At 68.6% G+C, this 230686-nt stretch carries 214 protein-coding genes, 4 tRNA genes, 1 other RNA gene and 1 riboswitch (2 of these 220 only partly in view); of the genes, 87 read left to right on the forward strand and 132 right to left on the reverse strand.

Annotation, left to right across the window (positions count from 1 at the left end):
• The 5 genes from LTV02_RS19205 to LTV02_RS19225 form a co-directional block, all read left to right on the forward strand.
• Positions 1-1201 carry the 3' portion of an AMP-binding protein gene (locus LTV02_RS19205; protein ID WP_233041271.1) on the forward strand. The gene continues 503 nt to the left of window position 1, outside the view, so only the last 1201 of its 1704 coding nucleotides appear in the window; its start codon lies beyond the left edge, outside the window; its stop codon occupies positions 1199-1201.
• A 39-nt stretch (positions 1202-1240) separates the two neighbouring features.
• Positions 1241-1432, forward strand: coding sequence for a hypothetical protein (locus LTV02_RS19210; protein WP_067715750.1), 192 nt, complete (start codon positions 1241-1243; stop codon positions 1430-1432).
• A 111-nt stretch (positions 1433-1543) separates the two neighbouring features.
• Positions 1544-2422, forward strand: a complete 879-nt coding sequence (locus tag LTV02_RS19215) for an AraC family transcriptional regulator ligand-binding domain-containing protein (RefSeq protein ID WP_233041272.1) — start codon at positions 1544-1546, stop codon at positions 2420-2422.
• Positions 2419-3411, forward strand: coding sequence for an AraC family transcriptional regulator ligand-binding domain-containing protein (locus LTV02_RS19220; RefSeq protein ID WP_233041273.1), 993 nt, complete (start codon positions 2419-2421; stop codon positions 3409-3411). Before LTV02_RS19215 ends, LTV02_RS19220 begins: the two co-directional genes overlap by 4 nt.
• A 213-nt stretch (positions 3412-3624) precedes the next feature.
• Complete coding sequence (locus LTV02_RS19225; protein WP_067715756.1) at positions 3625-3816, forward strand: hypothetical protein; 192 nt, start codon at positions 3625-3627, stop codon at positions 3814-3816.
• On the opposite strand, the gene LTV02_RS19230 is transcribed toward LTV02_RS19225, so the two are convergent.
• Both LTV02_RS19230 and LTV02_RS19235 read right to left on the reverse strand, forming a co-directional pair.
• Positions 3805-4254, reverse strand: coding sequence for a MarR family winged helix-turn-helix transcriptional regulator (locus LTV02_RS19230; RefSeq protein ID WP_233041274.1), 450 nt, complete (start codon positions 4252-4254; stop codon positions 3805-3807). The two genes, LTV02_RS19225 and LTV02_RS19230, sit on opposite strands and share 12 nt — an antisense overlap.
• 127 nt (positions 4255-4381) lie before the next feature.
• Positions 4382-5026: a TetR/AcrR family transcriptional regulator gene (locus LTV02_RS19235; RefSeq protein WP_067715761.1), complete on the reverse strand. Its 645-nt coding sequence runs from the start codon at positions 5024-5026 to the stop codon at positions 4382-4384.
• 107 nt (positions 5027-5133) lie between these two features.
• Here LTV02_RS19235 and LTV02_RS19240 point away from each other — a divergent pair, with 107 nt between their 5' ends.
• Positions 5134-5850, forward strand: a complete 717-nt coding sequence (locus tag LTV02_RS19240; protein WP_233041275.1) for an SDR family NAD(P)-dependent oxidoreductase — start codon at positions 5134-5136, stop codon at positions 5848-5850.
• Here the strand turns inward: LTV02_RS19240 and LTV02_RS19245 are convergent, their stop codons facing one another.
• Positions 5851-6693, reverse strand: a complete 843-nt coding sequence (locus LTV02_RS19245) for a hypothetical protein (protein ID WP_233041276.1) — start codon at positions 6691-6693, stop codon at positions 5851-5853. It lies immediately after the preceding gene.
• 68 nt (positions 6694-6761) lie between these two features.
• Complete coding sequence (locus LTV02_RS19250) at positions 6762-7724, reverse strand: DNA polymerase domain-containing protein (protein ID WP_218028403.1); 963 nt, start codon at positions 7722-7724, stop codon at positions 6762-6764.
• Between the two features lie 55 nt (positions 7725-7779).
• Here LTV02_RS19250 and LTV02_RS19255 point away from each other — a divergent pair, with 55 nt between their 5' ends.
• Entirely contained in the window at positions 7780-9405 is a 1626-nt protein-coding gene (locus tag LTV02_RS19255) for an alkaline phosphatase D family protein (protein WP_233041277.1), read from the forward strand.
• Here the strand turns inward: LTV02_RS19255 and LTV02_RS19260 are convergent.
• The 4 genes from LTV02_RS19260 to LTV02_RS19275 form a co-directional block, all read right to left on the reverse strand.
• Positions 9383-10651: a CHAT domain-containing protein gene (locus LTV02_RS19260; protein ID WP_233041278.1), complete on the reverse strand. Its 1269-nt coding sequence runs from the start codon at positions 10649-10651 to the stop codon at positions 9383-9385. The genes LTV02_RS19255 and LTV02_RS19260 overlap by 23 nt on opposite strands.
• Before the next feature lie 235 nt (positions 10652-10886).
• The gene (locus LTV02_RS19265) at positions 10887-12413 is read right to left on the reverse strand and encodes a tetratricopeptide repeat protein (RefSeq protein WP_233041279.1); all 1527 of its coding nucleotides are present in this window, start codon (positions 12411-12413) and stop codon (positions 10887-10889) included.
• Positions 12413-13558, reverse strand: coding sequence for a proline dehydrogenase family protein (locus LTV02_RS19270; RefSeq protein WP_233041280.1), 1146 nt, complete (start codon positions 13556-13558; stop codon positions 12413-12415). Before LTV02_RS19270 ends, LTV02_RS19265 begins: the two co-directional genes overlap by 1 nt.
• Entirely contained in the window at positions 13555-15036 is a 1482-nt protein-coding gene (locus LTV02_RS19275) for a hypothetical protein (RefSeq protein WP_233041625.1), read from the reverse strand. The genes LTV02_RS19270 and LTV02_RS19275 overlap by 4 nt, the downstream gene beginning before the upstream one ends.
• 148 nt (positions 15037-15184) lie before the next feature.
• Here LTV02_RS19275 and LTV02_RS19280 point away from each other — a divergent pair, with 148 nt between their 5' ends.
• The 3 genes from LTV02_RS19280 to LTV02_RS19290 all read left to right on the forward strand — a co-directional run bounded on the left by LTV02_RS19280 (position 15185) and on the right by LTV02_RS19290 (position 17213).
• Positions 15185-15736 carry a lipoprotein LpqH gene (locus LTV02_RS19280; RefSeq protein ID WP_233041281.1) on the forward strand — a complete coding sequence of 184 codons (552 nt, stop codon included), beginning with the start codon at positions 15185-15187 and terminating at the stop codon, positions 15734-15736.
• Between the two features lie 83 nt (positions 15737-15819).
• The gene (locus LTV02_RS19285) at positions 15820-16602 is read left to right on the forward strand and encodes a hypothetical protein (protein WP_233041282.1); all 783 of its coding nucleotides are present in this window, start codon (positions 15820-15822) and stop codon (positions 16600-16602) included.
• Positions 16603-16709: 107 nt separating this feature from the next.
• Positions 16710-17213, forward strand: a complete 504-nt coding sequence (locus tag LTV02_RS19290; RefSeq protein ID WP_233041283.1) for a DUF4328 domain-containing protein — start codon at positions 16710-16712, stop codon at positions 17211-17213.
• Here LTV02_RS19290 and LTV02_RS19295 read toward each other — a convergent pair.
• Positions 17207-18208 carry a polysaccharide deacetylase family protein gene (locus tag LTV02_RS19295; RefSeq protein ID WP_233041284.1) on the reverse strand — a complete coding sequence of 334 codons (1002 nt, stop codon included), beginning with the start codon at positions 18206-18208 and terminating at the stop codon, positions 17207-17209. The two genes, LTV02_RS19290 and LTV02_RS19295, sit on opposite strands and share 7 nt — an antisense overlap.
• Before the next feature lie 121 nt (positions 18209-18329).
• On the opposite strand from LTV02_RS19295, the gene LTV02_RS19300 reads away from it, so the two are divergent.
• Positions 18330-19658: a putative glycoside hydrolase gene (locus LTV02_RS19300; RefSeq protein WP_233041285.1), complete on the forward strand. Its 1329-nt coding sequence runs from the start codon at positions 18330-18332 to the stop codon at positions 19656-19658.
• A gap of 17 nt (positions 19659-19675) precedes the next feature.
• Here LTV02_RS19300 and LTV02_RS19305 read toward each other — a convergent pair whose 3' ends face one another.
• A complete protein-coding gene (locus LTV02_RS19305) occupies positions 19676-20905 on the reverse strand; it encodes a cytochrome P450 (RefSeq protein ID WP_233041286.1) in 1230 nt (409 codons plus the stop codon).
• Between the two features lie 84 nt (positions 20906-20989).
• Positions 20990-21796 (reverse strand): class I SAM-dependent methyltransferase, encoded by an 807-nt coding sequence (locus LTV02_RS19310; RefSeq protein WP_233041287.1) that lies wholly within the window; start codon positions 21794-21796, stop codon positions 20990-20992.
• A gap of 109 nt (positions 21797-21905) precedes the next feature.
• Here LTV02_RS19310 and LTV02_RS19315 point away from each other — a divergent pair, with 109 nt between their 5' ends.
• The gene (locus LTV02_RS19315; protein ID WP_233041288.1) at positions 21906-22595 is read left to right on the forward strand and encodes a winged helix-turn-helix transcriptional regulator; all 690 of its coding nucleotides are present in this window, start codon (positions 21906-21908) and stop codon (positions 22593-22595) included.
• Between the two features lie 166 nt (positions 22596-22761).
• Here LTV02_RS19315 and LTV02_RS19320 read toward each other — a convergent pair whose 3' ends face one another.
• The 6 genes from LTV02_RS19320 to LTV02_RS19345 all read right to left on the reverse strand — a co-directional run bounded on the left by LTV02_RS19320 (position 22762) and on the right by LTV02_RS19345 (position 27979).
• Positions 22762-23964: an MAB_1171c family putative transporter gene (locus LTV02_RS19320; RefSeq protein WP_233041289.1), complete on the reverse strand. Its 1203-nt coding sequence runs from the start codon at positions 23962-23964 to the stop codon at positions 22762-22764.
• Positions 23965-23968: 4 nt separating this feature from the next.
• Positions 23969-24526: an ImmA/IrrE family metallo-endopeptidase gene (locus LTV02_RS19325; protein ID WP_233041290.1), complete on the reverse strand. Its 558-nt coding sequence runs from the start codon at positions 24524-24526 to the stop codon at positions 23969-23971.
• 3 nt (positions 24527-24529) lie between these two features.
• A complete protein-coding gene (locus LTV02_RS19330; protein ID WP_233041291.1) occupies positions 24530-24985 on the reverse strand; it encodes a hypothetical protein in 456 nt (151 codons plus the stop codon).
• A gap of 129 nt (positions 24986-25114) precedes the next feature.
• Positions 25115-26293 carry a cytochrome P450 gene (locus tag LTV02_RS19335; protein WP_233041292.1) on the reverse strand — a complete coding sequence of 393 codons (1179 nt, stop codon included), beginning with the start codon at positions 26291-26293 and terminating at the stop codon, positions 25115-25117.
• A 66-nt stretch (positions 26294-26359) separates the two neighbouring features.
• Complete coding sequence (locus tag LTV02_RS19340; RefSeq protein ID WP_233041293.1) at positions 26360-27322, reverse strand: DMT family transporter; 963 nt, start codon at positions 27320-27322, stop codon at positions 26360-26362.
• Between the two features lie 201 nt (positions 27323-27523).
• Complete coding sequence (locus tag LTV02_RS19345) at positions 27524-27979, reverse strand: pyridoxamine 5'-phosphate oxidase family protein (protein WP_233041294.1); 456 nt, start codon at positions 27977-27979, stop codon at positions 27524-27526.
• 198 nt (positions 27980-28177) lie between these two features.
• Between LTV02_RS19345 and LTV02_RS19350 the strand changes: the two genes are divergently transcribed.
• Positions 28178-28453 (forward strand): hypothetical protein, encoded by a 276-nt coding sequence (locus LTV02_RS19350; RefSeq protein ID WP_233041295.1) that lies wholly within the window; start codon positions 28178-28180, stop codon positions 28451-28453.
• A 4-nt stretch (positions 28454-28457) separates the two neighbouring features.
• Here LTV02_RS19350 and LTV02_RS19355 read toward each other — a convergent pair whose 3' ends face one another.
• Complete coding sequence (locus LTV02_RS19355) at positions 28458-29219, reverse strand: helix-turn-helix domain-containing protein (protein ID WP_233041296.1); 762 nt, start codon at positions 29217-29219, stop codon at positions 28458-28460.
• 70 nt (positions 29220-29289) lie between these two features.
• Positions 29290-29362 (reverse strand) — tRNA-Ala (locus tag LTV02_RS19360).
• Between the two features lie 125 nt (positions 29363-29487).
• On the opposite strand from LTV02_RS19360, the gene LTV02_RS19365 reads away from it, so the two are divergent.
• Positions 29488-31113, forward strand: a complete 1626-nt coding sequence (locus LTV02_RS19365; RefSeq protein ID WP_233041297.1) for a DUF222 domain-containing protein — start codon at positions 29488-29490, stop codon at positions 31111-31113.
• Between the two features lie 394 nt (positions 31114-31507).
• On the forward strand, positions 31508-31810 hold the full coding sequence (locus LTV02_RS19370) for a hypothetical protein (RefSeq protein WP_233041298.1): 303 nt from the start codon (positions 31508-31510) through the stop codon (positions 31808-31810).
• Between the two features lie 131 nt (positions 31811-31941).
• Here the strand turns inward: LTV02_RS19370 and LTV02_RS19375 are convergent, their stop codons facing one another.
• From LTV02_RS19375 to LTV02_RS19390, 4 genes are read right to left on the reverse strand one after another with little or no spacing between them, the layout of a single operon-like run.
• Positions 31942-32679 carry a DsbA family protein gene (locus LTV02_RS19375; RefSeq protein WP_233041299.1) on the reverse strand — a complete coding sequence of 246 codons (738 nt, stop codon included), beginning with the start codon at positions 32677-32679 and terminating at the stop codon, positions 31942-31944.
• A 51-nt stretch (positions 32680-32730) separates the two neighbouring features.
• Complete coding sequence (locus tag LTV02_RS19380; protein ID WP_233041300.1) at positions 32731-33933, reverse strand: MFS transporter; 1203 nt, start codon at positions 33931-33933, stop codon at positions 32731-32733.
• Positions 33926-35566, reverse strand: a complete 1641-nt coding sequence (pgm, locus tag LTV02_RS19385) for a phosphoglucomutase (alpha-D-glucose-1,6-bisphosphate-dependent) (protein ID WP_067715831.1) — start codon at positions 35564-35566, stop codon at positions 33926-33928. Before pgm ends, LTV02_RS19380 begins: the two co-directional genes overlap by 8 nt.
• Positions 35567-35613: 47 nt before the next feature.
• Complete coding sequence (locus LTV02_RS19390) at positions 35614-36033, reverse strand: fluoride efflux transporter FluC (RefSeq protein WP_233041301.1); 420 nt, start codon at positions 36031-36033, stop codon at positions 35614-35616.
• A 340-nt stretch (positions 36034-36373) separates the two neighbouring features.
• On the opposite strand from LTV02_RS19390, the gene LTV02_RS19395 reads away from it, so the two are divergent.
• On the forward strand, positions 36374-37546 hold the full coding sequence (locus LTV02_RS19395) for a lipase family protein (RefSeq protein WP_233041302.1): 1173 nt from the start codon (positions 36374-36376) through the stop codon (positions 37544-37546).
• A 150-nt stretch (positions 37547-37696) separates the two neighbouring features.
• Here LTV02_RS19395 and LTV02_RS19400 read toward each other — a convergent pair whose 3' ends face one another.
• A complete protein-coding gene (locus LTV02_RS19400; RefSeq protein ID WP_067715833.1) occupies positions 37697-39193 on the reverse strand; it encodes an MFS transporter in 1497 nt (498 codons plus the stop codon).
• A gap of 119 nt (positions 39194-39312) precedes the next feature.
• Here LTV02_RS19400 and LTV02_RS19405 point away from each other — a divergent pair, with 119 nt between their 5' ends.
• The 7 genes from LTV02_RS19405 (at position 39313) to LTV02_RS19435 (ending at position 46284) form a co-directional block, all read left to right on the forward strand.
• On the forward strand, positions 39313-39987 hold the full coding sequence (locus LTV02_RS19405) for a TetR/AcrR family transcriptional regulator (protein WP_233041303.1): 675 nt from the start codon (positions 39313-39315) through the stop codon (positions 39985-39987).
• A 57-nt stretch (positions 39988-40044) separates the two neighbouring features.
• Positions 40045-41343 (forward strand): D-arabinono-1,4-lactone oxidase, encoded by a 1299-nt coding sequence (locus LTV02_RS19410; protein ID WP_233041304.1) that lies wholly within the window; start codon positions 40045-40047, stop codon positions 41341-41343.
• Between the two features lie 213 nt (positions 41344-41556).
• Positions 41557-41784, forward strand: a complete 228-nt coding sequence (locus tag LTV02_RS19415) for a hypothetical protein (RefSeq protein ID WP_067715841.1) — start codon at positions 41557-41559, stop codon at positions 41782-41784.
• Positions 41785-41798: 14 nt separating this feature from the next.
• Positions 41799-42131, forward strand: coding sequence for a hypothetical protein (locus LTV02_RS19420; RefSeq protein ID WP_233041305.1), 333 nt, complete (start codon positions 41799-41801; stop codon positions 42129-42131).
• 73 nt (positions 42132-42204) lie between these two features.
• Positions 42205-43761, forward strand: coding sequence for a BCCT family transporter (locus LTV02_RS19425; protein WP_233041306.1), 1557 nt, complete (start codon positions 42205-42207; stop codon positions 43759-43761).
• Between the two features lie 276 nt (positions 43762-44037).
• Positions 44038-44442 (forward strand): large conductance mechanosensitive channel protein MscL, encoded by a 405-nt coding sequence (gene mscL / locus LTV02_RS19430; protein ID WP_233041307.1) that lies wholly within the window; start codon positions 44038-44040, stop codon positions 44440-44442.
• Positions 44443-44733: 291 nt separating this feature from the next.
• Positions 44734-46284 (forward strand): MFS transporter, encoded by a 1551-nt coding sequence (locus LTV02_RS19435; protein ID WP_233041308.1) that lies wholly within the window; start codon positions 44734-44736, stop codon positions 46282-46284.
• Here LTV02_RS19435 and LTV02_RS19440 read toward each other — a convergent pair.
• The 4 genes from LTV02_RS19440 to LTV02_RS19455 form a co-directional block, all read right to left on the reverse strand.
• Positions 46276-46950, reverse strand: coding sequence for a sigma-70 family RNA polymerase sigma factor (locus LTV02_RS19440; RefSeq protein WP_233041309.1), 675 nt, complete (start codon positions 46948-46950; stop codon positions 46276-46278). The genes LTV02_RS19435 and LTV02_RS19440 overlap by 9 nt on opposite strands.
• Positions 46951-47100: 150 nt before the next feature.
• Complete coding sequence (locus LTV02_RS19445; RefSeq protein ID WP_233041310.1) at positions 47101-47811, reverse strand: GAF and ANTAR domain-containing protein; 711 nt, start codon at positions 47809-47811, stop codon at positions 47101-47103.
• Between the two features lie 115 nt (positions 47812-47926).
• Positions 47927-48613 (reverse strand): GAF and ANTAR domain-containing protein, encoded by a 687-nt coding sequence (locus LTV02_RS19450; protein WP_233041311.1) that lies wholly within the window; start codon positions 48611-48613, stop codon positions 47927-47929.
• A 126-nt stretch (positions 48614-48739) separates the two neighbouring features.
• Positions 48740-50026, reverse strand: a complete 1287-nt coding sequence (locus LTV02_RS19455) for a YhgE/Pip domain-containing protein (RefSeq protein WP_233041312.1) — start codon at positions 50024-50026, stop codon at positions 48740-48742.
• Positions 50027-50104: 78 nt separating this feature from the next.
• On the opposite strand from LTV02_RS19455, the gene LTV02_RS19460 reads away from it, so the two are divergent.
• Both LTV02_RS19460 and LTV02_RS19465 read left to right on the forward strand, forming a co-directional pair.
• Positions 50105-50713 carry a TetR/AcrR family transcriptional regulator gene (locus LTV02_RS19460; RefSeq protein ID WP_067715863.1) on the forward strand — a complete coding sequence of 203 codons (609 nt, stop codon included), beginning with the start codon at positions 50105-50107 and terminating at the stop codon, positions 50711-50713.
• A gap of 103 nt (positions 50714-50816) precedes the next feature.
• Positions 50817-51446: a TetR/AcrR family transcriptional regulator gene (locus LTV02_RS19465; RefSeq protein WP_233041313.1), complete on the forward strand. Its 630-nt coding sequence runs from the start codon at positions 50817-50819 to the stop codon at positions 51444-51446.
• Here the strand turns inward: LTV02_RS19465 and LTV02_RS19470 are convergent.
• Positions 51443-53536, reverse strand: coding sequence for a prolyl oligopeptidase family serine peptidase (locus tag LTV02_RS19470; protein ID WP_233041314.1), 2094 nt, complete (start codon positions 53534-53536; stop codon positions 51443-51445). The two genes, LTV02_RS19465 and LTV02_RS19470, sit on opposite strands and share 4 nt — an antisense overlap.
• Before the next feature lie 151 nt (positions 53537-53687).
• On the opposite strand from LTV02_RS19470, the gene LTV02_RS19475 reads away from it, so the two are divergent.
• Positions 53688-54536 carry a DUF4132 domain-containing protein gene (locus LTV02_RS19475; protein WP_233041315.1) on the forward strand — a complete coding sequence of 283 codons (849 nt, stop codon included), beginning with the start codon at positions 53688-53690 and terminating at the stop codon, positions 54534-54536.
• Here the strand turns inward: LTV02_RS19475 and LTV02_RS19480 are convergent.
• The 4 genes from LTV02_RS19480 to LTV02_RS19495 form a co-directional block, all read right to left on the reverse strand.
• Positions 54470-55927: an FAD-binding protein gene (locus LTV02_RS19480; RefSeq protein WP_233041316.1), complete on the reverse strand. Its 1458-nt coding sequence runs from the start codon at positions 55925-55927 to the stop codon at positions 54470-54472. The two genes, LTV02_RS19475 and LTV02_RS19480, sit on opposite strands and share 67 nt — an antisense overlap.
• Positions 55924-56415: a VOC family protein gene (locus tag LTV02_RS19485; protein ID WP_233041317.1), complete on the reverse strand. Its 492-nt coding sequence runs from the start codon at positions 56413-56415 to the stop codon at positions 55924-55926. The genes LTV02_RS19480 and LTV02_RS19485 overlap by 4 nt, the downstream gene beginning before the upstream one ends.
• 141 nt (positions 56416-56556) lie before the next feature.
• The gene (locus tag LTV02_RS19490) at positions 56557-57213 is read right to left on the reverse strand and encodes a VC0807 family protein (RefSeq protein WP_233041318.1); all 657 of its coding nucleotides are present in this window, start codon (positions 57211-57213) and stop codon (positions 56557-56559) included.
• Between the two features lie 104 nt (positions 57214-57317).
• The gene (locus LTV02_RS19495; RefSeq protein WP_233041319.1) at positions 57318-58649 is read right to left on the reverse strand and encodes an MFS transporter; all 1332 of its coding nucleotides are present in this window, start codon (positions 58647-58649) and stop codon (positions 57318-57320) included.
• Between the two features lie 158 nt (positions 58650-58807).
• Between LTV02_RS19495 and LTV02_RS19500 the strand changes: the two genes are divergently transcribed.
• Positions 58808-59434 carry a TetR/AcrR family transcriptional regulator gene (locus LTV02_RS19500; protein ID WP_233041320.1) on the forward strand — a complete coding sequence of 209 codons (627 nt, stop codon included), beginning with the start codon at positions 58808-58810 and terminating at the stop codon, positions 59432-59434.
• A gap of 3 nt (positions 59435-59437) precedes the next feature.
• On the opposite strand, the gene LTV02_RS19505 is transcribed toward LTV02_RS19500, so the two are convergent.
• The 7 genes from LTV02_RS19505 to LTV02_RS19535 all read right to left on the reverse strand — a co-directional run bounded on the left by LTV02_RS19505 (position 59438) and on the right by LTV02_RS19535 (position 62449).
• The gene (locus LTV02_RS19505) at positions 59438-59920 is read right to left on the reverse strand and encodes a DUF3237 domain-containing protein (RefSeq protein WP_233041321.1); all 483 of its coding nucleotides are present in this window, start codon (positions 59918-59920) and stop codon (positions 59438-59440) included.
• 43 nt (positions 59921-59963) lie between these two features.
• Positions 59964-60272, reverse strand: coding sequence for a hypothetical protein (locus LTV02_RS19510; RefSeq protein WP_233041322.1), 309 nt, complete (start codon positions 60270-60272; stop codon positions 59964-59966).
• On the reverse strand, positions 60209-60898 hold the full coding sequence (locus LTV02_RS19515; protein ID WP_233041323.1) for a hypothetical protein: 690 nt from the start codon (positions 60896-60898) through the stop codon (positions 60209-60211). Before LTV02_RS19515 ends, LTV02_RS19510 begins: the two co-directional genes overlap by 64 nt.
• 148 nt (positions 60899-61046) lie before the next feature.
• A complete protein-coding gene (locus tag LTV02_RS19520; protein WP_233041324.1) occupies positions 61047-61493 on the reverse strand; it encodes a hypothetical protein in 447 nt (148 codons plus the stop codon).
• A 34-nt stretch (positions 61494-61527) separates the two neighbouring features.
• Complete coding sequence (locus LTV02_RS19525) at positions 61528-61872, reverse strand: hypothetical protein (protein ID WP_233041325.1); 345 nt, start codon at positions 61870-61872, stop codon at positions 61528-61530.
• 93 nt (positions 61873-61965) lie between these two features.
• The gene (locus LTV02_RS19530) at positions 61966-62190 is read right to left on the reverse strand and encodes a hypothetical protein (RefSeq protein WP_233041326.1); all 225 of its coding nucleotides are present in this window, start codon (positions 62188-62190) and stop codon (positions 61966-61968) included.
• A 64-nt stretch (positions 62191-62254) separates the two neighbouring features.
• Positions 62255-62449: a hypothetical protein gene (locus tag LTV02_RS19535; protein ID WP_067715895.1), complete on the reverse strand. Its 195-nt coding sequence runs from the start codon at positions 62447-62449 to the stop codon at positions 62255-62257.
• A 138-nt stretch (positions 62450-62587) separates the two neighbouring features.
• On the opposite strand from LTV02_RS19535, the gene LTV02_RS19540 reads away from it, so the two are divergent.
• Positions 62588-63196 carry a hypothetical protein gene (locus LTV02_RS19540; RefSeq protein WP_233041327.1) on the forward strand — a complete coding sequence of 203 codons (609 nt, stop codon included), beginning with the start codon at positions 62588-62590 and terminating at the stop codon, positions 63194-63196.
• 7 nt (positions 63197-63203) lie between these two features.
• On the opposite strand, the gene LTV02_RS19545 is transcribed toward LTV02_RS19540, so the two are convergent.
• On the reverse strand, positions 63204-63605 hold the full coding sequence (locus tag LTV02_RS19545; protein ID WP_233041328.1) for a nitroreductase/quinone reductase family protein: 402 nt from the start codon (positions 63603-63605) through the stop codon (positions 63204-63206).
• Between the two features lie 115 nt (positions 63606-63720).
• Between LTV02_RS19545 and LTV02_RS19550 the strand changes: the two genes are divergently transcribed.
• Positions 63721-64410, forward strand: coding sequence for a DUF899 domain-containing protein (locus tag LTV02_RS19550; RefSeq protein WP_233041329.1), 690 nt, complete (start codon positions 63721-63723; stop codon positions 64408-64410).
• A 63-nt stretch (positions 64411-64473) separates the two neighbouring features.
• Here LTV02_RS19550 and LTV02_RS19555 read toward each other — a convergent pair whose 3' ends face one another.
• Positions 64474-64935, reverse strand: a complete 462-nt coding sequence (locus LTV02_RS19555) for a PIN domain-containing protein (protein ID WP_233041330.1) — start codon at positions 64933-64935, stop codon at positions 64474-64476.
• Positions 64932-65180, reverse strand: coding sequence for a CopG family transcriptional regulator (locus LTV02_RS19560; protein ID WP_233041331.1), 249 nt, complete (start codon positions 65178-65180; stop codon positions 64932-64934). Before LTV02_RS19560 ends, LTV02_RS19555 begins: the two co-directional genes overlap by 4 nt.
• Positions 65181-65282: 102 nt before the next feature.
• Here LTV02_RS19560 and LTV02_RS19565 point away from each other — a divergent pair, with 102 nt between their 5' ends.
• Entirely contained in the window at positions 65283-66965 is a 1683-nt protein-coding gene (locus tag LTV02_RS19565) for an ABC-F family ATP-binding cassette domain-containing protein (RefSeq protein ID WP_233041332.1), read from the forward strand.
• Between the two features lie 60 nt (positions 66966-67025).
• Positions 67026-68078, forward strand: a complete 1053-nt coding sequence (locus tag LTV02_RS19570) for a glycerophosphodiester phosphodiesterase family protein (protein WP_233041333.1) — start codon at positions 67026-67028, stop codon at positions 68076-68078.
• On the opposite strand, the gene rnhA is transcribed toward LTV02_RS19570, so the two are convergent.
• A complete protein-coding gene (gene rnhA, locus LTV02_RS39680) occupies positions 68061-68933 on the reverse strand; it encodes a ribonuclease HI (RefSeq protein ID WP_408639377.1) in 873 nt (290 codons plus the stop codon). The genes LTV02_RS19570 and rnhA overlap by 18 nt on opposite strands.
• Before the next feature lie 225 nt (positions 68934-69158).
• Here rnhA and LTV02_RS19580 point away from each other — a divergent pair, with 225 nt between their 5' ends.
• Complete coding sequence (locus LTV02_RS19580; RefSeq protein WP_233041334.1) at positions 69159-69371, forward strand: DUF5302 domain-containing protein; 213 nt, start codon at positions 69159-69161, stop codon at positions 69369-69371.
• A gap of 48 nt (positions 69372-69419) precedes the next feature.
• Here LTV02_RS19580 and ssrA read toward each other — a convergent pair.
• The 11 genes from ssrA to LTV02_RS19635 form a co-directional block, all read right to left on the reverse strand.
• Positions 69420-69792, reverse strand: a transfer-messenger RNA (tmRNA) gene (gene ssrA / locus LTV02_RS19585).
• An 84-nt stretch (positions 69793-69876) separates the two neighbouring features.
• A complete protein-coding gene (gene smpB / locus LTV02_RS19590) occupies positions 69877-70353 on the reverse strand; it encodes an SsrA-binding protein SmpB (protein WP_067715914.1) in 477 nt (158 codons plus the stop codon).
• Positions 70354-70401: 48 nt separating this feature from the next.
• Entirely contained in the window at positions 70402-70716 is a 315-nt protein-coding gene (locus LTV02_RS19595) for a DMT family transporter (RefSeq protein WP_233041335.1), read from the reverse strand.
• 12 nt (positions 70717-70728) lie between these two features.
• A riboswitch (guanidine-III (ykkC-III) riboswitch) is annotated at positions 70729-70793 on the reverse strand.
• 119 nt (positions 70794-70912) lie between these two features.
• Positions 70913-70988 (reverse strand) — tRNA-Glu (locus LTV02_RS19600).
• Between the two features lie 219 nt (positions 70989-71207).
• Positions 71208-73301 (reverse strand): DNA helicase RecQ, encoded by a 2094-nt coding sequence (recQ, locus tag LTV02_RS19605; RefSeq protein WP_233041626.1) that lies wholly within the window; start codon positions 73299-73301, stop codon positions 71208-71210.
• A gap of 112 nt (positions 73302-73413) precedes the next feature.
• Positions 73414-74319: a permease-like cell division protein FtsX gene (gene ftsX, locus LTV02_RS19610; protein WP_067715920.1), complete on the reverse strand. Its 906-nt coding sequence runs from the start codon at positions 74317-74319 to the stop codon at positions 73414-73416.
• Positions 74319-75008 (reverse strand): cell division ATP-binding protein FtsE, encoded by a 690-nt coding sequence (gene ftsE, locus LTV02_RS19615; protein WP_067715922.1) that lies wholly within the window; start codon positions 75006-75008, stop codon positions 74319-74321. Before ftsE ends, ftsX begins: the two co-directional genes overlap by 1 nt.
• Positions 75009-75065: 57 nt before the next feature.
• A complete protein-coding gene (locus tag LTV02_RS19620) occupies positions 75066-75233 on the reverse strand; it encodes a hypothetical protein (protein WP_233041336.1) in 168 nt (55 codons plus the stop codon).
• Positions 75220-76077 (reverse strand): mechanosensitive ion channel family protein, encoded by an 858-nt coding sequence (locus tag LTV02_RS19625; RefSeq protein ID WP_233041337.1) that lies wholly within the window; start codon positions 76075-76077, stop codon positions 75220-75222. Before LTV02_RS19625 ends, LTV02_RS19620 begins: the two co-directional genes overlap by 14 nt.
• Positions 76078-76083: 6 nt before the next feature.
• Entirely contained in the window at positions 76084-77208 is a 1125-nt protein-coding gene (prfB, locus tag LTV02_RS19630) for a peptide chain release factor 2 (RefSeq protein ID WP_233041338.1), read from the reverse strand.
• Positions 77209-77398: 190 nt separating this feature from the next.
• The gene (locus LTV02_RS19635; RefSeq protein WP_233041339.1) at positions 77399-78256 is read right to left on the reverse strand and encodes a helix-turn-helix domain-containing protein; all 858 of its coding nucleotides are present in this window, start codon (positions 78254-78256) and stop codon (positions 77399-77401) included.
• A 156-nt stretch (positions 78257-78412) separates the two neighbouring features.
• On the opposite strand from LTV02_RS19635, the gene LTV02_RS19640 reads away from it, so the two are divergent.
• Positions 78413-79006 carry an NADPH-dependent FMN reductase gene (locus LTV02_RS19640; protein WP_233041340.1) on the forward strand — a complete coding sequence of 198 codons (594 nt, stop codon included), beginning with the start codon at positions 78413-78415 and terminating at the stop codon, positions 79004-79006.
• Positions 79007-79075: 69 nt separating this feature from the next.
• Positions 79076-79861, forward strand: a complete 786-nt coding sequence (gene hisN, locus LTV02_RS19645) for a histidinol-phosphatase (protein WP_067716259.1) — start codon at positions 79076-79078, stop codon at positions 79859-79861.
• A gap of 357 nt (positions 79862-80218) precedes the next feature.
• Here the strand turns inward: hisN and LTV02_RS19650 are convergent, their stop codons facing one another.
• Both LTV02_RS19650 and LTV02_RS19655 read right to left on the reverse strand, forming a co-directional pair.
• Complete coding sequence (locus LTV02_RS19650) at positions 80219-81649, reverse strand: glycosyltransferase family 39 protein (RefSeq protein ID WP_233041341.1); 1431 nt, start codon at positions 81647-81649, stop codon at positions 80219-80221.
• A gap of 68 nt (positions 81650-81717) precedes the next feature.
• Positions 81718-81978, reverse strand: a complete 261-nt coding sequence (locus LTV02_RS19655) for a hypothetical protein (protein WP_067715933.1) — start codon at positions 81976-81978, stop codon at positions 81718-81720.
• A 222-nt stretch (positions 81979-82200) separates the two neighbouring features.
• On the opposite strand from LTV02_RS19655, the gene LTV02_RS19660 reads away from it, so the two are divergent.
• From LTV02_RS19660 to LTV02_RS19670, 3 genes are all read left to right on the forward strand, one after another.
• The gene (locus tag LTV02_RS19660; RefSeq protein WP_408639378.1) at positions 82201-83589 is read left to right on the forward strand and encodes an acyl-CoA dehydrogenase family protein; all 1389 of its coding nucleotides are present in this window, start codon (positions 82201-82203) and stop codon (positions 83587-83589) included.
• 27 nt (positions 83590-83616) lie between these two features.
• Positions 83617-84846 (forward strand): acyl-CoA dehydrogenase family protein, encoded by a 1230-nt coding sequence (locus LTV02_RS19665; RefSeq protein ID WP_067715938.1) that lies wholly within the window; start codon positions 83617-83619, stop codon positions 84844-84846.
• 155 nt (positions 84847-85001) lie between these two features.
• Positions 85002-86963 (forward strand): molybdopterin-containing oxidoreductase family protein, encoded by a 1962-nt coding sequence (locus tag LTV02_RS19670; protein ID WP_233041343.1) that lies wholly within the window; start codon positions 85002-85004, stop codon positions 86961-86963.
• On the opposite strand, the gene LTV02_RS19675 is transcribed toward LTV02_RS19670, so the two are convergent.
• The 3 genes from LTV02_RS19675 to LTV02_RS19685 form a co-directional block, all read right to left on the reverse strand.
• Positions 86960-87415, reverse strand: a complete 456-nt coding sequence (locus tag LTV02_RS19675) for a T6SS immunity protein Tdi1 domain-containing protein (RefSeq protein ID WP_233041344.1) — start codon at positions 87413-87415, stop codon at positions 86960-86962. The two genes, LTV02_RS19670 and LTV02_RS19675, sit on opposite strands and share 4 nt — an antisense overlap.
• Before the next feature lie 16 nt (positions 87416-87431).
• Positions 87432-88223 (reverse strand): SDR family oxidoreductase, encoded by a 792-nt coding sequence (locus tag LTV02_RS19680; RefSeq protein WP_067715959.1) that lies wholly within the window; start codon positions 88221-88223, stop codon positions 87432-87434.
• Between the two features lie 78 nt (positions 88224-88301).
• Entirely contained in the window at positions 88302-89087 is a 786-nt protein-coding gene (locus LTV02_RS19685) for a helix-turn-helix transcriptional regulator (protein ID WP_233041345.1), read from the reverse strand.
• 114 nt (positions 89088-89201) lie between these two features.
• On the opposite strand from LTV02_RS19685, the gene LTV02_RS19690 reads away from it, so the two are divergent.
• The 6 genes from LTV02_RS19690 to LTV02_RS19715 all read left to right on the forward strand — a co-directional run bounded on the left by LTV02_RS19690 (position 89202) and on the right by LTV02_RS19715 (position 96962).
• The gene (locus LTV02_RS19690; RefSeq protein WP_233041346.1) at positions 89202-90032 is read left to right on the forward strand and encodes an SDR family NAD(P)-dependent oxidoreductase; all 831 of its coding nucleotides are present in this window, start codon (positions 89202-89204) and stop codon (positions 90030-90032) included.
• 355 nt (positions 90033-90387) lie between these two features.
• Positions 90388-92049, forward strand: coding sequence for an acyl-CoA synthetase (locus LTV02_RS19695; protein ID WP_233041347.1), 1662 nt, complete (start codon positions 90388-90390; stop codon positions 92047-92049).
• 171 nt (positions 92050-92220) lie between these two features.
• Positions 92221-93876, forward strand: coding sequence for an acyl-CoA synthetase (locus LTV02_RS19700; RefSeq protein WP_233041348.1), 1656 nt, complete (start codon positions 92221-92223; stop codon positions 93874-93876).
• A gap of 64 nt (positions 93877-93940) precedes the next feature.
• Entirely contained in the window at positions 93941-94516 is a 576-nt protein-coding gene (locus tag LTV02_RS19705; RefSeq protein ID WP_233041349.1) for a hypothetical protein, read from the forward strand.
• A gap of 163 nt (positions 94517-94679) precedes the next feature.
• Positions 94680-96164, forward strand: coding sequence for a PepSY-associated TM helix domain-containing protein (locus LTV02_RS19710; protein ID WP_233041350.1), 1485 nt, complete (start codon positions 94680-94682; stop codon positions 96162-96164).
• A 99-nt stretch (positions 96165-96263) separates the two neighbouring features.
• The gene (locus tag LTV02_RS19715) at positions 96264-96962 is read left to right on the forward strand and encodes a hypothetical protein (protein WP_067715974.1); all 699 of its coding nucleotides are present in this window, start codon (positions 96264-96266) and stop codon (positions 96960-96962) included.
• 51 nt (positions 96963-97013) lie between these two features.
• Here the strand turns inward: LTV02_RS19715 and LTV02_RS19720 are convergent, their stop codons facing one another.
• The 3 genes from LTV02_RS19720 to LTV02_RS19730 are packed head-to-tail and all read right to left on the reverse strand — an operon-like array spanning position 97014 to position 99864.
• Positions 97014-97673 (reverse strand): isochorismatase family protein, encoded by a 660-nt coding sequence (locus LTV02_RS19720; RefSeq protein WP_233041351.1) that lies wholly within the window; start codon positions 97671-97673, stop codon positions 97014-97016.
• Between the two features lie 59 nt (positions 97674-97732).
• Complete coding sequence (locus LTV02_RS19725; protein ID WP_233041352.1) at positions 97733-99043, reverse strand: isochorismate synthase; 1311 nt, start codon at positions 99041-99043, stop codon at positions 97733-97735.
• The gene (locus LTV02_RS19730) at positions 99040-99864 is read right to left on the reverse strand and encodes an SDR family oxidoreductase (RefSeq protein WP_233041353.1); all 825 of its coding nucleotides are present in this window, start codon (positions 99862-99864) and stop codon (positions 99040-99042) included. Before LTV02_RS19730 ends, LTV02_RS19725 begins: the two co-directional genes overlap by 4 nt.
• A gap of 97 nt (positions 99865-99961) precedes the next feature.
• Between LTV02_RS19730 and LTV02_RS19735 the strand changes: the two genes are divergently transcribed.
• Positions 99962-101611, forward strand: a complete 1650-nt coding sequence (locus LTV02_RS19735) for a (2,3-dihydroxybenzoyl)adenylate synthase (RefSeq protein WP_233041354.1) — start codon at positions 99962-99964, stop codon at positions 101609-101611.
• Positions 101612-101646: 35 nt separating this feature from the next.
• On the opposite strand, the gene LTV02_RS19740 is transcribed toward LTV02_RS19735, so the two are convergent.
• From LTV02_RS19740 to LTV02_RS19755, 4 genes are read right to left on the reverse strand one after another with little or no spacing between them, the layout of a single operon-like run.
• Positions 101647-101883: a phosphopantetheine-binding protein gene (locus LTV02_RS19740; RefSeq protein WP_233041355.1), complete on the reverse strand. Its 237-nt coding sequence runs from the start codon at positions 101881-101883 to the stop codon at positions 101647-101649.
• Positions 101884-101891: 8 nt separating this feature from the next.
• Complete coding sequence (locus LTV02_RS19745) at positions 101892-102728, reverse strand: siderophore-interacting protein (protein ID WP_233041356.1); 837 nt, start codon at positions 102726-102728, stop codon at positions 101892-101894.
• Positions 102728-103954 (reverse strand): enterobactin transporter EntS, encoded by a 1227-nt coding sequence (entS, locus tag LTV02_RS19750; protein ID WP_233041357.1) that lies wholly within the window; start codon positions 103952-103954, stop codon positions 102728-102730. The genes LTV02_RS19745 and entS overlap by 1 nt, the downstream gene beginning before the upstream one ends.
• Positions 103951-104598, reverse strand: coding sequence for an ABC transporter substrate-binding protein (locus tag LTV02_RS19755; RefSeq protein WP_233041358.1), 648 nt, complete (start codon positions 104596-104598; stop codon positions 103951-103953). The genes entS and LTV02_RS19755 overlap by 4 nt, the downstream gene beginning before the upstream one ends.
• Here LTV02_RS19755 and LTV02_RS19760 point away from each other — a divergent pair.
• Positions 104583-105218, forward strand: coding sequence for an ABC transporter ATP-binding protein (locus LTV02_RS19760; protein ID WP_332909589.1), 636 nt, complete (start codon positions 104583-104585; stop codon positions 105216-105218). The two genes, LTV02_RS19755 and LTV02_RS19760, sit on opposite strands and share 16 nt — an antisense overlap.
• The gene (locus LTV02_RS19765; RefSeq protein WP_233041359.1) at positions 105215-106246 is read left to right on the forward strand and encodes an ABC transporter substrate-binding protein; all 1032 of its coding nucleotides are present in this window, start codon (positions 105215-105217) and stop codon (positions 106244-106246) included. The genes LTV02_RS19760 and LTV02_RS19765 overlap by 4 nt, the downstream gene beginning before the upstream one ends.
• A 17-nt stretch (positions 106247-106263) precedes the next feature.
• Here LTV02_RS19765 and LTV02_RS19770 read toward each other — a convergent pair whose 3' ends face one another.
• The 4 genes from LTV02_RS19770 to galK all read right to left on the reverse strand — a co-directional run bounded on the left by LTV02_RS19770 (position 106264) and on the right by galK (position 109979).
• Positions 106264-106497 (reverse strand): hypothetical protein, encoded by a 234-nt coding sequence (locus LTV02_RS19770; protein ID WP_233041360.1) that lies wholly within the window; start codon positions 106495-106497, stop codon positions 106264-106266.
• A 12-nt stretch (positions 106498-106509) separates the two neighbouring features.
• Positions 106510-108231, reverse strand: coding sequence for a sodium:solute symporter family protein (locus tag LTV02_RS19775; protein WP_233041361.1), 1722 nt, complete (start codon positions 108229-108231; stop codon positions 106510-106512).
• Between the two features lie 121 nt (positions 108232-108352).
• Positions 108353-108784 carry a group II truncated hemoglobin gene (locus tag LTV02_RS19780; protein WP_233041362.1) on the reverse strand — a complete coding sequence of 144 codons (432 nt, stop codon included), beginning with the start codon at positions 108782-108784 and terminating at the stop codon, positions 108353-108355.
• An 82-nt stretch (positions 108785-108866) separates the two neighbouring features.
• On the reverse strand, positions 108867-109979 hold the full coding sequence (gene galK / locus LTV02_RS19785; protein ID WP_233041363.1) for a galactokinase: 1113 nt from the start codon (positions 109977-109979) through the stop codon (positions 108867-108869).
• A gap of 350 nt (positions 109980-110329) precedes the next feature.
• On the opposite strand from galK, the gene LTV02_RS19790 reads away from it, so the two are divergent.
• On the forward strand, positions 110330-111817 hold the full coding sequence (locus tag LTV02_RS19790; protein ID WP_233041364.1) for a GGDEF domain-containing protein: 1488 nt from the start codon (positions 110330-110332) through the stop codon (positions 111815-111817).
• Positions 111818-111865: 48 nt separating this feature from the next.
• On the opposite strand, the gene LTV02_RS39275 is transcribed toward LTV02_RS19790, so the two are convergent.
• From LTV02_RS39275 to LTV02_RS19815, 4 genes are all read right to left on the reverse strand, one after another.
• The gene (locus LTV02_RS39275; RefSeq protein WP_269821637.1) at positions 111866-112435 is read right to left on the reverse strand and encodes a DUF6319 family protein; all 570 of its coding nucleotides are present in this window, start codon (positions 112433-112435) and stop codon (positions 111866-111868) included.
• Between the two features lie 380 nt (positions 112436-112815).
• A complete protein-coding gene (locus tag LTV02_RS19805) occupies positions 112816-113208 on the reverse strand; it encodes a hypothetical protein (RefSeq protein ID WP_067716033.1) in 393 nt (130 codons plus the stop codon).
• 183 nt (positions 113209-113391) lie between these two features.
• On the reverse strand, positions 113392-114270 hold the full coding sequence (locus LTV02_RS19810) for an SGNH/GDSL hydrolase family protein (protein WP_233041365.1): 879 nt from the start codon (positions 114268-114270) through the stop codon (positions 113392-113394).
• A 150-nt stretch (positions 114271-114420) separates the two neighbouring features.
• Complete coding sequence (locus tag LTV02_RS19815) at positions 114421-116853, reverse strand: MFS transporter (RefSeq protein WP_233041366.1); 2433 nt, start codon at positions 116851-116853, stop codon at positions 114421-114423.
• A gap of 198 nt (positions 116854-117051) precedes the next feature.
• On the opposite strand from LTV02_RS19815, the gene LTV02_RS19820 reads away from it, so the two are divergent.
• From LTV02_RS19820 to LTV02_RS19830, 3 genes are all read left to right on the forward strand, one after another.
• Positions 117052-117393 carry a hypothetical protein gene (locus tag LTV02_RS19820; protein ID WP_233041367.1) on the forward strand — a complete coding sequence of 114 codons (342 nt, stop codon included), beginning with the start codon at positions 117052-117054 and terminating at the stop codon, positions 117391-117393.
• A gap of 11 nt (positions 117394-117404) precedes the next feature.
• Complete coding sequence (locus tag LTV02_RS19825; RefSeq protein ID WP_269821638.1) at positions 117405-118502, forward strand: glycosyltransferase; 1098 nt, start codon at positions 117405-117407, stop codon at positions 118500-118502.
• 118 nt (positions 118503-118620) lie between these two features.
• Entirely contained in the window at positions 118621-118908 is a 288-nt protein-coding gene (locus LTV02_RS19830) for a TrmH family RNA methyltransferase (protein WP_233041368.1), read from the forward strand.
• A 6-nt stretch (positions 118909-118914) separates the two neighbouring features.
• Here LTV02_RS19830 and LTV02_RS19835 read toward each other — a convergent pair whose 3' ends face one another.
• Positions 118915-119574 carry a phosphate signaling complex PhoU family protein gene (locus tag LTV02_RS19835; protein WP_233041369.1) on the reverse strand — a complete coding sequence of 220 codons (660 nt, stop codon included), beginning with the start codon at positions 119572-119574 and terminating at the stop codon, positions 118915-118917.
• Between the two features lie 185 nt (positions 119575-119759).
• On the opposite strand from LTV02_RS19835, the gene LTV02_RS19840 reads away from it, so the two are divergent.
• Complete coding sequence (locus LTV02_RS19840) at positions 119760-120896, forward strand: AI-2E family transporter (RefSeq protein ID WP_233041370.1); 1137 nt, start codon at positions 119760-119762, stop codon at positions 120894-120896.
• Here the strand turns inward: LTV02_RS19840 and LTV02_RS19845 are convergent.
• Positions 120893-121768: a DMT family transporter gene (locus LTV02_RS19845; protein WP_233041371.1), complete on the reverse strand. Its 876-nt coding sequence runs from the start codon at positions 121766-121768 to the stop codon at positions 120893-120895. The genes LTV02_RS19840 and LTV02_RS19845 overlap by 4 nt on opposite strands.
• Before the next feature lie 199 nt (positions 121769-121967).
• Here LTV02_RS19845 and LTV02_RS19850 point away from each other — a divergent pair, with 199 nt between their 5' ends.
• The gene (locus LTV02_RS19850) at positions 121968-122879 is read left to right on the forward strand and encodes an esterase/lipase family protein (RefSeq protein WP_233041372.1); all 912 of its coding nucleotides are present in this window, start codon (positions 121968-121970) and stop codon (positions 122877-122879) included.
• On the opposite strand, the gene LTV02_RS19855 is transcribed toward LTV02_RS19850, so the two are convergent.
• The 3 genes from LTV02_RS19855 to LTV02_RS19865 are packed head-to-tail and all read right to left on the reverse strand — an operon-like array spanning position 122876 to position 126647.
• Positions 122876-123232: an immunity 51 family protein gene (locus tag LTV02_RS19855; protein ID WP_233041373.1), complete on the reverse strand. Its 357-nt coding sequence runs from the start codon at positions 123230-123232 to the stop codon at positions 122876-122878. The genes LTV02_RS19850 and LTV02_RS19855 overlap by 4 nt on opposite strands.
• 46 nt (positions 123233-123278) lie before the next feature.
• Complete coding sequence (locus LTV02_RS19860; protein WP_233041374.1) at positions 123279-125972, reverse strand: ATP-dependent RNA helicase; 2694 nt, start codon at positions 125970-125972, stop codon at positions 123279-123281.
• A 54-nt stretch (positions 125973-126026) separates the two neighbouring features.
• Positions 126027-126647, reverse strand: coding sequence for a VOC family protein (locus LTV02_RS19865; RefSeq protein ID WP_233041375.1), 621 nt, complete (start codon positions 126645-126647; stop codon positions 126027-126029).
• Positions 126648-126723: 76 nt separating this feature from the next.
• Here LTV02_RS19865 and LTV02_RS19870 point away from each other — a divergent pair, with 76 nt between their 5' ends.
• The 6 genes from LTV02_RS19870 to LTV02_RS19895 all read left to right on the forward strand — a co-directional run bounded on the left by LTV02_RS19870 (position 126724) and on the right by LTV02_RS19895 (position 134898).
• On the forward strand, positions 126724-127635 hold the full coding sequence (locus LTV02_RS19870) for an NAD-dependent epimerase/dehydratase family protein (RefSeq protein WP_233041376.1): 912 nt from the start codon (positions 126724-126726) through the stop codon (positions 127633-127635).
• Positions 127636-127696: 61 nt separating this feature from the next.
• Entirely contained in the window at positions 127697-129862 is a 2166-nt protein-coding gene (locus LTV02_RS19875) for a bifunctional serine/threonine-protein kinase/ABC transporter substrate-binding protein (RefSeq protein ID WP_233041377.1), read from the forward strand.
• Between the two features lie 161 nt (positions 129863-130023).
• The gene (locus tag LTV02_RS19880) at positions 130024-131673 is read left to right on the forward strand and encodes a flavin monoamine oxidase family protein (protein WP_233041378.1); all 1650 of its coding nucleotides are present in this window, start codon (positions 130024-130026) and stop codon (positions 131671-131673) included.
• A 66-nt stretch (positions 131674-131739) separates the two neighbouring features.
• Positions 131740-132663 (forward strand): LysR family transcriptional regulator, encoded by a 924-nt coding sequence (locus LTV02_RS19885; RefSeq protein ID WP_233041379.1) that lies wholly within the window; start codon positions 131740-131742, stop codon positions 132661-132663.
• Positions 132664-132771: 108 nt separating this feature from the next.
• On the forward strand, positions 132772-133578 hold the full coding sequence (locus LTV02_RS19890) for an LLM class flavin-dependent oxidoreductase (RefSeq protein WP_233041380.1): 807 nt from the start codon (positions 132772-132774) through the stop codon (positions 133576-133578).
• A gap of 57 nt (positions 133579-133635) precedes the next feature.
• Positions 133636-134898: an SGNH/GDSL hydrolase family protein gene (locus LTV02_RS19895; RefSeq protein WP_233041381.1), complete on the forward strand. Its 1263-nt coding sequence runs from the start codon at positions 133636-133638 to the stop codon at positions 134896-134898.
• 7 nt (positions 134899-134905) lie between these two features.
• Here the strand turns inward: LTV02_RS19895 and LTV02_RS19900 are convergent, their stop codons facing one another.
• The 3 genes from LTV02_RS19900 to LTV02_RS19910 form a co-directional block, all read right to left on the reverse strand.
• Positions 134906-135244, reverse strand: a complete 339-nt coding sequence (locus tag LTV02_RS19900; RefSeq protein ID WP_233041382.1) for a YrdB family protein — start codon at positions 135242-135244, stop codon at positions 134906-134908.
• 92 nt (positions 135245-135336) lie between these two features.
• Positions 135337-136260, reverse strand: coding sequence for a TauD/TfdA dioxygenase family protein (locus LTV02_RS19905; protein ID WP_233041383.1), 924 nt, complete (start codon positions 136258-136260; stop codon positions 135337-135339).
• Positions 136257-136910: a TetR/AcrR family transcriptional regulator gene (locus tag LTV02_RS19910; protein WP_233041384.1), complete on the reverse strand. Its 654-nt coding sequence runs from the start codon at positions 136908-136910 to the stop codon at positions 136257-136259. Before LTV02_RS19910 ends, LTV02_RS19905 begins: the two co-directional genes overlap by 4 nt.
• A 273-nt stretch (positions 136911-137183) precedes the next feature.
• On the opposite strand from LTV02_RS19910, the gene LTV02_RS19915 reads away from it, so the two are divergent.
• Positions 137184-139112: a sensor histidine kinase gene (locus LTV02_RS19915; protein WP_233041385.1), complete on the forward strand. Its 1929-nt coding sequence runs from the start codon at positions 137184-137186 to the stop codon at positions 139110-139112.
• Positions 139109-139480, forward strand: a complete 372-nt coding sequence (locus LTV02_RS19920) for a DUF742 domain-containing protein (protein WP_067716076.1) — start codon at positions 139109-139111, stop codon at positions 139478-139480. Before LTV02_RS19915 ends, LTV02_RS19920 begins: the two co-directional genes overlap by 4 nt.
• Before the next feature lie 22 nt (positions 139481-139502).
• Here LTV02_RS19920 and LTV02_RS19925 read toward each other — a convergent pair whose 3' ends face one another.
• The 4 genes from LTV02_RS19925 to LTV02_RS19940 form a co-directional block, all read right to left on the reverse strand.
• Positions 139503-140312: a DUF72 domain-containing protein gene (locus tag LTV02_RS19925; RefSeq protein WP_332909590.1), complete on the reverse strand. Its 810-nt coding sequence runs from the start codon at positions 140310-140312 to the stop codon at positions 139503-139505.
• Between the two features lie 65 nt (positions 140313-140377).
• Positions 140378-142234: a glycosyl transferase gene (locus LTV02_RS19930; protein ID WP_233041387.1), complete on the reverse strand. Its 1857-nt coding sequence runs from the start codon at positions 142232-142234 to the stop codon at positions 140378-140380.
• A gap of 168 nt (positions 142235-142402) precedes the next feature.
• Positions 142403-142476 (reverse strand) — tRNA-Met (locus tag LTV02_RS19935).
• A 69-nt stretch (positions 142477-142545) separates the two neighbouring features.
• Positions 142546-143772, reverse strand: a complete 1227-nt coding sequence (locus LTV02_RS19940) for a cytochrome P450 (RefSeq protein ID WP_233041389.1) — start codon at positions 143770-143772, stop codon at positions 142546-142548.
• 41 nt (positions 143773-143813) lie between these two features.
• On the opposite strand from LTV02_RS19940, the gene LTV02_RS19945 reads away from it, so the two are divergent.
• Positions 143814-144689: an enoyl-CoA hydratase/isomerase family protein gene (locus LTV02_RS19945; RefSeq protein ID WP_233041390.1), complete on the forward strand. Its 876-nt coding sequence runs from the start codon at positions 143814-143816 to the stop codon at positions 144687-144689.
• Here the strand turns inward: LTV02_RS19945 and LTV02_RS19950 are convergent.
• Positions 144643-145665, reverse strand: coding sequence for a TIGR03617 family F420-dependent LLM class oxidoreductase (locus LTV02_RS19950; RefSeq protein WP_233041391.1), 1023 nt, complete (start codon positions 145663-145665; stop codon positions 144643-144645). The genes LTV02_RS19945 and LTV02_RS19950 overlap by 47 nt on opposite strands.
• Positions 145666-145856: 191 nt before the next feature.
• Between LTV02_RS19950 and LTV02_RS19955 the strand changes: the two genes are divergently transcribed.
• Entirely contained in the window at positions 145857-146552 is a 696-nt protein-coding gene (locus tag LTV02_RS19955) for an IclR family transcriptional regulator (protein ID WP_233041393.1), read from the forward strand.
• 23 nt (positions 146553-146575) lie between these two features.
• Here the strand turns inward: LTV02_RS19955 and LTV02_RS19960 are convergent, their stop codons facing one another.
• The 5 genes from LTV02_RS19960 to LTV02_RS19980 all read right to left on the reverse strand — a co-directional run bounded on the left by LTV02_RS19960 (position 146576) and on the right by LTV02_RS19980 (position 151632).
• The gene (locus LTV02_RS19960) at positions 146576-147781 is read right to left on the reverse strand and encodes a phthiocerol/phthiodiolone dimycocerosyl transferase family protein (RefSeq protein ID WP_233041395.1); all 1206 of its coding nucleotides are present in this window, start codon (positions 147779-147781) and stop codon (positions 146576-146578) included.
• Between the two features lie 176 nt (positions 147782-147957).
• Positions 147958-148569, reverse strand: a complete 612-nt coding sequence (locus LTV02_RS19965; RefSeq protein WP_233041397.1) for a class F sortase — start codon at positions 148567-148569, stop codon at positions 147958-147960.
• Positions 148566-149528, reverse strand: a complete 963-nt coding sequence (locus LTV02_RS19970; protein ID WP_233041398.1) for a hypothetical protein — start codon at positions 149526-149528, stop codon at positions 148566-148568. The genes LTV02_RS19965 and LTV02_RS19970 overlap by 4 nt, the downstream gene beginning before the upstream one ends.
• Before the next feature lie 166 nt (positions 149529-149694).
• Positions 149695-150462, reverse strand: a complete 768-nt coding sequence (locus LTV02_RS19975) for a trans-aconitate 2-methyltransferase (RefSeq protein ID WP_233041399.1) — start codon at positions 150460-150462, stop codon at positions 149695-149697.
• 36 nt (positions 150463-150498) lie between these two features.
• Positions 150499-151632 (reverse strand): helix-turn-helix transcriptional regulator, encoded by a 1134-nt coding sequence (locus LTV02_RS19980; protein ID WP_233041401.1) that lies wholly within the window; start codon positions 151630-151632, stop codon positions 150499-150501.
• A gap of 108 nt (positions 151633-151740) precedes the next feature.
• On the opposite strand from LTV02_RS19980, the gene LTV02_RS19985 reads away from it, so the two are divergent.
• Together LTV02_RS19985 and LTV02_RS19990 are read left to right on the forward strand one after the other, a co-directional pair.
• The gene (locus LTV02_RS19985) at positions 151741-152214 is read left to right on the forward strand and encodes a grhN (RefSeq protein ID WP_233041402.1); all 474 of its coding nucleotides are present in this window, start codon (positions 151741-151743) and stop codon (positions 152212-152214) included.
• Positions 152215-152220: 6 nt separating this feature from the next.
• On the forward strand, positions 152221-153024 hold the full coding sequence (locus LTV02_RS19990; protein ID WP_233041403.1) for an MBL fold metallo-hydrolase: 804 nt from the start codon (positions 152221-152223) through the stop codon (positions 153022-153024).
• 29 nt (positions 153025-153053) lie between these two features.
• On the opposite strand, the gene LTV02_RS19995 is transcribed toward LTV02_RS19990, so the two are convergent.
• Positions 153054-153641, reverse strand: coding sequence for a TetR/AcrR family transcriptional regulator (locus tag LTV02_RS19995; protein ID WP_233041405.1), 588 nt, complete (start codon positions 153639-153641; stop codon positions 153054-153056).
• Positions 153642-154139, reverse strand: a complete 498-nt coding sequence (locus tag LTV02_RS20000; RefSeq protein ID WP_233041406.1) for an SRPBCC family protein — start codon at positions 154137-154139, stop codon at positions 153642-153644.
• A gap of 55 nt (positions 154140-154194) precedes the next feature.
• On the opposite strand from LTV02_RS20000, the gene LTV02_RS20005 reads away from it, so the two are divergent.
• Together LTV02_RS20005 and LTV02_RS20010 are read left to right on the forward strand one after the other, a co-directional pair.
• Positions 154195-155247 carry an LLM class flavin-dependent oxidoreductase gene (locus tag LTV02_RS20005; RefSeq protein WP_233041408.1) on the forward strand — a complete coding sequence of 351 codons (1053 nt, stop codon included), beginning with the start codon at positions 154195-154197 and terminating at the stop codon, positions 155245-155247.
• A 68-nt stretch (positions 155248-155315) separates the two neighbouring features.
• Positions 155316-155747, forward strand: a complete 432-nt coding sequence (locus LTV02_RS20010; protein ID WP_233041410.1) for a type II toxin-antitoxin system Rv0910 family toxin — start codon at positions 155316-155318, stop codon at positions 155745-155747.
• A 72-nt stretch (positions 155748-155819) separates the two neighbouring features.
• On the opposite strand, the gene LTV02_RS20015 is transcribed toward LTV02_RS20010, so the two are convergent.
• Positions 155820-155893 (reverse strand) — tRNA-Met (locus LTV02_RS20015).
• Positions 155894-156392: 499 nt separating this feature from the next.
• Between LTV02_RS20015 and LTV02_RS20020 the strand changes: the two genes are divergently transcribed.
• On the forward strand, positions 156393-156920 hold the full coding sequence (locus LTV02_RS20020) for a transglycosylase family protein (protein ID WP_233041412.1): 528 nt from the start codon (positions 156393-156395) through the stop codon (positions 156918-156920).
• A gap of 206 nt (positions 156921-157126) precedes the next feature.
• On the opposite strand, the gene LTV02_RS20025 is transcribed toward LTV02_RS20020, so the two are convergent.
• On the reverse strand, positions 157127-160123 hold the full coding sequence (locus tag LTV02_RS20025) for a UPF0182 family protein (protein ID WP_233041413.1): 2997 nt from the start codon (positions 160121-160123) through the stop codon (positions 157127-157129).
• 223 nt (positions 160124-160346) lie between these two features.
• Here LTV02_RS20025 and LTV02_RS20030 point away from each other — a divergent pair, with 223 nt between their 5' ends.
• Positions 160347-160952, forward strand: coding sequence for a PPA1309 family protein (locus LTV02_RS20030; protein WP_067716114.1), 606 nt, complete (start codon positions 160347-160349; stop codon positions 160950-160952).
• 61 nt (positions 160953-161013) lie between these two features.
• Here the strand turns inward: LTV02_RS20030 and LTV02_RS20035 are convergent, their stop codons facing one another.
• On the reverse strand, positions 161014-162039 hold the full coding sequence (locus LTV02_RS20035; RefSeq protein ID WP_067716117.1) for a YlbL family protein: 1026 nt from the start codon (positions 162037-162039) through the stop codon (positions 161014-161016).
• Between the two features lie 85 nt (positions 162040-162124).
• On the opposite strand from LTV02_RS20035, the gene LTV02_RS20040 reads away from it, so the two are divergent.
• The 3 genes from LTV02_RS20040 to LTV02_RS20050 all read left to right on the forward strand — a co-directional run bounded on the left by LTV02_RS20040 (position 162125) and on the right by LTV02_RS20050 (position 166109).
• Positions 162125-163624 (forward strand): zinc-dependent metalloprotease, encoded by a 1500-nt coding sequence (locus LTV02_RS20040; RefSeq protein ID WP_233041414.1) that lies wholly within the window; start codon positions 162125-162127, stop codon positions 163622-163624.
• A 155-nt stretch (positions 163625-163779) separates the two neighbouring features.
• A complete protein-coding gene (locus LTV02_RS20045; RefSeq protein ID WP_233041415.1) occupies positions 163780-164679 on the forward strand; it encodes a TOMM precursor leader peptide-binding protein in 900 nt (299 codons plus the stop codon).
• 44 nt (positions 164680-164723) lie between these two features.
• Entirely contained in the window at positions 164724-166109 is a 1386-nt protein-coding gene (locus LTV02_RS20050) for an ABC1 kinase family protein (protein WP_233041416.1), read from the forward strand.
• Positions 166110-166363: 254 nt separating this feature from the next.
• On the opposite strand, the gene LTV02_RS20055 is transcribed toward LTV02_RS20050, so the two are convergent.
• The 3 genes from LTV02_RS20055 to LTV02_RS20065 all read right to left on the reverse strand — a co-directional run bounded on the left by LTV02_RS20055 (position 166364) and on the right by LTV02_RS20065 (position 169647).
• Positions 166364-166597, reverse strand: a complete 234-nt coding sequence (locus tag LTV02_RS20055; RefSeq protein WP_233041417.1) for a WhiB family transcriptional regulator — start codon at positions 166595-166597, stop codon at positions 166364-166366.
• Positions 166598-166834: 237 nt separating this feature from the next.
• On the reverse strand, positions 166835-167209 hold the full coding sequence (locus LTV02_RS20060) for a hypothetical protein (protein ID WP_067716130.1): 375 nt from the start codon (positions 167207-167209) through the stop codon (positions 166835-166837).
• A 287-nt stretch (positions 167210-167496) separates the two neighbouring features.
• The gene (locus LTV02_RS20065) at positions 167497-169647 is read right to left on the reverse strand and encodes an ATP-dependent DNA helicase UvrD2 (protein ID WP_233041418.1); all 2151 of its coding nucleotides are present in this window, start codon (positions 169645-169647) and stop codon (positions 167497-167499) included.
• 251 nt (positions 169648-169898) lie between these two features.
• Between LTV02_RS20065 and LTV02_RS20070 the strand changes: the two genes are divergently transcribed.
• Positions 169899-171140 (forward strand): low temperature requirement protein A, encoded by a 1242-nt coding sequence (locus LTV02_RS20070; protein ID WP_233041419.1) that lies wholly within the window; start codon positions 169899-169901, stop codon positions 171138-171140.
• 43 nt (positions 171141-171183) lie between these two features.
• Here the strand turns inward: LTV02_RS20070 and LTV02_RS20075 are convergent, their stop codons facing one another.
• Positions 171184-171657: a MarR family winged helix-turn-helix transcriptional regulator gene (locus LTV02_RS20075; protein WP_233041420.1), complete on the reverse strand. Its 474-nt coding sequence runs from the start codon at positions 171655-171657 to the stop codon at positions 171184-171186.
• 25 nt (positions 171658-171682) lie between these two features.
• Complete coding sequence (locus tag LTV02_RS20080) at positions 171683-172102, reverse strand: SRPBCC family protein (RefSeq protein ID WP_233041421.1); 420 nt, start codon at positions 172100-172102, stop codon at positions 171683-171685.
• A gap of 80 nt (positions 172103-172182) precedes the next feature.
• Here LTV02_RS20080 and LTV02_RS20085 point away from each other — a divergent pair, with 80 nt between their 5' ends.
• Positions 172183-172434, forward strand: coding sequence for a mycoredoxin (locus LTV02_RS20085; protein ID WP_269821640.1), 252 nt, complete (start codon positions 172183-172185; stop codon positions 172432-172434).
• Between the two features lie 105 nt (positions 172435-172539).
• Here the strand turns inward: LTV02_RS20085 and nudC are convergent, their stop codons facing one another.
• From nudC to LTV02_RS20105, 4 genes are all read right to left on the reverse strand, one after another.
• On the reverse strand, positions 172540-173445 hold the full coding sequence (gene nudC / locus LTV02_RS20090; protein WP_067716143.1) for an NAD(+) diphosphatase: 906 nt from the start codon (positions 173443-173445) through the stop codon (positions 172540-172542).
• A gap of 47 nt (positions 173446-173492) precedes the next feature.
• Positions 173493-174551: a potassium channel family protein gene (locus LTV02_RS20095; RefSeq protein ID WP_408639379.1), complete on the reverse strand. Its 1059-nt coding sequence runs from the start codon at positions 174549-174551 to the stop codon at positions 173493-173495.
• Between the two features lie 99 nt (positions 174552-174650).
• Positions 174651-178574: an ATP-dependent helicase gene (locus LTV02_RS20100; RefSeq protein WP_269821641.1), complete on the reverse strand. Its 3924-nt coding sequence runs from the start codon at positions 178572-178574 to the stop codon at positions 174651-174653.
• A 70-nt stretch (positions 178575-178644) separates the two neighbouring features.
• Positions 178645-182151: an ATP-dependent helicase gene (locus LTV02_RS20105; RefSeq protein ID WP_233041628.1), complete on the reverse strand. Its 3507-nt coding sequence runs from the start codon at positions 182149-182151 to the stop codon at positions 178645-178647.
• A 115-nt stretch (positions 182152-182266) separates the two neighbouring features.
• Between LTV02_RS20105 and LTV02_RS20110 the strand changes: the two genes are divergently transcribed.
• Both LTV02_RS20110 and LTV02_RS20115 read left to right on the forward strand, forming a co-directional pair.
• Positions 182267-183052: an alpha/beta fold hydrolase gene (locus tag LTV02_RS20110; RefSeq protein WP_233041424.1), complete on the forward strand. Its 786-nt coding sequence runs from the start codon at positions 182267-182269 to the stop codon at positions 183050-183052.
• A complete protein-coding gene (locus tag LTV02_RS20115; RefSeq protein WP_233041425.1) occupies positions 183052-183348 on the forward strand; it encodes an MGMT family protein in 297 nt (98 codons plus the stop codon). Before LTV02_RS20110 ends, LTV02_RS20115 begins: the two co-directional genes overlap by 1 nt.
• Positions 183349-183351: 3 nt before the next feature.
• Here LTV02_RS20115 and LTV02_RS20120 read toward each other — a convergent pair whose 3' ends face one another.
• Positions 183352-184110: an MmyB family transcriptional regulator gene (locus tag LTV02_RS20120; protein WP_233041426.1), complete on the reverse strand. Its 759-nt coding sequence runs from the start codon at positions 184108-184110 to the stop codon at positions 183352-183354.
• 234 nt (positions 184111-184344) lie between these two features.
• Positions 184345-186792: a BTAD domain-containing putative transcriptional regulator gene (locus tag LTV02_RS20125; RefSeq protein WP_233041427.1), complete on the reverse strand. Its 2448-nt coding sequence runs from the start codon at positions 186790-186792 to the stop codon at positions 184345-184347.
• 625 nt (positions 186793-187417) lie between these two features.
• Between LTV02_RS20125 and LTV02_RS20130 the strand changes: the two genes are divergently transcribed.
• Entirely contained in the window at positions 187418-187726 is a 309-nt protein-coding gene (locus LTV02_RS20130; RefSeq protein WP_233032874.1) for a hypothetical protein, read from the forward strand.
• Here LTV02_RS20130 and LTV02_RS20135 read toward each other — a convergent pair.
• The gene (locus tag LTV02_RS20135) at positions 187713-188114 is read right to left on the reverse strand and encodes a DUF7144 family membrane protein (RefSeq protein ID WP_233032876.1); all 402 of its coding nucleotides are present in this window, start codon (positions 188112-188114) and stop codon (positions 187713-187715) included. The genes LTV02_RS20130 and LTV02_RS20135 overlap by 14 nt on opposite strands.
• Before the next feature lie 128 nt (positions 188115-188242).
• Between LTV02_RS20135 and LTV02_RS20140 the strand changes: the two genes are divergently transcribed.
• The gene (locus tag LTV02_RS20140; RefSeq protein ID WP_233032878.1) at positions 188243-189922 is read left to right on the forward strand and encodes a LuxR C-terminal-related transcriptional regulator; all 1680 of its coding nucleotides are present in this window, start codon (positions 188243-188245) and stop codon (positions 189920-189922) included.
• Here LTV02_RS20140 and LTV02_RS20145 read toward each other — a convergent pair whose 3' ends face one another.
• Positions 189923-191779, reverse strand: a complete 1857-nt coding sequence (locus LTV02_RS20145) for a glycoside hydrolase family 15 protein (RefSeq protein ID WP_233032880.1) — start codon at positions 191777-191779, stop codon at positions 189923-189925.
• A 179-nt stretch (positions 191780-191958) separates the two neighbouring features.
• Between LTV02_RS20145 and LTV02_RS20150 the strand changes: the two genes are divergently transcribed.
• Positions 191959-192687 carry a VOC family protein gene (locus LTV02_RS20150; RefSeq protein WP_233032882.1) on the forward strand — a complete coding sequence of 243 codons (729 nt, stop codon included), beginning with the start codon at positions 191959-191961 and terminating at the stop codon, positions 192685-192687.
• Between the two features lie 23 nt (positions 192688-192710).
• Here LTV02_RS20150 and LTV02_RS20155 read toward each other — a convergent pair whose 3' ends face one another.
• The gene (locus LTV02_RS20155) at positions 192711-193007 is read right to left on the reverse strand and encodes a WhiB family transcriptional regulator (protein ID WP_084535184.1); all 297 of its coding nucleotides are present in this window, start codon (positions 193005-193007) and stop codon (positions 192711-192713) included.
• A 77-nt stretch (positions 193008-193084) separates the two neighbouring features.
• Positions 193085-193408 (reverse strand): hypothetical protein, encoded by a 324-nt coding sequence (locus LTV02_RS20160; RefSeq protein ID WP_233032883.1) that lies wholly within the window; start codon positions 193406-193408, stop codon positions 193085-193087.
• Positions 193409-193739: 331 nt separating this feature from the next.
• Here LTV02_RS20160 and LTV02_RS20165 point away from each other — a divergent pair, with 331 nt between their 5' ends.
• Positions 193740-194579 (forward strand): alpha/beta fold hydrolase, encoded by an 840-nt coding sequence (locus LTV02_RS20165; protein ID WP_233032885.1) that lies wholly within the window; start codon positions 193740-193742, stop codon positions 194577-194579.
• Positions 194580-194586: 7 nt separating this feature from the next.
• Here LTV02_RS20165 and LTV02_RS20170 read toward each other — a convergent pair whose 3' ends face one another.
• Positions 194587-195378 carry a helix-turn-helix transcriptional regulator gene (locus LTV02_RS20170; RefSeq protein ID WP_233032887.1) on the reverse strand — a complete coding sequence of 264 codons (792 nt, stop codon included), beginning with the start codon at positions 195376-195378 and terminating at the stop codon, positions 194587-194589.
• Between the two features lie 372 nt (positions 195379-195750).
• Between LTV02_RS20170 and LTV02_RS20175 the strand changes: the two genes are divergently transcribed.
• Complete coding sequence (locus LTV02_RS20175) at positions 195751-197499, forward strand: NTP transferase domain-containing protein (protein ID WP_233032889.1); 1749 nt, start codon at positions 195751-195753, stop codon at positions 197497-197499.
• 16 nt (positions 197500-197515) lie between these two features.
• On the opposite strand, the gene LTV02_RS20180 is transcribed toward LTV02_RS20175, so the two are convergent.
• The 10 genes from LTV02_RS20180 to LTV02_RS20225 form a co-directional block, all read right to left on the reverse strand.
• Positions 197516-198706: a thiolase family protein gene (locus LTV02_RS20180; protein WP_233032891.1), complete on the reverse strand. Its 1191-nt coding sequence runs from the start codon at positions 198704-198706 to the stop codon at positions 197516-197518.
• Between the two features lie 23 nt (positions 198707-198729).
• Entirely contained in the window at positions 198730-199470 is a 741-nt protein-coding gene (locus tag LTV02_RS20185; protein WP_067716180.1) for an AfsA-related hotdog domain-containing protein, read from the reverse strand.
• 43 nt (positions 199471-199513) lie between these two features.
• Positions 199514-200614, reverse strand: coding sequence for an isochorismate synthase (locus tag LTV02_RS20190; protein ID WP_233032893.1), 1101 nt, complete (start codon positions 200612-200614; stop codon positions 199514-199516).
• 6 nt (positions 200615-200620) lie between these two features.
• Positions 200621-201754: an AMP-binding protein gene (locus LTV02_RS20195; RefSeq protein ID WP_233032901.1), complete on the reverse strand. Its 1134-nt coding sequence runs from the start codon at positions 201752-201754 to the stop codon at positions 200621-200623.
• 53 nt (positions 201755-201807) lie between these two features.
• A complete protein-coding gene (gene menD / locus LTV02_RS20200) occupies positions 201808-203517 on the reverse strand; it encodes a 2-succinyl-5-enolpyruvyl-6-hydroxy-3-cyclohexene-1-carboxylic-acid synthase (protein WP_233032903.1) in 1710 nt (569 codons plus the stop codon).
• Between the two features lie 417 nt (positions 203518-203934).
• Positions 203935-204720 carry a helix-turn-helix domain-containing protein gene (locus LTV02_RS20205; RefSeq protein WP_233032905.1) on the reverse strand — a complete coding sequence of 262 codons (786 nt, stop codon included), beginning with the start codon at positions 204718-204720 and terminating at the stop codon, positions 203935-203937.
• A 152-nt stretch (positions 204721-204872) separates the two neighbouring features.
• Entirely contained in the window at positions 204873-206546 is a 1674-nt protein-coding gene (locus LTV02_RS20210; protein ID WP_233032907.1) for a dipeptide ABC transporter ATP-binding protein, read from the reverse strand.
• Positions 206543-207430: an ABC transporter permease gene (locus LTV02_RS20215; RefSeq protein ID WP_233032909.1), complete on the reverse strand. Its 888-nt coding sequence runs from the start codon at positions 207428-207430 to the stop codon at positions 206543-206545. Before LTV02_RS20215 ends, LTV02_RS20210 begins: the two co-directional genes overlap by 4 nt.
• On the reverse strand, positions 207427-208386 hold the full coding sequence (locus tag LTV02_RS20220; RefSeq protein ID WP_233032911.1) for an ABC transporter permease: 960 nt from the start codon (positions 208384-208386) through the stop codon (positions 207427-207429). Before LTV02_RS20220 ends, LTV02_RS20215 begins: the two co-directional genes overlap by 4 nt.
• Complete coding sequence (locus LTV02_RS20225; protein ID WP_233032913.1) at positions 208383-209972, reverse strand: ABC transporter substrate-binding protein; 1590 nt, start codon at positions 209970-209972, stop codon at positions 208383-208385. The genes LTV02_RS20220 and LTV02_RS20225 overlap by 4 nt, the downstream gene beginning before the upstream one ends.
• A gap of 248 nt (positions 209973-210220) precedes the next feature.
• Between LTV02_RS20225 and LTV02_RS20230 the strand changes: the two genes are divergently transcribed.
• Complete coding sequence (locus LTV02_RS20230) at positions 210221-212533, forward strand: arylsulfatase (protein WP_233032915.1); 2313 nt, start codon at positions 210221-210223, stop codon at positions 212531-212533.
• A 52-nt stretch (positions 212534-212585) separates the two neighbouring features.
• Here LTV02_RS20230 and LTV02_RS20235 read toward each other — a convergent pair whose 3' ends face one another.
• On the reverse strand, positions 212586-213023 hold the full coding sequence (locus LTV02_RS20235) for a YdeI/OmpD-associated family protein (RefSeq protein WP_233032917.1): 438 nt from the start codon (positions 213021-213023) through the stop codon (positions 212586-212588).
• A gap of 360 nt (positions 213024-213383) precedes the next feature.
• On the opposite strand from LTV02_RS20235, the gene LTV02_RS20240 reads away from it, so the two are divergent.
• From LTV02_RS20240 to LTV02_RS20260, 5 genes are all read left to right on the forward strand, one after another.
• Positions 213384-217085 carry a nitrate reductase subunit alpha gene (locus LTV02_RS20240; RefSeq protein WP_233032919.1) on the forward strand — a complete coding sequence of 1234 codons (3702 nt, stop codon included), beginning with the start codon at positions 213384-213386 and terminating at the stop codon, positions 217083-217085.
• An 11-nt stretch (positions 217086-217096) separates the two neighbouring features.
• On the forward strand, positions 217097-218791 hold the full coding sequence (gene narH / locus LTV02_RS20245; protein ID WP_233032921.1) for a nitrate reductase subunit beta: 1695 nt from the start codon (positions 217097-217099) through the stop codon (positions 218789-218791).
• Positions 218788-219468, forward strand: coding sequence for a nitrate reductase molybdenum cofactor assembly chaperone (narJ, locus tag LTV02_RS20250; RefSeq protein ID WP_233032923.1), 681 nt, complete (start codon positions 218788-218790; stop codon positions 219466-219468). The genes narH and narJ overlap by 4 nt, the downstream gene beginning before the upstream one ends.
• The gene (gene narI / locus LTV02_RS20255; RefSeq protein WP_233032925.1) at positions 219465-220199 is read left to right on the forward strand and encodes a respiratory nitrate reductase subunit gamma; all 735 of its coding nucleotides are present in this window, start codon (positions 219465-219467) and stop codon (positions 220197-220199) included. Before narJ ends, narI begins: the two co-directional genes overlap by 4 nt.
• 117 nt (positions 220200-220316) lie before the next feature.
• Positions 220317-221870, forward strand: coding sequence for an acyl-CoA carboxylase subunit beta (locus LTV02_RS20260; protein ID WP_233032927.1), 1554 nt, complete (start codon positions 220317-220319; stop codon positions 221868-221870).
• Positions 221871-221925: 55 nt separating this feature from the next.
• Here LTV02_RS20260 and LTV02_RS20265 read toward each other — a convergent pair whose 3' ends face one another.
• From LTV02_RS20265 to LTV02_RS20295, 7 genes are all read right to left on the reverse strand, one after another.
• Positions 221926-222837, reverse strand: coding sequence for an SGNH/GDSL hydrolase family protein (locus tag LTV02_RS20265; protein ID WP_233032929.1), 912 nt, complete (start codon positions 222835-222837; stop codon positions 221926-221928).
• Positions 222838-222857: 20 nt separating this feature from the next.
• Entirely contained in the window at positions 222858-223241 is a 384-nt protein-coding gene (locus LTV02_RS20270; RefSeq protein ID WP_233032931.1) for a hypothetical protein, read from the reverse strand.
• 118 nt (positions 223242-223359) lie between these two features.
• The gene (locus LTV02_RS20275; protein WP_233032933.1) at positions 223360-224142 is read right to left on the reverse strand and encodes an SDR family NAD(P)-dependent oxidoreductase; all 783 of its coding nucleotides are present in this window, start codon (positions 224140-224142) and stop codon (positions 223360-223362) included.
• Positions 224143-224153: 11 nt separating this feature from the next.
• On the reverse strand, positions 224154-225905 hold the full coding sequence (locus LTV02_RS20280; RefSeq protein WP_233032935.1) for an N-acyl-D-amino-acid deacylase family protein: 1752 nt from the start codon (positions 225903-225905) through the stop codon (positions 224154-224156).
• A gap of 6 nt (positions 225906-225911) precedes the next feature.
• Complete coding sequence (locus LTV02_RS20285; protein WP_233032937.1) at positions 225912-227573, reverse strand: class I adenylate-forming enzyme family protein; 1662 nt, start codon at positions 227571-227573, stop codon at positions 225912-225914.
• 22 nt (positions 227574-227595) lie between these two features.
• Positions 227596-228741: a serine hydrolase domain-containing protein gene (locus tag LTV02_RS20290; protein WP_233032939.1), complete on the reverse strand. Its 1146-nt coding sequence runs from the start codon at positions 228739-228741 to the stop codon at positions 227596-227598.
• Between the two features lie 17 nt (positions 228742-228758).
• Positions 228759-230126, reverse strand: a complete 1368-nt coding sequence (locus LTV02_RS20295) for a flavin-containing monooxygenase (RefSeq protein WP_233032941.1) — start codon at positions 230124-230126, stop codon at positions 228759-228761.
• A gap of 82 nt (positions 230127-230208) precedes the next feature.
• On the opposite strand from LTV02_RS20295, the gene LTV02_RS20300 reads away from it, so the two are divergent.
• On the forward strand, positions 230209-230686 hold the 5' portion of the coding sequence (locus tag LTV02_RS20300) for a TetR/AcrR family transcriptional regulator (protein WP_233041629.1). 167 nt of this gene lie beyond the right edge of the window; the window shows 478 of its 645 coding nt (coding positions 1-478); the start codon lies at positions 230209-230211; its stop codon lies beyond the right edge, outside the window.

A 230686-nucleotide genomic window follows, 5' to 3' on the forward strand; every position in this document is an offset into this window, starting at 1 on the left:
GGCGGTATCCGGATGGCGGGACTACGCCGACGCCGCCGATGCCGAACCGACGGGTCCGTTCGAATCCCGGACCGAGGTCGACGACCCCCTGCTCGTCTACTTCACCTCGGGCACCACCAGCAAGCCGAAGATGGTGCAGCACTCGCAGATCAGCTACCCGGTCGGGCATTTGACCACCATGTATTGGCTGGGTGTTCGCCCCGGTGACACCCACCTGGCCATCAGCGCGCCCGGCTGGGCCAAACACGCCTGGAGCTGCTTCTTCACGCCGTGGCTGGCCGAGGCGACCATCTTCGTTTACAACTACGCGCGTTTCGATGCCAGTTCGTTGCTGAATCAACTTCGGCGCGCCGATGTGAATACCTTCTGTGCGCCGCCTACGGTGTGGCGCATGCTGATTCAGGCGGACCTCGGCGAGCGCCCCGCCGGCCTGCGCGAAATCCTCGGCGCGGGTGAGCCACTCAACCCGGATGTGATCGCACAGGTCGAGAAGGCCTGGGGTCTCACCATCCGCGACGGGTTCGGCCAGACGGAAACCACGCTGCAGGTTGGTAATACGCCCGGACAGCCACTCAAGCCCGGTTCCATGGGGCGGCCCGCCCCCGGCGTCCCGGTGGTGCTGGTGGATCCGATCAGCGGGCAGCTCGCCGACGAGGGCGAGATCTGCCTGGACCTGGCGGCCGCGCCGGTGAACCTGATGAGCGGCTACCTCGGCGATCCGGACCGCAATGCCGCGGTCATGGCCGGCGGCTACTACCACACCGGTGACGTGGCCGGCCGCGACGCCGACGGGTACATCACCTATATCGGCCGCACCGACGACGTGTTCAAATCCTCCGACTACAAGGTCTCGCCCTTCGAACTCGAGAGCGTGCTCATCGAGCATCCGGCGGTGGTCGAGGCCGCGGTGGTGCCGCAGCCCGACGACACCCGGCTGGCGGTGCCCAAGGCGTATGTTTCGCTGGCCGCCGGTTGGGAACCCGATGTCGAAACCGCCCGCGCCATCTTCGAATACGCGCGCGATCACCTGGCCCCGTACCTACGGGTGCGCCGAGTCGAGTTCACCGAGCTACCCAAGACCATCTCCGGCAAGATCCGCCGGGTCGATCTGCGCCGGCGCGAGGACGACGCGCACGCCGCCGGCCGGCCCATCCCCACCGAGTTCCGCTACGAGGACGTTCTCACCGAAAAGAAGCCGTAACCCGCCGCAAACCATCCCTACGAGAAATGGAGCCTCCGAGTGCCCCACACGCTGGAAACCGCCACCGCTTTTGTCATCGCCGAGCTGGAAGCCAAGGGCACCGCGTCCGCCGACGACTTCGACGTGCGCGCCATTGTCACCGCAACGCACAACATCACGGAGACATGGGATTTCCACACGGTGGATCGCAGGAGGTTCTGGGGAATCGCGGCGACGTTCCTGCGACCGTGACCGGCGCGGCGCCACCGCGCCGGTGACGGTGGCCGCAGTTCGGTGAATTCCCGGGAATTGCCCGGGATTTCGCCGCAACATAGCTTGATGCACACCTCCGACACAGTCTTGATGCCCCGCTTCATCCTGTCTCGTGCGGCTGCGGCGGGAATCGATCCGAATCGGCTGGCCCGTCAGGCCGGTATGCCCGACTGGTTACTGAGCGATAGCAATGCTCGCGTCCCCAGCCATTACTACCCCCGGCTGTGGGAGCTGCTGGAACACGAACTCGGAGACCCGGATACGACGCTGCGGGTGGTGGGCGGCTACCGGGTCGGCGAGCTCGGCCTGTTCGACTATCTGATCTCCACCGCCGACACCCTCGGCGAGGGGCTGAGCGTGGTGGGGCCCTACGTCGGCGCGGTGAGCACCAATTTCCGGATGGACGCCGGGGAACAGACCGAGACCGAATCCACGTTCAACCTCTACATGATCAATGCCGAGGGGCACGGTCGCGACCTGTCCGTGCAATCCTCGCTCGGCATTCTGGTCTCGCGCATCCGGCAGGTCACCGGGCGGCCCATCGACCCGGTGCGGGTGGCGTTCCAGCAGCGCGCGCCCCGCACCCTGGATGCCTTCCGCGAGCATTTCGGCACGGCGGAACTGGATTTCGGTTCGCCGGTCAACAGCATGACCTACCGGCTCACCGACTTCGAATTGCCGCAGGTCACCGCCGATCCCATGCTGGCGGCGGTGCTGCGGCGCTATGCCGCCACCATGCCGCCGCCCCCGCCGCGCGCCACCGAATGGCCGGACCGGGTGGGCGGGGTGCTGGAAAAGCTGCTGCGCCTGGGCGATCCGGCGCTGGAGGAGGTGGCGCGGCGGCTGTTCACCAGCCCGCGCACCCTGCAACGCCGGCTCACCGAATCCGGGACCACCTGGCGGCTGGAGGTGGAGCGCGCCCGCAAGCGCCATCTCGAACAGCTGGAGTCGGTCGCCGAAGCGCCGTGAACACGTCCGCGGAATGGGCCGACAGCATTCTCATGGCCCGGTTCGTGCTGAACCGGGCCGCCCGGGCGGGCCTGGATCCGGACGCGCTGGCGCGGCTGGCCGGGGTGCCCAATTGGCGGGAGGGCGGCGAGGACACGCGCGTGGCCAACCGGCTCTGCGTGCGGCTGTGGGAGCTGCTGGAGCAGCGGACCGGGGACGCGGAGATCGCGCTGCGCTCGGCCGACGAGAGCACGCCCGGTGAGCTCGGCCTGCTGGAATACCTGTTCCTGTCCGCGGATACGCTCGGCGAGGCGCTGATCGCGTGCATCCGCTACTGCGGGTGCCTGACCACCAGCTACAGCCTGCTGATCGGCGCGCACGACGCCGAGCAGGTGAGCTTCGAACTGCTCACCGTGACCGAGGAGTGCCGGGGGCGGGAACTGTTGGTGCACTCCGCATTCGCGCTGCTGATCAGCCGGAGTCGCTGGGCCACCCGCAATCACGTGGATCCGGTGCGAATCACGCTGCGCCAGAGCGCACCCGCGGAGCTCGGCGCGTTCCGGGAACTCTTCGGCACCGCCGCCATCGAATTCGGGGCAGCCTCGGACGCCATCACCTTTCACACCCGGGATCTGGCGCTGCCCATGAAGACCGCCGATCCCGATCTGACCGCCGTGCTGACCGGTTACGCGGCGGCCATGCCGGCGCCGCTGCGCTTCATGGTGACCTGGGCCGAACGGCTGGCGGCGGCGCTGGACGCGGCGCTCGACGAGAACACCGCCACCCTGGAAGTCGTTGCCCGCCGCTTGCACACCTCGCCGCGTTCGCTGCAACGCCGGCTCGCCGAAGCCGGGACCACCTGGCGGCGCGAGCTCGATCAGGCCCGCCGCCGGCGGCTCGAGGAAGCCACCCATCTGCCTCGCGCGCGGCAGGCCGAACTGCTCGGTTACGCCGACCCCGCGGCCTTGCGCCGGGCCGCGCAGCGCTGGAAGCTCAGCGACAGCACCTGAGCCGATTCCCGCGAGCGCGCCGCCCGCAGTGGCCGGCGCGCGTACGCCGAACGCGAAACCCCTACTCCCAAGGGGTCTTCCGGCTACCGGCGGGCAAAATTTTGGCGTGTTCCCCTGCGCTTTGGCGCTTTCGACTCTCCCCAACCCCCTAATCGGCCCCGACACTGGACGAAACGCCTCTCGACACCCCTCGGCGACCGATCGGAGCTTGGCATGCCACACACCCCGGAAACCGCCACCGCCTACGTGATTACGGCACTCGAGGCCAAAGGTACCGCCACCAGAGACGATTTCGACGTCCCCGGCATCGTCACCGCTACCCACGCGCTCACCCAGTCCTGGGACGTGCATCTGCTGGATCGCCGCATGTTCTGGAATATCGCCGCGTCGTTCCTACGGACGTAGCTCCTCGGCGTGGGAGGCGATGCGCTGCAACAACTCCATGAGCACCGCCTGCTCCGCCGGCGAGACGCATTCCAGCACGCGCGCCCGCAGCTCGCCCGCGACGGCCGAAACGCGTTCGTGGGCACGGCGGCCCGCCGGGGTCAGCGTGACGACCTCCACCGAGGTCAGATCCACCCAGCCGCGGTCGATGAGCCGATCCACGAACGGGCGCATGGTGGGTTCGAACTCGGACCGGAACGCGGACATGGTGTAGTCGAGCTCGCCCAGCGTGATCGCGCCGTAGGAGATGGCGTTGAAGACCTGCCAGGTGCGGGCGTCCAGATCCTCGGCGGCGAGATAGCGGGCCAGCGCCTCCTGGATCGAGCGGTCGATCTGCTTCAACCAGTAGACCAGGGGCCGTTGTTCACGAATAGCGGCGAGCTGGGCGCGGTCGGACATCGGGCTCCTTCGCTGGTCGGATTCCGGGCCACCGCCTCCGGCAGCGGAACCGGCGAGCCCCCGCAGGCCAGGTAACCACGCGGGCCCGGCGCGCCGCATCGGACATCTGCCCCATTTCCGCGGTGAATCAGGCTCCGGGCGTACCGCTTTCGCCGAGGGCCGCCATGAGCTGCGCTTCGGTGATCGGCGGCACCGGCAGCGGATGGGCGGCCGCGGCGCGCAGGCCGTCGAAGGTGAGCGCCAGATGCCGGCGCCAGGCGTCCGGCGCGATCGCGGCGGTGGCCTCCACGATGCGGGTGTGCGCCCAGGTGATGAAGCCGAGATCCTCGAGCACCCAGTCCGCGCGCAGCACCCCGGCACGCTGTGCGCGCGTGACGATTTCGCGCATCTTGGCATGGCCCTGCTCGCGCGCCCGGGCGACCGCGGGACCGGGGGCGGCCCGCACCGCGAGCTCGCTCAGCAGTCGGTCGCTCGCCTGCAGTTCGCACACCCGCTCCACCAGGTAGGTGAAGGAATCCCAGGGATCGTCGATGGTCAGCGCCGCGTCGGCGATGCGCTCACCGGCCTCGAGGCGATCCTCGACGGCGGCGGCGATGAGGTCGTCGCGGGTCGGGAAGCGGTTGTACAGGGTTCCGATGGCCACGCCGGCGCGGGCCGCGATCTCCTTGAGCGGGGCGTCCAGCCCGCGCTCGGTGAACACCTCGCGCGCCGCGCCGACCAGGGCGTCGCGATTGCGGCGCGCGTCGAGGCGCAACGGCTTGTTCGAGGACATGCGCCGATCCTACAAATCCGGGCATCGAATTAAGTTGAGCCTGAGTTCAAGTTAGTGCTAGCGTCGGCGAGGTAACTTGAACCTACGCTCAACTTAATGAGGCAGTCATGGCAAAGACCATCGCCATCTTCGGATTCGGGCCCGGCCTGGGCATGGGAGTCGCCCGCGTCTTCGGGCGCGAGGGGTTCCGGATCGCCGTCGTCGGACGGCGGCCCGGCAAGGCCGAACAGCATGTGCGGGACCTGAAGGCCGAAGGCATCGAAGCCGTCGCGTTCCCCGCCGACGTCACCGATCCGGCACAACTCGATGCGGCCGTGACCGCCATTCGCGGCAGCCTCGGAGAGATCGACGTCGCCCTGCACGGCGCCTCCGCCGAAATGACCGACCGGGCGCCCAGCACCCTCGAACTGGATGTGCCGAGCCTGAGCGTGCCCATCACCCTCAAAGTGCATTCGCCGATCCTGATGACCCGGGCGCTGGCGCCGGACATGATCGCGCGCGGCGCGGGCACACTGCTGTTCTCCTCGGGTTCCTCCCCGGATCTGCCGTTGCCCTACCTGTCCAATTTCGGCGTGGCTCTGGCCGCGCAGCGCGGGTATGTCCAGCAGCTCGCGGCGGAGCTGGAAGGCACGGGCGTGTACGCCGGAGTGCTGAATATCGGCGTGCTCATCGAGGACAGCCGGGCTCAGCTGATGCTGGACGAGCGGCCCGAGCTCGCGCCCGAGGGCATCGAGATCGCGCGTATGTCCGGTGCCGAACTGGGCGAACACTATTGGCGCATGTACCTCGAACGCGATCGGGTCGAGGTGAACGTCGGGTTCTGATCAGAGCGGCAGTTCGAACCGATGGAACCGGGCCGCGATATCGAGACCGGCCAGCTCGAGCGCGGCCCGCACCGGATCGTCGTCGAATTCGAAGACCCGCAGCACCAGCACGTGCGGCATCTCGTCGTGCAGTTCGGTGATGAGCGCGCCGGTCAGGCCCGCCAGTGCCAGCGCGTCGATCTCGCCGTAGGCGAAGCCCTCGCCCACATTGATATAGGCCTCGCTGCCCAGGATCGAGGTGGTGATGGTGGCGACGGGGCCCGCCGATTCCGGATCCAGCAGCGCCACCGCGAGCACATGCCCCGGCGGATCGGAGGATTCGGCCAGGGCCTGCAGGACGCAGTCCAGCGGGGCGGCCTGGGCTATCGCGGCGGGCGCGATCCAGCTGCGCGGTTCCGCGGTCCACAGGCGGGCGTACTCCTCCTCGACCTTCGCGCCGAGCAAGCCGGCGGCCAGGCCCTCGGGACCGGTGTCGCCGCCGCTCCAGCCCAGGGCGGGCAGACCGGCCGCGCGGGCCTGTTCGGCGGCCCCGGTGAGCAGGGCCAGCACCACGGCCTCCTCCTCACCGGTGGCGGTCTCGAAGTCGTAGTGGCCGAGCTGGATCCGCCGGACGTAGCGGGCGGCGTAGAGGACTTCGGCTTCGGCGCTGCCGGATTCGCCGCGATGCAGTTCGGCCCAGCCCACCAGTTCGCCCCCGCGCCGGGCGGCGACGATGCCGATGCGATCCGGGTCGGCGACCGGCTGCTGATCCTCCAGATCGGCCAATCCGGCCATGCCCGCCAGTTCACTCGCCAGGCGCAGCCCGGTACCCGGATGCGTATCCCATTCGAGCGTTATGTCCACACGCGCACCCTAACCGCGAATTCGCGGAAAGTTTGCCAATTGCCCCGGCCGGGCGCGACATCGCAATGTCAGGCCTCGCGCCGTGCCTTCGCCCGGCGTTTGCCCTCATGCATGGCCTGTACTCGGGCCACCGGAATGGTGTGGCCTTCCGCCAGCAGATCGGCGGGCAGGTCCTGCGGTTCGGGCATCTCCTCGGCCCAGGGATCGCTGTCGCCGAGCAGTTTCGGGACGGTGCGCAGGGTGAAGTCGTGCGGGTCGGCATCGGCCAGTTCGGACCAGCGCAGCGGGAAGGAGACGGTCGCGCCCGGGCGCACGCGCGGACTGTAGGCGGCCACCACGGTCGCGCCGCCGGAGCGAGTGGAATCGAGGAAGACCTTGCCGTGCCGGTCCTCCTTGATGAAGGCGGTGGTGGCCAGGGCCGGGTCCAGGCGTTCGGCGCGGGCCGCGATGGCGCGGGTGGCGGCGGCCGCGTCGTCCAGGGAGACCGGGCGGACCGGGACGAAGATGTGCACGCCCTTGGAGCCGCTGGTCTTGACCGCGCCCGCCAGACCGTCGTCCGCGAGGGCCTGGCGGATGAGTTCGGCGGCCCGCACCACCTCGCGGAACGATTGCGCCGGATCGGGATCGATGTCCAGCACCAGATGCGTCTGGCTGCCCGAATAGTCGGCCAAGCCCGCGGCGAGCAGCAGGGTGGTGTGGTATTCGACGGCGCGCTGATTGCCGAACCAGATCAGCGTGCGCACCTCATCGCAATCGGCATAGGAGATTTCACGTTTCGAGCTGCCCGCCCACAGCGTGACGCGGTGCACCCAGTCCGGGGTGTATTTGGGCAGGTTCTTCTGCATGAACGGTTCCTGGCCGGGGCGCACCCGCACCACCGACAGCGGGCGGCCGGCCAGCTGGCGCACCAGGCGCTCGCCGATCACCTCCAGGTAGTCGACGAGATCGCCCTTGGTGGCGTCCGCCCCATCGAACAAAGGACTGTCCAGGCTGCTCAGCTTGATGCCCATCCGGACGTCATCACCCATCAACCCACCCTGCGCCGCGAAGGGGACCGCGTCAACCGGGGCGCGCGTACCGTTGCTTATGGCTTTGTCGCGGCGGGAGTTGTTGAGGTTCGGCGGGGTGGGGGCGTCGGCGGTGCTCGTCGGCGCGGGCGCGGTGAGCAGCGGGCGGTTCGCGGCGCCGCGGCGGATCGGCGGCGATCCGTTCACGCTGGGGGTGGCGTCGGGGGATCCGGCGCCGGACGGGGTGGTGTTGTGGACGCGGCTGGCCCCGGATCCGCTCGCGCCGGACGGGCACGGCGGGATGGCGCTGGCGCCGGTGAGCGTGGATTACGAAGTCGCGCACGACGAGTACTTCCGGCAGGTGGTGGCGCGCGGAACGGTGGTGGCGACGCGGGAGCTCGGGCACAGCGTGCATCCGGAAGTCGGTGGGCTGGAGGCGGATCGGTGGTATTTCTATCGATTCCGGGTGGGGTCGGCGATCTCGCCGGTCGGCCGGACCCGGACCGCGCCCACGGCCGGGCAGGCGGTGTCCCGGTTGCGGTTCGCGTTCGCTTCCTGCCAGTCGTGGCCTTCGGGGTATTTCACGGCGTACGAGCATATGAGTGCCGAGGATCTCGATCTCGTTGTGCACCTGGGGGATTACATCTACGAGCGGGGGTGGCGGTGGGGGCGGCTGGGGACGCCGGTCGATCCCGGGTTCCGGGACGAGGTGTTCGATCTGGCGGGGTATCGGCTGCGGTACGCGCAAGCCAAGAGCGAAGGGCCGTTGCGGGCGGCGCACGCGGCGTTTCCGTGGCTGGTGACCATGGACGATCACGAGGTCGACAACAATTGGGCGGGCGATACCGCCGGGATCGGGATCGATGTCTATCGGGTGCCGGCCATGTTCCGGCGGCGGCGGGCCGCGGCGTTCCAGGCCATGTACGAGCATCAGCCGTTGCGGCGGGCGCAAATGCCTTCGGGGCCGGACATCCTGCTGCACCGGCGGTATCGGTACGGGGATCTGGCCGAGATCACCATGATCGACACCCGGCAGTATCGGAACAAGCCGGCGTGCGAGCCCGGGTTGCTGTGGGGTGGATGCACGGATCCGACCGCCGCGGATCGCACCATACTCGGTGCGCGGCAGCGGGATTGGCTGCTCGATGGGTTCAGCAGCTCGAACGCGCGGTGGCAGGTGATCGGCAATCAGGTCGCCATGGCGCGGTCGGATTACGATCCGGGACCGGGGGTGGATCTGGGGTCGGACGGGTGGGACGGGTATGTGGCCGACCGAAATCGGGTGCTGGGCGGGGCGTCGGCGCGCGGGGTGCGGAATCTCGTCGTGCTCACCGGGGATCGGCATCACAACTACGCGGCGGATCTGCGGCGGGATTACGCCGAGCCCGAATCACCCATCGTGGGAGCGGAATTCACGGGGACGTCGATCACCTCCGGCGGGAACGGGTCGGATATGAACGACACCGGGCGGGATCTGCTGGCGGCCAATCCGGATCTGAAGTTCTTCAACGGGCAGCGCGGGTATGTGCGGGTCGAGGTGGATCATCGCCTGTGGCGCAGTGACTTCCGGGTCGTGCCGTATATCGACCGGCCGGGCGCCGGGGTCGAGACGCGGGCGGGTTACGTCGTCGAGGACGGGGTGCCGGGCGTCACCGCCGCCACCGCGCCGTCGGCACCGGCGGTCACGCCCGCGCATCCACGGTAGCCAGCGCCGCCCACAGCAGCGGGGAATGCTCGATGCTCGATGCGGCCTGCCAGGCGTCGAGCTGCTTGCGCTGCCAATCGTTCAGGGCGACAACCGGATCCGATTCCTCGTGGGCGGCGTCGACGGCGCGGATGGCGTGCTGGAGCGGGCGGCTGCCCGGCGGCGCGCCGCCCAGGCGTTCGAAGGCCAGATCGGTGGGCAGCGGCCAGCGCCCGGCCGTGACCAGCTCCGCGCCGCCGGTGAGCATGGCGGAGATCAAGCCGAACGCCTCCCCGAAGCGCAGATCGCCGCCGCTCTCGCAGGCGATGAGCGCCACCCGGCTGGGAATCGGCCACAGTTCCGGGCCGGTGCGCGGCTCCGGCGCGAGGGTATGGGTGCCGAGCAGCAGATCCCGCGCCGACAGTGGCCGGTGATCCCGCTGCGCCGGAGCGAAACCCACCGCATCCGCAGTACACGCCAGATGCATGGTGGCCGACTCGCTCTGTCCCGACGCGGGCGCGACCGCGGTGACATGCCCGACATAGAGCAGCCGGGACGCCCCCGCCCGCAAGGCCTCCCCCAGCCACTCCCGATCCACATCGGTCCGCCGGAACACCTCCACCGGATCCCCCGTCGCCGGCACCAGCCGTCCCCGCTCCGCCAGCTCCGCCACCAATTCGGCGACCGGCGCATCCGCCGTCATCCGCCCGAGCACGGACCCCAGCACCGAATCCGCCCGGAACCCCGGCACCCGCGGATCCAGCACCGCCACCACCGGCAGCTCCCGAGTCTCGTTCCAGGACTTGGCGATCCGCGCCGGCGCCTGCACGATGCCCGCCGGGGCCAGGACGCTGGTGTCCGCCATATCCAGCAACCGCAGGCCCGGATCGGGAGCCAGCAGCTCCCACGGCAATTGCGCCACCCGCGGCGACGGCTGAATCCGCAGATGCGGCCGCAACCCCTTGCTGTGGAACTCGTGCGTAGCCACGGCGAGGTTGTACGGCAGAAACGCCGCCGAAAGCTCCTGCGCCAGCACATGCTCGGACTCGAACGACGCCAATTCCCCTTCCGTGAGCGCGAATTCGAGCCCGAACGGGTCTCCCGGGGCGGGCAGCGCCGCCGAGAACCGCCGCATGGCCGCCTCGAGCTGCTCGCGCGGCACCACCCCGATCCCAGGCGGAGCCACATCATCTACCCACCGCCAGGTGATGAACAGATCTCCCGCGTCGGCCATGCGCACCAAGGCCGTCGGCCGCGCACCCGTCATCGGGCCACCACCCGCCGAGGCGAAAACGCCGCATGAAATGCCCTGCGGCCAGGTTCCATCCGACCCACTCGGCGACGACCTGGGCTCACCGTCCGCCACACAGCCGATGGCCGGCAGCAGGACCGCACCGGATCCCCGGCATGCCGCATTCGCCCGCCGCGCAGGTTGACGATCTCCTCGTGGTCGAGCGCTTGTCGCGTCACGACGGGCCGTAGCCACCTGCCGCCGAGTCGCGTCATGAGCGGACCAGGCGGTTGTCGCGGAGCGGACGGCCGTAGCGTCCTTCGGCGGCGGCGATCCAGGCGGCGAGAGCGATGTGGCCGTCGGGGCCGACCGCTACGCGGGGTGGCGGGGCAACCGGCAAGCCCGCTGTCGCGGCCACGGCGGCCAGGGCGGTGCCCAGTTGCAAGGCGTCGTCCGTCGGGCCCGAGAGCGCCGGTGGCGGGGTGACCGGGCGGCGCGCTTCGAAGGGGGCGACGGGGGGTGCGGAGAGGCGGGATATGTCCAGGGTGGTTCCGGCGCATTGGGTTTCGATGAGGTCGGCGATCAGGCGGCCGTCGCCGGCCAAGTAAGCGTAGTGGAAGGCGACGCGCATGGCCGGGTCGGCTACGCGGCGGTTCCAGTTCTCGCGTTGGGCGCCGTCGGGGAGTTCGTAACGGACGGCGTCCAAGGCCAGTGCGGCGGGGAGGGCGAGATCGACGGCTCGGGCCAGCAGGCCGGGGACGGATTCCAGGAGCGGGCCGAACAATTCGGCCAGCCAGAAATCCATTTGGGCGCAGTGCAATCCGAGTCCGCGTTCGGCGAAGACCGTGCGAGCGGCGATCACTTCGGCTTCGGCTTCCTGGAAGCGGCCGGCGGCCATGGCGACGGAGGCGAGGCGGGTGCGGACCTCCGCCGCTTCCATGATCGCGCCCGAGGCTTCGAAACTGGCCAGGGCGGCGCGGTATTCGACGTCCGCCGCCGCGTGCTCGCCGCGATGCTCGGCGAGGAAACCCATGAGCTTGCGGCCGACCCCGGCGCGCAGGGTGACACCGGCCGCTTCGAAATACTCCTGTGCGGGCCGCAATACGGGCTCGATGTCGTCGAAGCGCCCGGCCCGGACGAACATCAGCGCCAGATTCAGCTGCGCTTCAGCCACGCCGTCGCGCGCCCCAGCAGCGTCGAACGCCACCAGCGCCTGCCCCGCGAAATCCTCCGCCAGCTCCCATCGACCGGTCTCGAAATGCGCTGCCGCCAAGTTCATCAGCGCATGCCCCGCCCGATCCGGCACGTACCGCACCGCCACCCCCAGCGATTCGTTCGCCAGCTCGATGGCCCGAGACCACTGCTGCCGATACACCGCCAGCGCCGTCGCCGCCACCAGCGCCGCGAACCGCATCTCCCCCGGCGCGCCGTCCTCCGCCACCAGCACCCGCGCCCGCTCCAGCGCGTCCTGCGCCCCGTCCAGATCCCCCAGATGCTGCAACGCCTGCGACAACCCGATCCACGCTCCCGGCCGCATCCGCGGCCCCGGCCCCGTCATCTGGGCCAACGCCGCCCGATACTTCGCCGCCGCCCCCGCATGATCCCCCAGCTGATCCAGCACCGTGGCCACATCCACCATGGCGCACACCCGCAAATCCCCCGTCTCGACCCGCTCCGCCTCCTCGAACGCCCACAGCGCCGCCGCGAACTCCCCCCGCCCCACCAGCTCGGCCCCCGCCCGCAACAACTCCGACTCCCCCTCGCCTTCCGGGGAATCGCCGGTATCGGCTTGCACCATCAGAAGTCCGAATCGTCGGCGGCGGCCGCTATTTCGGCGAGTAGCGGGGCGTCGGCGGCCGCGTCGTCGGCTGGGATACCGCCAGCGAGGCGCAGGCGGGTGGTGGCGAAATCGCGGATTCGGCGGCGCAGTTCGGGGGTCCCGGAATCGTGGAAGACGCCGAAGCCGGGGACTCGGATGTCTACTCGGGCAATCGATTCCGGGACGTGCAGGGCAATGGTTCCGATCCAGGCGTCTCCGGACAGCCGGAGAGCGGTCTCGTCGGATTCGATGGCCGCACGCGGTTGCTCACCGGATTGCGCTCCGCCGGTGCCGTTTCCATTGCCGGACCCGGCCGGGATGATCCTGGCCCAAGGGCGCAGGTGCGCGGGTACGGCGGCGGGGGTGCCCGGGGCGGCGGTCACGCTGACGGTGACCGAATTGGCACCGGCCGCCCGCGTCAGCTGCCAGGAGACGGCGCGTTCGGAGGCGTCGATCAGGCCGGGCGGGCAGTCGCGCCAGTCCCAGCCGTTGGTGCCGCGGGCCAGCGTCAGGGCATCGGGGTGGGGTGGTTCGGAGCCGGCGGCCAGGGCGTAATCGGATGCGCGGGGGAAGGATTCGATCAGCGCGGCGATTTCGGGGGCGATGGCGTCGGCGCCGGCGACGAGGGGGTCGCATTCCTCGGTGAGGGCGGCTATGTCGCGGTCGAGGAGAGCCGGGTCCAGCGCGGCGATGCCGTCGAGGGTGGAGGCGGGCCACCAGCGGGCCGCCCAGTGCGCGTACGCGAGGCGGCGGGCGCTCACTGCCAGCGGCAGTAGGGCGGGGGTAGCGGTTTCCCCGCCGGGGATCGCGGGGTGATCACCCGGGACCGCGAGGTGCACGCCGGGCGCCGTGGGGTTTTCGGCGGGGTGGGCGTCGGCCAGGGCGAGGGCGATCGGTTCGCCGTAGATGGCCCACACCCAGTCCTGGGCGGCGTCCACGTCGTCGATGACGGCGGCGGGCAGGAGCCGGCCGTCGAGCACGTTCCAGGTGAGGTGGCCGCCGGCTACCTCGAGCACCATGGTGCCGGGGGTGGCCGGGCCGTCGAGCACGGTCGGGGCGCCGGGCGGGAGCAGGCCGTAGAGGCCGCCGCCGTAGGGGTGGATCCGCAAGGCCGAGCTGGTCATCCCGCCCTCGATTCCATTGCTTCCGGTTCGTTCACGCTGGTCGCGAGCGCCCGCTTCACGCGGGTGCGGTGGTCGAGAATCACCGATCGGGCGACGCCGTCCAGCACATCCCAGAGTTCACCGGCCGAATAAAGCGGGAACTCCCGGACGTCCCAGCCGTGCAGTCGCGCCCACAATCGTCGCAGATAGGGCCGCCAGGGCACCTGAAGGTCGGCCGCGATGGCCGCCAGCGGGCCGGTGGTCGCGGCCGGGTCCGTCCGAACCGCCAGCCGACGCGCTTGCAGCACATAGGCTTCGCGCTGCCAGCGACCGTTGATCACCCGGGCGGCTGCCGTGTCCGCCCGCTCGCGGGCATCCACACCCGGCCGCTCGCAGCCGTCCGTGCCCATCCGCTCGACGGCGTCCGTTCGGCGCGCACCGTCCGCAGCGCCCGAAGCCCCGGCGCTCGGAGCCCGAACGCCCGTGCCGGCCATCGTGGCCGCGGTTCCGGCGATCTCGTGCACCACCTCGAGTCCGGTGCGCGCGGCGGGCAGGCCCGCGATGGGGCGCAATTCCTGTGCGAGCACCGCGCCGGCGGCGGCCGCCACGCGCAGTGATTCGTCGAGCAGCGCCCAGGGCGCGCAGGCGCGGGCGATCTCGGCGGCCACGAGTTCGGGGATTTCGGGGAGGTCGGCGCGTTCGCTGGAGGCCTGGAGAACGGTGAACACCCGCTCGTGGATGGTGCGGTCGAAGGGCAGGCCGAGGGTGGCGGTGGCGGCGGAGGTTCCGACCATGGGCGGGCGCGGTTGCGGATGCAGGGTGAGGCCGAGTTCCTGTGCCGCGCCGGTGTTTTCGTCGAGCCAGAAGGCGATGCCGGTGTGGGTGCCGGCGAGCGCCGCGACCAGGTCGTCGAGGTCGATATCGGCCGGGTCCTCGCCTAGTCGTTCGGCGGCGCAGGCATCCAGCAGCAGCGCCAACTGCGCGGCGTGGCGAGTCGCGGGGGTGTGCGGGCGGCGACCCCACGCGGTGGCGATCAGGGCCGCCAGGTCCCGTTCCCGGGCCGGGTCGGTGAGGTATTCGCGCAGCGCCTGGGTGGTGCGGCCCGCGGTCAGATCGTGGATTTCCCGCAGCGCGGCTTCGGCGGCGGCCCGGTCCCGGGTGGCGTCGGGCATGCCGGAACGCGTCGCCAGTTCGAAGCAGCGCTGGAAGTACTGGTCCTGGGCATTGCCCTCGGTGATGCGCAGCGCCCGCCGGGTCTGCTTGAGCAGGGTGAACCAGGCCGCGGTGGCGCGCAGGACATCGGAGGCGGCATTGACCCGGGTCGCCAGCAGCACCGCCCCGTCCTCGGTGAGCACCGCCCCCGCGCACAGCGGATTTTGAACCGGGCGAATGACCAGGGGATCGAGGATCAACTTCACGGTGCGGCGCAAAGGCCCCCCGTGCGGTCCGCTCAACGCCTCGACGCCGTCGAGATGCCGCCAGACCTCGTCCAGCACCATGGCCCGCGGTCGTCGCATTCGCCCAGGTTAGCGGAGTGCGGCGCGGATTCGCGCACCGAAAGTTGGGATCGGTAGGGCACGGCCGGATTCCTACTGTTCTGGCAACGGCTCCGCACGAGAGCCGGAAGAACGAGAACAAGGAATCACCATGAACGCCAAATCCTTCCGCCGCACCGCCACCGCGCTCGTCGCCACCGCCGCCGCCATCGCCCTGGTGACCGGCTGTTCCGACGACAAGAGCAGCACCACCGTCACCGAGCGCTCCAGCTCCGCGGCCCCGGTCGCCCCCGGCAACCCGGCCCCGACCGGCGGCAAGTCCACGGCCATCGTGGACGGCAAGGCCATCGACGCCAAGTTCGACACCACCTGCGCCAAGCAGGGCGGCACCCTGGCCCTCGCGCTCACCGACCTGGACAACGCCACCTACGGCAACCTGAGCGTGAGCGCCACCCTCACCGGTGACGACACCGTGCAGGCGGTCGGCATCGCCGGCACCAAGGGCGGCAGCAACGGCTCCCCGTACGCGGTCGGCTACGGCAACGGCGTGCCCGGCGGTTCGGCCAAGGTCACCAAGAGCGGCAACACCTACACCGTCACCGGCGAGGGCGTCGGAGGGGTCGACCTCGCCAATCCGCTTGCCGGACCGAAGAACTCGAAGTTCGAGATCGTCTTCGCCTGCTCCAGCGTCGTCGGCGGGTAATGCTCCACCCCCGCTCATGCCGGATTGGCATGAGCGGGTTAGTTCACCTTTCCCGTTCCCGCACAACACTTCCCGAGGACATCATGACCACGAACATTCGCGTCGCCGCCCTGGCCCTGGGTGGCCTCGCCATCGCCTACTACCTGTGGAACGGGCTCACCTCCGACAGCGTGTTCGGCTGGGTCGGCTGGCAGCTGGCCCTGCCGATCATCGCCTGCACCCTGATCCCCATCGTGTTCGCGTTCACCGGCGAAGGCATCATGTCCGCCTTCACCGGCCTGAACAGTTCCGAATTCCGGGACGGCGAACTCGGCATCGGCACCGTCCGCGCCTTCGCCCAGACCGGCCTGACCGTCAACGACCAGCCGCAGATCCGGCTCGATATGCAGGTCGAGACCCAGGACGGCAAGACCTTCGACTCGCACGCCAAGATGATCATCCCGCTCACCGAGCTGGCCCTGCTGCGCCCCGGCGTGGTGCTGCCGGTGCGCTACCTGCCCGGCCGCACCGATCGCGTCGAGGTCGACCTGTCCGGCGATACGGACGGCGCGCAGGAAGCCATGAACGCCAGCATGATTCGCAAGGGCTTCACCACCGAGGCCAAGCTCGACATCGGCCGCCGCGGCGTCCCCGCCCAAGCCGTGGTGCGCGCCCTGTCGGTGCCGGGCGAGATCCGCGACGGGCACTCCCGCCTGGATCTGACCCTGGTGGTCACCCGCCCCGACGGCAGCACCTTCGAGACCCGGACCGAGAAGTTCCTGCCGCCCTCCAGTGTGGCCCAAGTGCAGGTGGGCCGGGTGGTGCAGGTGCGGTATCTGCCGGAGAACGAGCGCGAGGTGGTGCTGGCGCTGCCGGTGAACACCTGAATTCGGTTCCGGAATCCATTGAGCCGCAGGCATAATGCCTGCGGCTTTCGCTTATCCGGCGACTATTCGTGGTTCATCGGTAGCTGTCAGCATCGCCGGCCGCCACCTTGACCTTCGGCAACAGTCAGGACACCGACGCGGCGCGCGGCGGAATGGCGTTGCTGGCCATCGGTTTGCTGCTGACCGTCCTGCTGCGCCCGGTGGCGGCGATCTGCCAGGCGAGCTGGCTGTCCCGGGCCCGCGCCAATGCCGATCTGTTCGCCCCCGCCGCCGATCATCGCCTCGCGCCCGGCTGGGCCGTCGGCGGCTGGTTCGTGCCGGTGGCGAGCTGGTTCGTGCCCGCCCTGGTGGTCGGCGACGTGGTCCGGGCGAGCGACCCGGCCGGAACCGGTCTGCGGGCGGTGGCGGTGTGGCGGTCCGCCCGGGTCCTCGGCGATCTGGCCTTGCTCATCGGAGTTTTCAGCCTGTTCTCGCTCGGGCGCGACGGGGTGTCCACCCTCGCGCAAGCGTTGATCAGCGCCGCCGTCTCCTATCTGGCGGCCGCCCTGGCGCTGCGCTCGGTCGCCTTCACGGTCGCGGGTTGGCAGGACGGGCGTCGACCGAATCAGTAGGGCCGGGCCTGACCGGACCAGCGGGGCGCGAGTTCGGTGCCCAGCGCCGACGGGAAGGACACGTGCGCCGGGTCGCCGTCGGCGGTGTAGCGCTGCTCCGGGTGGGCGGCCAGCTGGTCGAGCCAGTATCCGGAATCGAACGGGACGTCGCCGCGCCCGGATCGGATGCGCGGAATGCCGTCCGGGTCCAGCGCGCCGAAAGGCGCTGGGGCCGGGTTGGATCCGACCAGCAGCACCCCGTCGAAGGCATAGCCGACGCCGCCCCAGCTGCCCACGCGGGCCAGGGCGCGATCCGATGGCGAGATGCCGAGCGGGAGCGCCATGGTGCGGACGGTGTAGCCGGGCACGGTGGCGCCGATGGCCCGCACGTTCTCGGCGAATTCCTGCTGCACCCCGGCCGCGTCCAGACGGCCCAGGTTGGCGTGACTCGCGGTGTGCGCACCGATTTCGTAGCCGTGCGCGACCAGCCACGGCAGCGCGCGCGGATCGTTGCCGAACGGTTCGTTGTTCACATAGAACGATGCCGTCGCCGGGAAGTCGGGATGGCGGGCCGCGAACTCCTCCAGGATGCCGACCGCGGAATCCGGTGCGACCGCACCGCTGTCGGTGAAGCCGAGCTGACTGCGGGTGGAATCGTCGAAGGTGAGCACCACCGGATGCGTACCGGCGGGCAGGTTCAGATCCCCGGAAAGGTAGCGGGACAAGGTAACCGGGCGATAGCCCTCGCGGTACAGCCGATCGAGTTCGGCGCTGAATTCGGCGGGGGTCTGATCGTATTCGCCGCCCGGCACCGCCACGATCTGGTGATACATCAGCACCGGCACCAGTCCGAGCTCATTGGCCGCGACGGTTGCGGGATCGGGCGGCGGCGCGGTGGTCGAGGCATCGGCGGGAGCCACCACCGCCGCGGCCGGATCGGCGGGCGAACCGCATCCGGCGAGGGCGGCGCACATCAGCCCCGCGGCGACCATCCGGACCACAGATCCCCGCTTCATCGCCGCAACGCTACGCCGCGACAACGGTTTTGGGATGATCTCGGTAAAACCGGCCGCACCGCGTCACCCAGCGGCGATAGTGATGCCAAAACGTCTGTGGAAGTTGGTGTGTGCCTTGCTCATGCGGCTCCGGTCATCCAACCGGCGACGGTTCGCCCTGTTCACGGTCGGCGCGGTGCTGGCCCTGTTACTCGGCGCGATCCTGCTCACCGCCGGGGGCAGGGATCCCTCCCGCGCGGCGGCCGACACCGAACCCCCGGGCCTGGAGGTGATCCAGCCCGATCCCGTTGGCTCCTACCGGGATCCGGTGACGCTGCGCGGCGTCGCGGCGGGCGCGGAACGGGTGTCGGTGGGCGAGCAGTCGACGCAGCCGGGCCCGGACGGGGCGTTCGAGCTGCGGCTGTCCCAGCGCCCGGTGAACGCGACGGTGGTCGCGGTGGACAAGGCCGGAAACCAGACCACCCGGCCGCTGACCGTGAATTTCGCGCTGCCGCGGCTGCGCGCGGTGCACGTGACCGCCTACGGCTGGGCCTACGAGGGCCTGCGCGAACCCGTGCTGGACCTCGCCCGGCAGGGTCTCATCGACACCGTGCAGCTGGATATCAAGGACGAGGACGGCGTCGTCGGCTACGACTCCCAGGTGCCGCTGGCGCGCGAATCCGGTGCGGCGACCACCATCTACGACGCCCGCGCCGCCCTCACCCAGCTGCACGACATGGGCATCCGGGTGGTGGGCCGGATCGTGGCCTTCCGTGATCCCACCATGGCGACCTGGGCCTGGCACAACGGCCGGCCCGACTGGGTCCTGCAGAATCCGTCCGGCGCGCCGTACTCCAGTCACTACGGACCGGTCGCCTTCACGAACTTCGCGAACCCCGAAATCCGGGCCTACAACATCGATCTCGCGGTCGAGGCGGCCAAGCTGGGCTTCGACAGCGTCATGTACGACTACATCCGCCGCCCGGACGGCAGCCTGTCCAGCATGATCTTCCCGGGACTGACCGAGACGCCGTCGGAGTCCATCGCCGGATTCCTGCGGGACAGCAAGGATCCGGTGCACGCGGCCGGAGCCTCGGTGAGCGCCGCCGTCTTCGGCATCGCCGCCACCCGCCCGGACGAGATCGCCCAGGACATTCCGGCCATGGCGCGCCAGGTCGACTACCTCGCGCCCATGCTCTACCCGTCGCACTGGAATTCCGGCGAATACGATGTGGCCAGCCCGAATTCGCAGCCGTACGACATCGTCTTCCGGTCGTTGCAGGACTTCCGTGCGCGGGTGGAGGGCACCGGCGCGACCATCGTGCCGTGGCTGCAGGACTTCAGCCTGGGCGTGTCCTACGGCGACGCCCAGGTGCGCGCGCAGATCGACGCCACCCGGGACGCCGGTTACGACGGGTTCGTGCTGTGGAACCCCGGCTCGACGTATCACGGTGGCGCACTGCGTAATTGAGCGCCACCGCGACCCGGCTACGGCAGCGGCAACGCCGGCGTGGCCGGGAATTCGACCGGCAGCGCGGTCAGCGCCCGGTGGAACGGCCCGGGCCGCCACACCAGCTCGCCGGGCGCGACCGCCAGCCGGATCTCCGGAATCGCGTCCAGCAGTTGATCGATGGCCTCCTGTGCGATCAGATACGCCATCGCGCTGGCCGGGCAGGCGTGCGGTCCCGTGCCCCACGCCAGATGCGATCGATTGCCCACGTGATCGGCGATGCTCACCGCCGGATCCACATTGCAGGCCGCGATGCTGATCACCACCGGCTGATGCGCGGGCAGCCACACGTCCTCCACCAGCGTGGGCTGGCGCGGAAAACTGATGCAGAAGTTGGCCATCGGCGGATTGTCGAACAGCACCTCGTCCAGCGCGTCCCGGGTGGCCAGGCTGCCGCCGACCAGGCTGCCGCCGAAACGTTCCTCGGTGAGGGTGAGCAGCAGCGAGTTCACGATCAGGTTCTGCTGCGGTTCGATGCCCGCGCCGTAGAGGGTGGCCAGCTGGTGCACCATCTCGGCATCGGTGAGCTCGGCGGGATGGCCGAGCAGCCGGCTGGTCAGGTCGTCGCCGGGGGCGGCTCGCTTGTGCGCGGCCAGTTTCGACAGCGCGTCCACGAGCAGCTTGTTGCCGGCTCCCGCGTCGACGCCCTCGAAAATGGCCGCGAATCCGGCCGCCGCCTGCCGCGCGATCTCCTCCGGACAGCCGAGCAGCTCGTTGAGCACCGCGAAGGCCACCGGAAAGGCGTACTCGCGCACCAGATCCGCGCTGCCGCGCGGTCCGAAGGCGTTGATCAGCGGCACCGCCACCCGCGCCACCGTGGCCGGCAGGGCGAAGTGATCGACCTTGTCCAGGCCGGCGGTATTGGCCTGCCGGTAGCGGGCGTGCTCGGCGCCGGAATTGCGCAGGGCGTTGGGCCGCCATTGCATCATGGGCAGCACCGGGCAGTCCTCGGGCACATCGCGCTGCCAGGTGCGCGGATCGGCCGGAAAGCGGTCCGGATCGTTCATGATCCGGACCGCCGTGTAATAGCCGAGCACCAAGGTGGCCGGCACCCCCGGCGCGAGTTCCACGGGCGCCAGCGACCCGTATTTCTCGCGCATCTCGCGATAGACCCGCTGCGGGTCGGCGGCGAACTCCGGGGTGTACATCGGCACCCGGGCGCCGGTGTGTTCGAGCGGGGATCCGTGTGGGGACGCGGATGTGATCATTGCAGGCACTCCAGAGTTCGAGCGGTCGAGCCCCGCGAGCCTAAGCAGCGGACCGTCCGGTCGCACACGGATTCGCGTTTCCGCTCAGCGCCGGGCGGTCACCAGCAGATACTCCCACTCCATCCGGCCGCCGCCGAGATCGTGCCGGGCCGCCAGATCGGCCAGTTCCCGATCGAGTCCGGCGATCCGCTCGGGGTCGCCGGACAGCGATTTGTAGACCGCCACCGTCGGACCGTAGTTGGTCTTGAAGAAATCGCGGAATGCCGCGCCGTCCGGGAAGCAGTCCACCACGGCGTGCTCACGGGTGAATTCGAGCTCGGACACCTTGTCCCCCAGCAGTTTCCGCACATGGTCCGGGTCGCCCCAGAGCGGCGGCGGCTGGGCGCCGGCCGGCGGCGGGGGCGCGTAGGGCTTCATGGTGGCGAACATCTGCCCGATGAATCCGGCCGGGGTCCAATTGATCAGCCCGATGGTGCCGCCCCGCGCGGTCACCCGCACCAGCTCATCGGCCGACTCCTGATGGTGCGGCGCGAACATGAGCCCGACGCAGGACAGCACGATGCCGAATGCGCCGTCCGGGTACGGCAGTCCCTGCGCGTCGCCTTCCTCCCAGGTGACGTCCACTCCGCGCGCGGCGGCCAGCGCCCGGCCCGCCTCGAACAGTTCCGGCGTCAGATCGCTGGCCACCACGTCGGCTCCGGTCGCGGCGGCCGGAATGGCCGCGTTCCCGGAACCGGCGGCGATATCGAGCACCCGGTCACCGGGGCCGACACCGCAGGCCCGGACCAGGCGCGCACCCAGCTCCGGGATCACCGTGGCGGCCACGCTGGGGTAGTCGCCCGAAGCCCATACGGCCCGCTGGCGGGTTTTCACATCGAGAGGCAAGGTCATCGAATACTCCTGATTCGGTAGTGCGTCCCCAACAGCGTCCGATGCGCTCCCCACCCGCGACCAGTTCAACATCTGTACCGGTGCGCCCGCGGGATGCTCTACTGGACCCATGCCTGGTTACGGGGAGTTCTGCCCGGTCGCGAAGGCGATGGATGTGCTGGACGAACGCTGGACGCTGCTGGTGGTTCGCGAATTGCTCTTGGGCAGCAAGCATTTCAACGAACTGCGACGCGGCAATCCGAAGATGTCACCGGCGCTGCTGTCGCGCCGCCTGCGCTCGCTGGAACGCGCCGGCATCCTGCTGCGCGAGGTGGACGACACCGGCCGCACCTCGTATCGGCTCACCGAGGCGGGACGCGAATTGTCGAGCGTCGTCGAGGCTTTGGGCGCGTGGGGCATGCGCTGGATCCCCGACCTCGGCGAAGACGATCTGGACCCCCACCTGCTGCTGTGGGATATGCGCCGCACCATTCCCCTGCACACCTGGCCGCCGGATCGCACCGTACTGGCCCTCGAATTCACCGACCTCGACGGCAAGGCCGCCCGCTGGTGGCTGATGGTGCACCGCGCCGAAGCCCAGCTCTGCGATTACGACCCCGGTTTCGAGGTGGCCGCCACCCTCCGCACCACGCTGCGCACCCTCACCGAGCTGTGGCGCGGCGACCGCACCTGGCCCGCCGCCCTGCGCGAACGCACGGTCGAGATCAATGCCACCGCGCCCGTCCAGCGCGCGGTCCCCACGTGGATCGGCAGCTCCAGCTTCGCGAAGATCCCGCGCGTCGATCAGGGCCGGGCGTAGACGGTACGACCATGCGTCCGTGGGATTTTGGACGGGTGTGGTGTTCGACGAAGGGGATGTCGAACACCAACCCGCATCGACAAGGATAGCCCTCCGCGGGGGCGGCGCAAGTCGTGGCGTTTCGGAATACGGTTTCGCACAGGGGATTTCGATACCCCGGCGGGGTTCATGCGGCCGGGGACTCCAGTCCGGCGCGGACCGCCGCCACCAGCGGCGAGGTGCGGTAGGCGGTGGCCACGGCCACCAGCCAGGCCAGCTCGCCCCGCACGGTGGGCTGGGGTGGATGGCGGAAGGTCTCGCCGCGGTCGATGGCGGGCGCGCCGGTGCCGTGCGCGTACAGGGCGGCCGCGATCCGGGCCGCTTCGACGGCGGCGGGGCGATCGGCGGCGGGGATGCCCAGTTCGGCGGCGAGACGTTCGGCCCGGGCGGTCATTTCGGCGGTGAGGTGCGGTTGCAGGAGCAGCAGGGTGTCGCGGATCTCGATGACCCGGCGGTAGACGCGATCGCGGGTGGGGCGGCGGGTCACCGGGGCGGCATCGGACAGTTCGGGGGCGGCTGCGCGCAGATCCGACCACAGCGGGTGCAGGCGGGGCAGCGCGCGCACCCGGTGCAGCACGCCGGCCGCCTGCGGCAGCAGCGACGGGCACAGGTAGCCGAGCAGCATGACGGCCGCGCCGAGACTGGCGAAGGCGGGGGCGATCTCGGTGTTCAGGCGGAAGGCGTCGATATCCGCCCAGGCGGCGGCGATGGCGGCGACCTTGCCGATGCTGTAGCCGACCGCGATCAGCGAGCCGATGCCGAGCAGGCGCAAACCGATACGCAGCCAAGGCTGTTCGCGGGTCTGCGGCAGCCAGGTGCGGCAGAGCTGGGCGATCCGCAGCAATCCCGCCGTGTAGGCGAGCAGGTAGACGCCGAGGAAGGCGTCGACCGCTCCGGTTCTCGCGTAGTGGTAGTCGAAATCGGTGGCGTGCACGGCGTCGTGCACCGGCGCGAGGGCGAACAAAGCCACCATGAGCGCCACCACGACGGCATTGACCAGCATGACCGTGCGGGCCCGGCTCCACGGCGCGGCCGCCGCCGGACCTTCGGGTTCGACCAGGTACGCCGTCCACACCAGCTGCGACAGCACCGCCGTGGCGATGGAGGAATACACGATCAGCGTCGCCAGGTTCGGCACGCCCGAGACCCGGCCGATCCATTCGTAGATCTGCGGGACGGCCGCTTCGAAACCCGTTGCGGCGCAGGCGATCGACACGGCCACCGCCCAGCGCGCGGGCGCGTGCGGGGCGCGGGCGGCCAGCACCAGCCGCCAGGCGCAGGCCAGCACGGCCAGCGCGCCGATACAGCCGTAGGTGAGCGCGAACTGCACGTGATCAGTCTTCCCCGGGGCCGAGCGTATCGAGCAGATTGCGGATATCGGCGGGCACCGAATCCGGGAGCACCCATTCGGCGTGCGGCGTCCAGCGCGAAATATGGTGCGACATCAGCAGATCGGCGATGTGCTCGGCTTCCTGTTCCTGCTGTTCGGAGGAGCAGGTGCGGCCCAGCATGCGGCGCACCACCGCCGGGTCGATATTCGGGGCGAGCAGGCGCAGCGCGTCCTGGCCGGTGACGGTGACCGTGCGATGCCCGGCCAGCAGGTGCCCCAGTTCGTGGCACACGATGTGATCCTGATGCAGCGGCGACGTATCGCTCTGGTAGGCAATGAAATCGATGTCGCGGGTGACCAGCAGTCCACCCGACAGGCCCGCCACCGGGAACCGTTCGGGCCGCAGCCGCAGCGGCCGCTCCCGGCGTGCCGCCAGCGCCGCGGCCAGCTGGGTCACCGTGAAGCGACCGGTCAGCCCCAAGTGCCGCAGCTCCCGCCGCAGGCCGCGCCGGTCCATCATCGCGTGCTCACCGTCGGAGCCCGCCCAGGCCGCGATTCGCATGGCTCACATATCTCCCCCGCCGTGCTCGGCCTCGATCCGCCGCAATACGTCCAACATCGCCACGATGGCCTCGGCGCGCACGATACCGTGCGCCAGGCCGTCGCGCAGGACGAGTTCCAGCGCCTGTCCGTCGGCTTTTCCCTTGAGCGCGTTGACCAATGCGAGTTCGCGGCCGCGCGCCACCGCCAGCTCCGGATTGGTCAGCGGGTCCAGGCTGTCCAGGCCGAAATACACCCGCAGCGCGTCCAGGGTCTCGAAGGACGGGTTCACGGTCTGGCCGGTGCGCAGCTTCCACAGGTAGTTCGCCGACAGCGCGAAACCGGTGGTGTCGGCGATGTCCTCGGCCAGCGCGCGATGGGTGATCTCCACCTCGCGGCCCGCCACGGTGGCCGGTGGGTGCATGGCATTGATCAGCGTGGTGAGTGCGCTGGTGAACGGATGCTGTTGTGCGGCAACCATTCGAATCGTGTCTCCTGCAGTTGACAGGCGCGGTGAGCGCGATCATATACTCAGTCCGATTTCGCGACCAACCGCCGAACTCGTTGTCCCAGAAGGGGAGGACACCGACGACCGGTGCGGCCGCCGAAGTCAGGATGGGGCGATCGACGCGGCTCGCCCCATTCGGGAAACGGCGACCGGCAAGCTGAGCGGTCCTCGGTGCCGGAACCCCGAACGCCACGGAATCGACTGCGCGTCAACGGCGATGCGCGGTGCGGGCCAGTGGTCGTAGATCGCTTTCAGCACGGCGCCGATAACCGGGCGTACCAGCGCATTGCCCACACAGGCGTGCGCACCGTGCCCGAGTGCGAGCTGCGGATTGGGGTTCCGGCGCACGTTCAATTTGCCTGGGGCGTCGAATATTTCGGGATCGTGGTTGGCGGCGGCCAGGCAGAGCAGTACCGTCTCGCCCGCTCGCACGGTGTGACCGGACAGTTCCAGATCGGTGCGGGCGAAGCGCGGACCGGCCAGGACCTGCGGGGACAGGAAGCGCAGCAGTTCGTCCACCGCCGTGGTGGGGTCGGTCGCGGCGCGCAGGGCGGCGAGTTCGTCCGGGCGGGCGGCGAAGGCGTGCACCGCGCCGGCCAGCACGTCCATCAGCACCTCGTACCAGACGAACAGCAGGTAGAAGAGCAGTCCGGCGGTCTCGCCCGGGTCGCCGGAATGCACCAGGCGGCCGAGCATGGTGGCGTCGCCGTCGGTGCGGCCCTGGGCGAGTGCGCCGGTGATGACGCGCTGCATGATCTGCAAGGTGTCGCGGGCGCGCGGGCGGGCATCGGGGCGCAGGGTGGTGTTCGCCCACTCCGCCAGGGCCGTGCGCTGCGCCGGGGACAAGCCGAGCAGCTCGCCCAGCAGCAGGCCGGGTAGCGGCAGTGCCACGCGGTCGACGAAGTCGAATTCCGGGGCGTCGTCGAGGGTGTGCAGCCAGGGGGCGATGAGCTCACCCGCTCGCTCGCCCCATTCGCCCGCGCGGCGCAATTCCCCGACCACCGCGCCGCGCAATCGGGCCAGCTGGTCGGGTTCGCTGTTCTGGAAGACGTCCAGGGGCGGCGGCACCGCGAAGCCGCGGTAGTCCGTCTCGCCCGCATACCTCAGATTCGTGGACAACCGCTCGTCCAGCAGGCCGGCCCGCACCTCCGGATACCTGGTCACCAGCCAGGCGGGCGGGCCGTCCGGCGTGCTCACCCGGTGCACGCCGCCGTCATCGCGCAACTCCCGCAAGACATCCCACGGATCCCGGGCGAACGCCGCATCGAAGATACTTCGCATCGAGTCATCATCTCCTGTGCGGCCCAGGCCATTTCGCGGACCTCACCGATTCGCCGATATCCGCGACTACCCCGGCGCGGCCTGCGAACGGGACAGCCCCACCGCCGTCACGCACATGACCAGCACCGCGAGGGCCGTGACGAGCAGCCCGAAACCGTGTGCGCGCAGGCGCTCGTCGAGCACCGTGCGGCCCAGGAACGCGGCCGCCAGCGGCTCCGCGATCGTCACCGCCGGCAGCGAAGCGGCAAGCGGGCCCACCTGATACGCGCGCTGCTGCAGATACAGGCCGACCGCGCCCGAGGCGACCAGCGCCCAGGTTTGCCAGCTGCTCAGCACCTCGGCCACGCCGTGCTCGAAAAGGTCGGTCACGTAGGACGTCAGCGCCGCCGCCAAGCCGAAGAGCGCGCCGCCGCCCGCGCCGAGCAACAGCGCCCGCTCCCCCGCGCCGAGCTGCCGGCCACCCTCGGCCCGGCTCGGCAATGTCGCGCGCTCACCCGCACCGAGTAGCCCGCCTCGCCTCCGCAACGTCGCCTGTTCCCCCGCGCCTGCACGCCTTCGGATCTGCGGGGCCTCCGCAGCGGCGACGCTGATTGCCACCGCGCCGAGCAGCACGGCGAGGGGTATCAGCCAATCACGCAGCGGCGCGGTCGAATTGCCCTCGGTGGGGTTGCCGATCACCACGAAACACACCAGCGCGGCGGTCAGCGCCACCGCCATGCCGAGTTCGCGTCCGGTGATCCGCCGCCCGTTCAATCGGGCGGCGAGCGGGAGCGCGAAAACCAGCGCGCTCACCAGGATCGGCTGCACCAGCAGCACCGCGCCCAGGGCCAGCGCCGCGACCTGCATGCCGTAGCCGCCCGCATCGCCGACCATCCCCGCCCACCAGCGCGGATTCCGGATCAGCGACCCGATCAGCGGCTGGTCCGCCGCGACCGACGCCGCGGCCCGCTGTTGCGCGACGGCCGCGATCGCGAACAACAGGGCCGCGAGCAAAGCGCAGGCAATCGCTCCCACCGGATGATTCGGCATCCGGCCAGTCTGCCGCACCGCACCCGTTTTTCCCGGCGATGCCGTCCCCTCCACGGCACCGCCGGAGCGCGGCGCTGCGCTCGTGGCAGGTGTTTGCCGAGAAAGAGTGAAGCGCATGCCATGTCATACGAACAAGCCGAACGACTAACCCTGAATAGGGTCTGCGTGCTTCTGGTCACATGCGCGCCCCCGCGCGCACGACTATTCGCCCGGCTGCATCGGATTCGAGTAAATCCGGCTGGGCGTCACGAACACCAAGGTCCCCCGCTTCTGCCGCATCACTTGCTCATAGGTATCCCAGTCCTGCTCCACCCCCGCCGCCGCGAACACCTCCCGCACCAGCAGCCGCTGCTTCTCACTGTCGATCCCCGCCTCCGGATCATCCGGCCCGATCAACCGAGCCGTCCCCTCCACCGTCATCCACCGCCACCCGCTCCGCACGGTGAGCGCAATCGCCGGATTCCCCCGCAAATTAGCCAGCTTCGCGGTAGCACTCGGCGAAACGAACCCCACCGCCTCCACCCCCGTCACCGGATCCGGCAACACCCCCGCATTCACCACGGTGGCCTGCGGAGTCCCATCCCCCCGCACCGTAACCGCCACACTCAACCCGAAATCCAGCGCAACCAGCTCCGAAAACCCCTTCAGATCACCCACGACACTCCTCCCATTCGACCACCTCGACGGATTCGCCACGAGATTCTGCGCCACCCCCCACCCCTTGCCACAAGCCCCCCACCGCGATATACGTTGAAGAGGGAAGCGAATTCCGCCCCTTCTCCCCACCCCTCCCGCTATCAACAATGCAGGGCACCATCACGACGTTGCCCCGCATCACGATTCGAAGGGGACCCCATGTCCGCGAAACGCTTCCACCTCGCCGCAGCCGTACTCGGTACCGCCCTCCTCCTGACCGCCTGCGAACAAGGCAGCAACTACCGCGACCTCAAAGGCATCCCAGGCCAGGAACCCGACTCGGTAACCATGTACATCAACGTCGACCAACACCCCAACCTCGCCAAAGTCTGCATAGACGGCATAGCCTTCATGACCACCTCCAGACTCAGCGACGACGCCGTAACCCGAGTCCCCGAATGGGACAAAACCTGCCCCACCCCCAAAACCAAGTAGCGACTCAGTCGCCCGCCTGAGCGGGGCTCACCACGGCGATGCACAGGTGGAGGTGGTCGCGGGCGGAGGGGACGGATTGCAGTTGCATGCGGACGGTGACCGGGCCCGCGGCGGTGCGGACGTATTGGGGTTCGTCGACGGAGCGGTCGAAGGAGACTCGGCGTTCGAGCCAGAGGCGGGCGAAGTCGGGGTCGTGCTGTAGGTGGGCTAGTAGTTGGATGCCCACCTGCGGGTTGCCGAAATGGGCGTACATTCCGCGCATTCGGGCGACCACGTTGGCGACCTCGGTGTCCCAGTGGAGCATGGTCTTGCGGCCTTGGGGGCCGAAGAGCCAGAGCATGACGTTGTTCGCGGCGACCCGGCCGGGGAACAGAGTCTCGTAGGCGTCGTTGGCGGCGACTACCTCCCAGGCCAGGTTGCAATATGCGGCGGGGCGGGGCATGAGGTCGTCGAGAAAGGCGCGCTCACCGGGGGTTACATCGGAGCGGAGCTGGGCGGGGAGCCATGGGCGGGGCAGGTGGACGCGGGTCAGATCGTCGAGGTGGCGGCGCTCGTGGTCGGAGGTGAGGCCGAGTGCGTGGGCGAGGGAGAGCTGTGACGCCTCGGTGAGGCCGGTTTGTTCGCCGCGTTCGAGTTTCTGGATGGTGCGGGGGGCGAGAAAAGCGCGCCGGCCCAAGGCTTCCCGGGTCAGGCCGAGACGTTTGCGATGGAATTCGATGTAATCGCCCAGGGACGGCAAGGGGAGAATCAAGTCGTCGGGGGACACGGACACCTCTGAATTACCGCGGGCAACAAGAAAAGGCCCGGCGTCGCCGCCGAGCCTTTTCTTGTTCGAGTGGAGCTAAGGGGACTCGAACCCCTGACCCCCACACTGCCAGTGTGGTGCGCTACCAGCTGCGCCATAGCCCCGTATTCAGTTTGCTCACGGGGCGTGCCCCGCTTGCTTGAACGAAGTTACACGACGGCGGTCGAACAAACCAAATCGCCTGCACAAGAGCTGGCGGGGGCGATCTTCAGGGGGTATGGTCGAACGTATGTTCGACAGCAGAGAGGTGGAGGCGATGGGCGATGAAGAGCTGATCGAGTCGCTGCGACGGGCACATGGGGCGGCGGCTTTCGCGCAGGCGGCGGAGGTTACCGCGGTGCGGGAGGTGTATCGGCGGCATCGGGCCGGGAACGCGGCGCCGGGGCCCGGCGGGGTGCGGGCCGGGGAGTTCGCGGCGGCCGAGGTCGCGGTGGCCGTGCAGGTGTCGGAGGGGGTGGCGGCGGCGCTCATCGATATCGGGCTGGCGCTGGACTCGCTACCGCAGACCAAGCTGGCGTTCGCGGCGGGGCGGATCGACCTGTCGCGGGTGCAGGTGATCGCGGACTGCCTGCGCGGATTGTCGCGGGAGGTGCGAGAGACGTTGGAGCCCAGGCTGATCGAGGTGGCCATGCGGTCGGATCCGGATCGGTTGCGGCAGACCGCGGGACGGTGGGTCATCCGATTCGATCCCGAGGGTGAGCAGCGGCGGCGGGAAGAGCGCGAAGAGGACCGGGATGTGCGGATTCGCGCCATTCAAGAGGGGATGGCGGTGTTCGACGGGATGCTGCCCGCGGCCGGCGCGCAGACCGTGGCCATGCGATTGCGTGAGATGAGCCTGGAAGTGTGCGCCGAGGATCCGCGGTCCATGCCGCAGCGCCGGGCCGATGCCCTGGTGGCGCTGGCCGACGGTTCCGGGCGGCTGACCTGCGCGTGCGGTCGCGGGCGCGCATGCCCCAAGTCGGCGCCGGTGCGTACGCGTCGCCGGCCGCTGATCCAGATCGGGGTGTCGGCGGAAACGCTCATCGGCTTGCGCGACGACCCGGCTTACCTGTCCGGTCACGGGCCCGTCGATCCCGCCTTGGCGCGCAGTCTCGCCGAACACTCGGCCTTCCTGGTCATTCCGGAGCAGCCCACCGAGACCGAAGAACCCCGGAAAGCTGTCGGCGAGAACGCATCTCAGCCCCCGGCCACTCCCGGCGTCCGGCCCGCCACGCCCGGTATCAGCGACGCCCGAATCCCCCGGCCCACCGGCCCGGGCATCGGCGATGCGCGTGTCGCACGCCCGGTGCACGTGGCCCCCACCCCGTACGAACGAGCCTTGCAAGCCTCCATGCGCCGCCACCCGGCCGGACGCTCGACCCGCGAGGTGAAGGCCGCCGACGGTACCTGCCGTTTCCCCGGATGCCCGATGCCCGCCGCCGAAACCGTGCTCGCCCAGGTGCTTCCGATCTCGGCCCGCCAGGTCTTGCGGTCCACCGATTCGACCCGCGCGTCGCTCTGCGGACATCACTACCGCTTGAAGACCATGGCCGACCGCGGCAAGCAGCCGTGGCGGGTCTACCTGGCCGACCCCGATCATCTGCGATGGATCGACCCCACCGGCGAGCCGCACGAAACCGTCCGGGAAGGTGCGCGGTATCTGTTCCCACACACCGATTTCGAAGCCCCCGCTCGCCCCGCGGCCTGCTTCCTGCGCCCGGTCTCCATTCCCCCGGAGCCCCCGGCTGCCCGGCACTCCTACCCGGTGGACCTGGCCTATCCCTTGGAAGATCACGTCCTGATCCATCCACAGCTCTCCCGCTGCACACCGGACAACGATCTCCCCGACGCCACCACCCGCGCCGGAACTCGCTGACCGCCAACAGTTTTCCCGGTATCTGCTACACCCCGCCCGTCAGCCCGGCATGCGCTCGGCCGGGATCTCACCCGATGAAGTGAGATTCCGGCCGCAAGCGCGCCGGAAAGACCGGTTCGGAATACCCGGAAGCCGCCGGCCAGCGCGGCTTCCACTCCCCGATCCACGGAACCGTGTCCGGCACGGTTCCCTGCGAGGGGTGCGGCTCGCCCCGGTTGCCCCCGATGGGCCGCACCCCGCCCAAATCCTCGACTCGAGCGCGCGACAAGCGCCCGGCCACCGTACCCCGGCTCGCCGTCCGGCATAAGGAAGCGAACACCGTCGCTGTGGATGTTCGTCCCTGCCGCGCTCGCCGCCCGGTTGCAAGTCGCCGCCACACTCGCATGCTGGTGGCATGCACCCGGATTCCGCCACCGATCCCCTGCTGCTGGAGCAACGCCGCGCTCTGCTGCGTGAACGCCTGCATGCGATACGCACCGAACTGGCCGCCCTCACCGCGGACTACCGAGCACTGCCACGTTCGGGCCTGCTGCTGGACACCCCGGGCATCGGAGCGCTCACCACGCCCGGTTACTGCGTGGCCGGGGCCGCGGAGGTCTTCGACGAAGCCGCCATCGAACTCGATGCCGCCGACGACGCGCTCGCCCGGGCCGCCGACTACACCACCAGACTCCGCCGAGCCGCCTTGAACGACTGAACCACGATTCCTACGGCGGCCACGGGCAGCTCCCGACAGGCATGCGATGCCCGGACGCCGTGTGCGGGTGGCGATTCACCCGCACGACGCGGAACGGCCGCACCCCGGAAGGTGCGGCCGTCGAACGCGGCTCACTTGGATACGTTCAGCACCCAGCCCTCGTCGTTCACGTCGATCTTCTTCCCGTCCAGGAACACCGACGGCGTAGCCACCCGCCCGTCGGATGCCTTGGACAGCGCCTGCTCGGCCGCCTCGGCATGGTTACGGGCATTGTCGACGCGCTCCCCGGAGGTGATGCACTTGACCGCCTCGTCGGAAGCCCCGGCCGTCTTGGCGATCTCGGCCAGCGCCTTGTTGTCGTGATCGGACCCGCCCTCGGAAGGCTGCTTGCTGGTGAAGAGCAGTTCATGGAACTTCGAGTACGCCGGCCCGTTCCCGGCCTGGGCCACGCACTCGTTGGCCGCCACCGCGCGCGTCGAGTAGTCCTTGCTGCCCGACTGCCCGTCCAGGAAGTTCAGCAGCCGGTACCGCACCGCGAACTTGCCCTCGTCCACCTGCTGCGCGATCTCCTGGCCGTAGATGCGCTCCAGCTGCCCGCACGCCGGGCAGATCGGATCCTCGTAGACGTCAATGGTTTTCGCGACGTTCGGCTTCCCCAGCACGATCGCGCCGTCGGAGTCCATCGCCACCGTGACCGCGGGGTCGTGCGCGGGCCCGTACCCGTCGTTGCGCACCTCGTCGCTGCCGCGATTCCACTGGAACACCGCGAACACGATCAGCGCGACCATCACCACGGCCACCCCCGCCAGCGCATAGGTGGTCTTGCTGGAGACCGGCTGCGGGGTGTGCTTCGACGTCGGTTTGCTCACCCCGCACACTCTGCCCCAACCCGCGACCGGTGCCCAGCCCGGGGTCGCCGCCTAGGACGCGACGACGGCGGGTTCGTTGCGGCGCAAGGTCTCCGGAGCCAGCACCCAGACCGCCGACGCCGAGGCCAGCAGCACACCGGTGGCGGTCAACGCCACGCCGTAGGAGACGTGATCGGCGAGCAGGCCGATGGCGTACGGGCCGAGGAACGTGCCCAGGTCGGCCGACATCTGATAACCCGCCAGCACCGGCCCGCCGCGCGTACCGGGCCCGACGATATCGGCGACCGCGGCCTGCAGCGCCGGGGAGAACATCCCGGACCCGAGCCCCGCGACGAAGGAGGCGGCCAGGAACCACGGCAGCGCGGGCGCGAGCCCCAGCCCGGCGGTGCCGAGCGCGCAGATCAGCGTGCCCGCGATCAGGAACGGCCTGCGGCCCAACTGATCCGACCAGCGCCCGGACAGGAACAGCACCGCGGCATTGCCGGCCGCGAAGACGGTCAGCGCGACACCGGCCATGGCGGCGTCCCGGCCCAGCACCTCGACCACGATGAGCGGCACCAGCGCCATCCGCACACCGAACACCGCCGCGCCATTGCCGAAGTTGGACCACAGCGCCGCCCGGTACGCGGGCCGTTCCAGCCCCTGCCGGAAGGTCATGACGGGCGCGCCCTTGCCCGCCTCGGGCAGCACCAGGGGTGAATCCTTCAGCGCCACATAGACGATCAGGCTGGCGATCAACAGGGCGATGCAATAGATGATGAACGGCGCCCGCAACCCCAGGAACGACAGCGCCCCGCCCACCAGCGGCCCCATGATCGACCCGATCAGGAAACTGGTCGAGTACACCCCGGACACCCGCCCGCGTTCGGCCGGCGGCGACATGCGGATCACCAGGGCCAGCGAGGACACCGTGAACATGGTCGAGCCGATGCCGCCCAGCGATCGCAGAATCAGCAGCTGCCAATAGGTTTGCGCGAAGGCGCAGGCGCCGGTGGAGACCGCGACGATGATCAGGCCGGTGAGGTAGACCGGGCGCTCGCCGAGTTTCTGCATCAGCCGCCCGCTCATGGGGGCGAAGAGCAACCTCATCAGCGCGAAGGCGCTCACGATGAAGGAGGCCGCCGCGACGCCCACGCCGAAGCTGCGGGCGAATTGCGGAAGAGCTGGAGCTACGAGACCGAAACCGATGGCGATGGTGAAGGCCGACCCCACCAGTACCCAGATCTCGACCGGCAGGGATTTGGTCTTACTCACCGGATAGCGCCCGTCCCACCATCTCCTCCGCGGCCGCTTGCACCTGGGTCAGGTGCTCGGGGCCTTGGAACGATTCCGCGTAAATCTTGTACTTGTCCTCGGTGCCCGAGGGCCGCGCGGCGAACCAGGCGTTCTCGGTCACCACCTTCACCCCGCCCAGCGCCGCGCCGTTGCCGCGGGCTCGGGTCTGGATGGCGGTGATGGGTTCCCCGGCTATCTCGGTCGCGGTGATCATGTCCGGCGTCAACGCCGCCAGCTTGGCTTTCTGTTCCGCCGTGGCATTGGCGTCGACCCGCGCGTAGGCCGGTGAGCCGTACCGCTTCTCCAGTTCGGTGTAGCGGGTGGACGGACTCTGCCCGGTCACCGCGGTGATCTCGGCCGCCAGCAGGGCCAGCAGGATGCCGTCCTTGTCGGTGGTCCACACGGTGCCGTCCATGCGCAGGAACGACGCCCCGGCCGATTCCTCGCCGCCGAAAGCCAGGCTGCCGCTGAACAATCCGGGCACGAACCATTTGAACCCGACCGGGACCTCGTAGACGTCGCGGCCCAGCACGCCGACCACGCGATCGATCATGGAGGACGTCACCACCGTCTTGCCGATCTTGGTGAGCGCGTCCCAGCCCATCCGGTTGGCGATCAGGTATTCGATCGCCACCGCCAGGTAGTGGTTCGGATTCATCAGCCCCGCATCGGGAGTCACGATGCCGTGCCGGTCCGCGTCCGCGTCGTTGCCGGTCGAAATGTCGTAATCGTCGCGAATGGCGACGAGCGAGGCCATGGCGTACCGCGACGAGGGATCCATCCGGATCCGCCCGTCGGCGTCGAGGGTCATGAACCGCCAGGTCGGATCGACGAACGGATTGACCACCTCGAGCTCGAGGTCGTACCGCTGCCCGATCTCCTCCCAGTAGTCCACCGACGCCCCGCCCATGGGGTCCGCGCCCAGTCGAATACCCGCGCCCCGAATGGCATCCAGATTCAGGACATTGGGTAGGTCACCGATATAGCGATCCAGATAGTCGTACCGCTCCACCTTGGTGAGCAGGGCGTGCGCCAGCGAAGTCCGCTTCACTTCCGAAAGCCCGTTGCGCAGCAGCTCATTGGCGCGCGCGGCGATGGCGTCGGTGGCGACGGTATCGGCCGGTCCCCCGTGCGGCGGATTGTATTTGAACCCGCCGTCGCGCGGCGGATTGTGCGACGGCGTCACCACGATGCCGTCGGCCTGATGCCGGGTCCCGCCGCGATTGTGCCGCAGCACCGCATGGCTCAAAGCCGGTGTGGGCGTGTACCGATCACGGGCGTCGATGATGGCCGTGACGTCGTTGGCGGCAAGCACCTCGATGGCGGTGGTCCACGCGGGCTCGGACAGCGCGTGCGTATCCCGCGCCAGATACACCGGCCCGGTGATGCCGCGCGTCGCCCGGTACTCCACGATCGCCTGCGTGATCGCGAGAATGTGCGACTCGTTGAAGGCGCAGTCCAGCGAGGAACCCCGATGCCCGGAGGTCCCGAAGCTCACCAGCTGCTCGGGATCCGACGGGTCCGGGATGCGGCTGTAGTACGCCGTCACCAGATGCGCGATGTCCTCGAGGTCCGTGGGGCGCGCGGGTCGACCGGCACGATCGTGCGCCAAGTTCGTGCCTCCCTTCCGTATTGCCTGTGCCCGGCTCGTCATCAGGATCACGGCCGCACCCGCTGCCCGATCGAGGCAACGAGAAAGGCCGCGGCCAGGCTTGCCGCAACGCCGATCACGACGTTCGCCACCGCATAGCTGTAAGCGCCCTCCTCAGCCCATCGAACCGTTTCACACCCGAACGTACTGAACATGATCAGTGCCGCGGGGAACACGGTTCCCACGGTGGCGAGCAGCCGATGGTTTGCTCCCGTTCCGAACGACGCAAACGCCAACGCCGACCCGGTCACGTTCACCAACGATGTGCCCAGTGGGAAGACACTATCGAATCGAGGGGCCCCCGCGCGATCCGCCGGAGCCGGGAAGTGCGCGGCGAACCCGCCGCCGGAGGCCGCCGACGCCACCGTCATCGCCGTTTCACTCATCGCCTGCCCCCAATCCTCGTCGCGCCGTTCCCGATAACCCACCGCGTCTCGCCCGTCCGGGCACCACCGCCGCCTGCGACACCACCACAGTCCCCCCGTGCGATCCGGGCCCGGCTCCCATCCGGCCCCGATCCGAGCAGTCTACGAACTTCCGCGCCGAGAGTGGAGGGGGCGCCGCGGCCGATGACCGGGAGATCGGCGGCGCGGGAACCGGCGGCTCGAGTACCCACCCACCCTCCTCTCCAGTTTGCCAATTCGTAGCTGTTCGGCGTGTTGCTGAGCCTGAACAGACCCCGGGAACTGCGAGGATAGTGCGGCTTGCCCGGAGTTGTCCCATCGGCCTGGAGGAGCGAAGTTGGCGGTGCGCCAAACGATCAGAAGGATGCTGGTCCAGAGCGCGACCATGACCGCGGTGATCATCGCCGCAGTGGCCGGAGCACCGGCCGCACACGCGGGGGCGATCTACCCGGTCGCCGACCCGGACGGGTTCTACTACGGCCCACCGAATCTCGGCGATTTCGCGCCGGGCGACGTGCTGCGCTCGCGGCTCGTCCCCGCCCACCCCTGGCCCGGGTCCACCGTCTGGCAGCTGGCCTTCCGGTCCACCAACTCCGAGGGCGGCCCCATCGCCGCCATGACGACGCTGATCGTGCCCGGCGCCGGACCGCGGCCGCTGGTGTCGTATCAGCCGTTCGTGAATTCACTGGGGCTGCAATGCGCTCCGTCGCACGCCCTGCTGGACGGCGGACTCAAGGAGGCGAGCGCGCTCAACCTGCTGCTGGCGCGCGGCTGGGCGCTCAATGTGCCCGACCACCTGGGGCCGACCAGTGCGTACGGCGCGGCCCGGCTGGGCGGCCAGATCACCCTCGACAGCATTCGCGCCGCCAAGCGGTTCGCCCCCGCCGGGCTCGCGAATTCGCCTGTGGGACTGGCCGGCTACTCCGGCGGCGCCATGGCCACCGGCTTCGCGGCCGCCATCGCGCCGGACTACGCGCCCGAATTGCCGATCGTCGGCGTGGCCCAGGGCGGTGTGCCGGTCAATCCCGGCAAGATCGCCATCGAGGCGGGTGACACGCCGCAGCCGCTGTTCGGGCTCGGGTTCGCGGTCGCGGTCGGGATCCAGCGCGAATACCCGGGGCAATTGCCCCTGGACCAGGCGCTGACGCCGGCCGGGTTCGCGCTGCGGGACCGGATCGCCAATGCCTGTGTGGACGACATCATTTCGGCCGGGGCCAATCACCGGATCAGCGAAATGTTCAATCCCGGTATGGAAAACGACCCGGTCATGATCGCGACCATGCACGACAACGCCCTCGAGATCGTGCCCGAGCTGATCCGCGCGCCCCTCTACGAATGGCACGGCAGCAACGATCAGGTGCCGCTCAACCTGGCGCTCTACACGGCCGGACGGTACTGCGCGGCGGGCACCCCGGTGCAGTTCGACATCATTCCCGGCGCCGACCACGGCACGGCAATGTTCCCGGGCGCCTCGACCGCGATCGGATATCTCTCCGACCGCTTCGCGGGCATCCCCGCACCCTCGAACTGCCGCTGACTCGCAGGCTCGGCGATACGGCCCCGCTCACAGACCGTGAGCGGGGCCGTATCGCATTCCGGCAACCGCCGGCCCCCTGGCACCGAGCAGCCCCGCTCGCGCGTCCGCGAGCGGGGCTGTCGTTTCTCACCTACCGAGCGGGAACGAATCTCAGTGAGCGAGAACGGGTTCGCCCTCGGCGGGCACCGGCACCTTGTTCGGGATGATCAGACCGGTCACCACCGCGCCGACCACGAAGATCGCGGCGGCCCACCAGAAGGTGGTGGTGTAACTCTGCACCGCGGCCTCGGCCAGCACGCCCGGGGTGGGCGGGGTGTGATCGGAGACGTAGTTCTCGAAAGCCGTTGCGGCCAAGGTCGACAGCAGCGCGGTGCCGATGGAACCGCCGACCTGCTGGCTGGTGTTCACCATGGCCGAGGCGACGCCCGCATCGGTGTGATGCACGCCCGAGGTGGCCCCGGTGAACGCGGTCGACATGGCGGTACCGAGACCCACGCCCATCAGCAGCAGGCTGGGCAGGATGTGGCTGGCGTAGGCGGTGTCGACGCCGATCCGGGTCAGCAGGGCCATGCCCAGTGCCGAGAGCAGGAAGCCGACCACCAGGGTGACCTTCGGCCCGACCTTGGGCAGGAAGATCGACGGCACCGTGACCGAGGAGGCCACCATGCCGGCCACCATGGGCAGGAACGCCACACCGGTGACGATCGGCGAGTACCCGAGCTGCTGCTGCATGTAGTAGGTCAGGAACAGGAACATGGCGAACATGCCGATGCCGATGGCGAACACGGTGATGTAGGACGCCCCGCGGGTGCGATCGAGCACCACGCGCATGGGCAGCAGCGGATTGGCTACCCGCAGTTCGATGAACACGAACAGCGCCAGCAGCGCCGCGCCGCCGAGCAGGAACGCCAGGGTGACGCCATTGGTCCAGCCGTCGGATTCGGCGTGCGAGAAGCCGTACACGATGCCGAACAGCGCCGCGGTGACGGTGATGGTGCCCGGCAGGTCCAGCTTGGGCCGCTCGGTGGCGACGTGCTTGGCCAGCAGCATGACCGCGCCGACCAGGGCGACGGCCGCGAACACCAGGTTCACGTACATGACCCAGCGCCACGAGGCCCATTCGGTGAGCGCGCCGCCGAGCAGCAGGCCCAGCGCGCCGCCGGCGCCCGCGATGGCGCCGAAGATGCCGAAAGCCTTTGCCCGCTCGCCCGGTTCGGTGAAGGTCACGGTGAGCAGCGACAGTGCGGCCGGAGCCAGCAGCGCCGCGAACACGCCCTGTGCGACGCGCGCGCCGACCAGGATCTCGAAATTGGCGGCCGCGCCGCCGACCGCGGAGGCCAGCGCGAAGCCGATCAGGCCCACGATGAAGGTGGTCCGGCGGCCGAAGAGATCGGAGAGGCGGCCGCCGAGCAGCAGCAGCGAGCCGAAGGCGAGCGCGTATCCGGTGACCACCCACTGGCGGTCGGCATTGGAGAAGCCGAGGTCGAGCTGGGCTTCGGGCAGTGCGATGTTCACGACGGTCGCGTCGAGCACGACCATCAGCTGGGCGACGCCGAGCACGGCGAGTACCCACCAGCGCATGGCGTGTGAGCCGCGACGGCCGGTGTCGACCGGGGCGCTCACCTCTTTTTCCAGAGCAGTGGTCATGTGGATTTCCTCGTCCCCTAGGATTAACGGAGAACCTATCTCCGTTTCATTGCAATGAAGCTACCAGTCAAACGGAGATAAGTCCTCCACTTAATCCCGTTCCCTGTTAGGATTAGGGTGTGAATCACGTCACCACCGCGCCTCCACCTCGGCGCTTGCGTGCGGATGCGGCACGCAATCAGCAGCGCATCATCGCGGCCGCGCGCGAACTCTTCGCCGATCGCGGACTCGAGGTCACCCTCGACGATGTGGCCGAACGAGCCGGCGTCGGCGTGGGCACGGTCTATCGCCGCTTCGCCAACAAGCAGGAACTCATCTCCGAGGTCTTCGACCACATGGTCCGGGAGATGGGCAATGCCGTGGAGATCGCGCTGGCCCACCCCGACGCCTGGCAGGGCCTCGCGGACCTGTTCGACTACGCCTGCCGCAATATGGCGGGCAATCGCGGCTTCGGCGAGGTGATGCTCGAAATGCACGACAGCATGGAGCGTTTCGACTGCCTCAAGAACCTGATCCGCCCAGGCATGCTGGCGGTCATCCAGCGCGCCAAGGACGCGGGGGCCATTCAGCCCGAGATCGAATCGGGCGACTTCTTCGCCATGGTGAACATGGTGGACGCGGTCGCGGGCTTCGCCCGGCCGGTCAATCCGGATGTGTGGCAGCGCTATATGACGCTGGTCCTCAACGGCATCCGCAGCGACAGCCGCCCGCGCCTGCCGCTGACCATTCCGCCGCTGACCGAGGAAGAGGTGGATGCGGCCAAGGCGGCCGCCTACTCCTGCCGTAAGCGCTGACGCCACAAAAAACGCTTTCAGTAGCGCGGATCACAACCACGGTTTACAGTTGGTCACATGACCAACTCTTGGGTGAATTGGGCTGGAGACCAGAGCTGCACTCCGGCGTCCATCGCCGAACCGGGCACGCCCGAGGAAGTCGCCGCTCTACTGGCTCAGGCCGAGGCCGCCGGCCGCACCGTTCGGGTCGCCGGATCCGGCCATTCCTTCACCGAAACCGTGCTCACCGACGGCACGCTGCTGCGGCTGAACAAGCTGAACAAGATCATCTCAGTGGACCGGGCCAGCGGGCTGGTGCGCGCCGAAGCGGGCATCACGCTCAATGCCGCCAGCAATGCGCTGCACCCGCTCGGGCTGGCGTTCCCCAACCTCGGTGATATCGATGTGCAATCGGTGGCCGGCGCGACCGCAACCGGCACCCACGGCACCGGGGCCAAGCTGCAGAACCTCTCGGCCGCACTGCAATCGGTCGAACTCATGCTGGCCGACGGCAGCCGGGTGGAGCTCAACGAGCAGACCGATCCGGACGGCTGGCGGGCCGCGCGGGTGAACGTGGGCGCGCTCGGCGTGGTCACCGCCGTCACCCTGCAGATGGTGCCGTCGTTCGTGCTCGAAGGCGTGGAAACGCCCGAGCCGGTGGAGGATCTGCTGGCGGATCTCGACACCCATATCGACGGCAACGAGCACTTCGAGTTCTACGTGTTCGCGCACAGCCCGCTCGCGATGACCAAGCGCAACAACACCGTCGAGCTACCGGAACAGCCGCGCGGCAAGGCCGTCGACTGGTTCTCCGACGTGCTCACCACCAATTACGCCTTCGACGCGCTGTGCCGGTTGACCCGGCGCTACCCCGCGACCATCCCGTACGTGCAGCGCGGCGCGGCCTACGCCGGCAGCTACCGGCGGCAGGTGGAGCGGTCCTACCGGGTGTTCGCCAGCCCGCGCCTGTTCCGCTTCACCGAGATGGAATACGCCATCCCGCGCGAGCATTCGGTGGACGCCATCCGCGAGATCAAGGAAGTCGCCCGGCACTACGACACCCCGATGCCCATCGAGGTGCGCTGGGTCGCCCCCGACGACGCCTTCCTCTCCCCCGCCGGCGGCCGCGACACCTGCTACATCGCCGTGCACCAGTACCAGGGCATGGAATACGAGCCCTACTTCCGCGCCTGCGAAGCCGTCTTCGATCGCTACAACGGCCGCCCGCACTGGGGCAAACGCCACTTCCAGACCGCCGAAACCCTCCGCGAGCGCTACCCGCACTGGGACAAGTTCGCCCAGGTCCGCAACCGCTTCGACCCCAAGGGGCGGTTCAGTAACGAGTACATCAATCGCGTACTCGGGCCGGTGGGCTGACACCCCTCCCAGCTACGAATCCGGGTCCCCGGGGCAGTGCCCCGGGGACCCGTTCGCATGGGGGTTCGGGGGCGAAGCCCCTGAGAGCCTCCGAGAGTTGGATATTCCGACTATGCTTGTTTGCTGAAAGATCGCTGCAAAGCGATAGAGCTCGTCGAACTGTCCTGGATACGCGTCCGGCCCACGGGCGCGTCCATACGCGAGGAGGTTCCGATGTCTTCTTTCGGCGACAAGATGGACGAAGCCGGTGACAAGGCCAAGGCCGATATGCAGGGCGCGGCCGACAAGGCGCGCGACGGCATGAACAATGCCATGGGCGATATGAAGAACGCCGCGGACCAGATGGGCGACCGCCTCGAGCACGCCGCCGACGAGATGAAGGAAAAAGTCGGCGGCTTCATGGGCAAGATGAAGGAAAAGCTCGGCGGCGGATCGAAGTAGGCCGGGTATTCACGATGCCGACGAATGACGAAATCGGCGACAACGCCGAACGGCTGGCCGACGATATCGGCAGCACCGCCGGCAATCTGGCCGATCAGGCCGGAGCCGCCGCCGGACAGCTCGCCGAACGTGCCAGCGGCGCCGCCGCCGAACTCGCCGACCGTGCGCAGAGCGCGGCCGCCGAACTCGCCGATATGGCGAAGGCGTTCGCCGACAAGCTCAATACCGAGGATGTGCAAGGCACTCTCGAACAGGTGCGGGCCAATCTCGAACACGCCGCCCAGGACGTGATGGCGGCCGTGAACGAGATCGTCAACACCGTCAAGGACAAGGTCAGCGGCAAGTAGTACCCACGCGACCCCGATCCCGGGCTGTCCGCACGCCCGGGACCGGGGTTGTTCCAACAGCACAGGGGATTTCGTGAGCGCACCGAGCAGCACCTCGCCCGAGCCGGCCGTCCATCACCGGGCCGCGGTGGCGCCCCGGGTCTTCTGGCCCGCGGCCCTCGTGGTGCTGGCCTTCACGGTGTACGCCATCGTCTTCCGCGATACCGCGGCCCGGCAGGCGAAAGCCTTGCAGGACAATGTGATCGGCGGCTTCGGCTGGTATTACATCGTCATCGTCACGCTGTTCGTGGTGTTCGCGATCTGGCTGGGGCTGGGCCGCTACGGCGACATCACCCTCGGCGACGACGGCGAGACCGCCCAATACTCCATGGGCGCATGGCTTTCCATGCTCTTCGCGGCCGGCATGGGCATCGGGCTGGTGTTCTGGGGCGTGGCCGAACCGCTGTTCCACTACGACGATCCGCGTCCCGGCGTCGGCGAGACCCAGGCCCAGCGCGCGGACGCCGCCATGGTGCAGACCTTCCTGCACTGGGGGATTCACCCGTGGGCCATCTACGTGGTGGTGGGGCTGGCCATCGCGTACGCGATCCATCGCAAGGGCCGGCCGGTGTCCATCCGGTGGTCGCTGGAATCGCTGGTGGGCGACAAGATCCGGGGCTGGCGCGGGGACGTCATCGATATCGTGGCGGTGATCGGCACCGTCTTCGGCGTCGCCACCTCGCTCGGCCTGGGCGTGCTGCAGATCTCGGCGGGCCTGAATTATCAAGGCTGGATTCACGAACCGGGCAAGGGCGCACAGGTGGTGCTGATCGTGGCGGTCACCGCACTGGCCACCATTTCCGTGGTGACCGGCGTCGACAAGGGCATCAAGCTGCTGTCGCAGGCGAACATGGGCATCGCGGGACTACTGCTGTTGTTCGTATTGGTCGCGGGGCCGACCCTGTTCATCGTCAACGACCTGGTGCAGAACATCGGCGCGTATATCCAGACGCTGCCGAAGATCAGCCTCTATACCGGGGCCACCGAGGGTCCGACCGGCACCGCCTGGACGCAGCAGTGGACCGTCTTCTATTGGGGCTGGTGGATTTCCTGGGCCCCGTTCGTGGGTGTGTTCATCGCCCGGATTTCCCGCGGGCGCACCGTCCGAGAGTTCGTTGCCGGAGTATTGCTGGTGCCGACCTTGCTGACCTTCGTATGGTTCGCCGTCTTCGGCGGCGCGGGCCTGCACCGCGAGATGTTCGGCGGCGGCGGACTGGTCGGGCCGGACGGACCCGACCGCGACAGCGCCCTGTTCGCCCTGCTGCACACCCTGCCCGGCGGCAGCGTCACCGCCGGCCTGGCCATCCTGGTCATCGTGCTGTTCTTCGTCACCTCCGCCGACTCCGGCGCGCTGGTGGTGAACATGCTGTCCTCCGGCGGCAACCCGGAACCGCCCAACTGGAGCCGGATCTTCTGGACCTGCGCACAGGGCGCGGTCGCCATCGCGCTGCTGGTGGCCAGCGGCACCGGCGCCTCGGCACTGACCACCTTGCAGACCGTGGCCATCCTCATCGCCCTGCCGTTCAGCGTGGTCATGCTGGCCATGTGCGCGGCGCTGGTGCGCACCTTCCGCGCCGAACGCGGCAGCTGATCGGCCTCACGCACCGCCTCCGCGTCCGCTCGGAGTACGTCCTGGACGGTCTGATCGGTGACGGCGGGGGCGGTGGTGGTCATGATGGATTCCTTGGGTGAGGTGGGTTCCTGGACGAGGGAAGGCGTGACTTGCGGCGGCGCGATGCGACGGGTGTGAGCGGCACTATGTGACGTGGGAAACGGGGGTGCGCCGAGTACGAAACGGTGGTGGTTCACCGCTTAGACTTCGGCCCGGAAGATTACGAATTCATCTCGGATTGGATCTGTCAGCGTCATGCTCAAGGGCTTCAAAGATTTCCTGATGAGGGGCAATGTCATCGACCTCGCGGTCGCGGTGGTCATGGGTACCGCCTTCACCGCGATCGTCACCTCGGTCACCAAGGGTTTGATCGAGCCCCTGCTCGCGGTGCTCGGCGGCAACAGCGAGTTCGGTCTGGGATTCCAGATCCTCGCCGGCAAGCCGTCCACCTTCGTGGCGCTCGGGCCGATCATCAGCGCGGCCATCAACTTCATCACCGTCGCCGCGGTCCTCTACTTCGTGCTCATCCTGCCGATGAACACCCTCAAGAACCGGCTCTCGAAGCCGACCGAGGTCAAGGCCGACCCCACCGAACTGGAACTCCTCACCGAGATCCGCGACCTGCTCGCCAAGCAGCAGGGCGATCCGCTGAAGAAGTAGGGCCCAACTCTCGGGACTCTCAGGGGGCTTCGCCCCCGAACCCCCTCGGGCGGGAGAGGTTCTCGGTCTCGCAGCCCTCAGGCAACAGACTCGCCCCGTTTCGCGCAGGCGGGGCGGCTCTCGATCCCGATCCACGCATGGCGGAAATGGCCTCTCCGCGCCGAACTCCGTCGAGTGGCAGGGCACTACCGGGGCGCGCCCTCGAGCTCCCGGAGCCGCGCCATCTAGGCGCTATCGTGCTAGCCAGAATATTGCTATTTCAGCGGCTGCACTGGGCGAGGAGGCGGTGGCGTGGGCGGGATTCCTCCCGGGGAGTTGTCCGAGGCGCGGGTCGGGAGTGCGGGGCGGGCACCAGCTGGGCGGTGGTACATGCTCGCGGTGTTGTGCGCGAGTCTGCTACTGGTCGCGATGGACGCCACGATTCTGAATGTGGCGTTGCCTTCGCTGATCGATGACATGGAACCCAGTCCCATGGAGCAACTGTGGATTGTGGATTTGTACGGGCTGGTGCTGGGTGGGTTGCTCATCACGACCGGGGCCATCGGGGATCGCTATGGGCGGAAGCGGCTGTTCATCGCCGGGTTCGTGTTGTTCGGGCTGGCTTCGGTGGTGGCGGCGACGGCGCATGTGCCGGCACAGTTGATCGCGGGGCGGGCGCTGCTGGGCGTGGGCGGGGCGATGGTGATGCCGTCGACCCTCTCGCTGATTCGCAATATCTTCACCGACGATCGTGAGCGCACCCTCGCCATCGGGATCTGGGCTTCGGTGGCCGGTGCGGGGGCGGCGATCGGACCGTTGGTGGGCGGGCATCTGGTCGAGCATTTCGGATGGTCGGCGGCATTCTGGCTGAACGTGCCGGTGGTCGTGCTCACCGTAGTTGCCGGATTGTGGCTGCTGCCGGAATTCCGGGCTCCGCAAGAGGGCCGGCTGGACTATTTCAGCGCGGTGCTGTCGGTGCTGGGGATCATCGCGCTGGCTTGGGGAATCAAGCATGTGGCCAAGGGCGAACCGGCCGCGGTGGATCTGCTGATCCTGATCGCGGCGTTCGTCCTGCTCGGCCTGTTCGCCTATCGCCAATCGCGGTCGCCGGATCCGCTGCTGGATGTCCGGCTGTTCCGCAATCGCGCCTTCACCGCGGCCGCCCTCGCGACCCTGCTCGCCATGCTGGCCATCGGCGCGGCGCTGTTCCTGATCTCCTTGTGGCTGCAATACATTCACGGCTACACCCCGTCGGAAGCCGGTCTGCGCACACTGCCCGCCGCCATCGCCACCCTGCTCGGTTCGCTGTCGACGCCGTGGCTCATGCGTCATGTCGGGGTCCGGATCCTCATGGGTTGCGCGCTGGGCGCGCTCGCCCTCGGCTTCCTGCTGCTGGCGGCCGTTCCGGACACCACGTATCCACTGGTCGCCCTGGTGCTGGTGTGCCTGGGCATCGGCGACGGCATCGCCATCACCACCGCCGCGGCCGTGCTCGTCTCGGCGGTGCCCGCCGAACGCGCCGGGATGGCGGGCGCGGTGGAAGAGACCAATTACGAACTGGGCATCGGCCTGGGCGTGGCGCTGCTGGGCAGTATTCACGGCCGCCTGTTCGTCTCGCACATGACCGATCTGCCATTGCGGGGCGATCAACTCGACACCGCGCGCGGCTCGGTCGGCGGCGCGGCCTATATCGCCCACGAGATCGGCGGCGCGACCGGCGCACGCGTACTCGAAACCGCCCAGCACGCTTACGATTCCGCCTTGGCCACCACCTCGTGGATCTCCGCGGCCATGGTCGGCGCGGTCGCGGTGCTCACCGTCGTGCTGGTCCCGCGCGGCTTCACCGCCACCAGCTCACACTGAGACCAGCGCCAGCCGCAATTGCGCCAGCCCGGACCGAATCCGGGCCTTCACGGTCGGCAGCCCGATCCCGAGCCGGGCCGCGATCTGCGGATAGGTCAGACCCCCGTAGAACGCCAGCATGACCGATTCCCGCTGCCGCGGCGTGAGCGCCGCCAGCCCCCGGCGAATGGCGCTCTCCTCGTGCCGGCGCACGATCTCCTCGGCCACCACATCGGCGGGCGCCCGATAGTCGCATGCGCCCCAACGATGTTCGTGCCCCGCCGCCGTACATTCACGCCGCACCCGATCCACGGCTTGATGGTGCGCGAGCGTGGTCAGCCAGGTGAGCGCGGCCCCCCGCCGCGGATCGAACCCGCGCGCGCTCCGCCAAACCTGCAGATACACCTCGTGACACGTCTCCTCCGCGTACCCGTGATCGCGCACGATCCCGTGCACCCGGTTGTAGACGAGCTTGCGGGTCTGCCGATAGAGCTCCCCGTACGCGACCCGGTCGCCGGTTCCGATGCGGCGCACCAGATCATCGAAAACTCCGCGATCGGCATCCGCGGCGGTGAACGCGGCCCGCCGCCCGGCGGAAGTGACGCCGCCGTCGGAGCCGAAGTCGCCGCGGCCGGTGGGCCGCGGCGGTGCGGTGCTGGATTGCCGTGGCGCTCGTGACACATTCATGCGGTCCCCAGTCGGGTATCGGTGCGGAACTTGCCGAAACCAGCCGTCGAGGACAGGGACGGGCGGGCGGAGCGCACGGAAACCGGCCGGGGACAGGGGCTTTCGGTTCCGTCGATCGCCCAGGCTACCGGACCGGGCGCAGCCGGCGGGTCAGATCCGCAGTCCCAGTTCGACGATGCCCTGCGCCACGGCGCGCACCGTGACCCGGTTGCGCCGGGCGTGCGAGCGGATCAGCTCGAAGGCGAGGTCGGGCGTGGTGTGATTGGCGTGCGCGATAACGCCTTTGGCCTGTTCGACCACGATCCGGCTGGACAGCGCATGTTGCAACTGGTCGGTCACCTCACGATGCCGCTGCACCAGATTGGCGGTGACGATGTGACCGGTCGCCATCCCCGCGAGCAGCGCCGCGATGGACAGATCCTGCCCGGTCCAGGCCCGCCCGGCGCGCGAATACAGGCTCAGCACACCGGCTTCGGTATCGTCCACCCGCAGCGGCACCGCCGCGACCGACGAGATCCGGTGCCGCCGTGCCAGACTGGTGAATTCCGGCCACATATCGTCGTAGCCGCCGATATCGATGACGGTGACCGGCGCCCCGCAGGCGAATGCCACCGCCCCGGGCCCGCGTGCACTGTCGCGTTGGCAGACTTCGAGTTCCAGCAGATCGGCGGGCCGCGCGGCGAAGAGTTCCGACCGCCCGGGACACAATTGCTCGGCGAGCGCCACCGTCGCGCCCGCCGGTTCCAGCACATCGATCACGCTGCGCAGCAACTCGTCCAGGATCCGCGGCAGTTCGTGCGCCGCCGGTAGCAGCCGCGCGAATCTCGCCAATACCGCCACCAGCAACTCACTGTCGGACACGCCATCACCCCGCATCGGCGAACCCCAGGGGGCGTCCGCCACGAAAGTCCACTGTGCCGCACTAACCGTCAGGTCATGTTATGCCCCGGCAACCGTTCCGGCGGCGCGGTTGCGCTCATTCCGGTTCGATCCGGACCTCCCGGTCCACTACCCGCCGCGCCACCTGCACCAGCGAAAGCCCGTGCGTGAAGGCGTATCCGCGCAGCCGCGCGTAAGCGTCGGCGATATCGATCCCCAATTGCGCGCTGGTCATCCCCGCCGCCTGATGGATCCACCGGCTGGCCGGCGGCTGCGCCCACTGCCGCGCCCCCTCCCCGGACGCCAGCACCAGGCTCGCCGTCACCAGATCGGCGACGTGCAGCGCCCCGGACATGAACCCCGGCCCCGGCCGTCCAGCCCGATCCCGGTACAGATCCACCGCGCCGAGCCGAATCGTGCCCAGCCGCAACGGCACCGCCAGCATCGACCCGTGCAAGGGGGCATCGGCCAGCGCTTCGGCGAATCCGGGCCAGCGTTCGCAGTCCTCGGCGAGGCCGACCACCAGCACCGGCGTCCCTTGCGCCACCGCCGATACCGCCGGTCCCTCCCCCGCCGTCGCCTGCGCACTCTCCACTCGATCCGCGAATTCGTCACTGGCACACCACGGTTGCATGCCCGCGTCGCGTTCCTCCAGCACGATGGCGGCGGCCCGCACCGGCAGCACCCGCACGCAGGCCGCGCACACCGCGCCCAGCCCGCCGCCGGCATCCCGCACCGCCCGCAGGAACTGCCCGGTCAGCTGGTCGAACTGTGACGTTCCCATCGCACGTACCGCCCCGCCCTCATCGCCTCGCGATGTGTTATTCGGTGCCCGGGCCCAGTATCGGCGTCACAGCTCGGCAACGAACAGTGCCGAAAGTCCCTGCGAGCAGCTGCATTTCAGATGTCGCTACGCCGATCCGGCCGGAGCGGACCGGTGCGGCACCCCGAGCCGGTACAGCCCGCGCAGGTCATAGGTGTGGGTGGCGATCGCGCCCAGCAGGACCCCGAGCCCCAGGCCCAGGATGGTCATCCAGATCCCGGTGCCGAGCCCCGCTTCCAGATGCCCGTCGAAGAACAGGATGGCGCGGACCGCCAGATAGATCTGGTGCATGGGTTCGAAGTGGGACAGGAACGCGATGTAGCGCGGGGTCGCCTCGACCGGAATGGTGCCCGAGGACGAGGGCAGGCCGAGGATGACGAACACGATCATATTGATGATCAGCCCCAGCGTTCCGAACGCGGCCAGTACCGACAGCCCGGTGACCGATACGGCGGCGATGGCCAGGGTGCCGTAGAGGTACAGCGGCAGCGCGTGATCGATGGGCATGTCCAGCAGGGTGGCGATGCCGAGGAACACGCCCGAGATGATGGGCGCGGTCACCACCGCGATCCCCCATTTCGCCAGCAGTGTCCGCCACCGGCTGATGGCGATCGGCTCGGTCAGGTGCTTGTACCAGGGGCCGTACTCGGCGGGCAGGTAGCCGAGGGTGTTGTCGACCATCGAGTGGATGATGAGCGCCGCGCTGAAGCCCGAGAACAGCAGGATGAGCGTGTAGAAGAAGGCCGACAGGCCCTGCCCGGTGCCTTCGGGGAGCGGCCGGTACGGGCTGATGGTCACGTCGATGGGCTTGGCGAGTTGCAGTCGCGCCGCGCCGCTGAGCTCGGCGCCCGGCAGCTTGGCCTTGACCTGATCGGTGAGCTGGGTGCCGACGGTGGCATTGACCTGGGCGAGGGCCCGGTCGCCGACCCGGGTCACGATCTGCGAGGCGTAGGTGCCCGCGCGCGGATTGGTGTGCACGCTGATGGCCGGCCGCTCCACATCGCCGGGCACCACCGAGGCCGCCGCCAGGATGGACAGTCGTTTGGAGAAGTCGCTGGGGATGACGATGGCGCCGTAGATCTCGCCGTTCTGCAGTTCGCGGTGCATCTCGTTGATGCCGATGAGCCGCAGGTCGATCTTGTCGGCGGGCACCTTCGAGGTCAGCGCCTCGGAGATCTGATCGCCGATATTCACGGCCTTGCCGTCGACGACGTCCCCGTCGTCCTGATTGACCAGCGCGACCGGGAAGTCGTGCAGGTTCTTCTCCGGATCGGAGGTGTAACCGAGGTACATGACGCCCATGAGCGCGGCCAGCAAGGTGACCACGAGCATCGGGCCGATCCAGCCGCGCAGCGGCACACTGTTTTTCGTCATAGCATTCGCAAATGTAGGCAGTGACTACAAAGTAGTCAACGCCAACATCCCGAGTGTGTCCGATATCCTGCTCTCACCATGTCCATCAAGCACCGAGCCGTGGAGCGGGTCCGCTCCTACCATCACGGGGATCTGCGGGCCGAACTGCTGCGCCGCGCCGAGGCCACACTGCGGCGCGCCGGGGTCGACGGTCTGTCGCTGCGCCAGCTCGCCCGCGATACCGGCGTCAGCCACGCCGCGCCCAGCCGGCATTTCCGGGACAAGCAGGCGCTGCTGGACGAGCTGGTGGTGTCGGGTTTCGACCGGCTGCGCGACGCCTTCGAAGAGGCCGCGGCCACCGAGACCTTCCTGGATCGCCTGCACGGCATGGCCCGCGCCTACCTGCGGTTCGCCATGGACAATCCGGAACTGCTCGCGCTCATGTTCGCCCGCAAGAGCAGACCGGTGCCGGCCATCGAACAGGCCGCCAGCCGCGCCTTCCTGGTGCCGATCACCATGGTCACCGAGGCGCAGCAGCTCGGCGAGGTGGTGCCGGGCGATCCGCGCCGCATCTGCCTGTCCGCGGTGGCGGCGCTGCAGGGCCTGGCCTCCATCGTGGGATCGGGTCTGGTCGCGGCGAGCGAGGCGGACGAGATCTTCGAGGAGACGGTGACCCACATGCGCGACGGGTTGCGGCCGCGAAACTGAACGGCCCCCGGACCCGATACCTTGGTGTGCGTGATGTGCGAGGGCAGACAGTGACGATCGTGGGCGGCGCCTCCCGGCCCGGTGGGCGAGCCGAGGGGGCGTGGTGACCGTCGAGGGCCGCCTGTACGGCGGTCGCGCCGTCACCGAACGCAAAGCCGAACGGCGGCAACGTTTCCTCGACGCCGCCATCGCCATCTTCGGCGAACGCGGGTACGCCGACTGCTCGCTGGCCGATGTGTGCGCCGCCGCCGGGCTGTCCAAGCGGCAGTTCTACGAGGAGTTCGACACCCGCGAGGACGTGCTCATCGCGGCCTACGACCATATTCAGGATCAGGCCGCGACCGCGCTGGCCGCCGCCCTGCGTGATTCCGGGCCCACCCCCGATCCGGTCGTGACGGTGACGCGCGCGCTGTCCGGCTACCTCGGTTCGGTCGGCGCCGACCCGTATCGGGCCAAGGTCGCCTTCGTCGAGGTGGTCGGGGTCAGCGAGCGCATGGAACAGCATCGGCGCGCGCGACGGCACTCGTGGATCGCCATCATCCTGCTGGCGCTGGAACCGCTGGCCGGTCCCGGCGCGCGGATTCGCGGCAATCCCGAGCTCGCCGGTAGCGCCCTGATCGGCGCGATCAACGGTCTCGCCCACGAGTGGCTGCTGTCCGAACCCCGGCCGCCGGTGTCGGAACTGGTGGAACTGCTGGTCCCGGTGGCGGTTTCGCTGATCGTCCAGTCCTAGTTCATGAGTTGCCGTTGCAGGTAGGTGTATTCGAGGGCGGCGGTGCGGGCGCGTTCGTCGATATTCGAGCCCGCGGCGTGACCGCCCTGGGTGGCCTCGTAGAACAGGTACGGGTCACCCAGCTCGGCTAGTCGGGCCGCGAATTTGCGGGCGTGCTGCGGGCCGACCCGGTCGTCCTTGGTGGAGGTCCAGATGAACGGTTCCGGATACTTCACGTCGGCTTTCAGGCGCGCGTACGGCGAAATGGATGCTAGGAAGGCGCGTTCGGCGGGGTTCGCGACGCTGCCGTATTCGCCGGTCCAGGACGCGCCCGCCGCGATGCGCTCGTAGCGGAGCATGTCGAGCAGCGGGATCTGGATGTCGACGGCGTTCCAGAGCTCCGGGTGCTGGGTGAATTCCACGCCCATGAGCAGACCGCCATTGGAGCCGCCCTGGATGCCGAGGTGCCGGGGCGTGGTGACGCCGCGGGCGATGAGATCGTCAGCGACGGCGGTGAAGTCGTCGAAGGCCCGCTGGCGGTTGGTTTTCAGCGCGGCCTCGTGCCAGGCGGGACCGTACTCGCCGCCGCCCCGGATATTGGCGATGACGTAGACGCCGCCGCGCTCCAGCCAGAGTTTGCCCAGCAGGCCGTTGTAGGTGGGCGTGGACACCAGTCCGAAACCGCCGTAGGCGTACAGGATGGTCGGGTTGGTGCCGTCGAATTTCAGGTCGGCGGCCCGCACCACGAAGTAGGGCACCGAGGTGCCGTCGGGCGAGGTCGTCTCGAGCTGCTCGACCACGAAGCGCGACGAATCGAACCGTGCGGGTGCGGTTTTCACCGGTTGCGCCTGCGCGCTGGCGGCATCCAGGGACCAGAGGGCGGCGGGGACGACCGGTGAGCTCACCGAGAGGTACGCGGTATTGCCGAGCCGGTCGGCGGTCACCGGGCTCACGGTCGCATTGTCCGGGAGCACGACCGACCGCGCCGTCCAGCCGCCGTTCGCTTCCGGGGTGTAGACGGTGGCGCGGCCGCGCACGTCGTAAAGCGAAGTGACGACGGCGTAGTCGCGGGTGGTGAGCACCTTGCGCACGGTCTCCTGCGGGCCCGGCGCGTACACCAGGGTGGGGCGCGGCCGGGCTGGGTCGCCGGTCAGATCGTCGGCGTCGAGGGAGATCAGCGCACCGGAGCGGAAGGTGGCGCCGTCCACGGTCCAGTCCTGACGCAAGGCCACCAGCACCCGGTCGGCGACCATGCCTTTCACGTCGGACTTCGCCGGCAGGGCCAGGGGAACAGCGCGTCCCGAGCGCAGCATCTCGAATTCCGACTCGTTGGAATTCAATTCGCGGACCACCAGATTCACCCGGCGACCGGCCCCGTCGGTCAAGGCCAGCGGAGCGGTACCGCCGCCGTCGGCGCTGTCGCCGCGCGCGACCTCGACCGCCTGGTCCAGCGGCTGCCCACGCTGCCAGCGTTTGACGACGTAGGCGTAGCCCGAGGTGGTCTTCTCACCCGGCTCCCATTCCCGCGCGACCAGCAGCGTGTCGGAATTCTCCCAGGCCACGGACTGCTTGCCGCGCCCCAGCTCGAATCCGCCCGGCACGAATTTCCCACCGGCCCGGTCGAATTCGCGCACGGTGACGGCGTCCTCACCGCCTTCGGACAGCCACACCAGACAGTGCGAGCCCCGCACGGGATCGCAGTCGATGCCCTCCCACACCCAGTTCTTGCCTTCCGCGGCGCCCAGCGCGTCCAGATCCAGCACGGTCTTCCACTGCGGTTGCGCCGCTTGATAATCCGCCGCCGACGCCTCCCGGTAGATACCGCGCGGATGTGCACCGTCCTGCCAGAAGTTCCCGATCATCCCGTCCCGGAACTCGGGCATCGGCAACCGGTCCGGCGCGCTCCCCTGCGCCACCGCCTCGGCCAGATTGCCCCCGTATCGCGAATCCTGCTCCAGCACACCGAGCGTGCGTGCGTTCTCCTTCGCCACCCACTCCTGCACCCTGGGACTGTCCAGTTCCTCCAGCCATTGGAACGGGTCTCCGGCGGCATTCGACCCCCCACACGCCGCCGTCACCATCACCACCACCCCGGCGACCCAAACCCGCAACCCTCGACCGATCCCCTGCCCGGCCCGACCCATGACGCCCCCGTCCGATGATCATGCGGCTCTCCACGCTGCCGAGAACACTACCTCGGGGGTCCGACGAATTTGTCGGTGCCGGAAGGCAAGATCAAGGCATGACCCCCGGTGACGTGCGATGAAGTCCGAACCAGCGCGACGCCTCGAAACAGCCATGGTGACCGGCCGGCGCTGGCGCCCCACCGCGTTCCACACCCTCGTCCTGAACGATCCCAACCTCGCCGCACTCGCACGCGAGCTGGTGTGGGCAACCTTCACCGATACGAACACGACGGACGAATCCGCCGAGGACGCGGCCTGGGCGGCAGCAGCCGCTGGCACGAATGCAACCGCGGCGAGCACCGGAGCGACGGTCCGGACAACTGCAGCGAGGCCGGGCGGTACGCCTCGGACGAATGCCGCGAATTCCGAGATTGTCGTGGCGGCCGGGAGCTTCCGGGTGGAGGCCGGATCCGGCGAGCTCGTGGACGTGCGCGGCGAGTGCTTCGAGCTTCGGGAGGATGCGCTGGTGGGTGTGGCGCACCCATTGCATCTCGGTGAGTCGCTACGCCGGTGGCGGCGGGTTTTCGGCGAGCTCGGCGTGCGGCAGCCGTTCGAGCAGCTGCATCGCGAGGTCCACCGGTTCACCGCGGCGGAGACCAAGGCGGATCGGTTGCGCCGCTTCGAGAATCGGCGGATACCGACCGGGCGGCTGTACACCATGCAGCGGCAGGGGTGGGAGCTCGGGCATGACGCGATCTCGCTGCCGGTCGGGGTGCGGCGGCGGGTGCGGGTCGGGCTCGATCCGGGGATTCGGGGCGGTTACCGGTACGAGGCGGAGGAGCAGCGGATCGTGGCGGTGACCATCGAAGGCGGTGAGTTCGGTGCGCTCGACGCGGTCACCGCCTCCGAATTGCTGCGTCAGCTGGCGCGGCCCGCGGCATTGGCGCCCGCGCGGCGGCCGAAGAACGATCCCGCGCCGAGCTGAGTGCCGCTGGCATAGCCCTTGCCGTCCTGGGCCAGGGTGGCCGCGGTGGCTCCGGCCGCGTACAGGCCGGGAATGGGGGAACCGTTGTCCCGCAGCACTTCTCCGTCAGCGGAGGTGCGCAGGCCGCCCAGGGTGAAACCGGCGTAGAGCGCCTTGCCGAGGGTGAGGTCGAACGCTCCCCACGGGCCCCGGTCCTGCGGCTCCAGCCATTCCGCGCCCTTGTGGAAGTCCGGGTCCTCGCCGCGCGCCGCATGCTCGTTGTAGCTGTCCAGGGTGGATTTCAAGGCCGCATAAGGGATTCCGAGCCCCTCCGCCATCTCCTCCACGGTCTCCCAGCCGTCGATGAACGGCGCCAGCGGGAACGCCGGTCGTTCCATGTGCTCGGAGTCGACGATGAGATACGCTGCCGCACCGGGCTGTTCGAGCACGAAGGCCGAAGTCCGGGAGTGGTAGGAATCCTCGGCGACGAACCGCTCACCATTGCGGTTCACCACGATTCCGGTGAGCAACCGTGAGGGGGGATACACCGGCGCGGTCACGAACGCCTGATCCATATTGCGGGTGTCCGCGCCCGCCGACACGCCCAGCCGGATGCCCATGCCGTCGTCATAGGTGGTGCCGAGCACGAACGGCTTCTCGCTCAGCCACGGCACATTGGCCGCCACCATCTCGGCGTTCATGACGAACCCACCGGCCGCCAGCACCACCGATTTCGCCCGCACCGCACCGGTTTCGCCGGGCTTGCGCCAGGCCACGCCGACCACCGCGCCGTCGGGATCGGTGACCAGGTTGGTCACGCCGGTCTCGTAGCGGATCTCGACGCCGAGCGCCGCCGCCCGCTTGACCAGCAGTTCGATCACCATGGCCGCGCCCTGGGTCTCGCCGGGCACCGGCACCTTGTGCCCGCGCGGCGCCGGCACGGCCTGGTCGCGATACGGCCAGACCTTCTCGTTGCCGGTGTACATCAGCCCTTCGGTGCCTGGCTGGATCACCGCCTTCTCGGGGAAGTAGCTGCGTTCGAACTCGAAGCCGAGGCCCTCCAGCCAGTCGAAATGCTCGACGCTGCCGTCGCAGTAGGCGCGGATCTTCTCCGGTTCCGGATCGCGCGACACCGCCATCAGGTAGCGATACATCTCGTCCGCGGAATCCGCCTGCCCCGTGGCCTGCTGGACCGCGGTGCCGCCGCCGAGATAGAAATGCCCGCCCGCCAGCGCGGTGGTGCCGCCGGCCACCGCGGCGCGTTCCAGCACCAGTACCCGGGCGCCGCGCGCCGCCGCTTCCACCGCGGCGCAACCGCCCGCGATCCCGAATCCGGCCACCACCACGTCGAATTCGTCGCCCCATTCGGCGATGGACTCCGCGGCAAGGACTTCCGGCAGCTGTGTGCTCACAACGCACCCTTCTTGATCTGTTCGAAGAACATTCGCATATTGCTGCCGATCTCGGCCAGCTCGAGATACGGCATGCCCGCCGCCGCGCCGTCGAGGTAGGCGAAGCGCATCTGCCCGCCCATATCGCCCTGCTGCAGCACCTCGAGGCCCTGCGCCGCAGCCGTTTTCAGGGCGGCGTCGAAGTCGTCGGGTTCCACGCACACGTGATGCAGGCCGGGCCCGCCGTGCTCCAGGAATTCGCTGTAGATGGAGGTCCCGCGCACCGGCTGGATCAATTCGAGCTGCGTGTCACCGCTGTAAGCCAGCGAGATGTGCGCGGTGAAGTCGGCGGGCACGCCGCGATAGACGCAGTTCGCGGGCGCGAAATGCACGTCCGGCATACGCGTCCATTTGCCCGCGCCCAGGGTCGCGGTCAGGAATTCCTCGCCGCGCGCTATATCCGTGACCACCCAGGCGATCTGGGTGACGGGCCCTTCGGCCACCTTCATCGTTGCTCCGCTCGCCGAACCATCACCCGCAGTTAATCACATTCGCTTAATTCGTCAAGCCCGCGTGCCGGACAGCGGCCGGACCGGCGCATACGACAGCGGCCCGGTCCGTGAAGGACCGGGCCGCTGGGACTCGCGCGCTCACTCCAGGGTGCTGCGCATCGACTTGGCGGTGCGAATGGTGACGACCGTCAGCACCGTGACCGTGCCCGCCATCAGGACGGTGGACAGCCAGGCCATGGTCGAGATCGGGAGCTGGTAGGCCAGCACGACCCGCACCGCGGCCTCGGCGATCAGGCCGACCGCCCACATCACCGACAGCCGGGTGTGGGTGCGGCGCACCATCGCATTGCCCTCGTAGTCCCGCTGGATCTGCGCGGCCCGCGCGGTGCCGGCCAGCGCCTTGCGCACCGCGTGGTAGGTGAGCGGCTTGCCCAGCAGGGTCGCGATCAGGAAGGCCGTGCCCACCGCCGCGGTGCCGAACGAATCCCGCACGATGATCAGCCGGGCGTCACCGCTGATCAGCGAGGCGACCAGGCCGATCGCGAAGCCGCCCAGCACGATTCCCGCGAACAGATCGAAGCTGCGGGCCCGCACCACCCCGGCCACGACGATGATCGCCGATACCACCGCGCCGGCCAGCAGCGCCACGAAATCCGAGTAGCCGAGCGCGTGCAGGGCGTAGTAGGCGGCCATCGGCACCAGCACGTCGCGGGCGATCGGCGCCAGCATCTTGGACATCTCCGGGCGCTGCCGCTCGGCCGGCGCGGTGGTCACGGTGGTTTCGGTGGCGGTCATCTCGGCTGCTCCCCTGTAATCGGCTGGTGCTTACAGGAATTGAATCTACGAGCGCCGATGCCCGCGCAGATCTGCCAACCATCACCACTCCGGCATGACAGTTGTCATGCCTGCGCGGCGGACTCCAGCGAGACGCCCTTGGTCTCCGGCGCACCCCAGATACAGATGCCGAGGCCGACCGCGGTGAGCGCGGCGGCGGCCAGGAAGGTCGGCCCCATGCCGTAGTGCGTCAGCGACCACGGCAGCAGATAGGTGCCCAGCGCCGCGCCGACCCGGCTGATGGAGGTGGCGAAACCGACCGCGGTGGCCCGGATGTGGGTGGGGAACAACTCGTTCGGATACGTCCAGTCCAGCACGTTCGGGCCGCCGCAGAAGAACGCGTACAGGCACAGCATGGTGAAGGCGAGGACGGCGGGCATGCTCGGCCAGATGCCGATGAACAGCACCGGCAGGATCATCAGGCCGAAACACCAGATGATGACGGGGCGGCGGCCGACGGTGTCGATGAGCCGCATGGCGGGCAGGCAGCCGATCAGGAAGACCGAGCTGATCAGGGCGGTGCCGAGGGTGTCCATCCAAGTGCCGGAGGGCATTCCGAAGGCGGCCAGGATCTCCGGACCGAAGGTGAGCATGGCGAACAGCACCGCGACCTGACACAGGAAGAAGCCGCAGCAGAAGACGGTGCGCTTGCGGTATTCGGGGGCGAACAGTTCGCGGATGGAGCCGTGATTGTCCGGGGTCTCACCGGTTTCCAGCATGTCGCGCGGGGCCACCTCGACGTGCAGGAACCGTTTCACCATGGCGGCCGATTCGGCGGCGCGCCCGTGTTGCGCGAGCCAGCGCGGGGATTCCTTGGCCGAGCCCTGGCGGACCATCAGGAAGAACGCGCACAGCACCGCCGAACTCGCCAGCTGCCAGCGCCAGCTGCCATTGCCGCCGAAAGTCAGGAAGAGGTAGCCGACCAGATAGGCGAGGACCGAGCCCGCGTACCAGGCCACGATCTGGAAGCCGAGCAGCCTGCCGCGCATTTTGAGCGGAAGCCATTCACCCAGCAATGAAGTGGCGATCGGATAGTCGGCGGCCACCGCCATGCCGAGCACGAAGCGCAGCACCACGATGAGCCAGGTGCTCTCGACCCAGAACGACAGGATCGAGCAGAGTGCCATGACCACCAGGTCGGCGGTGTACATGACCTCGCGGCCGACCCTGTCGGTGATCACGCCGAACAGGGCGCCGCCGACGAACATGCCGATAAGCGCTGCGGCGCCGATCAATTGGACTTCGCCGGTGCTCAGGTCCAGCTCGGGTTTCATGCCGATGAGCGCGGTGCCGACAATGCTCAGGATGTAGCCGTCCAGCAGTGGGCCGCCGGAGCAGGCGACGGCCAGCCGCTTGTGGAAGGCCGTGAACGGCGCGTCGTCGATTACCGTGCTCATCTCGCCCTCCTAGCCCCCGACCCCGGACTCGCGAATATGCAGCAAACGTGGCGAACCTACCTGGAGCGGCCGGTGGGCGACGGTCCTGACACGCCGCCGCCGGATTTCGATGAGCACTCGCAACCCCGGACCGCGCCGACTGGCATACGATCGACCGTATGGATGCAGTACGGGAGTCCGGGGATCGCCGCCTGCTCCGGGGCGCGCGCTCCCGCAAGGCGGTTACCCGGCGCGCGGTGGATATCGCCTCGTCAGAAGGGCTGTACGGGCTCAGCTTCGGGCGGCTCGCCGAGGAATTGAGCATCAGCAAAGCCGGCATCCAGACGTTGTTCCGGACCAAGGAGCAATTGCAGCTGGCGACGGTCGAAGAGGCGCGCGTGGTGTTCGTCGATGCCGTCATCCGGCCCGCGCTGGCGTCCGCCGCCGGTGGGGATCGGCTGCGGGCGCTGCTCGACAATTGGATCGACTACGCCGCCACGCCGTTGTTCCCCGGCGGCTGTTTCTGGTCGGCCAATCTCGCCGAGTTCGACAGCCGGCCCGGGCCGGTGCGCGATGCATTGCGCGAAACCCGCCAGCAGTGGCTGGATCTGCTGGCCACGCAGTTGATGCGGGCGGTGAACAACGGCGAGATCGCGCCGCTGGACCCGGATCTGGTGGCATTCCAGATCGATGCCGTGCTGAATGCCACCAATATCGCACTGCGCCTGGGTGATCCGGACAGCGTGGGCCGGGTGCGCCGACTGCTCGACGGCCTGCTCACGCCGTCCGGCGTGGCGCGGGGGTGAGGGTCAGAGCACCTCGGATACGCGGTACGCCACGCCGCCTTCGATCAGATAGCCCTTGCCGATGGCCTGGATGCCGTTGAGCCAGGCGTAGTTTCGCGATCCGGTCTCGAACAGCGGGGCGATGCGGAAGTAGTACCGTGACGGGTCCACCAGGTGCCGGGTGGCGGCGAGATCGTCGCGGGCTTCCTCCGGCACCATCCAGCGGCCGCCGTAACTCACATAGATGAGGTCGCCCTCCTCGGTGCGCAAGGTCAGCCGGACATCGATGTCGACGCCGCCGTCCGCACGGTACAGCACCCAATCCCCGCCGCCCGGAACGACTTCCCCGCGCAGCTTGGGGCCTTCGAACGTGCCGCCCGCCGCGCGGTACAGGACCCGTTTCCCGATCGGTCCGGCGCCGAATTTCAGCGGTTCTTCCAAATCGATCGCCACGTCGTAGAGCAGCCGAGTCTCGAGTTCCCCGACGTCCTTGATGCGCGCGTCCATGTTCGTCTCCCTTCGAACCGCCGGCAATCGCCGACTCTTCGAACTATACGGTCGGCCGTATGTATTGTCGATCGCCTTCGGTGGATTCGCGAACCCCGCTGTCCGCCGGTCGTCGTCGCGTCGCGAACAGCAGGGCGACAGCGCTCAATGCCAGCGACAACCAGGCGAACCAGTCACCGAACCGGGCGTACGGGGTGCGCTCGCCGGACAGCGGCACCGTCGCCACCACCGACCGCGTGACCGTGATGTCCGTACGCGCAGAAGCGAGGATCTCGCCGCCGGCATCGCTCAGCACCAGTTCCCCGAGTTGCGGCGCTCGCGCCACCGCGACCCCGGATTCGATGCCGCGCACGACCGCCATCCGGCTGTGCAGCCACGCGTCGTCGGTGAAGTCGAGTGCCGGCACCAGCAGCAGAGTCGCTCCGCGGCGCGCGTTCTCGCAGTCACTCCCGGCGCTGCGAGCGCGGCGATCACCGAGGATCCCAGCAGCACCGCGAAGCTGATCCCCCATACCCCGGTCAGCGCGGCCATCCGCACCACCGGCAGCACGCCGGCCTGGGTGTAGGCCACACTCCACCACGCCCCGAACGGGCCCATCATCGCCAGCAGGTATTCGAAGCTCACCCACACCGCCGGAACCGCCACTGCCGCAAGCCCGGTCCGCCCGCGCACTAGCAATGCCCGCCCCACGAGCACGGCCGCACCGAACACCGCCGCCGAACCGGCCAGCAGCAGCACGGTCACCGCCTGCGGCTGCTCCAGCGTGTCGACGAAATACGGCCACCATCGCAATTCCCCGATCAGCAGCGCCGAGAATGCCGCGACGAACGCCCAGCACGCATCGGTCCTGGGCGCGAGCAGCAACACCGGCAATGCCGCCAGCACAGCGACACCCGGCACCGGATGCAAGCCCCACCCCACCCACCACAGCCCCGCAGAAGCCAGTACGGCGATGACCCCCACCGCGAAACGCTGCATCGGAAAGCACCCTTCGAATCGGCATCACTCCGACCCGATGCTCACTCCGCAAAGCTCAACGTCGCATCACCGAGAAGTACTGTCCCCGAATCACTCTCCCGAGTGAGACGACCAACTCCCTACACCTCGGTGGGTCCGACCTGTCCCATCACGCCTTGCGCAAGGTCCCGGTTATCTCCCCATTCACCTGCGCTCGATACTCCATCGCGCCGTCCGCCGTCAGGACAACGGTCGAGGTACCCCCATCCGCTCCGCATCGGGCTCCGCCGACATTCCTTGCCGCGAAGGTCAATTCGTGCTCCTCGGCCACCACGAGCCGTTCGATCCGCTCGCAGCGCAGCCCGGCGCTTTCCGTCCCGAATGTCGTGCTCGCGACTTCCTCACCGTTCTTCCCCGACTTGACGACCAGCACGATCTCGTACCTGTCCGCCGAGTTCCCGGCCACGCCTTTCCATTCCCCCAGAAAGGCTTTCGGCACCGCCCAGGTTCCCGCCATCGGCGTCGTGTCCTGCGGCCGCGCGACGCTGGAACCGCCGGCGCCTTCGGATGTCCCGTCCCGACCCCACAGCACCGCGAGCACACCCGCGACCGCCACCGTAACGACCGCGAGCACCGCCCATCCGGCCTGCTTACGCCCCGATCGTGATGAACTCACTGCGTCCTCGCGCGTCCAAGCGACCGTCTCCCCAGCTGGCGCTCTCGTAGGCGTCGACCTCGACGGCGTACTCCCCCGCACGGAGTCCATCGGGTACCACCATCGACGCCGACGAACGGCCGTCGATGATCCCGAGATACACCCGCTCCGCTTCATCTCCCAACGGCACCAGGAAGATTCGCGCGCATTCGAACTTCTTCCGCACGCCCGAAGCCGTGGCCGCCGCCCATCGCACCCCGACTTCCCCGCGCCCGCCCGCCGCGAACTCGACGCTGACCGCCAGCGCCGCCACCCCCTCCACTCCGGCGTCGTGCCTCACAACATCCTCCTCGGTTCCGCTCTGCAACCAGGCTGGCACGGTCCACCGCCCGAAGCAACGCACCGTCAGCGGCCCTGACGGCGGGTGGCAGGGTCAGGTTTCGGCGTGCTCGCAGCGGCCCGCGCCGATCACGATGTTCCACTCCCAGGACCACTTCCAGGACCACGACCAAGGCCACTTGAACGACCAGAAGTCATTGCCCGCGGGAGAATCCGGATCGTTCTCGCGGCGACCGGCGCCGACAACTGCCGCGCCGAGGATGGCACCGGCCAATGCGGCCACGAGCGGGACGAGGAGGCCGCGGCCGGGCCTCGGCATCGAATTGTGCTGCGCCGACATGATTCCCCCCGCACGTACGTTCCCCCGCCATCATCCCACTTCGTCAGTAGCGGCGTCCCCACTTGGCGCGCGACCGCCATTGGCCCCCTTTGGGGATACGGGAGCTGAAACCGGCCAGATGCAGGGCCAGGCCGAGCAATCCGGCGATGACGAGCGGCTCGACGGCGGTGGTGGTGCGGTCGACGAGTTCGAGGAGGAGGGCGAGTGCGAACAAAACCGCGGCGACGATGGCGAACATATTCGGGTGATACCCACGTTCCGGCGCGATATGGGGTGGAAGGCGATTGCGGAAGCCCCCGAAAATAGGGGATATCCGGAGGGGCGGCGGCTTCGAATGTCGGGGCGTAGGCATCGATGTACCGGAATGAGGTTCCCTATGGGCATACATCCGCCCGCCCGCTCACCCCGTCAACGCACCGCGGCCCTGCTGCTCGGCGGTGCCCTGTCGTTCTCCCTGCTCGCGGCCACTCCGGCCGTGGCGGAAAGCATTACCGCCGAGTCCGCGCTGCCGGCGGATTCCGAAGGCGTGACACCCGAATCCCCCACCGCCGCCACGGAGAACGTGATCCGCATCGGCAATCTGCAAACCGCCCGGCCGGATTGGATCACGTCGGAGCAGGCCCAGCAGCTCAATGCCGCGGCCACCGATGCGCGATCCGTGCTGGCGCACACGCTCGAGGCCACCGGGCTGTCGCCCGAACGGGCCGATCTCATCGCCGCCGCCATCCTGACCGACGCGACCGTCGGGGCCGCCATCGGCGCTGCGGCGGCCGCTCCCATCGCGGTCACCGGTGCGCTCGTGGGCGCGGTGTCCGGTGTGGTGGCCGGGATACCGTTCGCCCCGGTCGGTCTGGTGGTCGTCCCGGCGGCCGGCGCCGCACTCGGATACGCCATGGTCGCAGCACCTTTCGCCGCGATAGGCGCGGCGGTCGGCGCCGCTGCGGGCGCGGCCGAGGGCTATCTCGCCGCACCCGTCACCGGCTGAACCAGTCCTACACCGCGGTGAGAATCAGCACCGGAAAATCCCAGGACACCTTGGCCTGCAGATCCTTCAGGAACCCCCACCGCTGGATCTGACCGTCCCAGATCCGGTTTCGCTCCTCGCCGGTGGCCTCCGTCGCGCGCACCGACCACGAATCGCTCCCGACCTCCACTTCGGCCCGCGGGTCGGCCATCAGGTCGTGGTACCAGTTCGGTCCCCGCTCGCGGCCGTCGTCACCGGCGAACACGATCAAACGCTCACCGTCGCGCGCATACCCGAGCGGCACCGTCCGCGCTCCGGTGGTCAGCAGCAACACATCGATATTCGCGAACGGCCCGCCGAGCTTCCCGCCATTGCCACGGAACTCCGCGATGATCTCGCGATTCACCCGCTGCGTCTCCTCGTACGACATCCGCCGATGCTATGTGCCCGTCCGCCGCGAACCCACACGAGCACCGATGAATTCGCTCCGCGGCCGCCGTCTACCCCTACAGCCCCCACTCTGTGGACGCCGACAGGAGGACCTCATGAGCACCCCAGCACTCCCGCCCGTCGTGGACGCCGCCACCTGGCAGCACGAACTCGACCAGCTCCGTATCCGCGAGAAAGCCGCCACCCGCGAACTCGACGCCATCGCCGCCCAGCGTCGCCGCCTCCCCATGGTCGAACTGCCCGACTACACCCTGGAAGGCGAAGACGGCCCCATCCGCCTGGCCGATATCTTCGAAGGCAAATCCCAGCTCATCGTCTACAACCACATGTGGTTCCCCGGCGAGCAATGGCAATGCGGCGGCTGCACCGGTTTCACCTCCCAGTACACCCGCCTCGAATTCCTCGACAACTACGACGCCCGCTTCGTCATAGTCACCCAGGGCCCCATCGACGAAGCCCTCGCCTACAAACGCCGCGTAGGCAACAAGATGACCTGGTACTCCACCGCCAACAGCCCCTTCGGCGCCGACGTAGGCGCCCCACCCGACGCCGGCTTCGCCGTCAACGTCTTCCTCCGCCACAACGACACCGTCTACCGCACCTGGCACACCAACGGCCGCGGCACCGAACAACTCAGCCACTCCTTCCCCCTCATCGACCTCCTCCCCTACGGCCGCCAGGAAGAATGGCAAGACTCCCCCACCGGCTGGCCCCAATCCCCCACCTACAGCCGCTGGTCCACCTCCAAAGACATAGCCGCCGCCTACGGCGACCCGAACGCCTGAACCCACAGCGCACCGGGTCCCGTCGCCGGTAGGGCCCCGACACTGCCCGTAAGCCCCGGCGGCTCAGAGCAAGTCGTCGGGCAGCACGCGAAACGCCTTGTGTTCGGTCAGTGGCGTGAGCGCCCGGAAATCCCGGCGATCGAGGGTGAGCACGGCGTCGGTTTCGTATTCGGCAGCGAGAGCGACGAGGACTGCGTCCGCAAGATCCAGATGCAGGTCCGGATACAGGCGACGAACGGCATTCGCCTGGTCCAGTATGTCCGACGTGATCGAGGCGATCTCGAAATGCGGTGTGCGCGCCTGCATTGCGAGGTCCTCGATCATCTCGATCGCAATGCGCCGGCCGAGCACCCGCCGCGCCACGTGATCGATCTCGGCCAGCGCGAGCGGCGAGAGCACCACCAGCCCCGCCTCCTCGAGCACGCGGAAGGCTCCGTCGCTTTCCGGCGAGGAAGTATCGAACGCAGCGATCAATCCCGAGGTGTCGGCGACAACGATCCCGACCCCCTCGACGCCAGGCATCATGGTCGCTCCGAATCGCCGCCGAAGTCGTCGGCCAGGTAGTCATCGACCCGCTCGGCGAGCGTCGGATCACCGCTGGCAAATCGCCTCAGCCGCAACGGCTCCGATCGACGGCGCACCCGCATCGCCGCCAAATGGATGGCATTGCGGATGATCTCGGCCTCACTGACATTGCTCCGCGCGGCCGCATCCTTGATTACCGCTAGATCATCGGCGTCGGCGTAGACCATGGTGCGCTTCAGTGACATATGAGTATTGTGGCATATATGCGCCTTGCTGGCAGCACGATCACCGCCGCCACGCAGGCATATTGATTTGTGTTGCCCGCGGGAAGCGGGTTGGCTGGGTGGGTGGGTCACATTGACGTCAGTGAGGTCGAGTACTTCCTGCCCGATGGGCGGCAGCTGCTGGGTGGGGTGGGGTTTCGGATCGGGGCGGGGGTCAAGGCGGCGTTGATCGGGCCCAATGGGACCGGGAAGACGACGCTTTTGAAGATCATTGCGGGGGATGCGGTCGCGGATGAGGGGGCGGTCACACGGTCGGGGTCGCTGGGGGTGATGCGGCAGTTCATCGGGCAGGTGCGGGATGAGTCGACGGTGCGGGATCTGTTGTTGGAGGTGTCGCCGGCGAATATCAAGGGGGCGGCGCGGGCGTTGGATGACGCCGAGAACGCGTTGATCGAGGATGATTCGGAGCCGGCGCAGTTGAAGTACGCGCATGCGCTGTCGGATTGGGCGGATGTCGGCGGGTACGAGTTCGAGGCGTTCTGGGACAAGGTGACCATGGCGGCGCTGGGGGTGCCGTTCGATCGGGCCAAGTGGCGGGCGGCGAGTGCGCTGAGCGGGGGCGAGCAGAAGCGGATCGTGCTGGAGGCGCTGTTCGCGGGGCCCGACGAGGTGCTGTTGCTGGACGAGCCGGACAACTATCTGGATGTTCCGGGCAAGCAGTGGCTGGAGCGGACCATCGCGGAGTCGAGCAAGTCGGTGCTGTTCGTGAGCCACGACCGGGAGTTGATCGCGAACGCGGCGACCCGGATCGTGACCCTGGAACCGGGCGTCAACGGCGCGACCGCGTGGGTGCACGGCGGCGGGCTGGCGAGCTATCAACAGGCGCGGGAAGATCGCAACGCGCGCCTGGACGAACTGCGCCGGCGCTGGGACGAGGATCGCGCCAAACTCCGCGCCCTGGTGCTGCGCTTGCGCGAGAAAGCCAAGTTCAACGATGGCGTCGCCGCCCGGTACCACGCCGCCCAGACCCGCCTGGCCAAGTTCGAGGAAGCGGGCCCGCCCGAGGCGATCCCGTTGCGGCAGAACGTCACCGTGCGCCTGCACGGCGGCCGCACCGGCAAACGCGCACTGGTCTGCACCCAGCTCGGTCTCACGGGCCTGATGAAACCCTTCGACACCGAGATCTGGTACGGCGATCGCGTCGCGGTGCTCGGCTCCAACGGCTCCGGCAAATCCCACTTCCTGCGGCTGCTCGCGGCCGGCGGAACCGATCCGGGCACCGAACACCTGCCGATCCAGAGCCTGAACCTGGCTCCCGTCCCGCACACCGGCACCGCGGCACTGGGCGCCCGGGTCCGCCCCGGCTATTTCGCCCAAACCCATTCCCGCCCCGACCTTTCCGGCCGCACCCTGCTCGAGATCATGCACATGGGCGACGAGCACCGCGACGGTATGGGCCGCGAAGCCGCCACCCGGGTCCTGGACCGCTACGAGCTCGCCCGCGCCGCCGAACAACGCTACGACGACCTGTCCGGCGGCCAGCAGGCGCGCATGCAGATCCTGCTGCTCGAATTGTCCGGCGCGACAATGCTGCTCCTGGACGAGCCCACCGACAACCTGGACCTGCACTCCGCCGAAGCCCTCGAACACGGCATCGCGGGCTTCGCCGGCACGGTCGTCACCGTCACCCACGACCGCTGGTTCGCCCGCGGCTTCGACCGCTTCCTCGTCTTCGGCTCCGACGGCGCCGTCTACGAAAGCGATACGCCGGTCTGGGACGAGCAGCGCGTGCAGCGCGCCCGCTGAGCCCGAACTTTTCACCCACCGGCCACCCGCAGGTAGGCCCACGCCCGCACCATCGAAGGCATGGGCACCGGAGCAACCGCGGCGGCGGCATTGCTCGCCGCCGCGCTACTCACGGCCGCACCCGCCACCGCCGACGGCCCCGGTCGCGATTTCGACCTGCAAGCACACCGGGGCGGCGCCGCGCTGATGGTCGAGAACACCCTCCCGGCCTTCACGAATGCCCTCGAACTCGGCGTCACCACCCTCGAACTGGACGTCCAGCTCACCTCGGACGGGTACGCGGTAGTCACCCACGACCGAGATCCCAGTCCCGACAAGTGCATCGACACCGCCCCCGCGACGCCCAACGATCCCGACTTCCCCTACCTTCCGGGCACCAAATACATCCGCAACCTGACCCTCGCCCAGGTCCGCACCATCGACTGTGGCTCGAAGTCCCTGGCAGCCTTCCCTGCTCAGCGCACCGCCCCGGGATCCCGAATGCCGCTGCTGTCAGAGGTTTTCGACCTGGTGCGCGCACGCCGCGCCGACGATGTGATGCTCAATGTCGAGACCAAAGTGGAAGCCGCCGCCCCCGAACAGACCGCGTCTCGCGAGCAGTTCGTGAATGTCGTTGCCGACGAAGTCCGGAAAGCGGGAATGACCCGTCAGGTCACCATTCAAAGTTTCGACTGGGCCGCACTCATGCTGATGCGCCGCGTCGCACCGGAACTCCCGCTGGTCGCCCTCACCAGCGGACAGCAGTTTCTCAAGGCAAACGAACCAGGCGCCTCCCCCTGGCTGGGCGGCATAGACATAGACGATTTCCCAGGCTCGCTACAGGAGAAATACGTATCCGCCGCAGCATCTTTCGGCGCCGACGCAGTATCCCCGGTGCATGGCGATCCACAGGACGGCTCCATAGCGGACCCGGGGTATCAGCCGTTCACCACAAAGGAACTCGTCGATGCCGCCCACCGGCACGGAATGCGCGTAGTGCCCTGGACGGTCGATGATCACCCCACCATGACCGCCCTCATCGATCTGGGCGTCGACGGCCTCATCACCAACCGCCCGGACCTGCTGCGGACCATCCTGTCCGAGTACGGCTTCCGGCTACCGCCCTGCCACTGAGCCCGGATCACAACACCACTCGCAGGGCTGCAACTCCACGGGATCGACTGCGTGCCAACTGATCTGGACGATCTCGTGCACGTTCTTCCCCTGCCGGTAGGACTGCCGCTGTCCCTCGAGCAGCCATTTGCACCGCTGATCGTTGTGGTACGCACGTCCACCCCGGGTCCGATAACCGCGAGGCAGCACGCCCGGCGGAAGAGCCTTGCAGTAATCGCACTGGCCGTAGGACAGCTCGTGTCGGCACAGCTCGGCATCCTCCGAGTACGTCCTGGGTTGCGCAACAGCGCTGGGAGCATCGCTGCCGCCGTCGCCGGTTTCGCGTGACGGCTCCTCGCGAACACCGAAGAGATCCGAAGGGTGGTACGGAAGTTCGGTCCTCGGCGACACCGGAGCCGTAGCCGGCAGCTGCGCGGCCTCCTGTGCGCCTCGGACCGCCAGTCGATCGGCTCGTTCATTGTCGACATGACCGTCGTGGCCGCGAACCCACACCCATTCGATGGTGTGCGGTTGCGCCAGCTCGTCCAGCTTCTCCCACAGATCGATGTTCTTGACCGGCTTCTTGCCTTTGGTCAGCCATCCATTGCCGCGCCAAGTCGGCAGCGAGTCTCGCGCCCCCATCACCACGTACTGACTGTCGGACCAGATACGTACCGAAGCCGGCCGTTTCAACGCCTCCAGCGCTCGAATCACCGCCGTCAGTTCCATCCGATTGTTCGTAGTGCCGGGTTCGCTGCCGAAGATCTCCTTTTCGGCCTCGCCATACCGCAGCACCGCGCCCCAGCCGCCGGGCCCCGGATTCCCCGAACATGCCCCATCCGTGAAGATTTCGACGATCCGCTCCCCACCCGTCATGCTCCAACGGTAGGCGTCCGGACTCGACGGCGATGCCCAAATCGAACGCCGCACCCAATTCCAACCCCGGCGCTCCGCCGCTCACGCCCTGTCGGCGAACCGAGCGTAGGCCTCCGAGATGCTGTGCGGCGCGACCTTTCCACGGTCAGGATTGCGATCACCACTCCCCGCGCAACCCGGTCGGTGAGGACCATCTTTCGATCCTAGGACCGATAGGGTGGACCGATGGCCGATGAAAATGAAGTCCCCGCTGAGAATCTCGCGGGCGAAGGTACGGAGTCGCCGGAGGAGGCGACCAGACGGAAGTTCCGGGAAGCACTCGAGCGGAAGAACGGCCACGCGTCGGCAGGCGGTTCGTATCACAATGGCGGGAAGGTCCGCGGCGCGCACACTCAGGCGGGTGGCAAGCGCACCTTCCGTCGCCGGGCCGGCGGGTAAGCGCTAGCGCGAACGACGAAGGCCCGGTCCTGGTGGACCGGGCCTTCTCAGTGGAGCTGCCGGGAATCGAACCCGGGTCCTCCGCCGCATTTTCAGGGCTTCTCCGTGTGCAGTTCGCTATGCCTCTGCTCGGATCTCTCGGTCACGCGAACAAGCCGAGATGACGATCCCAGCCGCTGTTAGATGTCCTGTCCGCCGCCGCGGCCGCGACGGACAGTAAAGCCCTCTAGCTGATGCCAGGGACCGGGTCGAGGGCGAACCCGGGCTGACAGACACGCTTCGTTGCTTAGGCAGCGAGAGCGTAGTCGCGCTGATTGGAATCGGCGCTTATAGGGTTACAGCGACGCTTATACGGTGGTCTCCTGCCTGCACCGACACGCTTCCCCTGAATCAACGTACGCAGTCGAAACCGTTCAGCCCCGAGCTGTTTCACCTGATTCAGATGAACTACCCGGCTCTCACCGGGCCACCCATAGTAACACCGAGCAAACAGCGGATCATCCCATTAACCGCGCATGCCTTTGATGCGGCGGCCGAGCTCGCGGGTGATCTCGCGTTCGGTGGTGCGACGAGCCAGGTCCTGGCGCTTGTCGTGCTCCTGCTTGCCCTTGGCGAGGGCGAGTTCGACCTTGACCTTGCCGTCGGAGAAGTACATGGACAGCGGGACCAGGGTGAGGCTGGACTCCTTGGTCTTGCCGACCAGCTTGTCGATCTCGCGCCGGTGCAGCAGCAGTTTGCGGCTGCGGCGCGGCGTGTGATTGGTCCAGCTGCCGTTGCCGTACTCGGGAATGTGCAGGCCACGCAGCCAGACTTCACCGTCGTCGATGGTGGCGAAGGCGTCGACGAGCGATGCCTTGCCTTCACGCAGGCTCTTGACCTCGGTCCCGACCAGCGCGACTCCCGCCTCGTAGGTGTCCAGGATCGAGTACAGATGCCGCGCCTTGCGGTTGGTCGCGATGGCCTTGCGCCCCTTCTCCTTCATAACGGTCAACATTATCGGTCAGGGCCAGCCATTTATTCCGAGGCCGGGTCAGGCGATGATTTTGAGACCGATCACGCAGGCCACGATGCCGCCGAGCAGCAATATCTTGAGCGCGGAGACCGGCTCGGTCCCGGTGGCCATGGCGTAGGCGACGGTGAGGACCGCGCCGGTGCCGACCCAGACCGCGTAGGCGGTGCCGACCGGCAGGCCGCGCATGGCGTAGGCGAGGCCGGCCATGCTGGCGAGCAGGGCGATACCGAACACGAGCGAGGGGGCGAGGCGGGTGAAACCTTCGGACTTGCCGAGGGCGGTGGCCCATACGGCTTCGAAGACGCCCGAGGCGAGCAGGACGATCCAGTACATGACGAGCCTCCTGAGAGGCCGTCTTGTCGCTGACCGGGTACGGCTCCATCGTCCGGGGTTCCATCGAGGAACCACTTCCACCATTGTAAACGCCCGGCAAGCCGGGCAAATTCCCCGGTGGTGAGTTCGGTCTCCACTCGCGAGAAGTGTTGCGGGAGAACGAGAAAGGCCCCCAACCGAAGTTGGGGGCCTTTCTTGGTAGTCCCGACGGGATTTGAACCCGCGCTACCGCCTTGAGAGGGCGGCGTCCTAGGCCGCTAGACGACGGGACCAGGAGCTTTACTGCGATCCGTGGACCGCGGCAGCTCCGAAAGCTTATCGCGCGAGCGCCCAGCCACCAAATCCGCTGGCTAACGGCCATCCCGAGGTCGATTGCGCACAGCCGCGCAGCCGCTCACGCACCACCCGGCAGTCCACTTACGCGAGTCCGCGTCCGGTTGCGCACAGTCCGGCGGCAGCTCGACTTGCCCGTAGCCGGGCGGCAGCTCGTCTTACGCATAGTCCGGCGGCAGCTCGTCGAAGTCGGGCGGCACTTCATCCGGCCACGGGATGTCATCGGCGGAGAAGCTGGGCGCGGCGGTCGGGGTGGGTCGCGCGGCAGCGGGTGCGGCGGCCGGGCGTGAAGTGGCGGATGCGGCGGCGGGGCGCGGGGCGGGCGCGGCGTCTCCGAAACGCGAAGACTGCCGGGGCGCTGCGGTTTTCACCGCGGCCGGAGCCGGGGCAGCGGGCGGGGCGCCAGCGGAACCCGCACCGCCGCCCGCTTCGGCGATGACCTCGAGCACACCCTCGCCGTACTTGGCGCGCTTGTTCTCGCCGATGCCGGAGATGGTGCCGAGGTCGGCGAGCGAGCCCGGTTTGCGGGCGGCGATTTCGCGCAGGGTGGCGTCGTGGAAGACGACGTAGGCGGGAACGCCCTGTTCCTTGGCGGTGGCCGCACGCCAGGCGCGCAGCTTCTCGAACAGGTCGGAGTCGCCGGGCGCGAGGTCGGCGGCGGGCCGGGAAGCCTTGGCGGACTTGGCGGTCCGGGTGGTCTTGGCGCGTTCGGGTTCGCGGCGGAGCTTGACCTGCCGGCCGTCGAACAGCACCTCGTTGCTGGATTCGGTGAGCGTCAGCACACCGTAATCGCCGTGCACGGCCAGCAGCCCCTGGGCGAGCAACTGCCGCACCACGCCCCGCCATTCGATATCGCGCAGTTCGGTGCCGATGCCGAAGACCTTGAGCTCGTGATGGGCGTGCTGCTCCACCTTGGGGTTTCGCTTGCCGATGAGAATGTCGACGATGTGCCCCGCGCCGAAGCTCTGCCCGCGTTCGCGCTTCAACCGCAGGATGGTGGAGAGCACCTTCTGCGCGGGCACGGTGCCGTCCCAGGCCTCGGGAGCATTGAGACAGGTATCACAGTTCCCGCACGCCTTGCCCTCCTGACCGAAGTAGGCCAGCAGCTGGGTGCGCCGGCATTCCACGGTTTCGCAGAGCGCGAGCATGGCGTCCAGGTGCAGCTGCAGCTGCCGCCGGTGCATGGCGTCGCCCTCGGACATGTCGATCATCTTGCGTTGCTGCACAACGTCGCTGAGGCCGTAGACCATCCAGGCGGTGGAGGGCTGACCGTCACGGCCCGCGCGACCGGTCTCCTGGTAGTAGCCCTCGACGGACTTGGGCAGATCCAGATGTGCGACGAAGCGCACATCCGGTTTGTCGATGCCCATGCCGAAGGCGATGGTGGCGACCACCACCAGTCCGTCCTCCCGCAGGAACCGCGCCTGGTTCGTCGCGCGCACCCGATTGTCGAGCCCGGCGTGATACGGCACGGCCGCCACGCCATTGGCGGACAGGAACGCCGCGGTCTTCTCGACCGAATTGCGCGAGAGGCAGTAGACGATGCCCGCCTCCCCCGCGTGCTCGTTCTGGATGAACGACAGCAGTTGCTGTTCGGGCCGGTTCTTTCCCTCGATCCGGTACTGGATGTTCGGCCGATCGAAGCTGGCCACGAAATGCTTGGCCGACACCAGGTCGAGCCGTTCCGCGATCTCCTTGCGGGTGGCCGCCGTGGCGGTCGCGGTGAGCGCGATGCGCGGCACGTCCGGCCAGCGCTGATGCAGCATGGACAGCGCCAGATAGTCCGGCCGGAAGTCGTGGCCCCACTGCGATACACAGTGCGCCTCGTCGATGGCGAACAGCGAGATCTTGCCCTTGTCCAGCAGCGCCGCCGTGGACTCCAGTCGCAGTCGCTCGGGCGCGAGGTAGAGCAGGTCCAGCTCCCCCGCCACGAATTGCGCCTCCACCGTGCGCCGTTCGTCGGGGAACTGGGTGGAGTTGAGGAATCCGGCCCGCACCCCGACCGCGTTCAGCGCATCGACCTGGTCCTGCATCAACGCGATCAAAGGTGACACGACGACGCCCACGCCGTCGCGCACCAAAGCCGGGATCTGATAGCAGAGCGACTTACCGCCACCGGTCGGCATCAGCACCAGCGCGTCGCCGCCGGAGATCACCTGTTCGACGATCTCCCGCTGCGGCCCGCGAAAACTGTCATAGCCGAACGTCTTACGCAGAACCTGGTGCGCCGCATCACTTTCGGCGGACCCCAGGGTCGCGTTGCGGTTGACGGCCTCGACCTCCGGTGCGCTCACGCCGGCAATCCTACGGACACCGGCAGACACCGATCCAGCCGTTGCCAACTTCGCGCACCGACACGCCGACTCACTCTCGCACGTAGAAGCGCAACGCCAGATAGGCCGTCAACGCCGCGAACCCGATACCCACCGGAGTCACGATCAACGCCACGGTCGCGATGTCGTCCCCGGTGATGCGCGGCAGCACCTGATCGTTGAACAGGCTGCCCAGCGCCCGGTTGATCACCAGCGGCTGCGCCACGAACAACCCGCCCACCGCCAGCACCGCACCGGCCAGCGCGGCCAGCACCGCCTCCAGCAGGAACGGCAGCTGCGTGTACCAGCGGGTCGCGCCGACCAATCGCATGATCGAGACCTCGGTCTTGCGCGCCATGGCGGCCACGTGAACCATATTGGCGATCAACAACAATGCCGCGATGGCCTGCAGAGCCGCCAGCCCGAACGCCGCATTCCGCAGTCCGACAAAGAAACTCACCAGCCGGTCCACGATGTCCATATCGTTGAGCACCGTCATGACGCCCGGCCGCTTGGCGAAGTCGTCGTAGATGGACCGGTACTTGGTGACATCGTCGAGCTTCACCCGGAACGAGGCCGGCAGCCCGTCCTTGCTCACTTCGTCCGCGAGCCCCGGCTGATCCTTGAAGGTGGTCTCCTTGACCTCCTTCACCGCGTCCGCCGAGTTCACGAACTGCACGCTCGCCACATCCGAATGCTTCTTCAGGTCGGCCATGAGCGTCTTGCAGGTATCGGCGGTGCAGTCCGGATCGGTGCGCGAGACCTCGTCGTCCAGGTACAGCCGGATCTCCACCCGCTGTACGTAGTAGTCCTCGATCTTGTCCGCCATGCGCACCGCCAGCAGCCCGCCGCCCAGCATGGTCAGCGAGACCGCCGTGGTCAGGATCATGGCGATGGTCATGGTGATATTGCGGCGCAGGCCGGTGAAGACCTCGCTGAACAGGAATCCGACGCGCATTACCGGCCCACCCCGTACACGCCCATCTCCTCGTCGCGGACCAGGCGGCCGCGATCGAGTTCCACCACGCGCCGGCGCATGGCGTCGACGATGGTGTTGTCGTGGGTGGCCATCACCACCGTGGTGCCGGTCCGATTGATGCGTTCCAGCAGCGTCATGATGTCCTGACTGGTCTCCGGATCGAGGTTGCCGGTCGGTTCGTCGGCCAGCAGCACCAGCGGCCGGTTCACGAAGGCCCGGGCCAACGCGACGCGTTGCTGCTCACCGCCCGACAACTCGCTGGGCAGCCGGTCGGCCTTGCCCGAGAGCCCGACCATGTCGAGCGCCTCGGGCACGGCGCGATTGATGAAGGTCCGCGACTTACCGATCACTTCCAGCGCGAACGCCACATTCTGTTCCACCGACTTCTGCTGCAGCAGCCGGAAGTCCTGGAACACGCAGCCGATGCGCTGACGCAGTTTCGGGACTTTGCGGCCCGGTAGCTTGTCGACTCGAAAATCGGCCACCCAGACTTCTCCGGTGGTCGGCTTCTCGTCTTTGAGCAGCAGACGCATGAAGGTCGACTTGCCGGAGCCGGACGGTCCGATCACGAAAACGAACTCGCCTTTTCCGATGTCGACGGAGACATTGTCCAGCGCGGGCCGCGTCGAGGTCGGGTACGCCTTACTGACACTCCGCAGGCTAATCACGAGGTCCGAGTGTACCGAGACCTGACCGTTACCCGGCCGCGCCGCGCAGACACGCCGTTAGCGGGCGGATGGCTCAGCTGTGCCAGGCAGATGGTTGCTGAGCATGGTGTTGACGATCGGGGTGTAGTCGGTGGTGCTCTGTGTATCGGGCTTGACGAACAGGTACAGCACGAACGTGGCGATCCACACGGTGAGCAGGATCGCCGTGGACTTACGTGTTTTCACTGAGACCCTCCCGGCGTAGTGCAGCGGCGACTCGCACGCGCAGCTCCCGCCCGACTTCGAACTGTTTGCCCGGCAGTGTCCGGGCCACCATCTTGATGTTCATCTGGTTGACGGTGAGATCTTCGACACCCATCACGGTGGGTTCGTCGAGCAGCAGCGTCTTCAACTTGCGATCGGCGAAGGCTTTGGCGCCCACGTCGTGCAGGACTTCGTTGACCTTGTTGATATCGGCGGTCGCGGGGACGGGCACGTCGATTGCCGCACGCGCCCAATCCTTCGACAGATTGGTCACTTTCACGATCTGGCCGTTCGGTACGGTGATCACTTCGCCGTCGGCGCTGCGCAAGGTCGTGATGCGCAACGTGACGTCCTCGACCGTACCCTCCGCGTCCTGAGCCGATCCAGTGACGGCGATGCGCACCACATCGCCGTAGCCGTACTGCCTTTCGGTGATCAGGAAGAATCCGGCGAGCAGATCCTGCACGATGCGCTGGGCGCCGAAACCGAGCGCGGCACCGAGCACCGCGGCGGGCGCGACCAGACCGGTCAGCTGGAATCCCAAGCGCTGCAAGACTTCCAGACCGACCAGGAAGTACACGATGGACAGCACCACCCAGGTGACGACCTGGGCCAGCGCGTGCCGATGCTTGGCCGCCTCCGACCGCACCAGCGAATCGCTGGAGCGGAAGGTGGCGTCGATCTTGCGCGTGATCCGGTCGCGCACAAAGGTTGCCGCGCGGCTGAACAGCATCGCGCCGACGATCAACAGGACGATCTCGAGTCCGCTGGACCGGACCCAATTACCTAGATCGGCTCCGGTGCCGGCGGCGAGAATCGAACTCATAAAGCGTTACCCCTGGGTTGTCTGCTGCTCCCGCATACGCCAGCGGATGCCGCTCTCGATGAAAGCATCGAGATCGCCGTCGAGCACGGCGGTGGGGTTGTTGACCTCGTAGGCGGTACGCAGATCCTTGACCATCTGGTAGGGATGCAAGACGTACGAACGCATCTGGTTGCCCCAGCTCGCGCCCTCGTTGGTCTTGAGCGCGTCCATCTGGGCGCGCTCCTCCTGCCGCTTGCGCTCGAGTAGCTTGGCCTGCAGCACCCGCATGGCCGAAATCTTGTTCTGCAGCTGCGATTTCTCGTTCTGACAGGTGACGACGATGCCGGTCGGAATGTGGGTCAGGCGGACCGCCGAGTCGGTGGTGTTGACGGACTGACCGCCCGGGCCCGACGAGCGGTACACGTCGACGCGGACTTCGTTCTCGTTGATGTCGATGTGGTCGGTGGTCTCGACCACGGGCAGCACCTCGACCTCGGCGAAGGAGGTCTGGCGGCGGCCCTGGTTGTCGAACGGGCTGATGCGCACCAGCCGGTGCGTGCCCATCTCGACCGAGAGGGTGCCGTAGGCGTACGGCACCTTGACGGCGAAGGTGGCGGATTTGATGCCCGCCTCTTCGGCGTAGGAGGTGTCGTAGATCTCGACCGGGTACTTGTGGCGTTCGGCCCAGCGCACGTACATGCGCATGAGCATCTGAGCCCAGTCGGCGGCGTCCACGCCGCCCGCGCCGGAGCGGATGTTGACGAGCGCTTCACGCTTGTCGTACTCGCCCGCGAGCAGGGTGCGGACCTCGACGGCTTCGATGTCGGCGTGCAGCGAAGAACGCTCGGCATCGGCGTCGGCGAGGGCTTGCGTGCGCGCGTCGCCTTCTTCATCCTCGGCCAATTCGTACAGCACCGGCAGGTCCTCGAGACGCTGCCGGAGATCCCGCACGCGGCGCAGCTCCGCTTGCGCGTGCGAGAGCTCGCTGGTCACTTTCTGAGCGTGTTCCTGGTCGTTCCACAGCTCTGGGTCCGCGGCCTGGTGCTCGAGCTCGTCGATACGACGAGCCAGCTCGTCGATGTCGAGCACGGACTCGACAGTCTTCAGAGTCGTGTCGAGTTCAGCCAGGTCAGCAGAGACGTCAGGATGCACGGTGTTCAAGATTACCCCGCCTCTCCGGGACTTCAGCGCGCGGCAAAGTGCTCCCCCGCCTCCCCGAAACTTCAGCGCCCGGCCGAGTGCCGTCTCCCGTCGTCGACGCGTGCCGGCGGTTGAGAGCCGAACCGGTCCCGGCCGTCCCCGGGGAGTTACCCCGATTCTCACCAAATCCCTGGTCCCGAATTCAACCGGCGACGGCGCGCAGTCCGCCGGGACGGCGACCGACTAGTCGGTCCAAGGCCACGGCGGTTGCATCGTCGGCCGGGAGGTAGATCATGACGAACTGGTCGTCATCGGCCGAGAGTTCGAGGGTCTCGTACGCCAGGCGCAAAGGTCCCGCCTCGGGATGGGTGAGCCGCCCGACCCCATTGGTATCGGGCAGGCCCGGAATCGTCTCCATGCGATGGGTGAACTCCTGGCCGACCAGCACGGTCAGTTCGTCGATGAGTTCGCGCACCTGCGGATCGGCGCGGCCCGGCCCCTGCTTCAGGGTCGCGACCACCTTGTCCGCCTTGTGTTCCCAATCGGGGTAGGCGTCGCGCGCCCGCGGATCGGTCAGTACGTAGCGGGCGTAATTGCCCGGCAGGCCATTGTCGAGCAGTCCGATCGGACCGAAGAGCCGCTCGTAACCCGCTGTGCAGACCAGGATTTCGCTGAGCCGGTTCATGAGCGCGGCGGGCGCGGGCTCCAACTGCTCGAGGATCGCCCGCACCGCCGGGCGCACCATACGGTTCGGACCTTGGCCGCCAAGGCAATTGAAGCTGGGATCGGAGGCCTTGCCCAGGCGGAGCAGATGCACGCGCTGAGCGGGCGTCAGCAGCAAGGCGTCGGCGAGGGCGGAGAGCACCTGCGGCGACGGATTGCGGTCACGGCCCTGTTCCAGGCGGGTCAGATATTCGATGCTGACGCCGGCCAGGGTGGCCAATTCCGAACGACGCAAGCCGGGCGTGCGGCGGCGCGCTCCGGCGGACAGCCCGACCTCGGCGGGCCTGACCGCTTCCCGGCCCAATCTCAGGAAGAGTCCCAGCTCGTTGTCGCTCACCATTCGAAGGTAACAAGCCCGGGCAGGCGAAATCAGGGCCGAGGGTATCCCTGTCACTACCACCCTCGAGATGGTCTCCCTCCGTTTCTTCCGGCGCGGCAACGTAGTTCCCGAGCGGCCGGCGGGGCCGCGGTGCACTCTCGAAGGAGCAGTCCCATGAGCAACACTCTTCGTCTCGCGGTGGTCATCGGCAGCGTCCGGGAAGGGCGGTTCGGTCCGGTGGTGGCGAACTGGGCGGCCGAACAGGCCCGCAAGTACGGCGAATTCGACGTCGACGTCATCGATCTGGCCGACTACCCGCTGCCGCACGCGCTGCCCGCGGTGTCGCCGCTGATGGAGCCGAATCCGGTGCGCCCGGCCGGCACCGAGGAGCTTTCGGAGCGCCTGGCGGCGGCCGACGCCTTCATCGTCGTCACCCCGGATATCAACCGGAGTTACCCGGCATCGCTGAAGACGGCTATCGACTGGCACTTCACCCAGTGGAATCACAAGGCCATCGGTTTCGTCGGATACGGCGGCGGCAGCGGCGGCATCCTGGCGATGGAGCATCTGCGGCAGGTGTTCGGCGAGCTGCACGCGCACACCGTGCAGGGGTACGTGGCGTTCCCCCGGTATTTCCTGCTATTCGACCAGGACGGGCAGCCGATCGAGCCGACCGGTCCGGAGGCCGCGGCGCGCGGCATGCTCGAGCAGCTGCACTGGTGGGCGGGCGCCCTCGCGGCCGCCCGTAAGCAGGCCGTTCCCGCCTGAGAAGGCGCGGGATGCCCGGAGTTCGCTGCCGTCACGCAATGTTCACTGACAGGCACTAACGTGTCGGCGGTGAGCGCCTACTCCGAAGATCTCGAACTCGCCCTGCGGCTGGCCGACGCCGCCGACGCCATCACCCGCGACCGGTTCGGCGCGCTCGACCTGAAGATCGACTCCAAGCCGGATCTGACCCCGGTCTCGGATGCCGATCTGGCGGTGGAGCGGGAGATCCGGGACATCCTGAAGTCGGAGCGCCCCGGCGACCTGGTGCTGGGCGAGGAATTCGGCGGCGATGCCGAATTCACCGGCCGCCAGTGGGTGATCGATCCGATCGACGGCACCAAGAACTTCGTGCGCGGCGTGCCGGTCTGGGCCTCGCTCATCTCGCTGCTGGAGGACGGCGTGCCGGTGGTGGGCGTGGTGAGCGCCCCGGCACTGTCGCGGCGCTGGTGGGCGGCGGCTGGCGCGGGCGCCTTCACCAGCTTCGAAAAGGGTGCGGCCAAACCGATTTCGGTCTCGGCGGTGGCGGAGCTGGGCGCGGCCAGCCTGGCCATCTCCAGCCTGTCCGGCTGGCGGGCCATCGGGCGGCGGGAGAAGCTCCTCGTCCTGACCGACGAGGTGTGGCGGGTGCGCGGCTACGGCGACTTCTTCGGCTACACGCTGCTGGCCGAGGGCGCGGTGGACATCACCACCGAACCCGAACTGTCGCTGTGGGATATGGCCGCGCTCGACATTCTGATCCGCGAGGCCGGCGGTACCTTCACCTCCCTGGACGGCGTGCCCGGGCCGCACGGCGGCAGCGCGGTGGCCACCAATTCCCGTTTGCAGGACCAGGTGCTGGCGGCATTGTCCGCCTGATCCACCGGCCTGCCGGTCCGAGATTCCGGTATAACGAGAGAGCACCCCCCGTCGTACACACGGGGGGTGCTCCTTCGTATTCGAGCTCGTTAGGCCGAGCCGGAGCCTCCGCCCGGGCTTCCGATGAGAACACCGACGAGACCACTGAGCAGACTGGTTACCACAGAGACGAGTCCTGACAACATGAGCAATCCTCCTTTCGCCTCGTCGAAAAACGTAGTGGCCCTTGACAGTTGCCGTAACCGTTACGAAATAACCGCATGGAAGTCCTGTTATACAAACTTCACCATGTTGCGAATCACTGTGGAGGACAGCACTTTTGACATGTCATCCTATGAATCCGAGCGTGCACCGTGGCTATCCCAGTCGTCGCAGTCCAGGCCACAATTCAGCCCATGAATCCTTCGGCTGGCTACATAGATACACCGGCGCGTCGTGCTCGTCGGCGTGTATGTCGAACTCATTACGTAGGTGAACGACTAGTTTAAAATCCTTGCAGAACAGTGTGATTCGAGGCTCGTCCATGCCCACCACGAGCACCGGCCGGTTATCCACCGGCGGGCCCCACCACCAGTAGGAGTTGTGCGGGCTGCGCGGTGCAGGCAGACGATATTCGGAGCCGAAGCGCTCCACGGCGCCCGCTTCTCCGTAATTGGCCGTGAGGATTTCAGCGCCGGGGGCGACGCTGGCGCGGGCGTCGGCGAGCTGGCGAACGTACTGCGGCCAGCCGATGGTCTCCCCCGCGTCGTAATTGACGTCGAGCACCGGGGAGCCGGCCAGCGCGGTTTCCGGGAGCACCGGCAGGAAGAGCACCGCGCAGGCCACGGCATTGACCGTGATCACGGAACCCAGTGCGGCGATTCGGATTCGATGTCCCGCCAACCCCGTTTCGAGGCCGGTCGCGGCGGCGGCGAGCAGCAAGGGATACATGCCGCCGAGGTAGTACGCCTTACCGCCGGTGAGCAGGTAGACGGTGAACAGCAGCAGGTAGGCGAGGGTGAAGCCGCGATAGTCACGCCGCCGCCACAGCCACCACAGTCCGAATATCCACAGCGGCACCAGCAATGGACCCATCAGGCCGAACTGCAGCAGGACGAACTCGGCACGGGAACTCGAGGTGCCCGAGGATCCGCCCGCGATGGCGCGGCTCAATTCCCATTGCGGCCAGCCGTTTCGCGCCTGCCACACCAGATAGGGCAGCGCGATCAGCGTCATCAGGCCGACTGCCAGGGGAAAGTATCTGGTGGCGAATATCTTCCGCGGTCCGATCAGCACGAAGGCCAAGGCCAGCAACAGCAATGGGATCGCGGTGAGCGCCTTGATCTGCAAACCGAGTCCCGCCAATGCCCCGATGGCCAGCCACCAGCGCCGATCGGTTTCCGGGCGCAGCAGCCGCAGTACCAGCAGCACGATCAGCGAGAGCACCGCCAGATCGAAAATCGTTGTGCCGAGCAGATGCCCGGCCCCCATCAGCAGAGCGGCCGAGGCCACCGCCGCGGCGGCGAGGGTCCGCGCGAGCCGACCGCCCCCGAATTCGCGTGCCAGCCAGCCGGCGCACAGCACGACCAGTACGGCCGCCGCGATCGCCGGGAGGCGCAGGAGCGTCAAGGAATCCGCGTCCAGGAACGACATGGCGCGGGCGAGCAGCGGAACCACGGGCGGCTGATCCGGATAACCCCAGTCGAGGCGCCGTCCAGCGGCCAGAAAGTACAGCTCGTCGCGGTGATAGCCGTAGCGATCCGCGTAGACCAGCAGGAGAACCGCGAAACTTCCGCCCACCCAGTACATTCCGTCAGCCTGCCGGTTCGCGGTGAACGCCGGGTGCTGCGGCCCCGGCGCGAGGGTGCCCGAGGGCGTCAGCGCGGGGAGACGGAGCCCGAGCCGAGGTAGTAGCGGACCGAGCCGAATTCGAGGTAGGGGCCGCCGGGGGCGGCCGAGCCCACGCCTACCGAGCCGAGGCTGATGGTGGTGTCGGCGGCGGGGCTGCCGTTGGAGCCGAGTTCGATGCCGGCGACCGGTTCCAGCGGGAGGCCGGTGGCGGGTGCGGCGGTGGCGACGGGCATACCGAGCAGGGTGAGGGCCGCGAAGCCGCCGACGCCGATGACTGTCTTCTTCATATGTGCAAGACCTTCGAAAGTGGGGGATGGTGCGCCTGCACGGTAGCCCAGTTCCGGCTCATCTGAATGGAGTTTGTTTCACTATCTCCGAAACGTGGGAAAACCACCGCCTCGACCTGCCGATTCGACAACGCTCGACGGTTCTTCTTACTCTGGAGTAAGATAGTCTTACTCTGGAGTAAGATTGCTGGGCAGGATCACCCTCCACACTCAAGAAAACTGGTGATGATGAGCACTCGAGACACCGCAACGAAGCGGGATACCTCCGCCGTCGGCCTCAACCCGGTCAAGCGCGACTGGATGGGCACGGCCATGCGGGTCATGACGACCATTACCGGGTCGCCGCTCGCGGAGAAGTACAACCTGCGCAAGCCGATCGAACGGCTGACCTACGAAGGCACCAAGACCGGCTTCCGCACCCTCGGCGCGGCCACCCGGGCCTTCGAGAAGGTCTCCGGCGGCGGCGCCCCGAAGCGGCTGCCGGCCAACGAGTCTCGCAAGAAGGACTACTTCGACCTGACCCCGTCCGACGAGCAGCAGATGATCGTCGAGACGGTGCGCGAGTTCGCCGCCGAGATCCTGCGCCCGGCCGCCTACGACGCGGACAATGCCGCCAAGGCGCCGCGCGATCTGCTGGAGCGGGCCGCCGAGCTCGGCATCACCCTGATCAATGTGCCCGAGGAACTGGACGGCGCGGCCTCCGAGCGCGGCGCGGTCACCAATTCGCTGGTGGCCGAGGCCCTCGCGCACGGTGACATGGGTCTGGCGCTGCCGATCCTGGCGCCCTCGGGTGTGGCCGTCGCGCTGTCGCAGTGGGGCACCGACGCGCAGCAGAAGACCTACCTGGGCGCCTTCACCGGTGAGAACGTGCCGCAGTCCTCGGTCGTCATCTCCGAGCCGGGCGCGCTGTTCGATCCGTTCGCGCTGAAGACCAAGGCCACCCGCTCCCCCAGCGGTTTCCGCCTCAATGGCGTGAAGAGCCTGGTGCCAGCCGCGGGTGACGCCGAACTGTTCGTCGTCGCCGCCGAGCTGGACGGCCGCCCCGCGTTCTTCGTGGTCGAGGCCGACACCGAAGGCGTGGTGATCGAAGCCGATCCGTCGATGGGTCTGCGCGCCGCCGGCCTGGGTCGCCTGCTGCTCAACAATGTCGCCGTGCCGGCCAACGCCATCCTGGGCGAGGCCGAGGTCGCGCAGCGCACCGAGGATTACGCCGACGCCGTGCGCCTGGCCCGCCTGGGCTGGTCGTCGCTGGCCATCGGCACCGGGCAGGCCGTGCTCGACTACGTGATCCCCTACGTGAAGGAGCGCGAGGCGTTCGGCGAGCCGATCGCGCACCGTCAGGCGGTCGCGTTCATGGTCGCCAATATGGCCATCGAGCTCGACGGTCTCCGGCTCGTGACCCTGCGGGGTGCGTCACGCGCGGAGCAGGGCCTGTCGTTCGCTCGCGAGGCCGCGCTGGCCAAGAAGCTGGCCACCGACAAGGGCATGCAGATCGGCCTGGACGGCGTGCAGCTGCTGGGCGGCCACGGCTTCACCAAGGAGCACCCGGTCGAGCGCTGGTACCGCGACCTTCGTGCCGTCGGCGTTGCCGAAGGCGTCGTCCTCATCTAGCCCCGACTTCTCAACGGAGAGACCATCATGATCAATCTCGAACTCCCCAAGAAGCTGCGGGCCAGCGCCAACCAGGCCCACCAGGTTGCCGCCGAGATCTTCCGCCCGGCTTCGCGCAAGTACGACCTGGCCGAGCACGAGTACCCGGTCGAGCTGGACACCATGGCCGCCATGGTGGAGGGCCTCTCCGACTCCGGCACCGAGCAGATCTCCGGCGCCACCGGCGGTCGTTCGGTCGACGGCGAGAAGGACGCGCACGCCACCGAGCTGCTGGGTAACACCAACGGCGGCAATATGTCCGCGCTGATGAACGCGCTCGAGACCTCCTGGGGCGACGTCGGCCTGATGCTGTCGATCCCCTACCAGGGTCTCGGCAATGCCGCCATCGCCGCGGTCGCCACCGACGAGCAGCTCTCGCGCTTCGGCAAGGTGTGGGCCGCCATGGCCATCACCGAACCGTCCTTCGGTTCCGACTCGGCCGCCGTCACCACCACCGCCACCCTCGACGGTGACGAGTGGGTGCTCAACGGCACCAAGATCTTCGTGACCGCGGGTTCGCGCGCCACCCACATCGTGGTGTGGGCTTCGGTGGACCGGTCCCTGGGCCGCGCCGCCATCAAGTCCTTCGTGGTGCCGCGGGATGCCAAGGGCCTCACCGTGTCCCGCCTCGAGCACAAGCTCGGCATCAAGGCATCCGACACCGCCGAGATCCGTTTCGAGGACTGCCGCATTCCCAAGGACAACATCCTGGGTTCGCCGGAAGTCAACGTGGAGAAGGGTTTCGCGGGCGTCATGCAGACGTTCGACAACACCCGTCCCCTGGTGGCCGCCATGGCCGTCGGCGTCGGCCGCGCCGCCCTCGAGGAACTCCGCAAGGTCCTCGAGGAGGCGGGCGTCGAGATCTCCTACGACAAGCCCGCCAACAACCAGCACGCCGCCGCCGCGGAATTCCTCCGCATGGAAGCCGACTACGAGGCCGCCTACCTGCTGTCGCTGCGCGCCGCCTGGATGGCCGACAACAAGAAGCCGAACTCCTTGGAAGCCTCCATGTCCAAGGCCAAGGCCGGCCGCATGGGCACCGACGTCACCCTCAAGGCCGTCGAACTGGCCGGCACCACCGGCTACTCCCAGCGCACCCTCCTGGAGAAGTGGAGCCGCGACTCGAAGATCCTGGACATCTTCGAAGGCACCCAGCAGATCCAGCAGCTCATCGTCGCCCGCCGCGTCCTCGGCCTGGGCTCCGACAAGCTGAAGTAAGTTCTGTACCACCGAGAAAACCGGTGCGGCCCGCGGTGGCCGCACCGGTTTTCTCTTGCTCCCGCCCGGTTGGAGCAGGAAGTCGGGTACATACGGGCATCGACCCTGGAAGTGGTGGCGGTCTTCGGGTTGCGGGGGCGCTTAGGATCGGATGGGTGAAGGTGCTGGGAGCTTGCCCGCTGGATTGCCCGGATGGATGTTCGTGGGTGGTGGACGTCGAGGATGGCGTGGCGGTGGGGTTGAGGGGGAACAAGGCGCATCCGATTACGCGGGGGGCGCTTTGTGTGAAGGTGAACCGGTATCTGGAGCAGTTGAACTCCGGGGAGCGGATCACCTATCCGATGCGGCGGGTGGGGGCCAAGGGGGAGGGGAAGTTCGAGCGGATCAGCTGGGACGAGGCGCTGACGGAGATCGCGGGGCGGTTGACGGGGATTGTCGAGGAGCACGGGGCGGAGGCGATCTGGCCGTTTCACGGGACCGGGAGCCTGGGGTATATCCAAGGGCTGGAGGGGTTTTCGGGGCGGCGGTTCTTCAATGCGCTGGGGGCCTCGCTGCATGATCCGACCATCTGCTCGGTCGCGGGCAGCACGGGCCTGAAGTACACGCTGGGCACCTCCGGCGGCATGGATCCGGAGGACTTCGCGAAATCGAAGCTGATTCTGGTGTGGGGCACCAATCCGCTCACCTCGGGGCATCACGGGTGGAAGTTCGTGCAGGACAGTGACGCCTACACCGTGGCGATCGATCCGGTGCGGACGCGGACGGCCGAGCGGTGCGACGAGCATCTGGCTCCCCTGCCCGGTACGGATGCCGCGCTGGCGCTGGGGCTCATCCGGATCGTCGTGTCGATGGGCGCGCAGGACGACGCGTTCCTGGCCGAGCACACCGAGGGCTGGGACGAGTTCCGGGAACGGGTGATGGAGTACACGCCCGAGCGGACGGCGGAGATCACCGGGTTGCCGGTGGAGCGGATCGTGGCACTGGGTGAGCGGATCGCCACCACACGGCCGACGTCGATCCGGGTTTCGCAGGGGATTCAGCGGCATGCGGGCGGCGGCATGGCGTTGCGGACGCTGGCCTGCCTGCCGGGCGTGACCGGGGATTGGGCGATTCCCGGTGGCGGCCTGCACTATTCGACGAGCGGGCACTTCAAGTTCAACCTGTCGGAGCTGGCGCGCTATGACCTGCTGCCGAATCCGGTGCGGACGCTGTCCATGACGCGGATGGGCGAGGCACTGCTGGATATCGACGGTCCGCCGGTCAAGGCGTTGTTCGTGATCGCGGCCAATCCGGTGGCCTCCAACCCCGATCAGCGGCGGGTGCGCGAAGGGCTGGCGCGCGAGGACCTGTTCACGGTGGTGCTGGAGCACTTCCCGACCGACACCGTGGATTACGCCGATATCGTGCTGCCCGCCACCATGCAGCCCGAGCATCTCGACGTCATCGCCGCCTACGGCAACCTCTACATGGTGTGGAACGAGCCCGCGGTCACCCCGCCGGGCGAATGCCTCACCACCACCGAGACTTTCCGGCGGCTGGCCCGGACGATGAACCTCACCGAACCGGCGCTGTACGACTCCGATGAGGAATTGGCACAGCAGTTGCTCAAAGGCCACGATATCGACCGCCTGCGCGCGGAAGGCTTCCTGAAGGTCGAACCACAACCGGTTCCGAACGGAAAACTCCAGTTCGTCTCGTGGCGCGCGGAGCAGGCTGGGCACGACCCGCTCGCCGGCTACACCCCGCCCGCGGATCCGGGCGACGGCCTGGTGCTCATCTCCGCGGCCTCGCACTTCTTCCTCAACACCACTTTCGGCGCGAATGCCGAATTGCGCCGCCGCGCAGGCGAACCCACCGTGACCCTGCACCCGGACGATGCCGCCGCCCTGTCCGTCACCGACGGCGCGGCCATCACCGTCGCGAACGACCGCGGCTCGTTCGAAGCCGTCGCCGCGGTCTCGGACGCGGTGCGCCCGGGTGTCGCCGCCACCACGAAGGGCCGCTGGGCGAAGCTGTCCGGCGGCGCGACCGTGAACGCCACCATCGCCGAACGGGATGCGGATTACGGTGGCGGCGCGGTCTTCCACGACAACCGGGTGCGGATCACGCCCCGTTAGGAGAATTCGACATTGACGCGCGCGCCGGGCGGGATGGCGCGCAGTTGGTCGTGGATCTGGCCGAGGATGTTCACGCCCATGGCCATGGCGGTGAGGTCGACATTGCCGGGTTCGAGTTCGCCGCCCAGCGAGGGCGGGTGGGTGAAGTCGTAGATCTCGTCCTCGCCGGGTACCAGGCCGCGGCGGGCGAGTTCTTCGGCGAGTTCGGACATCAGGTATTTGGCTTGTCCGTCAGCGGTATTCAGCTCGGCTTCGAGCTCGTCGAGGGAATCCCAGACGCGTTCGAATTCGCCGTCGATGGTGTTCAGCCACCAGATTCCGTCGTCGGCGCGCAGGAAGACGTCCCCGAACAGCGAGGTGAACAGGGGTGCTTTGCCGTCGAGGCCGATCCAGGCCCAGGTGTCCAGGGCTTCGGCATATTGGTCCGGCGTGAACCATTTGATCAGTTCCACACGGGCACAGTACAACTCAGGGTGCGCCGCGGGTGAGGACAGCGGCCCCGCCGAGCGACCAGCCGCCGTCGACGGGGATGATCGCGCCGTTGATGTAGGAGGCGTGCGGCGAAGCGAGCCAGAGACAGCATCCGGCGATGTCCTCGGTGGTGCCGTAACGGCCCAGCGGAACGGAATCGGCTACGGCACTGGCGAGTTCGGGTGTGGGCGCGAGCCGGGACATGCCTTCGGTATCGGCGATGGGGCCGGGCACCACGGCATTGACCCGGATCCCGGCGGGCCCCCATTCCAGCGCGCAGACCTTGGTGACCATGTCCACCCCGGCTTTGGCGGCGCAGGCGTGCGCCTGGAAGCTCATCGGAATGGTGGATTGCGGGGCCGAGATATTGATGACGGCGGCCCCCGGTTTGCGCAGATGCGGGTGCGCCGCCCGCAGCACGTTGTAGGTGCCCTTGAGATCGATGTCCACCACCGCCGCGAAGGCGCGCGGCGACATGGAGTCCGCGGGCGCGGGAAAGTTCCCCGCAGCCCCCGAGATCAGCACGTCCAGCTCCCCCAGTTCGGCCTGGGTGGTGGTGAGCGCGGAGTCGACGGCGTCGAAATCACGCACGTCGGCGGCGAAACCCAGTGCGGTGATGCCGTATTCGCCGAGGCGATCGACGGCGGTCTTGACCTTGTCGGGGCGGCGGGACAGCACCGCCACGGAGGCGCCCGCACGGGCGAAGGATTCGGCGATGGCGAAGTTGATGCCGCTGGTGCCACCGGCGACGAAGACGGTCCGGCCGGAATAGTCGAAAAGGTCGTCCATTCAATGATTCTGCGGCGGCGCGGACGACCGGGAGTGCGAATCGTATCGATCAGCTGACCAGGAAAAGCTGCTTCAAGATCAAGCGGCAGCGAACCGCACCGCCAGCTGGGTCCGGCTGGTGCACGAGGTCTCGGCGAGCACCCGGCTCAGATGCTTCTTGACGGTATCCACACCGATGAACAACCGCTCCGCGATCTGCCGATTGGTGAGCCCGTGCGCGGCCAGGTCCGCCACTTCCCATTCCCGCGGCGTGAGCTGCCAATTCGATTGCGCGGCACGGCGTTCCCGATCCCGGTCCAGCTGCTCGATCACCAGCGGCGTCAGATGCCGGCGCAGCGCGTGCAGCAGCGCCAGATCGCGTTCGGGCACCGCGGGCCGATCGCAGACCGCCATGCCGACCGCGAACACCCCGGACGCGCCGCCGTCCACCAGCATGGCCGCCTTGTCGGTGATCCCGTTGGGTCGCAGGAAATCCGCGACGAACACCGAATCCTGCACCAGCTCGCCCAGCCGGACCACCCCGCGCGCGAGCAGCACCTCGGCGAACCGATCGCTGCGGAAGGGATCGTAAGGGGCCCAGCGCTCCTCGTACTCGGCGATGAACTCCGGGGTGTACCCGCCCCGCACCCCGCAGCCCTCGCTGATCGCCTCGGCGAGCGAAGCGCCGTGCATGACCGCCACCCCGGTGAAACCGAACCAGCTCTGCAGCGCACGGACCAGCAGCTCCCGGAATTCGGGCAGGTCACCGGCGCGGTCCACGGATTCCAGCACGCCGACCAGCCGCCGGTAGTCCTCGGCGGAGAGGGATTCCCCCGCCGGCAGCGGGCGGGGTCGGCGAATCGGGTCGGTCAGCGCTCCGGTCACGCAGTCAATATTCCACCTTTGGGCCATACCCGGCGACGGCTGTGCCGGGCAGTCTTACTACCAGCACCCGGGCATACCGCCCGGGCCGGGGCAAGGCCAGGAAGAGAGACAGACATGAGTGCAGCATCCACCCCGCGCCGCTGGCTGATCACCGGAGCCAACTCCGGGTTCGGGGCCGCGTTCACCCGGGCGGCGCTGGCCGCCGGCGACGAGGTCGTGGCGGCGGTGCGACGGCCGGAGAGCATGGCGGAAATCGTTGCCGCGCAACCGGATCGGGTTCAGGTGGTGGCCCTGGATGTGAAGGATCCGGCCGCTGCCGAGCGGGCGGTGAAGGAGGCCGGGCGCATCGACGTGCTGGTGAACAATGCCGGTTTCGGCATTGTCGGCGCGATCGAGGAGACCAGCGACGCCGATCTGCGCGATGCCATGGAGGTCATGTTCCACGGTCCGCTGCGGCTCACCCGGCTGGTGCTGCCGCAGATGCGGGAGCGGCGGTCCGGGGCGATCGTGCAGGTGTCGAGCATGGGCGGCTTCATGTCGTTCGCGGGCGTCGGGGTCTACAGCGCGGCCAAGGGCGCGCTCGAATTGGCCAGTGAGGCTTTGGCCGCCGAGGTGAAACCGCTGGGCATCCAGGTGCTGATCGTGGAGCCCGGGGCTTTCCGGACCGGGTTCGCCAAGCCCGCCGCGCTGACCATCAGCTCCGAGATCGCGGATTACGCGGAGACCGTTGGCGCGATCCGCGATGGCCTGCCCGCCTCCGATCAGCAGCAGGAGGGCGATCCGGACAAGGCCGCCGCGGCGGTGGTGGCGACGGTCGGGCAACCGGACGCGCCGCTGCGCCTGGCGCTGGGACCCGATGCGGTGCAGGCGATCCGGGGCAAGCTGGCCGCCGTCGCCGCCGATCTGGACGCCACCGCGCACCTGGGCCTGACGACCGGGCGCTGAGCGCACGCCGGAAAAACGCCGGCGGCCCGGCGGTGTGCTTACCGCCGGGCCGCCGGATTCCGCGTTTAGGCGCTACCGGCGCTCGCCATGAACATGGCGGACAGCACGTCGGCGAAAACGGAGAGAATTTCCATGCGTAAGACCTCAATCTGATTCGAGTAGGGCGAAGGCAGCTTCGGTCACCCAGATGGCCGGGGCGTGACGCGAAGGTGAAGACCGAGGGTCCACTCGCACACAACCGGCGAATGTCCGGTGTGACCGAATTTGTGTAACAGCGATCACAGTGCGCTGCTACCGTGGCGACAACCCGCCTCCGGCCCCGGGCGGCGGAGTTCATGCACGGAGGTGGGCTGGGATGGCCTCGGTTCTGGAAGCGGCGCAGCAGCGATTGACGCATATCGGCGAGGCCGTCAAGGGTTTACAACGCCTGCGCGAGCGCGGGCTGACCGATCTGCGCGCCCCCGGCGAGACCCTGCGAACCGCCATGGAGGCAAGGGTTTTCGGCCCGCCCGCCACCATCGTCCGGCATACCGCCCGGGTATCGCCGGACCTGCCCGCGCTGGCCGACGAACGCGGTGAGCTGACTTACCGCGAACTCGACGAGCGCTCCGATGCCCTCGCGCGCGGCCTGCAGCGCATGGGCGTGAAGCCCGGCACGGTGGTCGGCGTGCTGGCTCGCGATCATCGCGGATTGCTCTTGACCATGGTCGCGCTCGGCAAGCTCGGCGCCCGCCTGGCATTGATGAACACCGGTTTCGCCAAGCCGCAGTTCGCGGCGGTGTGCGAGCGCGAGAACGTGAAGGCCGTGCTGCACGACAGCGAATTCCTGGGCCTGCTCGACGCCCTGCCGCCGGAGCTGCCGCGCGTGCTGACCTGGGTGGACGACGGCGTCGAAATCCCGGCTGACGCAACGACTCTGGACCGGCTCATCGAGGCGAACGCCCCGACGCCGCTGCCCGCGCCCAAGAAGCCGGGCGGGTTCATCATTCTCACCAGCGGCACCACCGGCCTGCCCAAGGGCGCGCCGCGCGAACGCACCGGGCCGCTGTCCACCGTGCAGATGATCGACCGCATCGATTTCCCCCGGCAGGGGACCATGGTCATCGTCTCGCCCATCTTCCACAGCACCGGGTTCGGCACCTGGCTGACGGGTGTGGCCTTCGGCAACAAGGTGGTGGTCGCCCGCCGCTTCGATGCCGAGCGCACGCTGCGGCTGATCGCCGAGCACAGGGCGGAGATGCTGGTCGCGGTGCCGACCATGCTGCATCGAATGGTGGAGCTGGACAAGGAGATTCGCGACAAGTACGACACGTCCTCGCTGAAGGCCATCGTGATTGCGGGGTCCGCGCTCTCGCCCGAGCTGAGCGTGCGCACCGCCGAGGTGTTCGGGCCGGTGCTCTACAACCTCTACGGTTCCACCGAATGCGCGGTCGCCACGGTGGCCCGGCCGGAGGAACTGGCGATCGCCCCGGGTACGGCGGGACGCGCGCCGACCACCTGCGAGGTGGCGCTGTTCGACGAGGACGGCCGGCGCATCCGGGCCAAGAACGTGACCGGACGGATCTTCATCCGTTCGGGTTCGCCGTTCAAGGGCTACACCGACGGCCGGCACAAGCAGATCATCGACGGCTATATGTCCAGCGGCGATCTCGGCCATTTCGATGACAACGGGCTGCTGTTCGTGGACGGCCGCGATGACGACATGATCGTCTCGGGCGGTGAGAACGTCTTCCCGCAGGAGGTGGAGAACCTGCTGCTGGAACGCAAGGACGTGTTCGACGCGGCGGTGGTCGGCGTCGACGATGTCGAGTTCGGGAAGCGGCTGCGCGCCTTCGTCATCCCCGAGCCCGGTGCGGAGATCACGGCCGAGGAGATCAAGGCGTACGTGAAGAACAACCTCGCGCGCTACAAGGTCCCGCGCGACGTCTTCTTCATCGACGAACTCCCCCGCAATGCCACCGGCAAACTGCTGCGCCGTGTACTCGTCGAGTACGAGGAGCCGTCCGGCGCGCGGTGACCCCTGCGATCCGCGCCACGACCAGGGGGGTCTATGCGATACCGCTGGTCACAGAGACCTCGGCCACAACTCCGCTGCCTGCGCTTGCTAGTGTTAGCACCGCACTGGATCTCGATGTTGCGGTCCGTCCGGCCGACTCGTCCGGCAAGGGGATCGCGGAAGGTTGTACCTATGCCACTTCCATCGGCTGGCTCGGTTCTACGCAAGGCGGGCGACGCGGCGCTGAGCGTCAATGCGATGGTCCGAGGGGGACTGTTCAATCCGCTGCGACCCGATCACGCGCTGCGTTCCGCGGTCAATGTCCTGAAGTTCGGCCCCTTCGCGGGCGCGCTGATCCACGGCGCCAATACCAATCCGCGCGGCGCGGCCATCGTCGACGAACTCGGCGAGATGACCTTCGAGCAGATCGACAAGCAGTCCAGCGCCTTCGCGCGCGGCCTGGCCGCGCAGGGCCTGCAGCCCGGCGACGTGATCGGCGTGCTGGCCCGCGACCATCGCGGCATGGTGCTCTCGCTGGTCGCCGCCGGCAAGCTGGGCGTACGCGCGGTGCTGATGAACACCGGTTTCGCCAAGCCGCAGTTCACCGATGTGGCGGCCCGCGAGAACGTCAAGGCGGTGCTGCACGACAGCGAGTTCTTCGATCTCATGTCGGCCATTCCGGCGGAGATCCCGCGCATCCTGACCTGGGTGGATGCCAAGGACAATGCCGACCCGTCGATTCCGACCATCGATTCGGTCGCGGCCGGGCAGTCCACCGAACCGCTCGATCCGCCGGAGAAGCCGGGCGGCATGGTCATCCTGACCTCCGGCACCACCGGCACCCCCAAGGGCGCGCCGCGCGACAAGGTCAGCCCGTTCATTACCGCGCAGTTCCTGGATCGAATCCCGGTGCCGCGCAACAGCACCGTGGTGATGGCCGCCCCGATCTTCCACGCCACCGGCCTGTCGCAGTTCACGCTGTCGCTGGCGCTGGGCAATCGAGTGGTGTTCCAGCAGCGGCGTTTCGACCCCGAGACCACCCTGGCCAATATCCAGAAGTACCGGGCGCAGGGCCTGACCGTGGTGCCGACCATGCTGCAGCGCATTCTGGATCTGCCCGCCGAGACCCTCGCCAAGTACCAGCCGGGCGAGACGCTGCGGGTGTTGTTCGCCGCCGGATCGGCCATCCCGCCGGACGTGGTCACCCGCACCCTGGACTACTTCGGGGACAGCCTCTACAACGTGTACGGCTCCACCGAGTGCGCGGTCATGACCGTGGCCACCCCGTCCGAGCTGCGTAAGGCGCCGACCACCGCGGGCAAGCCGCCGGTCGGCATCCGGGTCGCGCTCTACGACGAGAACCGCAAGCGCATTCACGCGCCGAACGTGACCGGCACGATCTTCATCGAGAACGGGCACTCGTTCAAGCAGTACACCGACGGGCGCACCAAGGAGTTCGTGGACGGGCTGATGTCCTCGGGCGATGTCGGGCACTTCGATGCCGACGGTTTGCTGTTCATCGACGGCCGCGATGACGACATGATCGTCTCCGGTGGCGAGAACGTCTTCCCGCAGGAGGTCGAGAACCTGCTGTCGAATCGGGCCGATGTGCTCGAGGCCGCGGTGGTCGGCGTCGACGACCGCGATTTCGGGAAGCGGCTGCGCGCCATCGTGGTGCCGGGGCCGGAGTCCAAGCGGGACGCGCAGGAGCTCAAGGATTACGTGAAGGCCAACCTGGCGCGGTACAAGGTGCCGCGTGAGGTGATCTTCCTGGACGAACTGCCGCGCAATGCGACCGGGAAGCTGCTGCGCAAGCCGCTTGTCGAAATGTCGGTTCCCACCGAATGATTCCGGATGGAATTGGAGTAAAGGGCTGTAAAAGCGGGTTCACTTATTCCGCTATCATCAGCGCGTGAGTTCTGAGACCGGTCGCCGCTCGGCGCATATCCGCAGTGATGCTGCGGTGTTGCGCGGTGGGGCGACCGGACTCGTTTCCGGGGCGCTCGCGGTCGCTGCGCACGGCTGGGTTTCGGGGGCCGCGCCCTTGGAATCCGGTCCGTTGTCGCTGCTGGTCGCGGCTTCCGCCGCCGTCGGCGGAGTGGTCGCCGGGGTCGGGGTGTTCCGGAGTACGTGGCTCGGTCTGGTCGTCGCCTTGATCGGCGGGCAGCTGCTCGGGCACTTCAGCATGATGTGGGGTTCGCCGGGGGCGAGCCATCATCAGCATCACAATGCGGGGATGTGGAGTCCGGCCATGCTGGCCGCGCACATCACCGCGGCCATCTTCGCCGCCGTGGTCATCGTCGGCGCGGAAGCCGCCTACCGGATCGGCACCACGGTGCTGTCGTGGGTGCTTCCGGTTCCCATCTCTCTGCCGGTGCTCAGCGGCCCACCCAAGCTGCCCATCGAGCATCGTGATCGCGTCGTCCTGCGCATTTTCGCGGCCGATGTCTTCCGCACGCGCGGACCCCCGACTCTCGTTCGAGTTTGATCCAACTCTCGGCGCTCTCAGGGGCAAGCCCCTGAAACCCCGAGATTCCTGACCCATGCCCGGGCCCTTGCTGCCCGCGCGGTCTCGTCATATCCGCTGTTCCCGTTGAAGGACAGCTGTATTCGGCGTACCCGGGTTTCTCGAACGATCAGAAAGTCCGCTCGTGACAATCACAGAAAGCGGTGTCGATACCTCGGCACCGCCGCCCTCGCCTACCCCCGAACCGGAATCCACGCCGGCATCCGTCAAACGCGGTGCGGGTAATGCCTTTCAGGCGTTGATGCTGCGCCTGCATTTCTACGCGGGCGTTTTCGTCGCCCCGTTCATCCTGATCGCGGCCGTCACCGGTGCGCTCTACGCGATCGCCCCCACCCTCGAGACGTTCACCGAACGCGGCCTGCTGCACACCGATTCGACCGGACCGGTCAAACCGCTCTCCGAGCAGGTGGCCGCCGCGCTCGCGGTGGAGCCGAAGCTGGCGCTGACCGCGGTGGCGCCGGCGCAGAACACCGGCGACACCACGCGGGTGATCTTCAACGATCCGTCGCTGGGCGCTTCCGAACGCCGTGCCGTCTTCGTCGATCCGGTCACCGCGCAGCCGGTGGGCGACAGCGTGGTGTACGGCAGTTCGGGCGCGCTGCCCACCCGCACCTGGATCGACAAGCTGCATCGCGACCTGCACCTGGGCGACTTCGGCCGCTACTACAGCGAGATCGCGGCCTCCTGGCTGTGGGTGATCGCGCTGGCCGGGCTGGTGCTCTGGTATCGCCGGGTGCGGGCGCGCCGGGAACGCCGCTCGGCCGGCTGGCTGCTGCGCCCGGACCGCTCCAAGCCGCGCGCTCGCACGCTGAATTGGCATGCGGCCGTGGGCGTCTGGATTCTGCCGATCCTGCTGCTGCTGTCGGTCACCGGTATGACCTGGTCCAAGTACGCCGGTGAGAACGTCACCAAGCTGCGCCAGGAAATGAGCTGGACCACCCCGGCGGTGAGCGCCAAGCTGCCCGGTTCCAGCATGTCCGGCATGGCCGGCGGCGAGCACGGCGATCACGGTGCGCCGCAGGCGAATCTGCCCGCGCCCGCGCCGAACAAGGCCGCGCTGGTCGACACCGTGTACGGGGTGGCCCGCGCGAACGGCCTGGAAGGACCGCTCGAGATCAGCGTTCCGGCCAAGGACGGCACCGCGTTCGTCGCCAAGGAACTGCGCCGCCCGGGTGTGCTCACCCTGGATTCCGTCGCGGTGAACGGCCAGACCGGCGTGGTCACCGATGTGCTGCGGTACAGCGACTGGCCGTTGATGGCCAAGCTCACCAACTGGGGCATCCAGTTCCATATGGGCCTGATGTTCGGCCTGCTCAACCAGTTGCTCCTGCTGGCCGTGATGATCGGCCTGATCACGGTGATCGTGCGCGGTTACCTGATGTGGTGGCGGCGTCGTCCCGCCAAGGGCGACAGCAAGTTCGGCGCCGGCAAGCCGCCGCGCCGAGGCGCGTTGCGGCAGACCCCGTGGACGGTGCTGCTGCCCTTCGCGGCCGTCGCCGTGGTGGTCGGCTGGTTCGCCCCGATGGTCGGCGGTCCCCTTCTGGGCTTCCTGATCGTCGATGTACTGGTGGGTCTGACCGCCCGCCTGCGCAACCGCACCGCCGCCTGACAGTTCTTCCCACCGCGCGACACGGCCCCTCGGCCGTGCCGCCGGTACCTCATACCCTCGTGCAGATCCTGACCTGCACTGACGCAAGGAATTTCCCTGATGAAGGTCAACAAGCTCGTCGTCACCGCCGCCCTCTCCGCCGCCGTCGTCGGCGTCACCGCGGGCACCGTCCAGGCCGCGCCGGCCGCCGACGCGGGCGTGATCAACTACGCCGCGACGCACGACGAGAACGGCGTCATGGTGATCCGCACCGATGCCGGTTCCCTGGTGGTCGACAATGGCGCGCTGCAGATCAAGGCCGCGGACGGCACCGTCGTCGGCGGCACCGAATTGGCGTTCCGGGTGGACGATTTCGTCTTCCCGATCGCCGCCGAGGTCCAGGGCCGCACCGCCACCCTGACTCCGCAGTTCGATCAGGCGCACGCCACCTACAAGCCGGTCGCCCTTCCCTTCGAGGACAAGGCGCCGTGGAAGTCCGAGTACGACCGTGAGCAGGCCGCTTGGAGCCGCATGACCTCGACCCTGTCCATGGGCGCTTCGATCGGCACCCTGGTCGGCGGCATCGGCGGCGCGGCCATCGGCTGCGTGGCGGGCGCGCTGCTCGGTGCGGTGGCCACCGGCGCGCTGGCCACCCTGTTCGGTCTGGGCCCGCTGGGCGGTTGCATCGCGGGTGCGGCGGCCGTCGGTTTCCTCGGCACCGTGGCCGGACAGATCTTCATTACCGCGCCGTTCGCCATCGCGGCGGCGGTGCAGTACTTCACCACCATCAACCAGCCGTTCACTCCGGCCGGTAAGTAGCGCACCAGGTTTCGTGCCCGCCGGGAGTCGTTCCCGCCCGGCGGGTGCGGGCTACCGGGTGGTCTCCGGCAGCGGCAGGTAGTCGAGTTGCTGGAGCAGATCGGCGGTGGGGAGCACCGCGCCACACCGGCGGGCGGTGTAGTTGAGGGCCATCAGGTGTTCCTCGCGGGAGAAGTCGGCGGTGGCGTCGAGGATCAGGAACGGCTGGATGTCGGCCATGAAAGCCTCGGCGGCGCTGAGCATGCAGCCCATATGGGTGTAGACGCCGGTGATCAGGAGCTGGTCGCGGTGATAGAAGTTGAGCAGTTCGCGCAGGTCGGTGCGCTGGAAGGCGGAGTAGCGCCACTTGGTGACGAGGATGTCGGTGGGGGCCGGATCGAGTTCGGCGACGATGTGGGTGTCGGCACCGTGAGACATGCCGGTGCCCCAGAAATCGGCGAGGATGCCGCGGCGGGACGGATGCTGGTTGCCGGGCTGCGCGGTGTAGATGACGGGAATTCCCAAGTCGTGGCAGCGGTTCCGGAGTTCGGCGATATTGGCCAGCAGGGTGCGGGCGGGTTCCTCGGTGCGGTCGTAAGCCGTCAGGAAGTACTGCTGCATATCGTGGATGAGCAGCGCGGCGCGGGTGGGATCGACCTTCCAGGGGACCTGGTTGGGGACCACCTCGGCGGGCGTGGGCAGGGCGTACGGGGCGATCGGGGGAATCGGCATGCGTCGGCTCTCTGTGTGGGATGTGCTGGCCGGTAATGGAATTCGCGAGCGACGGCGGGTCAGCCGACCGCGACGGGATGGTGCGTGATGCCCAGGGGGCCGAGGATGCGCTGGAATTTGGCGGTGGTTTCGGCCAATTCGGCGGCCGGGTCGGATTGGGCGACGATGCCGCCGCCCGCGTGTGCCAGCAGTGTGTGGCGGTCGGCGGACAGTTCCGCGCACCGAATGCTGACCATCCATTCACCGTCGCCGGTGGCGTCGCACCATCCGACCGCGCCCGCGTAGAACCCGCGATCGCCTTCCAGGGCCTCGATGAGACGTGCGGCCGGGGCGGTGGGGGTGCCGCAGACGGCAGGGGTGGGGTGCAGCGCCACCGCGAGCTCCAGCGCGGACACCCCGGTGACGGGCACGGTGGCGGTGATCGGGGTGCCGAGATGCCACATCTCGGGAGTACTGGTCAGCTCCGGATTGCGTGGGATATCGACGCTTTCGCAACGGCCCCGCAACACGTCGCCGACCTGATCGACGACGTAGCGATGTTCGGTGAGATCCTTCGCCGACGCGAGCAGCGTGCGAGCGGCGATGCGGTCGGCGGCCGCATCGCCCGGGACGCGGCGGGCCGACCCGGCCAGCGGATGGCTCAGCACCTCCGTGCCCGAACGGCGCACCAGTACTTCGGGACTGGAGCCGATGAGATGCCTGCCGCCGTAGGGCTCGCCCGCAACCGATAGGTCGACCAGAAAGCCGTTGCCGAGCGGATCGGTCTCGACCAGACGGCGCAGGATGTCGACGGGTTGCACCTGCCGAGCCGAACGGGCGCGAACCGCCCTGGCTAGCACCACTTTCCGGACAGGATGTTCGCGATCGGCCAGCAGCCGCACCGCAGCGCCGACGCGATGTACATGGGTCTCCGGCGACGGAACAGCCTCCTCGAACTCGAATCGAACCGGCTCGTGGCTGGTCCCGGCCATTCCCGCACGCGGCCTGCCGTACGCGATCCCGGCCTCGGAGACTCGGTCCGGCGTGGAGATCGCGTCGGCGGGCGAAACCGTTCCAGCGTGTGCGGATTCGGCGGCGGGCGCCGCGGCGCGGGGTTCGGTGGCAGCCGGGAAAGGTGACTCGGTGATACGCACCGAGACCGGGGCCCACAGCGCGGCTGGAGCGCCCGGCGCGAACGGCAGCGCCCCGACGATATGAGCAACCTGCCCGGAGCGCAGCGCGGCGGTGGCTTCCGCGGCCGACCGGAACACCCGGGCCACCCCGGTCGCGGTCACCGTGCGGTGCGGCCGAGCCAGGATGAAGCCGGGTGCGGCGGAATCTTCTGTCGCGGCGGCGAATTCGGAAGAGATGGTGATCATCCTCTCGGTCACATGTCTAGCGTGGCCCCGCCGTCCACCCGCAGATCGTGCATGGTGATGTGGCGGGCGTCGTCGGAGACGAGGAAACGGACGGCGGCGGCGATATCGGCCGGAGCGGCGATGCGCCGCAGGGGGATTCCGAGTCGGTAGACCTCGGGATCACCGTCGAGCAGCGCCGCGCGCGCGGCCGCATCGAGCGGCCGGGCCGTCCCGGCGAGCGGCTGAGCCGGGTCGGCGAACATGCCGCGCAGCATGGGGGTGTCGGTGGAGCCGGGCGAGACCAGGTTCACCCGGACTCCCAGCGGGGCGACCTGTAGGGCGAGGGAGCGGGTGAACGCGGTGGCCGCTGCCTTCGCCGCGCCGTAGGCGGCCATGCCGACGCGGGGTGTGGCAGCGGCGTTGGACGAGATCACCACGATCGCACCGCGTCCGGCCGCGACCATCTCGCGGGCCGCGCGCTGAGTCACGTGCACGACACCGGTCGCATTGACGGCCAAGCACTCCGTCCACGCGTCGGGGTCGATTTCCAATGGGCTGCCGGGATACAGCGCACCGGCGGCGTGCACCACCACATCGATGGGGCCGTGGGTCGCGACGAGGTCGTCGAAGGCGGCCGTGACGGCGTTGGCGTCGGTGATGTCCACCTCCGTGGCGGTTACCGATCCCGTTGTGCGGGTTTTGATTTCGACAGCCACCTCGTGCACCCGGGGATCGCGATCCCACAGCGCCACGGCGCGTGCGCCGGGCGCGAGGGCGGCGGCGACGGCCGCCCCTATCCCGCCGGCGGCCCCGGTGACCACGATCATTCGTGCATCCGAATCGATCATGGACATAAGGTTAGCCTAACCTGATATGAAAGTGGGGCGCTCGTTTCCGGCGCAGACTTCCGACCGATGCGGCGACAGGTTCGCCGGAAAGAGGTGTCCCCCAATGCCATCGACCGTTCTGCCTGGTCACACCCCATGGCCGCAGGCCCAAGCCGAGGACTACCGGGCCCGTGGATACTGGTCCGGACAGACCTTCGGCGCACTGCTGGCCGAACGGGCCGCGGCGGCCCCGGACGCGCTCGCCGTGGTGGACGACCGGCATCGCTGGACCTATGCCGAACTCGATCGGCGCGCGCGGGCCCTCGCCACCGGGCTGGGACGGCTCGGAATCGGCAGGCGGGACCGGGTTCTGGTGCAGCTGCCGAATCGGGCCGAGTTCGTGGAGGTGATCTTCGCGCTGTTCCGGCTGGGCGCGCTGCCGGTGTTCTGCCTGCCCGCGCATCGCCGCGCCGAGCTGACGCCGATCGCCGCGGCCAGCGGGGCGGTGGCGATGATCACCTGCACTACGCATCAACGGTTCGACCATGCGGCACTGGCGAATTCGGTGCGTGCGGAGTCGCCATCGCTGCGGCATGTGCTGGTGGTCACCGGCGAGCCAGGCGAGACGTTGCCGGACGGAGTGCTCGATGTCGCCGAGTTCCGGGACGAGCCTGGCGAATTGCCGCAGATCGATGCCGGTGAGGTGGCGTTCCTGCAATTGTCGGGCGGCAGCACCGGAATTCCCAAGCTGATTCCGCGCACGCACGACGATTACCTCTACAGCGTGCGTCGCAGCGCCGAGATCTGCGAACTCGGCCCGGACAGTGTGTATCTCGCGGCGCTGCCGGTCGCGCACAATTTCCCGATGAGTTCGCCGGGCATTCTGGGCGTGCTGTGGGCGGGCGGCGCCATCGCCTTGACGCCCGATCCGACGCCGGCCACCGCGTTCCGGGCGGTCGAGCGGTTCGGGGTGACCATCACCGGCCTGGTGCCGCCGCTGGCCCGGTTGTGGGCCGAGCGCGCGGAAGCCGGTGATACACCCGATCTTTCGAGCCTGCGCGTGGTGCAGGTGGGCGGGGCGCGGTGTCCCGACGAGCTGGCGCGCCGTATCGGTCCCGCATTGGAGGTGACATTGCAGCAGGTGTTCGGCATGGCCGAGGGCCTGGTGTGCTACACCCGCCTGGACGATCCGATCGAGGCGGTGGTGAACACCCAGGGACGGCCGATGTCGGAAGCGGACCGCATCCGGGTGATCGACGATGCGGGCAACGACGTCGAGCCGGGAGCGATCGGCAATCTGATCACCCACGGCCCGTATACGATTCGCGGCTACTACGACAATCCCGAGGCCGATGCGCGCAGCTTCACCGCGGACGGCTGGTACCGCACCGGGGATATGGTCTCGGTGCGCCCCGACGGCAATCTGGTGGTGGCGGGCCGGGCCGGGGATTGGGTGAACCGGGGCGGGGAGAAGGTCTCCGCCGAGGAACTGGAAGCCCATCTGCTGGCGCATCCCGAGGTCCGCGACGCGGTGATCATCGGCACGCCGGATCCCGTACTGGGGCAGCGCATCTGCGCCTTCGTCCAGCCCGCCGACCCCGCCGCCGCACCCACCCTGACCGCCATCCGGTCCTTCGTGCGCGGGCGCGGGGTGGCGGCCTGGAAGATGCCGGACGCGGTGGTCATCGTGCCCGCTTTCCCCGAGACCGGGGTGGGCAAGACCAGTCGCCGCGAGCTGCGGGAGCTGCTCGCGGCGCGCACGCCCGGGAACTGACCGGAAGGGTGGCGCGGCTCCGGCCGCGCCACCGGTCACGACAGCGCTTCCAGCCAGGACCGCAGTACCGGATCTCCGGCGAGGGTGGGGAAGTCGATGTGCTCGTGTCCCGCCGCCCGCCATTTCTCGACGAGGGACATGATGCGGACCGAATCCAGTCCGGCGTCGAGCAGATCGGTGTCGAGGGTCAGTTCGGCCGGGTCGACGCCGAGGGCGGTCGCCACATCGTCGATCGCCCACTGCCCCATCGTGATTGCCTGTTCGTTCGTCATCGTGTCCCTCACTCGTCTCGGTCGTAGTCGGCGACGCCGCGTTTCCAGTACCCGGCGATCAGGTAGTCCTTGGGCCCGATGCCGAGGTCGGTGCGCACGAAGCGGCGCAGCGGCCGCAGCACGCTCGCCTCACCGGCGATCCAGGCGTAAACCCGTTGTCCCTGCGGCACTTCCACCGTGCGCACCGCCTGTTCGAGGGCGTCGCCGGTGCCTGGTTCAACAGCGCCGCGATGCACCCAGCGCACGTCGATGCCCGGCGGGGCGGCCAGGGGGATCTCCTCGTCCGGTCCGGTCACTTCGATGAACGCCCAGCCCGCGGTCTCCGGCGGCAGCCATTCCAGCCAGCGCGCGATGGCGGGCAAGGCGGTGATATCGCCCGCGAACAGGTATCGGTCATAGGTGCGCGGCACCACCACGCCCCCGGGCGGGCCCGCGATGTGCATGGGCGTGCCCGGGGTGGCCGCGAGGGCCCATTCGGAGGCCAGGCCGCCGGGATGAATCGCGAAATCGATATCCAGTTCGGCGTCTTCGGCGCTGTGCCGGCGCACCGTGTACTCCCGGGACACCGGTCGCGGATTGCCCCATTCGAGGGACAGCCCGTCCCGGCTCGGCAGGCGCAGTTCACCGCCTTCGTCCGGAAACACCAGGCGCACATGCTCATCCGGCACATAGCTGTGGAATCCGGCGAGCTCCGGACCGCCGAAGGTGATGCGCAGCAGGCCCGCGCCCACCGGTTCGGAACGCAGCACGCGCACCTCGCACAATCCGATCGGGTAGCCGACCTTGGCGCCGTGCGGGCCGGCCAGCACCTCGGTGATGCGGGTGGCGTAGGCGGCACGATCCATCAGGGCTTCTCCTTTCCCAGCAGTTGCGCGGCGGCCAGAGCCGTGCCCGCGCCCAGAATCAGTACGAACAGCCCGTAGACCACGAGAGCGGTTGCGGGCGTGCAGAATTGGCCGACGAGCGCGGCCAGCATGGAACCCACGGCGGTGCCGGTGACGGCCTGCACCATGAGCAGGCCGGAGACGCGGCCGCGCAGTTCCTCGGGGGCTTCGCGTTGCAGCACCGCATACCGCAGCACCATGTTCACGGCGCGGGCGGTGCCGAAACCGGCCAGGCCGAGGAAGACCAGGGCGGCGTGCGGGGCCAGACCGGCGATGATCACGCCGATCGGCATGCAGGCCAGGGAGATCAGCAGGGCGCGACCGGGGTGGGCGCTGCGGCCGATCCAGCCGCTGGTCAGCGAGCCCAGCACCGCGCCCGCGCCGGGGGCGGCGTAGAGCAGGCCGAGGGTGGTGGCGCCGGCGCCGAGTTCGTCGGCCAGGGCGGGCAGCAGGACCAAGGGTCCGCTCACCAGCATGGCGATCGATCCGGTGAGCAGTGCCGCGCGAATCCTGCGGTGCTGGAACGCGAATCGAATACCGATCGCCAGTTCCCGTAGCGGATGCTGGGTTTCGCGCGCCGGAGCCGGTTGCGGTCCGATCGCGCGGATCAGGCTCACCGTGGCCACGGTGGCGGCGGCGGTGAGGAAGAACGCCGGGCCCACACCGGTTTTCGCGATGAGCAGGCCCGCCAGCGCCGGGGTGATCATGGTGCCGAGGTCGGAGGTCAGCGCCGTCAGAGCGCCCGCGGCGGCGACCTTCTCCCGGCCGACCAGCATCGGCACCAGCGCCATGAGCGCGGATCCGCTGATCCCGCCCGCGAGCCCGTCCACCACGCCCGCCGCGTAGACGACCGGCAGCAGCGGATCGGGCAGCACGGCGTTCACGCCCAGCGCGAGGAATCCCAGACCGGCTGCGCCGCGCGACCATTGGATGACATCGCGCCGGTCGTAGCGGTCCGCGATCACCCCGCCCGCCAGGCTGCCGGTGAACAGGGCGACCGCGGTGACCGCGGTGACGCCGGCGACGTGCAGCGAGGATCCGGTGAGCTGATAGACCTGCACCGGCAGGGCCACCATGAGCAACCCGATCCCCAGCACCGATACCAGCCGGGCGGCGAAGGCGCAGCGGAATTCCCGGCTGGCCCGCAGCGGCGAGACATCGATGAGCAGGCCGCCGACCGCCGTCACCGGAAGTGCTCCGCCAGCAGGTCGAGGGTGCTCATGACATTGCGGTAGTCGGGGCGCTGGCTGGTGGCGGGCAGTTCGTACACCTTGCCGGACTGGAAGGCCGGCAGTTTGGCGAACATGGCGTCGTCCTTCAGCTGGGCGATGGTGCGGCCACCATCGAGCTGAATGACGAACAGGGCGGGGGCATCGGCGACGGTGGTCAGCAGTTCCGGGCTGAACGACACCCAGTCGGCGGCCGCGGCCCGCGCCGGATTACCGGCCTTGGCCTCCACCTTGTCGTCGATGGTGAAGCCGGTCGCGGTCAGCAGCGAGGCCAGCGGCGTGCCCGGCGCGATCAGGGACGGCTTGTTGTCCTTGCGCGACTGGAACACCGACACCGCGCCCGCCGGCGGCTTGATGCTGTCCTTGACCTTCGCGACCTTGGCGTCGTACGCGCTGATCAGGGCGTTCACCTTGACGGACTGATTGACCGCCTCGGCGACCGACTTCAGCTGGTCCTGCCAGTTCACCGCGTTCGACGGCACCAGCACGGTCGGCGCGATGGCGGTGAGCTTGTCGTAGGCGTCGATGGACTGCTGCCCCGGGAAGCCCTGCCCGCCACCGATGATCAGATGCGGACATTCACCGGATGCCCGCTCGCGCACTGGCTTTGAAGCTGGGACTCCTGCCGCAGCAGCCGATCACGCCGGAAGGCATCACCGTCGAAGCGCTGGTGCGGCTGGGCCGCTACCCGCATCAGCGGCTGCTGAGCCCGTGGTCCGCGCGCGACCAGGCGGCGGTCGAAGACGCGTTGCGCCGCACCGGAACCGAGAGCCTGCGCGAACTGCCGGTGGACCAGCTGTCGGGCGGGCAACGCCAGCGCGCCTGGATCGCGGTGGCGCTCACCCAGGACACCGAGGTGCTGCTGCTCGACGAACCGACCACGTTCCTGGACCTGCGGCATCAGCTCGAAGTGCTGGATCTCGTCGCCGATCTGCACGAGGAGGCCGGTCGCACCGTCGTGATGGTGCTGCACGACCTGGGCCAGGCCGCCCGCTACGCCGACCATCTGGTGGTACTGCACGACGGGCGGCTGGCCGCCGCGGGCAAACCCGCCGACGTGCTGGACGCCGACCTGGTGCGCACCGTGTTCGGCGTCGACTGCCTGGTGATTCCCGATCCCGAGACCGGCACCCCGCTGGTCGTTCCGCGAGCGCGCACCGCGCGCCGCCCCGCCCTGTCCGGCGTCGCCCCCGCGGCAGCGTCGCATCGAGAAGAGAAATGAGAACCGCAGCAATGCCCATCCCGCCCCCGCGGCACCGCCGCCGTATCGCGGCCGCGCTGACCGCCGCCGTCCTCGCCGTGTCCGGCCTGGCCGCCTGCGGATCCGATTCCGCCGCAACGAATTCGCCCGCGAGCGCCGCCGACTCGGCGAGTTTCCCGCGCACCCTGGACACGGCGATGGGCCAGGTCACCATCCCCAAGGTCCCGCAGCGGGTGGTCGTCCTCGACACGGGCGAACTGGATTCCGTCACCCTGCTCGGCATCAAACCGGTCGGCGCGGTCATCCCGCACACCAAGACCCACGGCGGCTTCCCCGCCTACCTCGGCGACAAGGCGGACGGCGTCACCGATGTCGGCCCGCTGCTGGAACCCAACCTGGAGCGCATCGCCTCGCTGCGCCCCGATCTGATCCTGTCCTCGAAGATCCGCCACGAGAAGATCTACGCCAAACTCGCGGGCATCGCCCCGACCGTCCTCACCGAAACCACCGGCGGCCCTTGGAAGGAGAACCTCCGCGTCCACGGCCGCGCGCTGGGCCTCGACCAGCAGGTGGCCACCGCCCTGCAAAGCTACGAGACCCAGGCCCGCGCCCTGGGCACAGCGATCACCGAGAAGAACAACGGCGTCCCGCCCACCGTCTCGGTGATCCGCTTCCTCGCCGGACCGACCCGCCTGTACCTCGACAACTCCTACAGCGGCGTGGTCCTCGCCGATATCGGCCTGCGCCGCCCCGCCTCCCAGACCGCCGCCGACACCAAGGCCAAGACCATGCGCGAGGTCAGCCCCGAGCAGATCGATCTGGCCGACGCCGACCTGATCTTCGTGGCCACCATCGACGACCCGGGCAAGACCGAGAAGAACGCCGTCACCACCGGCAAGGTCTGGCAGGACCTCCGAGCGGTCAAGGCGGGCAAGGTCATCGAGGTGAACGACGAGGTCTGGATGTCCGGCATCGGCATCCAGGCCGCCCGGGCCATGCTCGCCGATATCGCCGCCGCCACCGGCGTGGAGCTGCCCGCGCAGTCCTGACCGCGCGGGCGGCGCCGCTATTCGGAAGTGTTGTCCGACAGTTGATCCGGCTGGCGGACGGGGCGCAGCCGGACCCAGGCGAAGAAGACGATGCCGGCGGCGAGCATGCCGATGCCGGCCCAGAGGTTGACGTCGATGCCGCCGGTTTTCATGTGCTGCACGGTGGAGTCGTAGGTGAGGGCTACGACGATGAGGATCACGCCGTAGGCGGCGAGTAGGCCGCCTACGATGGTGCGAATATCGAAAAGCATTGGGCGCCTTTCCTATCCGACGAGGATATTGAGCAGGATTACCAGGAAGAGGGCCAGGCCGGCCAAGGGGGCGGGGCGCTGGTACCAGGGCAGGCCGGCCGCGTCGGCGTCGGTGCGCAGGGACGCGGGGGTTTCGGAGTAGACGAGGCCGACCAGTTCTGCCGGGGGTTTAGGGCGGGAGTTCGAGGTGACCAGGACGCTCACCAGAATGTCCACGGCGAAGGCGACGCCGGCGGCCACGAAACTGGTGCCCTGGCCGGATAGTTCGAAGAATCCGGTCTTGCTGAGGATGAAAATGACGATGGCGGCGGCGGTTCCGGAGACCAGGCCGATCCAGCCGGCGGCGGGGGTCATGCGTTTCCAGAACATGCCGAGAATGAAGGTGGCGAACAGGGGTGCGTTGAAGAAGCTGAAGAGCGTTTGCAGGTAGTCCATGATGTTGGCGAAATTGCCTGCCACGAAGGCGGTTCCGACCGCGATCAGGGTGGCGCCGACGGTGGCGAGCCGGCCGACGCGCAGGTAGTAGGAGTCCTCGCGATCGCGGGCCACATAGCGCTGCCACAGGTCGTAGCTGAAGACGGTGTTGAAGGCCGAGACATTGGCGGCCATCCCGGCCATGAAGGCGGCGAGCAGACCGGCCAGGGCCACGCCGAGCAGGCCGTTGGGGAGGGTGTCCTTCATCAGGTAGAGCAGGGCCTGGTTGTAGGTGACGTCGCCGCTGAAGTCGGGGTCGGCGGTTTCGGCGGCCTTGAAGTCGGCCATCTGCGGCACCAGGACGGCGCTGATCATGCCGGGGATGACGACGATGAAGGGAATGAACATCTTCGGATAGGCGCCGATGATCGGGGTGCGCTGCGCGGCGGCGATGGAATGGGTGGCCAGCGCGCGCTGGACCTCGACGTAGTTGGTGGTCCAGTAGCCGAAGGACAGCACGAAGCCGAGACCGAAGACGATGCCGATCACCGAACCCACATTGCTGGTGAAACCGGTCAGTTCGTTGCCCGGCCAGGCGTGCAATTGCTCGACGCCGCCCGGGCCCTCGATCACCTTGCCGCGCAGCCCCTCCCAGCCGCCGACCCGGTGCAGGCCGACCAGGGTGAGCGGGAGCAGCGCCGCCACGATCACGAAGAACTGCAGCACCTCGTTGTAGATGGCCGCCGACAAACCGCCCAGCGTGATGTACGACAGCACGATGGCCGCCGCCACCAGCACCGACACCCACAGCGGCCAGCCCAGCAGCGCGTTCAGGATGGAACCCAGCAGATAGAGGTTCACCCCCGCGATCAGCACCTGCGCCACCGCGAAGCTGACGGCATTGACCAGATGCGCGCCCGGACCGAAACGCCGCAGCATGAACTCCGGCACGCTGCGCACCTTGGAGCCGTAGTAGAACGGCATCATCACGATGCCCAGGAACAGCATGGCCGGCACGGCGCCGATCCAGAAGTAGTGCATGGTCGGCATGCCGTACTGCGCGCCGTTGGCCGACATGCCCATGATCTCGACCGCGCCCAGATTGGCGGAGATGAAGGCCAGCCCGGTCACCCAGGCGGGCAGCGAACGTCCGGACAGGAAGAAGTCGAGACTGTTCGAAATGCCGCGGCGGGCCAGCAGGCCGATCCCGAGCACCACGGTGAAATACAGTGCGACCAGGGCATAGTCGACAGGATCGGCATCCAGTCGCAGCTGCCCGGCGGCCAGGGCGGCGGCCGATGAGGCGGCGTCGAACGGCATACGGCTTCTCCTGTCGAAACGATCACGAGATGACGCGGGCGCGACTGTGCCGCGCAATAGTAGCGGGGCGCTCGCGGCGCTCCGGGAGGTTCACGACGGGGCTGGGCGTGTCCGGCGCGAGTCACCAGGTCCAGTGCGGGACTTCGCGCAGCGGATGCAGCTCGGCGTCGGTTCGGGCGTGTGAATTCTGCTGGGCGACCTGCGCGCCGAACTCGACGTGCTCGCGCACCGCCGCGCGGAATTTCTCGTCCGCGGGTAGCCCGGCCGCGTCCAGCGATTCCAGGTAGACCTCGACGAAACGCTGCCGCTGGGCATCGGTGATCTTCAGGCCGCGATGCGCGTCGATGATGTAGGCGAAGCCCAGCTCGCGGGTGAAACGGGCGGGACCGCCGAAGGATTCGGCGGTGAACCAGGTCAGATGGTCGACATGGGTGGGTTGCCGGACCGGGAAGACCTCGCGCAGGACGGGGTCGGCGAGCGCCTTGTCGTAGAAGATCTCCTCCAGCCGGTGCAAGGCCTCGTCACCGCCGGCGAACTCGTACAGACTTTCCATGGCTCGCTCATTCCTGGTGTGCGAGTGGATCGTTGCGGGTTCCAGGCTAGGCCGACAACCAGACATTTCGGCAGGCTTTGCGCTATTCGATCCGATGCGCACCGGCGGCCGGCGTGACCGCGAAGCAGCGCGGGGGGTCGAAGTCCTTGGCGGCGAAGGCTTCTCGCACCGTCGCGGTGACGTCGGCGGTACGCGCGCGATCCACCAGGGCGATGGCGCTGCCGCCGAATCCGCCGCCCACCATGCGCGCCCCGTGCGCACCGGCGTCCAGCGCACTGTCCACGGCGGTGTCGAGCTGCGGCGCGGAGACCTCGTAGTCCTCGCGCAGCGAGCGGTGCCCGGCGGTCAGGATCGGTCCGACGGCGCGCGGGTCCGCACCGGTGAGCAGTTGCGTGGCGACCTCCAGGACGCGGGCGTTCTCGGTGACGACGTGCCGGGCGCGCCGGCGCAGCACCGGATCGGCGAGCCGGTCCAGCACCTCCGGTTCGGTGATGTCGCGCAGGTAGGGAACGCCCAATTCGGCAGCGGCGGCGGCGCATTCGGCACGGCGTCGCGCGTATTCCCCGTCCACCAGCCGGTGCGGACTGCCCGTGTCGATCACCAGCAGTTCCAGCTCGAAGCGCTCGAGTTCGAACGGGATCTGCACCCGCCCGCCGCTGCGCACGTCCAGGAACAGCACGTGCCCGGCGGTGCAGAGCATCGAGGCGGACTGGTCCAGCACCCCGGTCGGCACGCCCACGTAGACGTTCTCGGCGGCGCGGGCGATATCGATGATCTCGTCGGCGGACAGATTGGGCGCGAACAGATCCCGCAGCGCGAGGGCCACCGAACAGCACAGCGCGGCCGAGGACGACAGCCCCGCGCCCATCGGAACGGAACCGTCCAGTTCGATTTCCAGGCCGGTGATCTGGTAACCGCGGCGCTCGAATTCGCGGATCACGCCGAGCGGATAGTGCGACCAGCCGGGCAGGTCCGACCAGCCGCCGGCGGTCAGCGCGCCCAGCGTGGTGGGTGCCGCGTCGCACGGCGCCTGCCGCGACAGGACCCGCACCACGTCGTCCGGGCGCGCGCCGACGGTGCAGGTCACACCCAGTGGCACGGCGAGCGGCAGCACGTAGCCGTCGTTGTAATCGGTGTGCTCGCCGATCAGATTGACCCGGCCCGGCGCGTGCCAGCGCCCCGTCGTGGATATCACCGCTGCTCCCGTCCAGACGATCGTGCAGGCCGTACGGTTCGATTCGCAGGCAGCATAGCGAGTCTCGCGAAACGCGAACCTGCGGGATCCGTGAACTCCGCTACGAAATCTCGCGTTTCGTGTCATGATCGACTCGGTTTCCCAGATCTCGACGGCAGCCGTGCTGCCGCCGTCGGCTGGGTCCTATGCTCGTACAGCAACACTCGGTTCGCGATTCACCGGTGTCCTTCTGAGCCGGTCTTCGCGAATACGGTGATATCGGGTGCGCAAGACCGAAGGTGGCACGGTTCCTGGGGATGGAGCGGACAGGGGGGCTGGTAGTGACAGACGTAGAACCGGCCGGTCCGTCTGTGCCGCGATTCCGATTCTGCTGGCGCACCACACTGTTCCTCAGCGGGCTGCTCATCCTCGCCCTGCCCCTGGTGGTCGACAGCCGCGCGCTCGCGCTGGGCACGCTGATCGCCTCGGTTACCATCAGCCTGATCATGATCGGCGTCGGCGTCCGTCAGCACCGGCCGCGCCATCCGCTGCCCTGGTATCTGCTCTCGGCCTCGGCGGTGCAGTTCACCATCGGCACCGCGCTGCGCGATCTCACCGACTGGCAGCATCATCCGTTCGACGATCTGTTCACTCTCAGCGGCTACTGCTGTATCGGCGCGGCCGCGGTGCTCTGGCTGCGACCGCGGCACAACAGCACCGATCACGATCTGCTGCTGGACTCCGGGCTCATCGGCCTGGGCGCGGCGCTGGTCTCCTGGACCTTCCTGATCTCGCCGATCCTGCACAAGGCGGACGGTTTCAACCTGACCACGGTCACCGCCATCACCTATCCCATCGTGGACGCGTTCCTGCTGACCGTGGTGGTGCATTCGGTGGTCACCTCGGCGCGGTCGGAAACCTCGGTGCGGCTGGTGTATCTGGCCATGCTGGTCATCCTGGCCGGGGATATCGGCTACAACCTGGAGACCGCGGGCTCGGCCGATCTGAGCCGGCAGGTACTGCTCATGCCCTTGCAGCTGGCGTACACGCTGGTCGGCGCGGCGGCGGTGCATCCGAGCATGGTGGTGCTGGGCGGGCCGCGCGATATCCACGCGCATCGGTCACGGCAGCGGGCCAGCATCATCGCCATCGTGATGATCGTGGCGGCGCTGGTGCCGGTGGTGGGGTCGAGCCTGGATCTGGTAGACCGCGTGGTGGTTTCGTCGCTGTTCGCGCTACTACTAGCCGGCGTGCTGCTACGCAGCGAACGCGCCATCGAACGCAGCGCCCGCAGCGAACGGCGCGCGCAGTACCAGGCCGATCACGACATGCTGACCGGACTCCTGAACCGCGCCGCCCTGCTGCGGGCGCTGCATCGTAATCGGGAGAAATGGGGTGAGCAGCCGCTCGCGCTGCTGTTCATCGACCTGGACGGGTTCAAGCGGGTCAACGACAATTACGGGCACGCGGTGGGTGACGAGCTGATCGCCAATGCGGCGGCGCGGATCCGGCGCATCATCCGGCGGGACGACGCCGCGGCGCGGTACGGCGGGGACGAATTCGTGGTGCTGGCGCCGCTGGCGCGGCAGCAGGCCATGATGCTGGCGGAGCGGCTGCTGGCGACGCTGGGTGAGCCGTTCGAGCTCAGTGCGGCGGAGGTGCGGATCGCGGCGAGCATCGGAATCGCCTGCAGTGGAGCACGGGGCGGGGACACCACCGTGTACGAGCTACTGCGCGAGGCGGATTCGGCCATGTATCACGCGAAGGAATATTCGCTCGGCTACATCTTCCACGACGATCTGCGGCCGGGGCATCCCAAGAGCGGGTCGCAGACCTGGCATCGCGAATCCGCGGTGTGATCGCGGCCGTATCGAATCGAACGATACGACCGCCATCGGTCGATCTCGTCAGCCCGCGAGTTCGTCGAGTAACTTACGGGCGCTTTCCAATTCGGCCTGCAGCGCCTCCACCTTGGCGCGCTGCGAGGCGCGCACCGACTCCAGCACCCCGTCCACCACTTCGGCGACCTCGGGATGCAGCAGCTTGGCGGCTTGCGACACAGCGGAACTCGGCACCGGCAGACCCTTGGTGCGCTTCTTGCCCGCCACCACCTCGACGGTCCATTCGCCGTCGGCGGTGCCGAGCAGGGTGACCGTCACCTCGGGCGCCTTGGCCTTCTTGGCGGCCGCGGGCGCGGACTTCTTGGCCGGTGCGGGAGCCGCGCCGCCGGCGGGCTTGGCGGCCGGCGCGGGCGCGCTGGAGGGCTGCGGCGCTTCGGCTTTCGGCGCCGGCGGGGAGACCGGCTCGCTCGGCGGAGTAGCAGGCGCGGCTGCGGGCGACGGCATCGTCACGGTGGAGTCCTTCCTGGTTGCCGATTTCGGTTTCACACCGGCGGCCGCGTCCTTGCGGGCCGGTTTGGTCAAGGTCACCTCGGTGGGACCGAAGGACAGTACGTCTTTCGAACCGGTCGGCTTCACCTGCAGGAAATCTCCCTCGGATGGATCACCGAGCGAGATCACCTTTCCGGAACGGCCTTCCGGTACTCCTACGGCCGACGCCGTGAACCACACCATAGGCGGGCGGCCAGCGTCGATCTCGTCGGCTATCTGCCGAATCTCGGTCTCCGACAAGGGCTGTGCTTTGGTGCTACGGGACGACATGGGGCTCTCCGGGCGGACGGCTGGACATCTGCGTGCCAAGAGCATGCACCATGGCACCGACAAATCCACATCCGAAGATTTCGTACCCCCATCGCCGCGCTGGTCAGCGAACGTTCAGCACTTCCGATTCGTGCGGCCCACCGAGCATGGCGGCGGCTCCGATAGTAGGCGCTGACCGTCCCCGCCGCGCAATTTCGCTACAGCTGCTCGACCCCGCGCAGCACGCAGTGCACCGACTGCGGGCGGGTCACCGGATCCAGTTTGGTCTCGGTGGTGAAGTCCTGGGTGGCATTCGGGCCGACGGTCACCTCGGTGCTGGTGCGCTCCAGGGTGGTGGACTCGGGCGTCAGGAAACTGATCACCACCAGATACCGGTGCTCGACCTGATCGCGATTGCTCACCACCGCCGTGGCCTGCCAGCCCGCCGCGGTCCCGTCGCAGGCGGTGACGAACGCGCTGCGCTGCATCTCGGTCATCTCACCGGCGCGAGCCTGGGCTGCCGAGGGTGTCTCACTCGCCTGCGAACAGCCGGTGAGCACCGCCACTCCACCCGACACCACGCCGACCAACCTCAGCAAAGGGGCGATCATCGAATCTCCCTTTCCACCGCGCACTTTCCGCCCCCGCACCACCATTGCCGCTGAATAGCTGCGGGAGGCACACTACCTGAGGGTCGCGGCGTGTCGTCAGATAACGCCGCTCGCGTGTCGGGGACTCGGGGCCGGTGACGGCCCGCCGGAGCTTGGCGTCGGTGTGCCGCACGGCGATCGCTGTCAATCTTGGTTACGCAGTACCTCCAGCACCTTGCTCGCCTGATAGTCCGCGCCGAGCTGGTTGGGATGGAAGGGCACGGCCAGGCCGACCGGGTTGCTGGAGTAGGGCACCAGGCCCTCCACCCAGCGCACGCCCGCGGGCTGGCAGGCGTCGTGGCCGGCGCTGCCGTCGTAGGTGTCGACGAAGTCGACGCCGGTGCCGGCGGCGACGCGGGCGAGCATGTCGTGCAATTCGATGAGCTTGTGGCCCAGCCAGATCGCGTCGGTGTCGGAAATGGGGATCTGCGCGAAGCAGCCGCCGTCCAGGCCGATGCCCTCGAAGTAGTCCAGGAGCAGGATGCGGGCCTGCGGGGAGCGTTCGCGGATGCCCGCGACCACGGTCCGGACCCGGCCTTCGGTGGCGGCGATGGCCTGCGACATCCGATCCTCGCCGTTCACCACCATGCCGGTCACGCACGGTGAGGCGGTGGGATCGTTTGTCACGCAGTTCATCACGGCCGCGGCCAGGCCCGCGTCATTGCCGCCGATCTCGAGGGTGACCAGATCGGTGGTGGGGGTGAGGCGGTCGAACTGGGGAGCGTTGGTGCCGAGCACGGTGGACTGCGGGGCGGTCATGTTCTTGGTCTCGGCACCGCCGCAGGTGGCATCGCGGAAGGTGGGGACGGCGAGGGCGGCCGCCACCTGCTTGGCGTAATTGTTGGCGCTCTGAACGCAATTGAGCGGGGTGAAGGCGGTGGTGATCTGACTCAGGGTGGCATCGGCCGCCCAGGAATCGCCGAGCGCCACGTACTCGGAGTAGACGGGCGATTCGGCGGCGGCGCCGCCGGGCAGGCAGGCCGCCAGGGCGGTGGCGGCGAGTAGTGCGTGCGAGATCTTCATGATGTCTCCCCTCGACCGGTCACCACTGAACTGGACCGGTGTCCGGGTGGGAAATTAACAGTGACAACCGAATTCCGCGCGCCGAACGGGGAAATACGCGGTGTCCCCCCGCCGGACCGGAACGGGCGGGCGAGGGGCAGCGCGCGAGCGTCACAGGCGGTCCGCGGATTCCACCCGTTCGTAGCCGAGCAGCACGTCGTGATCGACCGCGCCGTCGGCCACCGCCACCCGGCTGAAGACCGGCGGATAGCCGCGCGCCATCACCGTGTACCGGCCCTCCTCCAGATCCGGGACGGTGTAGCGGCCGGTGTCGTCGGTGCGGGTGACCGCGATCAGGTCACCGGCCTCGTCCAGCACGGTGATCTGCGCGTCCGGAATCGCCCGGCCCGCATCGGTGAGCGCGGCCCCGGCCAGCACCGGGCGCGGCAGCAATTCCACATCGTGGCGCAGCATTCCGCTCTCCGGCACGGTCAGCGCGACCGCGTTCGGCCGCATGTGCTCGGCCACCGCCACCAGGGTGTAGGTGCCCGCCAGCACGCCCCGGCAGGCGAACGCGCCCTCGGCGGAGGTGACGGCGGAACCGATCACATCGCCGAAGGAGTCGGTGAGCGTCACCGTCGCGTTCGGCAGCGGCACACCCCGGCCCGACGAGCGCACCACGCCGGAGACCTCGCCGGAACCGACCAGCGCGATATCGAGCTCGTGCGGGCGGCGGCCGACGGTCACCGACACCGCGGCGGGCTGGTATCCGGTCGCCGACACGATGAGCACGTACCCGCCCGGATGCGGAACGCCGATCGCGTACACCCCGTCCGGATCGCCCACCGCGCGCGAAACCTGGCGTCCGCGTTGATCGATGAGGGTGAACATGGCGTCGGGGACCACCTGGCCGTCCTCGCGATGCACCACGCCGGCGATGGACAGAATGGTCGGCGCGACGCTCGGGACGTACTCCGGCTCGGGTTCGGGGTCCGGCTCCGGCGCGGCCACCGGCATCGGAACATCCTGGAGCGGCAGCTCTTTCATGAACATGAGCACCACCGCGCCCAGCACCGCGACCGCGGCCGAGACGTAGAAGACCCCGCCCATGGCATTGGTGAAGCCGGTCAGGATGGGGATGCGCAGCTCGTCCGGCAGTGCCGCGAGGCCGGCCGTATCACTCTCCAGCCCGCCCAGTCCCCCGGCGTCGAAGCCGGGCGGCAGGGTGCCGCCGAAGGCGTGCAGGATGCGGCCGGGCAGCAGGTTGAACAGGATGGTCAGGAAGATGGCGACGCCGAGCGTGCCGCCCATCTGCCGGAAGAAGGTGGCGGCGGCGGTCGAGACGCCCATATCCGTGCGGGGCCCGGCGTTCTGGGTGGCGATGACCAGGGTCTGCATACAACCGCCCAGGCCGAAACCGATGACGCCGCAATACAACAGCGGCTGCCACAGCGGGGTGTCGAAGTGGACGAGCGCGAACAGCACCGAGCCGGCGGCGATCACCAGCGAGCCCAGGATGGGCAGGAACTTGTAGCGGCCGGTGTATTTGGTGACCAGCCCGGCCAATTGCGCGCCGATCATGATGCCGATCACCAGCGGCAGCATGAAAAGCCCGGCGCGCGTTGGCGAATAGCCGCGCACCACCTGGAAGTACAAGGGCACCAGCACGATCGCGCCGAACATGGCGACGCCCACGATGAAGCCGCCCAGAATCGCCAGGCTGAAGGTGCCGCTTCGGAAGAGCCGCAACGGAATCAGCGCCGAATCCTTCATCAGGAACTCGACGAGGACGAACAGCACCAGCCCGGCGGCGGCGATGCCGTAGCAGAGCAGGGCGCGATCCGAGCCCCAGCCCCACTCCCGGCCCTCCTGCGCGATGACGAGCAGCGGTACCGTGCCCGCCGCCAGCGTGATCGCGCCCAGCCAGTCGGTGCGATGCCGCTGCCGCGCGAACGGCACGTCCAGCACCTTGGCCACCACCAGCAGCGCCAGCAGGCCGATGGGCACGTTCACCAGGAACACCCAGCGCCAGCCCGCCAGGCCGAGCAGCCGGTCGGCATTGGAGAGCCAGCCGCCCAGCACCGGCCCCAGCACCGTGGCGATGCCGAAGACCATCATGAAATAGCCCTGGTAGCGCACCCTTTCCCGGGCCGGGACGATATCGCCGATAATGGTGAACGCCAGCGACATGAGCCCGCCCGCGCCGATGCCCTGAATCGCCCGGAAGGCCGCCAGCTGGTACATCGACGTGGCGAATGTGCATGCCACCGAACCGATCACGAACACCCCGATCGCGATCAGATACCAGGGTTTGCGGCCGTAGATGTCGGCCAGCTTGCCGTACAGCGGCGTCGCGATGGTGGCGGTGATCAGGTAGGCCGTGGTGGCCCAGGCCTGCTGGTCGAAGCCGTGCAGGCTGTTGGCGATGCGGACGATCGCCACGCTCACGATGTTCTGGTCCAGCGCCGCCAGGAACACTCCCAGCAGCAATCCGGACAGGATGGTCAGGATCTGCCGGTGCGACAGCGCGTCCCCGGCGGGCGGGCGCGGCGGGACGGCCCGCGCCTCGGTGGTATCAAAAGCCTCGGTGGTAACATTCGTCATGTTTGGGGCCCTTGTCGGTTTTCGTCTTCCCTACCTGCGGTACTCCTCGAAAAACCCTCGCCGTTAAGCAATTCGGCGAGCTTACCCGCGCCCTATCAGCCGCTTGAATTGAACCCACCACGGGCGCCGCACGTTTGGCGTAACAGGTGGGCTCGCACCCGCGGGATCGAGCCCTACATCGGATACGGATGGTGAGCGGTGAGCAGGGAACTCGTGGTCCTCTCCCCCCACTTCGACGACGCGCCGCTCGCCGTCGGAGCGCTGATCGGCGCGCCCATGGCGGCGGGCCGGCGGGTGCGGGTGCCGACCGTCCGCCGGTCCCACCGCGCCTGCGGCGGCGAACTCCGGTGGCACCTCTGCCCCGCCCGCCCCAGCGCTCCGGCCCACCGACGATCGGCATCCGCCGCAGCCGCACCGCCGAGTCCCGTGGTCGATCCCGACCGCGAGCTATCCGGGGCGACGAGTGCGGCACCCCGGGCAGGCGGTTTCGGCGGGACCTACGCCGGTACTCCGGCGGGTGCCGAGTGGGTGATCTCGTGAGGGTGATGTTCGTGGCGTCGCCGTTGATCGGGCATCTGTTTCCGATGATGCCGTTGGCGGTGGAGCTACGGCGGCAAGGGAATTCGGTGCTGGTGGCCACGGGCGGGGATGCGGTGGGGGCGGTGGCGGGGCAGGTGCGGGCGGTGGATGTGGGGGCGGCGCACGGGTATGTGCGCGGGGCGGCGCGGGGGCTGGCGGCGCATCCGGTGCTGGCATTGCGGTCGGCGGCGGGGCTGGCCGAACCACGCGGGGCGGCAAGGGTTTTCGCGGGGACGAATGCGGCGATGCGGGAGGAGCTGACGCGTCGGGCGCTCGAGTTCGAGCCGGATGTGGTGGTACACGAGCCGTTCGCGTCGGTGGCGGCGATCGTGGCGGCGCGGCTGGGGGTGCCGGCGGTGCTGCACAATATCGCGCTCGACAACGGGAGCCATATCAGGCTGGAGCTGTTGCGGCTGCTGGGCGGGGCCGAGGTGCCCGCCAGCGTGGTCACGCTGAATATCGCGCCGCCGAGCCTGGTGCGGGCGCCGGGCCGATCCCTGCGCTTCACGCCTTACGCCACAATCGATTCCGTGGTTCCGGAGTTCCTGCGCGAACCCGCGCGGCGGCCGCGCATTCTGGTCACCCGCAGCACCATGCTCGGCGACGGACCCGACGTGATGCTGGCGACGATCCTGCGCGCCGCACCGAAAGTGGATGCCGAGATCGTGATCGTGCGGCCCAATCACCGCATGGATCGCGCGGCGCGGCTGCCCGCGAACGTCCGCACGGTCGGCTGGACCGATCTGCACGCGGTGCTGCCCCACTGCACCGCCATGGTCAATCACGCGGGAGCCGGATCGGTGTACGCCGCCCTGCGCGCGGGCGTGCCCCAGCTCGCCACCCCCGCGCCCGGCGATCGCCGCTGGAACGCCCGCCTGGTGCACCGCCGCGGCGCGGGACTCTCGGTGCCCGCGTGGCGGATTCGCCCGCGGCATCTCGACCGGCTGATCTCCGAACCGAGCCTGGCCGAGTCCGCCCGCGCCGTCGCCGCGGAGATCGCCGCCATGCCTCCGGTCGAGCGGGTGGCCGCCGAATTGACCGCACTGGTCGCCGGCAAGGGTGCGCGATAAGCCACCTCGGCACCCTGCTGCGCACCTGTGACGCCACCGGCGCCTGCCTGGCGGTCCCGCGCCTGCCCTGGGTTCCGGAAGCCCTGGAGAAGGGCAACACGCTCCGAAACAGCCGTGCGTGCACTGGATTCAAGGCCGCGTGGACGGCTGGCTGGACCGCCAGCGCGACGGCGGCTCGACGGTGGTGGGCGTGGAACTCACCGACGAATCCATCCGGCTGGCGGATCTCCCGGTGGCGCGACAGCGCACGGTGATGGTGCTCGGCAACGAACGCGCCGGCATCCCGCCCGAGGGCCTGGAGCGACTCGACCTCGCCGTGGAGATCCCGATGGTGGGCACCGGGGCCAGTCTCAATGTGGCGGTGGCGGGATCGCTGGTGCTCTACAAGCTCGCGGGCCTGTGCTGATCCGCCTCAGCCCTCCACCTGCGCGTAGAGCGGAATTCCGGTGTGGAAGAAGCGGATCAGGCGGCCGATGCGGACGCAGTGGTCGGCGGCGCGGCCGTACTGGTGCGCCAGCATGGCGATATCGATGGCCATGGCCGAGCCGTGCGTCCAGTCCGGCGCGGACGCGGTTTCCAGGATCTGGGCGCGCAGGCGGTCGAGGTTCTCGTCGGGCGGGACCAGCACCCGATCCCGGGGCGGGTTCTGGGCGGCGATCACGCGCACCACGGTGGCCACCAGATCGGCGGCGGCGATCGAGATCTCGGACAGTTGCGCGACCATCGGCGGCGGGGCCACGGCATGGGGGTAGCTGTGCACCACGGTGTCGGCGACCCGGCTCAGCGCGCCGCTCACCGCCAGCAGGTCGTCGGCGATCTGCATGGCGGTCACCACGTGGCGCAGATCGCGGGCCACGGGCGCTTCCAGGGCGAGCAGGATGACCGAACGGTCCTCGCACTTGGCGTGCTCGACCTGGACCTGCTCCTCGAGGGCGAAGACCTCGTAGGCGGCGGTCAGATCACTGCCCGCCAGGGCCGCGGTGGCCCGCTCCGCCGACTCGTGCGTCAGCCGAGCCATATGTGCCAGCTCATCGGTCAATGCCATGAGCTCGATGGAGAATTTCGTCCGCACTCGCATAGTCTGTCCGCCCGCCCGCACAAGTGCACAATATCGTGGCAAAACCGTTCGCCCCGAATGGCTCTCGGTAGTTTCGCCACCAAAGTACCTACCGGTCTGAACTAGACGTATCAACCGGGTGGCGGACTCACCGGTGCGTCGTGCCCGGAATTCGCTGCGTAGTGGCCGACACTGGGTCGGTGGCCGACCCTGCGGATCCGCCGGAACCGGCGGGCGAGTCGCTCGACACCGGCGCCGCCGATCCGGGCGGTCGCATGCCGAGCTGGCTGCCGCGCGCCATGGTGCTCGCGCTGGCGCTGCTCGGCGTCTTCGAACTGGCCAACTGGGCCGCCGGCCGCCTGGTCACCATCGCCGTCATGATGACCGTGGCCTTCTTCGTCGCGCTGGCAATGGAACCCGCCGTCGACGCGCTCGCCGCCCGCGGGCTGCCGCGCGGTGTGGGCACCGCGCTCATCTTCGTGGTGGTGATCGCCTGCGTGGCCGGCTTCACCATCGCGCTGGGCGTGTTGCTGGTCGAGACCATGGGCAATGTGGTGAACGAGCTGCCCCGGCTGCTCGATTCCAGCGTGGACTGGGTGAACCACACCTTCAACCAGCATTTCACCCTGAATCAATTGCGCGACAGGCTGTTCAAGGATTCCGATGTGATCAGCGCGTACGCCGAGCGCGCGGCGAACAACGTGTGGGGCGTGTCCAGCACGGTGCTGGGCGGACTGGCGCAGGTCATCACCATCGCGCTGTTCAGCATCTACATCACGGCCGACGGCCCGAAGCTGCGCCGCTCGGTCTGCTCGCTGCTGCCGCCCGCGAAACAGGGTGCGGTGCTGCACGCCTGGGATCTGGCGATCGAGAAGACCGGCGGCTACCTGTATTCCCGGGCGCTGCTCGCCGTCATCTCCGCGGTCACGCACGGGGCTTTCCTGTGGCTGCTCGGGTTGCCGAACTCGCTGGCGCTGGGCATCTGGTTCGGCGTCATCGCCTCGTTCGTGCCCACCATCGGCACCTATATCGCCGGTGTGCTGCCGATCCTGGTGGCGCTCACCATTCGTCCGCTCGACGCCGTCTGGATCCTCATCTTCGTGGTCGTCTACCAGTGGCTCCAGGACTACGTCCTGCAACCGCGCATCACCGCCCGCACGGTGGACGTGAATCCGGCCGTCGCGCTGCTGTCGGTGCTGATCGGCGGCGCGCTGCTGGGCGCGGTCGGCGCGCTGCTCGCCATCCCGGCGACCGCGACCTTGCAGGCGTTCCTCAGCGAATACGTCAAACGCTATGAGGTGAAAGAGGATCCGCGCATCGAGCGCACGAAACGTTAGGCGGGCGCGGGTTCCTTGATCGCGGCCCTGGCGCGGGCGGTGCCGAGGATCGAGCCGAGGATCACCAGCGGGAAGCCGATCGCCATGCCGGCGGTGAACGGTTCGCCCAGCAGGCTGACGCCGATCACGAGCGCTACGGCGGGGTTGATGTAGGTGATGACGGTGGCGCGGGCGGGGCCCACTTCACCGATGAGCGCGAAGAAGACGACGAACGCCAGCGCGGTGCAGAGCAGGCCCAGGCCGACCACCGACCAGGTGGCATCGGCCGGATAGTGCTCGGGGCGCCGCCAGATCGCGAAGGGCAGGTAGATGACGGCGGCGAGCAGCAGGGAGGCGGTGACGACGCCGGTCGGCGGGAGCCCGGTCAGTTTGCGGTCGATGATGATCGGGCCGACGGCGTAACCGATCACGCTGACCGCGATGGCCAGCAGCGCGCCCAGATCGGACACGTCGATATCCAGGCCGACCAGCGCCGCCACGCCCGTGATGCCGATGACGAGACCGAGGATACGGCGGCGGTCCAGGCGATCGTGACCCAGCCGGGTGACCATGACGACCGCGATCAGCGGGACCGCCGCGATGAGCAGGCCGACGGTGGAACTGGACAGCGACTTCTCGGCTTTGCCGATGAGTAGCCAGGGACCGGTGATCTCGACCAGCGTGTAGGCCAGCACCCACTTCCAGTACTTCAGGACCGGGTAGAAGACCCTGGTGTAGAGGGCGATGGGGAGCAGGACCAGCGCGCCCAGGAAGGTGCGGCCGAACGCCACCACCACCGGGTCGAAATCGGTCACCGCGATGCGGATCATGGCGTAGGGGACGCCCCAGATCACCCCCATGCTGAGGAACAGCACCCAACCGCGCCTACTCATCGCCCGCACCGCCATTGCCACGCATCCCGCACTCCTTCCGAATCACCGGAGCGTATGACACGCCGCCGACAGCCATGACACTCCGCCGGACGGCGACTATTCCGGCCGAAACGTCCGGTAGGCGCCGCCCTGCGAAGTACTGATGGGCACTACGACGCGTTCCGACGCCCGACTGTTCCCGCCTGATGAGGAGAAGAGGTTGCGTTCATTGCGGATTCGAGGCGGGGTGCTGGCGGCGCTGAGCCTGATGCTGGGGGCCACCGCACCGGCGGCGGCCGAACCGCTCGCCGGTTCGCCGGGCGCCTGGCCGGTCTCGGCGTCCTCGACCATCGCGCCCGTGCTGGACTGCGTGCCCGCGGCGGCGCGGCCCGAACCGGTCATCCTGCTGGCCGGGTTCGGCGCGGTCGGGGATATCAGCGCCACCATCGACCGGCAGATGTCGCTGATCACGGGCGGCGTCCGGGCCGAGGGCGGCTGCGCGTATCCATTCGCGTACGGCATTGTCGGGCCGATGCACGCGGCGGCGCCGATCGCCGAATCCGCCGTTCAGGTAGCGGGTTTCGTCGACGAGGTGCTGTCGCGGACCGGTGCGGGGCGGGTGGATATCGTGGCCCATTCGTCCGGCGCGCTGGTCGCCGACTACTACCTGAAATTCCTCGGCGGCGCACCGCACGTCCGCCGCGTCGCGCAATTGGCCCCGGTGACGCACGGAACCACCGCGACCACTCTCACCGCCGGGCTGACGCTTCCCGAATATCCCAGCACACCAGCGGATTTCGTGGAATCGACCGGACTCGCCGGAACGCTCGCCGCCACCGTCCCCGCCGTCCGCGGCGCCCTCGACTGCCTCGCGGGTGCCGCGGTGATCACCCAGATACTCGACGGCGGCGTGACCGTCCCCGGAGTCGAATACTCGGTCCTGGCAACACGCTTCGACCAGGTACTCACCCCACCCGGCACCGCGTCCTTCATCGCCGAACCCGGTGTCCGGAACGACTTCTACGAGGACCTGCACCCCGAGGCCGCACCCGCCTCGCACGCGGCCCTGCCCATGCAGCCGGGCGCGGCGGCCTGGGTGCTGGACCGGCTCTACGGCGAGCAGGTCTCCTAGTCGAACCACTCCTCCTCGCCGGCGTCGATCAGCTCCGATAGCAGTTCGCGGTCCGAGAACGCCTGGCGGAGCAGGGTTCCCAGTTGTCGCAGGGCCGCCGCGTCGTCGCCGTAGGCCACGAAGGTGCCCGCCTCCGGGTCGAAACCCATGCGTCCGCGCAGTTCCGGGGCGCGCAGGCGGACGATCACCTCGGCCACGCCGGTCCAGGAGTAACCGCCGCCCTCGTAGCCGTGCACGGCGAAGACGTCCTCGAGTTCGACCATGTGATTGTCGCTGAGCATCAGGCAGTAGTGGCCGGGCTTGTGGTCGTACTCGAAGAAGACGAGCGGGGCGTAGGTTTCGCGATCTGTCATGCGGCGCACTCTACGAACCCGGTCCGACAGCCGCCCACCGCGCCGCTCAGTCCCGGCGGGCATTGCGCGCGGTACCGCGATGCGCCGCCACCGTCGCCGGATCCTCCGGCCACGCGTGCTTCGGGTAGCGGCCGCGCAGATCCGCGCGCACCTGCGGCCAGCCGTTGACCCAGAACGACGGCAGGTCCGCGGTCACCGCGACGGGTCGCTGCGCGGGCGAAAGCAGATGCAGCAGCAGTCCGGCGCGGCCGTCCGCCAGGCGCGGCGGCTCCCGCCAGCCGAAGATCTCCTGCACCTTGACGGCCAGGATCGGCGGGTCGGCGGAATAGTCCACTCGAATATGGCTGCCGGAGGGCACTTCCAGGCGCTCCGGGGCGAGTTCGTCGAAACGCGCCGCCTCCGGCCAGGGGAGCAGACGCCGCAGGGCTTGGCCGGCATCGATGCGTTCCAGATCGGAACGCCTTCTGGCAGTGGATAATTCGATCCCGAGCCAGCTGTCCGCCGCTGCGATCAACGCGGCGTCGTCCACGGCGGGCCACGGCGCGCCGAGCGTCCGATGCAGGAAATCCAGTCGCTGCCGCAGCGCGACGGCGTCGGCATCCCAGCGCAGCAGGCCCAGCCCCTCGCCGGCGAACCCCTTCCGGAGAGCGGCTTCCACCGCCCCGCGATCCGGATCGCGTAATGGCTTCTCCGACAACACGATCGCGCCCAGCCGTTCCACGCGCCGGGCGACTACGTCACCGCCGAGCCAATCGACCTCGTCGGCGGTGCCGAGCAGATTCGGCGCGACCGCCCGCGCCAAATCCTCATCGGCAATGGCGGCCAGCCGAATCCGCCCTTCCGACTGCCCCGGATCGCGCGAGGCGACCGCCACGGCCACCCATTCGGAATCGCCCAAACCGGAACCCGGCGGCAGCGTCACCGCCGTACCGCCCACCATGAGATAGCTCGCCGAACCCGCCCCGCGCCGCCGTGCGATCCGCTCCGGCTGCGCCAGCGCTACCACATAGGCCACGTCCCCGCGCCGTGCGTCAGCACGACTTCGCGAGGCTCCCTCGTCGCCTTCCACAGCACCGCTGCGCTCCCCACGAGCCGAAAGAGCGGCGGCTTCAGACGATCCCGGGTTCGCTGCCGCACCGCGGGCCCGCCCGACACGTTCAGCAACAGCGTCTGTGGTCTGGCGGCGCTTCCCATGAGCTGAAATAGCAACGGCCCCTATCGACCCCGAGTTCGCTCCCGCACCGGGGGCGGTCCTCGGTACAGACCCGCCGCTTTCGGCAGCGCCATCGGCGAGCAGCCGGAGGAGGCGGTCCACCTCGCGGTGCCAGCGACCCGGCGGTTGATTGCGCAGGGCTCGGATCGCGGCGGGCAGGTCGGCGGTTGTGGCGGCGGCGTCATCGTCGAGGAGAGCCACTACTTCGGCGGCGGTGCGCGCGCCCACTGCCGTCGCGCCATCGAGGAGGGCTCGGGCCAAGCGGGGGTGCAGGCCCAGGGCGGACATGCGTTTGCCGCGATTGGTGGCGGCACCTTCGATATCGGTCGCGCCCAATGCGAGGAGGGCGGCTCGGCCGACCGCGAGGCCGCCGGGCGGAGGCGGGTCCCACCAGGAGAGCGCGGAGCCGTCGGGGGTGCCCCAGCAGGCGAGTTCGAGGGCCAGGCGGGTGAGGTCGGCGGTGCGGATCTCGGGTTCGGGGTAGGGCGGGAGGGTGGCGTGCTCGTATTCGGGCCAGCAGCGCCAGACTCGGCCGGGAGCCTCACGGCCCGCGCGGCCGGCGCGCTGGGCGGCGACGGCGGCCGAAACACGGACGGTGGCCAGGCCGGACAGGCCGCGGCGGTGGTCGATGCGCGGGACGCGGGCCAGACCGGAGTCGACGACGGCGCGGACGCCGGGGACGGTGAGGCTGGATTCGGCTACCGCCGTGGACAATACGATGCGGCGGCGGGCGCCGGGGCGCAGGGCGGTGTCCTGGGCCGCGCTCGCCAGGCGGCCGTGCAGCGGGAGGACGTCCACGTCGTCGAGATCGGAGAGCAGGGCGGCCGTGCGGCGGATCTCGCCCGCGCCGGGGAGGAAGACCAGGACGTCACCGTCGGTGTCCGCCAAGGCGATTCGGGTGGCGCGGGCGACCTGGGCTTCGGTGCGTTCGCGGGGCAGGGCGGGCAGGTACGCGATGTCGACGGGGTGGGTGACGCCGTGCACCTCGAGTACCGGGGCGGGGCCGTCGTCCCCGAGCAGGGCTGAAAGGCGTTCCGCCGCAACGGTTGCCGAGGTGGCGAGCAGGCGCAGGTCCGGGCGCAGGCCGGCGCGCGCATCCAGCAGGAGGGACAGCAGCAGGTCGGCGTCGAGGTGCCGTTCGTGGCATTCGTCGAGGATCACCACATCGGTGCCGGACAGTTCCGGGTCGTTCTGCAAGCGCCGCACCAGCAGGCCCGAGGTCACCACTTCGATGCGGGTGCTCACGCCGACCCGCCGATCGCCGCGCACCGCGTATCCGACCGTCTTGCCGACCGGCTCACCCAGTAGCGCCGCCATGCGGGCCGCCGCGGCGCGCGCGGCCAGCCGCCGGGGTTCGGCCACCACGACGCGGCCGCCGGTGCCCGCCGCCAGGGCCAGCGGGACCAAGGTCGTCTTGCCGGTGCCGGGCGGTGCGACCAGGACGGCGGCGCCGGTGCGGGCCAGGGTCTCGGTGATCTCGCCGAGGGCCGGGCGGACGGGGAGATCGGGCAGGTCGGGGAGTTCCATTGCCGACCAGTCTGCCGTTGCCCGGGATCGGCGGACCGCTCACCCCTGCCGGGTTCAGACCAGGGTGATGGTCCCGGCGGCGGCGCCCAGGGTCGCGATCAGGGCGGGGCGGGCGCCCGCGCCGACGGTGAGGTTCGCGCCGACGGCCCGCAGGCGATCGGTGGCCCCGGCGGGTTCGGGGTGGATCGCCGCCAGGGATCGCAGTTCCACCTCGGGCAGTTCGGCCGACGGGTGTGCGGTCGCGCCCCAGTCGATGAGGAACGGGACGATCTGGGTGGGCTCGCTGAAATCGGGGAAGGTCAATCGCCACTCCAGGATTCGGCCGTCCGGGGTGGCCCGGGACAGATCCGAAGCCGGGCCCGGATCGAATCCGGCGGACCGCGCGGACTCGACGGCGGCATCGATATCGGTGACCCGCACCGCCCAGCCCGCCAGCCGGGCTTCGGTCAAGCTGTCGATGGCGAACGGCCGCGGCTGCTCCGGTTCGGGCTGTTCCGGATCCGGGCCGATGATCTCCAGGTACCCGCCGTTGCCGAGCCCGAGCAGATGATTGCGCGTCCCGCGCCCGGGATGCCGCCCGCCCGCAACCGGTTTCACGCCCAGCGCCCGGGCGACGAGGTCGACGGTGGCGGCCAGATCGGGGGTGGCCAGGACGAGATGGTCGAGTTCGCTCACCCCACCGAAGCTAAGCCGCCCCGCCGGTCTTCAGTAGCGTTCCACTCACCGTGATCCCGAGGAAAGGACATGCACCGTGCGGGTACTCGTCACCGGCGCCGCCGGCTACCTCGGCCGCGCGGTCGTCAGCGCGCTCGCGACCGCGGGCCATCAACCGGTCGCCATGGTGCGAACCCCGGGTGAACCGATCCCCGGCGCCGCCGAGACCCGCACCGCCGACCTCCTCTCCCCCGCCACCCTCGCGTCGGCGCTCGAGGACATCGACGCCGTCTGCCACCTGGCCGGACTCACCCGCGCCCGCGAATCCCTCACCGACCCTCTCCCCTACTTCCGCGTCAACACCGCGGGCGCCATCACCCTGCTGGAAGCCATGCGAGCGGCGGACATTCGGCGCCTGGTGCTGGCCTCCACCTGCGCCATCTACGGCACCCCCGCCCGCCAGCCGATGACCGAACGCACCCCCGACGCACCCCCGCACCCCTACGCCACCAGCAAACTCGCCGCCGAACAAGCCATCACGGCCCAAGCCCACACCGGCGCCCTCACCGCCACCATCCTGCGCCTCCCGAACCTGGCCGGCGGCAACGACACCGACCCCACCCGCCTCATCCCCCGCACCCTCACCGCCGCCGCCACCGGCACCCCCCTCGACATCAACGGCGACGGCACCGCCCTACGCGACTACCTCCACCTCACCGACGCCGCCGCCGCTTTCCCCGCCGCCCTGGCCCACCCCACACCCCCCGTCGCCCGCTACAACCTCGGCACCGGCCAAGGCACCAGCATCCTCGACGTGATCGCCGCCGCCGAACGCGTAACCGGCCACCCCATCCCCACCCGCCACCGCCCCGCCGCCCCCGAACCCCCCGCCCTCATCGTCGACCCCACCCTGGCCACCACCGAACTCTCCTGGACCCCAAACCATTCCGCCCTGGACGCCATCCTCGCCGACACCTGGTCCCACCACCCCTCGAACCCGCTCCGCTAGCTCCACCAGCGGTTCGCCTCGAAAGCGGTATGGTTTGGGAGGTTTTGGTACGAGGGGCCGAATGGTGCGTGTGGGTGAGGTTTTCGCGGGGTTTCTGATCGAGCGCAAGCTCGGCGGAGGCGGCATGGGGGAGGTCTATCTCGCCCGGCATCCACGCTTGCCCCGGCGGATCGCCGTGAAGGTGCTGGCGCGGGAACTCGCGGCGGACCAGCAGACCCGGGCGCGGTTCGAGCGGGAAGCCGAACTGGTGGCCCGGCTGGACCATCCGAATATCGTGACGGTGCACGATCGGGGCGTCGAGGACGAGCGGCTGTGGATCGCCATGCAGTACGTCGACGGCGGCGACGCCTCGGCGTTCGGTCCGGTGACGCTGCCGGTGGGCGATGCGGTGCGGATCATCCGCGAGACGGCCAAGGCGCTGGACTACGCGCATTCGATGGGCGTCATCCATCGTGATGTGAAGCCGGCCAATATTCTGCTGACCCAGGCCGTGCCGGGTCACGAGCGGCGAATCCTGCTCACCGACTTCGGGATCGGGCGGCTGCGCGACGATACGCAGCAGTTGACGCGGACCGGGACGCTGGCCGCGACGCTCGCTTACGCCTCGCCCGAACAGCTTTCCGGGGATCCGATCGATCACAGGTCGGATCAGTATTCCCTGGCCTGCACGTTCTTCCGGTTGCTCAGCGGGGCGACGCCGTTCCACGCCGAGTCGGCGGCCGCGGTGATCGCCGGGCATCTGAGCCATCCAGCGCCGCGGGTCACCGATCGGCGGCCCGAGCTGCCGACCGGCTTGAACGAAGTGTTCGCACGCGGGCTGGCCAAGCGCCCCGAGGACCGGTTCGAGTCCTGCCGCGCGTTCGCCGACGCTGCGGCACAGGCCTTGTCGGCGACGGCCGACACCATGGTCATGTCGCTGCCCCTGGTGAACGAGCCCACCGCGCTCGCTGAACCCGAGCCGCCGGCCGTTGCGGGTGCGTCCCGGACCTCGAAGCGCGGCCGCTGGGTCGCCGCCGGTGTGGGCTCCCTGGTGGTGGCGATCGCGGCCGCCGCCGGAATCGTCTGGGCGGTGGACGATTCCAGCCGGAAGGGCGTGGACCTGGGCATCACCCCGAGCAAATCCCATGCCGCGGTCTATTCCGGCTTCGTGCCCCTGAGCCCCATCGATCTGGCGGGAAAGCCTGTCGCGGCGCCGATCTCGGTACCTAACCCCGCCAACGACGGCCGGTTGCCCTGCCCGCCGACCTCGATCGCCGCCGCGCTACCGCTCTCCGGCAAGGACGCCGACCTGGGTCGGACCGTTCTCGGCGGTATCCAGCTGGCCGTCTCCCAGTTCGTTCGGGGTGGTGACAACGCCTGCTCGGTCACGGTCCGCGAGTTCGACACCGCCGCCGACCAGACCACGGCGGCCCAGGTCGCCGAACGCATCGCCGCCGACGACTCGATAGTCGCCGTGATCGGCCCGGCGCTGTCCGGTGAGGTGATCGCCGCCGGTCGCACGTTCGACGATGCGGGCCTGCCGTTCCTCACCCCGGTGGCGACGAATCCGGTGCTGGCGCAATCCGGCTGGACCAATTTCTTCCGCGGCCTCGCCAACGACAACGCCCAAGGCCCCGCCGTGGCCAGATACCTGGTGGACACCGCCGCATTCAGCCGCGTCTGCGTGGTCCGCGACAACGGCGGCGGCTTCGGCGGCAATCTCGCCGACGCGGTCACCGAGGAACTCGGCTCCGCCGCCGCCTGTACCGCCCGCATCGACCCGACCGGCGATCTCGACCAGGTCGTGCGAGCGGTCGCCGCCGCGACCCCCGACGCCGTCTACTACTCCGGCTACGCGGCCACCGCCGCCAAGCTCCTCACCAAGCTCCGGAATGCCGGGATCACCGCCACCTTCGTCCTGGGCGACGGCGGCTTCGATCCCCTCTTCCGCACCGACGCCGGCCCCGCCGCCACCGGCACCCTGGTGGCCTGCCCCTGCGGCCCCGGCACCGAACGCCTGCTCACCGACTACCGCACCGCCACCGGCCGCCCCGCCTCCCCGCACGCCGTCGAAGCCTACGACCTGACCGCAATCCTGTTGCGCGCCATAGTCTCCGGTCACACCGACCGTGCCGCCATCCGCACCTACCTCCACGCCTACAAGGCCGACGGCATCGCCCACTCCTACGCCTGGTCCCCCACCGGCGAACTCACCGACCCCCGCGTCTGGCTGTACCGCGTGTCCTGACCTACCCGTCGCGCCATCCGGACGAGGCCGCGCAACGAATATTTCGAATGTCGATGGGCAGGATTTCGCGACGGCGACTACTGGGTGCCGCTGCGGCGGCGGGGGCGGTCGCCGGTGGTGCGGGGTTGGCGGGTTGTGGGTCGGCGGCCAGTGAGTACAGCGTGCGGAGTGGGGGTGGGGGGAGTAGTGAGGCGCTGGCGCGGCAGTTGCTGGGGGTTGACGGGAATGGTGAGGATTTCACGCTGGCTTATCTGAAGGTGCTGATCGATACGGGTCTGCCTGTGGCGGAGCGGCGGAAGAAGATCGTTGTGGTGGGGGCGGGGGCGGCGGGGTTGAGTGCCGCGAGGCTGCTGGCGGCGGCCGGGCATCAGGTGACGGTGCTGGAGGCCAATGGGAATCGCACGGGCGGGCGGGTGAAGACCTTGCGGGGTGTGTTCAGCGATCCCGCGCTCTATGCCGAGGCCGGGGCCATGCGATTGTCGAGTGCGCATCCACTGGCGCTGGCGCTGGCGGACCGGCTCGGGCTGCGGCGGCGGCCCTTCTACGGATCGGATGTACTCCCGGACACGCCCACGCCGCCGACTCCGCCGGTGTACTACCGCTCGTTCACCGGCGAGGAGTGGACGAACGGGCCGAAGACCGATTACGTGCCGCCGCCGAGCGCCGGGCGCACCTTGATCGCGGTCAACGGGGCGAGCGTCACCCGAGCCGCGTACGCCGCGAATCCCGCTGCGGTGCACGCCGGTTTCGGGTGTGTGTCGGCGACAGCGGGCAGTGCCGAGCTGGATGCGGCGCTGCGGCAGGTCGTAGCGGCCGGACCGCCCATCGAACGGCAGGTCGAGAGCTGGGCCGCACTGTTGGACAGGTACGAAAACCATTGTCTGCGGCGCTATCTCATGGAAGCGGGCTGGAGCGGGGCCCAGCTGGCGGCGGTGGGGACGCTGGAGAACGTGACGGCCCGGCTGAGGCACAGTGTGATCTTCCCGCTGGTGGATCACAGTCTGGTTCCGTCGGGTGCCTCGTCGTGGGAGCTGGTGGGCGGGATGGCGTCGCTGACGGATGCGCTGGCTCGGCAGCTCGGGGCGTCTGTTCTGATGGGTAAGCGGATGACTCGGCTGGAGCAGACCGAGCATGGTGTGAAGGTTTGGACCACAGCGGAATCCGGGAACGAGAGCAGTGATGGCGGGCCGGTGGGGCCGGTTGAGTCGTTCGAGGCGGATTACGCGATCGTGGCGATACCGTTGACGGCGGCGCGGTTTTGCACGTTCGAGCCGCCGCTGTCGTATGACAAGCGGCGGGCGGTGATCGAGATGCATCATGATGCCGCGACGAAAGTGCTGCTGGAGTTCAAGACTCGGTTCTGGGAGCAGGGGGCGGCGGGGTTCCGGGGTGGGCGATGCATCAGTGATTCGCCGAATCGGTGCACTTATTTCCCTTCGCATACCGAGAACTCGGAGGGTGGGGTGGTGCTGGCCTCCTACACCTTCGCCGATGAGGCGATGCGGTGGGATTCGCTGACCGACGGCGAGCGGATTCACTTCGCGCTCAACGGGATGCGGGAGTTGTTCGGGGCCCGGGTGGATGCGGAGTTCACGGGGGTGGGGATCACGCAGAGCTGGTTGCGGGCGCGGTATGCGCTCGGTGAGGCGGCGATTCCCGCTCCGGGGCAGTTGCACGAACATCACCTCGCCACTCGGTCGGTGGAGGGGCGGGTGCATTTCGCGGGCGATCACACCAGTTTGAATACGGCGTGGATCGAAGGCGCGCTCGAAAGCGGGGTGCGGGCCGCGATCGAGGTGCATCGACGGTGAGTGTTCATGCACAGCCGAGCGTGGGCAATGACCGCTTGCGCCGCTCTTATCTGCAAAGATGCAGAAATGAGCTTGTCCTCCGGCACTCCGCGACCCAACCCGGACGATCTGCTGGTACTGCTGGCGGTCGGCCGGACCGGACGGTACGTGTCGGCGGCGGATGAACTCGGCCTCAACCACACCACCATTTCGCGGCGGATCGCGGCATTGGAGCGGGCCCTCGGCGGGCGGGTGCTGACGCGCGGGGCGGGCGGCTGGGAACTGACGGAACTGGGGCGGACAGCTCTGGGGGCGGCCGAGTCCATCGAATCGGCGGTCAAATCGCTCACCGGAACGGATGGCGAGCACACCCTCGAAGGCGTCGTAAGACTTTCCGCCACAGACGGTTTCAGCGCATATCTGGCCGCCCCCGCGGCCGCCGCGGTACTGCGCCGCCACCCCAGGATGGCCGTCGAGATCGTGGCGACCACGCGCCGGGCTTCCCTGCAACGTTCCGGACTGGACGTCGAAATCGTGGTCGGCCGCCCGCAGGTCCGGCGCGCGGAGGCGATTCCACTGGGCGACTACATCCTCGGCCTCTACGGCGCGCGCGGCTACCTCGAGGAACGCGGCACACCGGCCGCTATCGGCGACCTCGCCCGGCACCCGCTCGTCTACTTCATCGACTCCATGCTCCAGGTGGACGACCTCGACCTGGCCCCCGGATTCGCGCCCAACATGCGCGAATCCGTCTCTTCCACCAACGTTTTCGTCCACGTGGAAGCCACCCGCGCCGGGGCCGGACTCGGACTGCTCCCGGCCTTCATGGCCGACCGCCACCCCGACCTGATCCGTGTGCTCCGCGACGAGGTCGCCGTGAAGCTCACCTACTGGCTGGTGGCCCGCTCCGAAACCCTGCGCCGCCCCGAGGTGGCCGCGGTGGTCGAAGCCTTGAAGGACCAGGTCCGGCTGGCGGGCAGCGCACTGCTCGGCGGCGGAGTGCGCGGCTGAGGGGTGCGCGTTTCGGGCATAGTTCTGAGCCGATCACACATTGGAACGCTCATCCGGCCGCTATACCGTCGATCCCGAAGCAACCACTTGTGAATCGGAGGCAACCCGGTGGCTATTCAGATCGGCGTCTTTCTGCCCACGTCCGGCCCGCATATCGCGGGGTCCGGTGCCGGGGAGCTGCGCGCGAGCGCGCGTACGGCGGAGTCGGCGGGCCTCGAATCCGTATGGGCCAGTGACCATCTCATCGCGTCGCAGCCCATGCTGGACAGCACGGTCGCCCTCGCCACCGCCGCGGCGGTGACCGACCGGCTCCGGATCGGCTACGGGGCGATGCTGCTGGCACTGCGCCCGGCCGCGTGGGCCGCGAAGGAAATCGCCACCCTGCAACAGCTTTCGGACGATCGGCTGCTGCTCGGCGTCGGCACCGGCAACCCCGCGCACGGTGATATCGGCTGGCGCGCGGCGGGAGTGCCGTTCGCCGAACGCGGCGCGCGCACCGATCACACGCTGGCGGTGTTGCCGGATCTGATCGCGGGGAAACCCACGCGGCTGGCCGACGAGCTCGAGGTCGCACTGTCGCCGGGCGCGTCGATGCCGCCGATCCTGATCGCGGGCAACAGCGCCCGGGCCCGCCGCCGGGCCGCCGCCTACGGCGACGCCTGGATGCCGATCAACCCGGGCCTCGACCAGCTGCCCGGCCTGCTGAACGAACTGCGTGAGCTCGCGGCGCGCCACGAACGCCCGGCGCCCGCCGTCACCGTCGTCGCACCGGCCCTTTCCACGGACCCGCGCTCGGCCGCGGCCGAATTGACCGCGTACGAGGCCGCCGGCGTCGATCGGGTCATCCTCGCGCCGACCGGACCGGATTGGCGGCGTGACTATGCCTTCGCCGGTGCGGTCCGCGCCGCGCAGTAGCGACCGCGAAGCCGCCCGCCGCGGCGCCACTTCTCTTTCCGCAGAACGGATTCCGACATGCGCTCTTCCCGTGCCATCACCAGGCTGCTGCGTGCGCTCGCAGCGGCGGTACTGCTCATGCTGCCCGCGATCGTGACGACGGCGGGTGCCACTCCCGCGCCGCCCGGCTGGTCGGCGGCCTGGACCACCGCGCTGTATCGAGCGGACCGCTTCGTCGGCCCGAACTGGGCGGAGCAAGGATTCACGAATCAGACACTGCGCCAAGTTGTTCGAGTGACGCAGGGCGGAGCCGCCGCCCGGATCGTGCTGTCGAATCGCTTCGGCACCACGCCGCTGCGGATCGGCGGCGCGAACGTGGCACGCGGACTGACCGACGCCGGGATCGTTCCGGAAACCCTGCGCACCTTGACATTCGGCAATGCCGTCGCCACGGAGATCCCGCCGGGAGCCGAACTCGCGACCGACCCCGTACTGCTGCCGCTCGCCCCGTTCGACGAGTTGAGCATCACCCTCTACCTCACCGACGCGACGGGGCCGGTCACCCAGCATTCCCAGGCCTTCGAGACCGCCTATCGCGCCGACGGAGACCAGCGCGCCGACACCGGCGGCGCGCCCTTCACCGAGACCACGGCGGCTTGGTACTACCTGTCCCGCGTCGAAGTGGCCGATATCCTGCCGCGCACCGCCGGGATCGTCGCATTCGGCGACTCCATCACCGACGGCGTCGGCTCGACCGTCGACGCCGGCAATCGCTTCCCCGACGAACTCGCCGAACTCCTTGCCGCACAGGGGACTCCGCGCGCCGTCCTCAACCAGGGCATCGGCGGCAACCGGGTGACCGTCGACTCCGGCTGGATGGGCGAGAGCGCCCTGCGCCGCTTCCGGCACGATGTGCTCGACCAGCCCGGCATCGCCACCGTCATCATCCTGGAAGGCATCAATGACATCGGGCTCAGCGTCGGCGCGCCGGAGATCGGCGAACCCGCCGTACCGGTCTCGGCCGAGCAGCTCATCGCCGGATACCGGGAGTTGATCGCGCAGGCCCGGGCCCGGGGTCTGCGGGTGATCGGCGCGACCATGCTCCCCATGGAGGGCTCGCCGTACTATTCGGCCGCCGCCGAAGCCGAACGGGCGGCGGTGAATCAATGGATCCGCGCTTCCGGGGAATACGACGCCGTGATCGATTTCGATGCCGCGCTCGCCGATCCCGCCGCCCCGCGACGCTTGGCCGCGCCCTACGACTCCGGCGATCACCTGCACCCCAGCGATGCCGGTTACACCGCGATGGCCGCCGCGGCCGCCGCCGTCGACCTGGGTTGAGCACGCACTAGGCGGAGAGGTGGACGAACCCGAGGTTGGCCAGCACCACCACGGGGTAGATCAGCGCCGCGTGCCGGTGCCCGAGGCGGTGCAGCGCGATGGCCGCACCGCCGAACACCGCGATCTTGGTGAGCACCGCGAGCACCGGAACGTCGAAGGTCGATTCCGGCGCGGCGAACAGACCCCAGAACAGCATCGCGACCACCGCGGCAGCGATCCCGCACAGCAGTCGCCCCGCCCGGCCGCGACCGCCGCGCGCACCCAGGAAACCGAGCGCGGCGACGGCGACCAGCTCCAGCAGGAACGCGATGAGAAGGTTGGCGCCACGCCAGATTTCCAGGATCATGCCCACTCCGAGATCAGTGCTCTCTATTGCGCCATCACTGTCTCACGAACAATGATCCAAAGCAAGAGCACCGCTCTCAGATGTGCCTGCGGTCAGCGAGTGGGGCGGTCGCCGAGAATCGCGGCACGCTCCATCACGCGGCGCTGCGGGAAGTAGTCGTTGACGGCGTAGTGCTGGGTGGCGCGGTTGTCCCAGAACGCGATCGACCCCGCGGCCCAATGGAATCGGACCTGATACTCGGGAATTCGAGCCTGCTGGAACAGTTCCCGCAGCAGATCCTCACCCTCGGCCGGGTCCAGGCCGACGATGTGGGTGGTGAAGACGGCATTGACGAACAGCGTCTTGCGGCCGGTGCGCGGGTGCGTGCGGACCACCGGGTGCACCACGGGCGGGAATTCGGCTTGGCGGCGGGCGAGTTCGTCGGCATCCAGGAACTGACCGAAGGGCAGGGTGAAGTCGTGCACCGCGTCCAGGTCGTCGATGCGGGCCTTGAGCTCGGGCGACAGATTGTCGTAGGCGGCGGCCATATCGGCGAACATGGTGTCGCCGCCGGCCGCCGGGACCTCCAGCGCACGCAGCACGGAGCCGAGCGCCGGGCGTTCCCGCCAGGTGACATCGGTGTGCCAGGCGTTCTCGACGCCCGGGTTCTGCGCGTCCTTCGAGAAGCGGACGATCTCGGGGACGTCGCCCTGCGGCAGGAACGGGTGCACTTCCAGCTCACCCCACAGGCGCGCGAAGTCGCGATGCTGTGCGCCGGTGAGGTTCTGGTCGCGGAAGAACAGCACCTTCCACTCCAGCAGCGCGCGATCGAGTTCGGCGAACAGTTCCGGGCCGACCGGTTCGCGCAGATCGATGCCGGAGATCTCGGCGCCGATCAGATTCGTGTACGGGGTGAGGGTGAACAGTTCGTACGGCGCGCTGTCGGCGCCGCCGGGCAGCCGGTGCAGGGTGCGCGGGCCGGCGGCCAGGGAACGGCCGATCAGCATCTCGCCGAGCGTGTTGTACGTGGCAGTCATCGTGATCCTTGTTTCGTTGGGTGACTTGCGTTTTCAGGCGGCCATGGGGCGGCGAGCATCGAGGTGGCGGCATCGACGAGTACCTCCAGGCCGAGGTCGGTGAGATGCCCCGGCGGGTCCGGTTCCTGCAAGCGGCGCTCCCGATCCGCCAGTGCGGTGACGACGAGCATCGCGACCAATCGCATTCGCTCGTCGAAGATCTCGGGCGCGAGGCCCTCCAGCTCGCGCCGCAGTCCCGCCACCACCAGCCGGACGCTCTCGGCCTCGGGCCGCCGCATCGTGTTCAGCACCGGATCGAACTGCGGCCGCCACAGGGTCTCGGCGATGAATCGCAGATACCAGCTGGGCTCCCCCGCGCGCTCCGGATCGTGCAGCGTGGCCGCGAGCGGTTCCACCAATGCCCGTACCAGCTCGGACACCCCGGCGTCCCCCAGCTCCCGCAGCCGCCGCAGCCGCTGTGCGTTCACGGTGGTCATCCGCCAGACGTAGATCTCCTCGACCAGCGCCTCCTTGCTCCCGTAGTGGTAGGCCACCGCCGAGGTATTGCGTTGTCCCGCGGCAACTGCGATCTGCCGCAACGACACCGACTCGATCCCGAACTCCGCGAACAACCGCTCCGCCGCCGCCAGGATCCGCGCTTTCGCCGCCATGCCCCCAAGTTAAAGCAACTGCGTTAATCCACGAACCGATTCACTCACCCCGATCTTTATTCGCCGTCGCAACGCGCTCCGCGGCAGGCGCCGGGCACGTAATCGGCGAAAGTGTTGCGGGGGTGCCGTTTCAGTGACTAACTTTGCGTCCACGCTGGCGGGTAGCCAGACCTGCGAGTAGGCGACGATTCGGTGATCAGCAGCAAATTTCTCCATCCGAACCCGGCACGGTGGTCGCGGGTTGTCAGCGTCCGAACCAGAGTGCTTGCCATCGTGCTCATTCCGAGTCTCGCCTTGCTGGCGATCGGGATCGGCGGATCGGCCTATCTGGTGCAGAGCGGGCGGGAGGCCAATCGGTTCGCCGAACTGGCGCGCGGCACCTCGGGGCCGTCGATCAAGATGATCGAGGCGTTCCAGGAGGAGCGGCGACTGTCCCTGTTGTTCCTGGCCGGGGACGATTCGGCGGGGTACGGCTTGCCTGCGGCGCGTAAGCAATCCGATGCGGGGTACGCGGCGGTGGTGGCGCAGGCCAATGCGCTGTCGGAACTTCGGCCCGATCTGAAGGACGGGTTCTTCCGGGTCGGCGTCGGGCAGAAGGTACCCGCGCTGCGGGCCGCCATCGATGCGCGCGCTATTCCGGCGGCGGAGGCGTTCACCGCGTACAGCATGGCGGTCGCCGCCATCATCAACGGCTGGCTGATCTCGGCCGATGTGGCGCCCGAGTCCCATATCGCGGTCGAGCTGTACAAGTCGGTCCATGCGCTGCGGGCCGCCGAATCCATTTCGCGGACCAGCGGTTTGGGCTCCCTGGTGATGCTCAGCGGGCAGCTGTCGCCGGAACTGCTGGTGGAATTGGCCGGATACATCGGCGATGGGCGCGGCGAGGTCGCCTATATCGGGTCGGTGCTGCAGGGGTCGCACCTCGAGCGCTGGAAGGCGATCACCGGCAGCTCGGAATGGCAGCGGCTGCGCGCCATGGAGGACGCGATCCTCGTACGCGGCCCGGTCACGGCCTCCGGAAGCGGCGGCCGCTCCGCCGATTCGCTGCCGTTGACACTGACCGAATGGCAGCAGGTGGCGGGCAAGGTCCGGGGCGATCTGCTGGGGCTGTGGGAAACCCAGAGCGTCGACGCGCATTTCGCGGCGACCGAACAGGGCAACCGGCTCAACCGGAATTCGCTGACCGCCGGGGCGGGCGTGCTCTCGCTCGCGCTGCTGGCCTTCCTCGGTGCGCTGCTGCTGGCCAACAGGTTCATCGCCCGGCTGCGCCGGCTCCGCCGCGACACCCTGGAATTGGCCGATGAGCGGTTGCCGGACACCATCCGGCGGCTCTCGGCCGGTGAGGAACTCGACGAGGACGCCGACCGGCTGGACTTCGGCGCCGACGAAATCGGCCATGTCGCCGATGCTTTCAACCGCGCGCACCGGGCCGCGGTGGCGGCGGCGGTCGCCGAGGCCAAGACCCGGGCGGGTGTGAACGCGGTGTTCGTGAAGATCGCGCACCGGTCCCAGAGCGTGGTGCACCGGCAGCTGGCGCTGCTCGACAAAGCCGAGCGGGAGGAAGCGGATTCGGAGCGGCTGCAGTTGCTCTTCGATCTCGACCATCTGGCGACCCGGGCCCGCCGCAATTCCGAGAACCTCATCGTGCTCGGCGGGGAGCAGCCGGGACGCAAGTGGCGCAATCCGGTTCCGCTGGTCGATGTGGTGCGCGGTGCGGCCGCGGAATCGCTGGACTACCGGAGAATTCACGTCCGCAGGCTGCCGGCGACGCAGATCGTCGGATCCGCCGTCACCGATATCATCCATCTGCTGGCGGAGCTGGCCGACAATGCCACCGCGTTCTCGCCGCCGGAGTCACCCGTGGAGGTGACCGGCGGGACGGTCGGCAAGGGCATCGCAATCGAGATCGCCGATCAGGGTATGGGCATGACCGCCGCGGAGATGGCGGCCCGCAACGCGCTGCTGGCGCAACCGCCGGATTTCAGCGTCGCGACCCTGTCCTCGGATATCCGGCTCGGTTTGTTCGTGGTCGCCAAACTGGCCGCGCGCCACGGTATTACGGTGCGGCTCACGGAATCCGATTACGGCGGCATGAAGGCCATCGTGCTGATTCCGCGCACGCTCACTACCGCCGCTCTGGAGGCGGGTACGGCAGATCCGGTGCGCGAGAACCGAATTACGGCGCAGCCCGAGTACTCATGAGCGATGCACCGGAGTCGTGGTACGACGAGGACGCCGGACCGGTGGTGCGGCTCTACGCGGTGACACGCGGCCGGTCCGAAACCCGGCGCACCGACGTGGACATCCTCACCCGCGTGGTGACGTCGAGGTTCGGCCGGCTGCGCCGCGACGAACCCGAATACGCGGCCATCGTGGAGCTGACTCGGGCTCCGCTCTCGGTCGCGGAGATCGCCGCCCAGCTGCGGCTGCCTATCACCGCGACCAAGATCCTGGTCGGGGATCTCATCGCCGACGGCGTCCTCGATTTCCGCGCACCCGCGGCCGATCAGGGTTCCGCCGACGACCTGGCCGTGCTGCGCGCCGTCCTGAAAGGGATCCGGGCATTGTGACCCGGTTCCGGCCGTCCGACGCCTACCAGGGCGTATCCCAATCCCCTACCGTCCCGGTGGGTTTCAGCGCCGGAACATCCGGCAAGCGGGGAACGCGCCCCACCGGGAGGCCCGCCGCGCGCGCGAGACCCGCGAAGCGGATGGCGTCGAACACCGCCGCACCACCCGGGTCATTGTTGAAGTACACGAAGACGTCCAGTTCCCGATCCCAGGTCTCCTCGATACGGTCCAGCCAGCCGGCCAGCACCGCTTCGTGGTAGCTGGGCGCCGGTTCGCCCGTACCTTCATGGAACCGCAGATAGCCCCAGTCGGCCGTCCGCCACAGCGGCGTCACCGGCCGATCCAGCCGGTCCGCCCAGCACAAAGCCGCATTCTTCGCCTCCAGCACCTCGCGAACCGCAGGGGTCCACCAGCTCTCGTGCCGCGGCTCGACCACGACCCGAAGATCGTCCGGAATCAGCTCCAGCACCGCCCGCAGCCGATCGGGCTCGGCCGGCAGATTCGGCGGCAACTGAATCAGCAGCGGCCCCAGCTTGTCACCGAGTCCCCGCGCCGCCTCCACCGTGCGTTCCAGCGGAATCTCCACATCCGACAGCCGCCGATAATGCGTGATCACCCGACTGGCCTTCACCGCCATCACGAAATCCGCCGGCGTGCGCTCCCGCCACCCTTCGAACGTCGAACGCCGGACCGGCCGATAGAACGCCGCGTTCAACTCCACCGTCCCGAAATGCCGCGCGTAATGCTCCAGCCACCGCCGCTGCCCGACCCCTTCGGGATAGAACACCGCCCGCCAATCCGCATACTGCCAGCCCGAAGTACCGATCGACATCGTCATCCCATGGCGATTCCCCCTCCGCCGCCCCGCAACCTCTCCCGGCGCACCGCGCCGGTGACTCACACGAGGCCGCGCACGTCCCACAACCACACGCCGCCGACCTCCTGGCCGGGGAAGCCCAGCAATTCGTCCATGGTTCGGCGCAGGGTGTCCACACGTCCGGCGGAGGGCGGCAGCACCAGCACATCGGCCTGCCAGTACCGCAGGTCCGCGCGGATCTGATCGCGCATGGTCTCGGTGACGACCGGCGGCGCGTCGAACATGCGGGCCAGGGTGAGCATGATCTCGGTGGGCCGCGCCTCGGCGCCGTAGTGGGACGCCTGGTCCTCGCCGGCCGGGCCGACGAAGTAGCCACCCACCAGCGGGAAGTCGAAGTCGGCGTCGGCCTGCCACCGCAGGGCGACGGAGTCGACCGCACTGGAGGGCGGCACCATCACCACCGAGCCGTCCGAGACGTACTGCCGCACAATGCCATCGGCGAAGAACGCGGGCGGCTGAGTGCGTTCCACCACCGGCAGGATGGTCGGAGCGAGAGGCAGCAGTGCGAACGCCAGCGCGCCGAACCAGGCCACCGGCCGCCACTTGGTAGCGCCGGTGCGCCAGTGGTCGATCGCCCGCTGACTGCCCAGCACCAGCACGATCGCGATGGTCGGAATGGCGGCCATGGCGAAACGTGATTCGACGATCCCGTTCAGCGGCGGCATCCAGCCGAACAGGATCCACGGCATGGGCATCATGGTGAAGCTGCCGGCGAAGGACATCACGATGCCCATCGACAGCGCGATGAACCCCACGGCGACGACCACACAGGCCCGGACGATACGCAGATTGCGCAGGTAGAACGCGGTCCCGATGGCGAGCAGCAACAGCGGCCAGCCGAAGTAGGCATTGTGCTCGGTCGGGTTGATGGCCACATCCGGGCCGAACGAGAACATGCTGCCGAGCGAGTGCGAGGAGAACTGCCACGGCGTCAGGAAGTCGTTGCCCACCCGCCCGTGACCGACGAACCGGTACGACTGGTCGCCACGGAACTGCCACCACAGCGGAATCGCGGTGCAGGCCAGCGTGATCAGCGCCGCGAGCCCTACCGGCTTCGCGATCGCCCGCACGGTACGCCCGATGGCTTTCCGATTGCCCAGGTAGGCCAGGCCGAAGACCGCGAACCCGAAGGAGAAGATCAGCAGCGGCTCTTCGCCCAGCCCGAGCTGCACGGCCACCAGCAGGCCCAGAATGACGGAATCGCGCGGTCGCGGTGGCGCGTCCGGGGCCGCTTCGGCGTGCCGCACCATCTTGATGACCCGCAGCGCGATGAACGGCAGCAGCACCAGCATCACGAAATTCGGGTGGCCGTTGGTGTGGGAGATCATGGCGGGCGCGAACCCACAGAACACACCGCCCACGGCCGCAGCGGTTTTGGAGCTGACCAGCTCGCGCGAGAACACCCAGTACCAGGCGAACGCGGTGCCGGACAAGCCCAGGGTGAGCGCCAGCGCGAAGGTGACGGTGGGCCCGAACAGCAGGGTGACGGGCGTGAACGGGACACCGAAGGAGTACATGAGGGTGTTCGACATCAGGTTCACACCATCGGGGTAGTTCTGCAGCGTCGTGCTGAACGGACTCCCAAGGTGGGTGATCTTGTACGCGGTGATGGAGTAGAACCACTCGTAGAGCGTCTGATCCTGATCACTCTCGATCAGGTAGCCGTCGCGGGGGTGCAGCCACAGCCTGGCGAGTACGAAGATCGCCAGCGCGAGATAGCCGCCGGCGATGACGAGATCGGTGCGCGCCGCACGTACGCGCTGCGCCGACAGCCGGAGCCGAGTGCATTCCGGAGGATCCGCGTCCACGGCATTCTGGTCCGGCCCCTCCCCCGATCGGGCCTTCTCGACCCGATCGGATACCCACCCCAGTGCCACGCGCAAACTCCTCTAGCCTTCACAATCACAAGCAACCGCTCACGGTACGCGAGCGAACCGGAATGCTGTATCGGGCGGCGTATCGGGCGGCGGCCGAATTCGTCTTTGCGATCCGAGGAGTTACGAAAAAAGAGGGTGGTCCTGAATCTTCAGGACCACCCTCGTTTGTAGCGGGGACAGGATTTGAACCTGCGACCTCTGGGTTATGAGCCCAGCGAGCTACCGAGCTGCTCCACCCCGCGTCGGTGAATACAACATTACACACGGAGGGGAGGGGGAACCAAATCGTCTGGTCAGAGCGGGTTTTGCGGTCAGGCGAAGGCGACTTGCCAGTGTTTGATGCCGTTGATCCAGCCGGAGCGGAGGCGTTCGGGTGGGGCGAGCTGGCGCAGGGCCGGCATGGTGTCGGCTATCGCGTTGAAGATGAGGTCGATTTCGAGGCGGGCGAGTTTGGCGCCTATGCAGTAGTGGGTGCCGGTGCCGCCGAAGCCGAGGTGGGGGTTGGGGTTTCGGAGGATGTCGAAGGTGTGGGGGTCGGTGAAGGCGGATTCGTCGAAATTGGCTGAGCTGTAGAACATTCCGAGGCGGTCGCCGGCGGCGATGGGGTGGCCCGCCAGTTCGGTGTCCCGAGTCGCGGTGCGCTGGAAGGCGGTTACCGGGGTCGCCCAGCGGACTATTTCGTCGGGGGCGGTGCGGGGGCGGTCGGTGCGGAACAGTTCCCATTGGGCGGGATGGTCCACGAAAGCCTTCATGCCGTGGGTGATGGCATTGCGGGTGGTTTCGTTGCCTGCGACAGTCAGGAGGATCACGAAGAAGCCGAATTCATCGGAGGCCAGGGCTTCGCCGTCCAGATCGGCGGAGACCAGTTGGCTGACTATGTCGCCGGCGGGGCAGGCGCGGCGTTGTTCGGCCATGTTCCAGGCGTAGCCGAGGATTTCGGCGGAGGCGGTGAGCGGGTCGCCGTATTCGGGGTCGTCGTAGCTGAGCATTTGATTGGACCAGTCGAAGAGGCGGTGGCGATCTTCTTGGGGGACGCCCAGGAGTTCGGCGATCGCCTGCAGCGGAAGTTCACTGGCTATTTGTCGGACGAAATCGCCGCCTCCGGTTTTCCTGGCGTCGTGGACTATTCGCTCGGCGCGTTCGGTGAGGGCGGCGCGGAGACTTTCCACGGCGCGGGGAGTGAAGCCTTTCGAGACGATGCGGCGGGTGCGGGTGTGTTTCGGCGGATCCATGTTGACCAGCGAAGCGCCATTGAGTTCCAGCTGTTCGGGGGTGGTATCGGACGGCATGCGGATGATGGCGCCATTGCGGCTGGAGGAGAAGAGTTCGGGTTGCCGGGATATCTCGCGGATGTCCTCGTGACGGGATACCACCCAGAATCCCTCGTCGCCGAAAGGGGCCGCTTGTTCCGGGGTTTGCGCATTCCACCAGATCGGGGCATTGCGGCGGAGTTCGGCGAATTCCTCGACGGGGGTTCGGGTAGCCCAGAGTTCGGGGTCGGTGAAATCGAATCCGGGTGGTATCAATGAATTCGGCACGGTTGCTCCTGGAGTTCTCGCGATTTCGAAGGATGATGGTTATGACGATGCGGTTCCGCACCTTGCGGCTGGAGGTCGGCGACGGGGTTGCCGTCGTCACGCTGAATCGGCCCGAGCGGCGCAATGCGTTCACCGGGGAAATGGGCGCGGAATTGGCTGCGGCTTATGGCTATTGCGATGGGGCGGACGAGGTCCGGGTGGTGGTGCTGACCGGGGAGCCGCCCGCGTTCTGCGCGGGGGCGGATCTGGGGGCGGGTGATCGGACGTTCAGCGAACCAGGTGCGAAGTTCAGTGCGGCGGGGATCGGTTTGCCCGCCTGGCGGATTCGCAAGCCGGTGATCGCGGCCGTGAACGGGCACGCGCTGGGGATCGGGCTCACCATGGCCCTGCAGGCCGATATCTGCCTGATGGCGCAGGACGCCAAATACGGTGTGCTGCAAGTGCGTCGGGGCATGATCGGCGATGCGTATTCGCATTGGGTACTGCCGCGGCTGGTCGGGGTGTCGCGGGCCGCCTACCTGCTGCTCACGGGCGCCACGTTCGACGGACGGCGCGCCCGCGACATGGGCTTGTGCCTGGAGGCGCTGCCCAATGACGAAGTGCTCGGCGCGGCAATGGAATTGGCGCGAGATATCGCGGTTAACGCGGCTCCGTTGGCAGTGGCCGCGAGCAAGCGGCTGTTGTGGGAGTCGTTCGAGAGCGATGCCGGACGCGTAGGCCAGTTGGAGACCGACCTGCATCTGATGCTGATGGGTCACGAGGACGCCAAGGAGGGCGTGCGCGCGTTCCAGGAGCGCCGTGCCCCGAAGTGGGCGGGCAGCGCGAGCGAGCTTCCGGACGGCGATGGAATCGTTTCCAGCACAGCACATTTCAAGCACCATTCCGCGCCCGGTGCAGAGCCGACACCAGATCACTGAGGTGCTGATCCGGCGGCGTGTATCCGGGAAAGTAGACGCAAACCCGTTCCGCGACATCGCCGAAGCGCCGGTCGATCTGATCGGCGCACTCCTCGGGCGTCCCCCGCACGGCAATGGCTGCCAGCAGCGCGTCATCGATCAGCTCGGTCATCCGATCCACCGCGCCGAGCTTGGACAACTCGTTGAGCCGGGGCTGTAGCCCGGCGCGGCCCTCTTCCTCCAGCACCGGCAGGTACGCGGGCGTCGAACCATAGAAGGCGATGAGCCGACGCACTCCCGCATCGGCTTCCGCACGTTCGGCCGCGGTCCGGCCGACCGCCGCCATGACCTGCGGAATCACCTGGAAATCCGCGTGGTCCCGGCCGGCACGGTCCAGCCCGGCGCGCACGGCGGGCAGCGTGCGCTGCCGGAAGTGCGCCGCACTGTTGAACGGCATCACCAACAGTCCGTCCGCCACCTCCGCAGCCGTGCGCACCATGAGCGGCCCGAGCCCACCCATCAGCACCGGCGGCACCCCAACCGGATTCGGCCCCGGATCGAACGGGGGCGGCATCAAGGTATGCCGGGTGAACTCGCCCCGGAACTCCAGCGGCGTCCCGTCCTGCCACGCGCCCAGGATGGCTTGTACCGCCGCGACGAACTCCCCCATCCGCGCCGCCGGTCGCGACCACGTTGCGCCGTAACGGTTTTCGATATGCGCCCGTACCTGCGAACCGAGCCCCAGCCGGAAGCGCCCGCCGCTCGCCAGGTGCAGATCGTAGGCGGCGTGCGCCACGTGCAGCGGGCTGCGCGGGAAGGCGATCGCCACATTCGTCATGAGGTCGATCGGCACCTTCGGCGCGACCGCCGCCAGCGGCAGGAAGACGTCGTGCCGCCCTTCGAAGGTGAAGAGCCCGTCCACGCCCAGCGCGGCCGCCGCCTCGGCGCGCGGCAGGACCTGATCGGGCCGCCCGTCGAGCTGGATATCCACCTGCATCCCACTGTCCTCCGGCTGCTTCGGTTGCGTGTCCCGCCACCCAAGCACCGGTCCGGCCCGGAATTCCGCCGCCGGTTTCAGCCAGTGGAACTGCTCCGCCCGCACCGGCGCCCGGCTGGATACGGTGGCGCAGGGAGGTTTTCGCCATGCGCATCGACGTGACAGCGACCCGGTCATCCATGATCGAACGAATGACGGAGGTACTCGATGCCTTCGCCGCGGGCCCCGACCACCGCACCCTGGACGAGATCGCCGCGCACACCGATCTCCCCCGGTCGACCGTGTTCCGCATCATCCGGCAGTTGGTCCGGCTGGGCTGGCTCGATCACGATCCGCCCGGATATCGCCTGGGCCCACGGGTATTCGGGCTGGCCGCCCGGCAGCGGGATCGCTCGCAGCTACGCGCCGCCGCCGGTCCGGTGCTGCACACGCTGCACGAGCATCTGGGCGCGGTCACGCATCTGGGGGTGCTGGAGGGCCGGCACATCCGCTATCTCGACAAGGTCGGCGGCCCGAGGGCCGGCGTGCCGTCGGCCGTCGGGCAGCGCACTGCCGCGACGCGGACGGTACTGGGCTGGGCGGTGCTGGCCGCCATGCCGCCCGAGCATGTGGACGCGCTGTTCGCCGTGCCCGCACCGGACTCGGACCTGCTGGATGTGAATCGGCTGCATGCCCGCCTGCACCGGACGCGCGCCGCGCACGGGGTGGCGGTCAGCGCGCCCGAACGCTGTCCGATGGGGATCGCGGGCGCCGCGGCGCCGATCATCGGCGCCGACGGCGGGATCAGTGGTGCCATCTCCGCCGCCGGACGCGGCCTGCATCCGCGCCGGCTCGCACCGCTGGTCGCCGACGCGGCCCGGCGCATCGGCGAACGATTGACCGCCTGACTCGGTGGCCGCATGCGGCGGGATCAGCGCAGTGCGAGCAGCGCGGATTCGACTGCGGCGAGCCGCTTCCGGGTTTCCTCGGGGGCGACGGCGGCCCGCAGTTCGATGGCCAGCCGGTCCTGGAAGGTGGACAGAATGTAGGTGGCGGGCGGGCCGAACGTGGCTTCGGGATCGACCGCGGCTTCGGTCATGACGGTGCGGAAGTCCTCGAATTCGAGGGTGTGTGGCCCGCGCAGCTCCGGCACCACGCCCCAGTTCGTGGAGATGACCCCGATGGGCCGCTCGTCGGCCGGCAACTGCATCACCTGGGCGATTCGCGACCCCATATCGTCGTAGAACCGCAGGCCGGACTGGTGAATCGCCTGACTCTCCAAGTCTTTTCGCAGCTCGTCGATGATGTCGCGGGCGATCGCCGGGGTGTCGGTGAGATCGCCGGTGGCCACGTAGGCGGCGAATCCCAGCGGATCGGTGGCGGCCGTGTTCTCGACCGGCGGGGTGATCCGGGTGCGCAGGTTCACCGGATAGCTGTAGGAGACCCGCTGCGGCGGCACGCCCGCGAATTCGGCTTCCACCCGCAGGATCAGGGCGGAGAGCACGCCATTGAGCGTCGTCTCGTTGCGGCGGGCGTAGGCCAGCAGGTGCGCGGTGGCGGCGGTATCGAGACGGCAGCGCGCCGCCGCGATCTGGAACACGCGCACCCGGTCACCGCGCGGCCGCGGCGGAAACGCAGGGGAATCACCTTCGCCGACGGGTGCGGCGGACTGAATTCCATTGTCCACCTTGGTGATTCCACGCTCCGCCAGCACCTGCTCCAGCGACTCCGGATACCCGTGCACCACGTCATCCACCGGCAGGCCGGCCACTGTATCGGTGTAGAGCGACCACAGCTCCCCGAGCAGCGCGAGCGAGTGATAGCCATCGGCAATGCTGTGATGGGTGAACAGCGTGACCGCGGCCCGGTCACCGTCCTGAACAACCTGCAACCCGGACAGCACCCGGTTCTGATCAGCGCAGATATCGGACAGCACGGCGTCGATATCACCCGCGCCGACAACCACACCCGGCAGTGGTCCCGGCCGCGCCACGATGGCGAATCCGTCCGCCTCGGCCTCCAGCGCCGCCGACAGCACCGGATACCGCCGCCGCAGAGCCGCGAAAGCCGTGGACAGCGCGGCGATATTCAGCTCGCCGCGCACCACCGCGGAGTAGCCGATATACGCATTGGCCATGGCGAAGAATTTCTCACTCGGGTCGAGCGCTCGAATCCGGCCAGCCTGCACTGGTGCTCCTCATCGCCGAAATGTCTTGTGCGGCACCGGGTGGACCGCTACGGCGACCAGGATATAGACGCGTTCGGCGCGCGGCCGCCGGGTGAGATCGATGCCACCCGGCGGTCCGTACCGGCCTAGGTCACCGAGTCCAGCGAGGAGAAGACGACGACATTGGACAGATAGCTCTTGGCGTTCTGGTCGAACTGGCCGCCGCAGGTCACCACCTGCAGGGTCGCGCCGCCGCGGGAACCGTAGACGAGCTGATCCGGGAATTCGGACTTCTGGTACATGCGCACGTCGGTGACCTTGAAGTGCGCGATCTTGCCGTCCGCGCGGGTCACGTCGATCAGATCACCGGGCTTGACCTTCTTGAGCGCGAAGAAGATGCCCTCGCCCTGATAGGAGTCGACGTGGCCGAGGATCACCGCCGAACCCTGCTCGCCCGGGGCGGGGCCCTGCTGGTACCAGCCCGCCTGCCGGTAGTCGGCGGGGACCTGGACGGTGCCGTCGGCATTGAGTCCCAGTGAGATCAGCGAACCCGAGGCGCCGATGGAGGAGATGGTGAACGCCGTGGGCGTCGACCGGCTGATCGCGGGGGCGGTCTGCACCGCCGAGGTGGTGGTGACGGTCGAGGCCGCGGGGGTGCTGTCGGAGGAGCAGCCCGCGGTCAGGACCGAGGTGAGCGCCACCGTCGCGGCGAGAACGCCGAATCGGATTCGCCCGGCGCGCAGGATGTTTCGGCTCACTTCGCGCTCACCTGAGCGGCCATGCCGCCCGCACCGGTTTCGGGTGCGCCCTTGGGAATCACGTAGCCGCCCTGCGGAACCAGGTCGGTGACCGCGGGGCCGCCGGTCATGCCGACGGTCGCGTTCGCGGGAATCGTCATGCCGTACACGGTGTCCGCGCCCGCCGCACCGGATCCGGCGACGACTAGGTCGATGCCGCCCAGGCCGCCGGTCTGCGCACCGCCGCCGACGGTTCCGCCGACACCGACAGTGCCACCGGTCTGGACTCCGCCACCGACAGTGCCGCCCACACCGACATTGCCGCCGGTCTGCGCACCGCCACCGACGGTTCCGCCGACACCGACGTTCCCACCGGTCTGAGCACCGCCACCGACAGTGCCGCCCACACCGACGTTCCCACCGGTCTGCGCGCCACCGCCTACGGTTCCGCCGACACCGACATTGCCGCCGGTCTGGACATCGCCGCCGACGGTTCCGCCGACACCGACGTTCCCACCGGTCTGGGCATCGCCGCCGACGGTCCCGCCGACACCGACATTGCCGCCGGTCTGGGCGCCGCCGCCGACAGTGCCTCCGGCTCCGCCATTTCCGCCGGTCTGGGCGCCGCCGCCGACGGTTCCGCCGACACCGACGTCCCCGCCGGTCTGCGCGCCACCGCCGACAGTGCCACCGGCCCCGGCATTGCCGCCGGTCTGCGCACCGCCGCCGACGGTGCCACCCACACCGCCGTTTCCACCGGTTTGAGCGCCGCCACCGACGGTGCCGCCGACACCGCCGCCGCCACCGGCCTGTACGTCGACGCCGACGTTCACTCCCCCGGTGCCGACGCCCACATCCACCCCCACTCCGAGGCCGGGCGCCGGATTCGTCGTGGTGGCGGGGTCCGCTGCGGCCGATGCCGCACAGAGCGCGACCGCGGTGGCTACGGCCAGCGCGGTGGTGAATGTCCTTGCCGACACTTTTTTATTCGCTTCCAGAAGAGGGGTCCGACACCCCGTTCGTCGGCGCAGCCGTGCCGGTTGTTAGCCGGATTCGGTACCAATCCGAGCAATTGCGGCAAATTGGGAGCATTACAGACTGGACGTTTGTTCAATCCCTATGGGGTACACCGGTACCGCGATGGGTCTACCCGGCGGTTCGCGCCACCACGAAAACCCGGCGGAACGGAAGCCAGGTGGTGCCATCGGGTTGCGGTGGGTACGCGGCGGTCAGCATGGGGGCCAGCTCCGCCCGGAATTCCGCCCATTCGGCAGCGTCGAGGAGTTCGCGGACCGGAGTCAGCGCGGTGCCGGTGACCCATTCCAGCACCGGGTCCGGACCGGTCAGGCGCTGGAGATAGGTCGTCTCCCAGGCATCGACCGCACAGCCCGCCGCGGTCAGCAGCCCGGCATAGCCCACCGGGTCGAGGACCGCGCGGGGTTCCAGCAAGTTCGCGGCGGCCAGCCTTTCGCGCCAGGCCGTGGTCCCCGCGAGCTCGCGGATGGCGAGATGCGATGGCGCGTCGAAGTTCCCGGGCACCTGGAAGGCGATCCACGCACCGGCGGGCAGCTCACCCGCCCAGCGGACCAGCAGATCTTGATGGCCGGGCACCCATTGCAATACCGCGTTGGAAACCACCACATCGGTGTCCGCGCGCGGCCGCCAATCCCGGACATCCTCGAGCTCGGCCTCGATGCCGCGGGCGCGGGCGGCGGCGACCATCTCGGGTGAGGCGTCGGAAGCCTCGATCTCGGCTCCGGGCCAGCGCTCACCGAGCGTCACGGTCAGATTGCCGGGGCCACAGCCCAAATCCACCACCCGGCGCGGGCGGTCGGCGCGCACCCGATCGATCAGATCGAAGAACGGCCGGGCGCGATGATCGTCGAAGGCCAGGTACTGCTTCGGATCCCACATGACCGCCACGCTAGTCGCGCGGGGCGCGGCCGGAGTTCAGGACAGCCAGGGTTCGCCGCGCAACGGCCGGTCGTCGAGGGCGCGGCGTTCGTTGTCGCGCAGACGCGGCTCGTAGTGCGCGAAGAAGACCTTGCCGACCAGATCGCGGCGGCTGCGGACGCCGGTCTTGTCGAAGATGCTCTTGAGATGCTGCTGCACGGTGTACGCGGAAAGCACCAGCTCCGTGGCGATCTGGGAGGTGGACGCGCCCTGCAGCACCAGGCGGGTGACGTCCTTCTCGCGTTCGGTCAGGCCGTAGGCGGACATCAGCAGCGGGTACAGGCGGCCGGGGTGGGCGGGCTCGATGATGACGGCGACGCGCCGGTCGCCGGTCGAATTCAGGCAGGCGCCGTGCAGGACCACCCAGGTCCCGGCATGCGACAGCACCCGGGTCACGGTGATCTCGCCGCGGTCCGGATGGTCGGCGGCACGGAGGGCACGGCCGGCCAGGGTGAGCACGCAGGAGGGCAGGCGTCCCGAATCCTGGTCGCCGTCCGGCAGTTCCGCGAGCCAGCGATCGACGCCGGGCGTACTGGATTCGATATTCCCGTCGCGGTCGAGGATGAGCAGGCCGGGCGCGTCGGCACAGTCGGGTTGCCGGGCCTGGCCCAGCAGCAGGGCGGCGCGGGCGCCTTCGGCGAGCGCGGGCGAGACGGTGCGCACGAAACTCTGCTCGGCGGCGGAGAACAGGGGTTCGCCGGGTGCGCGATACAGCGCGAGCGCGCCCCACACCTCGCCGGATCGTGTCCCCAGGCGGGTGACCATTTCCTGGTCGCCGCCCATCGTCATATTGCGGTGCCAGCGCGGGCTGCTGGACGGGTCGCCGTTCGTGGCCTCGTGCAGGGTGGACAGGCCGGAGGGCGAACGGGCCACGTCCGCAAGCTGATTGACGTCGTCGGCGTAGTACTCGCTGACCAGCCATTCGCCCGGGAACTCGTCCAGGCCGTGATGGAAGTGGCTGGTCATCAGCAGCGATGCCGGATCCAGGGTGTAGAAGCAGGGGGTCCAGTAGTGGGGCACGGCGTCCGCGAGCACCTCGGTCGTCGCCTGCCACAGCGACACCAGATCGCGCGGTTCGGCGCACAGCCGGGTGATCTTGTCCGCTGCGCGCCGGTAGCTATCCGCGCTCATCAACCCACCGTACGACCCGGCGCACCGGCGGGAAATGCCATGTTTCTGGTATTCCGGCGCGGACCGCGGCTTCCTAACGTCATCGCTATCGGACAGGAGGAGATCGCGATGACTACGACAACGAAACCCAAGGTCCGGCTGGCCCCGCCGCCGCCGGCGCTGATGCGCGTGATCAACCCGGCGGTCCGGCGGATCCTCGCCGATCCGCGGCTCGGCCGGCGCTTCCGCCTGCAAGCGCTGCTCGAATTCACCGGGCGCCGCAGCGGGAAGACCCTGCGGGTGCCGATCTGCCTGCACACCATCGACGGGGTGCCGACGGTGTTCACCGAGCGGGCGTGGCGGCTGAACTTCACCGATCCCGCCCCGGTCACGGTCACCCGGCAGGGGCGGGTCCGGCGCGGGCGCGCGGTGCTGCTGCATCCGACGCCGGAGCAGTTGGGCGCGGCCTTGCGGCAGGCGCTCGATCACGGCGCTTCGCCGTTCGAACTCGGGTTGAAGGTGAGCCGCGGGCACGAACCGAGCGCCGCGGAGCTGTCGGCCATCGCACGCGGGATGATCCGCGTCGACTTCGACGAGGAGTGAGATCCCATGGAAATCAACAGGATCGGGCGCGATATCAGTGTGCTCGGCGACTGTCAGCCGGTGCCCGGCATCGGGTTCGTGCCGGTGAATGCCTTCGTATTACACGCGGCCGAGCCGGTGCTCATCGATACCGGGCTGCCCGGGCGGGAATTCCTGGACGCGCTGGGCTCGGTGCTGGATCCGGCCGACCTGGAATGGATTTGGATCACGCACCCGGATCGCGATCACACGGGGGCGCTGCGCGGACTGCTCGACGCCGCCCCGCACGCCCGATTGATCACGACTTTTCTCGGGATGGGACTCATGTCGATGGAGGGTCCGCTGCCGATGGAGCGGATCTACCTGTTGAACCCGGGGCAGTCCCTGGACGTCGGCGACCGCCGGCTGACCGCCTTCCGGCCGCCGTTGTTCGACAATCCTTCGACCACAGGCTGTTACGACGAGCTGACGGGGACCTGCTTCAGTTCGGATTGCTTCGGCGCGCCCATGCCGTCGGCGGAACTCGCGACCTGCCCCGATGTCGGGTATCTCGGCAAGGCGGAATTGTGTGAGCGGCAGACGCTGTGGGCGACCGTGGACAGTCCCTGGGTGCACAGCGTGGATCGGGGCAAGTACCTCGAAACCGTGTACGCGTTGCGGGCATTCGATCCCGGCAGAATTCTCGGCACGCACCTGCCGCCCGCGACCGGGCGCACCGCCGAGTTTCTGGACATGCTCACCGCGGTGCCGGACGCGAGCCCGTTCGTCGGGCCCGACCAGGCCGCGCTCGAGCAACTGCTCGCCACCTTCGAACCGACTGGACCCGCCTGAAACATCTTGCCGTGGTGGGTGTTTCGATCCTAGCTTTGCTCGCGTGCGTTGCCCGCCGCCGCGAGCAGCAGCGGTTTCAGTTCGGCGGCGACCTGCTCCAGGGGTTGCAGCGAACGTTCGACACGGCAGAGGACGATCGCGCCCTCGATCGCCGAAAGGATCAGGTTGGCAAGGCTTTCGGCGCGAGCGAGTGGTACGCCGGCGTCGGTGAGCGAGGCCGTCAGCGCCGTGCGCCAGCGGGCCAGGATGAGCGCGACCTCGGCGTGCAGGGCGCGATCGTCCTCGGTGCCGCCGACCGCGACCGCGAAAGCTGGGCAGACGGCGTGGAAATCACCGGCGGACAGCAGCTTTCGCCAGAATTCGACGAACGCGCGCAGGGTTTCCTGCGGGCCGCCCGGCGCTGATCGCTCGATGAGCGCGGCGATGGCGTCGGCGGACAATTGCAGGCTCTCGCTCAGCAATTGCCTGCGCCCACCGGGGAAGTGGTGGTAGACCGAACCGCGCGGCGCACCGGTCCGGGCCAGCACGGCGTCGATGGTGACGCCCGCCGAACCGCGTTCCCGCAGCAGTTCGACGCCGCCCACCAGCATCTTCCGCTTGGTCTCACCGCGCGCCACTCACGCCTCCGATTCCAGTTCCGCCTTCACCGCGGCCAGGTTGGCGCGCATATTGCGCTCCCACTCCACCAGCCGGTTGGCAACGATGCGCGCCTCCTTCTCGGGCATGGCGGTGATGGCCATGTTCAGGCCCGAGACACCCGGACCCATCCGGCCCCACTGCCGGACGATCACGGCCGAACTTGCCGGATCGATCTCGAAACCCCAAGTGGCGCTGACGCCTTCGGGACCGTGCACCGCCCATACCCAGCGCCGCTCCGGCTCCACCTCGATCACTTCGCATTCGGTGCTCCAGGCGCCCAGCGCATCGTGCTTGCTGGTGCCGCGGAACCGCGCGCCCACCTCGACCCGGTCCGCGCCGTCGAGCCATTCCACCGTCGCCAGTTCCTCGGAGACGCGGGACGGCAGCGTGATGTCGGTGACCAGCGCCCACGCCTGGGCGGGGGTACAGGCGACACGTTCGGAGACCTCGACGGTCGGTTGGTCGCGATAGCGCACGGTGAAACCTTTCGGGGGTTCCCAGCAACAGTTTCTATGATCTATAACATAGTCCATGGTCGCAATGCAGCCCACACGGAAACCGCTTCAGGTCGGCGTCGCCATCGAACCCCGCCTGCCCGGCGCGGCGGACTTCGCGATGGAAGCCGAGAAGCTCGGCGTCACCTCGCTCTGGGTCCCGGAAGTGTGGGGCTACGACGCCCTCACCGGCCTCGCCTATCTCGCGGCCAAGACCACCTCGATCGGGTTGGGCACCTTCGTGGTTCAGCTCGGCTCCCGCTCCCCCGCCCTGCTCGCCACCTCGGCGCTCAGCCTGCAGGAACTCTCGGGCGGGCGCTTCCGGCTGGGCATCGGCGTCTCCGGGCCGCGGGTGATGGAGGGTTGGCACGGGGTGCGGTTCCGGAAACCGGTGAGCACGACCCGGGAAACCATCGAGATCGTGCGGATGATCAGCCGCGGCGAACCCCTCGCCTACGACGGCGAGGTTTACACCCTCCCGCTGCCCGACAGCGCCGGCCGCGCCCTGCGCCCCATGGTCGCGCCCCGCGACGTACCGATCTACGTGGCCTCGATGGGCCCCGCCAACCTGCGCCTCACCGGCGCGGCCGCCGACGGCTGGCTGGGCAATGCCTTCATCCCGGAGGCCGCCGGGGTCTTCCTCGATCCGCTCCGCGAGGGCGCCGAATCCGCGGGGCGCACGCTCGCCGATCTCGACCTGATCGCCCCGGTGGCCGTCGAGTTCGCCGACGACGAAACCGATGCGGCCCAGCGCATTCGCCGCCACGCCGAAGGTTATGCCTTCACCATCGGCGCGATGGGCGCGGCGGGCCGCAACTTCTACAACGAGGCCTTCACCCGCCTCGGCTACGGCCCGGCCGTCGAGCGCGTGGCCGAGCTCTGGCAATCCGGCAATCGTGACGAAGCCCGCCGCGCAGTGCCTTTGGAGCTCGGCAGCCACACCAACCTGGTCGGCACGCCGGAGACCATCGCCGCACGCCTGGCGGGTTACCGGGCCGCCGGGATCTCGACCTTGCTGGCGAAGATGGAAACCCCGTTCGAGGAGCAGCTGGTCACGCTGCGGCGACTCCTCGACCTGATCCGCGCCTGACAGGGCGGTCGCCGACGCAGCTGGACGCGCCATCAGTGCTACATGCTGTAACAGATACCATCGGGTTCGTGGCTAAGCTCAAGGTGTCCGTTGATGTTCCGATTCCGCCCGATCAGGCCTGGGCGCACGCTTCCGACCTGCCCGAACTCGACAAGTGGCTGACCCTGCACGAGGGGTGGCGGGGGCCGGTGCCCGAGGGGCTGACACCCGGCACCCGATTGGTCGGTGTCGCCACCGTCAAGGGGTTCCGGAATCGGGTTACCTGGGTGGTGGAGACGGCCGAGCCGCCGAATCGGCTGGTGCTCAAGGGTGCGGGGATCGGCGGGACCAAGTTCGGGATCGAGTTGCGAGTGGCGGCGAACGGGGCCGGATCGAAGGTGACGGCCGACTTCAACCTGGGCGGGGCACCGTTGTTCGGGCCCATCGGGTCGGCGGTGGCGCGGGCACTGCGGGGCGACGTCGAGCGGTCGCTGGATCGGTTCGTACAGCTCTACGGCTGAGTCTCGGCCAGGCGGTGATCGATAGAAAGGCGAAAGGCCCGGAACCTGATGGTTCCGGGCCTTTCGCTGTAGTAGCGGGGACAGGATTTGAACCTGCGACCTCTGGGTTATGAGCCCAGCGAGCTACCGAGCTGCTCCACCCCGCGTCGGTGAACACAACATTACACACGGGTCGGAGAAGGAACCAAATCGGCTGGTCAAGGGCGGGTTTCGCGGGTGTGACCAGACATTGGAACGCGATCATGGTCGATTCCGGAGGCGCCCGAAAAGGTGAATCGAGGGCGTTTCACGCGCGCGTCGACCAAAAATCGGCCGGAAAACGTGACTGATGTCACATTTTCACAGTGAATCAGGTCACATCACGGGCATATAACAGACCGTTCGGATTATGCAATTACAGCATAGCCAACCTGCATCAACGCTGTTTTTATCATCATTCGCTTCATGCAATTCTGAAGTTATCAAGACGTGATCTGCCGAGATCCAGTCGTTATCGTCAGGAGCGGCCCGGATCAAACCTGTGATGGGCTCCGACTCGAACCGCTGCACGCCGGCAACCCTGTCCCGCGGTCGAGTACCCCGACTCCTGGGGACAGGGACCGGCAGCGAATGCCGAGGTCAGCGGGCACAGGGAGGGACATCGCTATGAAACAGAACCGGAAGTTCAACACCCGCGTCCTCGGCCTCGCCGCCGTCACCGGCGCCCTTGTTGCCGTCCCGTTCGGCTTCTCCGCAACCGCTTCGGCGGCCCCGGCCCACGACTGGGACGGCGTCGCCCAGTGTGAGAGCGGCGGCAACTGGGGCATCAACACCGGCAACGGCTACTACGGCGGCCTGCAGTTCTCGCAGAGCACCTGGGCCGCGAACGGTGGCGCCGGCTCGGCGCACAATGCCAGCAAGGAAGAGCAGATCCGGGTGGCCGAGAACGTGCTCGCCACCCAGGGCGTCGGCGCTTGGCCGGTCTGCGGCCAGTACCTGCGCGCGGGCGTCTCCGAGCCCGAGCCGCAGCCCGAGCCCGTCGCTCCGGCCCCGGTCCAGGTGACCGACCGCCAGGCCATGATCGAGCAGGCCAAGAACGTCGCCGGCGATCTCGCCAACCAGTTCGGCGTCCAGGACCAGTACCAGTCGGTCCTGCAGCAGAACGCCGCTCTCATCGAGTCCTGGGGTCGCTAGCTGTTCCGCCTCTCCGGGACTTCAGCGCACGGCTGAGTGCCGCCTCCCGCTCGGGACGCGTGCCCGCGTTGAGAGCCGAAACTACTTCGGACGTCCCCGGTGAGTTACCCCGAACCTCACGAAATCAGTTGTCGCGCAGGTGACAACAACAAAGGCGCTGCCGTCAACGGAGACGGCAGCGCCTTTCGTTCCACTGGCGGAAGCGGCTATCCGCCGGACTTGTTGTAGGCGTCCACGGCTGTCTGCAACGCCTCCAGGGCCTTGCCGAGCTGGCCCAGGTCACCCGACTTCTGCGCGGCGGTGACCGCCTTCAGCGCATCGTCGAGTTGTTTGACCGCGGCGTCCCGGCCGGTGGTGGCCGGTGGCGTGGTGCCGCCCTGGTTGGGCGGGTTGGCGCCCTGGTTCGCCGGGGGCTGGGTCTGCTGACCCGGCTGATTCGTTGCGGCGCTGCCGGTTCCGGGCAGCACCTTGTTGAGCGCTTCCTCGACCGTCGACCCGTAACCGACCTTGTCGCGATAGCTGGCCAGGACCTTCACCAGCTGCGGGAAGGACGGTGCGTTGGTGCCGGCGGTATTGCGTTCCAGATACCAGGGTTCGATATAGAGGATGCCGCCGTCGCCGACCGGGAGCGTCAGCAGATTGCCGTACTTGATCTTGTTGACATTGCCGCCCGTCAACAGGTTCCGGTCCCTCGACACTTCATCGTTGGTCGTCATCGAGGTCTGCGTCTGGCCCGGTCCCGGTGTCTGCCTGTCGGAATCGGCGGGCAACCTCAAGACCGTCAACTTGCCGTAGTTGTCCGGATCCGAATGCGCCTGGATATAGGCCGACAGGAAGTTGCGCTTGTAACCCACCATGACGCTGGTCAGGTTGAACGCCGCCTTGCCGGTCTTCGGATCGCCGATCAGCTGGTAGTACGGCGGCTGATGCGCACCCGCGGCCGCACCCTCCTGGGTGGGATCGTTCGGCACCGACCAGAAGGCGTTGTTGGTGAAGAACTCTCGCGGATCGTCCACGTGGTACTTCGCCAGCATCTCGCGCTGCACCTTGAACAGGTCCTCCGGGTAGCGGAAGTGCGCCCGCAGGTCATCGCTGATGGCGCTCTCCGGCTGCACCGCGTCCGGGAACACGCCCATCCACGCCTTCAACACCGGATCGGTCTGATCCACCTGGAACAGCTTCACCGTGCCGTCGTAGGCATCGACGGTCGCCTTCACCGAATTGCGGATGTAGGAGACCTCCTTGCGCGGCACCAGCCGGCCGGTGGTCTGGTCGATGCTGTCCTCGACCACGCCGTCCAGCGAGGTGCGCTGGGCGTACGGGTAGCTGTCGAGGGTGGTGTAGGCGTCGACGATCCAGACGATCTTCTTGTCCACCACGGCCGGGTAGACATCGCCGTCGGCGGTCAGCCACGGGGCCACCTGCTGCACGCGCTCACGCGGATTGCGATTGAAGATGATCTTCGAATCGGAACCGATGGCGCCGGAGAACAGGATGTTGCGCTCGGCGTACTTGGCCGCGAACGCGAACCGGTTGAACCAGTTGCCGATCGGCACGCCGCCCGAACCGGTGTAGGTGTACTGCGCGTCCGGCTTGTCGTACTCGCGCGGCGGCTGGTTGTTGCCGCCGACGATGGCGTAGTCGGACTCGCCCTTGGAGATCAGCTCACCGAAGTAGATGCGCGGATTGTCGACCGGGATGGCTTCCTTGTCCTTCGCGGTGAACAGGTCGCTCACCGTGGACAGGTCGCCGACATTGAAGACCGGGTAGCCGAAGCCGCCCTGACCGCCCGAGTCACTGCCCGCCGCCGCCTGCGCCTGCTGGGTGTCCTTGGGCGGAGCCTGATTCACGCGATTGGCGGGGGACGCGACGAAACCGTTGCCGTGCGTGTACACGGTGTGCTGGTTGATCCAGTCCTTCTGGTTGTCGGCCAGGTTCTGCGGCTGGAGTTCGCGCGCGGCCACCACGTAGTCGCCGACCTCGCCGTTGACCGTGTAGCGGTCGATGTCGAGGGGATCGGGGAAGCCGTAGAAGTTCTGCAGCTGCTGGTTGCGCTGAATGAAGGTGGGCGTCAGCAGGTTCGGGTCCAGCACCCGGATGTTCTTGATGGTCTGCTGATCGGCCGGCACCGTCACCGGATCCTTGGTGGCCACGCCCGGATAGTCCACATAGGTGACCTTGTCCGAGGTGATCCCGTAGGCATCGCGCGTGGCCGCGATATTGCGCTCGATATAGGTGGATTCCTTGGTGGCCGCGTTCGGGCGCACCGAGAACTGCTCCACCAGCAGCGGCCACACCGCGCCGACCAGCACCGAGGACAGCACCAGCAGCACCGCCGCCATGGCCGGAATCCGCAAGTCGCGCAGCACGATCCCGGCGAAGAAGGCGATGGCGCAGATCACCGCGATGGACAGCAGGATCAGCTTGGCCGGCAGCACCGCGTTGATATCGGTGTACGAACCGCCGGTGAAGGTCGGCTCCTTGCGCGTACTCGACAGCAGCGCGTACCGGTCGAACCAGTACGCGATCGCCTTGAGCAGCACGAAGAGTCCCGCCAGCACCGCCAGCTGGATGCGCGCCGAATTGCTCAGCGTGCCCTCGCGCCCGGCCAGCCGCAGCCCGCCGAACACGTAGTGCGTCACCAGGTTCGCGAAGAAGGCGATCACCACGGCGACGAACAGCCAGTTCAGGACCATGCGGTAGAAGGGCAGATCGAAGGCGTAGAAGCCGACGTCGATATTGAACTGCGGGTCCTTCACGCCGAACGAGCCGCCGTGCAGGAACATCTGCACCGTGACCCAGCTCGATTGCGCCACCAGGCCCGACAGCACGCCGATCACCAGCGGGATGCCGATGCCGAACAGGCGCAGCCGGCTCATCACGGTGGTGCGGTAGCGGGCGATCGGATCACCCGGACCGCTCACCGGCACGAACACCGGGCGCGAGCGGTAGGCCAGCAACAGCGCCAGCCAGATGATGGCCGCCACCACCACGGTGACGATCAGGAACAACAGGATCCGGGTGAGCAGGACCGTGTGGTAGACACCGCGGAATCCCACCTCCCCGAACCAGAGCCAATTCGTATAGGCGTCGGTGAGCCGAGGCCCGACCAGTAACAGAGCCGCCAACGCCAAGGCCGTCACCAACAGCACACGGCTGCGTCGCGACAACGAAGGTAAGCCGGTCGGGGGGCGCATGCCCACGATGCCACTCTCCCAGGGTCCGGCGACGCCCGCGCCGGGATGACCGGCCGGTGCGCCGCAGTCCGATGATGAGTTCGGTCCCACGGGACCGTTCGCGCCCCACTCTACGTAAAACGCCCGGAATTAGAGCCTAGGGATGGGGAACTCTCCGATCCCCCGGGCGGCCGCGCACTCCGTACAGGGCCGCGGCAACCCGGTCCGGGCGCGATGCGAGGATTGTCGGGTGAACCCTGAGCAGTGGGCGGCGTCGGCCCTGTACCGGTGTATTCGCGAAGTCGCGGAGTATGTGGACGGTGAAGGATGGGACCGGGCGCCGCAGATGTTCGCCCTGGTCCCGACGGCCGACCTGGTCGCCGCCGAGCCGTCCCTGCTGGATCAGCTGGACGCGGAGAACGCGTTGACTCCCATTGCGCAGGAGGCGTTCCCGGACGACGTGGCGGTGGATCGGCACGCCATGGAGGAATACCTGGCTACCACCAGCTGGCCGCCGTCGGTGGAGGGTTGTGTTCTCGTACAGCAGATCGTGGTGCTGCCGCCCGCGGCCGAACAGTCCCTGGACGAGGCCATCGCGCCGCTGCTCGCCGATGACGAAGCCGCCGATCGGGCCGGGCGGCAGGCGGCGGCCGAGCATCCGGAACGCCGGGATGCGCGGCTCTTCGCGGGCGTGCTGCGGGACGGGACTTCGCTGTCGCTGCTGCAGGTTCGGCCGACCGAGGACGAGGAGGATCCCTTCGGCGACCTCGATCTGCGCACCGCGCCCAACCTCGCCCCGAACCTCGTCGAGGCCCTCAAGCACACCCTCGAGAACGACCCCGACGAATTCGCCTGAGCGATCCCCGAACACGGATATGCCCCGCCGCACCGGCAGCGGGGCATATCCGTAGGTACTACTACCCGCAGGTCGGGGCGTCCTTACCGGCGTTGATGTCCTCCAGCGATTGCACTGCGCCGGCGAGGTTTTCGACCTTGACCAGGCGCAGGCCGTCGGGAGTGCGCTGCACGGCCTCGTTGCAATTGGCGGCCGGGACCATGAAGGTCTCGGCGCCGGCCTCGCGCGCGGCGATCATCTTGTACTGGATGCCGCCGATCGGGCCGACCTTGCCCTCCGGATCGATGGTCCCGGTGCCCGCCACGAACTTCCCGCCCGACAGCTCCCCCGGCGTCAGCTTGTCGATCAAAGCCAAGGTGAACATGAGACCCGCTGACGGACCGCCGATTTCGGCCAGGTTGAAGTCCACCTGGATGGGCCCGCTGGCGAACTCGCCCGGCACGATGCCGAGATACCCCTTGTTGGCGTCCTCCGGCTTGGGCGCCAGGGTCACCTCCGCGGTCTGCTCGGCCCCGTCCCGCCGGAACACCACCGGGATGGTCGTCCCCGGCTTCACCGTCGACACCGCCGCCACCACATCCTTGGCGGTCCCGATCGGCTTGCCGTCCACGCTCACCAGATCGTCGCCCTTGCGCAGCACGTCCTTGGCGGGCCCGTCGTCGAGCACCGCGCGCACCCGCACCACGGTCGGCATTTTCAGATAGCGCAATGCCGCGAGTTCGGCATTGTCTTCCGAATCCTTGAACTCCTGCTGATTGTTCTTGTCGATGGTGTCTTTCGGCACACCGGTCGGATACACCTCGGCGCGCGGCACCAGTCCGTGATCACCGTCCAGCCACAGTCCGAACGCCTCGAAGATATTCAGCCCGTCGCGAACGGAGACCGTCGTCATATTCAGATTGCCGGTGGTCGGATCGAGTTGCGCATTCTGCACCTCGACCACCTGTTTTCCGTCGACCGTGCCCAGTGTGTTGAACGTCGGCCCAGGTCCGAGCGCCACGAACGGGACGGTGACGACGCTGCCTGCGATTCCGAGCGCCAAGATCGGGATCAAGGCGGCGAGCAGGGTGAATATCCGACGGTTCACGCGGCCAAGGGTACTGGTGCGGCGGCCGAATGCCGCGTTCCGCTCGGCGGTTCGCTCACTTCCGGGCTCCAGTACCGTGGTCTCTATGACTGACTTCCCGTTCGGATTCTCGAACCGCGACGACGACCCGGAGCGCAAGCCCGGTGACGGGTCGGGCGGTTCCGGTGCGAACAACCCGTTCGGATTCGCGGTGGGCGGTCCGGGTGGCGCGGGCGGATTCGATCCGTCGCAACTCGGTCAGATGCTGAGCCAGCTCGGCGCCATGTTCTCCAGCATGGGCCAGCCGGGCGCGGCGTCCAGCGGTCCGGTGAACTACGACATCGCCAAACGCCTGGCGCGCCAGCAGCTCGGCGCCAGCGTCACGCCGCTCAGCTCGGGGGCGCGCAGTGCCGTCACCGATGCCGCGCATCTGGCGGAACTGTGGCTGGACCCGGTGACCAACTTCCCGGCCGGCGCCACCAAGACCGCGGCTTGGACGGCCAACGACTGGATCGAGGAGACGCTGCCGACCTGGAAGCGGCTCTGCGATCCGGTGGCCGAACAGGTTTCGGGCATGTGGACGGCCACGCTGCCGGCCGAGGCCAAGGAATTCGCGGCCCCGATGTTCGGAATGCTGGGCCAGATGGGCGGACTCGCCTTCGGCTCGCAGCTCGGCTCGGCGCTGGGCCAGCTCGCCAAGGAGGTGCTGACCTCGACCGATATCGGCCTGCCGCTGGGTCCCGACGGCACCGCGGCGTTGATGCCCACGGCCATCTCGGAATTCAGCGCCGGACTGGAACAGCCGGAGAGCGAGATCATGGTGTACCTGGCCGCGCGCGAGGCCGCGCATCAGCGGCTGTTCGCGCATGTGCCGTGGCTGCGCCAGCAGGTGCTGGGCGCGGTCGAGGACTACGCGCGCGGCATCAAGATGGACTTCTCGGCGATCGAACAGGCCGCGGCCGGACTCGATCCCATGCAGCTGGCGCAGGATCCCTCCAAGCTGGAGGAACTGCTGGCGCAGGGCACCTTCGAACCGCAGACCACGCCCGAGCAGAAGGCGGCGCTGGAACGCCTGGAGACGCTGCTCGCGCTGATCGAGGGCTGGGTGGAGACCGTGGTCACCGACGCGGTGTCGGATCGGCTGCCCGGTGCGGGCGCGCTGGCCGAGACGCTGCGCCGCCGCCGCGCCACCGGTGGTCCGGCCGAGCAGACCTTCGCCACCCTGGTCGGGCTGGAACTGCGGCCGCGCAAGGTGCGGGAGGCGGCGGCGCTGTGGCGGCGGCTGACCTCCGATGCCGGGGTGGAGAAGCGGGACGGGGTCTGGGCGCACCCGGACCTGCTGCCCGATTCGAACGATCTGGATTCGCCGGCCGGGTTCATCGATTCGGTACTGGGCGGCGGGACAACGGCTTTCGACGATCCGCTGGCGCAGCTGGCCGAGACCCTGGAGCGGGAGCGGCTGGCCAAGGAAGGCAAGGCGGAGCCGGAAGGCGAGGCCGGGGGGAACTCCGGCAAGCCGGGTGAGGCCGAGGACAACTCCGGCAAGCCGGGCGAGACCGAGGGTGACTCCGGCAAGCCCGGCGACAAGGGCGGCAACGCCTCCTGATTCCTGGACGGCCCGCCGCTACTCGAACCCGGAGCCGCACCACCCGATGACGTGCGGCGGCATCGCTCGGCGAACCTGTGGATAACCCGCGAAAGTGCTGATGAACAAGCGTTTTCGCGGGATTTTCCGTCTCTCGGGCGGCGCACACTGGCGGCATGACCAAGCTCGCCGGGACCCGCGGACCGCTGTTGCATCCTCGAATCACCGTGTTGCACCGGCCGGACGGGGCCGTTCAGCTGGGGTGGGATCCGGGTACCGCCGTGCTGTTGCGGCCGCCGGGTCCACCGCATAGCGGGCCCGCGTTTCTGGCGTTGCTCGACGGGATGCATACCGCGCCCGAAATCTCTTGGCGGGCACACGCATTGGGCATCGATTCCGAGGCGACCCGGGCATTGCTCGCCGCGCTGGACGCGGCGGGGTTATTGGCACATAAGGCGGCCCGTTCGCGGCTGCGGCGGGTGACCGTGCACGGGCGCGGGCCATTGGCAGACCGCATGCTCGACGGGCTGGTTCGAATGGGGTTGCGGCCCCGGCATATTCGCGAGTACCCGATCGAATGCCCGGCGGCGGACCCGCCCGATCTGGTCGTACTGACCGATGCGCTGATGCCGGAACCCGGTCTGATCCGGGACCTGATGCGCGAGCGCGTGCCGCACCTGTCGCTGTGCATTCGTGACGGCCACGGGGTAATCGGCCCGCTGGTGTTGCCGGGCGAGACCAGCTGTCTGCGCTGCGCGGATCTGCACCGCCGCGATCGCGATCCGGACTGGCCGCTGCTGGCCGCGCAATTGCTGGGGCGGGTGGGTTGCGCGCCGCTTCCGGACCTCGACGCGACGGCCGCCGTGGCGCTCAAGGAGATCGACACGATCGCTTACAGCGGCGGCGATCACGCACCCGCGACCCTGGACACCACCCTCGAACTGGACCTCGATTCTCACCGTCTCGAGCGCCGGGCCTGGACTCCGCACCCGCGCTGCGACTTCTGCGCGGAGTGCGATTCGCGGCCACAGCCGGGCCCGGAATCGCACGATGATAGCCGCGAGAGCGGAATGTGATGGATACCACTGGCGTCCATGACCCGCGAGAACGCCCAATTCCCATGGCACTCCGTCTGAGACATCGGCATGATGGGGACGTGTCAGAGATTGTGAGCCGGCGCTCCTCCCGCAATGCCAAGTTGGCCAAGATTCCGCTCGGCATCGCCGGACGAGCGGCCGTGGGATTCGGTCGCAAGCTGGCCGGGGGCGACAAAAAAGAAATCAATGCCGAACTCAACCAGAAGGCCGCCGAACAGCTGTTCGCGGTGCTCGGTGAGCTCAAAGGCGGGGCCATGAAATTCGGCCAGGCGCTGTCGGTGATGGAAGCCGCCGTACCGGAGGAGTTCGGCGAGCACTATCGCGAGGCGCTGACCAAACTGCAGGCCGCCGCGCCGCCCATGCCCGCCGCCGCGGTGCACCGGCAGCTCGACCAGCAGCTGGGAACCGGCTGGCGGCAACGGTTCCGGCACTTCGACGACGAGCCGACCGCGTCGGCCAGCATCGGCCAGGTGCACAAGGCGGAATGGTCCGACGGGCGCATCGTCGCGGTGAAGGTGCAGTACCCGGGCGCGGACGAAGCCCTGCGCGCGGATCTGAAGACCTTGAACCGCATGGCCTCGGTGATCAGTTCGGTGATTCCGGGCCAGGATGTGAAGCCGGTGCTCGCGGAGATCAGCGAGCGCACCGAGGAGGAACTCGACTACCGCATCGAGGCCGGGCATCAGCGCCAGTTCGCCAAGGCTTTCGACGGGCATCCGCGGTTCCTGGTGCCGAAGGTGGTGGCGAGTGCGCCCAAGGTGATCGTCACCGAATGGCTGGACAGCGTCGGCTCGGTGGCCTCGGTCATCAAACAGGGCCAGGAGGATCCCGCGGGCACCGTGGAACTCCGCAATCGCGTCGCCACGCTGATGGGTGAATTCCATTTCAGCTCACCGGCGATCGCGGGCCTGCTGCACGCCGACCCGCACCCCGGTAATTTCATGGTCCTCGAGGACGGCCGCCTCGCGGTCATCGACTACGGGGCCTGCGCTCCACTGCCGAATGGTTTCCCGCCCATTCTCGGTCAGATGGTGGCCCTGGAAGTCGAGCAGCGCTACGACGAACTGGTCGAGCTCATGTACGCCAACGGCTGGGTCATTCCCGGCAAAACGGTGACACACGAAGAAATCCAGAACTACCTGCGCCCCTTCACCGATCCCATCAAGGACCAGACCTTCCACTTCACCCGCAAGTGGATGCAGCGCGTCGCCGGCAAAGCCACCGACATCTCCAACTCCGACATGATGAAAACCGCTCGCGCCCTGCAACTCCCGGCCGAACACATCATGATCTTCCGCGTCCTCGGCGGTTCCGTAGGCATCTGCGCCCAACTCGACGCCGAAGTCCCCTTCATGAAACTCATGGAAGACTGGGTCCCCGGCTACAAGGAATACCGCACCGCCAGCTGAAAGCTCGCGCACATCAGAGTCTTCGGGGGCACAGCCCCGAAACCCCCAGCAGGCGTAGCCCAGTGAGCGGCAAACAAGGGGATTCGGGACGAAACCCGAGCCCACCGGAGGTTCTCCCTCGACCCGCCGCGGGGGTTCGGGGGCGAAGCCCCTGAGGGTTTGGGAGTTGTTCAATTCCCTTGTAACGCAAAACGACCCGCTTACCACTCGGTAAGCGGGTCGTATGCGTGCTATGCCCCCCGATGCGGGGCGGCTCATGCCACCGCGACCTTGCGCGGGCGACCACGCGGGCGCTTGCGGGCGATCACGACACCCTGGTCGAAGATCTCACCGCCCCAAACACCCCAAGGGTCGGCACGATCCAGCGCGGCGGACAGGCAGCCCTTCTGGATCGGGCAGCTGGCGCACAGCGCCTTCGCCTCTTCCAGCTGGGCGGGGGCCTCGGCGAACCACAGGTCCGGGTTGCCGACTCGGCAAGGCAGGGTCATGGTGACTCCCCGGCGAACGCGGGTAGTGGGGGCCACGGTGTTGCGGCATGTCACGCGGTCACGGGTAACCGTGTTGGACACGTCGTGCTCCTTCAGCTCGTGCAGCGGTCTTTGTCTTGTGGAGGACAGCTGTCTTGTCTTCCGCGAAACCGGTGCCGGTGGCTGAGGTGCCGATAAAACTATGGCCACGGTTTCGCTTCGAGGCGATCCGTGGCCAAAAGGTCCGGGAGGTTATCCCTACCTGAGTCGACTTCGGTGTCGACTCTTGATCACGGTCGCTGAGTGGGTACGGGGGCGGGCTGCCAGCAGATGGGCCGGCTCGAAGGCTCCGGCTTCTGCTACGTCGGCGCCGGTGCTCGCATATGCGAACGACGGCTGCCAGCCACCCATGGGCTTGTCCTGCTTCATAACGATCTGCTTGTCCCCTTGGACTTTGCTTGCAAAGACCTGAAGACCAAGATCGCCGCCGAGGCTGGACAGACGAATCCCCTGAATGCGGCTATCGCTGGCCGCGAGGATGCGCCGGGAGGCGGAAACGACGGACATGACGGACGTCGAATTGACATCGCAGACGCGAGCGCCGTTCAACCCGAAGTTCACGGTGCTGTTCATCGTTCTGCCTCCTTCCTCTACTCAATGCCGATGGTGTCTGTGCGCGCCGGGAGTACCCCGGTGCATGTGAACGACTCTAGGTAGTCATACGGATGCGCACAACCTATTTTTGACCAGCGGTTTTATGGTCTTGCGCACGAGTGCGGTATGCGCGCACGCTGTGCCGCGGTGAAGACCACCTCTCGGAGCTCTCGGGGGCTTCGCCACCGAACCCCGGCGAGCGGCGCGACGCCGCGGAGTCGCGACCTCGCGGCAGCAGTACCCGCGCGCGGTGATGCGGAGGGCGACTACGAGGAGTCGCGGAGGCGGGATTTGACGATGGCGAGTACGTCGGCGCCGTAGGTTTGCAGTTTCTTCGCGCCGATGCCGGGGATGGCGACCAGGGCGCGGTCGTCGGTGGGGCGTTGTTCGGCGATGGCGGTCAGGGTGGTGTCGCTGAAGACGACGAAATGCGGGAGGGACAGTTCGTCGGCCTTGTCCTTGCGCCAGTCCTGGAGTGCGCCGAGCAGTTCCTGGTCGACGTCGGAGGGGCAGCGGGAGCAGCGGCCGAGCATGGTGGCGGCGGTGGTGAGCAGCGGGCGGCCGCAGATGCGGCAGCCGGGGAGCACTTTTTTGGGGCCGCGTCGTTCGGTGGTGTGGGCGGCGATGCGGGAGGCGGGCGAGTCGTCGGGGACCAGGCCGATGAGGAAGCGGGAGCGGCGGCGGATCTTGCGGCCGCCGGCCGAACGCGCCAGCGCCCAGGACAGGTGGAGGTGTTCGCGGGCGCGGGTGACGCCGACGTAGAGCAGGCGGCGTTCCTCTTCGAGGGCGGCCTCGTCGGAAACCGTTGCGTCCGGGCCGAGTACGTGCTGGATGGGCATGGTGCCGTCGGCCAGGCCGACCAGGAACACGGCATCCCATTCCAGGCCCTTGGCGGCGTGCAGGGAGGCCAGGGTGACGCCCTGCACGGTCGGTGGGTGCCGGGATTCGGCGCGGGCGGCGAGTTCGCGCAGCAGGCCGGTCAGGTCCAGGTCCGAATCTTGTTCGGCCAGTTCCTCGGTCAGTTCCACCAGGGCGACCAGTGAGTTCCAGCGCTCGCGCGCCTGTACGCCGACGGGTTCTTCCTTGGTGAGGCCGAGTTTGGCCAGGGCCGCGCGGACCAGGGTGACCAGGTTCGCGCCGCGGGCATCGGGCAGGTCGTCGCGGGCGGCGGTCTTGCGGAGTTCCTGGACCGCCTGCCGCACCTCGCCGCGGTTGAAGAAGCCTTCGCCGCCGCGCACCTGGTAGGCGATGCCGGCTTCGGTGAGCGCCTGCTCGTACACCTCGGATTGCGCGTTGATGCGGTAGAGCACCGCGATTTCGGCTGCGGGAACACCCTTTTCGAGCAGTTTCCCGATGGCCTTGGCGACCGCGGCGGCTTCGGCGGGTTCGTCGTCGTATTCGGCGAACACCGGTTCCGGGCCGTCGGCGCGCTGGCCGATCAATTGCAGCCTGGTGCCCGCGATACGGCCGCGGGCGGCCCCGATCACGCGGTTGGCCAGCGAGACGACCTGCGGTGTGGAGCGATAGTCGCGTTCCAGCCGGACCACGGTCGCCTCGGGGAAGCGGCGCGAGAAGTCCAGCAGGTAGGCCGGACTCGCGCCCGTGAAGGAGTAGATGGTCTGGTTGGCGTCACCGACGACGGTCAGATCGTCGCGCTCACCGAGCCAGGCGTCGAGCACGCGCTGCTGGAGCGGCGTGACGTCCTGGTACTCGTCCACCACGAAACACCGGTAGCGCCCGCGGAACTCCTCGGCGACCGAGGTGAAGTCCTCGAGCGCCGCGGCGGTGTGCAGCAGCAGATCGTCGAAATCGAGCAGCAGACCGTCGGGTGTGGTCTTCAAGGACTCGTACCCCGAATAGACGGCCGCGACCTTGGCCGCGTCGTAGGGCGCGTCCCGATGCCGCCGCGCCACCGCCGAGGCGTAATCCTCCGGCGCGATGAGCGAACCCTTGGCCCACTCGATTTCGCTGGTCAGGTCCCGCAGGCTGTCGGTGTCGGTGGACAGCCCCGCCCCGCGCGCCGCCTGCGCCACGATCGGGAACTTGCTGTCGATCAACCGCCACGGCACATCCCCCACCACCTGCGGCCAGAAGTACTTCAACTGCCGCAACGCCGCCGCGTGAAAGGTGCGCGCCTGCACCTGCCCCGCCTCACCGGCCAGCCCCAGCGCCCGCAGCCGATTCCGCAGCTCCCCCGCCGCCCGCGCCGTGAACGTCACCGACAAGACCTGATCGGCTCGCACGTGCCCCGCCGACACCAGATGCGCGATCCGATGCGTAATGGTCCGCGTCTTCCCCGTCCCCGCCCCCGCCAGCACACACACCGGCCCGCGCGGCGCACGCACCGCCGCAGCCTGCTCGGCATCGAGCTCGTCGAGCCGAAGCGTGGAGGTCGTCGCGGCAGTCACGCGCACCATCATGACAGCCGGGTCCGACAGGGCGCCCCCGATCCCACCCCGCCCCCGCGCCACGCCCGGCCGGCCCCGGTGTCATATCGGCATGTCGCGGACCGGAACCGGAGGGCGGTACACACGCCAGGCTGACGGGAAGGCGCGGAGGGGGGTTCGAGGGCCGGAGGCGTACGGGGCCGAGGGGTGCGTGGGATTTCGGGAGGGTGGGTCGGTGTTGCCAACCGGCGAACGGGTGGCGATCGGGTTAGCGTGCGGTCGTGGTGAACGAAACACGGGCCGAGGGCGGCGCGACCCATGAGCGGCATGCGAGCTGGATCGAGTTGTTCTTCGATCTGGTCGCGGTGGCGGGGATCGGGCAGTTGACGCATCTGCTGCACAAGGGGCCGGGGTTGGGGGACTTCGGGTTGTATGTGGTGCTTTATCTGGCGTTTTGGATGGTGTGGGCGTGTATCACGCTGTACGGGAACATCAGCCGGGGGCAGGCTCGGGTGGGGTTGATGCTGGCGGCCATGCTCGGGTTCGGGTTGATGGCGGCGGCGGTGGCGGGGATTCCGGAGCGGCATGCGACGACGTTCGCGGCCGTGTATGTGATCGTGCGGATCGGGTCGGCGCAGGCGTTCGGCCGCGGGCGGTTCGTGGTGGATTGGCCGACCGTGCAGTTCACGGTGGGGGTGCTGCCGTGGATCGCGTCGTTGTGGGTGGGCGAGCCGGGCAAGTACTGGTTGTGGGTGATCGGGCTGGGGCTGGATCTGTGGATCATGTTCGCGATCAGCGGGGAGCGGATGCTGGCGGGGGCGCGGGAGCAGTTCGAACGGCGGCTGGCCAAGCTGCGCAAGTCGCCGCGGTTCGACGAGGGGCGGGTGCCGGAATTCCAAGCGCTGCACGCCGATCCGGCGCATATGGGGGAACGCCTCGGGCTGTACGTGATCATCGTGCTGGGCGAGGGCGTGATCGCGGTGATCGGCGCGGTGGGCGGGGTGCGATGGAATGCGACCGTGCTGGGTCTCGGGTTCGCCGCGTTCGTGATCCTGGCGGGGTTGTGGGCGCTGACCTTGCTGTACGGGTTCATCCCGCGCCTGATGACCGAGCAGGTGGTGCCGGGTGCGGTGCCGTGGCAGCGGATCATGCTCACCCACTGCGCCATCACCGGTGCGCTCGCGACGCTGGCGGCCGGGCTGGGATTGGCCATCGAACACGCCGAGGGTCATCTGACCACCGGTATCGCCTGGTCGTTGTGCGGCGGCGCGGCAGCCTATTTCGTGATCGCGGCGGTGAGCGCGCTGCGCAGCGGGGTGGGCTGGCGCTGGACGCTGGCCTGGCCGATCCCGTGCGCGATCCTGGCGCTCGGATTGGGTGCGATCGGCGCCCACCTCACCGCGCTCCCCCTGGTCTGTGGCGTCGCGGTACTCGTGGTCTGGCCGCTGCTGTGGGAGACCTGGGCCGCGGGCAAGTGGGGCCGGTCGGACCGGCGGCGGCCGAACAGCGGTGCGCCCGCCTGAGAGACACGCGGCGCGAGCCCCGAGCGGCTCGACCGTCGCCGGCTCAGTCGCGGTCGCGCAAGCGCCGGAGGTCCGTGGCGAACCGCGGAATCGCGACTCCCAGGGGTGCGAAGAACTCGCGATCACAGGCTTCGACGGCCGTGATCGCGCGATTGACCAGCGCCGCACCGGTTTCGGTGGGCACCAGCGATTTCGCCCGCCGATCGGTGGGGTGATCGCGCCGTTCGATCAACCCCTTCTGTTCCAGCGCCCGCAGCACCTGCGAGGTCATCATCGGATCGGTGGCCGCGTGCTCGGCCAGATCGCGCTGCATCACCGGCTCCCCGCCCGACCGCCCGGTGTGCCAGGTCAGGGAGGCCAGCAGCACGAATTGCACATGGGTGAGATCGAACGGCGCGAGCGCCGCGCGCTGGGCGGCCTGCCAGCGATTGGTCACCTGCCACAGCAACAGCCCGGGACTCTCGTCGGCGTTCTCGAAATCGGTGTGCAGTCCCTGATTTCCACCGTGCGCCGTCACCGCCCGACCATAGCGCGGGCCGTACTCACGCCCGGACACCCTCGGCGACCTTGATCAGCGCGGCCAGGTCGGGGGCGACGGACTCGGCCAGATCCGCGCCCATGATCTTGTTCCAGAGCCGGCGCAGCGGGCCTTCCATGCTGACGCGGACGGTGACGGTGGTGACCTCGCCGGTGGTCACCTCGTGGGCGAAGACCAGGCGCGCGCCGAGGAGCTTGGACACGTCCACGAATTCGGTGTCGGTGAGTTTCTCCACCACGAACCCGACCTTGGGACCACCCTTGGGCTTGAGGGTGCCGGTCGCGCCCTGCACGAAGGGGCCGTCGAGTCTCACCCATTCGGTGTCCTGATTCCACTCCGGCCAGGACGCCATATCGCCCCAGATGGCGAAGAAGGTCTCGGGCGCGGCGGTCGAGGTGGCGGTGGCTTCGGCGATGATCGTCATGGATTTAGTATGCGCGCATACTATTATCCGGTCAACCCCGGCCGGGGAACATGATCGGAGGGGAGTATGTTGCACAATCCGTGACTGCTACCGACCTGACCATGTACTCGACCACCTGGTGCGGCTACTGCCGCCGGCTGAAGAAGCAGCTGGACGAGGCCGGGATCACCTACGAGGTGATCGATATCGAAGACCACCCCGAAGCCGCCGAGTTCGTCGGCAGCGTCAACAACGGCAACCATGTGGTGCCGACGGTGAAGTACCGGGACGGTTCCACGGCCACCAACCCCACGCTGGTGCAGGTCAAAGAGGCGCTCGCAGCGATCAGCTGAGAGGCCCAGCTCTCGGGGGCCTCGCCCCCGAACCCCTGAAATACCGAGCCGCACGCCCGAGGCGTGCGGCTTGCCCTTGTCGCCGCCCTCGGCGGCGAATCCGGATCAGCTTGCGGCGGCCCAGGATTCGACGATGGTCCGGGCGATCGAGATCGAACCGGGCAGCAGCAGGCGGACATCGGCCTTGGTGCCCCACGCGCCCGCTTCCAGGGCCTCGCGCACCTCGGCGCGGGTGTACCAGTGCGCCTCGGCGATCTCCCCGTCGTGGAAGTTCAACGGCTGGTCCGGATCGGCTTCCGCGGCGAAACCCAGCATGAGCGAACGCGGGAACGGCCACGGCTGGCTGCCCAGGTAGCGGACCGCGCGCACATCGACGCCGACCTCTTCCTTGATCTCACGCTCCACGCAGCGCTCCAGGGACTCCCCCGCCTCCACGAAACCGGCCAGCAGCGAGAACAATCCCTCCGGCCAGGTGTGCTGACGCGCCAGCAGCACGCGGTCGCCGCCATCGTGGATGAGGCAGATGACGGCCGGGTCGATGCGCGGGAATTCTTCGTACCCCGCCTCGTTGGTGCGCGACCAGCCGCCGTTGGTGACCCGGGTGGCGGAACCGTCGACGGCGCTGAAACGCGCCTTGTCGTGCCAGTTCAGCAGGGCGATGGCGGTGGAAAGCAGCCCGGTGCCGAAATCGTCGAGCTCCAGGGTGGTGCCGAAGGCGCGCAGATCGGTCAGCTCGCCGTCGATCTCGTTGTCGCGCACCGCCCACAGGTGCAGGCCGTCGTCGACGCCCAGGAACACCGCCTCGGGGGCCGGTTCGGCGGCCAGCGACACGGCGGCGTCCAGCACCACGGTGCCGTCGATCACGCGCACCTGGCCGCGCTTGTTCATGCGTAGCAATTTCGCTTGCGCCCAGCCCTCTTTCAGGGCCTGCTCATCCGAGCGGAGATCCTCCGCTCGGTCGAGGGCGGAACGGGAAAGCACCGGAACGGCATTCAACTCGAACGAAGACACGGTTCGAGACTAGCCGGGCGGGGTGGCGCGGCGCCGAACGAGCGGCCTCAGTTGTGGACGCGGCGCAGATACAGCAGTTTGTCGCCGGTCTCGAGCGCGTCCACCTCGGGATCGCCGACCCGGATGAGCTCGCCCGCGCGGACCACGCCCATCACGATGTCGCGCAGGTGGCGGGGCGAGCCGCCGATCTCCTCGGGTTCCACGTCCCGCTCGGAAATGGCGAAACCGGCTTCGGGAGTGAGCAGGTCCTCGATCATCTCGACGACGGTGGGGGTGGTGGTGGAGATGCCGAGCAGGCGACCCGCGGTCTCGGAGGACACCACCACCGAATCCGCGCCGGACTGGCGCAGCAGATGGGTGTTCTCGGCCTCGCGGACCGCGGCGGAGATACGGGCCTTGGAATTGATCTCGCGGGCGGTCAGGGTGACCAGCACCGCGGTGTCGTCGCGATTGGCGGCGACCACGACCGCGGCGGCCTGCTGCACCCCGGCCAGGCGCAGCACATCGGATCTGGTGGCGGAGCCGTGCACGGTGACCAGTCCGGCGTTCGCGGCGGTCTCCAGCACCTGCGCGTCGGTGTCGACCACCACGATGTCGGCGGGCTTCACGCCGTCGCCCAGCATGGCGTCGATCGCGGTCCGGCCCTTGGTGCCGTAGCCGACGACCACGGTGTGATTGCGCACGGTGTGCCTCCATCGCTGAATCTTGAACGCCTGCCGGGATCGTTCGGTCAGCACCGACAGGGTGGTGCCGACCAACACGATGAGGAAGAAGATGCGCAGTGGCGTCACCACGAGGATATTGACCAATCGCGCTTCCGGCGTGACCGGTGTGATGTCGCCGTAGCCGGTGGTCGACAGCGATACCGTCGCGTAGTACGCGGCGTCCAGCATCGACATCTCTTCGCGCGCGTTGTCGTGGTAGCCGGAGCGGCCGATATAGACCACGACGGTCGCGATGGCCAGCAGCAACAGCGCCAGGCCGAGCCGCCGCGCCAGCGAGATCCACGGACTGATCTGTTCGGTCGGCACCCGCAGCACGCCCACCAGGGCATGGTCCGGGCGGTCGGTGAGCCTGCCGATACCACGCGACGAATCACCGAACACGGGAATCACCGGCCATTTCGGGGACGTCTAGGTGCGGCACAGGACCGGAGCGTACCGGGCCGCGCCCGAAATCGCGGCCTCGACCGGCGCGCGTCGCGGCTATCGGATCGGGTCGGGTGGCAGGGATTCCGGATCGGGCGGCGGTTCGAAGTCGTCGGGCGGGGCCCAGTCCGGCAGGCCGGGGTGGGCGCGCAGGGAATCCACGTCGAGCGCACGGGATTCCGGGGACGGCGCGGCGCGGCGCACCGGATCCGCGATCGGCGCCGGCTCCTCCCGCTCGGGGGCGTTGGTGCGGATGAGATGTTCGAGTTCGGCCGGGCCGGGCAGATATTCGGGGGCGATGGTGCGGCCGGTGCGAACGTAATGGAAGGCCGCGTCGACCCGGTCCAGCAGCGCCGCCTCGGGCAGGCCGGTGCGCGCCGCCTCCAGCCGCGCCCACGCCAGGCGATACACGGCGAGCTGCACCGACACCGAATCCGCTTCGGCCACAGTGGGTTCCGAGCCGGTCTTCCAGTCGACCACGGTCCATCCGCCGTCCGGTCGCGGGAACACCGCATCCATGCGCCCGCGAATCACGGTGCCCGCCAGTGTGGTTTCGAACGACACCTCGACCTCGACCGGATTGCGATCGGCCCACTGCGAGGCCAGGAACGCCTCCTGCAACCGCATCAGCTCGGCGTCCCGGTCGGAGCCGTCGGCGGCGCCGGGCAATTCGTCGAATGCCAGCAGCCGGCCGGCCCCGAACCAGCGCTGCAACCAGGCATGAAAGGCGGTACCGCGGCGGGTGAACGGGCTCGGCGGATACGGCAGCGGACGACGCAGGCGCGCAGCGAGTTTCGCGGGATCGGACCGCAGATCCACCAGCGAAGTGGCGGCCAGCTGACCGGGCAGCTCCACCTCGCGCACCGCCTGTTCCGCGGCGAGATGCTCGGCGATCAGGGCATCGACGTCGGACCCCCAGCCTTCCGGATCGTCCGCGGTGGCCGGGTCGAACTCCGCCGCAGCATCCTCGTCGGACGGGGGAGCCGAGGGCGCGCCGTCGGCCGCCGGAACGGAGGCGGTCGAGTCGGCGTCGAACGCGGCGGCGGTGGTAGCGCCCCTCGGTGCGGACTTCCGCGCGCGCTTTCTCGAATCCGTTGCGGGAGTTTCGAATTCCGGACCGAAGTCGAATTCGGCTTGTTGCGGGCGGGCGGCCTCGCGGAGGGCGGCAAGGGCGCGTTTGACCAACTCCGCGCCCTCTTCTACGAATTCACGGCGCGCGCCCAAGGGGTCGCGGGGCCATTCGGCGGTGGGCGGGTTGTCGGTGAAGGGGTTGGTGGTGTCGGGGAGGGGTGGATCGTCCCAGCGGTCGATGCGGACGGCGCGGGCCAGGTCGGCGCCGGGGGTTTCGGTGGCCTGTTTCAGGTCGAGGAGGAAGTCGGAGGGGCCCTTGGGTTTCGAGCCGGATTCGGCCCAGTGGTGGGCGGAGACCAGCAGGACGCGTTCGGTGCGGGTGAGGGCGACGTAGAAGAGGCGGCGTTCCTCGTCTATGCGGCGGCGGGCCAGGGCCTTCTTGTGTTCGTCGAGGGCGTGTTCGAGGTCGGCGCGGTCGTAGATGTCGGACAGGTCGAGGACGGGGACGCCTTCGCCCGCGCCGTCGTCCTGCCGGCGATCACCGCGCAGGCCGGTGGGGAGTTCGGCGAGCGCGCCCATCCAGGTGGTGGTGCCGGTGCCGGAGGGGAAGGTGCCGTCGACCACGTGCGGGACGGCGACCACCTCCCATTCCAGGCCCTTGGCGGCGTGCACGGTCAGAACCTGGACGCGGTCGTGGGCCACCTCGACCTCGCCGGGTTCCAGGCCGCCTTCGACTTCCTCGGCGGCGGTGAAGAAGTCGAGCAGGCCGGTGAGGGAGGAGCGGTGGTCGACGGCGTAACCGGCGACGACGTCGGCGAAGGCGTCCAGGTGTTCGCGGCCGGCGGCGGCGTGGGCGCGGCGGGCCTGGGTTTCGACGCCGACTCCGATGGTGCGTTCCACATCGGCGACCAGTTCGGACAGGGGCTGGCCGCTGCGCTCGCGCAGGGCGGTGAGTTCCTGGCCGAGGGCCACGATGCGCGTGTAGCCCTCGGACGAATACTGGTCCACCGCACCGGGATCGGCGATGGCGTCGCCCAGCCCGGCCCGCTCGGACGGTTCGGGTGCGACCTCGCGCAAGGCCTCGTCCAGCGTCGCGGTGTCGCTGATCTCCTGCGCCGGTCCGCCCGGCCGCCGGATGGAGAGCTCCCGGGCCCGCCGCGACAGGGCCGCGATATCCGCCACGCCGATCCGCCACCGGGCTCCGGTGAGAATGCGCACCGCCGCGCTGCCCGCCGCCGGATCGGCGATCAAGCGCAGGGTGGCGACGATATCCGCTACCTCGGGGGTGTGCAGGAGTCCGCCCAGACCGACGATCTCCACCGGTAATCCGTGCTCCCGCAAGGCTTCCGCCAAAGGCGCGGCATCCGCATTGCGGCGCACCAGCACCGCCGAGGTCGGCGCGGGCTCACCGGCGTCGGCCGCCGCCTCCCATTCGGCCGCGATCCGTTCCGCCACCCAATCCCGTTCCTCGGCAACGGTTTCCGCGAGCGCCAGCGCCACCACGCCGGGTGTCGCGTCCGGGCGCGGGCGCAGGGCGTCTACTGTCACCCCGCCGCTCTCGATCGCCTTGCGCCGCAAGGGATCCGCCACCAGGTTCGCCAGATCCAGCGCCTCGGGCGGATTCCGCCAGCTGGTGAGCAGCGGCAGGATCGGCGCGGGTACGCCGGGCGCCACCGGGAAATCGGTGGCGAACCGAGGCAGGTTCGCCGCCGATGCCCCGCGCCAGCCGTAGATCGACTGCATCGGGTCGCCGACCGCGGTCACCGCCAGCGGTTGTCCGGCCGCTCCAGCGGCACCGTCCCCGTTCCCGAGACCGGACCCGATCCGGCCGGAAGTGGCTTCCGGCTGGGCGTTTCGGTCACCGGAGAGGTCCTCGGGCGCACCCGCGCCGGTCGCCTCGCCCAGCGGTTCGCCCGGCCCGGTCGCGCCGAACAGGGAGGAGAGCAGGATGCGCTGCGAATGACCGGTGTCCTGGTACTCGTCGAGCAGGACCAGACGGAACCGGGCGCGTTCGGCCGCACCGACTTCCGGGTGGACGGCGGCGAGCCGAGCGGACAGCGACATCTGCGCGCCGAAATCGAGCGCGCCGCGGCGGCGGAGTTCGTCGGCCAGGCGCTGTACCAGGGGCAGCAGAGTGACGCGTTCGTGCTGGACCTCGAGGAGGTCCAGCAGCGCCTTCTTGGGTCCGCCCTTCTGGCGGGGTCCGGCGGGCAGGGTGTGGACGAGCCGGTCGAGTTCGCGATGGGCGCTGACCAATTGGTGCGGTTCGACGAGATGTTCGGCGAGCTGGCCGGACAGCGCCAGCACGGCTTCGGTCACCGACACCGGACTGCGATCGGTATCGAGGTCACCGTCCCAGGTCGAAACGACGCGATAGGCCAGTTGCCAGAGCTGGGTCTGGGTGAGCAGCGTCGCGGTGGGTTCGACGGGCAGCAGCAGACCGTACTCGGTGAGCAGCCGGCCGGCGTAGGAGTGATAGGTGCTGATCTCCGGTTCCGACCCGGTGAGCAGCGCGCGCAGGTGACCGGTCGGGTCGATGTCCCGCACGATCGGCGCCCCGGCCAGCCGGGCGAGCCGGGTCCGGATACGAGTGGTCAACTGCTGGGCGGCTTTTCGAGTGAAGGTGAGCCCCAGCACCTGCTCCGGCTCGACCAATCCGTTGGCGACCATCCACACCACGCGAGCCGCCATGGTCTCGGTCTTGCCCGCGCCCGCCCCCGCCACGACCAGCGTCGGCCCGGGTTCGGCGGCGATGACGGCAGCCTGTTCGTCGGTCGGCGTCGGCAACCCGAGCGCGGCGGCGAGCTGCTGGGGAGAAATCCGCTCCGTCACCGCGACGACTCCGCGCGGCGGCACGTCGCGAAGGTGCGCCGCGGCCACCCGCCCGCGGCATCCGCGGAGCTGAGCCATGCTGCCGCGACATCCACGGCGTGACCGGCGCCCGCGGCGCAGGGCCGGGGCGACCGGGGGTGGGACGACTTCACTCGTCCGTCACCTGCCGTCCGGTGTCCTGGACGGGGCAGCTGCCGGCGACTTTGCAATGGCGGCAGCCGTCATTGCGCATGGCCAGGTAGCTTGGGCCCTTGGAGGAGTCGGCGGCGTCGTGGATGACGGTGCGCCAGTTGTCGATTCCGTCGGAGTCGAGCGTGGGTTGCAGGCGCTGGGTGGCGCCTTCCTTGGCGCTGGGTTTGGCGACGTAGACCAGGCGGGCGCCGCCGGGGTCGCCTTCGCCCAAGGCGCCGGAGGCGGCGGCCACCTGGTAGGTGGCGAGCTGGGCGTGGTCTTCGGCGGCCTGTTTGGAGATGGGGGTCTTGCCGGTTTTGACGTCGATGATGACGAAGCGGCCCATGGCGTCGCGTTCGACGCGGTCGACGCGGCCGGAGATGCGGACCGGATGGCCATCGGGGGTACGGGGCGGGAGGGTGAGGTCGACGGGGACTTCGACGCCGATGGCGGTGAGTTCGTCGCGGGTATTGCGCAGCCAGGCCAGGAAGGTGTCGACCATGGTTTCGGTGCGGCGCAATTCGGCTCGCGAGTACCAGTTCTCGCCGTCGCGGGCGGTGGGGTCGATCTTCTTCCAGGCCTTGGCGAGGGCCTGTTTGACCTGGGCCTCGTCGACCTGACCGGCGAGGGCCTGGACCAGGGTGTGCACCAGATTGCCCTTGAGGGCGTGCGGATTGTCGCCGTCGCCGCCGCCGTGGCGTTCCAGCGCCCAGCGCAGCGGGCAGGTCTTGAGCTGTTCGACGGTGGACGGGGACAGGGCGATGGCGCCGTCGGTGCTGTCCCACAGCGGGTTCGTGGAGGACAGTTCGGCGGTGCCGTACCAGTCGCCGGGATGTGCGCCGCGCACGCCCGCGTCGGCCAGCCGGGCGAGCTGATGGGCCGCGCGGGTGCGGCGTTCCGGGGTGGTTTCGGGATCGCAAGCCACGGAACGCAATTCGGCGATGAGGGCGTGCATGGCGAGCGCCCGGCCGGGATCGACCGGCGGCGGGATCTTGCCGGGCTGCCCGTCGGCGGCGTCGGCGTCGAGTTCGGCGAGGAAACGCGAGGGCACCAGATCCTGGTCGCCGGTGACGGATTCGACGGCGGTGACCAGCAGCGAGCGTTGCGCGCGGCCGCACGCCACCAGCAGCAATCGCCGCTCTTCGGCGAGCAGCGGGGCGGCACGGCTCACCCGCTCACCGGTATCCCCCACTCCGGCAAGCAGATCCACCAGATCCTCGACGCCGAGCAGGCTGCCGCGCGGCCGCAGGTTCGGCCAGATCCCCTCCTGCACGGCGGCGACCGCCACCGTGTCCCATTCGCGCCCGGCGGCGGCGTGCGCGCTGCAAATGGTGACCGCCGCACCCGGATCGGTATGCGGCGCATTGTCCTGTGGAATCTCCTGCTGCTCCAGGTATTCCACGAAGCCTTCGATGGTGGCGCGCGGCAGCCGGTCCACGTACGCGGCCGCCGCCTCGAAAAGCCCCACCACCGCGTCCAGGTCACGATCGGCCTGCATCCCGACCGCTCCCCCGCGCTCGGACTGCCCCACCCAGCGCCGCTCCAGGGTGGAGCCGGTCCAGATCCCCCACATCACGTCTTCGAGCCCGCCGCCTTCGCGCCGCTTCTTCCGCGCCCGCCCCAGCGCCTTCAACACCCGCCGCAGCGGTGCGGCCTCCACATCGGTGAGCCGCTCCAGAATCACCCGATTCCCATTGCCCACCAGCAGATCCCGCAGAATCTCGGCCGACGATCGATCCAGATCCGCATACCGATCCGCCGTCTCGGCCTCCCCCAGCGTTGCCGAATCCGCCACAACCCGGGCCGCAATGGCCGTATCCCCTTCGGCCGCAGCCGATCCCGGCAGCGGTTCGTCTCCGTCCGCCTCCGTGACCTCCCGCTCCGGATAGCCGAGTTCCAGCACGGTCCGCCGAATACCGCGCCGCAACCGTCGCAGGCTGATCTGATCCGCCCCGCCCAGCGGCCCCGCCAGCAGATCGAGCGCATCGTCCGCGCTGAACTCGATCGGCCGCGGATGCCGTACGGCCGTCGGATCACCCGCCGTGACCGCCCGCAACGCCGACAGCATCCACGCCGCCCCGCGCCGCCGTGCCAGCGGCACCTCGGCCGGCGGCTGCCGCACCGGCACCCCGGCCGCGAGCAGCGCGCGCCGCAGCGGAGCCAGCGACAGCGGCACCGAGCGCACGATCACCGCCATCCGAGACCAGGGCACCCCGTGCGAAAGATGCGCCCGCCGCAGATGATCCGCGATCAGCGCGGCCTCCTTGGCGGGCGTAGTCAGCACCTGCACCCGCACTTCCCCCGCGAAAGACTCTCCCTCCCAATCGATTCGATCCGTCTCTTCCGGCGGTTCCACCCCATCCCCGGGGGCGATATCCGAGCGGAAATCGGTCGTGGCGGGTGGGGTGCGGTGGCGGCCGGCGCCGGGGAGGCGCGCGGTGATGCGGGAGATGACCTCCTGGATGGCCGGGGCGCCGCGATGGTTGTGGCGCAGGGTGATTCGGTGATCGGCGGGGGTGTCCAGGTCGGCGGCGAAGCGGGCGTCGGCGCCGCGGAAGGTGAAGACGGATTGGTCGGGGTCGGCGGCGATGACGGTGGTCGCGCCGCCGCTGCCGAGGGCCCGGACGAGCTGGGCGGCGTGCGGGTCGAGATGCTGGGCGTCGTCGACCAGGAGGGTGTGCAGGCGGTCGCGTTCGGCGATCAGGAGTTCGGGGTCGGCGGCGAGGGCTTCGAGGGCGGCGGTGACGAGTTCGGCGGCGTCCAGGGCGGGGGCGCTGGCTTCGGGCACGTCCATGCCGACCGACCAGCGCAGCAGCTGGATCTGTTCGTAGCGCTCGAAGAAGCGGCCGGCGGCGACCCATTCGGCCCGGCGGTGGGTGCGGCCGAGTTCCACCAGGTCTTCGGGACCGAGGCCGCGTTCGGTGGCGCGCAGCATGAGATCGCGCAGCTGTTCGGCGAACCCGGCGGCGGGCAGCGCGGGATGCAGGCGCTCGGGCCAGTCGGCGGCGCCGTCGAGCAGATCGCCGCGCAGCATCTCGCGAATCACGATGTCCTGTTCGGAACCGGTGAGCAGCCGGGGGGGCGGATTGCCGCGTGCGGTGGCGAAGCCGCGCAGCAGGCCGAAGGCGTAGGAGTGCAGGGTGCGGACCAGCGGGCCGCGGGTGGCGCCGGGCACCCCGCCGAGTTCGGGATCGGTGGCGGCGATGCGGGCGGTGACGGCATTGCGGACGGCGGTGGCGGCGCGCTTGGTGTAGGTGAGCAGCAGCACGGATTCCGGATCGGCCCCGGCCAGGATGCGCGCGGCGGCCAGATCCACCAGCAGCGCGGTCTTGCCGGTCCCGGGCCCGCCGAGCACCTGCCAGGGCCGCCAGCCGGGATCGGGCAGGGTGTCGGCGAACAGCGGCGCGATAGCGGCGTCCCACTCCCGGGGACGGGAGACCGCCTCGGCCCGGCGCACCAATTGCACCGAGCTATCCGATCGCATCACGTCGGCTATTTCAACAGATCGCCCCGACAGGTTTCGTTTGCCATGAGTTGTCCGTGCCGCCGATCACAGGGCAGCGGGTGTTCATGTCCGGCGCAGGCAGCAGAATGGGCGCGTGTCCGATCTTCATATTCATCGCTTCGGTCCTTCGACCGGTCCGGTGGTGCTGGCATTGCACGGGCTGACCGGTCACGGCCGACGCTGGCGGGCGCTGGCCGACGAGTATCTGTCCGACCTGCGGATTATCGCTCCGGATCTGCGGGGGCACGGGAGGTCGCCCGGCGTGCCGCCGTGGGATTTCGAAACCGTCGCCGATGATCTCGCCGAACTGCTGAAAGCCGAGACGAGCGAACCCGCGGTGGTGCTCGGGCATTCGTTCGGCGCGGCCGCAGGGGTGCATCTGGCGCATCGGTATCCGGAGTTGGTGCGCGGGCTGGCGCTGCTGGATCCGGCGATCGGGCTGGACCCGGAATTCATGCTGCACATCGCGAATTCCATGCTGGAGCACCCGGATTACGCCGATGTGGAGCAGGCGCGCCGCGACAAGCTGGAGACCGCGTGGGCGGAGGTGGACCCGGAGCTGCTCGCCGACGAACTGGCCGAGCACCTGGTGCCCACCGCGAACGGCCGCGTGGGCTGGCGGCTGGCCATGCCCGCGATCATCGCCTTCTGGGGTCAGCTGGCCCGTGATTTCGTGCTGCCCCCGGCGCACCTGCCGACGGTGCTGGTGCAGGCCATGCGGGTGGATCCGCCGTTCGTCACGCCCGCGTTCCGGGCCGCGCTCGCCGACCGGCTCAGCGACAATCTGACCGTGCGCGAATTCGATTGCGATCACATGGTCGCCCAATCCCGTCCCGCCCCGACCGCCGCACTGCTGCGCGAACTGCTCGGCGGGCTCTGATGCCGACCTCCGACGCCGATATCGAGCGGGTGCGCGAACTGGTCGCCGCCATTCCACCCGGGCGGGTCGCCACCTACGGCGATATCGCGGCCGCCGCGGGCCTGTCCACGCCGCGTACGGTCGGCTGGATCATGCGCACCGATTCCGCCGATCTGCCCTGGCATCGGGTGCTGCGGGCCGACGGCACTCCGGCGCCGCATCTCGCGCACCGGCAGTTGCGGCAGCTGGCCGAGGAGGGCTGTCCGCTCGCGGGCGATCGCGTCGACTTGCGCAGGGCGCGTTTCGTTTTCGATTGACGCCTACTTCCGGCGGGTGCACTTCCGGCCGATTTCGGCGGGAATCCCGAGGAAGATCTTGATGTGTTCGGAGTGCGCCACCGAATCGACCCGGAACATCTGCGCCACAATGGTGTGCCGCGTCCCGGACTCCGGATCGCGCAGGCGCATCCGCGCCCCTTCCCGCCCGTAGGTGACGATGCCCTCGTCCCAGTATCGGCAGAACAGTTCGTACTGGCCGAGTTCGGCGAGAAACGCGACCGACGAGGCGGTATCGCCGGAACTGGCGATGAGCCCGCGCAGCCAGTGCACGCTGAGCCGGACCTCCTGCTCCCATTCCGGCAGCACCCGCCGGGCCTGGGCATTGCCCAGCAGCCAGTGCAGGACATTGCCGTCGCGGACCTGTCCGGGGAAGGCGCGGGCATAACTTTCGTTGTACGCCAGCAGATTCCAGTGGGTATCGAGATAGGCGGCGAGATTCGGCTCGTGCAGGTGCAGGGCGTCCACCATTTCTTCGGTGATCTCGCCGCGTAACTCGTCGACGCTGGGATAGTCCGGGGCGCCCAAACCGGCCAGATCATTGAGATGCCGGTGTTCGACCGGGGAGAGCGGGCCGACCAGATCCAGGTAGCGGACCAGCGCGCGCAGCACCTCGCGGGTGGGGCGTTCGCGATTGCCGTTCTCCAAATGCGTGATGTAACTGGCGCTTACGCCCGCGTTGAAGGCCAGGCGCTCGCGGGATATCCGGCGGGCGTCGCGCAGTCGGCGCAACTGCCTACCCAAGGTCGGTGGTTGTAGATTTCCGGGTCTTTGGACGCACTCTGCAATCGGTGCCATCGGCGCTCCTCGCTGTCCTGGTTTTCCTACTCGATTTAGGACAAGGTAATTCATTGCGAGCCTATCCATCTCATTGCGGTGACCGCATGGCAAGGGATTGTGACTTCGAACTCCACAGGGGTACAACGGATTACATAGATTGCGCTGAGTTTGCCAAAAGCTCTCCGATCATCTTTCGGATCAAGGTCCCGCAATGGTTACCGAGCGAATCCGCGCCATGAGTTCCGTTGCCGCGGTGCGATATCGAGAAGCTATTGCGGAATTGCCCAGTGCGGCCGCGAGATCGGCGAGGAGTTCGTCGACGGGGCCGAAAACGACAGTTCCGGTCTCGGCTCCGGCGACCGTTCCGGCGTACGGGCGCAGGCGATGGAACAGCGCGCGCAATTCACCGGGTTCGCCCAGGGCCAGGGCGGCGTGCGCACGGAAGACGGTGCCGACCGGGGTCCCACGAGCCGGGTCGAGGGTGCCGCCGATTTCGAAACTTATTGCGGCCCTCGCTATTTCACCGGCGTGCAGGAGCGACATCGTATAGATATGGGTCAGATCGCCGGGTAGTGCCCGGCTCGCTGCGGCGAGTTCGTCCACCCGGCCGGAGAGATCGCCGCGCGCCCAATCCACCGCCACCCGGCCCAGCAGCCGGAACTCGCGCCGATTCGGTGCGCCGAGCGCTCCGGCCTGCTCGTCGCGATCCCGGTAGAGCTGCTCCGCGCCGTCCGGATCGCCGCCCAGCAGCACGGTGGCCGCCGTGAAGGAGTCCAGGGCCGGCGTCAACACCCCCGCCCCGGCCGCGTCGGCGAACGCGGCCGCCAGCCGTTGCTGACGCATCGCTTCGGTCAGATCCGCACCGGCGCAGGCGATCCGCAGGTGCAGATAGTGCGCGAGCGCGAGATAGTCGGTGCGCCCCGCCAGGATGGCCGCGCGCTCCAGCTCCCCCGCCACGTCCGGCAGCTCCGTCCACGCGCCCCGCTCGAGCAATACCGCGGCCAAGGCATTGAGCGCGCCGCAGTGCAGCACCGGATCCCCGGCGGCCCCGCCGACCGCCTCGCGCGCCCACTCCAGGACCGGCTGCGGGCCGAGCGGATCGGCCTCGAAAACCATTGCGGTGCGCAGTGCTACGCGCTCCCACGGGTGCTCCGCCGTCTCGAGTGCGTCGGCGAGCGCGTGCTCGATGGCCGCGTCGGGCCGGAGCCGATCCCGGAGCGGCCAGGCGACCGGCGCGCGCCAACTGGTGAGCGCACGCACGACCAGCTCCCGCTCCCCCAGTTCCACCGCCGATTCGACCGCTTCGGTGCGCGCCCGCCGCGCCGCCTCGCTCCGCCCCGCCCCCGCCAGCGCCGCCACCAGCTCGCAGCGCGCCTCCGAAAGTTCCACCCGCTGGCCGTGTTCCGCGTCCCGCGCCCCGTGCCCCGCCAACTCGTGCAGGTCGATAGCCGTCTGCCACAACCGAATCGAGTCGATCTCCGCACTCGCCCCGATCCCGGTCCGCGCCGCCGCCGCGACATACCCGGCCGCCCGGGCCACGGTCTCCGCGGCGGGGGTCGCGGGCTCGACCAGGCCCGCCGCCGATCCCTGCCCCGAGTCGGCGGCTACCGCCGATTCCGTTCCGGTCCTGGCGATCTCGGCCGATCGGGCCGCCGATTCCGGCCGGGGTTCCGCCGCCGACTCGGGCACACCGATGGTGGACTTCTCCGATTCCGGCATGACCGTGGTCGCTTCCGGTGCGGCGATCTCGGCCGGACCGGTCCCGGCCGGTGGCGAATGTTTCTCGTGCGCAGCGGGTTCCGAGCCGGTCGGCCGCGGTCTTCGACGGCCGGTCGCGAGTGGGAGTGAGTCGGACCGACCGGCGGTCAGGGCGGGATCTTGGTTGAGGATGGCGGATTCCAGCGCCTGGAGGCGGGGACCGGGGTCCACCGCGAGGTCATTGCGCAGGTAGTCACGGGTGCGGCGCAGGGTGGCCAATGCCTCGGTCTGCTGGCCCAGGCGGTATTGGGCGGTGGCCAGCAGACGGGCCGTTTCCTCGCGTTCGGGATGCTCAGCGGCGGTGCGGTGCAAGCCCGTAAGGACTTCGGCCGGGCGCTCCAGATCGAGGGCGGCGTCGGCCCTGAGCTCGGCGGCCAGCAGCCGCAGGTCGGCCAGGCGCGCGGATTCGGCGGCGGCCCAGGGGGCGTCCTCGAAGGCGGCATACGGGCGGCCGTGCCAGCGATCGAGAGCGGCATCCAGCAGACGGCAGCGGGTTTCGGAGTCGGGGGAATTCAGGGTGTCGCGGACCGCCTGCTCGTAATCGTGCAGCAGCGCTTCGAATTCCCAGGCGTCGACCGCCGCGGCGGGCAGGCGCAGGGCGTAGCCGCCGGGCTCGGAGACCAGGACGCCCGCGGGGACGCGCGGCGGGCGGTCGGGTTCCAATACCCGGCGCAGGTTGTGGACCTGGACCTGCAGGACCGCGGCGGCGGTGGCGGGCGGCGCGCCCTCCCAGATGTCGTCCACCAGCCGGCCCGCCGTCACCGGCTGGCCGTGCGCCAGCACCAGGCGGCCCAGCAGGGCGCGGCGGATGCGCCCGCCGGTGCTCGCGGGTCGCCCGTCGACGAATATCTGCAGGGGACCGAGTACTCGAATCGACCATTCGCTCATCACAACTCCGGCGTGTGCCCATTTTTCTCGGGACAGCTGCGAGGCCTCCCATCTCGCTCGATGCTGAATGTTAGCCACCAGCCAGATATTTCGGTGAAACGCCGTCATTGCGTGTCGCCGCAGCTTTACCGATTTCGATGGGCGGATATGAGGCGCATCACACGCCCGCCCCGGTCGTCGCCGTTGCCGGCCGGGCGGGATTCGCGGTGGGATCGGCAAACATCCGACCGTCCACACTTATTCCGAGCGCATCCCGGAAAGGTTTGCGCGGCCTCCGAATTGAGGGCTTGCAAATCGAGTTGCGAGCCGATTGCGAAGTGAAACGTCCACATACGCCGAGGTCGTTACTGTTACCGCACACAAACTGGCAAGCCAGGTCATTGCAAGTTTTCACAAAATGTGCATTGCGGCCGTGGAAATCGCACTGCCCCCGCTCCCCGCCCCGGAATCGAAAGTCGGCGGGAAGTCGCGTTGCGGATGCTACTGGAACCAGCTGAGGGAAGGCGGGCCTCGAATGCAGTACGCGACTCGGACCGACCGCTGGCGGATTGCTCGCGACTCGGACCGACCGCTGGCGGATTGCTCGAAGTCGCATCGGGAACAATTCCGGCGGCAGGGAGCCATTATGCGGAGAACCGGTCTGCTTCGAATCTTTGTCGGTTATCTGGTCCGCCCGGCCGAGGCGGTGGCCCGGGCGATCGATCGCCTGGCCGCCGCCCATCCCCGCGAGCCCATCGCCTGGTTCCGGCCCGATGAGCTCGCGGTGCCGCCCGGCCTCTACCGGGATCGCTGCGGACATCTCTGGGAGCGCACCACCCACGATTGGCGCATGTGGCTGCGCTCCGGCGCCACCATCGACTCGGTGGCGCTGTGGAATTGGAGCCATTACAGCGTCTGCGATCATGCGCCGTTCGTGGTGCTCATGCGGTCCTGACACCGGTCTTCCAGGTGGCGACCGCCCAGATCACCACCACGTCCAGGGTGATGATGGCGAGCGACCACCACGGATAGTGCGGCAGCCACAGGAAATTCGCGATGATCGACAGGGCGGCCAGGAACATGGCCCCGATCCGCCCCCACATGGTGCCCGCCAGCAGTCCCGCGCCGCAGACGCCGAGCAGCGCGCCCAGCACGATATGGGTCCAGCCCCAGGCGGTGGCGTCGAAACTGTAGATGTATTCGGGCCCGACGACATACAGGTCGTCGCCGGCCACGGCGGAGATCCCGGCCAGCACCGACAGCACGCTCACGGTGAGCAGCAGTATCGCCGCCCCGATCGAGGTGCCCGCCGCAATGCCCTGTCGCACCGGATGTTCGGTCATGGTCTGCCCCTGTTCGCTCGGTGGGTGAGATGGACCGACTCTGCGCCGATCCCCCCGGCCCGCCCTCATCCGTCGCGGATGAGCGGGCCCGTACCCGTTCCGTTTCGCACCCGCAGGAGATGCCGACCGTGACCTCCACCCGAATTTCGGACCTGCCCCTGGTCGCCCCGCCGCGCGCCGCCCCGCATCGCGCCCGGCTGCTCGCCGAGATCCGTTCCGCCAGTCCGGAATTGGTGCGGGAGCTGGCGGCGCGCACGGCCGACTGGTACGACGAGAACGGCCAGCCGGTGCTGGCGCTGCCGCATGTGCTCGCGGCGGGCGATCCCGAACGCGTGGCCGATTTCCTGTGCCATCGCGGCATGGCGATGGTGCTGGAGGGCCACGGCGGCCAGATGTTCACCCAGCTGGAGCGGTCCTGCCCGGGCCTGGCCGAGGATCCGTTCGTCTGGGTGCTGCGGGCGGTCGACGCGGTCACCCACGAGGACCCGGAAGCGGCGTGCGCCTTCCTGGATCTGGTCGATTCCCGTGCCGGAGTGACGGATTCGATGGCCCCGCCGGAGTGGCTGACGGTGCTCACCCGGGCGGCCCGGGTGGATGCCGCACCCGACCGCGACGACCTCGGCGACCTGCACGGCACCGGGCAGCCGGATATCGACTGCTATCTGGCGGCGCAGGCGGCGACCGCGACCCTGCTGCGCGGGGACCGGGAGCGCGCCGAGGCGCAATTGCGGCGCGGGCTGGCGCTGGCGGCGGGGGCCGATCGGCCGCGGGCGGCGGTGCGGGCGGTGACCCGGCTGGCGGTCACCGCCGGTTACGGCGGCGCGGTGACGACCATGCGGGAGCGGGCGCGAAAAGCGCTGGTGGTGGCGGAGGATCACGAACTGCGCGGCAGCACCGACGCCCTGCACGCGCGGGCGCTGGCGGCGTTCGGGGCCTATTTGCAGGGTGATTCGTACTCGCCGCGCGATCTGGAACCGCTGGCGCGCACCCGCGAGCACCGGGACGGTTCGGTGCGCCCGGTGGGCGGCTGGGCGGCGCAGGTGATCGGCCGGCTGCTGGCCTTCCGCGCGGGCGAGGACCGCTACGCCGGCGCGGAAGCCCTGCGGCACAGCATGCTTTCGCTGCTGGAGTACGGCGGGCCGTTCCCGGTGAGCGCCGGGGATCTGCTGGCGCACGTGGTGTGGGCGCTGCTGGAGGTGCGGGAGCCGCGCACCGCCCGCCTGCTGATCGGGCGGGCGCGGACCCAGCTGGGTGACACGCCGCAGGTGGAGACGGCCCGGGTCATGCTGGCGGTGAGCACCGAGACCGTCGGCGCCACCCCCGTCGTCGGTGAATTGCTCACGCGCGCGGACGATCTGGGTCCGGTGGAGCGCATCACCGCCTGGCTGCTGCACAGCGCCGTGCACGCCGATCAGCGCCAGCGCAATCCGCACCGGGTGCGCAACGGTTTGGAGCGGGCGCTGGAACTGGCCGCCGATTCCGGGGTGATCCGCCCGTTCCTGGACGTGCCGGGCACCATCGCGCTGCTGGACGAGCGGGTGGGCGGCTTCGGCCATCGCGACGAACTGGTGGCCCGCATCCGCAACCATCCGCAGGCCCGGCGGCGACCGCCGGAGCAGCAGCTGACCGCGACGGAACTGACCGTGCTGCACTATCTTCCGTCCGGGCGCACCGCCCAGCAGATCGCCGCCGAGCTGGGCGTGTCGATCAATACGGTGAAGACGCATCTGCGGGCCATCTACGCCAAGTTCGGGGTCGGCTCCCGCACCGCCGCGCTGGCGCAGGCGCGGCGCGCGGGATTGCTGTGATCAGCGCACCGGAGCGCCGTCCATGGCGGCGTCCAGCACCAGCGCCGCGTCGATCAGCGACAGATGCGTGAACGCCTGCGGGAAATTACCCAATTGCTGTCCGGTGACGTCGATTTCCTCGGCGTACAGGCCGACGTGATTGGCATAGGTGAGCATCTTCTCGAACACCAGCCGGGCCTGCTCCAGCCGTCCGGCGCGGGCCAGCGCGTTGACGTAGTTGAAGGTGCACAGCGAGAAGGTGCCCTCCGAACCGGCCAGGCCGTCCGGGGAGGCGTGCGGGTGATAGCGGTAGACGAGGCTGTCGGTGACCAGTTCCGCGCCGATGGCGTCCAGGGTGGTCAGCCAGTTCGGGTCCCGCGGGGCCACGAATCCGACCTGCGCCATGCGCAGCAGCGAGGAATCCAGCACATCGGTGTCGTAGTGCTGGACGAAGGCCTGCCGACCGGAATGCCAGCCGCGTTCCCACAGCTGGGCGTGAATGGCGTCGCGGGTCTGCCGCCAGTGCGCCACCGGGCCGGGCAGGCTGCGTTCGGTGGCCAGCCGCACCGCCCGGTCGAACGCCACCCAGCTCATCAGGCGTCCGTAACTGAAATCCGCTCGGCCGCCGCGGGTTTCCCAGATGCCCTCCTCGGGCTGGTCCCAGTTGACCGAGAGCCACTCCAGCAGTTCGACGATCTCCTGCCAGCCCTGGTGCCCGATCCGCAGGCCGGCCCGATCGGCCTGATAGATGCTGTCCAGCATTTCCCCGTAGATATCGAGCTGTAATTGCCCGGAGGCGTCGTTGCCGATCCGGACCGGGGCCGAATCCCGGTAGCCCGCGAAGTTCTCCAGCACGTCCTCGGGCAGATCCCAGGACCCGTCCACCCGGTACATGATCTTCAGCGGTCCGCCGTGCGCCCGGTAGCGCTCGCGCAGCCAGCCCGCGAAAGCCGTTGCCTCGTCCCGGAATCCGAGTGACAGCAGCGCCGAGACCGAGAACGAGGCGTCCCGGATCCAGGTGTAGCGATAGTCCCAATTGCGTTCCCCGCCCAGCTGTTCGGGCAGTCCGGCGGTGGGCGCGGCCACGATGCCGCCGGTCGGCGCGTAGGTCATCAGCTTGAGCGTGATCGCCGACCGGTGCACCATCTCCCGCCAGCGCCCGCGGTAGGCGGAGCCCGCCAGCCAGCCGTGCCAGAACGCCACCGTCTCCCGGAACAGGTCCTCGACCTCGGCCGGGCGGATCAGGCGCGGCGGTCCCGGCGCGCCCGATTCCAGCACCACCCCGCGCGTCTGCCCGGCCTCCAGCGTGATGGTCCCGCGCACGTGCCCGCCGCCGACCACCTCGAGCCGCGCCAGCCGGGCCTCGTCGGGTTCGCGCACCGCGTGCACGGTGAGCACCTCGGTGCCGGCGTCGAAGACCGCGCCGTCGGTCAGCACATGGGTGGCGTGCGGCCGCCGCCCGTAGTCGAAGCGTGGGATCAGATCCAGTTCGAAGGTCATCCGGCCACGCACGCAACGCAATTGGCGCACCACCCGGTGCCGGTCGGTGGGCGCGGGATCGGTGATCGGCGGCATGAAGTCGACGATCTCGCCGGTGCCGCTCGCGGTCATGAACCGGGTGATCAGAATGGCGGTGTCCGGGAAGTACATCTGCGTGCTGCGGTACGGCTGCCCGCCGGCCGGCCGGATGCGGCAGTGCCCGCCGCGCTGGGTGTCCAGCAGCGCCGCGAACACGCTGGGGGAATCGAAGCGGGGCAGGCAGAGCCAGTCGATGGTGCCGTCGGTGGCGACCAGCGCGGCGGTTTGCAGGTCACCGATCAGGCCGTGGTCGGCGATCGCGGGTGACGGGTCCACGAAGACCGGCGGGGTGGCTGCCATCGGATTCTCCTCACGGGTAGGGGTCTACCGATCCGGTAGGCCGCCCACCGTAGGAGCGCGGGCCGGGGCGGACCTCACCCGAACGGTGTGAGGGCCCGGGCGTGCTCGCGGCGCACGATCGAGGGCGGTTCCGGCGATCCCGGCCCGCGGCGACCGGCCCGGCGGTTACCGTGGAAGGCATGTCCACGCGCCTGGCTTGTGTGGTATTCGATGCGGCCTCGCCCCGCACCGCCGCCCGTTTCTGGGCCGAACTGCTGGGCTGGGAGGTGACCGTGGACCGGCCCGCCGGGGTGGAGGTGGCCGCGCCCGACCCGGACGGTCCGGATGTGGCGCTCACCTTCCTGCCCGCGCGGGTGGGCAAGACGGCGAAGAACCGGATCCACCTCGATCTGGCCAGCCGGTCGCTGGATCATCAACGGGTGCAGGTGGATCGGGCGCTGTCGCTGGGGGCGCGGCGGCTCGATATCGGGCAGGGGGCGGTGCCCTGGTCGGTGCTGGCCGATCCCGAGGGCAACGAGTTCTGCGTGCTGGAGCCGCGCGAGCACTATGTGGATACCGGCGCGGTGGCCGCGATCGTGGTGGACACCGCGAATCCGCTGCGGCTGGCGGAGTTCTGGTCCACGGCCTCCGGCTGGCCGGTCACGCACGACAGCGCGCGCTACACCGGGATTCGTTCCGCCACCGGACAGGGTCCGTGGCTGGAGTTCCTGCGCACGCCCGCGGCGCTGGACGAGCGCAGCCGCCTGCATCTGGATCTGATCGCCTTCCCCAGCGACGATCCGGCGGCCGAGGCGGCTCGACTACGTGCCGCGGGCGCGCGCCCGGTGGGTCCGGCCGATGAGCCGGTGGTGGTGCTGGCCGACCCCGAGACCAATGAATTCTGTTTACTGCGATCGGCTTCCGATTGACATCCGCGGTAGCGCAGGGCGGATCAGGCCGCGCCGCGGTCGTAGCGCCGCCGTTCGCGCGGGGAGAGCCCACCCCAGATACCGAACCGCTGATCGTGCGAGAGCGCGTAATCCAGGCATTCCTTGCGCACCTCGCAGGAGCCGCAAATCCGTTTGGCCTCACGGGTCGAACCGCCCTTGTCCGGGAAGAACGCCTCCGGATCGGTCTGCGTGCACAGCGCCTGCTGATGCCAGGACTGGGACTCGAAGGAGTCGTCGCGCCGGGCCAGGGTTTCGAACATCGCGTCGAAATTGGTGAACAGCAGCTTCATTTTCCTCATCCCTTCATCGGTGCATAATCCGCGCGGTGACACCCCGTTGCGCACCGCGCGACTGTTTCGTATTACGCGCGAACGATTTACGCGCGGCCCATACCGCAATCGCCGACCGCCGCCAGCCGCTGCTGCTCCATACCGCCGGCGAAGATCCGGCGGGCGTGCACGGCGGCCGGAGTGGTGGACCACGGCGCGAGTGCGGTGGTGAACATCAACTCGCACCACGACAATGCCGGCACCTCGCCGATGGAAAGGGTGTTCAGCAGCGACAATTCGGTGTCGGAGGTATTCCAGGCGGCGAACAACCACGTGGCATCGAGGCGGCCGAGAAATTCTTCGGCGTCCTCCGGAAGGCCGAGCGGCGCATCGACCGCGAGATGCACGACCGCGGAAATCGCGTGCCGCATTCACGCATCGAGACCGACGCCGTCGTGCAGCAGCAAACCTTCCAGCGACTCGCGCAATCCGGCGCCGGGATCAACATGGAAGTCACGGCGGCCGGTGGTGATGTCGAACATTTGATTCCTCCTGACGATTTGCGCTTGTCCCGAAAGCGCCACGGCCTGATTAGAAATGGCGCGAGACCGCGTTGTCCAGTTTTGAGCACATTTAGGGCAAACCCCTAGCAGTACTGACACTGGCCAGTGTGGGTACCCGTCGGGAACAGCACCGAAGGGTGTCCGGCACAACCCCGGCAACCTGCGCAGATCGGGCAGTTCGGACCATTACGGTCGGTGCATGCCTTACGTTCGATCAGGTTCCGCCACCGTTCATTACGTCGCCGGAAACATCGCCGGGCCGACTTTGCTCCTGGCGCACGGATTCTTCATGGACGAATCCATGTTCGATCCCATGCGCGAACCACTGGCAATAGCCGGTATCAATCTCGTCACGATCGACGCACGCGGCCATGGTCGCACGCAGACACCCGATGGCGAACCGTTCAGTTATTGGGATCTCGCCGCCGACGCATTGGCGGTACTGGATGAACTCGGAATCGAGCAAGCGGTCGTGGGCGGTATGAGCCAGGGCGGTTACGCCGCGCTGCGCATGGCCCTGATGGCGCCCGAGCGGGTGCGGGGCCTGGCCCTGATCAGCACCGAATCCGATGCCTGCACCCCCGCCGAGCTGGCCTTCTACCGGACCTTCTTCGAACGCTGGTGCGGCGTCGAGCCTTTGGCGCCGCTGGTCGCGGAATTGGCGCCGCAATTGATCGGCGGTTCCGATCCGCGGCTGTGGCGCACTTGGACCAGCCGCTGGTACGCCTCCGACCGGCAGGCCGTACTGCCCGCCGCGCACTGCCTGATGGATCGCGGTTCGCTGGTGCACCGACTATCGGAGATCACCGCGCCGGCGCTGATTCTCCGGGGCAGCCACGACGGCACCAGCACCGCCCAGAAATCGGATCTGATGGCCGCGGAACTGCCGGGCGCGGACGGTGTGGTCACCATTCCGGGCGCCGGGCACGGGGCCGCGTGGACGCATCCCGAGGTGGTCGCGCCGCTGCTGGCGCAATTGGTGCACAAGGCCACGCTGCCGGCCCCGGCGCCGAGCCGCGATCAGTCGATCGGCGCCTGACCCACCGCTATTGCTCGCAGCTGTCCGGGCATTCCTTCGCCATTCCCAGGAAGATCTGGATCTGATCGGGATACGCGGCGCAGAAGACCCGGAACATCTGCACGGTGATCATGCGGCAACGACCCGTCACGATGTCGCGCAGGTGCATGCCGGGGCGGTCGCCGCCGTAGGTGACCGCGCCTTCGTCCCACAGCCGGCGAAACAGCTCGTACCGGCCGAGTTCGGCGAGGAATTCGGCGGACCAGGCGGTATCACCGGAACTGGCGATCAGCCCGCGCAGCCATTCGACGGTGAGCCGGACCTCGGTCTCCCAGTCGACCATGACTTTCCGGGACGCCTCGTTGCCGAAGAACCAGCGCAGGATATTCACATCTTGTTCCAACCCCGGAAACGCGGCGGCATAACTGCGGTTGCATGCCAGCACATTCCAGCGGGTATCGACATAGGCGGCCATATTGGGCTCGTGGAGTTCGAGCGCCCGGAGCATGTCGGCGGTGATTTCCGCGCGCAGTTGCTCGATGGTCGGGAATTCGGTGACGCCCAGCCCCGCCAGATCGAGCAGATGCCGGCGCTCGACCGCCGACAGCGGGTCGATGCGATCCAGGTAGCGCACCAGGGCATCGACCACTTCGCGGGTGGGACGGTCCCGGTCGCCTTTCTCCAAATGGGAGATATAGCTGGCGCTGACGCCGGCATTGAAGGCCAGTCGCTCGCGTGAGACGCCGCGCGCATCGCGTAATCGGCGCAGCAGCAGACCGAAAGTCGGGGGGCGCAGTTCTTCGAAGTCATTCGGCTTCACGCGCTGTACCACGCCGTATCCCTCTCCACAAACACTCAGCAACCATCCTTCATCGGTCGAGGGCCGCCGCTGCCCCGGCGGCGTGATCCGCCTGACGTCGACCGGCGCGGTCCGGGGAATCGCCGCGTACCCGCCAGTTCTTGTTTCGGATACTGCCATATACGAAAGTGACGGAGTCCGAAACATGGTCATTCCGGTCATGTGTCGCTGCCCACCTTATCGCGGCCGAACCATGGGCAATTGCATAGCAAGCCAACGATTCCTGGGGCGGCGGGCAGCGCGTCGGACCCGCAGCGCCCGGCATCGGGCATGCCGCACCGCCGAGCCACTACGATCGGCAGACATGATCAGCCACGCGCCGGGTTGCGCTTCGTGACGACCGTCGACGCGATCGTGCTGGCCGGTGGCCGCGCCAGCCGCATGGGCGGGGTGGACAAACCGGCCATCGTGGTCGGCGGGCAGTCCATGCTCGATGCCGCGCTCACCGCGGTCGCCGGATGCGATCGCACCGTGGTGGTCGGGCCGCACCGGCCGGAGCTGCCGCCGGAGATCCTGCAGGCGCAGGAGGTGCCGGCCGGTGGCGGACCGGTGGCGGCCATCGCGGCCGGACTGGGAGCGCTCGCGGGCTGCGAGTTCCCGGCCGGGCTGATCGTGGTGCTGGCGGCGGACATGCCGTTCCTGACCGCGGCGGCCATCGGCGAATTGCTCTCGCACGCGCGCGAATCCGGCAGTGACGCGGTGTTCGCGGCGGATGCGTCCGGGCGGCCGCAGTATCTGGTGGGGGTGTGGCGGCGCGGCGCGCTGACCGCGGCCCTGAAGAATCTGGATTCGTTGGTGAACCGGCCGATGAAGGCGCTGGTGCCGGTCGATACCGCCATGGTGGCGCTGGCGGGGGTGGACGACTGCGATACGCCCGAGGACATCCGGCATGCCCGGGTGAGCGCCGGGCGCAGTGCGGCGGCGACCGGATTGGACGAGGCGCGGGAGATCCTGCGCGGGAACATCTCCCGGCTGCCCGCGCATCGGGTCGCGGTGCGGGCGGCGCGGGGTGCGGCGCTGGCCGAACCGCTGGTCGCGGTGGAGGCGCTGCCGCGTTTCGACGTGTCGGCGATGGACGGTTATGCCGTAAGCGGCGACGGCCCTTGGCAATTGCGCCGGGATATCGGGTTCGCGGGCGGGCAGCGGCCGGTGGGGTTGCTGGACGGGGAGGCCGTGCGCATCGCCACCGGGGCGCATGTACCGGAGGGCACCGGCACGGTGGTGCGGGACGAATTCGTCGGCGTCGAGGGGGACGGACTGCTGCATCGCCTGCCCGACAGCCCGATTCGCGATGATGTACGCCGCCGCGGCGAGGACTGGCTGCCCGGGTTCGAGCTCGCGCCCGCCGGAACGCCGGTGACCGCCGCCTTGATCTCGGTCGCGGCCAGCGCCGAGGTGGGCACGGCCGCGGTGCGCGGTCCGGTGCGGGCGCGGATCGTCATGACCGGCGACGAGATCCGCAGCGAAGGACCGCTGCACACCGGCCAGACCCGCGATTCCCTCGGCCCGATCCTGCCCGAGCTGCTGGCCTGGTACGGCGTCACGACCGTGGACCGGGTCCACCTGCGCGACACCGCCAATGCCTTCGACGAGGTGCTGGCCGCCGCCACCGACTGCGACCTGCTGCTGATCGTCGGCGCCACCGGCGGCGGGGCGGCCGATCAGCTGCGCGCCACCCTGGACCGCGCCGAGGCCCGAATCCTGCTGCGCCGCCTGCACCTACGCCCGGGCGGCTCCACCGTGGCCGCCCAATTGGCCTCCGGCCCCGTGGTTCTCGGCCTTCCCGGCAACCCCTTCGCCGCCACCGCCACCCTGCTCGCCCTGCTCCGCGCCACCCTCGAGGGCCTCACCGGCGCGACCCCGGCCCGCCCGCTGCGCGGCCCGCTCCGCAATGCCGCCGAAATCGCCGGTCCCGCACCGCGAATCGTGCCCGCCCGGCACCATCACGACGGCGGGTGGATCGGCGACGGCCACCTCCGCACCGCCCACCTGGCTGGCCTGCTGGACCGAGACGGCCTGGTGATCGTGCCACCGCACGCGGAAAACGACGCCGTCGTCGAGTTCATCCCCTTGCGCGGCTGACCCACCCCCGGCCGGCTCACAGGGCTTCGATGATCATGGCATTGGCCTGGCCGCCGGACTCGCACATGGTTTGCAGGCCGTAGCGGCCGCCGCGTTCGCGCAATGCGTGGACCAGGGTGGCGGTGAGACGGACCCCGCTGGCTCCCAGGGGATGCCCGAGGGAGATGGCCCCGCCGTGGACATTGACCCGCGACAGGTCCGCGCCGGTTTCGTGCGCCCAGGCCAGCACCACGCTGGAGTACGCCTCGTTGACTTCGAACAGGTCCATATCGGACAGCCGCATGCCGGTTTGCCTGAGCGCCTTGGCGGTCGCGGGCACCACGGCGGTGAGCATGAGGTGCGGGTCGTCGCCCACCGCCACGTGACCGAGGATGCGGGCCAAGGGGGTCAGGCCGAGGCGGCGGGCATTGGCGCTGGTGGTGACCATGACCGCGGCGCTGCCGTCGCCGAGCTGGCTGGAATTGCCGGCGGTGACCTGCCAGCCGATCTGCGGGAAGCGGTTCGCCAGCACCCGGTCGCGGTCGAGTTTGGCGAAGGCCGAGGGCAATTCGGCCAGGCTCTCGGCGGTGGCGTGATAGCGGATGCACTCGTCGGTGTGCAGGCCGAAGATCGGCGGGGTGAGTTCGGCGTCGAAGAGCCCGTTCTTGGCGGCGTCGGCGGCCCGGTGATGGCTGCGGAGCGCGTAATCGTCGAGCTGGGCGCGGCCGAATCCCCAACGGGCGGTGATGAGTTCGGCGCTGATGCCCTGCCAGGGCACGCCCTCCGGATAGCGCTCCAGGAAGGCGTCGCCGGTGAGATCGGCGTGTTCGAGCCGATTCAGGCTGGTGCCCATGGGAATTCGGCTCGTCGACTCCACGCCGGTGGCGATCACCACCTCGCAGTCGCCCGCGATCACCGAATGCGCCGCGAAACGCAGCGCCTGCTGACTGGCGCTGCACTGCCGGTCGATGGTGGTGGCGGGCACCGATTCCGGCAGCCCGGCGGCCAGCGTGGCGCGCCGGGTCACATTGGTGGCCTGTTCGCCGACCTGGCTGACCACGCCGCCGATGACCTCGTCGATGAGCGCCGGATCGATGCCGGTCCGCTCCACCACGGCGCGCAGGCTGTGCGCCATCATGTCCACCGGGTGCACCGCGTCCAGCGCCCCGCCGCTCTTACCCCTGCCGATCGGTGTGCGCACCGCTGCGACGATTACCGCGTCCCGCATTTTCCGAACATTTCTGTGAACACTTACCTGACTGAGTAATTCGGCACCGGCAGCGCGTGCACCGCGTGCCGCCGCTCTTTGGCGTCGATGAGTTCGCGATCGATCACCCGGCGTTCGAGCTGATGCACCGAGGTGATCCGGCCGGCCTGTTCCAGCACGATGGTGAACACGAAGCGATAGTCCCCGCGGTCGCCGGGTTCGGCGGATTTCAGGGTGAGCCGCAGTGTCGCCGGCACCGGGTAGAGGAAATTGTGGAATTCGGTTTCCAGCCGGTCGATGGTGGCCAGCCAGCGATCCGGCAGCAGATTCCCGAAATACCGGGCGGCCACGGCGAAGAACATGTGATCGCAGGCCTCGATCGCGAGCAGCCCCGGCACGTGCATGACATCCCGGTCCCGGGTCAGCAGCGCCAGATCGGCCGACAGGCGCAGATCGGCCGAGAATTCGGTATCGGAATCCCGCCGCAAGCCGGAAATCAGGATGTCCTTGGAGTTTTCGATGAGCAGGTCGTCGCAGGACGGCAGCGGGCGTTCCGGCCGCGGCCCCACTTCGATCGAATCGAATCGGTAGCGGCGCACGGCGGCGGAGATGCGCTCGGCATCACCGCGTCCCACGCCCTGCCCCGGCTGCAATATCACCCGGCCGTCCGGGACCGTTCCGGTCTCCAGCGCGGCAATGGCTTCGGCGACCGTCCACGCACCCGTCGCTTCCGCGAAAGCCGCGAATCTGTCGCCGACGACGTGAACTATCTTCGGGTCGAACACTTGACGCTCCACTATCTCTTCTCACCCGCCCCCGCGGTGTGGCTCACGGTGTGATTCCCAGAACGCGCCGCATGGACGCGAGTTTCGCCGAGGTCTCGGCGAATTCGGTCGCCAGGCGGCTGCCCGCGACCACGCCCCCGCCGGCCCGCAGCGTCAGATGTCGCTCGCGGGAATCGAATTCGAGTCCGCGCAGCGCCATATAGAATTCGCAATCCCCGGCGCGGTCGAACCAGCCGACCAGGCCGCCGTAATAGCGCCGCGCCGATTCGTGCGTGGTGATCAGCCGCAGCGCTTCGGCCTGCGGCACCCCGCACACCGCCGGCGAGGGGTGCAATGCCGAAACCAGTTCGGCGATCGGCGTATCCGGATCGCTGAGTCGGCCGGTGATCGGCGTGCCGAGATGCCAGACGCCGGGCGCGGCCACCAGTTCCGGCTGGTCCGGATAGCTCAGCCCGGTACAGAGCGCGGCCAATCCCTTGATCATGAACTCGGCCAGGTGGCCGTGCTCGTCGAGGTATTTGCAGGTGTACAGCTCGGCGCGGGCCTGCGCCCGGTCTTCCTCCTCGGACAGCAGCGGATTGCGCGGCACCGTGCCGGCCAGCGGGGTCATGGAGACCACATCACCGGTCTTGCGCAGGAACAACTCCGGGCTGGCGCCCATGGTGTAGACGCCGGGCGCGTCCAGATGCTCGACGAAATAGCTGTGCACCTGCGGATACAGCTGGGCTATGCGCTCGTACATGCCGAGCGGGTCGACGGCGTCGGTGTAGGAGAAGCGTTCCGAGCGCGCGATGACGATCTTCTCCAGCCCGGAACCGGGGGTGCGCAGCAGCGGCAGCACATGATGGAACAGGTCGATGTACTCGGCGATGGCGGTGTCGTTGAACACCACCTCCGGGCGGAACCCGCCCCACGCGGATGCGGCCGGGCCGCCGGGCATTCCGGTCTCGCGCCGCCCGAGATACAGCGACGGGGCCTCGGTGGCCGGGTCGAAGGGGATGGATCCGGCGACCAGGTCACCGTGGGTGCCGGCCCGCACCGCGGCTTCGGCGGCGGCCAGGCTGCTGAATCCGACCGGGTCGCCGGTGAGCGCGACCGCGCCGCCGGGACCGCCCAGGCGGAATCGAATCGAAGGGGCTTCCACTGGTTTTCAGTCCTTCCCCGCGCCGGTGAGCAGCAGCTCGCGAATGGCCAGGCGATCGATCTTCGAATTCGGCAGCAGCGGGAGTTCGTCCAGCACGACCACGCGTTTGGGAACGGCCGCGCGCCCGAGCCGAGCGCGGATCAATTCCCGCAACGGCTCGGCGTCCACGGCCGCGCCGCCGGGCCGCGGCACCACGCACGCGCTGACCAGCTCGCCCCACTCCGGATCGGGCAGGCCCAGGACCACGGCGCTGTCGATCCAATCGAGTTCGGCGAGTACGGCTTCGATGGCGACGGCCGACACCTTGACCCCACCGGTATTGATCAGGTCGTCCACCCGGCCGGTAGGCGTGATCAGGCCGTCTGTGAACTGTCCCCGATCAGCGGTGGCATACCAGCGACGGCCGTCGGCCGCATAGAAACGCGCGGCCTCCTCCGGAGCAGCCCCGAGATATCCCTCGGCGATACTCGGCCCGCCGAGATGGATGAGCCCGTCCACGATCCGGACCGCGACCCCGTCCAGCGGCACCCCGTCGTACACGCACCCACCGCACGTCTCGGTCATGCCGTAGGTGGTGACCGCGGTGGTGAGCTCACGCAGCCGATCCGCGAGGTTCCGATCCAGCGCCGCCCCGCCCACCAGCACCCGATCCATGCGCGCCAGCGCTTTCCGCCCGTCCGAATCCTCGAGCAACCGCTTGACCTGTGTCGGCACCAGCGAGGTATAGCGACGCCCCGTCCCCATCCGTTCCACCGCGGCGGCGAATCCGGCCGGATCGAACTTGCCGCCGTCCAGCGTGAACACCGTGGTCCCGCCGAGCGCGGCGCGTGCGATCACCTGGAATCCGGCAACGAATCCCGCAGGCAGGCACAACAACCAATCCCCGTCCCCGCCGAGCCGATGCGCGGTCGCCGCGCACGAGGCCCGCAACGCGGCCCCCGACAGCATGGTGCGTTTGGGCGCCCCGCTGGACCCGGAAGTGGACAGCACGACGGCGACCTGCGCGGGCACCGTGGCCGGAATCCCCCGTGCCGCAACCGAATCGGTCACCGGCGCGATAGCCGTCCCGCCGTCCAGCGCCCGCCGGACCTCCCCCGCCAGCAGGTCAGCCGCAGCCGCGGGGTCAGCCGGCAGGACCACCGGCCGCAACGGTATTCGTGGCCCGGCGACGGCCCGGGCAGGAGCGGTCGGATTCATCGGGTGCCCTGGCCCGCGCTGACCAGGCCGGTGACGGCGGCGCCGGAATCCAGTGCCGCGTCGACGCCGCGGCGGGCGGTGCCGTGCAGGTCGCGCAGGCCATTGCGGGCGACCGGGACCTCGAGTACCGCCATGCCGCCGGAGGTTCGGCGCGCTGTCACCGCCGCGCCGAGGCCGGTGACGCCGACTGTCTGATGCGCAACGCCGTAGGCGCCGCAGAGCTGGGCGATGTCCACGTCTTGCGGTGTGCCGTAGATCCTTTCGAAGGTGTCGCCGTAGGGGGCGTCCTTGTAGCGGGGATGGCCCTGTTCGAGGAGTTCGAAGATGCCGCCGCCGGAGTCGTTGGAGACCACGATGATCAGGTTGCCGGGGCGGTGTTCGAGACGGCCGGATTGCAGGCCGGAGGCGTCGTAGGCGAAGGTCAGATCGCCGAGGAGAGCGATGACGGTGCGGTCGGGGGCAGCGAGGGCGGCGCCGATGGCGGCGCTGACATTGCCGTCGATACCGGCCACGCCGCGGTTGGACAGCACCTGCACGCCGGTGGGGAGCACGCCGGTCAGGGAGACGTCGCGGATGGGATTGGAGGCGCCGAGCCAGAGCAGGTCGCCGGGGCGCAGGGCGCCCAGGAGGGTGTCGGCTACGCCCAGGCCGGTGGCGCGGTGCCCGGGTTCGGCGAGCACCGACGCCCATTGGCGGCGCACGGCCGCGTCCAGAATGCGCAGCTCATCGGCCCAGGAGGCGGAGGGGCGGCCGCGGTAGATCGGTTGCGCGGCAAGGATTTCGATATCCGGCGCGGCATAGATCCAGTCGCCGCCGGTATCGGCCAGCACGGTGGTCACGTCCGGGCGGGCGAGCAGTTTGCCGACATTGCGGTGCAGGGTGGGGCGGCCGTAGACGACGACCTGGTGCGGGCGGACGTAGTCCAGGACCCAGGGGTGCAGGCGGGGCCGGGCGCCGACCTCGACGGTCGGTTCGGCCATGCAGGGCACCTCGGGCGGGACGCCGGACAGGTCGGCGCCGTCGCCGGCGATCACCAGGGTGGACAGTGCGAGGTCGATTTCCCAGGCCACGGGCGGCGCGGCGGGTCCGCCGGTCAGGCGGATCCAGGGTGCGCCGGCGGTGCGGCCGGCCGGGAACGGCAGGCGGTCGGCAGCCGGGGGCAGTCCCGAGGCCAGCGGCACGTCGAGCTGGACGGGGCCGGGACGGCCGCCCAGCCGACCGGCGGCGAGCCCGGTGGCGCGGCAGATCTGCGCTCGGACAATGCCATTGGTGTCGGGGCGCACGGTGTCGCCGGACCATACCCGCTGCATGTGCCGCAATTGCGAGCCGAGCAGCGCACCCTGTTCGACGGTCTGCGAAGCGCCGGTGCCGAGCGCTTCGGGCGGGCGGTTGGCGGTGACCAGCACCAGCGGGACGCCCGCGTAGTTGGCCTCGGTGACGGCCGGCAGCAGATTCGAGACGGCGGTGCCGGAGGTGGTCACCACGGCGGCGGGGCGGCCGGTGGACTTGGCGATGCCGAGCGCGACGAAGGCCGCCGAACGCTCGTCCAGCCGCACCTGCAAACGGATCTCGCCGGTGGCGGCCCGCCGGGTGAGTTCGAAGCCGAGCGGCCCGTTACGCGAGCCGGGGCAGTAGATGAACCATTCGACACCGCATCGGATGAGCTCGTCGACGACGATCGCCGCTACCACGGACGGCGCCGACACTGCGAAATTTCCGGGGCTCGATTCTGAAGACACGCTCATTGCACTCCACTACATGGGACGAAACAACCCCACTCGGACGGCGCACGACACTGCGCTTGCGATCGGGGAAGACGACGTAGTCATGTGAGCCGACATGGCCAGCGCCGCTGCGAAGATCGGATCGAAACTGCTGGTCGACCGACCGGCATCCAACTGGCAACAGGCTATCGCCGCGCTTCGAAGGCTGTCAATTCAGAAGCGATCAACGAAACATAAAGCTAGCGAGCACATTTCATCACAATGACCAGTGGTGGCACTAGCCAGTGTGGGCACACGGCAGGGCGCATTCAGGGGTTGAGCCGCCCTCAGCGGTGTGCTAGCGAACTTCCAGGCAACGCCTGGTTCGGATAGCTTCCGGCGAACGCCGGGCGTGCGGGTTCAGACGACCGGCAGCCCGAGGATGGCCAGGATGTGCCCCGGGAAGAGCACGCCGTCCAGCCGGCCGGTCTGGGCATAGAATTTGCGCCGCAATCCGGTCACCGGGTTGCGCAGATGCAGGGTCCAGACGTGCGGCGCGAACTCCACCCCGCCTTCCGCCCAGACCTGCCGGAAGCGCGGGAATTCGCCGAGTTCGTGCAGCAGTTCGGTGAATCCCTCGGTATTGCCGGAGCGGCCGATCAATCCGCGCATCCAGCGCACCACCTGGCGGACATCGGAATCCCAATTCACCAGGACGCGGGTGGCCAGCTCATTGCTGAAGAACCAGCGCAGCATATTGCCGTCCTCGCGGACGCCGGGGAAGGCATCATCCCAATTCTCGTTGCTGGCCAGCAGATTCGCGCGGGTGTCGATGTACGCGGCGAGATTCGGGCGGTGCAGTTCGAGCATGTTCAGCATGCCCGGCGTGACGGCGGCGCGCAGTTCTTCCACGGTCGGGAATTCCGAGGCGGGCAGGCCCGCCAGATCGCTGAGTTGCCGGCGCACCGCGAGCGTCAGCGGTTCCAGCCGATCCAGATATCGGGTGAGCGCCTCGACCACTTCGCGGGTGGGATTGCCGCGCTCACCCTTCTCCAGATGCGTTATGTAGCTGGCGCTCACGCCCGCGTTGAAAGCCAGGCGTTCGCGGGAAAGGCCCCGATCGTCGCGCAGCCGCCGCAGCAGATTCCCGAAACTGGGGGCTTCTATTTCCCGGGAATCACGCCCACACGCCGCATCCGCGACCACCGCAACCTCCTTCACTTCGCCTCGGCCGTATCCGCTTCCGCGGAGATACGGCCGAGTACAGATTCAGAGGGGATGGTTCCACAATTGCGCAGTCGCTTGCGTGCGGATAACTGTCCCTGTTTGTATCACCGGGGAATCCTGTCAGGAAATCCCTACGCGCCCAGTGCGAGTGCGCGCGGCGGATTTTCGCCGCGGCGATGCGCCGGATCGGGCGCCGGGACCGCATCCAGCAATCGCCGAGTGTAGTCCTGCCGGGGCTGCCCGAAAACATCTTCGACCAGGCCGGTTTCCACCATTTCACCCTGTTTCAGGACGACCACGCGATCGGCCACCTGATGCACCACCGCCAGATCATGACTGATGAAAAGGCAGGCGAAACCATATTCGGCGCGCAAGTCGGAAAACAGATCCAGCACCTGCGCCTGCACCGACACGTCGAGCGCGCTGGTGGGCTCGTCGGCCACCAGCAGGCGGGGAGCCAGCGCGAGCGCCCGGGCCAGGGCGACCCGCTGCCGCTGCCCGCCGGAGAGTTCACCGGGCCGGCGGCCGGCGTAATCGCGTGGCAGGCGCACCGATTCGAGCAGCTCGCCCACGCGATTGCGGAGCAGCGCGCCGGAGGCGACCCGGTGCACCAGCAGCGGTTCGCCGATGGAGTCCTCGAGCGTGCGGCGCGGATCCAGCGATGCGGTGACGTCCTGGTGCACCAGGGCCACGTCCTTGCGCAGGCCGCGCAGTTCGCGGGTGGACAGGCCGGTCAGCGGGGTGCCGTGCAGCACCACCTCGCCGGTGGTGGCGGGCACCAGGCCGAGCGCGGTGCGGCCCAGGGTGCTCTTGCCGGAGCCGGATTCGCCGACCAGGCCGATCACCTCGCGCGGCGCGACGGTGAGCGAGAGATCGCGCAGGGCCTGGAAACGCTTGCGGCCCTGGCGATACACCACGGAGACGTGGTTGAGGCGCAGCACCGGTTCCGGCACGGGTTCCGGTGCGCCGGCGGGCCCGACCACGTCGAGGGTCGCCCCGGCGCTGGGCAGCGTCGGCACGGCGGCCAGCAGGGTGCGGGTGTACTCCTCGCGCGGTTCGGCGAAAAGGTCGTGCACCGAACGGGTTTCGACGACCTGCCCGGCGTTCATCACCACCACCCGGTCCGCGATGGCGGCCACCACGCCCAGATTGTGGGTGATGAACAGGATGGCGGTGTCGTTGCGGCGCTGCAGCTCTCGCAGCAGTTCCAGGATCTCCGCCTGCACGGTCACGTCGAGGGCGGTGGTGGGCTCGTCGGCGATGAGCAGATCCGGTTCGCCGGACAGGGCCAGGGCGATGACCACACGCTGCTTCTGACCGCCGGAGAGCTGGTGCGGGTACCAGTCGATGCGCTTCTCCGGCTCGGGAATGTCCACCAGGCCCAGCAGTTCGACGGCGCGCGCCCGCGCCGCCGCCTTGCCGATCGGGCCGTGCGCGCGCAGCGCCTGGGTGATCTGGGTGCCGATCTTCTGCACCGGGTTCAGCGCGGTCTGCGGTTCCTGGAAGACCATGGCGGCGCGGGTGCCGCGCAGCGGGCGCAGTTCGGCGTCGGTGGCGCCGACGATCTCGTTGCCGCCCAGTCGAATCGAACCGGTGGCGTGGGCGCCGTCGGGCAGCAGGCCGAGCACCGCGCGGGCGGTCAGCGATTTGCCCGAACCGGATTCGCCGACCAGCGCCACGGTCTCACCGCGGCCGACGGTCACGCTCACCCCGTCCACCACTGTACGGTCACCGAAACGCACTGTCAGATCCCGGATTTCGAGCAGCGACCGCTGATCGTCCGCCCGGTCGTCCTTGTCGCTCATCCGATCCTCCGGGCACGGCCCAGAGCCTGGGCGATCAACAGGAATCCGAGGGTGAGGCCGGAGACCACCAGCAGGGGTCCGACCGCGTACGCCGGATTGGCGTCCAGATTGTCGATGGAGCCCGCGATGAGCGAGCCCAGCGACGGGTCCGGCGGGCGCACGCCGATGCCGATGAAGCTCATGGCGGCCTCCACGAACACCGCCAGCGACATGGACAGCGCCAGCTGCACCGACAGCGGCTCGATCACATTGGGCAGCACGTGCTTTCGCAGCGTCCACCAGGTGCTCGCCCCGATCACCTCGGCGGCCTCCACGAACGGCTGTTCGCGCACGGCCAGGATGGCGGTGCGGATCTGACGGCCGAAGATGGGGATCTCGGCGGCCACGATCACGATGACCACCGCGTGCGCGCCGGGTCCGGTGACGGCCGAGAGCGCGATGGCGAAGATGAGCGCCGGGAAGGCCAGGATCAGGTCGAAGATGCGCTGGGTGATGACGTCGGCGACGGCGTTCACGCTGGCCAGCAGGCCGGTCAGGGCGCCGACGGCCGCGCCCAGCGGGACCGCCACCAGGCCGATGAGCAGGTTGATGCGAATGCCGTACAGCACGCGGCTGAGGATGTCGCGATTGACATTGTCGGTGCCGAGCCAGTGCTCGCCGCTCGGACCGAGCAGGTTGGCCCCCGGAATCTGTTCCAGCGGACCGTATTTCGTGAGCAAGCCGGCGAAGAGGCCGGCGAGGGCGATGATCCCGACCAGGAGCACCCCGGCCAGACCCTGACCCCGGGTCAGCGCCCGCAGACCCCGGCCGTCGTTCCGGCGGGCCGCCGGGCGGACACTCACCGCCTCGGGTGCGATTCCGGCCAGATCGATGGATTCACTCATGCCCGGCCTCCGATCCGGATACGCGGGTCGAGCCAGGCGTGCACGATATCGGTGGTGAGCTGGATGGCCACGAACACCGCCACCGAGAACAGCAGCAGCGCCTGCACCACCGGATAGTCGCGCCGGTTGATGCCCTGTTCGATGAGCTGCCCGATGCCCGGCCAGGCGAAGGCGGCCTCGACCAGCACCGCGCCGCCGAGCAGCTGCCCGGCCTGGATGCCGAGCGCGGTCAGCATGGTGGGCAGGGCATTTCGCAACGCGCCGCGGGTGACGATCCGCCGATGCGAGATGCCCAGCGCCCGCGCGGTGAGCACATACGGTTTGCGCAGTTCGGTGCGCAGCGATTCGGTGAGGAACCGGGTGAGCGCCGCGGTCACCGGCAGCGCCAGGCAGATCGAGGGCAGCAGCAGGTATTGCACCGTGATGTCCGGGTGCGCGGCGAACCCGTCCGGCGGGACGCCGCCCGCCGGCAGGATCGGGAACACGATGGCGAACACCAGCACCAGCAGCACGCCGGTCACGAAGACCGGCACCGCCACCGCGACCGTATTCGCCGCCGCCACAAGGGCATTCAGCCAGCGCTTGTCCCACAGCACGGCCGAAACGCTGACCGCGAGACTCACCACGACGGCCAGCGCCAGCGCCGAGACGGCGAGCGCCAGGGTATTGGTGAGCCCGCGCCCGACCAGGTCGGAGATCTGGCCGCCGATGATGTAGGACCGGCCCAGATCACCGGTGAACACGCCGTGCAGCCAGGTCAGGTACTGGGCGGGCCAGGACCGGTCCAGGCCGAGCTGATGGCGAATGGCCGCAATGGTTTCCGGGGTGGCGTCCGGGCCGGCCAGGGTGGTGGCCGGATCGCCGGGCACCAGCCGCAGCAGCAGGAAGATCAGCACCGAGGCGCCGAACAGCACCGCCACCGCCGACGGCACCCGGCGCAGCAGATAGGCGATCATGCCAGGAAGGTGTCGGCGAGATTCAGTTCGCGGCGCTTGGTCCAGCCCACCCCGTGCAGCTTCTTGCTGGTGGTGCCCTGGGCCCAGCGCACGCCGATCTCGATCAGGAACAGGCCCTCCAGCAGCTGATCGCTCAGTGCCTGGTACGCCTTGACCGCGTCCGGTCCGGTGCCGGTGGGCCGCTTCCAGGCGGCGTCGGCGGCGGCCACGTAGGCGGGAGATTCGAAGTGGGAGGCGTTCTTCCGCGCATTGAACGGGTAGGCGCTGACCGTCAGGGTCGACGGCACGAACTGCGCCCAGGAGTGGTCGGTGATCCACAGACCCGGGAACTGCGCGCCGATCAGCTGCTTGACGAAGGTGGCGTTCTCGGTGGGCACCAGCTCGGTGTCGATGCCGATCTCGGCCAGGTTGGCCTGCACGATCTGCGCGGTCGCCTCGTAGGTGCCGATGCCGGCATTGAAGGCCAGCGGCAGCTTGGGCGGCTTGGGCAGGCCCGAGAGCAGCTGCTTGGCCTTGTTCACGTCCCGCTTGAACCGGGTGTTGCGGGATTCGTCGAAGGCGGGCGAGTTCTTGGGCCACGGCACGTTCAGGGCGTAGCCCGCGCCCCGGAACACCTCGGCGATGATCCGGTCCCGGTCGATGGCATAGGCGATGGCCTGGCGCACCTTCACATCCGCGAGCGTCGGATCCTGCACGTTCGCACCGACGTACAGCTGCAGTTCCGCGCCCTCGTACGGGATGACCTTGAAACCGTCGGTCTTGGCGAGGTTCTCGTTGTCGCGGTAGGTGATGCCGTCGGCGAAGTGGATCTGGCCCGACTTGAGGGCGTTGAGCTGCGCCTGGCTGTCGGTGATCACGCTGAATTCGACGCGGTCCAGGTACGGGCGCTCGGGCACCCAGTAGTTCGGGTTCTTCTCGAACACCAACTGCGAGTTGGGCACCCGGTTCACGAACTTGAACGGGCCGGTGCCGACGATCTTCTCGCCGGTGCCCAGCTGGTCGATGGATTCGCTGTCCAGGATGGGCGCGGTGTCGAGCAGATCGAAGAGGTTGCCGATCGGGTGCGCGAGCGTCAGCGTGATCTTGTGCGGGTCGGTGGTGTCGTAGCCGGTGATGGCGGCGGCGGTGCTCTTGAGCTGCGCCGACCATTTCGGATCGGCGTAGGTGCGCAGCGAGAACTCCACATCCTTGGAGGTGAAGGCGCGGCCGCTGTGGAACTTCACGTCATCGCGCAATTCCAGGGTGACGGACTGCCCGTCCGGGGCCACCGTCCACTTCTTGGCCAGCAGCGGCTGCGGTTCCAGCTTGTCGTGCGGGTAGCGCACCAGCGTCTCGAAGACCAGGCCGACGACCCACGGGGTGGTGCCGGTATTGGTGAGAATGTTCGCGGGCACCAGGTCGAACAGCACGCCGTACTTGAGCGTGCCGCCCTTGACCGGCGCGGCATTGTCGTCGCCGCCGCCCTTGGCCTGCTCGACCGCCGAGGTGCAGGCCGCGAGCGCGCCGCCGCCGAAGATGGCCAGGGCCGCGACGGCCGAAGAACGCAGGAAACGACGACGATCGAGTCCGCCGGGGGACGAATTCATCTGTAAATCCTCGAGATATGAGCCGCACGACGCGGCGAGGGTGCGTTACGCACCGTGGGGACTGAGAGCAGGAGTGGACGCGCGGGCCGGCGCGTCAGGCACAGAGACGACAACCGGCGCCGGGCGCGCAAAGGTGACTGGTGTGCATGGTGAGCGACGCTAACAGCGGGTGAGCGGGCGATCAGTGGTTGCGCGCAGCCAGAATCAAACCCTGGCGGGGACGGCGGATACGGCCCTTTGCTGAAAGCATGCCTGTCCCCCCGAATGCCCGTGGCTACGAAAACTTCACCGGCGAGATCGGTCGCACCACCGCCGATTCCACACCCGAATGGCTCTACCCTCCGCAGGCCCCGGCGGGTGCGCCCAATATCGTCGTGGTGCTGGTCGACGATATGGGTTACAGCGATATCGGCCCGTTCGGTTCCGAGATCGACACCCCGACACTGGATCGGATCGCTGCGGAGGGGTTGCGGCTCACCAACTTTCACACCACGCCGCTGTGCTCGCCGTCGCGGGCGGCCCTGCTGACCGGGGTGAATTCGCATCGCGCGGGCTTCGGGTTCGTGGCCAATGCCGATCCCGGGTATCCGGGGCTGCGGCTGGAATTGGCCGATGACGTGCTGACGCTGCCGGAGATCCTGCGCGCCAACGGATATGCCACCTATGCGGTCGGGAAATGGCATCTGGTGCGCGATGCCACGCTGCATCCGGCCTCGCATCGCGATTCCTGGCCGACGCAGCGCGGATTCGACCGGTATTACGGGTCATTGGAGGGATTGAATTCCTTCTACCACCCGAATCAGCTCATCTCCGATGCCTCGGCGGTGGATTTCGAGGAGTACCCGGAGGGTTACTACCTCACCGACGATTACACCGATCGTGCCATCGGGTATCTGAAGGAGCTGCGGGCGCACGACGCCGACAAGCCGTTCTTCCTGTACTTCGCGCATACCGCCATGCACGGGCCGTTGCAGGCCAAGCCGGAGGATCTGGCGAAGTACCGCGGTAAGTACAAGGAGGGCTGGGATCGGCTGCGGCAGAGCCGGTTCGCCTCCCAGCTGGCGCAGGGACTGTTCCCCGAGGGCACCCAGCAGAAGCCGCGCAATACCGAGCCGGGATACGAAGCGCAGGAATGGGATTCGCTCACCCCCGAGCAGCAATCGCGTTTCGAGCGGTACATGGAGGTGTACGCGGGCATGGTCGACAGCATCGACCAGAGCCTGGGCCGGATCGTCGAAACCCTGGAGCAGTTCGGCGAACTCGACAACACCATCATCGTGTTCACCTCCGACAACGGCGGCACCGCCGAGGGCGGCCCGGAGGGCACCCGCACCTACTTCGCCCAGTTCGCGCAGGTGGACGAGCCGGATTGGGAGCGCGACGTCCCGCACGACGACGAACTCATCGGCACCGCCAAGCTCGGCGTCCACTATCCGCGCGGCTGGGGGCAGGCCTCCAACACGCCGTTCCGCTTCTACAAGGGGCAGACCTTCGCCGGCGGCGTGCGCGTCCCGTTCCTGCTGTCCTGGCCCAAGGGTCTGCCCCGCGCCGCGGGCGACAACGGCATCCGCCAGGAATACACCTATGTCACCGACCTGGCTCCCACCCTGCTGGAGCTGGCGGGCCTGAATCGTCCGAGCGTTCGAAACGGACTGCCCGCCAAGGACTTCGACGGCGTATCGGCCGCCGAGGTGCTGCACGACGCGAACGCCCCCACCCGCCACACCGAGCAGTACTCGGAGATGACCGGCCACCGCGGCTTCTACCGTGACGGCTGGAAACTCCTGGCCCTGCACGAGCCGGGCCGGGATATCGACGACCCGCACTGGCAGCTCTTCGACGTCCGCACCGACCCCACCGAACTGCACGACGTCTCGGCCGAATTCCCCGAGAAGGCCGCCGAACTGGCCGCCGCCTGGGACGAATCAGCTTGGCACAACACGGTTTTCCCGTTGATCACCCGCAAGGACCTGGCCCGGCGCCGCCCCGAGGAAGCCCGCCTGAAGGACCGCGTCCGCATTCTCCCCGGCACCCCCACCCTCGAGCGCTATCGCTCGCAGCAGCTCATCGCCTACCGCGACTTCACCATCGCCGTGGAACTCGACGGCTTCCAGCCCGGCGACGAAGGCGTGCTGGTGGCCCACGGCGACCCCCAGGGCGGCTACCTCCTCTACATCGAGAACGACCGGCTCCTGTTCGGCTACAACGCCTACGGCCGCTACACCACCGCCGACGCGGGCCCGGTCCCCGCGGGAAGCAAGCACCTCACCGTCTCCGCCACCGTCCGCCCCCACCTGCGCTGGGACTTCTCCCTCGGCATCGACGGCGTCCGCGCCGCCGACCTCCCCGACCAGGTCCAACTGGTAGGCATGGCCCCCTGGACCGGCATCTCCGTCGGCCTCGACGCCCGCGGCCCCGTCGCCTGGGACCTGCGCGAACGCCGCGGCGTCTTCCGCTACACCGGCGCCCTCCACTCGGTCACCTACCGCCCCGGCGCGATCGGCGTGGACGAGGACACCCGCCGCGCCCTCGACACCGAAGCGGAGCTGGTCGCCGAGTAATCGATCCCCCGCCGTCAGCCGGCCGAGACCCGTTCCCCGCCCGTAGCACCGTTCACGAACGCAGGTCGTTCAGGGTTCCGGTGATGCGGCGGGCGCGGGTCTCGGGGCGTTTGGCCGCGGTGACGGCGGCGGCGTATTCGCGGCGGCGGGTGTAACTGAGGGCGTCGAAGGCGGGGCGGAGGCCGGCGGCGGCGAGGGCGGCGGCGAGTTCTTCGGGGACTTCGACGGTGCGTTCAGCGGTATCGCGTTCGAGGGTGACGGTGACGGTGTCGCCGGGGGACTTGGACAGTTCGGTGCGGATGGATTTGAGGATGCCCAGGCAGGGGCCGTCGCCCATGGACGCGATCGAGCCGGTGTAGGGGATGCCGTCGAAGGTGGCGCGGACCGGGATGCGGGCGCCGCCGCCGAGGGCGGTGATGATCTCGGGGGGAATGGGGATATACGCGCCGCCGCCGTTCGCGGGGTGGATTTCGGCCTCGAATCGCTCCATTCGATCACCTTATTCGGTGGGTCCGGGGCGGGGCGTCAAGGAGGGTGGGCGACTTTTTAGCTACCCGGAAAACGTGTTAACAAATGTAAACCGCCGGAGAAGCGGCCGTTTCCAAAGCTTCACCGGTAGGACTCCGAAAGGCCTGGCGGCGGGCGTATTTCGGCGGTTCGCCGGGTATTTAGCCAGGTCAGCGTCAGCCCGCCGAACCGTGGGGGCTACCGTCCAGTGACCGGGAGATTGCGCCGACCTCACAGCTCACAAAGGGGCGGAGCGCATTGTGAGAGAACCGTTTTGCTGCCCAAGTCGACGTCTTTACAGTCGATTCAGCAGCCCGGTTTTTCACACTTTGTTAGGGGCGTCATGGCTACCACGAATACCGCGTCTTCGGCAGCGGATGCCCTGCTTCGGCTCGGAAAATACTTCAATCGCGGTGAGGTTTCCGGCGATCTGCGCACCCTGCACAAGACCGGCGGGCGCGGTGCGGACGAGTTCTACCGGGACCGCTGGGCGCACGACAAGGTGGTGCGGTCCACGCACGGCGTGAACTGCACCGGATCGTGCTCGTGGAAGATCTACGTCTCGGACGGCGTGATCACCTGGGAGTCGCAGCAGACCGACTACCCGTCCGTCGGCGCGGACAAGCCGGAGTACGAACCGCGCGGGTGCCCGCGCGGCGCGTCGTTCTCCTGGTACACCTACTCCCCCGCCCGCATTCGGTATCCGTATGTGCGCGGCGCGCTGCTGGAGCTGTACCGGGCGGCCAAGGAGCGGCTCAAGGATCCGGTGCTGGCCTGGGAGTCCATTGTCGAGGATCCGGCAAAGGCGAAGACCTACAAGCACGCCCGCGGCAAGGGCGGATTCGTGCGCGCGGAATGGTGGGAGGCCGCCGAGATCGCGGCCGCCGCGCACGTGCACACCATCAAGAAGTACGGCCCGGACCGGGTGGCCGGGTTCTCCCCGATTCCCGCCATGTCCATGGTCTCCCATGCCGTCGGCGCGCGGTTCATCTCGCTGATCGGCGGCTCCATGCTGTCGTTCTACGACTGGTACGCCGACCTGCCGGTGGCTTCGCCGCAGGTCTTCGGCGACCAGACCGACGTGCCGGAATCGGCGGACTGGTTCGACGCCGGCTACCTGATCATGTGGGGCTCCAATGTCCCGGTGACGCGAACCCCGGACGCGCACTACATGACCGAGGCGCGCTATCGCGGCCAGAAGGTCGTGGTGGTCTCCCCCGACTACGCCGACAACACCAAATTCGCCGACGAATGGGTGGCCGCGCGCCCGGGCACCGATGCCGCGCTGGCCATGGCCATGGGCCATGTGACGCTGCGAGAGTTCTTCGTGGACAAGGAGACTCCGTACTTCGCCGACTATGTCAAGCGCTACACCGACCTGCCGTACCTCGTCACCCTCGAGGACAAGGACGGCGTCGCGGTGCCCGGCAAATTCCTCACCGCGGCCGATCTCGGCCACACCGGCGAGGGCGTCGCGCATCAGACGGTGCTGCTGGACGCGGACGGAAATCCGCAGGTGCCCAACGGTTCTCTCGGCCATCGCTTCACCGAGGCCGGCAAGGGCAAGTGGAACCTGGACCTGGGGGACGTGGATCCCCTGCTGACTCTGCACGGCCGGACCGATGATGCTGTGGCCGTGCAGTTCCCCCGCTTCGACGTGGGCGGGCGGGATGGGCGCACAGCGGATGTGCTCACCCGCGGCGTGCCGACCACCGTGGTGGCGGGCAAACGGGTGACGACGGTGTTCGATCTCCTGCTGGCGCAATACGGCGTGGCGCGGCCGGGCCTGCCCGGCTCCTGGCCGACGGGCTACGACGATGCGAGCGAGCCCTACACGCCGGCCTGGCAGGAATCGATCACCGGCGTCCCCGCCGAGCAGGCCGAGCGCATCGGCCGCGAATTCGCCGACAACGCCATGCGTTCGGGCGGCCGTTCGATGATCCTGATGGGCGCGGGCACCAACCACTGGTTCCACTCCGATCAGATCTACCGCGCCTTCTTCACCCTGACCCTGCTCACCGGCTGCCAGGGCGTGAACGGCGGCGGCTGGGCGCACTACGTCGGCCAGGAGAAGTGCCGTCCGGTAACCGGCTGGGCCACACTGGCTTTCGCCTCCGACTGGCAGCGTCCGCCGCGCCAGATGCAGGGCACCGTGTTCTGGTACCTGACCAACGACCAGTGGCGCTACGACCCGTTCACCTCAGAAGCGTTCGCCTCGCCGCTGGGCGACGGCCGCTTCGCCGGGCGCACGGCGGCCGACAATATCGCGCTCGCTTCGCGATTGGGCTGGATGCCGTCCTACCCGACGCTGAACCGCAACCCCCTGGACCTGGCCGACGAGGCCGAGGCGGCCGGGAAATCCGCGGCCGACTACGTGGTCGACGGCCTGAAGTCCGGCGACCTGCGCTTCGCCTGCGAGGATCCCGACGCGCCCGAGAACTTCCCGCGCGTGCTCACCGTGTGGCGGGCCAACCTGCTGGGCTCCTCCGGCAAGGGCAACGAGTACTTCCACAAGCACCTCCTGGGCGCGGACTCCAACCTGCAGACCGGCGAGGCCACCGGGGTGCGCCCGCAGGAACTGGAATGGCGGGACGAGGCGGCCACCGGCAAGCTGGATCTGCTGCTGTCCCTCGATTTCCGCATGACCTCCACGACCCTGTTCTCCGACATCGTGTTCCCGGCCGCCACCTGGTACGAGAAGCACGACCTGTCCTCCACCGACATGCACCCGTTCGTGCACGCCTTCACCCCGGCCATCTCCCCGCCGTGGGAGGCCAAGACCGACTTCGAGGCGTTCCATCGCATCGCCCGCGGTTTCTCGTGGCTGGCGGAGAAGCACCTCGGGGTGCGCAAGGACATCGTGGCCGTGCCCCTGCAGCACGATTCCGCCGATGCGCTGGCCCAGGCCGGCGGCAAGGTGCTGGACTGGAAGTACGGCGAATGCGAGCCGATTCCGGGCAGGACCATGCCGAAACTGGTTGTGGTGGAACGTGATTACCCGAGCGTCGCGGAGAAGATGGCCGCACTCGGGCCGCTGGTGGAGCAGCTGGGCGTCACGACCAAGGGTGTCACCACGTTGCCGGACGCGGAGGTCGAGTACCTCAAGGGCGTCAACGGCACCGTGGTTTCCGGTGTGGCACAAGGGCGTCCGTCCCTGGCCAAGGACGTTCACGCGGCCGAGACCATCCTGGCGCTGTCCGGCACCACCAACGGCCGGCTCGCGGTGGAGGGTTTCCACGCCCTCGAGAAGCGCACCGGCACCCAGCTGGCGGACCTCGCCGCCGAGCACGAGGGCAAGAGAATCACGTTCGCGGACACCCAGGCTCGGCCGGTCCCGGTCATCACCTCCCCCGAATGGTCGGGCAGCGAGACCGGTGGCCGCCGGTATTCGCCCTTCACCATCAATGTGGAGCGCAAGAAGCCCTGGCACACGCTGACCGGACGCCAGCACTTCTACCTCGACCACGACTGGATGGCCGAACTCGGTGAGCAGCTGCCCATCTACCGCCCGCCGCTCGATATGACCGCGCTGTTCAGCGAACCGGGCATCGGCAAGGTGACCGAGAACGGCGTCACCGTGCGGTACCTGACGCCGCACTCCAAGTGGTCGATCCACTCGGCCTACCAGGACAACCTGCACATGCTCACGCTGAGCCGCGGCGGCCAGGCCATCTGGATGTCGGATGTTGACGCCGCGAAAATCGGTGTGGCGGACAATGATTGGATCGAGGCGATCAACCGCAACGGCATCGTGGTGGCCCGCGCCATCGTCTCGCACCGCATGCCCGAGGGCACCGTGTTCATGTATCACGCGCAGGACCGCGCCGTGAACGTGCCGCGCATCGAAGGCGCCGCCGACACCAAGGCCGGCAGGGGCAAGCGCGGCGGCATCCACAATGCGCTGACCCGCATCATGATCAAGCCCTCGCACCTGATCGGCGGCTACGCCCAGCAGTCCTTCGCCCTGAACTATCACGGCCCCACCGGAAATCAGCGCGACGAAGTGACCACCATTCGCAAGCGCTCGCAGGAAGTGGAGTACTGATTATGCGCGTCATGGCTCAGCTCGCCATGGTCATGAACCTGGACAAGTGCATCGGCTGCCACACCTGCTCGGTCACCTGCAAGCAGGCCTGGACCAATCGCGGCGGCACCGAGTACGTCTGGTTCAACAATGTGGAAACCCGTCCGGGACAGGGTTATCCGCGGCGTTACGAGGATCAGGAGAAGTGGAAGGGCGGCTGGGTCCGCGACAAGAAGGGCCGGCTGAGCCTGAAGTCCGGGTCGCGGATGAAGCGGCTGCTGAACATCTTCGCCAATCCGGACCTGCCCACCGTGTCGGATTACTACGACCCGTGGAGCTACGACTACGACAATCTGCTGTCGGCCCCGCAGATGGACACCACCCCGGTGGCGCGGCCCAAGTCGCTCATCACCGGTGAGGACACCAAGGTCACCTGGGGCGCGAACTGGGACGACTCGCTGGGCTCCGGACCCGAGCAAATCGGCAAGGATCCCTTGCTGGCCAAGCTGTCCGAGCAGGTGAAGCTGGAGTTCGAAGAGACCTTCATGTTCTACCTGCCGCGCATCTGCGAGCACTGCCTCAATCCGTCCTGTGCGGCGGCCTGCCCCTCCGGCGCGATCTACAAGCGCTCCGAGGACGGCATCGTGCTGGTCGATCAGGACAAGTGCCGCGGCTGGCGGCAGTGCGTGTCGTCGTGCCCGTACAAGAAGATCTACTTCAATCACAAGACCGGCAAAGCGGAGAAGTGCACGTTCTGCTACCCGCGCGTGGAGGTCGGCATTCCGACGGTGTGCTCCGAGACCTGCGTGGGGCGGCTGCGCTACATCGGCGTGATGCTCTACGACGCGGACAAGGTCCTCGAAGCCGCGTCGGTAGAGGAGAACAAGGACCTCTACCCGTCGCAGTTGGGCGTGTTCCTCAATCCGCACGATCCGCGCGTGATCGCCGAGGCCGAACGGGCAGGCATCTCGCCGGAATGGATTCAGGCCGCGCAGGATTCGCCGGTCTACAAGCTCATCGTCGACTACAAGATCGCGCTGCCGCTGCATCCGGAATACCGCACCATGCCGATGGTCTGGTACGTGCCGCCGCTGTCGCCGGTCGTGGATGTGCTCTCGCAGACCGGGCACGACGGGGAGAACCACGGCAATCTGTTCGGGGCCATCGACGCGTTGCGAATTCCGTTGGAGTACCTGGCGGAACTGTTCACCGCCGGTGAGATCGAACCGGTGCGGGACGCGCTGCAACGGCTCGCGGGCATGCGCTCGTTCATGCGCTCGATCAATCTCGGTCAGGAGCCGGACCTTTCGATACCGGAGGCGGTGCACCTGGAGCCTGAGGAGATCGAGGCCATGTACCGGCTGCTGGCCATCGCCAAGTACGAGCACCGGTACGTCATCCCGTCCGGCGCGACTTCCCGGGCGCACGAACTGGATTCGCTCGCGACCGGGTGCTCGCTGGACACCGACGGCGGCCCCGGCATGACCGCCTACGACTATGTCGCCGAGAAGTTCCACCTCTCCGACACCAATGGCGCGGCCCCGGACGAGAAGGCCACCCGCATCAACCTCTTGAACTGGGACGGTAAGAAGACCGACGGACTGCTGCCGACCGGTAACGGCAATGGCAACGGCGCCAAGGGGAATGGCAGCGGCAACGGCGCCGCCGGCCACGCCCCCGCCGACGCCGGATCGGCAGCACCGGAGCCCACCGGGGCGGCGCGATGAGCCTGCTCAAACTGCGGCGCCGGCCGGAACCGGCGGTCGGCATGACCGATCAGCAGCGGCGCGTGATGTGGCGGCTGGCGGCCCTGCTGCTCGACTATCCGGGCGAGCAGACCCTGGCCATCGTGGACGAGCTGGCTGCCGCGGTCGCGGAACTGCCGGAAGCGGTGCGCGCCCAATTGAATCCGATGCTGGATCACCTGCGCCGCACCGCTCCCATCGCGCTGGCGCAGGAGTACGTCGAGACCTTCGACATGCGCCGCCGCGCCAGCCTGCACCTCACCTTCTACGCCTACGGCGACACCCGTAAGCGCGGGATGGCCCTGCTCCGCTTCAAGCACGCCTACCGGCACGCGGGCGTGGAACTCGGCGACGAGGAGCTGCCCGACCACCTGGCGGTGCTGCTGGAATTCGCCGCCACCGTGGATCCCATCGGCGGCGAACGCCTGCTCGGCGAGCACGTCCCGGTGCTGGAGCTGCTGCGGCTCTCCCTGTCGGACAGCGGTTCCGCCTACTCCGGCGTACTGGGCGCGGTGCTGTCCACGCTGCCGCCGGTGACCACCGCGGACCGCCGCCGCATTGCCGAACTCGCCGCCGAGGGGCCGCCGGAGGAAGAGGTCGGGCTCGACCCCTTCGCCATGGACCCCATCGGCTTCACCGGATCGGAAGCCCGTCGATGACCCCCACCCTCTGGTTGATGCTGCCCTACGTGGCCTTCACCTCCTTCGTCCTCGGCCACCTGTGGCGCTATCGCACCGACCAATTCGGCTGGACGACGCGGTCTTCCCAGGTCTACGAATCGCGGCTGCTGCGGCTGGGCAGCCCGCTGTTCCACTTCGGCATGCTCGGCGTGATCGGCGGGCATGTGCTCGGCGTGCTCATCCCGGAGTCGTGGACCGAAGCGGTGGGGATCTCCGAGCACCTCTACCACGTGGTGGCGGTGTCCGCGGGCACGGTCGCGGGCGTCGCGGTGATCGCCGGCATCGGCATCCTGCTGTACCGGCGGGTGACGGTCACGGCGGTGCGCAAGGCCACCACCACCAATGACAAGTTCATGTACGTCCTGCTGGCCGGGGCGCTCGGCACCGGGCTGCTGAACACGGTGGGCAGCAATCTGCTGTGGGGCACCTACAACTACCGGGAGACCGTGTCCCCGTGGTTCCGTTCCCTTTTCACGCTGCATCCGGAGCCGGAGCTGATGGTCGGCACGCCGTGGACGTTCCAGGCGCACGGCATCATCGTGCTGGCGTTGATCGGCGTGTGGCCGTACACCCGTCTGGTGCACATGTTCTCGGCCCCGGTCGGGTATCTGGTGCGGCCGTACGTGGTGTACCGGAGCAAGGAAGTGAACGCGCTCGACAAGCGCCGCTACGCCCGCGCGTGGGACTCCCCGGTACTGCCGCCCCGATGATTCGGGGGTCCGCATCGATTGTGATTCGTCCCTTTTAACCAATTCGTTGCCCCACTGCGGCCGGATACCGCCTAACGTCGCGGGGGCACAACAGTTGGTTGGAAGGTGGCAGTAAGCGTGATCGGTACGCAGGCGAAGCTCGATGAACTACAGAAGATCCTCGAGATCGCCAAGGAACCGGCGGGTGAGGCCGGGATCGCCAAGCGCGAGAAGAAGGGCATTCCCAGTGTCCGGCAGCGGGTGAACATGCTGCTCGATGCGGGCACCTTCGTCGAGACCGGCGCGCTGGCCCGGCAGCCCGGACAGCCGGACGCCCTCTTCGGCGACGGCCTGGTGACCGGGCACGGCATGATCGGCGGCCGGCCGGTGGTGGTGATCTCCCACGATCAGACCGTGTACGGCGGTTCGGTGGGCGTCACCTCGGCCCAGAAGTTCATGCGCGCACTGCGATTGGCGTACGACAATGCCTGCCCGGTGGTGACCATCAACGATTCGGGCGGCGCGCGCATCCAGGACGCGGTGGGCTCCATCGCCTCCTTCGGCGATATCTCGCGGGTGCTGGAGAAGCTGTCCGGCTATGTGCCGCAGGTGTCGATCATTCTCGGCAAGTGCGCGGCCGGTTCGGTGTACGGGCCGATCAATACCGATGTGCTGATCGGCACCAAGGACTCGTACATGTTCGTGACGGGTCCGGACGTGATCAAGGCCGTCAACGGCGAGGACGTCACCGCCGAGGAGCTCGGCGGCGCGGCCGTGCAGGCCCGGCGCGGCACCCTGCACCACGTGGCCGAGACCGAGGAAGCGGCCTACGAGTGGGCGCGCAACTACCTGAGCTACATGCCCACCAGCTGCCTGGAGCAGCCGCCCATCGTGAATCCCGGTCTGGAACCGGAGATCACGGCGAGCGACCTGGAACTCGACAAGATCATCCCGGACTCCGACCGCTCCGGCTACGACATGCACGAGATCCTCTTGCGCCTGTTCGACGACGGCGAATTCCACGAGGTCCGAGCCGCATTCGCACCCAATCTGATCACCGGCTTCGCCCGCGTGGACGGCTACCCGGTGGGCGTGATCGCCAATCAGCCGCTGGTGCTGGGCGGTTCGATCGACGCCGCCTGCTCGGACAAGTCCACGTATTTCATCCGGCTCTGCGACGCCTTCAATATCCCGCTGGTCTTCGTCGCCGACACCCCGGGCGTGCTGCCGGGCCTGTCGGAAGAGGAAGCGGGCGTGATCATTCGCGGCGGCCGCGTCCCCCGCGCCATCATCGAAGCCACCGTGCCCATCATCAACCTGGTGGTCCGCAAGTCCTACGGCGGCGCGTACGGCATGATGGCCGCCCGCCAGGTCGGCGCCGATATGAGCTTCGCCTGGCCCACCGCCCGCATCGCGGTGATCGGCGCGGAGAGCGCGGTCGACCTGCTCGGCAAGCGGCAGCTGGCGGCGGTGGCCGAGGAGCACCGGGCCGCGGCCCGCGAGTTCCTGGTGAACCAGTACAACGAGAACATCGCGACCCCGTGGATCGCCGCCGAGCGCGGTTACATCGACGCGGTCATCGAACCCTCCACCACGCGTTTGGAAATCCGCAAGGCCCTCAAGCTGCTTCGCGACAAGCCCCCGGTGAAGCCGGAGTTCAACCCGCGCAAGCACGCCATCTACCCGATGTGAGACCGGGACCGTGCGGCGCTGACCAGGGTCGGCGCCGCACGGTGCGGACTGTCCGCTAGCGGCCGTACCGGTCGTGAATCGCGCCCGCCACCGCGGCATCACCTTGGCTCGACGGATGGAAGAAGAGGCCGTCGAGGTCGGTGCGGGGGTCGAGGACCCCGTTCACCCAGGGCTGGTCCGAGCAGAGGCCGTGGCCGGTGGTCAGGGAGCGGGCGTCCAGGAAATCGATGCCGAGCATGCGGGCGGCGTCCTGCTGGGCTTGGTCGATGCGCTCGAAGTACTCGACCACGGCTCGGCCCCGGGGCTGGATGTAGGGGGCGATGCCGAAGAAGTTGAGGCACAGCTGTTCCGCGCCGACGGGGAAGAGTTCCTGGTAGCCGACCAGGACTATGCGGGCGTTGGGGGCGTAGTACCGGATGTAGGTGATGGCATTGCGCATGCGGGCGGCCATCGTATTGGCGGAGACGCCGTTGTAGTCGGTCATCCGGCCTTCGGCCACGGCTTCGGGGCCGCAGCCTTCGGTGAGATTGAAGACGCAGGTCTGCAGGGATTTCCAGAGGGTCTGGGAGGACTCGCCCCATTTGTCGTTCAGGCCGAACTGGAGGGTGACCAGTTTCGTGCGCGGACCGAAACCGCCCGCTTTGTCGGCCTTCTGGGCTTCCTGGGCCATGGACCAGCCGGGGCCGCCGTCGATGGAGGCGCCGGGACAGGACACGTCGATCATCCGATCGGTGCCGAAGACGCCCATGAGCTTGCCGAGCTGTGCGGGCCAGGCGGTCTTGCCGCGGCGCATGCACGTGTTGTCGGCATCCATGAAGTCCCAGGCGTTGGCGCTGAACGAATCACCCAGCACCACCAGCTCTTTGCCTTCGGGAGCCGGATCGGCCCCCGCGTTTCCCGCCCCCGTCACCGAGGCCGTGACCGCCATGGCGGCGGCGCACAGCCAGCGTCCACTCTTCCCGAGCACCTGAATATCCCTCGGCCCGCTCAGTATCCGGCGCGGGGTTCGAAGCCGGGCACGTCCAGGGTGGGCGGCGCCTGCTGGGTCTGCGGGGCCTGCTGCTGGGTCTGCGGGGCGGGCTTGGGCGCGGCGGCCGGCTGGGTGGCCACCGGTTCGGGCGCGGCCGGCTGCGGCGCGGCGGGTTCGGCGGCCGCGGGCTGCGGAGCCGGGGCCTCGGTGGTGGGCGCGGGCGCGGCCGAGGTGGGCGCGGCCGACGGGGCCACCACCGAGGTGGTGGGAGTCGTGGTGGTGGCTTCCGATCCGCCGGATGCCTTCTCACCGCCGCAGGCCGCCACCGTACCGAGCAGCAGCACCCCGCCGACCACGGCCGTCATGGCGCGCGCGGCGAACATACCCCGGGAAACAGACATTCTCACTACCTCGAATCAGATTCTGAAGTGTCCACATTTCACTTCAGCGGGGATTGTACAAACCCCATCCCCGTTTCTGCCCCGAATCGGGAAAACCCGAGGTAGCGACCTATGCGAATCAGCCCGCGAGCTTGGCCAGATTCGGGAAGTTGCTGACTTCCCAGCCGCCGTCCACCACCAGTTCGGTGCCGGTGATGTAGGAGGCGTCGTCACTGGCCAGGAACAGGCACGGGCCCGCGACCTGCTCCGGCGCCGCCGCCGCACCCAGCGGAATTCGGTCGAGGAACATCTGTTTCGCGGGATCGTAGCCCATGATCGCGGCCACCAAGGGGGTGTCGACCAGACCCGGGAGCACCGAATTCACCCGGATGCGATGCGGGGCCAGTTCCAGGGCGGCGTTCTTGGAGAACATGACCACGCCCGCTTTGCCGGTGGCGTACGCGCTGCCGCCGGGCATGGGGATGCGGCCGTCCAGCGAGGAGATATTGACGATGGCGCCGCCGTTGCCACTGTCGCGCATCAGCCGGGCCTCGTGCTTGGTGCAGAGGAAGACGCTCTTCTGCACCAGGTCGACGGTGAAATCCCAGTCCTCCACGGCCAGATCGGTGATCGCGCCGATGCGCGAGCCGCCCGCCACGTTGAAGGCGGCGTCCAGGCGGCCGAAACGGCTTGCCGCGGTGGCGATTCCGGCCTCGATCTGATCCTCGGCGGTGACATCGGCGACGACCGGGACGAAGGCGTCGCCGAGTTCGGCGGCCTTCTTACCCAATCCGGCCGCGTCGATATCCAGCCCGACCACATCGGCGCCCTCCGCGATCAGCGCGGCCGCGATGGCCGCGCCGATACCGGAGGCCGCACCGGTCACGACGGCCGTGCGGCCGTCGAATCTACGTGCGTTCACAGTGTTTTCCTTCAGTTTCCGCGCCGGCCGGCGCGCAGGAATTCGCCGGTGCGCTCGGTGCCGAGGGTGTCGGCCCGCTCGCCTTCGCCGAAGACGTAGCGGCCGTTGACCAGCACGGCTGTCACGGTGGCGTCGTTGCGATTCACCATGCGGGACAGGCCGTTGTATTCCGGGACCGGGTTCTCGGCGTAGGTTTCCAGGCTGTCGTCCAGCCGCGCCGGATCCAGCACCAGCACATCGGCGCGATCGCCCACCCGTAGATGCCCGGCGTCCAGGTCGTACCAGTCGGCCAGTTCGCCGGTGACGCGATGCACCGCGTGCTCCACGCTCATGAAGCCCCGGCCGGACTCCTGCGCGCGGTGCACCCGCTTCAGGAACCGCAGCCCGAAGTTGTAGAAGGCCATATTGCGCAGGTGTGCGCCCGCGTCCGAGAAGCCCAGCTGCATACCGGGATCCACCGCCAGCTTGTCCAGCACCTCGGGCCGGTGATTGGAGATGGTGGTGCGCCAGCGCACCTTCGAACCGTGCTCGACCAGCAGATCGAGGAAGGCGTCCACCGGATGCAGGCCGCCGCGATCCACACCGACCTGGCCGAAGGTCTTGCCGATGACCGACGAGTCGGGGCATTCGGTGATCTCGGCGTCGAAGAAGTCGCGGTGCCAGACCCGGGGCCCGTACTTCTTCTCGTAGTCCTTGCGGAACCAGCGCCGGTACTCCTCGTCGGCGAACAGCGCCTGCCGCTTGTCCAATTGATCGGCCAGGTGCAATGCCGCTGCGCCGGAACCGAATTCCTCGAACACCGGCAGGTCGATGCCGTCGGAGTAGACCTCGAACGGCACCGGCAGATGCTGCCAGCGGAAGTCGCCGCCGAGCCGGTTCAGGACCTTGGCGATGAGCGGGAAGATGTAGATGACGCCCGGGATCGCCTTGATATCGGCGGCCGAGAGCAGGCTGACCTTGAGCTTGGGCCGGAAGAAGCCGAGCGTGCTGGCCGCCATCGCCACCAGGCTCTGCGGGCGCGCCACATCGGGCCCACCCTGGAGGGCGCGTTTGCGATCGCGCAGGATCCGGTTCAGCCGCCGCCGTTCCTTGGTGGTGGCGTAGGTGGACGGCAGCGTGCGCGAACGGCAGGTGTCACCGTCGAGCTTGTCGAAAAGCAGCTGCTGCGAGGACATTCCGACGAATCCGGCGTCCAGGGCCTCGGTGAGCTTGTGCTCCATGCCGCGCATGTCGGCCTCCGAGGGCACCTCCTCGGGGCGGGTGGCGCGCTCGAGGCCCATCTGGGCGACCCGGATATCCGAATGCCCGATGAAGGCGGCCAGATTCGCGCCCAGCGGCAGCGATTCCAGCGCCGCCACATAGCTGTGCGCGCTGTTCCAGGACTTGAGCCCGTCCACCGCTTCGACCACGTGCGCCCGCGGGATGGCCTCCACCCGGCCGAACAGGTCACCGGCGTCCGAGCCGCCCACGTGCACGGTGGACAGCGAGCAGGAGCCGAGCAGGATGGTGGTCACCCCGTGCCGCAGCGATTCCGAAAGCGTCGGATCCAGCAGCACTTCCACGTCGTAGTGGGTGTGGATGTCGACCATGCCGGGCAGCACCCAGCGGTCGGTGGCGTCGATGACCCGCCCGCAGCCGGTCTCGTCCAGGGGCTCGGCGCTGACCGCCGCCACCCGGCCGTCCTTGATGCCGAGATTGCGCAGCGCGGACGGGGCGCCGGTGCCGTCGAACCAGCGTCCGTTCTTGATGATGGTGTCGTACAAGGCGATTCACTCCCCCAGCCTGATATCGCGGCGCAGCACCTTGCCGGTGGCATTGCGCGGCAGCGGATCCGCGGTGACCAGCCAGCGGGCCGGCACCTTGAAGTAGGCGAGCCGCTGCGCGACGTGATCGCGCAGTTCGTCCTCGGTGACCGCGGCCGGATCCGCGACCACCACGATGGCGGCCACCTCCTGGCCGAGATCCTCGTGCGGCACGCCGATCACCGCCGATTCCGTCACCGCCGGATGCTCGTCCAGCACGTTCTCGATCTCCTGCGGGTAGACGTTCTCGCCGCCGCGCAGGATCAGGTCCGACCGGCGGCCGGAGATGTAGAGCTTGCCCTCGCGCAGGGTGCCGAAGTCGCCGGTGCGCAGCCAGCGGTTCGCGTCGATGGACGCCTCGGTGGCGGCCTCGTCGTTCCAGTAGCCGAGCATGACGTACGGGCTGCGAATGCAGATCTCGCCCTCTTCGCCGTCCGGCACCGGTTTGCCCTCGGGGTCGCGGACTTCGAGGGAGACGCCGACCACCGCGCGGCCGACGGTCTCGTTGTCGGCGGCCAGCTCGGGCGGGGTCGCCACGGTCGCGGCGGTGCCGGATTCGGTGCAGCCGTAACTGGTGGTCAGGCCTTGCAGCGCGACCGGGAAGTGCTCGCGCAGGCGCTGTACCAGGGCCGGGGAGGCCGGGGCGGAGTTGAGCGAGAACGCGGTCAGCGAGGACAGGTCGTGCTTCGAGATGTCCGCCGCCAGAATGCGACTCGCCAGCGTCGGCACCGCCGCCCAGTTGGTGACCCGCTCCGCCGCGACCAGGGCCAGCAGCGATTCGGCGTCGAACGCGCCCGAGGACGGGAAGACCACGGCGTCGCCGGTGGTGAGGCGCGGAATCGAGAGATTGTGCAGGCTCGCGATGTGGAACAGCGGCATGGTCGCCAGGTAGCGGCGGCCGGCCGGGGAACCGTCCCAGGCCAGCCCGCGGAAGCCGGCGGCCAGGGCGTCCATGAAGCGGTGGTAGTCGGCGACGGCCACCATATTGCGCTGGGTGTGCACCACACCCTTGGGGCGGCCGGTGGTGCCGGAGGTGTAGAGGATGACCGCCGGATCATCCTCGCCCACCGCCGCGGTGGCGGTGCGGCCCGCGTATTCGGTGAGCAGCGCGGGCAGCTCGGTTTCCATGGTGAGCACCGGGATGTCGGTTCCGGTCGCGGTGGCCGCGGCGGCGCGCTTGGCGTCGGCGAGCACCACCTTCGGCGCGGAATGCTCCAGGCCGTAGGCGATTTCGCGCGGGGCCCACCAGGCGTTGTAGCCGACCGGGATGGCGCCCAGCCGCTGCGCCGCCCAGAAGGTCAGCACCCATTCGGGGTTGTTGGCGGACAGGATGCCGATCCGGTCGCCCTTGCCGACGCCGTACTTCCCGGCCAGTGCGGCGGCCAGTGCGCCGGCGGCCGCGTAGTGCTCGGCGAAGGTGTAGCGGGTGCGTTCCGACACCAGGTATTCGCGATCGCCCAGGGCGGCGGAGGCTTCCAGCAGCTCCAGCAGCGAGGCGTGGCGATTGCGGAACACCGGCTGCGGCGCGCCCAGCACCTGCTCCACGGTCATCTCGAACGGCCCGCCCGGACCGGTCAGCTTTCCGGCGATCTGGGCTGCGAAAGCCTGCATGTCAACGGCATTGGTCATGAGTCAAGTCCTCGAATCTCGTTCAGTTGCCGCGGACCGCCGCGAACGTCGCCTTCAGGTAGGCGTCGGCGCGCTCGGACCCGATGAGGCCGGGGGCCATGCGGTTCATGGCGTAGGCGAAGGTGACCCGGTGGTCCAGGTCGTTGACCACGAAGGCCCCACCCAGCCCGGCCCACCAGCACACCCGGCCGTCCGGAACGTGCGGAGCGGTCTGTTGCTGGGGCAGACCGTAACCGATGCCGAAGCGCAGCGGCAGCATGATCGCCAGATCCACGCCGTCGATCTGCTGCTCGAAAATGCGGTCGATGGTCTTGGGCGACAAGAACTCCCGGCCGCTGAGCGTGCCGCCATTGCTGACCAGCGACTGCAATCGCGCGATGGACCGGGCATTGCCGTGCCCGCCCATGCCGCCCAGTTCGGCCGCGCGCCAGGCGGGGGTGCCGACCTCGGCGAAATCCAGCAGCGGCTGGAACAGCGTCTTGAACATGACGCTGTCCTGCGGCAGCAGCGACTGATCGAACTCCGGCAGCTCCGGCGGCACCAGGGTGGCGACGCGATCGAAATCGCTTGCGTCGGTGCCGATGTGGAAGTCCGCGCCGAGCGGGCCGGCCAATTCCTCGGCGAAGAAGCGGCCCAGCGAGCGGCCGTCGATGCGCCGGATCAGCTCGCCGATCAGATGCCCGTAGTTCATGGCGTGATAGCCCGACGCGGTGCCCGGCTCCCACCACGGCGCCTGCCCGGCCAGCCGCGCGGCCGCGGCCTCGGTGTCGTAGATATCGGAGAGCACGATCGGCGCTTCCCACCCGGAGACGCCCGAGGTGTGCGAAAGCAGGTGCCGCACTTCGATATCCGCCTTGCCATTGGCCGCGAACTCGGGCCAGTAGGCGGCCACCTTGGCGTCCGGGTCCAGTTCCCCGCGTTCGACCAGCAGCAGCGCGCACAGCGCCGTCATGGTCTTGGTGATGGAGAAGGTGTTGACCAGGGTGCCGGCCTTCCAGCGCACCGTCTGCTCCAGATCGGCCCAGCCGCCCCAGAGATCGACCACCGGTTCGCCGTCCACCACCACGCACACCGAGGCGCCCAGTTCCGCCCCGGATTCCACCTGTTCGGTGAAAACCGTTCGGAGCTCGGTGAATTCGTCGGCGCAGAATCCAGCCACATTGCTCATCTGCCCGTTCCCCTCTCTCAGACCCGCACGGCGGCGCGGCTCTTGACCGGCAGCTCGTGACCGCAGGCGGCGGCGCGCTTGGCCCCGTCGGCCAGTTCCTTCTTCAATTCGCGCACGTAGACGTCGAAATCGATCTGGATGGTGTGCCGCGGCGAGTTGTAGTACCGCTCGGCGCGCAAGGCCTCGGCCTGCTTGGCGGAGGCCGTCATCTCCGTCTCCGAGGGCAGCCGGTAATTGCCGGTCAGGTAGGCGGCGACCAGCTTGGACTGCTGCTCGGCGAAGTTGACCAGGGTCGGCATCGGCTGGGCCAGACCGAGATAGAAGAGATTGTCGATGCCGGGCTTGACCATCTGCCGCCACAGCGGGATCTTGTTCGCCTCGTCCGGGCGCAGCGCCGGATCGGTGAAGAACGGGAAGCTGATGTGATAGCCGGTGGCGCACACCACCACATCGACCTCCTCCACGCTGCCGTCGGCGAAATGCACGTAACGGCCGTCGAGACGGGTGATGGCGGGCTTGAAATCGATATCGCCGCAACCGACCCGGTGCAGGAACTCCTCGCTCGCCGACGGATGCGCCTCGAACGGCAGGTGATCCGGCTTGGGCAGGCCGTAATCCTCCATGCGGCCGCGGTTCTTGACCACGAAGCGCTGCTTGAGCTTGAGCGCCACCTTCGGCGGCATCCACGCCGGAACCACCTGGGTGTCACCGACTTTGCCGCCCACGTACTTGGGCAGCACCCACACGCCGCGGCGAGCCGAGACCCACAGCTTGGCGGCGATGAACTTCTGCGACAGCTCCGAGGCCACATCCAGGCCCGAGTTGCCCATGCCGACCACCACGATGCGCTTGCCGCGCATATCGATCGGGTCGAAGGGGTCGTTGTAGGCGTGTGAGTGCAGCAGCGTGCCGTCGAACTCGCCCGGATAGTCGGGGGTGCGCGGATCCCAGTGGTGGCCGTTGGCCACGATCAGCGCGTCGAAGGTCTCGACATCGCCGTGCTCGCTGGTGACCAGCCAGCGGCCGTCGGCATCACGTTCGGCGGCAACGACTTTGGTCTCGAAGCGGATGCTCTCGCGAATGCCGAAGTGGTCGACGTAGTCCTTGAAGTACTGGTGCAGCTGGGAGTGGTGCGGGAAATCCGGCCAGTCCTCGGGAGCGGGGAAGTCCTCGAACTGCAGGCGGTACTTCGACGTGTCGATGTGCAGGCTCTGATAGCAAGCCGACATCCCGTTCGGGTTCTTGTAGTACCAGTTGCCGCCCACCTCGTCCGAGGCCTCGTAGCAAACGAAGGGAATGCCGTACTCTGCCAGCCTTTTCGCGGCGGTGATTCCCGACGGACCTGCGCCGATGACGGCGACCCGGGGCAACTCACGTGTATCCAATTGACTCTCCTGCGGGACGTGACGTGGCACACACGGTAGCACTCGCTAGACAGTGTGTCTAGTGAGTGAACGTGCGTCTATCATCAGTGGCGTGACCCGGACATCAGACGACCCCACCACCCGCCGCACCTCGCTGCGCGACGAGCAGAAGCGGCTCACCCGCAGCCGGCTCATCGAAGCGGCCAAACAGCTGTTCACCACCCAGGGCTACGCGCCGGTGCGAGTCGACGACATCGCCGCGGCCGTCGGATGCAGTCGCGCCACCTTCTATCTGCACTTCACCGGGAAGCCGGATGTGCTGCGCGCCATCGCCGCCGAGGGGACGCTGCCCAGCGTCCAGCACTTCTACGAGGATCTGGACCATGTGCTCGACACCGGATCGCGCGCGGAGTTCGCGGACTGGATGAAGCGGGCCATCGAGTGGTTCCAGGAGTACAAGGATCTACTGCCGGCCTGGGACGAGGCGACCACCCTCGAACCCGAATTCCGGGAGGTGGCACGGGAAGGCATCACCTCGCTGCCGAATGTGATGACCTCGTACCTGTCGCGCTGGCCGGCCG

This window comes from Nocardia yamanashiensis, from assembly GCF_021183565.1.
Lineage (GTDB): Bacteria > Actinomycetota > Actinomycetes > Mycobacteriales > Mycobacteriaceae > Nocardia > Nocardia yamanashiensis.

Coding starts and splice junctions, on each gene's coding strand:
- LTV02_RS19215 (WP_233041272.1), top strand. CDS start 1,544: ATGCCCCGCTTCATCCTGTCTCGTGCGGCTGCGGCGGGAATCGATCCG.
- LTV02_RS19225 (WP_067715756.1), top strand. CDS start 3,625: ATGCCACACACCCCGGAAACCGCCACCGCCTACGTGATTACGGCACTC.
- LTV02_RS19230 (WP_233041274.1), bottom strand. CDS start 4,254: ATGTCCGACCGCGCCCAGCTCGCCGCTATTCGTGAACAACGGCCCCTG.
- LTV02_RS19235 (WP_067715761.1), bottom strand. CDS start 5,026: ATGTCCTCGAACAAGCCGTTGCGCCTCGACGCGCGCCGCAATCGCGAC.
- LTV02_RS19240 (WP_233041275.1), top strand. CDS start 5,134: ATGGCAAAGACCATCGCCATCTTCGGATTCGGGCCCGGCCTGGGCATG.
- LTV02_RS19255 (WP_233041277.1), top strand. CDS start 7,780: ATGGCTTTGTCGCGGCGGGAGTTGTTGAGGTTCGGCGGGGTGGGGGCG.
- LTV02_RS19260 (WP_233041278.1), bottom strand. CDS start 10,651: ATGACGGGTGCGCGGCCGACGGCCTTGGTGCGCATGGCCGACGCGGGA.
- LTV02_RS19265 (WP_233041279.1), bottom strand. CDS start 12,413: ATGGTGCAAGCCGATACCGGCGATTCCCCGGAAGGCGAGGGGGAGTCG.
- LTV02_RS19270 (WP_233041280.1), bottom strand. CDS start 13,558: ATGACCAGCTCGGCCTTGCGGATCCACCCCTACGGCGGCGGCCTCTAC.
- LTV02_RS19275 (WP_233041625.1), bottom strand. CDS start 15,036: ATGGTGCTGGACGAGGTCTGGCGGCATCTCGACGGCGTCGAGGCGTTG.
- LTV02_RS19280 (WP_233041281.1), top strand. CDS start 15,185: ATGAACGCCAAATCCTTCCGCCGCACCGCCACCGCGCTCGTCGCCACC.
- LTV02_RS19285 (WP_233041282.1), top strand. CDS start 15,820: ATGACCACGAACATTCGCGTCGCCGCCCTGGCCCTGGGTGGCCTCGCC.
- LTV02_RS19295 (WP_233041284.1), bottom strand. CDS start 18,208: ATGAAGCGGGGATCTGTGGTCCGGATGGTCGCCGCGGGGCTGATGTGC.
- LTV02_RS19300 (WP_233041285.1), top strand. CDS start 18,330: ATGCGGCTCCGGTCATCCAACCGGCGACGGTTCGCCCTGTTCACGGTC.
- LTV02_RS19305 (WP_233041286.1), bottom strand. CDS start 20,905: ATGATCACATCCGCGTCCCCACACGGATCCCCGCTCGAACACACCGGC.
- LTV02_RS19310 (WP_233041287.1), bottom strand. CDS start 21,796: ATGACCTTGCCTCTCGATGTGAAAACCCGCCAGCGGGCCGTATGGGCT.
- LTV02_RS19315 (WP_233041288.1), top strand. CDS start 21,906: ATGCCTGGTTACGGGGAGTTCTGCCCGGTCGCGAAGGCGATGGATGTG.
- LTV02_RS19325 (WP_233041290.1), bottom strand. CDS start 24,526: ATGCGAATCGCGGCCTGGGCGGGCTCCGACGGTGAGCACGCGATGATG.
- LTV02_RS19330 (WP_233041291.1), bottom strand. CDS start 24,985: ATGGTTGCCGCACAACAGCATCCGTTCACCAGCGCACTCACCACGCTG.
- LTV02_RS19335 (WP_233041292.1), bottom strand. CDS start 26,293: ATGCGAAGTATCTTCGATGCGGCGTTCGCCCGGGATCCGTGGGATGTC.
- LTV02_RS19340 (WP_233041293.1), bottom strand. CDS start 27,322: ATGCCGAATCATCCGGTGGGAGCGATTGCCTGCGCTTTGCTCGCGGCC.
- LTV02_RS19350 (WP_233041295.1), top strand. CDS start 28,178: ATGTCCGCGAAACGCTTCCACCTCGCCGCAGCCGTACTCGGTACCGCC.
- LTV02_RS19365 (WP_233041297.1), top strand. CDS start 29,488: ATGTTCGACAGCAGAGAGGTGGAGGCGATGGGCGATGAAGAGCTGATC.
- LTV02_RS19370 (WP_233041298.1), top strand. CDS start 31,508: ATGCACCCGGATTCCGCCACCGATCCCCTGCTGCTGGAGCAACGCCGC.
- LTV02_RS19395 (WP_233041302.1), top strand. CDS start 36,374: ATGCTGGTCCAGAGCGCGACCATGACCGCGGTGATCATCGCCGCAGTG.
- LTV02_RS19400 (WP_067715833.1), bottom strand. CDS start 39,193: ATGACCACTGCTCTGGAAAAAGAGGTGAGCGCCCCGGTCGACACCGGC.
- LTV02_RS19410 (WP_233041304.1), top strand. CDS start 40,045: ATGACCAACTCTTGGGTGAATTGGGCTGGAGACCAGAGCTGCACTCCG.
- LTV02_RS19415 (WP_067715841.1), top strand. CDS start 41,557: ATGTCTTCTTTCGGCGACAAGATGGACGAAGCCGGTGACAAGGCCAAG.
- LTV02_RS19420 (WP_233041305.1), top strand. CDS start 41,799: ATGCCGACGAATGACGAAATCGGCGACAACGCCGAACGGCTGGCCGAC.
- mscL (WP_233041307.1), top strand. CDS start 44,038: ATGCTCAAGGGCTTCAAAGATTTCCTGATGAGGGGCAATGTCATCGAC.
- LTV02_RS19440 (WP_233041309.1), bottom strand. CDS start 46,950: ATGAATGTGTCACGAGCGCCACGGCAATCCAGCACCGCACCGCCGCGG.
- LTV02_RS19450 (WP_233041311.1), bottom strand. CDS start 48,613: ATGGGAACGTCACAGTTCGACCAGCTGACCGGGCAGTTCCTGCGGGCG.
- LTV02_RS19455 (WP_233041312.1), bottom strand. CDS start 50,026: ATGACGAAAAACAGTGTGCCGCTGCGCGGCTGGATCGGCCCGATGCTC.
- LTV02_RS19460 (WP_067715863.1), top strand. CDS start 50,105: ATGTCCATCAAGCACCGAGCCGTGGAGCGGGTCCGCTCCTACCATCAC.
- LTV02_RS19475 (WP_233041315.1), top strand. CDS start 53,688: ATGAAGTCCGAACCAGCGCGACGCCTCGAAACAGCCATGGTGACCGGC.
- LTV02_RS19485 (WP_233041317.1), bottom strand. CDS start 56,415: ATGAAGGTGGCCGAAGGGCCCGTCACCCAGATCGCCTGGGTGGTCACG.
- LTV02_RS19490 (WP_233041318.1), bottom strand. CDS start 57,213: ATGACCGCCACCGAAACCACCGTGACCACCGCGCCGGCCGAGCGGCAG.
- LTV02_RS19495 (WP_233041319.1), bottom strand. CDS start 58,649: ATGAGCACGGTAATCGACGACGCGCCGTTCACGGCCTTCCACAAGCGG.
- LTV02_RS19500 (WP_233041320.1), top strand. CDS start 58,808: ATGGATGCAGTACGGGAGTCCGGGGATCGCCGCCTGCTCCGGGGCGCG.
- LTV02_RS19505 (WP_233041321.1), bottom strand. CDS start 59,920: ATGGACGCGCGCATCAAGGACGTCGGGGAACTCGAGACTCGGCTGCTC.
- LTV02_RS19515 (WP_233041323.1), bottom strand. CDS start 60,898: ATGCAGCGTTTCGCGGTGGGGGTCATCGCCGTACTGGCTTCTGCGGGG.
- LTV02_RS19530 (WP_233041326.1), bottom strand. CDS start 62,190: ATGCCGAGGCCCGGCCGCGGCCTCCTCGTCCCGCTCGTGGCCGCATTG.
- LTV02_RS19535 (WP_067715895.1), bottom strand. CDS start 62,449: ATGTTCGCCATCGTCGCCGCGGTTTTGTTCGCACTCGCCCTCCTCCTC.
- LTV02_RS19540 (WP_233041327.1), top strand. CDS start 62,588: ATGGGCATACATCCGCCCGCCCGCTCACCCCGTCAACGCACCGCGGCC.
- LTV02_RS19545 (WP_233041328.1), bottom strand. CDS start 63,605: ATGTCGTACGAGGAGACGCAGCGGGTGAATCGCGAGATCATCGCGGAG.
- LTV02_RS19550 (WP_233041329.1), top strand. CDS start 63,721: ATGAGCACCCCAGCACTCCCGCCCGTCGTGGACGCCGCCACCTGGCAG.
- LTV02_RS19555 (WP_233041330.1), bottom strand. CDS start 64,935: ATGATGCCTGGCGTCGAGGGGGTCGGGATCGTTGTCGCCGACACCTCG.
- LTV02_RS19560 (WP_233041331.1), bottom strand. CDS start 65,180: ATGTCACTGAAGCGCACCATGGTCTACGCCGACGCCGATGATCTAGCG.
- LTV02_RS19570 (WP_233041333.1), top strand. CDS start 67,026: ATGGGCACCGGAGCAACCGCGGCGGCGGCATTGCTCGCCGCCGCGCTA.
- rnhA (WP_408639377.1), bottom strand. CDS start 68,933: ATGACGGGTGGGGAGCGGATCGTCGAAATCTTCACGGATGGGGCATGT.
- LTV02_RS19580 (WP_233041334.1), top strand. CDS start 69,159: ATGGCCGATGAAAATGAAGTCCCCGCTGAGAATCTCGCGGGCGAAGGT.
- smpB (WP_067715914.1), bottom strand. CDS start 70,353: ATGAAGGAGAAGGGGCGCAAGGCCATCGCGACCAACCGCAAGGCGCGG.
- LTV02_RS19595 (WP_233041335.1), bottom strand. CDS start 70,716: ATGTACTGGATCGTCCTGCTCGCCTCGGGCGTCTTCGAAGCCGTATGG.
- ftsX (WP_067715920.1), bottom strand. CDS start 74,319: ATGCGCGTCGGATTCCTGTTCAGCGAGGTCTTCACCGGCCTGCGCCGC.
- LTV02_RS19625 (WP_233041337.1), bottom strand. CDS start 76,077: ATGAGTTCGATTCTCGCCGCCGGCACCGGAGCCGATCTAGGTAATTGG.
- LTV02_RS19640 (WP_233041340.1), top strand. CDS start 78,413: ATGAGCAACACTCTTCGTCTCGCGGTGGTCATCGGCAGCGTCCGGGAA.
- LTV02_RS19650 (WP_233041341.1), bottom strand. CDS start 81,649: ATGTACTGGGTGGGCGGAAGTTTCGCGGTTCTCCTGCTGGTCTACGCG.
- LTV02_RS19655 (WP_067715933.1), bottom strand. CDS start 81,978: ATGAAGAAGACAGTCATCGGCGTCGGCGGCTTCGCGGCCCTCACCCTG.
- LTV02_RS19665 (WP_067715938.1), top strand. CDS start 83,617: ATGATCAATCTCGAACTCCCCAAGAAGCTGCGGGCCAGCGCCAACCAG.
- LTV02_RS19680 (WP_067715959.1), bottom strand. CDS start 88,223: ATGGACGACCTTTTCGACTATTCCGGCCGGACCGTCTTCGTCGCCGGT.
- LTV02_RS19690 (WP_233041346.1), top strand. CDS start 89,202: ATGAGTGCAGCATCCACCCCGCGCCGCTGGCTGATCACCGGAGCCAAC.
- LTV02_RS19695 (WP_233041347.1), top strand. CDS start 90,388: ATGGCCTCGGTTCTGGAAGCGGCGCAGCAGCGATTGACGCATATCGGC.
- LTV02_RS19700 (WP_233041348.1), top strand. CDS start 92,221: ATGCCACTTCCATCGGCTGGCTCGGTTCTACGCAAGGCGGGCGACGCG.
- LTV02_RS19715 (WP_067715974.1), top strand. CDS start 96,264: ATGAAGGTCAACAAGCTCGTCGTCACCGCCGCCCTCTCCGCCGCCGTC.
- LTV02_RS19720 (WP_233041351.1), bottom strand. CDS start 97,673: ATGCCGATTCCCCCGATCGCCCCGTACGCCCTGCCCACGCCCGCCGAG.
- LTV02_RS19730 (WP_233041353.1), bottom strand. CDS start 99,864: ATGTCCATGATCGATTCGGATGCACGAATGATCGTGGTCACCGGGGCC.
- LTV02_RS19735 (WP_233041354.1), top strand. CDS start 99,962: ATGCCATCGACCGTTCTGCCTGGTCACACCCCATGGCCGCAGGCCCAA.
- LTV02_RS19740 (WP_233041355.1), bottom strand. CDS start 101,883: ATGACGAACGAACAGGCAATCACGATGGGGCAGTGGGCGATCGACGAT.
- LTV02_RS19745 (WP_233041356.1), bottom strand. CDS start 102,728: ATGGATCGTGCCGCCTACGCCACCCGCATCACCGAGGTGCTGGCCGGC.
- LTV02_RS19760 (WP_332909589.1), top strand. CDS start 104,583: ATGCCCGCTCGCGCACTGGCTTTGAAGCTGGGACTCCTGCCGCAGCAG.
- LTV02_RS19765 (WP_233041359.1), top strand. CDS start 105,215: ATGAGAACCGCAGCAATGCCCATCCCGCCCCCGCGGCACCGCCGCCGT.
- LTV02_RS19770 (WP_233041360.1), bottom strand. CDS start 106,497: ATGCTTTTCGATATTCGCACCATCGTAGGCGGCCTACTCGCCGCCTAC.
- LTV02_RS19775 (WP_233041361.1), bottom strand. CDS start 108,231: ATGCCGTTCGACGCCGCCTCATCGGCCGCCGCCCTGGCCGCCGGGCAG.
- LTV02_RS19780 (WP_233041362.1), bottom strand. CDS start 108,784: ATGGAAAGTCTGTACGAGTTCGCCGGCGGTGACGAGGCCTTGCACCGG.
- LTV02_RS19805 (WP_067716033.1), bottom strand. CDS start 113,208: ATGATCGCCCCTTTGCTGAGGTTGGTCGGCGTGGTGTCGGGTGGAGTG.
- LTV02_RS19810 (WP_233041365.1), bottom strand. CDS start 114,270: ATGAAGATCTCGCACGCACTACTCGCCGCCACCGCCCTGGCGGCCTGC.
- LTV02_RS19815 (WP_233041366.1), bottom strand. CDS start 116,853: ATGACGAATGTTACCACCGAGGCTTTTGATACCACCGAGGCGCGGGCC.
- LTV02_RS19845 (WP_233041371.1), bottom strand. CDS start 121,768: ATGAGTAGGCGCGGTTGGGTGCTGTTCCTCAGCATGGGGGTGATCTGG.
- LTV02_RS19855 (WP_233041373.1), bottom strand. CDS start 123,232: ATGACAGATCGCGAAACCTACGCCCCGCTCGTCTTCTTCGAGTACGAC.
- LTV02_RS19860 (WP_233041374.1), bottom strand. CDS start 125,972: ATGGAACTCCCCGACCTGCCCGATCTCCCCGTCCGCCCGGCCCTCGGC.
- LTV02_RS19875 (WP_233041377.1), top strand. CDS start 127,697: ATGGTGCGTGTGGGTGAGGTTTTCGCGGGGTTTCTGATCGAGCGCAAG.
- LTV02_RS19885 (WP_233041379.1), top strand. CDS start 131,740: ATGAGCTTGTCCTCCGGCACTCCGCGACCCAACCCGGACGATCTGCTG.
- LTV02_RS19895 (WP_233041381.1), top strand. CDS start 133,636: ATGCGCTCTTCCCGTGCCATCACCAGGCTGCTGCGTGCGCTCGCAGCG.
- LTV02_RS19900 (WP_233041382.1), bottom strand. CDS start 135,244: ATGATCCTGGAAATCTGGCGTGGCGCCAACCTTCTCATCGCGTTCCTG.
- LTV02_RS19905 (WP_233041383.1), bottom strand. CDS start 136,260: ATGACTGCCACGTACAACACGCTCGGCGAGATGCTGATCGGCCGTTCC.
- LTV02_RS19910 (WP_233041384.1), bottom strand. CDS start 136,910: ATGGCGGCGAAAGCGCGGATCCTGGCGGCGGCGGAGCGGTTGTTCGCG.
- LTV02_RS19920 (WP_067716076.1), top strand. CDS start 139,109: ATGAGCGATGCACCGGAGTCGTGGTACGACGAGGACGCCGGACCGGTG.
- LTV02_RS19925 (WP_332909590.1), bottom strand. CDS start 140,312: ATGTCGATCGGTACTTCGGGCTGGCAGTATGCGGATTGGCGGGCGGTG.
- LTV02_RS19945 (WP_233041390.1), top strand. CDS start 143,814: ATGACGATGCGGTTCCGCACCTTGCGGCTGGAGGTCGGCGACGGGGTT.
- LTV02_RS19950 (WP_233041391.1), bottom strand. CDS start 145,665: ATGCAGGTGGATATCCAGCTCGACGGGCGGCCCGATCAGGTCCTGCCG.
- LTV02_RS19955 (WP_233041393.1), top strand. CDS start 145,857: ATGACGGAGGTACTCGATGCCTTCGCCGCGGGCCCCGACCACCGCACC.
- LTV02_RS19960 (WP_233041395.1), bottom strand. CDS start 147,781: ATGGCCAATGCGTATATCGGCTACTCCGCGGTGGTGCGCGGCGAGCTG.
- LTV02_RS19975 (WP_233041399.1), bottom strand. CDS start 150,462: ATGTGGGATCCGAAGCAGTACCTGGCCTTCGACGATCATCGCGCCCGG.
- LTV02_RS19980 (WP_233041401.1), bottom strand. CDS start 151,632: ATGAGCGCGGATAGCTACCGGCGCGCAGCGGACAAGATCACCCGGCTG.
- LTV02_RS19985 (WP_233041402.1), top strand. CDS start 151,741: ATGACTACGACAACGAAACCCAAGGTCCGGCTGGCCCCGCCGCCGCCG.
- LTV02_RS19990 (WP_233041403.1), top strand. CDS start 152,221: ATGGAAATCAACAGGATCGGGCGCGATATCAGTGTGCTCGGCGACTGT.
- LTV02_RS20005 (WP_233041408.1), top strand. CDS start 154,195: ATGGTCGCAATGCAGCCCACACGGAAACCGCTTCAGGTCGGCGTCGCC.
- LTV02_RS20020 (WP_233041412.1), top strand. CDS start 156,393: ATGAAACAGAACCGGAAGTTCAACACCCGCGTCCTCGGCCTCGCCGCC.
- LTV02_RS20040 (WP_233041414.1), top strand. CDS start 162,125: ATGACTGACTTCCCGTTCGGATTCTCGAACCGCGACGACGACCCGGAG.
- LTV02_RS20045 (WP_233041415.1), top strand. CDS start 163,780: ATGACCAAGCTCGCCGGGACCCGCGGACCGCTGTTGCATCCTCGAATC.
- LTV02_RS20050 (WP_233041416.1), top strand. CDS start 164,724: ATGGCACTCCGTCTGAGACATCGGCATGATGGGGACGTGTCAGAGATT.
- LTV02_RS20055 (WP_233041417.1), bottom strand. CDS start 166,597: ATGACCCTGCCTTGCCGAGTCGGCAACCCGGACCTGTGGTTCGCCGAG.
- LTV02_RS20060 (WP_067716130.1), bottom strand. CDS start 167,209: ATGAACAGCACCGTGAACTTCGGGTTGAACGGCGCTCGCGTCTGCGAT.
- LTV02_RS20065 (WP_233041418.1), bottom strand. CDS start 169,647: ATGGTGCGCGTGACTGCCGCGACGACCTCCACGCTTCGGCTCGACGAG.
- LTV02_RS20080 (WP_233041421.1), bottom strand. CDS start 172,102: ATGACGATCATCGCCGAAGCCACCGCCACCTCGACCGCCGCGCCCGAG.
- LTV02_RS20100 (WP_269821641.1), bottom strand. CDS start 178,574: ATGGCTCAGCTCCGCGGATGCCGCGGGCGGGTGGCCGCGGCGCACCTT.
- LTV02_RS20105 (WP_233041628.1), bottom strand. CDS start 182,151: ATGCGATCGGATAGCTCGGTGCAATTGGTGCGCCGGGCCGAGGCGGTC.
- LTV02_RS20115 (WP_233041425.1), top strand. CDS start 183,052: ATGCCGACCTCCGACGCCGATATCGAGCGGGTGCGCGAACTGGTCGCC.
- LTV02_RS20125 (WP_233041427.1), bottom strand. CDS start 186,792: ATGAGCGAATGGTCGATTCGAGTACTCGGTCCCCTGCAGATATTCGTC.
- LTV02_RS20130 (WP_233032874.1), top strand. CDS start 187,418: ATGCGGAGAACCGGTCTGCTTCGAATCTTTGTCGGTTATCTGGTCCGC.
- LTV02_RS20135 (WP_233032876.1), bottom strand. CDS start 188,114: ATGACCGAACATCCGGTGCGACAGGGCATTGCGGCGGGCACCTCGATC.
- LTV02_RS20145 (WP_233032880.1), bottom strand. CDS start 191,779: ATGGCAGCCACCCCGCCGGTCTTCGTGGACCCGTCACCCGCGATCGCC.
- LTV02_RS20150 (WP_233032882.1), top strand. CDS start 191,959: ATGTCCACGCGCCTGGCTTGTGTGGTATTCGATGCGGCCTCGCCCCGC.
- LTV02_RS20155 (WP_084535184.1), bottom strand. CDS start 193,007: ATGAGGAAAATGAAGCTGCTGTTCACCAATTTCGACGCGATGTTCGAA.
- LTV02_RS20160 (WP_233032883.1), bottom strand. CDS start 193,408: ATGCGGCACGCGATTTCCGCGGTCGTGCATCTCGCGGTCGATGCGCCG.
- LTV02_RS20165 (WP_233032885.1), top strand. CDS start 193,740: ATGCCTTACGTTCGATCAGGTTCCGCCACCGTTCATTACGTCGCCGGA.
- LTV02_RS20180 (WP_233032891.1), bottom strand. CDS start 198,706: ATGCGGGACGCGGTAATCGTCGCAGCGGTGCGCACACCGATCGGCAGG.
- LTV02_RS20210 (WP_233032907.1), bottom strand. CDS start 206,546: ATGAGCGACAAGGACGACCGGGCGGACGATCAGCGGTCGCTGCTCGAA.
- LTV02_RS20215 (WP_233032909.1), bottom strand. CDS start 207,430: ATGAGTGAATCCATCGATCTGGCCGGAATCGCACCCGAGGCGGTGAGT.
- LTV02_RS20220 (WP_233032911.1), bottom strand. CDS start 208,386: ATGATCGCCTATCTGCTGCGCCGGGTGCCGTCGGCGGTGGCGGTGCTG.
- LTV02_RS20225 (WP_233032913.1), bottom strand. CDS start 209,972: ATGAATTCGTCCCCCGGCGGACTCGATCGTCGTCGTTTCCTGCGTTCT.
- LTV02_RS20230 (WP_233032915.1), top strand. CDS start 210,221: ATGCCTGTCCCCCCGAATGCCCGTGGCTACGAAAACTTCACCGGCGAG.
- LTV02_RS20235 (WP_233032917.1), bottom strand. CDS start 213,023: ATGGAGCGATTCGAGGCCGAAATCCACCCCGCGAACGGCGGCGGCGCG.
- LTV02_RS20240 (WP_233032919.1), top strand. CDS start 213,384: ATGGCTACCACGAATACCGCGTCTTCGGCAGCGGATGCCCTGCTTCGG.
- narH (WP_233032921.1), top strand. CDS start 217,097: ATGGCTCAGCTCGCCATGGTCATGAACCTGGACAAGTGCATCGGCTGC.
- narJ (WP_233032923.1), top strand. CDS start 218,788: ATGAGCCTGCTCAAACTGCGGCGCCGGCCGGAACCGGCGGTCGGCATG.
- narI (WP_233032925.1), top strand. CDS start 219,465: ATGACCCCCACCCTCTGGTTGATGCTGCCCTACGTGGCCTTCACCTCC.
- LTV02_RS20270 (WP_233032931.1), bottom strand. CDS start 223,241: ATGTCTGTTTCCCGGGGTATGTTCGCCGCGCGCGCCATGACGGCCGTG.
- LTV02_RS20285 (WP_233032937.1), bottom strand. CDS start 227,573: ATGACCAATGCCGTTGACATGCAGGCTTTCGCAGCCCAGATCGCCGGA.
- LTV02_RS20290 (WP_233032939.1), bottom strand. CDS start 228,741: ATGAGCAATGTGGCTGGATTCTGCGCCGACGAATTCACCGAGCTCCGA.